Raw genomic sequence first — 230,686 nt, forward strand, 5'->3', positions numbered from 1 at the left:
TTCTTTTCCCTGTCCTTGCGCAACCAGTAGTCATCTCCAAAGCGTGCGCACACCGCCGCCACGCCCTCTCGAATCGCCTCTTGCTCCGACGTCAATTGGACTTTCATGCCATTTCCTGTGAAATCAATAGCCTCTGAACAATCGCTGGCAATCCATCGTCGGGCGCTAGAAACACCGCAGGGCGCAAGCTAGGCCTAATAATAGACCTAGTAAATTAATTATGTCAACCATGCAAAGAATTTTTCATATAAATTCATATCTATGCTCATGTCTTACATAAAGGTCTATGATTAGCACTTGTCAACGGCTGTGTTTCTTACTTGTGCCCTCGGTCAAGGCCAGAAGGTCGAGGCCGGGCGCGCGCAATGCTTCTGACGGTGGCAGAGCAGGCCTTTAAAGCTGGAGGTGACTTGACTGGATTGGGTCGAGCGATCGGACGTGCAGAGCGCAATCTCCGCAAGCTCTTTGCCGCATTGGAAATGCTTTGGGGGAGTGCCCGCTTCCCATCGCGGCACCGATGGAGGGCGTCGCTGTATCCAACCCATCAGGCTAACTGGCCCCCTTTATCATTCTGATCCATGAGTGACCACTTCCCATTTCAACCCTCCACAGGGGCCACGCTGTACTCACAATTGGCCAGTGTGCTGCGTGGGCGGATAACGCGCGGGGAATGGAAAATTGGAGACCAGATTCCAACACTTGACGAGCTGAGCGAGATGTATGGGGTTGCACGCGTGAGCGCTAAACAAGCGGTGCAGATGCTGGTGAGCGAGGGGCTGCTTTCAGCCCGGCGTGGACGCCGTACTACCGTAGTCCACTCAGGGCTTTATGAACGCACGCTGTCGACCGGTGTCGCTGCTCCGTTGGAACAATTGCCCGGCTTTAACGCTCGCATCCTCAGTGAAGTGAGAGACCTGTCATTGCCGAGCTTTGCTGAAGGCCTGGGTCAGCCCGAAAAAGCCTACGTCAGAATTACCAAAGTCGATTCTGATGGCCAGATTCCCTACGCCTTCTCAAGCATCCATGTGTCGCAGGATCTCTTCGATCTCTTTCCTCCCACGGCAGCGGAGCGCTTGAAGGTTTCCCGGCTGGTTCGCTCCGTCAATAAGTCCCCACTCATTTCGGCGCGCGAGCGCATCAGCGTGTCTTCCGCAAACCCTGAGGAGGCTGCCGCGCTGAAGTGTCCTTTGGCCGCGCCTATAGCGGTCGTCCAGCGCGTCTATGTCGATGCCAGAGGCTATGTGGTTTATGCCGGGTGGAGCACCTACAACAGCGACCGATTCGTGGTGGACCGGGAACTGCTGGAACTGGTGCACGGGGACGTGCGTCTGCCCGAGGCTAGCGCTGCGGCCACAGCGACCACAGTGAGTGGCCAATCTGCGCAAGCCTCGCCGGGTGTCTAACCCGGCTGCGGTTTGCGCCTTGATTGCGGCTCCCCAGAGACTCACGCCGGGGCGCATTTAGTGCGAACTCGCCCTAGTACGCAGCGCGGTAGATCGCCAGCGCGTCAGCCTCTGTCACATCCTTGGGATTGTTCATAAGCAGGCGTTGCTGAAGCATGGCGTCAGCGGCCAGGCGTTCGAGCATGCTCTCAGACACCTTGTGATCGCGAAGGCGCATGGACAAGCCCGTCCCCGCCACCAATGCATCTATGGCTGAGATAAAAGCGACTGCTCTTGCTTCGGCACTACCGGTTCCACCCGGTGCGACCACGTCTGCCAACTCTGCGTAGTGCGGCGCAGCAGCTTCTGCATTGAAGCGCAGGACGTGCCCAAGAACCAAAGCGTTGCTCAAACCGTGCGGAATATGGAAATGGCCACCCAAGGGGTAGGCCAAGGCGTGAACGGCAGCGACCGGGGAATTGGCAAAGGCCTGCCCTGCGAGCATGGACCCCAGCAGCATGTTTTCGCGTGCTTGCAGGTCGCTCCCGTTCTTCACGACGGTGAGCAAGTTGCCGGAAAGCAGCGCGAGCGCCTTGGTTGCAGCCAGATCGGAGAGGGGGTTCTTCTTGTGCTTGCTGGTGTACGCTTCAATCGCGTGCACCATGGCATCTATGCCCGTGGCGGCAGTGACCGCAGGAGGCAGGCCCGTGGTCAGGCTTGCATCCAGAAGCACCATATCTGCGTACAACTGGCTGGCAACGATACCGCTCTTGGTGGTCTCACCTGTCGTGACAATGGAAACGGGCGTGACTTCAGAGCCGGTCCCTGCCGTGGTGGGGATTTGTATGAGCGGAACGCGATGGCCCTTGACCTGATCGATGCCGTACATGCTCTCCAGAGGTTGTGACGAATCTACAAGTACTGCGACGAGTTTTGCGACGTCCATGGAAGAGCCACCGCCAAACCCCAGCACTACCTGAGCGCCAAACGCCCGACCCTTATCGGCTGCAGCGCGGACCACATGATCCGGTGGATCTGCCTGAACCTCGTCGTACACCAGGACTTGCCAGCCAGCTTCCTCCAGCGACCGCAACGCCGGAGCGATCAGTCCGCTGGTCACGAGAAACCTGTCAGTGACCAGCATCAGGCGGCCCGGGGTAAATCGCTGCGCCAGAAGCTGCCCTAACTGGGCGTTGGCTCCAGCGTGGATGGTGATTTGCGGAACGGTCTGAAATGTGTATGGCATCTGCAGGCTTGAATATTCAGAAGAGAAAAATTGATCACCGGCGTGGGTGACCAAGTCCAAAGCAAATACAGAGAAAGCTTAGTGCATTGTGATCCAAGCCGGCGCCTGCGAGGCCGCAGGCGCCGACTTACTCAAGACGCGACGGACAAGGCTTGGGCGCTCTCATTCTTACGGCCTTCCGCACATAGACGCGCGAATTCGCGGTGCTCATAAGCGATGTAGGCTTCCATCATGCCGCGGTAGATGGCTTCGATCACGTCGGGTTGTCCGCCTTCGGCTTCAGCACGTGCGCGCACCCGTTTCACGATGGCTTCGATGCGGGCTTCGTCCCGCACCAAGGCGGCGCGGGGCTTGTTGATGGCGGCCTGGGTCATGTAGCCGCCGCGCTCTACCAGCAATGGAACCAGAATGTCGTCCATGGCATCCACATGCGCACGCACCTCGGTCATGCTGGCGCAGGTTTTTGTTCTATCAATCGCACGAGTGGTCATTCAAGTCCTTCTTCCACGAGTTCTGCGGCACGCATCAGGGCTCTTGCCTTGTGTTCAGTTTCTCTCCATTCCATTTCAGGAACGGAATCTGCCACCACGCCAGCGGCAGCTTGTACATGCAGTTGCTGATCTTTGACGATGGCAGTGCGTATGGCAATGGCCACGTCCATGTCGCCCGCATAGCTGATGTAGCCGCAGGCACCGCCATAGATGCCACGCTTGATGGGCTCCAGCTGATCGATCACTTCCATGGCATGCACCTTGGGAGCACCTGAGAGAGTGCCCGCAGGGAAAGTGGCTTTCAGGACGTCCATGCTGGTCATGCCGTCTTTGAGGATGCCTTCGACATTGCTGACGATGTGCATCACATGGCTATAGCGCTCGACGGCGAATGCTTCCGTGACTTTCACGCTGCCGGTCTTGGCGATACGGCCGATGTCGTTTCGTGCGAGGTCGATCAGCATCACATGTTCTGCGCGCTCCTTGGGATCGTTGACCAACTCTTGCTCTGTGGCTTTATCGATCTCAGGCGTAGCACCGCGTGGGCGTGTGCCGGCCAAAGGACGAATGGTGATCTTTTGGCCTTCAGGCGTATTTTCCTGGCGCACCAGGATTTCAGGGCTGGCGCTGACGACGTGAAAATCTCCGAAGTCGTAATAGATCATGTACGGCGAGGGGTTCAGCGAACGCAACGCCCGGTACAGTGAAAGGGGTGATTCGGTGTAGCGCTTGGTGATGCGCTGCCCCACCTGCACCTGCATGAAATCACCTGCGGCGATGAGCTCCTTGGCTTTTTCCACTGCATCGATGTAGTCTGCCTTGGCAAAACTTCTTTCAGGCGGGTGATTCTGCGTAGGCTTGACGACAGGTGCGCTGACCGAATACTTCAGCTGTTCGCGCAGGTTCTTCAGGCGCTTCTTGGCTTTGGCGTAGGCCTCCGGTTGCGCCGGATCGGCGTAGACGATGAGATACAGCTTGCCCGAGAGGTTGTCGATCACGGCCAGCTCTTCGCAGTGCATCAACAGGATATCGGGTGTGCCCAGCGTATCCGGGGGGCAGGTTTTTTCGAGCTTTTTCTCGATATAACGGACCGTGTCATAGCCAAAGTAACCCACCAGGCCGCCGCAGAAACGGGGAAGGCCAGGCCGCAGTGCGACCTTGAAACGCTGATGGTAGGCGGCAACGGCATCCAGGGGATTGCCTTGCAAGGTTTCGACGACCTTTCCGTCCGTGACCACTTCGGTGCGAGCTTCTTCACCAAACCCGCTGGCCCGAACAATGGTGCGGGCGGGCAGGCCAATGAAGCTGTAGCGGCCAAAGCGCTCACCGCCTATGACAGATTCAAGCAAAAACGTGTACTTGCCCCCACCCTGACCCCCGGCGAGCTTCAAATACAGTGAAAGAGGGGTTTCCAGATCGGCAAAGGCTTCTGCCATCAAGGGAATGCGGTTGTAGCCCTGCGAAGTCAGGCTTTTGAATTCAAGTTCAGTTATCACGGTTGGAGCCTCCAAGCTCAGTGGCAGCGTGTTCTGCCGTTCATTCTTACCTTGGCGTCTGGTTGAGGTACCAGAGACGCCACCTTGCGCCCGTTGCAGGCGCGATTCGACAAGTCAGCGTGCAGGCTTACGCCAGGGCCACGCCCCCTGGGCAGCACTGCCCAGTGGTGAAACGACATTGCGGTGAATGAACATATCCAATAGTTTAGCAAAGCGGCGCAGGGAGGTTCCTGACATGAACTCAAGCACTTCTCCTGCATCTAGCTGGCAAATAAAAGTATTCAATAGAAGAACCCGCAAATACCGCCCCCTTCTTTTCTCTCTACCAGGTCAGCTTTTCTCATGCACATCCAGATCGGCTACGACATTGAACTGAACGTCAATGCGCCCACCATGCTGCTGGGTGCGCTCAATGTGCATCCTTCGCGTCAGCATGATCTTTTAGCTCCTGAGGTTCTTAGAACCGAGCCCGCGCTTCCAATCGACCAGTACCGTGACGCCTTCGACAACGTCATCACACGGATCGTTGTTCCTTTTGGTACGCCCAGCATCCGCATCACCAACAGCGCGACGGTGCGTGACAGCGGTGAGCTCGATGAAATCAACCCACAGGCCCGTCAAGTGCCTTTGGCCGAGTTACCCGCCGAGACGCTTCAGTTCCTCTTGCCCAGCCGCTACTGCGAAGTTGACAGTGAACTGCTTGGGTTTGCGTGGAATCAGTTTGGCTACATCGAATCTGGTTGGGAGCGCGTGCGCGCCATCTGCGCCTATGTGAACCAGCACATTCGCTTTGACTACATGCAGGCCCGCGCCAATCGAACGGCTCTAGAGGGCTGGCGGGAGCAGGTGGGCGTGTGCAGAGACTTCTCGCACCTGGCCATCACGCTCTGCCGCGCCATGAACATTCCAGCCCGCTACACCACAGGCTATCTTGGGGACATTGGCATCCCGCCCATGCCCCCTCCTATGGATTTCAGCGCATGGTTTCAGGTCTATCTGGGCGACAAGTGGTACACCTTCGATGCGCGGCACAACCGCACTCGCATCGGCCGCATTGTGATGGCCATTGGCCGCGATGCTGCTGACGTGCCTATCACCATGGTGTTCGGCCCCAACTCGCTTGCGAGATTTGAAGTCATCTCTGACGAGTTGGCAGAAGTCCAGGTTTAAGGATGCTTGCTGAAGTCAGGGCGTGTTAGCACGCCCTGGTCAGGTCAGCTCGGCTCTGCCAGGTAGAACCATTCCTGGCCCACGTCCGCTTCGGGATGAGGGAACAGCACAGTGCCATCGTAAGGGGCCCTTAGCTCCCGACCATCTGCGCGGCGGGCGATCAGATCGCCTGCTTTCACCACATCGAAGCTGTGCCAATCGGCTGCCAGCTCATCGTTCAGAGACTCACGCAGGACGACATCCTTGAGCCTTGCGGCAGGACCGTCATAGCGAGACGGTGCAGGCACATCTGCCATGCCCAACAACGCCAGGGCGCCCCGGATGGCACGCTCGGCCACCCTGATGGCTTCCGGATCCTTGTGTTGGCCACATTCGATGGTCACAGCGTAGCCGCCCTGGCTGCGCATATATTCATTGGTGCCTATGCCCTCTTCATCCAGAGGCTCACCACGCGCAAGCGCCGCGCGGTCATACACCTCCAGCCAGCCTTCCACCACTTTATTGACACCAAGCGCCCGGGCCAGATCTGCCTCCTCCGCTGCGCGTTTAAAGGGTTCGCGCGCACCGTCGTTGTTGCGCGGGCCCACCATGGCGAACGGATCTCCAGGGGTATGGAAAGAATGCAGATCCAGCAGAGCATCGTGCGTGGCGAGCAATGGCGCCAACTGAGCGGTGATGTGATCTTCGTAATCCTGCGGTTGCAGACGTGGAACGAAGCGACGATTCAGGTTGCGATCGCCTTCACGCGTGTCTGTGCCAAACGCCAGAGGGTTGGCAATGGGTACCAATGTCAGTCGCCCTTGCCGCAGCAGGAGACGGCCGTGCTGCAGGTCGTCAATGGCACGAAAAATAGCGTGGGTGCCACAGGTCTCGTTGCCGTGCACCGCACCCAGTACCACCAATGAGGGACCAGGTGTCAGCGATGCCCAGGTATGCCACTGCAGCACCTGAGGGGTCGCTGCAGCACGCCTGATCAGCTCATTTCCACCATCCATGTTGACAGGTCTCCTTTGGCGTCTGTTTGTAAACCATTAGCCATTGTGCCTGCAAGCCAGGCGGTGCGGCCCTGTTGACAACGCCAGATGCGACTGTAGCCCCCAGGAGGATCGGCGCTCCAAGTTCGACAGCCTGCTAGGACTTCCAGTTGCGCCCCGCCGTTTCGCCCATCCAGGCTTCGATATCAACAAGCGAGGACACCCATCCGTCGGCATCCACTGCCTCCACGGGTTCGCCATGGTTGTAGCCGTAGGTGGTCAGCACCACCGGGCAGCCGGCTGCCCGCGCGGCTTGGGCGTCGTTGGCGGAGTCACCGATCATCAGGGTCTGGAACGGCGCAGTTCCCAAAGCTTTGCAGGTTTCGATAAGCGGAAGCGGGTCGGGCTTCTTGCGGGGAAAGCTGTCGCCACCGAAGACGTGGCTGAAATAGCCTGAAAGACCCTTTGCTTCCAGTAGCGGCAATGCAAAGTCTAGCGGCTTGTTGGTTAAGCAAGCCAGCGGCAAACCTCTTGCCTGCAAGGCCGCCAACCCTTCTTGCGCTCCATGGAACACTGCGCTGTGCTGCCCGTTGATGCGCAAATAGGTGGCCTGGTAGTGCTTCCATGCCGCAGGCATCAGCTCTTCCACTGCCGCATCGCCAAGCGCTTCAGTTCCCTTGAAGCTGTTCAGGAGGACGGTTTTGATCAGATGCTCAGAGCCCTTGCCGACCCAGCGAGCAATATCGCTTGAGTTGACGCTGGGGCGTCCGAGCTCGGCCATCATGGCGTTGAGAGCGACCTCGAAATCGCCCAAAGTGTCTATCAAAGTGCCATCAAGATCCACGATGCAAGCGCGGATATCTTTGAGTGCCGAAATGGAGTTCACAACTATGAAATTGAGTTTGCAATTCCAGAATAGTAAAGCCCCTTTCGCCACAAGCCCTCCAGCGCATGGGAGCTTCGCCGGACCCAGACCGTGTTGATCGCTGGCCTCAGCGTTGGCTTAAGGCCCCGAAGTTACCAAGCTGGAGCTTGGCGCCCCCAGGGGTCCCGTACCTTAGAGCACTTAACTCGCGGAAGGCCGGCCTACTCTGCCTTGATCTGGCTGTCTGCAATGATTTTGGTCCAGCGGCGCTGATCAGCCTGCATGAAGCTGCCAAATTCCGCAGGTGTTCCACCCATGAACTCAGCGCCTTCCCCGGTCAGCGTCTTCATGAACTCGGGCTCTTTGGCCAATGCCAGAATTTCCTTGTTCAGCCGTTCGATGATGGCGGTGGGGGTCTTGGCGGGTGCGACCACCCCAAACCAGGTACCTGCCACCAGATCCACGCCCTGCTCCTTGAACGTGGGAACGCCGGGCATCAAGGAAGAAGGCTTGGCAGAGCCGATACCCAGGACCTTCAGCTTGCCTGACGCCACATGGGCGCGCACCGGCAAGATGGTAGGAAAGAGCATGTCGGTCTCTCCCATCAAGGTGGAGAGCACGGCCGGGCCACCTCCTTTGTAGGGCACATTCAGAAACTTCACGCCGGTCATCTGCTGGAACAATTCAGACACCAGATGCGGTGCCGATCCGTTTCCATAGGTCGCCGAAGTGAGTTTGCCCGGCGCGCTCTTGGCAGATTGAACAATTTCCGCCACGCTGCTGGCCTTGGTCTTGGGGCTGACTGCCAGCACAACCGGCGAGTTGGCCAGCAGGGCCACCGGGGCGAAGTCCTTGTCAATCTGGTAGGCCAACGAGGGATAGAGCCCGGTGGCCGCAGTGAAGGAAGAGCTGGCCATGAGCAGGGTGTAGCCGTCTGGCGCAGAGCGCGCGACCGCCAGGCTGCCAATGGTTGTGCCCGCGCCAGGCCGGTTATCGATGACAAAAGGCTGGCCCAGGCGCCTTGAGAGATGCTCACCCATCAAACGCGCGAGCGTGTCTACGCCGCCCGAGGGCGCAAAGGGCACGATAAGCTTGATAGGGCGGTTGGGGTAATCAGACTGCGCGATGGCGCCGCCCGATGGAATCAGCGCCAGGGGCAGCAGCAAGCTGCCCAGGACGGTGCGAGTGAATCGGGGCAGTGACCGAAGTGTGAACATGGCAGTTTCCGTTGCGGCTCTCGTGGTGATGTTCATTCGGTCTTGGGCAGATCGGCGATATGAACGCCCGCATCAATAGCCTGGCATTTGATTTCTTCCGCGGCCGCGATTTTTTCAGCCAGGGCCAGCACTTCTGCCGCCCGGGCAATGGGCACGAAACACACGCCGGTGTCATCTGCATAAACCAGGTCGCCACAGGACACCCGCACGCCTGCAATCTCCACGTCGCCATTGATCTCCATGGTCTCAATCCGCCACTTGCCCGTACGCGGTGTGATCTCGGATGCCCAGACGGGATAGTCCACAGCACGAGAATGGGCGACGTCGCGGATGCCGCCCATGATGATGGCGCCGACTTCGCCATGGCGTTTGCCCGTCTGCGCCGAAATTCCCCCCATGTTGGACACGCCTGCCACGCCCTGAATGACCAGAACATCACCAGGCTGGGCCAGGTTGTGCGCTTCGAACTCGGCCATGCGGTTGGCGACCTTCTTTGCCGCCTCGTACTCGTGGCCATGCTGCAGCACGTTGCGCACCGTAAGCGCCGTGCCGACGATTGATTTTCCGCCAATCGTGGGCTTAAGTACCGAGGCACCTACCACCCCGGGAATTCCTAACCGGTCCATGACGTCAGAGATCACGCCGCTCGCATCCTCAAGCGCGCGGTAACCGGCCAGAACTTCCTCTGACGCCCGGGGAACGCTCATGTGGCGGATGCGGGATTTATCAATCTTGCCAGTAAGCCGAATGTCCATCAAATGTCTCCTGAAAACTTGAACCTGACCCGATTTTGGACGTTCAGCGCAAGCTGCTCAAGCGACTAAAATTCCGCTTCGATTGCATTAAATTCACTCCAACTTCTCGAACATCCAAGATGAGCTTGCCTCCCCTGAATGCCATCCGCGTGTTTGAGGCCATTGGCCGCACGGGTAGTGTGAAAGCGGCAGCAGAAGAATTGTTTGTCACACCGGGGGCGGCCAGCCGGCAGTTGGCCAAGCTGGAGCAAAGCCTTGAGGTGGCGCTTTTCAAGCGGTCTCACAGGCAAATCACACTGACGCCTGCAGGATTGAGGTATTTCGAGACGGTCAGCGATCTGCTGGTGCAGCTCTCCGATGTCACAGACGAAATCCGCACCTCCAAGGGTCGGCGGCCTTTGCATATCTGGTGCCCCATGACTTTCGGACAGCGCTGGCTGGTGCCGAGGCTGCAGGCGTTTCGCAAACAACATCCGGACCGGGTGGTGATTTTCACCACGTCTCTTGGCCCCATCGACCGCAATTCGACCACGACCGATGTGGCCATCCGCATTGGCAGAGGATCATGGCCAGGCTGCGTTAGCCACCGCTTGATGCCGATCCGCCTGACTCCGGTGTGCAGTCCAGCGCTCCTGGAGCAGGTGGGTCCGTTCGAAACCGCCCGCGACTTGCTCCGCACCACGTTGCTCCAGTCATCTGCCCGGCCGGGATACTGGCGTATCTGGCTAGACGCCGCAGGCGCGAAAGGTATTGATCCAGACCAAGGCATTACCTTTGAAAGCGTGAGCCTGGCTTATCAGATGGCCATTTCGGGCGCGGGCGTGGCCATGGGCCAAGCCGTGCTGGTGGCCGATGATCTACGCGCCAAGCGCCTGGTTGCCCCTTTTCCTCAGGTGGCAGATTCGATGGACGCGTTTTATCTCATCTACCCCAACCGCCTGTCGCAAGACCCCTTTGTCTGCCAGTTCCGGGATTGGATACTTGAAGAGGCCACGGACCATGGCGTACCTGCTGCGTCGTAGATAGGGGAGCGCGCGTGCAGGCTGGAGGGAATCCGTCTATGCGCCTTCGACGACCTTGCACTCCGAACGCACCACGCCAGCCAGGTTCATACCTTCTATGCGGATCAGCCGCGTGCTTGTGACCCGGCTCGGGCTGTGCACGGCGCCTTCGTTGTAGACGTGTACGTCGCCAGGGCGCATGAGGTAGCTTCTCTCTTCGCGTACTTGGCCCGGGGCCACAGGGGTGTAGTCACGCATGAGGGTCTCCCCCTCTGCCTGGCCGTAGATGGCCCAGGACGGCCCATGGTCGTGCGGACCGCTGCTTTTCGCTCCCTGGTACTCATGGGCCACGATGCAAAAGCCGAGGGTGGGATCTTCGTAAAGCACTTTGCGTTGACCGACCTCATTCACAAACTGTGCCGCCACAAAATCCTCACCGCGCAGGGCGCTCTTGAGCAAGCCCGCAACCTGCTCCCGGCTGGCAGGACTGTTTTCGCGAATGAGGACTTCGCGGATCTGGGCCGCGAGAATTTCAAGGGTCATCATCATGGCTCCTGGGTTTTTATGGAAACGTGCCTGGAGCATGGTAGCGGAGCTTCGGGATAGGAGCGATGGCCGCGCAGTGCTCTCCTACTGGTACCTGGGGACATTGGGTCCGAGAGCCCATGCGCTTGCGCTCCTGTTTGCTCTGGCTGTGGTAGCGTTGCGCCCTGCATTGATGACTAAGGAGATGGATATGTTCAAATCGATTCGCGGCTGGCTGGGCGCTGCAGCCATTGCACTGAGCGCCATAACGGTATCTGGCCAGGCGCTCGCCCAGGACAAGGTGGTCTACCACATAGACAACGCCGAGATGCAAGCGACCAAGGGGCTGCGCAATATCCGCAACCACCTGGACGTGTCGCCCAAGACCAAGATCGTGGTGGTCGCGCACGCCGAAGGCATCGACTTCCTGATGGAAGGCGCCAAGGACAAGAAAAATCCGAATATCGACTACGCGTCGCTGGTGAGCGCACTGAAGGCCCGCGGAGTCACGTTCGAGATCTGCGAGATCACGCTCAAGAGTCGCGACTTGAAGAAGGACCGGTTCATTATGGATGCGGATTTCACCCCTTCAGGAGTGGTGCGCATTGCTGAGTTGCAGACGCGAGAGCAGTACGCCTATATCAAGCCTTAGGGGTTGGGATGACTGGGGAGGGGTTGTGGGGGTCTCGTTGGGGTGAAAACCAGGCTTAGGGATCGTTTATGCGCTGCTTGCCCTCACCCCTGCCCGCTCCCGCGAGCGGGAGAGGGAGAAAAACGGACACCACATCCACCACATCCCTCGCACTCTGGCACCCTTTGCACCTTGCGAGACGTCAGGCGTTGGCAGGGCGAGAGTCTTGGCTACTTGCGCAATTCTTCGCGCATGGAGTTGATGACGGCTGCGTAATCTTTTTGGCCAAAGATAGCGCTGCCTGCCACGAATGTGTCGGCGCCGGCGTCTGCGACCTGGCGGATGTTGGCGGCCTTGATGCCACCGTCTACTTCCAGCCGGATGTCCTTGCCTGAGGCGATGATGCGTTTACGGACGGCTTCCGTTTTACGCAAGGCGCTGTCTATGAAGGCCTGACCGCCAAAACCTGGGTTGACGCTCATGATGAGGACCAGGTCTATGTCGTCGATCAACCAATCCAGCACGTCAAGCGGCGTGGCCGGGTTAAACACCAGACCTGCCTGGCACCCTGCGGCTTTGATGGCTTGCACGCTTCTATGCGGATGGGCGCTGGCTTCCGGGTGGAAGCTGATCAGATCAGCGCCAGCCTGCGCAAACGCTTGCGCCAACGCGTCGACGGGCTGAACCATCATGTGCACGTCCATGGGCACCGGCTGGCCATCTGCACGCACAGCGTGAGGTTTGATGGCCTGGCAGATCATGGGTCCAAACGTCAGATTGGGGACATAGTGGTTGTCCATGACATCGAAATGAATCCAGTCTGCGCCAGCGGCGATGACGTTCTTAACCTCCTCCCCCAGCCGGGCAAAGTCAGCTGAAAGTATGGATGGGGCGATGCGATAGGTCGTGCTCATGGGTTGGGATTGTCGCAGTTACTGTGGCCGCGCAGTTACCATAGGCACTATGCCTAAATATCAGTTCAGCGTGGAGGTAGAGCCGCAATACCTGCCCGATCAATCGGAGCCGGGTAGTGAAATGTATGGTTTTTCATACACCATTACCGTACACAACACCGGCGAGGTCCCGGCACAACTGATTTCCCGGCACTGGATCATCAACGACGCCAAGGGCCACACCGAAGAGGTGCGCGGCCTGGGCGTAGTGGGCCAGCAGCCCTTGCTCAAGCCCGGCGAAGCCTTTCAGTACACCAGTGGTTGCCGCCTGCGCACTGCCAATGGCACCATGCACGGCAGCTATTTCTGCGTAGCCGCGGACGGCGAACGCTTTGAAGTCGAAATACCTCTTTTTGTGCTGGATGCCACGACCGGCGGCAACGCCGGTCCCCGCGTGCTCCATTAATTCGCCTTTTCTCTCGTCATGTCCACCACTCAGCTTGAGCTGATTCATATACTGCGCGCGATCGATCCTGACGCACCATTGCCGCAGCGCCATTTATGGCTGATTGGACTGCTCGATTGGGTCCGGGGTGAGTCAGAAGATCCGCAGGCAGCGGTGGCGCGTGTCCGCTCACTCCTGGATGCGGCCGAATTGCGCCCCGACTGGCTCAAACTCTGGCACTTCTGGTGGGCCAAGTTTCTTTCCACCACGGACGCCACTCCGCTGCTGGCGGATCTGGGTTTTGCCCCCCGGGCTGCGTTTCTCAGTGAATTCGTTAACCGCGTACGGCGCAAGCTACTGCCGGCCACGCCCGAGACGACTGACTTGGGCGAACTGTTTGATCTTTTGTTCCCCAGCGAGTTCGACGCCCGCTGGCTGCGGGCGCTGGACACGGACACGCTTCGCCGCCTGCGTTCGCTTCTATTCAGGGCGGATGCACAGGGCCAGACAACTGCTGCGGACTACGCCCAGCGCGTGTTGCTTGACGCCCTGACTTACTCGCTGGGCCAGATCAATGCCATAGGCCTGTCGCCGGATATCCGTACCCGCATGTCACCGGAGGCCAGGCAGGCGCGGCCGTTCCACGCCCTGCCTACAACTTTTGAGAAAGTACGCGTAGCCGTACTGGAGTTCGGCAGGGAAAGCGAACCGTCTCTATTGGCAATCAACCAACTTCGCGAGCAGCTCGACTCCTGCCGTGCGGCCGCCTACTCGGTGTACGCACATTTGCAGGAACACGGCATATCCGTACACATTGAATTCCAGCTCCGTCAGCTTCGCCAGCGCATTCTCCGCGTCAAAGCGCTGCTGCTCTGCCTGGAAACCGATGCACCCGCACTGGCGACTGCTCAACTGCTTTCACACCTGGTCCGCGTGAACCGCGACAGTCGAAGTGTTCGCTCACTTATGCGTACCAGTACAGAATTGCTGGCTGCCAAGGTGACCGAGCGCAATGCCGAGACCGGGGAACACTACATTACCCGCACGCCTAGAGACTATGCCCGCATGCTGCGCAATGCGGCGGGTGGCGGCTTTGTTCTGGCCTTCACGACCTGGGCCAAGTTGCTGATCGTCTCACTCGGCCTTTCGGCTTTCTGGGGCGGATTGATGTCCGGAATGAACTACGCAGCGTCGTTTGTCATCATCATGTTGCTGCACTGGACCGTGGCCACCAAGCAACCTGCGATGACGGCCCCAGCCTTGGCCGCCAAGCTCAAAAACATGGATGCCCCGGACGCTGTAGAGAATTTCGTGACCGAAGTGGTGTATCTGCTGCGCTCACAATTTGCGGCCATCATGGGCAACGTCGGGGTGGTCATACCCATGGCGATGCTCATTACCTATGGCCTGCACCACCTGGGTTGGGATGGCGTACTGGACACACATCATTCCGAAAAAATCCTGACCGACCACCACATGCTGGGCCCCACGGTGCTGTTCGCCGCCGCCACGGGCGGACTGCTTTTTGCCTCCAGCGTGATCGCCGGCTGGGTAGAAAACTGGTTTGTATTCAACAGGCTGGACTCCATCATTGCCTACCACCCTAGAAGTACGCGCGCATTGGGTACAGAGCGGGCTGAGCGTTGGGGGCGCTACTGGAGAACCCACGTTTCCAGCTATACCGCCAATATTTCCCTGGGCCTGATGCTGGGGCTGGTGCCACCCATATTGATCTTTTTCGGCATTGGATTCGAGGTGCGGCACGTGACGTTGGTCTCGGGCCAGATCGCAGCGGCGGGAGTGGAACTGGGCACTGAAATACTGGATGAACCCGCACTTTGGTGGGCTGTGGGCGGCATCGTGGTCACAGGGTTGATGAACCTGGCATCAAGCTTTTACTTCGCTTTCCGCCTGGCCATGACAGCCCACAATGTCACCGGCGTCAGTCGCCGTCGCCTGTATCGCGCCGTGGGCAGGCGCATGATTCGGCAACCCCTCTCATTTGTGCTTCCCGTAGCTACGAGGCATACGCCGACAAGCTCTGTGGACAAAGCAGACGAGCATGAGGGTGATGAGCGCGTTAGTATCTAGGCTTTAGTCCTACGCCCTACGGCGTGTGGCTGTTTGTAACTGACCCCCTTCATATCGGTTCAGGGCCTTTCTCCCTTATAGGGAGCCTCCGCCAGGTCCTTGTTCAAACAAGAACAAGGCCATTCACCAAAATTGAGAGCAGGCCGTTTCGCGCCATGGCCCATCACTTTGGGTAATGCGCCCGCGCCTTCATCGAGGAGCAATATTTGTTAGATAAAGAACCGTCCACCTGGGCCCATTGGATGAGCGGCTCACAGGCCCTTCCGGCGCTTGAATGGGCCCTTTTGTTGGCAGTGGCCGCCCTGGTCGGCCACCTGGCGCAACGGTACGCTCGAATACCCAAAATTGTCGGCTATGCGGCCGTGGGGGCCATCACAGGGATGGCCGGATTTACGGGAGCTGCCTGGCCCTTGCAGGGTATCGGTCTGTTCCTGCTGGAACTCGGCATCGCGGTCGTGCTTTTTGAAGCCGGTGCCAGGCTGCCCTTGCGCTGGTTTCGCCACAACCCCATGGTCCTGGTACAAAGCGCGGCCGAGTCGCTGCTGACCTTTGTGGCCGCCTTTGCCGCACTGCGCGCACTCGGCCTGGACTTTCCGGTTGTGCGGGCGCTGGCGGTGATCGCCGTTGCGGCTTCACCAGCCGTGCTGATGCGCGTGGTGTCAGATCTGCGCGCCTCTGGCCCGGTGACGGATAGGGCCATTGCGCTGACCACCCTCAATACGCTGTACGCACTGACCATTGGCACAGCCATGCTGCGTTCGATCGACCGCGCCGATGCCGTGCCGCTGGTGGCCTCCATGGTGGCGTCAGCCTCCGTGCTGGGCGTTTCACTTCTGCTTGGCGGCTTGCTGGCGGGGTTGCTCACCGCCGCTCTGCGCTACATGAATCCCACCAGTGAAGACACCACCATTGTCATGCTGGCACTCATCGGAGCCTGCGCCGCACTGGCCGCCCCGTTTGGCGGATCAGCGCCGCTGGTTGCTCTGCTGGGAGGCATCTTGCTCAAGCAAATCCATCCGCGACCCTGGGTGTGGCCACGTCAATTGGGCACGGCCGCTTCCATGTTGACCATCTTGATGTTCGTGTTGGTCTCTTCCATGGCCGCCCAGGCCGACTGGAACCTGGGCATTGCCTGGGCTGTCGTGGTGCTGATTGTGGTGCGCGCTCTGGCCAAGATGATCAGCCTGGTGGCAACTGGCATAGGCACGGGCATCTCCCTGAAGAAATCGCTCTGGGTCAGCGGCGCTCTGCTACCCATGTCGTCCGTGGCACTCCTGCTCACTTCGCAGTTTGTCGTGGCATCACACACCATTGGTTCCCAGGTGGCCAACATCGCCTTGCCAGTGATTCTGGTGACTGAGTTGCTGGGCGCGGTCCTGGTGACCACCGTGCTGTACCGCACTGGCGAAGCAGGAAAACCACGCCCCGACGCAGATCTGCCTTCAGGCGAGCGTTCTGGAGGAAATGCATCATGAGCACGTCAGACAATTTATCCCCCATCATCGTGCAAGAGCTGAGCCCCTCAGACCCCTCGGTCAGAACAGACAGCCCCACTTCGAGCCTGGGCGTTTTTGCGCAGTCCAAGGCGCTGACCCTGGGCGTTGAACTGGAGTTGCAACTCGTCAACACGCACGACTACGACCTGACCCCCTATGCAGAGGACATGCTCCTCTTGATGAGCAAGATCGATCTGCCCGGCAGCGTCGTGCCGGAGATGACGTCCGGAATGATCGAGATCTCGACCGACGTCTGCAACACCTGGAACGAAGCGCTTGATCAGCTCTCTCAGATTCGCGATGCCCTGGTCAAGTGCGCGGACAAGCTGAACATTGCAGTGGTGGGCGGAGGCACGCACCCTTTTCAGCAATGGCACCAGCGGCGCATCTACGACAAGCCGCGCTTTCATGAGCTTTCAGCGCTGTATGGGTACCTGACCAAGCAGTTCACCATATTTGGTCAGCACGTGCACGTGGGATGCCCTGACGCAGACTCGGCCCTTTACACGCTGCATTGCATGTCGCGGTATATCCCGCACTTCATTGCCCTGGCGGCCTCGAGCCCCTACGTTCAAGGGCATGACACAGCCTTTGATTCTGCGCGGCTCAACTCGGTGTTTGCGTTTCCGCTCTCCGGACGGGCGCCCTGCATCCTGACGTGGACAGAGTTCGAGGCTTATTTTGACAAGATGACGCGCACCGGCGTCGTCAAGAGCATGAAGGATTTTTACTGGGATATTCGCCCCAAACCCGAATACGGCACCATAGAAGTGCGGGTCTTCGATACGCCATTGACCGTGGATCGTGCAGCGGCACTGGCTGGATATGTGCAGTGCCTGGCGGCCTGGTTTCAAGCGGAGCGGCCTTTTACGCCGACCGAGGACGACTACCTGGTCTACAGCTACAACCGGTTTCAGGCTTGCCGCTTTGGAATTGATGCCGTGTATGTGGATCCACCGACCGGCGAGCACCTACCGCTTCGAGAACATATGCTGGCTACCATGGCCCAGCTGGCGCCCTATGCAGAGAAATGCGGTGCCACCCAGGCACTTGCGATGCTGAAGTCAGAAGTGGAAGACAACCGAAATGATGCCCGTTGGCTGCGTGAACGCCAAGGCCAGGAACGCTTGCTGGGCGAGGTCATACGCCAAGCGGCGCAACGGTTTCGCGGGCAAAAGCTCTGAAAATGGAACGTTCTGCGGCAGAAAGCTATCGTACTGAATCTGCCCTTTTAAAGCGTTTGGCGCGAGAATGACAACTGGGGAATCTTTGCGAAACCCCTCGCCTTTCACCGACTGCTGAACGTTCAAGAAAAAAATGACCCTTCGCATTGGCATTTCCGCTCGCCTGCTGCACAGTCCTCCTCCGGGCCTGGGCTTGCCTCTCAAACGGCTGCAGTTTCTGGAAAGCACCATGGCTCAGTGGATCATGTCCCACGGTGTGGTGGCATTCATGATCCCGTTTCTTGACGAGCAAGTACCCCGCAAGCGCCGGCACGCACCGCTGGGCGACCTGGTGGAAAGCCTGGACGGACTGGTGCTGCAGGGCGGTATTGATATCTGTGCCGAGACCTACGGCGCCAAACCCTGGAAGGAAAGTACCGACAGCGATCCGATCCGCGACGAGTACGAACTGGATCTTCTGCGCGGCTTTATCGATGCTGACAAACCGGTGCTGGGTATCTGCCGTGGAGCGCAACTTCTGAATGTGTACTTTGGCGGCACGCTCATTCAGGATATTCCCACTCAGTGGCCAGGAGCCATCAGGCACCAGGACGAGCGCGACTACGACCGCTTGACCCATGAGGTTCATTTTCTGCCGGGCTCCAGGCTCTCTGACATCTACGGCTATGAGCCACAGCGCGTCACCAGCATTCACCATCAATGCGTGGACCGTCTGGGACAGGGCCTGGTGCTGGAAGCGCGCAGCCCCATTGATTTGGTGCCCGAAGCGATTCGGCACACCGGAAAACCTTTTGTCATGGGTGTGCAGTGGCACCCTGAGTTTCACATGGGCGGCTCGGAGGACGGTCTGCCAGGCATACTGGACAGTGGCCCCTTGATGCTGGCCTTTTTGAAGGCTGCTGCGCGCCGCGCCGGCCATATGCGGCGCCTTACTGACAGCATGGCCTACGTTCGCGAAAAAATTCGCTGAAGGCGGATGAAAGGCTTGGAAGGGCAGTCACGGTAATGGGCGAATTTGAACTGATAGAGCGATTTTTCAAAACCCCAGCGCAGGCCGCATCTGAATCAAGCACGGTCGCGTTGGGTATTGGTGACGATTGCGCGTTGCTGCAGCCATCTCCCGGTATGCAGATAGCGGTCAGCACCGACATGTTGGTAGAAGGACGCCATTTCTTTGCCGATGTCGACCCCTTCGCACTGGGCCACAAAGCACTGGCGGTCAACCTCAGTGATCTCGCGGCTATGGGAGCCGAGCCGCTGGGGTTCACCTTGGCTCTGGCACTGCCGCCTGAGCGCGCCCGTGACGAGGCATGGCTAGCGGCCTTTTCAGGCGGGCTGCTGGCTCTGTCCAACGCGCACCACTGCCCCCTCATCGGGGGCGACACCACTGCGGGGCCACTCAACCTGTGTATCACGGTGTTTGGTCAGTTACCCGTCGGACAGGCCTTGAGGCGCGATGGTGCCCATGCAGGTGACGACATTTGGGTCAGTGGCACGCTGGGCGATGCGCGCCTCGCCTTGGGCGTCCTTCGTGGCGAATGGACGCTACCGCCCGACGTGATGGCCGCTGCGCGCCCACGGCTGGAACGCCCCACCCCGCGCCTGGCCCTCGGCGTGGCACTGCGTGGTATGGCCAGCGCCTGCGCGGACGTGAGCGACGGTCTGGCGGGTGATCTGGGACACATCGTGAAGGCCAGCTCGGTCGGAGCGGAGATCGAAGCCAGCATGGGGGCTCATCTGACGGCCGCTGGCGCTTTTGCCTCGCTGGCAGGAGGGCGTTTCCATTCAGAGACCCTGCTCCAGTTGGCGCTCACCGGCGGCGACGATTACGAGCTTGTCTTTACCGCACCTGCGACCGCCCGCCGAGCTGTGCAGTCAGCCGCCGAGCGTGCGAGCACCCCGGTCACCCGCGTCGGTCGAATCGTGGAGCAGCCAGGCCTGCGTCTCATCGACGCGAACGGTCAACCCACGCCACTGGAAGCACGCGCCTTCGACCACTTCGGCTAGTCCGGACCAGGAGCGCCTTCAGTCCCCGCAGGGAACCCAGCCCGCAAAAGGCGAAGACCGCACGGTGATACTGAAAGCCCTCACCCGCCGCGCCCGCACACCGCACGCGTAGAATCGCGCCCTTTCGTTTCTCCAGCCCGCGCCTACCGGGCTCGGCCTCGGCGGTTCGCCCATCACCCTCCCGCGCCTGATTTATTGCTCATGGATATCGTTGTCAAGGAAGACCTCAAAGCCTATATCGACCCTCTTACCCCAGACGAATACAGCGCGCTCGAGCGCAGCATCCTGGCCGAAGGTTGCCGCGATGCACTGGTACTCTGGGGTGATCTTCTGATCGACGGGCACAACCGCTACGGCATCTGCCAGAAACATGGTTTGCCTTTCTCCACCGTACAGGTGCTCCAATTCCAGACGCTGGAAGACGTGCATCTGTGGATGATTGACCAGCACCTGGGCCGGCGCAGCATTTCGGACTTTCAACGCGGCGTGCTCGCGCTGCGCAAGCGCGACATTCTGGAGACACGCCTGAAGACTGCACCCGCGGCTGAGACGTCCGCCAGCCCAGCCGGTGACCCTCCCTTTGACGTGGATGGGGATGGCAGCGCTTCAACGCGCGAGGCCAGCCCCGAACCTAAGCCCCCCACCGGCATCACCACAGCCCCCGCTGACACGCAGTTGCTAAAGAGCCGTGAGGCCCTGGCCAAGGCCGCGCGCCTCAGCAGCACCCAGGTGCGCATGATCGAGGCCATCCAGAGCCAGGCTGCACCCGAGGTGGTGGCGGCCGTCAGGGCGGGCGACATCACGCTCAGCACTGCCGCCATGGTCGCCAGCCTGCCCGCCGAGGAACAAGCGCAAGCCGCCCATGGCGGCGCCAAGGAATTGCGCCAGGCTGCCAAACGGGTACGTGAGGCCAAACGCAAGCCCAGGCCAGAAGACCCGGGATCGGGCGATGAAGCAGCAGCGACTTCGGAGGAACACAGCGTCGACAGCCTGCTGGCCCGTGTTCGCGAGCTAGAATCCGAGAACGCCAGCCTGCGCGCGCGCATCGAACAACTGCAGGCCCAGCTCAGCCACGGCGACTGATGCTCGGCACCGGACTGCTTGATTCCGTCCGGCGGGAGCCAGTTTGCGCTGCTTTGGACCTTGGAAACCCAATCGAGCGGAGCGAGTAGGGGCCGCCAAAGCGGCTCTGGCTCTATCAGCCAGAAGTGGACCATGCCGATTCGGGCTTGGATAAATCACCGAAAAGGAGAACCCCGTGAACGCCTCTCTCACGTTCTATACCCACCCCATGTCACGTGGCCGGGTTGCCCGCTGGATGTTGGAAGAAACCGGGCTGCCCTATGAAACCGTGCTGCTCGAATACGGCACCACGATGAAAGCGCCTGAATACCGTGCCATCAATCCCATGGGCAAGGTGCCGGCCATCAAGCACGGCGACACGGTGGTCACTGAAAACGCCGCCATCGCCATGTATCTGGCCGATCTCGTGCCAGGCAAGCAACTCTCTCCGCCGGTGGGCAGCGCCGCACGCGGCCCTTACTACCGGTGGATCAGCTTCATGGGGCCACTGGAGCAACTGATGGTGGCCAAGGCTGCCAAAGCCGTGCTGCCAGATCCTCGCATGGCCGGATTCGGCACCGAAGAGGATCTGCTGGGGACGCTGGAAGGCGCGCTGAAAGACCGTGAACTTCTTGCTGGCGAGCAGTTTACGGCCGCGGACTTGCTGGTAGCCGCTTCGCTGAGCTGGTATATGCAGTTCAAGCTTCTGGAGGCACGCCCCGCTTTTACAAAGTTCGCCGAACGTCATAGAAACAGGCCAGCGGCATTGCGGGCGGATCAGATCGACAACGCTCTCATAGCTGGCCAACAGGAAGGCTCAGACGCTCAGAAAACTCGCTGATAGCATGGAGGGCTTGCGATTGCTTTGCAGGGCGTGTTAACACGCCCTGATTTCCATGAGTCTGTCTGATGCCCCCCGTGACGATGTGACCGACGTGCGCGCCCGCTCTGCAGGACCTGCACCCCAGGCATCTGCCCCTAGCGAGCCGATCACACTCGAGCCGCTTTCCAACTCTCCTGCGCCAAGGCCGGCAGGTGCAGTGCGGCCCAACGCGCGGTTCATGCGTGCGCATCCGGCTCACTGGATTGCCTTTGGCTTCGGTTCGGGCCTCTCGCCCATTGCACCCGGTACTGCGGGAACCTTGTGGGCTTGGCTTGCCTGGCTGGTCCTGACTCAATGGCTTACCACGCCCGCAGCGCAGGCCTGGCTGATCATTGCCGGCCTGGCCGCGGCCTGGTGGGCCTCTACAGTCACCGCGCGCAACCTGCGTATAGCCGACCCAAGCGCGATTGTGGTGGATGAGATCATTGCGTTCTGGATCGTGCTTTGGTTGGTATTGCCTGCCGGGCTTTGGACGCAACTGGTAGCCTTCGTCCTGTTCAGATTCTTCGACGCAGTCAAACGAGGCCCTGTGGGCTGGGCTGATCGGCTTTTTCACGGTGCGACAGGCTGGCGCGGTGGGTTCGGAATTGTTTGGGATGATCTGGTGGCGGCCTTTTGCACGTTGATGGTGATGGCTGCGTGGCGGGCTTGGTGAACAGCTGAGATCAACGAGATATGCCGCGGGACATGAGAGGTCTTAGGACCTGCAGACGCTGCTGCCCATCACCGGTTGGCCGGCCCCCCAACCCTCTCGCCTCGCCGGGTTCCCGCAAGCGGAAGAGGGAGAGCGATTTGCTTGAGCCCGGCGCGACATGCGGAACTGGGGCTGCGATCAAGGCCCTGTGACGAAGGACTATGGATATGAATGAGATTGTTCAAGCTTTGGCTGCAGCACTTCGTGCACGAAGTTGGCAGCTTTGCACCGCAGAGAGCTGTACGGGAGGCCTGATCTCGGGGGCCTGCACCGATCTCGCGGGTTCGTCCGACTGGTTCGACCGTGGCTTTGTGACCTATAGCAATCAAGCCAAATCCGACCTGCTGGCGATTCCCATGGCGTTGATCGATCAGCATGGTGCGGTGAGCGAGCCAGTCGCCCGCGCCATGGCTGAAGGAGCGCTGGCTCGTTCGAGAGCTCAGGTCAGCATCGCGGTGACGGGTGTGGCGGGGCCGGGCGGTGGCAGCGCGGAGAAGCCGGTTGGGACAGTGTGGTTTGGATGGTGCGTCAATGGAGAAACCACCAGCGAATGCAAGAGGTTCGATGGCGACCGCGCCGCCATTCGCGCAGCTACCGTGGAACATGCTCTGCGCTGCTTACTAGCTCTAGTCTCCACTAGCCAGTCCACTGAATGAGAATAATAAATGCGTAGCTGGCGCTGAAGATTAGGACAGGTCACCTCAAGGGATTGGGCTTCTTGTTGCGCGAAGGATTCGCGGATAGCTTTTTGCCCCAGTCCTTGACCGAGGTGACGAATCCGCAACCGATGGCCTGATGTTCGAAAAAACACTTCCCGACTTCCTGTAACCCGCACAGGTAGGTGAGTCTGGAATGGGACCGCACACTCTTGCACGCAATAGATGCTCGCAGGATACGCAGATCGCAACCCGAATTTTGGCGTCGCGGAAGCGCTCATTCAGGTTGTATGCCGCTACCCCGCACCAAAGACGCCAGCTTATGCATGTCGTCCGTAATGAAACGGTCAAACTCGCCAAGGACCAGCTTTTCCTGGATCAGGCCTTGAGAACGAAGTTTCTCCGCAATGTCTGCTCTACTGCTGATTTGTTGGATTTTTTGCGCAAGCATTTGCATGATCGGTTTCGGGCTGGCCGATGGTGCTACCAGCGCATACCATATGCTTGAGTCAAAGCCCGGAAATCCCCTTTCAGCCACCGTTGGCGTATCAGGCAATACCGCGACGCGTTGCAGGCCAGTGACCGCCATTACCCGGATGCGACCTGCGGCTACCATCGCCTGCGCTAATGCGATCGGCGGAAACGCGAGATCCAGTTGTCCAGCTGCTACGGCCGTCACGGCCTCTTGCACGCCCTTATAGGGTACGTGGACCATCTGCAAGCCGGCTTTCGTGCGAAAGTATTCCCCGGCCAGATGGGTCGCCGAGCCGATACCGGCACTTCCGTAGGTGAGCTTGCCCGGGTTCTCCTTCCCATTTCGGATCAGTTGTTCGATATTCTGCGCCGGGTGACTCGTTGGAACCACTATCACACTTGGCGAAGTTGCCAGCAAAGCCAGTCCAGAGAAGTCCTTTGCAGTGTCATACGGGAGCTTCTTTCGAAGCGCAGGGTTGGCCGCATGCGCCGAGGAAACGAAGAGCAATGAATGTCCATCGGCGGGCTGAGCAAGGATCGCTTGCGAAGCCGAAATTCCCCCTGCCCCCGGCCTGTTTTCTACTATGACTGGCTGTCCGAGAAGTGGCGAGAGCTTCTCCGCGTAGAGCCTCGCGATGATGTCTGTCAGTGCTCCCGCGGAAAACGGCACAATGATCTTGAGAGGTTTGGTAAGAGAATCCTCGGCGGCCCATGCGCAAAGTGGAGAGGCGGCAACGGCGCCTGCTGCCGCTAGAAAATAACGACGATCTTGTTTCAAATGTTCCATTTTTTTCATCTCCTGATATGTTGGAATGTCGACATTTATTTCGTTTAAGCGATCGGGGTTTGTTGACGTCGCCGAGAATCTGAAAAGGGTTATCGTGGCAGCCTTAGATTTGGCTCAACGTCATGGCCTGTGTAGATTTCAGTCGGCTGCAGTGCCCTTACCGTCCGTAGCGCTGCGACCGCCTCGGGAACACTCACCAGAATGCCGTTCGGTATCAGATCCGTATAGTTGCGGTTCAACGGGATTGCGTCGCCAGTTATGACTGCAAGCCCCTCGCTCGTTCTTACCGCGACAATCTGTGAACCCGGAGTGTGGCCACCAACCTGCACCAGATTTAATCCGTCACGCAGCACGTGTTTGCCATCCACTGGTTCAACTCTGCCCGACTCCAGCAACTCAGATAGCATTTTCCGGTGACTGAAGAAGCGTGCAGTCACCGGATGATCGTGCGCAGGACCCCTAAAGAATTCGATCTCTTTACGCTGAATGTAGAAACGTGCATGAGGGAAGAGGTCTGCGGAGGCTGCATGATCCCAGTGGAGGTGAGTCAGTACGACATCGCGAATTTGCCCCAGACCAACGCCGAGACGACTCAAAGCAACGTCCAGCCGCACCACGTCGCGCAATCCACGGCGGTGAGCCTCATCCAACGGTGGGCCCGTGTCGACGAGAACACAGTCCGTGCCGTTTCGTAGCAGCCATGCTCGGTACGCTATCTCTTGGACGCCTTGCTCTTCCGACAGATAAAAGAACCATGAGCGATGCGCCGTGCGTCGGGCAAGCTCTATCACATCGACACGCCAGGAATGGAAGTCATTCACGCGTTCTACCTTGATGGTTAACAAACATGTTTACGAATGCGTTTCGCTTAGCTGGTCATTCTCATGACACAAGTGAGCACGTTTTGGCTGGCAGGAACGCCAGCAATCTTTAACTTATTTTTAAGATGTCGACATTCTAACATCCGACATGAACGGAGTGGCAATGATTTTCTACAACCCACGGCCAGCCCCCATGTCTTTCTGGTGGCAACCGCCTTAAAGAGGATGTTTCTTCCTCTCGTCCCATTGCATCGCTCACGGCATTCGCCCCATGCTCAGTTAGAACACTTCCTAGTGCAAAATGTCGGCATCCGGACACCTACCTACATGTCGACATCTCTTCCTGCCAAGCCAGCCTTACTTCAGACCCTCCCGCTGCAGGTAGCGGATCAGATCGCAAAATCCATCATGGACGCGAGCTTTTCGCCCGGAAGCCGTTTGCGAGAGGTGGAGCTCGCCCAGTTCTTCGACGTCAGCCGGGCGACGATCCGGGAAGCGCTAAGACATCTGGAACAACGTGAGTTAGTGCGCATTCAACCGCAAAAGGGCGCATACGTCACCCAACTCTCAGCCAAGGAGCTTGACGATCTCTTTGAAGTTCGTGCTTCACTCCTGGCCACCGGTACACGATTGGCTACGGAGCGATGTTCCGAAGCCGATGCCAAGCGTCTACGGGGACAACTTGCCCGCCTGCGCGAGAGTGTTGAGGATCTGGAAAGCTATGTGCGCGCCAGTAGTGGGATGGTAGAAATACTGATCCAGCTGTCCAATAACGACGTTCTCGCGAGGTACGTCAGGGACTTTGCACTACAAATCGGACGTTACGTCCGTCTTGGCCTGGCCTCTGAACTTCGCCGCAAGCGCTCAGTCGCCATGTGGACACGCATTGTGAACGCGGTCGTATCGGGCGATAGTGAAGCCGCCGCCCTGCTTCATAGGAACCTCGCGCTCGAAAACCGCAGCGCAGCTCTGGAAGAGTTCGAACGGAAACATAAGCCCGCAACGACTCCAACGCCAGACTAAGCATTAGCGGACCTAAACAAGAAGTGCAAATCTATTGACTGCCATAATGTCGACATTTACAATACCGACAATGCGAGGCTAGATTCGTGCCCGCTGCACCACCATAGGAGAAGACGCATGAACAAAATCACAGGCGGCCAAGCGGTCGTTGAAGCTCTGCAGGCAGAAGGCGTTTCACACGTTTTCGGGCTGATCGGTTCGGCAGGCATGGAAATATTCGACGCACTGTATGACGCACAGTCCATCCGCTTCATCGGAGTTCGGGATGAGCGAACCGGTGTGCATATGGCCGATGGCTATGCACGTGCGTCTGGACAGGCGGGTGTCTTCCTGGCTGGACAAAACGGACCAGGCGCTACCAATTTAGTGACGGGACTGGCTCAAGCCAATGCAGCGTACTCCCCGGTGATCGCGCTAGCAGGCTCTTTGTCGTCCGCACATATCTACCGCGATGCTTTCCAGGAAGTCGATCAACAGTCTCTGTTCAAACCTGTTACGAAGAAGACCTGGACGCTCACCCAGACGGCGCGCATTCCCGAGATGATGCGCGAGGCTTTCCGTACAGCGATGAGTCCACGTCGTGGCCCCGTGCTCCTGAATCTCCCGCGCGATCTTCTGGCCGACACGGCAGAAATCGAAGTCGCTATGCCGGATGGCAGGGAATTCAAGGGCGGTTTCACGGCATCGAGGGAATTGTTAGCCCAAGCGGCAGACCTCTTGCGAACAGCCAAGCGACCGCTGATACTGGCCGGCGGTGGCGTCAAGAATACGCAGTGCTATGAGCAAGTATTGGCGCTCGCCGAACAATTGCAAGCCCCGGTGGTAATGTCGCCTGGCCACGGAGATGCCGTGCCTTGTACGCATCGTCTGTACGGCGGTCAGGTGGGGCCTCGCGGCAACGCGGTAGCTTCAGATCTTGCGTGCCGCGCGGACGTGATCCTGGCACTCGGCACACGGCTGGGTTTCAACACCACCTTTTATTCTTGGGACAACCTGAATAAGGACGCAAAGATCATCCAGGTCGAATCAGAGCCAACCGCCATCGGCCGGTTCTTCCCGGTGCAATTAGGTCTGCTGGGGTCGGCTCCGAATGTCACGAGTGATCTAAGCGAGATCCTGCGCGAGCATGCTGCTGGTTCCGACGCTCGGGAATGGTGCAACGCCTTCATAGGTTCCCGTGCAAGCTTCTTGACCAAGCGTGACGAGGATGCGGGCAAGGGGGCCGATCCCATGCAGCCAGCGTTTCTCTTCAAGACTTTGCGTGACACCTTGCCGGACGACACCATGTACACAATGGATGCAGGAACGTTGTGTCTCCAGGCCACCGACAACATGCGGTACTGCCAGCCGCCAGCGCTTTTCACACCTCTTGATTTTGGATTAGTAGGCTTCTCCTACGCTTGCGGACTCGGCTTAAAGCTGGCCTGTCCGGACAGGACGGTTGTGAGCTTGATGGGTGACGGTGGATTCGGGATGGCGCACAGCGAGATAGGAACCGCAGTGCAATACGGAATCAATACGGTCTGTATCGTGATGAATAACGGTTGCTGGGGTGCTGAGAAAGCATACCAACGCGACTTCTTTGGGGAGCGCTATATCGGCGCCGATGTTCCCAATCCGCCTTATGACAAGCTCGCGGAACTCTGGGGTGCTGCTGGTTTTCGCGTAGAGCGAGCCGAGGACCTCGGCAAGACGGTCGCCGAAGCAGTGCGCTGCGGGCGACCGGCCATCGTCGACGTGCAAGTGGATCCAGCGGCGCTCTATAGCTTCCGACGTGATTCTTTCAAGCATCGAGCGAACTCGCAGAAGTAAGCCCGTATGGAACAATTCGACTACATCGTCGTAGGCGCTGGATCCGCGGGTTGTGCTCTGGCCAATCGACTTACAGCCTGTGGCCGCCATCGCGTACTGCTGATTGAAGGCGGCGGACCTGATCGCAATATCTGGATCCACATGCCCCTCGGCGTCGGCAAGCTGCTGACAAATGAAAAGTATGCATGGAGATTCGAGACTGAGCCGCAGGAAACCATGAAGGGCCAGAGGATCTACTGGCCCCGCGGCAAGGTGCTGGGTGGGTCCAGTGCACTGAACGGCATGGCTTACGTCTGGGGTGATCCAGATGAGTACGACAGTTGGCAAGATCAAGGTATTGCCGGTTGGAATTTCAAAGACATCCAACCCTACTTCCGGCGGATGGAGTCGAACCTGTTCAGCGAGAATCCACTGCGCGGCCGGGACGGTCCAGTGCGGATCACCGATCGAGGCACGTATGACACCGACAAAATTTCGGACGCGTACGTTTCGGCCTGCCGCGAAGCGGGAATCCCCGACACACCGGACTACAACGCAGTGCGGTACGAAGGTGTACGCTACCTGGAACAAACAGCTTGGCGTGGCCGGCGCTGGAGTGCCGCCGTCGCCTATCTCCATCCGGCCCGCAATCGTCCCAACCTGATCGTGCGCACCGACGCATTAGTACACAAAGTTCTTGTCGACGGCAATCGCTGCACCGGAGTGGAATACGAGTGGCAAGGACAACGCCATATTGCTAGCAGCAGGCTTGAGGTAGCCATAAGCGCCGGGACCATTCAGTCGCCGCAGTTGCTCGAACTTTCCGGCATAGGTGGGCTCGCGCGGCTACGCGAGGCCGGCATAAAGCCAGTGCATGAACTGCCTTCGGTTGGGGAGAACGTTAGCGATCACCTGCAGGTACGCTGCGCCTATCGCAGTAACTTGCCGGGAACGATCAACGATCTGATGCGCAGCCCGTTGTACAAAATTAAAGCTGGCCTACAGTACTTATTCACCCGGCGTGGCTTACTGGCAAGCACATCGTCCACAGCGCACGCAATCACCCGCACCCATTCCGGGTTACCACGTCCTGATGTGATGATCCGCATCTATCACATCAGCGGCAAGGACCGGTATTCACGCAGCCCAGGCGCTGGAATCGACCCTTGGTCCGGGTTCTCCATTGGCGGATTCATGCTGTACCCGAAATCTCGTGGAAGCATTCATGCCATCTCATCAGACCCCAGGACTCCGCCCAAAATCCAACCGAACTATCTGGCAGAAGAGGAAGACCGTGACACAACGGTGAATATGCTCCGCCTGATCCGCCACGTTGCCAGCCAGCCTGCACTGAGTTCCGTCATCCATTCTGAACATCGTCCAAGCCCCGCTGTGACAGACCACGACGCGCTCCTTGAGTATGTCCGCGAAACCGGTCAGACAGCCTGGCATACGGTTGGCTCATGTCGGATGGGAACTTCGGCTGCAGACTCGGTGGTGGATTCGAACCTGCGCGTACACGGCATTCACGGGCTGCGCGTGGCGGATGCGTCGGTGATGCCCACTATCGCCTCGTCCAACACCAATGCTCCGGCCATGATGATTGGAGAGCGGGTCGCCGACTGGATGCTAGCTGATGCCAAAGCAAACTAAGGAGCTTCAAGAATTATGAGAGACGATCAGAGAACAACAGAAGTCCTTACCCCTCTATGCGAAGACCACATCGCACGTGGCGACTGGAATCCGCTATGGGATCAACTTCGTGAGTTGGATCCCGAGTTCATGGAGGCCTATCTGGCATTTCGAAGCGTACCCCAGAAGAACGGCCCGCTTCCGCAGAAATTCAAGGAGATGATTCTTGTAGCCATCAATGCGGCTACAACTCACCTTTACGCGCCAGGCGTACGCCGGCATGTCCGCAATGCGCTGAAAGCGGGAGCCACCCTGGAAGAGTTGCTTGAAGTTATCCAGTTGACTACCGTGATGGGCATCCACGCGTGCAATCTCGCGATTCCCATCCTGCTGGAAGAAATCGGTGACGCGAAAATGGGTGACACAACAGGATAGCGCAAGCAGAGGGAATGCGTACCTGGGAGGATGCGTCGCCAACGGAACTCAGAGGCCGCTTAGCATGCACGTTCGCATTGGACCGGGTAGCTTCATTTCAACCTCGTATGATGGTGTGAACAGCCGCAGCGGTCACCCGCCAGCTTAGCGCGTCATCGACGCGCGCACCTAGAAAGTCCGCTATGTCCGCACCCACTCTGACCGCTTCCAACACTGTCCGTTACAGCACGCTCGGTCTGTGCGTGCTGGTCATGATTTTGAGCCTGTTTTCCATGATTGCCTTCGGCCGTGGAGGCCTGTGGTTTCTGGCCTCGGGGCTGTTGGTCGCCCTGGGGGTGTACGACCTGCGGCAAACAAGGCACGCCATCTTGCGCAACTACCCCTTGCTGGGGCACATGCGTTTTGCGCTTGAATTCATCCGCCCGGAAATACGCCAGTACTTCATTGAAAGCGACACCGAGGCCCAGCCGTTTTCGCGTGCGCAGCGATCGGTGGTGTACCAACGCTCCAAAGGCGAGCCAGACAACCGGCCTTTTGGTACGCAACTGGATGTGGGCGCCGAGGGGTATGAGTGGGTCAACCACTCCATGAGCCCGACGAAGATCGAATCGCACGACTTCCGTATCTGGATTGGCGGTCAGCCCGGCGTGCCCAATCCTGGGACCCAGCCCTGCACCCAGCCATACAGTGCCAGCGTTTTCAACGTCTCTGCCATGAGTTTCGGCGCGCTGTCAGCCAACGCCATTCTGGCTTTGAACCAGGGTGCCAAGATAGGTGGCTTCGCCCATGACACGGGCGAGGGCTCCATCTCGCAGTACCACCGGCTGCACGGCGGTGATCTGATCTGGCAAATTGCCTCTGGCTACTTCGGCTGCCGTGACGCAGACGGAAAGTTCAGCCCCGAGCGTTTTGCCAAGCAGGCGCTTGAGCCGCAAGTGAAGATGATTGAGCTCAAGCTCAGCCAGGGCGCGAAGCCCGGCCACGGCGGTGTGCTGCCTGGCGCAAAAGTCACGCCGGAGATCGCCGCTACCCGCGGTGTGCCCGTGGGGGTGGACTGCATTTCCCCATCGGCGCACAGCTCCTTCTCGACGCCAGTGGGGTTGCTGCGCTTCCTGGCCGAGTTAAGACGGCTTTCGGGTGGCAAGCCCACAGGCCTGAAGCTCTGCATCGGCCACCCCTGGGAGTGGTTTGCCATCGCCAAAGCCATGCTGGAGACCGACATCACACCGGACTTCATCGTCGTCGACGGCGCGGAGGGCGGCACGGGCGCAGCACCGGTGGAATTTGTCGACCACGTGGGGACGCCTTTGCAGGAAGGCCTGCGACTGGTGCACAACACCTTGATTGGCATCGGATTGCGAGAGCGTGTGAAGCTCGGTTGCGCGGGCAAGGTCGTCACCGCATTTGATGTAGTGCGCATGTTGGCGCTGGGCGCTGACTGGTGCAATTCAGCCCGTGGTTACATGATGGCCCTGGGTTGCATACAGGCCCAGACCTGTCACACCGGCCGCTGTCCTACCGGCGTGACCACTCAAGACCCGCTGCGCCAGAAAGCCCTGGTTGTGGCCGACAAGGCGCCCCGGGTTGCCCAGTTTCATGCCAATACCTTGCACGCGCTCAAGGAGCTTTTGCAAGCTGCTGGCCTGAACCACCCTGATGACGTGACTTCTCACCACATTGTGCGACGCATTGACGATACAGAGGTGCGCCTGCTCTCCACCCTGATGCCACGGCTGGAGCATGGCGCCATCTTGAACGACCTTGCACATCAACCCAACGTATTCCGCCTGTATTGGCCGCTTGCCAGCTCACACAGCTTCGCCCCGCAACATCCGGCGGCGGGAGACACGCCGCCGGATTTGCGTGATTCAAGGGGAGTTCACAAGACGCGCACGCCCTCTTCGGCACGCGAGGTGGCCCAGGAATTGAAGAGTTCCCACCCGCCCGAGCCCCCACCTGAGACCCCTGTCAATCCCGAGCAAGCGAGCTCACCAGCGGCTACGCCCGTCTCGCCAACTGAAGTGCCTACGGATTGGGGCGCATCAGATACCGGTAAGGGAGCTGCCCCTGCTGAAACCCAGGATCGTCTCTGACCTTCTTTCTGACGAGATCCTGACGGTGTAGCAGATTCACACGCTTGTTTTAGCTCAGCCTGCGTGACCCTATGCACTTTCATGACCGGAGACGTTGGGGACGGAACGCTGTAAATAAGCCGAGATGAGCGCAGACTGACGCCACGATAGAAGAGCTGCGCCCCCGTGGGAGCGCTCGCTTACAGGGAGTTCTCCAACCGTGGGCTCACTCGGCCTGAGAGGCGATCAAGCGCGAGGAATCGAAGCGCCACCCCCTTCGTTTGAGCCTCTCAGGTACAAACCCCACTCGGCAAAACCCCAATCGGCAGGGTCACTTCCGCCCCGCATAATCCGCCCGTCTACAGCAGTATCCGCAAATCTTGCAGACGGGCCGCATGAGTTCAGACATCATTTTGGAAACCAGAGGGCTCGTCAAAGAGTTCAAAGGGTTTGTCGCCGTCAGCGACGTCAATCTGCAAATCCGCAGGGGCACTATCCATGCGCTGATCGGCCCCAATGGCGCCGGTAAAACCACGTGCTTCAATCTGCTCACCAAGTTCCTTGAGCCCACACGCGGCCAGATTCTTTTCGACGGTCAGGACATCACGCGGGAGAAACCGGCTCAGATCGCCAAGCGTGGCGTGGTGAGATCGTTTCAAATCTCTTCCACTTTCCCACACATGAGCGTGCTGAAGAACGTCCGCGTGGCCCTTCAGCAAAAACTCGGTACCGAATTCCACTTCTGGAAAAAAGAGGAAACGCTGAAGCAGCTGGATGAGCGTTGCCTGGAACTTCTTGGCTTCGTGGGTCTGGCCGAGTTCGCACACCTGGAAGCCATAGAGCTGCCTTACGGACGCAAACGGGCACTGGAAATTGCCACCACCCTGGCGATGGATCCGCAATTGATGCTGCTGGATGAACCCACACAGGGCATGGGCCTGGAAGACGTCGAGATGGTCACTCAGTTGATCAAGAAAGTGGCCGCCAATCGAACAGTGCTCATGGTGGAACACAACATGGGCGTGGTGGGAAACATTGCCGACACGATCACCGTGCTGCAGTTTGGCCAGGTGATTGCAGAAGGGCCCTACAGCGAAGTCTCGCGCAACCCGCAGGTTCTGGAAGCCTACATGGGCAGCGCCGATGAAACTCTTTGATGGACGCCAACCACAAGACATGCACGAGCTACTTCTGACATGAGCACCGCATCCACGCCAGCCATTGAACTCGAGAACGTGCATTCCTGGTACGGGGAGTCGCACATTCTGCATGGAGTCAACCTGCAAGTGATGCCTGGCGAAGTGGTTTCGCTGCTGGGTCGCAACGGTGCGGGCCGTACCACCACGCTTCGTTCCATCATGGGTCTGGTTGGCAAACGCACGGGTTCCATACGGATCAACGGCGGCGAAACCGTGCGCATGGCGCCCCATCAGATCGCGCGCCTGGGCATTGGTTATTGCCCGGAAGAGCGCGGCATCATGGCTTCGCTGACTTGCGAAGAGAACCTGATGCTGCCGCCCAAGGTGGCAGAAGGCGGCATGAGCCTGGAAGAAATCTACGACATGTTCCCTAATCTGAAGACGCGCCGGACCAGCCCGGGTGGGCGGCTTTCAGGCGGGGAGCAGCAGATGCTGGCCGTTGCACGCATTTTGCGCACCGGCGCCAAGATCTTGCTGTTGGACGAAATCTCGGAAGGTCTTGCACCGGTCATTGTGCAGACCTTGTCTCGCATGATCCAGGCGCTTCGTCGGCGGGGCTACACGATTCTCATGGTGGAGCAGAACTTCCGCTTTGCTGCACCGCTGGCTGATCGCTTCTACATCATGGAGCGCGGCTTGATCTTGCGAGAGCTTTCTGCCGCCGAACTTCAGGACAACATGCACACCTTGCATGAGTCCCTGGGGGTATGAACTTTGTATTTCAGCGTTTTCAGAACACTGCAGTCTCGCGTATCTCTCCATCTGGCGAAGCGTCGAATTACGGTGTCCATTTTCCGCAGTCCACTCAAGTCAAGGAGATAAACCGATGAAACGCAAGCTACTGTGCTCTCTCATGGCCGCCGTCGGGCTCACGGCGGCAGGTTTTGCCCAGGCGCAAATCTCTGGCAACACCGTCAAGATCGGCGTGATGAACGACATGTCCGGCGTATATGCCGACATTGGCGGACCAGGCTCGGTACTCGCAGCCAAAATGGCTGTGGAAGATTTCCAGAAGACCAGCAAGTCCAAAATGAAAGTGGAAATCGTCTCTGCGGATCACCAGAACAAGCCCGACATCGGCTCCAGCATTGCGCGCAAATGGTATGACTCCGATGGCGTGGACATGATCGTTGACGTGCCCACATCCTCAGTGGGCCTGGCGATCAGCGAAGTCACCAAGGAAAAGGGCAAGGTCCATGTCAACACGGGATCGGCAGCCTCTGACTTGACCGGCAAGGCCTGTTCTCCCAACACCGTGCATTGGCTCTACGATACCTGGATGCTGGCACACGGCACGGGTAGCGCCGTCGTCAAGAGCGGTGGAGACAGCTGGTTCTTCCTGACGGCCGACTACGCCTTCGGCCACGCCCTGGAGCGCGACACTTCCGAAGTGGTCAAAGCTTCCGGCGGCAAGATCCTCGGCAGCGTGAAGGTACCCCTGGCCACGCAAGACTTCTCATCCTTCCTGCTGCAAGCCCAATCCTCGAAGGCCAAGATCATTGGCCTGGCCAACGCAGGTGGTGACACCATCAACTCCATCAAGCAGGCTGCGGAGTTTGGCATCGTCAAGGGTGGACAGAAACTGGCCGGTCTTCTGGTGTTCCTGCCTGACGTGCATGGACTGGGACTGGCCACAGCGCAAGGCTTGAACGTGACAGAAGCCTGGTACTGGGACCTCAATGATGCGAGCCGCGCATGGACCAAGCGCTTCGTTGCAGCGAACAAGGGCAAATACCCCTCATCCGACCATGCCGGCGTGTACGCCGGGGTTCTGCATTACCTGAAAGCCATCGAAGCGGCGAAGACCGACGACGGCACCAAAGTAGTGGAGAAGATGAAGGAACTTCCTACAGATGACCCCCTGTTCGGCAAGGGCACCATCCGCGCGGACGGACGCAAGATTCACCCGGTCTACCTGTTTGAAGTCAAGGCGCCCAAGGAATCGAAAGGCCCTTACGACTACTACAAGCTGAAGCAGACCATCCCGGCTGACCAGGCATTCCGCCCACTGGCAGAAGGTAACTGCCCGCTGGTCGCCAAGAAGTAATCTCGCCACCAGCCCACCCACCAGCGACAACAGGGAACGAGAGCGCGCATGGAAGTCTTCGGCATTCCGATCCAGGCCATGATGGGGCAGTTGCTCATAGGCCTTATCAACGGTTCGTTCTACGCCCTGCTCTCGCTGGGGCTGGCCGTCATTTTCGGCCTGCTCAACATCATCAACTTCACCCACGGTGCGCAGTACATGCTGGGGGCCTTTGGCGCCTATCTGCTGTTGAACAAGGTGGGGTTGAATTACTGGTGGGCGCTGCTTCTGGTGCCCATTCTGGTGGGCGCCGTGGGCGTGATCATCGAACGCACCATGCTGGCCCGGCTGTACAAGCTGGACCACCTATACGGACTGCTCCTGACCTTTGGACTGGCGTTAATGATTCAGGGCTATTTCCGCAATGAATATGGCTCTACCGGACTGCCCTACGCCATACCGGAGCAGCTTTCGGGCGGCATTAACCTGGGCTTCATGTTTCTGCCGAAGTACCGGGGGTGGGTGATCATTGCGTCGTTGGTCATCTGCCTGTGCACCTGGTATGTCATTGAACGCACCAAACTGGGTGGCTACTTGCGCGCTGCCACCGAGAACCCTCAACTGGTGCAGGCCTTCGGTATCAACGTCCCGCGCATGATCACGCTCACCTATGGGTTTGGTGTGGGCCTGGCGGCACTGGCTGGCGTGATGGCAGCACCCATCTATCAGGTCAGCCCTCAGATGGGTGCTGATCTCATCATCGTGGTTTTTGCGGTGGTGGTCATTGGAGGCATGGGCTCCATCATGGGCGCCATCGTCACAGGGTTTGGCTTGGGACTTGTGGAAGGTCTTACCAAAGTGTTTTACCCCGAAGCCTCCAGCACCGTTATTTTCATCATCATGACCATCGTGCTCTTGATCCGGCCTGCTGGCTTGTTCGGCACTCAGAAGTAAGCCATGACCGTGCCCACCTCCAACACCACACCGTCGGCAGGCGCGCTGCACCGAAAGGTGATCATCGCCATGGCGCTGGTATTCGCACTGGCCCCGCTGGTAGGCGTGTACCCCGTGTTCATGATGAAGGTGATGTGTTTTGCACTGTTCGCCTGTTCCTTCAATCTGCTGCTGGGTTTTGGCGGATTACTCTCGTTTGGCCACGCCATGTTTCTAGGCAGCGCAGGCTATGCCGCCGCGCACGCAGCCAAGATCTGGGGATTCACGCCTGAATTGGCGATCTTGTTTGCCACCGCCTGCGCAGCTGGGCTGGGCTGGGTCGCCGGCAAGCTGGCCATCCGCCGCCAGGGCATCTACTTTGCGATGATCACCCTGGCGCTGGCCCAAATGGTGTTTTTCTTCAGTTTGCAAGCACCTTTCACCGGCGGCGAAGACGGCATACAGGCTGTACCACGCGGCCGACTTTTTGGGCTGGTCGATCTTTCCCAGCCTATCGCCATGTACGCCTTGGTGTTCACGGTCTTCATGGGCGGTTTCTTGCTGATCTACCGTATCGTCCACTCCCCCTTCGGCCAGGTGCTACAAGCCATTCGCGAGAACGAGCCCAGAGCCATATCCCTGGGCTACGACGCAGACAAGTTCAAGCTCCGTGCCTTCGTTCTGTCTGCCGCGCTCTCAGGCATGGCCGGTGGGACCAAGGCCCTTGTATTCCAACTTGCGTCCTTGACCGACGTGCATTGGAGCATGTCTGGCGAGGTGATCCTGATGACCTTGCTGGGTGGCATGGGCACCATCTTTGGTCCGGTCGTGGGCGCTGCCGTCATCATCACCATGCAAAACTATCTGGCCGAACTGGGTTCCTGGGTCCTGGTGGTGCAAGGTGGTATTTTTGTGGTCTGCGTGCTGTTGTTCCGTCGCGGCATTGTGGGCGAGCTGGGCGCCTGGCTGAAGAAGTCGCTCTGAGACCTCGTCAGAAAGAACGGGCGTGTTAACACGCCCTGGCGCCAGGAATTTGAACAGCGCTTAACCCCGGACTCGCTGGCCCACTGTCTGCGGAATTTCGCAAGCTTGCCGGGCCATTCTGGGCACGAACTCAGCCACATGCACGGTGTACTCAATCGCACTGGCGACCTGGCCCGCAGCAATCAGTCCATCTTCTACGCTCCCTTCGCTATGCACATCTGAGGGCGCTGGTCCTGCGGGTTTGCGGGCACGGGTCACGCGGAATGAGGGGTAACGGCGATTCTTGCATGGGGGGTTTTTGGAACCCTCTGCCCTGCAGGTGTTACTCACATCTTCAGACCATTTTCAAAACACGCTCTGAAAGGTGGATGGTTTGCCTTTTTGGACCTGCTCCTAGAGAAACTACTCTTCATGCAATTCCCGCGCACTACCCCGCTCTCGACACCTCTTCAGCCGCCTCCGACGCCCACACCTCAGCCGGCAACGGGTGCACCCAGCCTGGCGCCAGCCAACACCACAGTCGGCACGGGTGCCACCAGCGGCAGTTTGCAAAGTGACCGCCATTCTTTCGCCTTGAGCATCTTGCATATGCAAGCGACCAAGCTCTACCAGGCGACGCTGGACGAGGCCCCGTTCAGGATCAGCCCGCCGCCCTTGCCATCTGTTGATTCCATGAAGGAACTTCTGCAGGAATTGGAGGTTTTGAATCAGGCACCCCAACCGCACGCCAGCAGCCCCTATCTGTTTCAGGCCTTGACGAACTATGGCTCCCTGGCAGAGACAGCTGCAAAGACGACCTCGACCCTGGTTTTCATGCAGCATGCTTGCGGCCTGTCTACTGACAACGACGGTCAAGCGAGCTTGCTGTCGTTCTACCATGCGTCCTGTCAGAACGTAGCCTGGGAGATGTGCCAGGCCAGCGTTCATTACGCCTTTCAGGCGCATTACCTTTGCAATCTCTCTGAAGATGCCACCGCAGCTGAAATGAAACTGCCATTGGCATCGCAACACCCTGGCGATAGGGACAGCCTGCACCAGTTGCTGGTCGAACGTAAGCAGCTTGGAATTCAGTTGATTGGCTTGGCTTTGATGTTGATGGCCCAACATCAGCACTGGGGCGAGGTTCTATGCTCGAAGCCCAGGGACTACAGTCGCATCCCCACCCAGCAGCTGCGCGAAGCGGCGGCGCTCCATTTCCGAGTGCTGCATGACTTGGAGACGAAGCTGCAAACCTACGCCGCTACGCCCGCAAGGGCATTCGTTCAAACCATCTTCGACGCAGCGGATACCGACTTGAGCAAGGTCTCGGGTTCGCTGGAGGATCTCGCCAACGACCGGCTTTTCACCTACGAAGTCGACGCTATTGCAGTCAACAGCAAGATGACCTCAGATCTGAGGCAGAGCTACGCGACATGGCACACCATCTCGTCCGAGCAGCGCTATTTGCCGGAAAATGAAACCAGGTCCCGAATTCTTTGTCTTGAAATTGAGATGTGCATGAACGTCGATAAGGTTATCGAGTCGATGAAGTCTCAGATGAGTTATTTCTTCGAATCCAGGCTCAATACAACGTCTTTCGCCGACAAGCAGGCTGAGCAGGAACTTTTGGAAAGTTATGCCCGTCTGCACGATTTCCAGTCTGAGCGAAGAGACGCCGCAACAGCCATGACCAAGCTATCTACCCTCAAGCCCCTCATCTTGTCTTCGCATCGCCCTTAGTTGGCGCGAGCAAGTCAGGCTTACTGGAAGCCGTGAGCCCTAGGCCCCATGAATCTGACCGACCTGGAACCACCGCGCAACTATGATGGCGCGGCTTCCAGTCCAGATGAGCGCCTACGCCTTCCAGGTTGGAGACGCATCGGCGCCCAGAGCGCGCATAGGTTTTAGCAGAGCCAGTACGGCGGCATCTTTGCTCAAGAGAAGGGCGCCATGCTGGACCGCCAAATCAATGAAAGGCTGGTCGTCAGCGTCTGCGCACCGGCAGGAGGCGGGGGGAGCAGACGGGACTGTGCGCGTGAGTTGGTCAAACTCCAGAAGGACAGTCGACTGGTTCAGGCCACGCGCCACCAGGCGGGGCAGGACTCTGGGATAGTCCAGCACTCGGCCCAACTCCGCCCGCATCTCCACACTGGCGAGCCAAACGGCCTGCCCGTTCAATAGAGCCGCTCGCAATGCTTGCACAGCGGGATCGGCAAACACCAATAAATCGAGGGCCACATTGGTGTCAATGACGAGCTTACTCACCTTGATTGCAGCTTGGTCTAAGCAGCTTTCTGCCTGGGCGATGAACCTCGCGCAGTCAGGTCAAACCGGAACATCCGACATTCGATAGGGCCGTTCCACATGGGAACGCGGCGCGACTCCTTCAGACGCAGTCGGCCAGGGAGCTTGAGGTCTGGCGTGAGCATCCAGGCGGTCCAGCCAGCAAAATGGCTTTTCCAATGGGTGCTGAGCTGACGGAAGAATTCGTCACCGGAATCAGCTTCTGCGTCAACGACACCATCGCCGGCCCGGGCCCTGGCCAGGGTGCCGCTTTGGAATGCTTCCCGGCCCCGCCCTGCCACCCCTGCGGCAGCGATACGCTCGCCATAGGGGGGATTCATGACGATCACGCCCGGTTGCGCGCTTGGCGGCATACGCTGAAGCGCATCGCCGCCGCGCAACTGCACAGCACCAGAGACACCCGCCCGCTGGGCATTGCGTTCGGCAAAATCGACCATGCGGTGGGCCACATCACTACCGAAGACGGTCGCACCTTCAGCGCTGTCAGGCGCCTTGACCGATGCGCTGGCCTCTTTCTTCAAGGCGTCCCAGCGCCCGCGGTTGAACGGCCTCAGTTGCTCAAACCCAAAGCGGCGCTGACCGCCGGCAGGCAGCCCCAGCCGAATCTGCGCGGCCTCGATGACGATGGTGCCGCTACCGCAGCAAGGGTCGTACAAGGGGACCTGCAGCACTGACTTCGTGGCAGGTTGCCACCAGCCGCTGGCGGCCAGCATGGCAGCGGCCAAGGTTTCTTTCAAAGGCGCATCGCCTTTGTCCTGACGCCACCCGCGCTTGAACAAGGGCTCGCCCGAGGTGTCTATGTAGAGCGTGGCGGTGTCCGTGGTCAGGTGTGCATGCAGACGCACGTCCGGCGTGTGGGTGTCTATGCTGGGGCGCTCGCCGCCGACGCGGCGAAACCGGTCAGCCACGCCATCCTTGATGCGCAGCGTCGCGAAGTTCAGGCTCTGGAGGGGGCTGTGTTGGGCAGTCAGTTCAATGCGAAAGCTCTGCCTTGGCGTGAACCAGGCTTCCCAGCACACGTCATGGGCCAGCGCATAGAGATCTTCTGGGTCTCGGTAGCCACCTTGGGCCAATTCGATCAGCACACGTTGCGCCAGCCGGCAGTGCAGATTGAGAAGAAGCACGCCTTCCCAGTCCGTGCGTACACGCACCCCCGCTCGCACAGTGAGCAAATCATCACCTGTCAGCCCAGTGATGCCGTGCACCTCATCTGCGAGAAAGCCCTCGACACCGGCGGCGCAGGGAAGGAAAAGGGTCAGTTGGTTCATTGCTTGGAAACTTGCGTGGGCACGGCAGAGGACTAGGGCGAATTTAGTGTGAACACGCCCTAATTGTCGCCGCATGCGATTGATCAGAGGTGTGAGAGTGCTCACCTACCAAGTTCGTCATTCGAACAGAGGTAAAAAAATGAGGGCGAGAAGTCCACTCGGTAGCCGAATTTCATGACGCCTCGCATCTCCATTAAAGATGACGATGAAGGAGTTGAGACGATAGTATCGTCGGGGGGTTACTCATTTATCGACTATCCAGACACACAGGATCTTGCGCCGCAAAAAGCCATCTTCTCTGCTTGCTGCTTGCAGCTCGCTTGCTGTGGATGCCACGCGGGTCCTTGAGCCTCAATATTTCGGAGACTATATGAAATCGCGCGCATTCGGAAGAAGAGAATTTACGCTTGGCCTGCTACCTTCACTGGTTCTTGGACAGTCAGCAGTGTCAGCCTTTGCAGCGGATGCCCCCGGCCAGCCTATCAAGATGATTGTGCCCTTTCCACCAGGCGGTGGCACCGACGGTGTCGCACGCGTCATCAGCACTTCATTTGCCACGCTGACCAAAACACCACTCATCATTGACAACCGGCCCGGTGCCAGCGGGACCATCGGTATTGGCGCTGCCAGCAAAATGCCTGCAGACGGCATCAACCTGGTGCTGGGGCAAGCTGACAACATGGCGGTGGCGCCTTATCTGCTCAAGAGCGTGCCTTACAACCCCCTGGAAGATCTTCAGCCTATCGCCTTTGTCGCGGATATTCCTATCGTAATCGTGACTTCGGTGGACACACCCTACAAGACACTCGCCGATGTAGTGAGAGCTGGCAAGTCAGACAAGGAAGACATTACCTTTGGCTCGGCAGGCGTAGGAACCACACCTCACTTGTCTGGAGAATTGTTGGCCAAGGCTGCAGGCATCAAGATGCGCCACATCTCGTACAAGGGTTCTGCCCCGGCGCTGACCGATGCGCTCGCGGGTCGGATCTCGCTGATGATGTCGTCCATTTCGCTGATCGTGCCTCACCTGAAATCGGGCAAGCTGCGCGCGCTGGCGGTCACCAGTGCCACGCGAAGCAAAGCCCTGCCGGACGTACCCACGGTGGCTGAAGCCACTGGCCTTGCCAATTTCAATGTGGGAACCTGGTACGGCATCTTCTCTCCCAAGGGACTGGCTGCCGCCAAAGCAGCCAAGCTGAATGCCGACATCAATACCGTTCTGGGCAGCAAGGAAGTGTCCGCGTTCATCGAAGGGCAAGAGGGCGGAAACATCGTCAAGGCAGGCCCGGAGTTGCTGGCCAAGAAATTGGCAGACGATACGCAGCTCTGGAAGCGCGTGATCAAGGAAGCCAACGTTTCGCTTGAGTAAGCGCATGCAGGCACAACCGCTACCCCCCGCTGAAAACGAGCCAGGTAGAGAGCTGGCAAAGGCCCTGGAAGGCTACGCACGCTGGGCGGGCCTGAGTTGTCCGGAGCGCGCGCCTTTATGGGTGGAACGCCTGGAAATGAACCGGGAGGAGATCTCCCGGTTCAGGGATGCGCCGACGCCCCAGGGGCCTGCATTTGTCGCCCAGGCTGTGATGCCAGAGCCACTGCCTCTCGAAGGGCCTGTGGATTCCGCGCCCGAGCGAACGGCGATCACCGCTGAAGCCGCTTGGACCGCTGCCCGCGACAACGAACACCTGCGGGCGTTTACCCGCTTGCCGGAAGTGCTCGAACCCGCCGGCCCCGGCTACCTCAGCGGTGTGCCGTTTGCAGTGAAAGATCTGATTGCGGTAGCGGGCATGCCTTGCAGTGGCGGCAGCCACACGGGGTCTGCCGAACCGCTTCCTGAGGACGGCGCTTGCGTCGCCGCCATGAAGCGTCAGGGTGCGGTCTTCATCGGCCTGAACAACTTGCATGAGCTGGCGTTCGGTGCGAGCAGCCATAACCCTGTGTTTGGGCGCGTGATCAATCCTGCAGCGCCAGATCGGATTCCAGGAGGCTCCAGCGGCGGCTCAGCTGCGGCAGTGGCTGCGGGGATTGTGAATGTCACGCTGGCCACAGATACCGGAGGATCGGTCCGCATTCCGGCCGCGTGCTGCGGAGTGGTTGGGTTCAAACCGAGCTATGACGCCGTGTCGCGCGATGGTGCGATTGACATGTCTGAATCGCTGGACCACATTGGTCCTATCGGCCGAACCGTGATGGACTGCGCCCAGGCGTTTGCGGCTTTGACTGGGTTACCCGAGTTCAAAGGAATTCCGGCGCGCTCCCTGAATGGCTTGCGCGTGGGTGTACTGGGGGGATTTTTCCAGGAACCTTTGGACACGGATGTTCGTGCCGCGCTGACTGATATCCAGTCCGTCATGCGCGCCGGCGGTGCCCAAACGCATGAGGCGCTGATGGAGGGCATTGAACTGGCTGCGGCCATTCAGTTCATCACCATATCCACTGAAGCGGCGACCAGCCAGGGCGAGCGCCTTCGCGATGACGGACAACGGCTGGGAGAGGATGTCCGGGTTCGGCTGGAGATGGCCAGTCTCTTGCCGGGGCACTGGTATCTGAAGGCTCAGCGTTTGCGCAGAGTGTTCGTGCAGCGCATGGACCGCCTGTTTGATGACGCCGACATCTTGCTGAGCCCGACGATGAGATCGCCTGCGCCGCTGGTGGGGGCAGCGAAGGTGGATATTGAAGGCAAAGCCTACCCGTTGCACACGGCGGTGTCTAACCTCACCATGCCGTTCAGCTTGAGCGGGATGCCCGCTATTGCGATTCCGTGGGGGGAAACAGCCGAGGGTGCGCCGCTTTCCATGCAGCTTGCGGGAGCCCGCGGCAAGGATTGGGAAGTTCTTGCAATTGCACACCGGTTGAGTTCACTCGCACCCCGTTGAGCGCCTTGAAGCTACACCCGGCATACAGGAGCCGTGCGCACCTCGGACTGCCACGATGGTCAGTTCACTAGCTTGCGAAGACTGGCGATGGGGATGCGCAAGCCTTCCCGGTATTTGGCGACAGTGCGCCGCGCGCAATCGATGCCTTGCTCCTTGAGCATTTCGGCTATTTGATTGTCGGAGAGCGGTTTCTTGGTGTCCTCTGAACCAATGAACTGCTTGATGAGCGCCCGCACTGCCGTGCTGGATGCATTGCCGCCAGCTTCAGTGCCCAGCGCGGAACCAAAGAAGTGCTTGAGCTCAAAGGTACCCTGGGGCGTGGCCATGTACTTGGCTGTGGTCACACGGCTGATGGTGGACTCGTGAACGCCTAGTTCGTCGGCCAGTTCGCGCTGAACCATGGGACGCATTGCCAGTTCGCCATGAACGAAGAAGTTCTTCTGCCGCTCCACAATGGCTTGAGAGACACGCAAGATGGTGTCAAAGCGCTGCTGGATATTCTTGATGAACCAGCGAGCTTCCTGAAGCCGCTGGGTCAACGCCTGGTGACTTTCTCCACCACGCCCACCGCGCAATGCGTTGGCGTAGATTTCGTGCACCCGCAAGCGCGGCATGACCTCAGGATTGAGCTGCACGCGAAAGCGTTGCTGAGGCCCCTGCCCGCTGGTGGAGACGATGACGTCAGGCACGATGGCATTGCGGCTCACATCAGCGAAGCGCCGGCCAGGTTTGGGTTCCAGCCTTGAGATATAGGCCATGGCGGCGCGCACGGCTTCTTCGCTCTCGCCCACCAACTGAGCCAGGCGCCGGGCATCACGCCGTGCCAGAAATTCCAGAACACCGTGCTGCGCACAGATTTTCAACGCCACCGCCACACGCGCTTGTTCAGAGGCTGTCAGGTCGCGCTCTGACTGGCGGCTTTTGATCTGTAGCGTCAGGCACTCCAGCAGATCGCGCGCGCCGATACCGGGCGGGTCCAGGGATTGGAGCAGCTTCAGCGCCATCGTGAAACGGTGCACCAGCTCTTCCATCTGCTCAAGTCCGTCGTCTTCATCAAGCAGGGTCGACGCCAGTTCGGCCAGGGAGTCTTCCAGATAACCGTCGTCGTTCAAAGACTCGATCAGAAAACGCAAAGCGGCCGCATCTTCGGGCCCCAGGCGCAGGGACAGCGCCTGACGGCGCAGGTGGTCTGTCAGTGAGGGCTGGAGGCTGCCTCGTTCGCCCGGATCCAGCGCGTCGTCATCTTCGATGTTGTTACGGCGTGCAGGCGCGTCGCCACCCCATTCGCCGTCGTCGGGAGCGGCTTCCACACTGCCGTCACCCTCCCAACTCTCGGCAACCAGAGACTGGGTATCTGATTCCATGCTTTCCGCACGGTCGTCATCGTGTCCTTCGGAAGCCTGTTCGCTGACGCGATCGCCTTGGCTGACGGCGGTATCAGAACGCGCAATGCCAAAATCTTCGCGCGGCGCGTCATCATCCGAACGCTCGAGAAAAGGGTTGTCATCGAGCATCTGTTCGACCTCGCTGGCCAGCTCCAGAGTGGAGAGCTGCAGGAGCCGAATGGACTGCTGTAACTGGGGTGTCAGCGCAAGATGTTGCGAGACACGCAGCGAAAGGCCGGGCTTCATGTTGTCACCGCCAAGCCCGGAAATTCAATGGATGGATGCCGCCCGCAGTACACCAACGCATGCATCAAAGCCGGAAATTCTCGCCAAGATATACGCGCCGCACTTCGGGATCGGCCACGATGTCGTCAGGGGTGCCTGCGGCCAGCACGCGTCCTTCGCTGATGATGACGGCATGGTCGCAGATGCCCAGGGTTTCACGCACGTTGTGGTCGGTGATCAGGACCCCAATTCCACGGGCCTTGAGAAAGGCGATGATGCGCTGAATTTCTATGACGGCGATGGGGTCGATGCCGGCGAACGGCTCATCGAGCAAAATGAAGCGCGGCTGCGTGGCCAGCGCCCGGGCGATTTCCACGCGGCGACGCTCGCCGCCCGAGAGCGCAGGTGCTGGCGAATCGCGCAGACCCTGCACGTGCAGTTGCTCCAGCAATTCGGTCAAGCGGCGTTCAATTTCGGGCTTGGACAGGGGCCTGCCGTCCTGGTCCTGCTGCAACTCGAGCACCGCGCGCACGTTTTCAGCCACGGTGAGCTTGCGGAAAATGGATGCCTCTTGGGGAAGATAGGACAGCCCAAGTCTGGAGCGACGATGGATGGGCATGTGCTCGACCGTCTGACCGTCAATTTTGATCTCACCACCGTCGGCGCGAACCAGACCGACAATCATGTAGAACGAAGTGGTCTTGCCCGCGCCGTTCGGCCCGAGCAAGCCCACCACCTCTCCGTTGTGAACCGTGAGCGAGACGTCATGGACCACACGCCTGGCTCCGTAATTCTTGCGCAAGCCCCGAACCTCCAGCTGGCTGGTGCCGTGTTCCAGCGGAGTTGCTGCAGTGGTGTGGCCTTCAGGCAGGGAGGCCAAGGCCTGCTCGGCTGGCACGCTCACTTGGCTGGCCCGGTGGAAGGCCGCAGCGGCACGGCCGGTTTGGCGGGAGGAGGTGATGCCGGAATGCCACGGGGTGCCAGCGTGGCGCGTACGCGCTCGCCGGAGGTGGTGGCAGCTCCGCCAGCGGTCCGCGGCGCCCCATCGACGGTGTAGACCTCGGTGGTATTGTTGTAGACGATGACCGGGCCGGTGACCTGATCTTGCAGCGTGGCACCGGCCAGCCGCCTCATCTCGGCACGGCGCAGAAAGCGCACCGTATCAGCTTTGCTGTCGTATTCAATGACCTCGCCTTCGCCTTCAATGAATTCGTCGAGGGCTTCGCGCTTCTGGCGGAAAAAGGCGCGCTTGCCGGGCTCGGCATGCATTACACCGAACTGGTTACCGGCTGCGTCTTGCCGCACCTCCAGGCGGGCGCCACGCATCACGATGGTGCCTTTGGTGGCCACAACACGACCTGTAAAGGTGCTGAGCTGACGCTGATCTTCATAGCGAAGCGCATCAGACTCGATGTTCATGGGCTTCTCACGGTCGGCTAGTTCTGCCCAGGCAGGCGTGAGCATGGCTACCAGCAAGGACAGGCAGCCGCCCACTAGTCCAGGCAATGAGAAAACAGGTGATTTCATTGAAGGCACGGTTTTTGCTTTGATTGCGTTCTGCATTTTAAGCCGCAGGGCTTTGCGCATGCCAGGTTGCAACGAAATGGCCTATAAAAAAGGATGGCTAGTGCGTTTTAACTGGCTTTAACTCGCGCAGATGGACATATGAGAAAATCTGCACCCCGGGAGCCATCGAACTCGCAGCCGAAACAAGCTGCGCGCGCAGTGCGCGCGAACGCCTGATTGTCCGTTGCTGGCTCCAGACTTGCGTCTGGCGATCTGGCCGAACCCCAACCTGCAACCGTTTTTCCTGCCTTCGGACAGAACCCGCGCGACTTCAAGACGCGGACTTGGCATTCCTTGAGCGCGCACCTCGTACAAGACGGGGAACTCTAGCCGACACATTCATGAGCTATTCAGTCAAAGAGATTTTCTACACCTTGCAAGGTGAAGGCGGAAATGCCGGTCGGGCAGCCGTTTTCTGCCGGTTTGCAGGGTGCAACCTGTGGTCTGGCCGCGAGGTCGACCGCGCCCTGGCGCAATGCAAGTTCTGCGACACCGACTTTGTGGGCACAGATGGCACGGGGGGCGGCAAGTTCGCCACGGCCCAGGCCCTTGCAACTGCGATCGCAGGGTTCTGGCCGGTTGCGGCACCGGGCAAGCGCCTGGTCGTTCTGACCGGGGGCGAACCCCTGCTGCAGGTGGATACAGCCGTGATTGCGGCTTTGCATGAACTCGATTTCGAGATCGCAGTGGAGACCAATGGCACTGTGGCTGCACCCGAAGGGATTGATTGGCTGTGCGTCAGCCCCAAGGCGAACACCGAACTCAAAGTACGTGCCGGGCGGGAACTCAAAGTGGTGGTGCCGCAGATGGGCCAGGATCTGGAGGCCTTGATTGCCCTTCCGTTCGACCGCCACCTTCTGCAGCCCATGGACGGCCCTTTGCTGAAGGAAAACACCCAGTGGGCCATTGAGTACTGCATGCGCGATCCTCGCTGGAGATTGAGCGTCCAAACGCACAAGATGGTTGGGATCCGATGAGATTTGAACTGAGCCAGAAGTTTTTCTTTGATGCGGCCCACACGCTCCATCGGGAAATAGAGGCCGAGCCCAGTCGGCGCGTGCATGGCCATACTTACCAGGTGGAAGTGGGCATCGTGGGCTACAGAAGCGAAGAGACGGGAATGGTCCTGGATCTCGGCTTTCTTCGCCGTGACATAGCGGTTCTTCGTGACGAGCTGGACCACCGCTTGCTCGATGAAGTCAAAGAGCTGGGGACGCCGACACTGGAGAACATTTGTGTGTACATCTCCAAGCGCTTGCCGGGCCTTCATGGAGCGGCCAGCTTGCACTACGTGAAGGTGTGGCGCGACTCCGTAGGTGACTCATGCACCTTGAGACTGGGTTAGGGCGTGTTAACACTAAATTCACCCCCGCGTGAGGCACTGGCTAGCCGCAATCAAGGCGCAAACCGCAGGCGGGTTGGATACCCGGTGAGGTTTGCGCGGCCGGCGTAGGCAACGCAGAGTGCGGTTTGCCAGTGTCTCACCCTTCGGGCCGGTTTTCCCGGGCCTATGCCGGCCGCCCCATATTGCTGCGTTGCGCCTCTTACCAAGGATCGCACCTTGGCTGCGCGGCGCGTCTTGCACTATGAGGCGGCCGGCATAGGCCCGGGAAAATCCGGCGCGGGGGTGAATTTAGTGTTAACACGCCCTAGTGATTCCCTAACCCGGGGAGCCCCGTGGAGAAATCCGCAAGGGCGAGACAGGAAAGGCCTGAGATCAGGCTGTTTTGACGAGCTGATTGGTGATCTGGAGCATGCGCTCGAATCCGCCTGCCATGGAGCCATCGGTGTAGTAGCGTCCGGCAATCCCCAGAGCTGGCGTGCCTTCGACCTTATAGGCCTCCTGAAGCTGCACAGCGCGGCGGACCTTGCTGGCGACGCCGAACGATTTGTAGGCCGTTTCAAACTTGGCACGGTCCACACCTTGCTCTGCCACCCATGAGAAGAGAACGTCTGGCTTGTCGAGACGCTTGCGCTGAACTTGCAGGGCGTCAAACACCTTGGCATGGACTTTGTCCACGGCGCCGACGGCTTCCAGGGCGTAGTAAATCTTCTGCAGAGGCTCGAAGCTGCTCTGGAAGCCCACGTGCTCAAGGCGCACCACGACGTTTTTCGGCGCCGCTTTTTTCCACGCGGTGAACACGGGATCGAAGTGCATGCAGTGCACACAGCCGTAGGAGAAGAATTCGATCACTTCAACCTGCCCGGCCGGCACATCCGTGGGCGCCTTCTGGCTGAGTTCCACATAGCCTTTGTTGCCTTGCGCATACGCTGGCAAAGCCAAGAACCCGGGGATAGCCGCCACAGTGGCACCAAGGGCGAATTCACGACGTTTCATAGTAGCTCCATTTTCAACAGGCTGTCAGAGCAGGTTTCAGGGACAGGAGTTCCGTGACCGGCTCGACCAGATGAGATTATTGATGTTTTTTGAGACGAGGGTGTTTGGGCATCGCCAATGGGGGGTGTGAGGTGGGCTGCGAGGGAAGTTCATTTGTACTGGGGCCAAGGGAAAAAGCTTGCACCAGTCACTGAATACCGTCTGATCTGACGGTGACGCCGCTGACCCTCACCCCCGCCCTCTCCCGAACGGGAGAGGGAGTAACAGCTAACTCTTCCCGTCGCAGGGAGATGGGGGACCCATCAGACGGCCGCGGAGCAGGCCATTGAGGGCCACCGCGGAGCTGGCTTTGCCAGGCCGCCAGTGGCGTCCCCTGGGGGAAGGCGCGCAAGCGCCTCAGGGGGGACTCTACTTCTGCACCCGAACCAAAGCCGAATCAAAGCCGTTGCCGTCCAGGCGCTCCTTGACGCGATCCGCGGCGTCCTTGTTCTGGAATGGGCCCACACGCACACGGTAGACGGTGCGTCCGGCCTGCTCGCGTTCGGTAACGCGGGATTCGACGCCCATCAAGGACAGCCTCGCTCGCTGGGCTTGCGCATCGTCATCGTTGCGGAAGGCGCCTGCCTGTACGAAATAGGTGAAAGGATCTGCTGCCTGCGAAGGGCTTCCCGCACGGGCTGCGGCTAAATCACCCAGGGGGTCCGCAGAGGGCGCGCGGGTAGTGGCAGGTGGTTTGGTGGCCGGGGCAGATGCCGCCGTAGCGGGCTTCTCAGCGGTTCGGGTAGGAGGCTTGACCTCCGCAGGCGCGGGGGCCACAACTGCGGGAGCCGGAATCTGCGGTGTGGGTATGACCTGCGGCGCAGGCTCAGAGGCCACCATTCCGCTGACTGCAGGGGCCGCCGGACGACCAGCACCGGCAGAGCGGCCGCGCAAGGCGCTGTTGGGATCCCAGTCCTTGTTCTTCTCAGCTTCTGCGGCATCTTGGCCGTTGGTGCGGGTAGAGCCTTTATTGACAAATGGAACCGGCACTTTAGCGACGTAGATGGCCACGCCGAGTGCCACAGCCAAGCCAGCCATCACGCCAAGTATCACGCCAAGAAAGGTGCCTCCGGTCTGATAACGCCCCCGGGAGGCGCGCAGGCGAGGGACGGAGGAAATGAACGTCCCTGACGAAGCCTGCGTCGCAGTTTCCTGTGTATGTGGGTTCATGTCGCTGATTACGGGTTACATCTTGGTGGGGGCAGACACGCCCAGCACCGACAGGCCATTGTGCAATACCTGGGCGGTGGCGGCGACCAGGGCAAGGCGGGCTTTTTTGACAGATTCATCATCTACCAGAATGCGCTCGGCGTCGTAGTAGCTGTGGTAGCTGGCTGCCAGTTCGCGCAGGTAGAAGGTAATGTCGTGGGGAGCGAAGTCCTGGGCTGCTGAGGTCAGCATGTCAGGGTACTTGGCCAGCTGCAGCATCAAGGCCTGCGCCGCTGGGGTGTCAAGAGGAGACAGATCGGCCTCCAACAGACTGCTCTTGTCGCCGCCCCAAGCCTCCAACACGGAGCAGATGCGCGCATGCGCGTATTGCACGTAGTAAACCGGGTTGTCGTTGTTCTTCGAAACAGCGAGATCGATGTCAAATGTGTATTCAGTGTCTGGTTTACGCGACAGAAGGAAAAAGCGCACAGCATCTGCGCTGGTCCATTCGATCAGGTCTCGCAAGGTGACATAGCTGCCTGCGCGTTTGCTGATCTTCACTTCCTGCCCGCCCTTGACCACGCGAACCATGGTGTGCAGCACGTAGTCCGGGTAGCCCACCGGGATACCGACATCGGCGGCCTGCAGGCCGGCGCGTACGCGGGCGATGGTTCCGTGGTGGTCGGTGCCCTGGATATTGACGACCTTGTGGTAGCCCCGCTCCCATTTCGTGATGTGATAGGCCACATCTGGCACGAAATAGGTGTAGCCGCCATCGGTCTTGCGCATGACTCGGTCTTTGTCGTCGCCGTAGTCTGTGGTCCTGAGCCACAAGGCGCCGTCTTGCTCGTAGGTCTTGCCGGCATCGATCAGACGTTTGACGGTGGCCTCGACACGGCCACTGGTGTAGAGGCTGGACTCGAGGTAGTACTCGTCAAATTTGAGGCGGAAGGCCTGCAAATCCTTGTCCTGCTCATGGCGGAGATAGGCCACGGCAAACTGGCGAATGCTGTCGCGGTCTTCTACCTGGCCGCTGGCGGTGAAGCTGCGGTCATCGGCCTTGACTGTCTTGCCAGCCAGGAAATCGGCGGCGATTTCTGCGATGTAATCGCCGTTGTAGGCGGCCTCTGGCCACTCGGCATCACCAGGCTTGAAGCCGCGCGCCCGCAATTGCACGGAATTGGCCAACGTTTCGATCTGCACGCCGGCGTCGTTGTAATAGAACTCGCGGTGCACGCGCAGGCCCTGAGTCTCAAGCACATTGCAGATCGCATCGCCCAAGGCCGCTTGACGGCCATGGCCGACGTGCAGCGGTCCGGTAGGGTTGGCGGAGACAAATTCCACCAGCACCTGCGACTGGCCCACGGGCTTCTTGCCGTACTGCAGGCTCTCTTGCAGCACCTGGCGCACGACCTGCTGCTTGGCTGCAGGAGTCAGACGCAGGTTAAGAAACCCGGGCCCTGCGATCTCGATGGCGGCCACCCAGCGCGCGAACGCAGGGGTTGCTTCCAGCGCCGCCTTGAGCTGCTCGCCCAATGCACGCGGGTTCATTTTCAGGGGTTTGGCCAGTTGCATGGCAGAGTTGCAGGCAAAATCGCCATGTGCAGCCTGCTTGGGAGATTCGAACGCAGCTTGCGCGCCTGCTCCCTGGACCAGTTTTTCAAGCTCTGCCGCTAGGGCGGCGAGCAGTTCGTTCTTGACGGATGACATCGCCGGATTTTACCGGTGGCATTTCGCTTGATCCTAGTTATGTTCGATAGAAACCAAACAACACCCAGCATTTCCTGCATCATGCCCGCCTATAACGAGGCGCGCGGCCTGGTTTCGGTCACGGAGCGCGTGTTGGCAGCGCTGAATGCCCTGTCACCCAAAGTCGAGATCATCATCGTCAATGACGGCAGCCGGGACGACACCAGCGCCGTTGCCCGGCAACTCTGCGCGCTGCATCCGCAAGTGCGACTGGTGGATCTTTCGCGCAATTTCGGAAAGGAAGCTGCGTTGACCGCTGGCCTGGACGCGGCTCTGGGAGACGTGGCCATTTTGATGGATTCGGATGGCCAACACCCGGTGTCCTTACTGGCCGAGATGCTGCAGGAGTGGCGCCAAGGCAGCGATGTGGTCTATGCAGTACGGCGCTCACGGGAGGATCAATCCCGTTTGCACAAGCGGCTGGCGAACCTCTTTTATTCGCTGGTCAACTTTGGCAACCCAGTCAAGATTCCCGCCGGCGCGGGCGATTTCCGCTTGCTGGACCGCAAGGTGGTCCATGCGCTCAATTCTCTGCCGGAACGCCACCGGTTCATGAAGGGTCTCTATGCCTGGGTAGGCTTTCCGTCCAAGGCGATCGACTATCTGCCCCTGGATCGCGAAAGCGGTCAGAGCAGTTTTCGCCTGGGAGGCGCACTGCGCCTGGGTGTGACCGGACTGCTGGCGTTTTCTTCTGCGCCGCTGCGCGCGGTGGGCTTGCTGGGCCTGCTCCTGTCCATGTTGTCGCTGGGTTACGCGACCTGGGTGGTGATTGAGTATTTCTGGCTGGGCATCAGCGTACCGGGCCACGCCACGCTGGTGGTGAGCCTGATGCTGCTGAGTGGTGTGCAACTGACGGCCATAGGTTTGCTGGCAGAGTATGTGGCGCGGATTTACGACGAAGTCAAACAACGACCGAACTATCTTGTGGCTGAAAACAGGGGCCAGGGCCTGCGCGAAGACAAAACGCCGGCGGACAGATAAGCGCTGCAAATGCTCTAAGAGCCTGCGCGCCTAGAAAACCGCAACACCCCGCACCAGCCTGATACCGGCTGCTTTCAGCTGATCAGAAAACGCCGGACTCTGCAGAAACGCCCATTCGCGCACACGTGCTGGTCCGATTTCGTCGCCTGATTCGGCCATGGTGGAAGGGTGACACATCAACAACGCACCATCGGGGACGTCGGCCAGCCACTGGGCCATGTGCTTCTCATAGAGCCCTTCTTGAGGGTCAAAGTCATAAATGCCGGAAAGCACCGGGCTGACCGGCACTCCGGCCTGCTTTGAGGCCGTGGTCAGGGCATTGGCACCCAAGGCGCCAATCACCTTGCTTTTAAGCCCAAGGCGCGGGCCTGCCGGGCGCGAGACCCGGAGCCAGGGAAATTGGGGGCCATAGCGCCGCGTGACAACCTCCAGCAGCGCCTGCCGGATACCTGAAAATTGCTGCACGTGCTGATGCCCATCGATGTGGTCGGGCGCTGACTTCCAGGCGGCTTCGAACGCATCCAGCTGGCGCTCAATTTCCGTCCTGGCTCGTGCTTGATTGAAGCCACCGAACAGCGCGCGGCGCATGGCCCCGCCCAAGGCCGTGCCATGGCCCGCAGCCTGAGCGAAATCGCTGGTCCAGTCGAGGTGCAGGCCGACGTCCAAACGGCCGCGTAAGTCTGCCAGGCGCTGCGCATCTTCCTGCCAGCGTGGCGACAAGACCATGGCACTGGTCGCACTGAGGGCGCCCTGGCGACCCAGTTGCAAAACGGCGTCGGTCACGCCCGCACTCATGCCGTAGTCGTCGGCGCACATGACCACGCGCCTCTCGCCAGTTGGAGCTTGATCGGCCTGGCTGGAAACCGCTGAGGTGCTTGATTGCATAGATGGCGCCTTCGATGTCACTTGGCAGGCGCTTGCGGTAGCGCAGGCAAGTCTTTGCCTTGCAGGCGCGCCAAGGGCGAGACGCCTACGCGCCAGGCCCACCCTCCCGAAAACCATTGGGCGCCTTCCGGTAATTCCCGCGCGGGGAATACCTCAACCACCCGTGCGGTTCGCAGTTCTTCGGCCGATATCCAGGGGCTGGTTGCCAGATCTCCGTTGATCAGTACCTTAGGGTGCTCAGGCAAGTGCAGCGCCAGCGACCCCGCGATGGCGGACCTGCCGGCAATGATGTCAATGGGGCCGCCCAAAGCCTTGCGCGCCTGCGGGGCCAGGCTCTCCGCCATGGCTTGAGACGGGAAATGCTGCCAGTGCTGAGTCTTCAAACGCTCAATGCCCTGGGGGGATGTGGCCCAGAACTGCAAGACGATCAAGGCCTGTATCAGCGCAAATGCCACCCAGGCTGCACGGACGGCCGTGCAGGTGTTCAGGTACTTCAAGGACGAAGGTGCCAGAGCCAGGGCGGCAGGCAGCATCCACAAACCAAACGCCGTGCCCCAGTGGTTTTGCATTTCCACACCCAGACCCAGGCCCAGCGACAACATGAAAAGCAGCGGAAAAACGCCCCAGAGGAGTGAGAACTCGCGCCAGTACGTCGGCGGGCTGGCGCCCCATGAGGCGGCCGAAGTCGAACCAGGTGCGGAGTGGGCAGGTCCCTCCTGCGCCGGGTTTCTGGACTTCCTGGTGCGCCATACGGCCCAGCCCAAAGCGGAGCCCATCACCATCCAGGCAGGCATTTGTCGGTTGAGCACCCAATCCGTGGTCCAGCTCATGGAATCAGACAGCCTAGCGGCCATCGAAAGGCTCATGCCCAGCGAACTTGTCTCCGCATAGCGCAAGGGCGCCCAATCATGGTAGATGAGCCAGATCAGATGCGGCAGGAAGATGGCGCTGGCAATGCCCGTGGCCAGCACCAGACCCCAGCGGTTCACCGGATCACGCCACCAGCGCATGCGAAGCCACCACAAGCCTATGCAGATACCGATGAGAGCCATCTGGTACTTCACCAGCATGCCTAACCCCATGGCCACTCCGATCGCGATCCATGCAGACCAACGGGCGCGCTGGGTGAGGCGCCACATCATGAGAATGCACACCGCGATGGGCGGCATCATGACCACGTTGTGGTTGTAGTAGTGAACTCGCTGGTTGTAGAAGGTGATGCACAGCGACGCCAACAGCAAGATGGTGGCCGTGCGCGGCCCGTGCATTTCACGCAACCAGACCCAAAAGATGGCGTGCGCGCCTAGAACGAAGACGGCACCCAGTGTGAAGGTAAGTGCCGGCCCTTGTGGCAGGACCACGGAGGCAGCAGCCAAGATCCACGTGGGCAAAGGTGGGTGCTTGAAGTAGCCCCACTCCAATGAGCTGACCCACACCAATTGCTCAATATTGTCGATAGGCGGCGTCAGCGCGCACCAAGCCAGAAATAGCAGCCAGCAAGCGCCAAATGCGCCTAGTAGCAAGGGAAGGTTGAAGTCATTCAGAACCAGCGCGTCTTCACCCGAGGGCGCCAAGCTTTCCTTGGCACCAGAAACCATCATTTTTGACATCCAGAAACTTTACACATATTCACGTCAATGACGGATTGTGCCAAGCCCTGAGATGAACGGGAAGGCAAACGCGCTGGACTGAAAATGACACAGCCATTCAATTGCCGAAACCACGCGCCATGAAAACGGCGGCCAACGGTATGACTGCCACGAGGTGGCTTTCAATCATGATCAAGCGACGGACGCCAGCGAGTTCGTTCGCGGGTGGTAGCTGGCCTGATGAAGCCAAGGCTTGCTGCCAACGCGCAATACGCCGGCTGGGACCGATCATGAGCACGGCCACCACCACTAGCAGCGTGAGCTTCAGGTGGAGCAGAGGGTTGCCCCAGTACCAGGCAGCGCCCTTGGCACCCCAGAACACTCTCGCCAGCCCCGAGCAGAGCACCGCGGCAGTGGCAATCCACAGGATCTTGTCCAGACGAGCCAGCCTGTGCACCACAGCCGCGTTGACCCACTCCACACGGCAGAGCGCCGCCTGGCTGGAGGCGAAGACGATCCAGCCCAGAAAGGCGCTGATATGGAGGAAGGCAAGCCAAGCCTCGGTCATAAAAACTCAGTCAAAAAGGTGACGTTAACGCTATTTTTAATAGTTCACCGCCGCAAAAAATGATATCTTTTGGAGTATGCATTAACTACATATGCAGTACTCGTCAAGATCCGAACTTGACACCATTTTCGCAATAGGCAGCCTAACCTTTCCATACTGACCATGCACTTGTTGAATACCCGCTACCGAGCTTTCGTTCCTGCAGTGACCCTGATGGCGCTGCTGGGATTTTCAACCGGGGCGGCTGCTTCGTCATGCGTCTCCATCAATGGGACGCAGCAGGTCATTTCCTATGGTCCCCTGACTGGTACAACAACGTCCCCGCTCTTTTCTGGAAGCGAATTCAATCCCGGTGATTTAGTGAATCTATCGTGGACTCTGTCATCAGTCAGTCTGGCCCCAAGCCTCACCCTGAACTGGGGAGACGGAATGTCGGACTCGCTCAACGGCTCGACGATCTCTCACTCAGCCAATAGCAGCACGCTGAACACGCTAGTCTCCATCACCTCTTCTGCGCCGGGTCCGGGCACTTATACCTTTTCAGTCGGATGCCAACTCGCGCTATCGACTGTGAGTGCAGTGACACCAGGCACCGGCGTCGCGAATGACGTGTTGACCATCAATGGAACGGGTTTCTTCGGCGCTTCACAGGTCTTTTTTGGCGACACCCCGGCCACCCCCACGATCATCAGCAGTACTCAGATGTCCGTCACAGTACCGGCGGGTTCAGGAATTGTTCCGCTCAAGCTGGTCAACGCACAAGGTGTTGAAACACCGGCCGGATTCAATTTCCAGTATCTGATACCGCCCCTCATCCTTGATTCGGCAGCTGTGCCCCCCGCCGCCGTCGGTGAACCCTATATCCACGCCCTGTCAGCCAGTGGAGGGGTTGGTCCCTACTCCTATTCAGCCACGGGGCTGCCATCTTCAGGGCTGAGCATGAACCCTCAAGGCGTGATCACGGGAACACCCAGCAGCGCCGGAAATCTTGACATCGAAGTCACTGTGACTGATTCACAGAGCGCGGTAGATACAAGAAGCTTCAGCTTGCAGATAAACGCCAGTGCACCCGCTCTCGCCTTTACCAGTGTGCCACCTGCAAACGTCAGAGTTGGCAGTGCGCCCTATATCGTGACCACCAATTCCGACCAATCTGCCCGGCTGAGTTTGAGTGTCGACTCCGGCTCCCAAAGCGTTTGCACCATCCAGGGCCAAGCGGTGAATTTTGTGGGTGCAGGAAGCTGCGTGATCCGGGCAATGCTGGCTGCACAAGGCTCCCTGGCAGAAGAAAGCGTGCAGCAGCAAGTGCAGGTGGAACAAGCAGCGACCCCTTCATTGCACGGCGTGCCTGGCTTGTCGCCTTGGGGGCTCGCGGCACTCGCTAGCGCCTTGGTGGCTGTCATGGGTTTGCGACGCCAGCGAAGGCATACCGCGTGATCAGTTGATCTGGATCAGGCAGGCGATCGGCCCGCCCAGAAGGCGGGATCACCGTACCGGACTTTCAGAAAGTCTACCCAAAGCCGCACGCGCAATGGCAGATGCTTGGTAGGGTGCGGCAAGATGGCGTAGATACCATTGGGCATCGCGGCAAAGGCTTCAAGCACAGGCTGAAGCCGCCCGCTGGCGATGTCCTGCTCGACTTCCCAGATACTGCGCCAGGCAATACCGTGCCCAGCCAGACACCAGTCATGCAAGACCTGGCCGTCCGAGCAGTCCAGGGGGCCATCTGGGCGCAGGTGCGTGACTACCCCCTGATCGCTGAAGGCCCATCCGCGGGTCTGGGACGCGTCACTGGAAAGCACCAGGCAATGATGCTGAGCAAGATCTCTGGGGTGCAGGGGCGTGCCGTGGCGCAGGAGGTAGTCCGGCGTCGCGACGCACACACGCCGGTTGTCAGCCAGCCGCACACTGATGAGAGATGAATCAGGCAGGTCACCCACACGCACTGCGCAGTCATAACCTTCGCCCGCCAGGTCAATCACGCGGTCAGAAAGATTAAGGGAAATGCGCAGACGCGGGTGCTGGGCGTAAAACTCCGGCACCAGGGGCGCCACATGCCGACGCCCAAAGCCGGCTGGCGCGGTGATGCGCAAATGCCCACTAGCCTGTAGCCCGCCGGCTGAGACGCTGGCTTCTGCTCCCGCGACCTCGGCCACGATGCGCTGGCAGTCGTCCAGGAAGGCAGCGCCTTCGTGGGTGAGTGCGATCCGCCGGGTAGTGCGCACCAGCAGCTTCACGCCCAGATGCTCCTCCAGCGCGTCCAGCCGACGGCTGATGACGGCGGGCGCCACACCTTCGGCGCGCGCAGCAGCGCTGAGGCTCCCACGCGTGGCTGCCGAGACGAAGGTTTCAAAAGCCTTGAGCTTGTCCATGGGGAAAATTATGCAGACCTTTTCTCATCTTTGCGTTTTAGTTAAAGGTTTTTCTATTTTTATACGTCTTTTGTGCTGAAAACAAATCGAATATATTTGGCTACCGTCTGTACATGTTTCTGATCCGAACCGGCGACGTTTAAGCCGTTCGGGCTGAGCCTGTCGAAGCGCTGCGTAAGGCTTCGACAGGCTCAGCCCGAACGGAATTGAAAAATTCTCAAGCCGAACGGAGTTGAAAAAACTCAACCCGAGAGGAACTGAAGAATTCTCAGTTCGAACGGAATTGGAAATTCATGCGGACCGGATCCATAGCTCATCTTTACCTTTTGATTGATTCAGCATGACTTCACGCACCAAGATTCACGACCTGCAAGTTGCTACCGAGCTTTATGACTTCGTCAATCAAGAGGTACTGCCTGGCGTAGGTGTCTCACAGGGAGATTTCTGGCAAGGGTTTTCTGCGCTGGTGACCGACCTGGCGCCCAAGAATGCCGCCCTGCTGGCCGAGCGGGACCGCCTGCAAAAGGAACTGGATACCTGGCACAGTGCCAATCCAGGCCCCATCAAGGACATGCTTGCCTATCGATCTTTCCTGCAAGGCATTGGCTACCTGGTGCCAGAGCCTGGCAAGGTGCAGATCACCACCAGCAACGTGGACGACGAACTGGCGGTGCAAGCGGGCCCCCAACTGGTGGTGCCCATTCTCAATGCCCGCTATGCGCTCAACGCCGCGAACGCACGTTGGAGCAGCCTGTACGACGCCCTGTATGGCACCGACGTGATCCCGCAGACCAAAGGCCTGGAAAAAGGTGTCAAGTACAACGCAAGGCGAGGCGCCAAGGTGATTGAGTGGGCGCGCCACGTGCTGGACCGCACTGCTCCGCTGAAGAAGGGCTCGCACATCGACTCCACCGGCTATGTCGTGAAAGACGGCGAACTGGTTGTGAAGCTCAAAGGCGGCAAAAGCAGCAAACTGGCAGACAACAGCCAGTTCCTGGGCTATCAGGGCGAGGCCAAGGCGCCCTCCTCCATTTTGCTTGTGCACAACGGCTTGCACCTGGATATCCGCATTGATCACAAGTCTGCTATCGGCAAGAACGATCCGGCCGGCCTGAGCGACCTGGTGGTCGAAGCTGCTGTCTCGACCATTCTCGACCTGGAAGATTCCGTGGCGGCAGTCGATGCACAAGACAAGGTGCTGGGCTACCGCAATTGGCTGGGCATTTTGAACGGCACGCTGACCGAATCTTTCAAGAAAGGCAGCCAAACCCTCACACGAGGCCTGAATCCAGACCGCGTCTACACGGCAGCCAGCGGCAAAGGCGAGGTCACGCTGCATGGCCGTTCGCTGATGTTCGTGCGCAATGTGGGCCACCTGATGACCAACCCGGCCATTCAGTGGAAGGACTCTGCCGGCCAATGGAAGGAAATTCCTGAAGGCATCATGGACGCCGCCGTGACCACGGCGATCGCCATGCACGATCTGCAGGGCAAGGGCGCCAATGGCATCCGCAACTCACGCACCGGCAGTGTCTACATCGTCAAGCCCAAAATGCACGGCCCTGCGGAAGTGGGCTTTGCCAGCGAACTGTTTGGCCGCGTGGAAAAAGTGCTGGGCCTGCGTGCGAATACCGTCAAGCTGGGCATCATGGACGAAGAGCGCCGCACCAGCGTCAACCTGAAGGCCTGTATTGAGGCAGCCAAGGCGCGCGTGGCGTTCATCAACACCGGCTTTTTGGACCGTACCGGCGACGAAATGCACAGCTGCATGCAAGCCGGACCGGTCTACCGCAAGGGAGACATGAAGACCAGCGCCTGGATTCAGGCCTATGAGCGCAACAACGTGCTGGTGGGTCTGGCCTGCGGCTTGCGCGGCAAGGCGCAGATCGGCAAAGGCATGTGGGCTGCGCCGGACCTGATGTCGGAGATGATGAAGCAGAAGATCGGCCACCCCAAGGCAGGTGCCAATACCGCCTGGGTGCCTAACCCTACGGGTGCTGCACTGCACTCCATGCACTACCACCAGGTGCTGGTCAGCGATGTTCAAAAACAGCTTGAGAACGAGCTGACACAAGCCGATAACAAAGCGCTGCGCGACGAGTTGCTGACCGGCCTGCTGACCATTCCCGTAGCGCCTGAGGCCAAGTGGACGCCTGCAGAACGCCAGCAGGAACTGGACAACAATGCACAGGGCATTCTGGGTTATGTGGTGCGCTGGGTGGACCAGGGCGTCGGCTGCTCCAAGGTGCCGGATATTCACAACATCGGCTTGATGGAAGACCGCGCGACACTGCGCATTTCCAGCCAGCACATGGCCAACTGGCTGCTGCATGGTGTCGTGACCAAGGCGCAGGTGAAAGCCACCATGGAACGCATGGCTGCCCTGGTGGACAAGCAGAACGCTGGCGACCGTCTGTACCGGCCCATGGATGGCAACTTCAAGAAATCAGCGGCTTTCAAGGCGGCTTGCGACCTGGTGTTCAAGGGCGTGGAACAACCGAGCGGTTATACAGAGCCGCTGTTGCACGCTTGGCGGCAGAAGGTGAAAAGCGGCAAGGCCTGAGGCAGATAAAAACGGCGCTTGAGGGCGCCGTTTTTTTGGGGGAGGCGACATGCCAGACCGAGCTGCGTGTGATCGGTAAACGCCGCTCGGGCTGAGCTTGGCCTGTCCTGAGCCTGTCGAAGGGTCGAAGCCTCGCGCAAGGCTTCGACAGGCTCAGCCCGAACGGACTTTATAGTTCAAACGAGTGGCTGCTTGACGAAAACCATAGACCCTCTGCCCAAGGTGATTTCTATAAGCTCAGCGTCAACGGGTTTCTTGCCGACAAGTTGGTATCAGCCGCGAGCGACGCCTTGCTTTTGCTCGATCTGTGACTTGCAAGCCACGCAATGCTGGGTCATGGGTTCGATCTTTAAACGCTCGAAGGGGATGGCGCAGCCGCATTCATCGCATTGGCCATAGCTGCCCTCTTCCATGGCCTCCAGAGCGCGATTGATACGGGCCAATTCCTGCTCGTCCAGCGAGGTCAAGGCTTGATCCACTTCCCGCGTTTGATTGGCCAGGCGCGCGTTATCGTCCTGTGACACGCTTCCTGCGGTATTTTCGGCCGGTGCCAGGTTTGCCAGGTTCTGCGCCATCTGGCCATCGAGCTCACTGCGGCGAGCCAACAGTTGTTCTTTCAACTCCTTCAGTTGGGCGGCGGAAAGGGGGGTGCTCTGGGTCATGTGGTGTTCTCCTGAAGTGGGTTTGAGACCGAGTTGCGGTCTATCGCTAAGAGCTGCTTGGTCTGAGGTTCTATGGTTTTAGTCAATCGGCAAGTATCGTTTGAACAAACAAGACCGTTCGGGCTGAGCTTGTCGAAGCCTTGCGCAACGCTTCGACAGGCTCCGCGTGAATGAATTGATATTTTTAGCAAACTGGCATGAAGCGTCTAAGCTGAAGACACACCATAACACCCAAGTTAATAACCGGAAATGAACTGGATCAACCAGAATGCAGTATGGCCGTTGTGAAGTGGGCTCTACGAAAGGGGCAGGCTGCGCGGCGTTGGGAGCGCCGGGGCGTGGCGTGGCGTTGGAGGGTTGCGAGCGCTGCAGTGCCGAGCAGGAGCTCGGCGGTCCCAGGGGAGCAGCCTCGTTGGGGAGGAGGCGCATCGGCAGTGGGATGGGTCTGTCGGGAAGAAAGGTTGCCAGGTCTTGGTTTCTTGCGGGGAGCGCCAAGCGTCAATTTGGCATTGGTGTGCTACGACCGCTGAAGAGTCAAGCTGGAGCTTGGCGCTCCCAGGGGGGACAGCCTCTTTGGGAGGAAGCGCATCGGCAAAGCTGTGCGGGCAGAACTGTTGGCGCGCTTAGGCACAAGCGTGCTAGAGGCGGTGGCCGTGTGTGCGCAAGGCGTCTGCCACGATGGGGGACAGACTGGTGGTTTCCTGCTGGGCGTGTTCAAGGATGGCGCGGCGCATGCGCGGTTCCCAGTACAGGCGGATGTGGGTGGCGATATTGTCGAGTGCTTCCTCGCGATCGGGCAGGGACTCGAAGAATTGGCCGATGCGGTTGGCCATGTTGGCTAGGTTTTCAGTGTCCATGGATCAGTGGGGGGGTCGCGTCGGCCAGGCCGAGTCGTTCCGGGAAGGTATAAGCTACAAAATTCTCGCCCCGCAGAAATCCGGCCAGGGGCAGACCACAGGATTGTGCTGTGTCAATGGCCATGGCAGTGGGGGCAGAAACAGCCGCCAAGGCGCCAGCGCCCATCATGGCGGCCTTCTGCACCATCTCGAAGCTGGCGCGGCTGGTGATGCAGGCAAAGCCTGACGTACCCACCCAAGGGCTGCGGAGCAAGGCGCCGGCCACCTTATCCAGCGCGTTGTGCCGGCCCACGTCTTCGCGCACGATCAAGGTTTCTCCACTGGGCGCGCACCAGGCCGCGGCATGCGTCGCGCCTGTCAGGTGCTGAATGGCCTGATCGGCGGCCAGCGCTTGCAAGGCACGCCCAAACACAGAGGCGTTAAAACTGACCTCCGGGCAGGACGGCAGCGTGCGCCGCACTTCCGCCAGACTGTCTGTGCCACACAGGCCGCAGCCGGTGCGACCAGCCAAGGTGCGCCTGCGCTCTTTCAAGCGCCATTCACAGGCAGACGCCACGGACAGATGGACCGAAAGGCCTTCGGCGGACTCCGAGACTTCCACACCGTAGAGCTCGTCCGGGTGGTTGAGCAGACCTTCAGTGATGCCAAAGCCGAGCGCGAAGTCGTGCAGATCGGCAGGGCTGGCCATCATCACCGCGTGAGAAATGCCGTTGAAGACCAGCGCTACCGGCACCTCTTCTGCCACCCAGTCAGACTGCGTACGTGCGCTGGGGCCGCCATGAACCAACACATGGGCGGCCCGCACACCGGCGGGGGGAGTCATTTTGCTGGCGCACCCACGTCGGCAGGCGTTCGATCCTGGGCACGGGCCAGCAAATCCAGTTGCTGTTCGTTGAACGCGGCGTAGTCGCGTTGCCATTCCGAGGGCTGCGCCACCTTGCTGACTTGCACCGCCGTGACCTTGTACTCAGGGCAGTTGGTGGCCCAGTCCGAGCTGTCCGTGGTGATCACGTTGGCACCAGACTCCGGAAAGTGGAACGTGGTGTAGACCACGCCTGGCTGCATGCGATCGCTGACCGTAGCGCGCAGCACGGTCTGGCCAGCTCGGCTGGTAATGCCTACCCAATCACCGTCTACAACGCCGCGCTCTTTGGCATCCTCAGGGTGCAGCTCCAGACGGTCTTCGTCGTGCCACATATTGTTGGGCGTGCGGCGCGTTTGAGCACCCACGTTGTATTGCGAAAGAATGCGCCCGGTGGTGAGCAGAAGCGGAAAGCGGCGCGTGACTTTTTCGTCCGAAGGAATGTACTGCGTGATGAAAAAGCGCCCCTTGCCGCGTACAAATCCACCCTCGTGCATGATGGCCGTGCCCGCAGCCGGCGTGTCTTCATTGCAAGGCCACTGCAAGCTGCCCAGGCGTTCGATGGCCTCATAGCTCACGCCACGGAATGAGGGCGTCAGATCTGCAATTTCCTGCATGATCTGCTCCGGGTGATCGTAATGCATGGGGTAACCCAGTGCATTGGACAGCTGCACCGTGACTTCCCAATCGGCCAGGCCGGCCATGGGTGGCATGACCTGCCGCACACGGGAAATGCGGCGCTCTGCATTGGTGAAGGTGCCGTCTTTTTCCAGGAATGAACTTCCGGGCAACAGCACGTGGGCGAACTTGGCAGTCTCGTTGAGGAAGATGTCCTGCACCACAATGCATTCCATAGACCCGAGGGCCTGGGACACGTGCTGCGTATTGGGGTCGGACTGCGCGATGTCTTCGCCCTGGCAGTACAAGCCCTTGAAGGTGCCACCAATGGCCGCTTCGAACATGTTTGGAATCCGAAGGCCGGGCTCGGGATTGAGCTCCACACCCCAGACCGCTTCGAACTGTGTGCGGACGGTGGTGTCGGAGATGTGCCGATAGCCGGGCAGTTCGTGGGGGAAGCTGCCCATGTCGCAGCTTCCTTGCACGTTGTTCTGGCCACGCAAGGGGTTCACACCCACGCCCTCTCGGCCCACCATGCCGCACGCCATGGCGAGGTTGGCAATGCCCATCACCATGGTGGAGCCTTGTGCGTGCTCGGTCACACCAAGACCGTAGTAGATGGCGGAGTTGGGGCCTGCGGCATACAGGCGCGCAGCAGCACGCACCTCAGCCGCGGGAACGCCTGTGGAGGCTTCCAGCGCCTCGGGCGAATTCTCAGGCCGGCCTACGAACTCGCGCCATTGCTCAAAGCTGCGGGTATCGCAGCGCTCGGCCACGTAGGCTTCATTGACCAGACCTTCATTGACCACCACATGGGCCAGGGCGGTGATGACCGCCACGTTGGTGCCGGGGCGCAGGGCCAGGTGGTGCTCGGCGCGCACGTGCGGGCTGCTGACCAGATCAATGCGGCGAGGATCCACCACGATCAGGCTGGCGCCATCGCCATGGCCCCTACCGCGCAGGCGCTTTTTCATGCGCGAGGCGAACACCGGGTGCGCGTCACTGGGGTTGGCGCCAATGACCATGATGACGTCCGCCTCATCCACAGAGCTGAAGGTCTGGGTGCCAGCCGATGTGCCAAAGGTCTGCCCCAGGCCATAGCCGGTAGGAGAGTGGCATACGCGCGCGCAGGTATCGACGTTGTTCGTACCAAAGGCAGCGCGCACCAGCTTCTGGACCAGGTAAGTCTCTTCGTTGGTGCAGCGGCTCGAGGTAATGCCGCCTATGGAGTCTTTGCCGTGTTGGGCCTGAATCTCGCGGAACCTTCGGGCGGCATAGGAAATAGCCTCGTCCCAGCTCACTTCGCGCCAGGGGTCTGTGATCTGGTCACGGATCATGGGCTTGGTGATGCGGTCTTTATGGGTGGTGTAGCCCCACGCGAAACGCCCTTTCACACAGCTGTGGCCTTCATTGGCCTTGCCGTCCTTCCATGGGACCATGCGCACGACTTCATTGCCCTTCATCTCGGCCTTGAAGCCACAACCCACACCGCAATAGGCACAGGTGGTGATGACGCTGTGCTCAGCCTGGCCCAGCTTGATGACGCTCTTTTCTTGGAGCGTAGCTGTAGGGCATGCCTGCACGCAGGCGCCGCAGCTCACGCATTCGCTGTCCATGAAGGACTGGTCCTGGCCTGGAGAGACGCGGCTTTCAAAGCCTCGGCCAGAAATGGTGAGCGCAAAGGTGCCTTGTGTTTCTTCGCATGCCCGCACACAGCGGTTGCACACGATGCACTTGGAAGAGTCGAAGCTGAAATAGGGGTTGGATTCGTCCTTCTGCAGATTCAGATGGTGCTTGCCACCATATTGCTCGCCCACACCGTAACGCACCTCGCGCAGGCCCGTCACGCCCGCCATGTCCTGCAGTTCGCAGTCGCCATTGGCGGCGCAAGTCAGGCAATCCAGTGGATGGTCGGAGATATAGAGCTCCATGACCCCTTTGCGCAACTGCTGCAATTTGGGGCTCTGCGTGCGCACCTTCATGCCGGGTTCAGCCGGCGTGGTGCAAGAGGCTGGGTAACCGCGTCGGCCTTCAATCTCCACCAGGCACAAGCGGCAAGAGCCAAAGGGTTCGAGACTGTCTGTAGCGCACAGCTTGGGAACTTGCACGCCGGCGTCCAGGGCCGCCCGCATCAACGAGGTGCCCTTGGGAACGGTGACATCCGCTCCATCGATTTCCAAGGTCACCAACTCGGTGGACTTCACGGCAGGCGTGCCATGGTCGATTTCAGGATTGTGGTGGTAGAGCATCGTGGTCTCCTGGCTACTTCTCAATTCGCAACGGGAACAGCGGCCTCTATGCCGAAATCTGCGGGGTAATGGTTCAGGGCGGACAAGACCGGGTAAGGGGTCATGCCGCCCATGGCGCACAGGCTGCCGTGCACCATGGTCTCGCACAGATCGCGCAGCAGTTCAACCTGGTGAGCATGATCTTGATGGCTGGGGATGCGTTGGTCGTTGCGACCATTGCTGCGGTCGTTGGAGCGTTGAGTGATGCGGTCAATCACTTCAACCCCGCGCGTGGAGCCTATACGGCAAGGCGTGCATTTGCCGCAGGATTCGAGCGCGCAGAACTCCATGGCGTAGCGGGCGAGCGCGGCCATGTCGGCCGTGTCGTCATGAACCACCAGGCCTCCATGGCCCACGACTGCGCCGACGGCGGCGTAGGCCTCATAGTCCAGCGGAATGTCCCACTGCGATTCTGGGAGATAGGTTCCCAGCGGTCCGCCCACCTGAACAGCCTTGACCGGCCGGCCGGAACGGCTTCCGCCACCAAAGTCGAACACCAATTCGCGCAAGGTCAGGCCAAAGGCCTTCTCCACCAGCCCACCTTGCCTGATGTTGCCTGCCAGCTGAAAGGGCAGCGTGCCGCGCGATCGGCCCATGCCATAGTCGCGGTAGAAAGCCGCGCCGCGCGCGAGAATGATGGGCACCGTGGCAAAACTGATGACGTTGTTGATGACCGTCGGCTGACCAAAAAGGCCTTGCAGCGCCGGCAGTGGCGGCTTGGCGCGCACCACGCCGCGTTTGCCCTCAATGCTCTCCAGCATGGCGGTTTCTTCGCCACAGACATAGGCGCCTGCTGCCTTGCGCACTTCCAGATGAAAGGCGCGGCCTGAGCCGAGCACGCTCTCGCCCAGATAGCCCGCAGCAGTGGCTCTGACGATGGCTTCATTCATCACGGCCACAGCATGGGGATACTCGGAGCGGATATAGATGTAGCCGTGCGTGGCCCCTACTGCCAACGCAGAAATGGCCATGCCTTCGATGAGCATGTAGGGGTCGCCTTCCAGGGTCATGCGATCCGAGAAGGTGCCGGAGTCGCCTTCATCGGCGTTGCAGACCACGTACTTCTGCAGCGACTGCGCGCGCAGCACAGTCTGCCATTTGATGCCCGTGGGAAATGCAGCGCCTCCGCGGCCACGCAGCCCGGAGTCCAGCACTTCTGCCACGACAGCGGCACCGTCCATGGTGATGGCGCGCTTCAGGCCTGCCCAACCCTCGTGGGCTTCATAGTCACTCAAGGACAGCGGATCTGTAATGCCCATGCGCTTGAACGTCAGGCGTTCCTGCCTGGCCAGGTAGGGCATGGCTTCAGTAAGACCATGGCCCAGCGCATGTGGGCCACCCGTCAAAGCGCCAGCGTCCAACAGGGAAGCAACATCTTCTGGTGCCACAGGGCCATAGGCCACGCGGCCTTCGGGCGTTTGCACTTCCATCAGCGGTTCAAGCCAGAACATGCCGCGGGAGCTGTTGCGCACAATCTGCACGGTGTGGCCACGGCGCGCGCATTCTGCTGCGAGGGCCTGCGCCACTTCATCGGCGCCCACCGCCAAGGCTGCGGAATCTCGCGGCACAAAAATGGTGGTCACGCCGCTCATGCCGTAGCTCCCTGCGCTGCGATCACGCGGTCGAATTTCTCGGCGGTCATGCGGGCGTGCAGCTTGTCTGCCACCACCATGGCGGGAGAAGAGGCGCACAAGCCCAGGCAGTAGACCGATTCCAGGTGGCAAGAGGGGGTTCCAGGCCTGGCGAGAACCCGCTGGGCATGTTCGAAAAGAGCCTCGGACCCACAGGCCCGGCAAGCTTCTGCTCTGCAGACCTGCACCACGACGCCCGCTGCCGGCTCGGTGCGGAAGTGGTGGTAGTAAGTTAGTACTCCATGCACCTCGGCACGTGAGAGGTTCAGCGCCTCTGCGATGGGCTCTACAGCAACGGCGGGCACATAGCCCAGCGCATCCTGGATGTCGTGCAGCAACGGCAGGAGGGCGCCGGGACGGTCGCGGTGAACTGCGACAAGTTCCGCAACGCGATCCAGCGGCGTTGCGGCAGGGGAGAGAGCATTCATGGTGGGAGCAAACTCTGTCAGCGAGGTTATGGTCGTGATTATGACCACCCCACGGCTCTGTGGGGGTTACAAGGATATAGACAGCGCTCGCCAAACCGACACTCGGCGCCGGATGCCAGAGCCCGCTTTGTCGCGCCCCTGACGCCTGCGAAACAGAGTCTGTGCGCGTCATCACGCAAAATACAGTCCGTATGACGTCTGCCAGAGTTGCAAATTCCGCCACCTGCTGCCCCCTGTGCGGGCAGACCAACCAATGCGCCATGGAAATAGAGCGCGCCACGGGCCAAGCCCAACCAGCCTGCTGGTGCATGCAGGCGTCCTTTCCTCCAGCGCTGCTTGATCAAGTTCCCCCTGAGAGCCGCGGAACCGCCTGCATCTGCCTGGCCTGTTCGCAAAAGGCCGAACAGTTGCCCGAGGCGTTCAACTGAGCATGTCTTCACCCGCCACCGCCCCGACCGATCCGCATCCGCACTCCGGCGAAGCGCTCAGGGCGCGCTACGGCGAGCGGTATCGCTGGCTGTTGCTGATGGCGGTCATGATGGGCACGGTCGCGTCCGTCATGTCATCGACCGTGGTGAATGTGGCCATCCCTGGCTTGTCGCACCAGTTCGGTCTGGGTCAGGAACGCGCGCAATGGGTGACCAGTGGCTTCATGGTGGCCATGACCGTTTCCATGCTGACCACGCCCTGGCTGCTGGCGCGCTTTGGCTACAGGGCCACCTACGCAGGCTGCATGTGGTTGCTGCTGACAGGCGGCCTGGTGGGTGGTTTTGCCGAAACCTTCAACCTGGTGCTGGCTGCGCGCGTGGCGGAAGGCCTGGCAGCTGGTGTGGTGCAGCCCATTCCGGCCATCATCATCATGCGGGCCTTTCAGCCGAACGAGCAGGGGCGTGCCATCGGCCTGTTCACCATGGGCGTGGTGCTGGCCCCGGCTTTGGGGCCCTCCATCGGCGGGATATTGGTGGACTGGTTCGGCTGGCGCTCCATTTTCTTCATGGTGGCGCCCTTTTGCCTGCTTTCGCTTTGGTTGGGGCGGCGCTATGTGCCCACCACGGCGCCCGGTGGCGCCATCGCCAACCGCAGTGAATCCCTGGACTGGGTGGGCCTGGTCCTGGGCACCGTGGGGACGCTGAGCCTGCTCGATGGCCTGGTGTCGGTGCGCACCGAAAGTCCACTGTATGCGGCCAGTCTGCTGGCTTGTGCAGCCCTGTGTTTCAGCGCCTTCGTGTGGTGGCAGGCCCGGCGCGCGCGTGTAGGCCAGGCGCCTTTGATGAATCTTCGCCTGTTCGGCTGGAGGCCTTTTGCCATGGGTAGCCTGGTGGCTGCCATCTATGGCACGGCGCTGTTTGGCTCGACCTATCTGCTGCCCGTCTACATGCAGATGGGCCTGGGCTTGTCCGCCTCCAAGGTGGGCAGCGTCATGCTGCCAGCTGGCCTGGTGCTGGCAGGAACCATTGCCGTGATCTCTCGCTGGGCAGACCGGCTTCCCGCCAATTTCCTGGTGAGCACGGGCCTGGCCATTCTGGCGCTTTCCTTTGCCTTGATGGTCACCATTGGTCCCCACGCCAGCCTGTGGCTGCTCATGGCCTACAGCACGGTGGGCCGAATAGGCCTTGGTTTCATTTTGCCCTCCCTCAATCTGGGCGCGATGCGGGGGTTGGAAAACGATTTGATTACCCAGGCATCCAGCGTCATCAACTTTCTTCGCATGCTGGGCGGTGCAGCCGGCGTGAGCCTGTGTGGGATCGTTCTGGAATGGCGGCTGGCTGCGTACGGCGCTTCGCTTACCAGCGGCGAGAACGTACCCGCCAGACTGGCCGCATTCAATGAGGTGTTCCTGATGTTGGCAGCCCTTTGCGCACTGGCCATGCTGGCAGCGCGCTATCTGGGGTCACATAGCCGGACGCCCTGATGCAAGTCACGCCGAGCCATCATCGGCCCCTTGCGATTGAGCTTACCGCTGCGCATAACTGCATAAAACGTTCTTTCAAATTCACTTACTGGTAGAAGCTGTTGGCAATCTCCCAGCGCCCTTGCCTTAGACTCCCCTACTATGTGTCAGCTACTGGGAATGAACTGCAACACGCCTACGGACGTGACCTTCTCCTTCGCCGGCTTCGCCCAACGAGGCGGCCGAACGGACCACCATGCAGACGGTTGGGGAATCGCTTTCTTTGAAGAGCGCGGGGTTCGCCTGTTCGTGGACCCTACCGCCGCGTCAGCTTCGCCCGTGGCTGATTTGATTCGCCGCTACCCGATCCAGAGCAAGAACGTCATCTCGCATATCCGCAAGGCGACGGTGGGGGAGGTCAGGCTTGAAAACTGCCACCCCTTTGTGCGGGAGTTATGGGGTCGTTACTGGGTATTTGCACACAACGGGGACTTGAAAGACTACGCCCCGCGCCTGCACGGCCAGTTTCGCCCTGTAGGCTCCACCGACAGTGAGCAGGCTTTCTGCTGGCTGATGCAGGAGTTGGCCAAGGCCCACGCCAGCGTTCCCCCGGTGGAAGAGCTGACGCGCACTTTGGCAGAACTGGTGCCGCAGGTAGCCCGTTTCGGCACCTTCAATTTTCTGCTCTCCAATGGCGAAGCGCTCTGGGCGCACGCTTCCACCCATCTCTGCTACATCCTGCGCCAGCATCCGTTTGCCACGGCCAAGCTGTCGGATGAAGACTTGTCGGTCAACTTTGCAGAACACACGACGCCCAACGACCGCGTGGCGTTGGTGGCCACTGCTCCATTGACCTGCGATGAAGTCTGGACACCTTTTGTCCCAGGGGAACTCAAGGTGTTCGTCAACGGACTGACGCTCTCCTGAGGCGTTTGATCAGTCGGTCATGCGGCCGGTCTCCAGGACGCCCTTGCGCCTGAGTGCAAGCGCCGCAATGCCCGCCCCAGCCATCCGGAATGCCACCACCCCAGCGCCGCCATGGCGTGTACCCGCGCAGTAGCTGTCGCCTGCATCTCGATCCATCCACCAGCGCCCACACGGAACTGCTCGCCCGTCTGTAGAACGACCGGCAGGCGCACCCATGTGTCAGCCACCCACAGCCTCTGGTGCACCACAATGCTGCCTTGCGTGACCGTGATGTCAGCCGCGCGGGGCAGCATTTCCCATGCCGTTTGACCACGCTGCAATTGCAGGCAAAACAGGGATTTCGAAGCGGCTGTGTGTGCCATGAAATAACTCCTTTTGAACAGGCCTCTAGCGTAGGATGGGCCAGCCGCAGCGAACAGCCACAGCCCCGTGCTATCTGCTACGCAACAGTTCAGAAAAATGAGCTCTGTTATGGTTCTTTTTGGCGCTTTCTGTACCTGTTCTTCCCGTGCCGCACCGCGCATGATGGAGCTCTCATGACCGCATCTGCTCCCACCGGGCCTTTGCCCAAATACCATCAGTTGGCGGACCACTGCCGGGGGGCCATCCAGGCAGGTAGCCTGCTGCCGGGCCAGCGCATGCCGTCTTTGCGGGCCCTGATGGCGCAGCACATGGTGAGCTTGACCACGGCCATGCAGGCCTGCCGCCTGCTGGAGAGTGAGGGCTGGCTGGAGGCGCGTCCCCGCTCGGGCTACTTTGTGCGTCAGCCTTCGGTGGGGCTGTTGGCCCCTGTGAACGACCCACCCATGCAGCGCGCGCCGGATGCGGCGCAGTACGTGGGCATACACGCGAAGGTGTCGCAGTTTCTCTCCCTCGGACGCCTGCAACGCTTCAAGACCAATCTATCGGTCGCGCGGTGCGCACCGGAGCTCTACCCGGCCGAAGCGCTGCAGCAGGCCGCCCTGCGCAGCTTGCGCCACCACCCGGACCAACTCGTGCGCGCCGCGCCACCACAGGGGTGCCTGGAGTTTCGCGAAGTACTGGCCCAGCGCGCTCTGGGCGCAGGCATGCGTCTGTCGGCTGGCGACATTCAAGTGACCAATGGCTGTACCGAGGCGCTGAACCTGGCGCTGCGCGCCGTGGCCAACACGGGGGACACGATTGCAGTGGAATCCCCTGCGTTTTACGGCTTGCTGCAGACGCTGGAAAGCCTGGGCTTGAAGGCACTGGAGATTCCTACCAGCCCGCGCACTGGCATTTCAGTCGATGCCGTGGAACTGGCTCTTCGCACCACCCCTGGCATCAAGGCCGTGGTGGTGGTCCCTTACCTGCAGAATCCCACGGGCAGCATCATGCCTAATGCGCACAAGCAGGCGCTGCTGCGTCTGTGCCAGCAGCAGGACGTGGCACTGATAGAAGACGACACCTACAGCGCGCTGGTGGACGACGCTGTTCTGCGCGAAGAGCCTCTGCGCGCCATCAAGTCGTGGGACGACAGCGGCCACGTGCTGTATTGCGCGTCGCTACACAAGCACCTGGCACCTGGTTTGCGTCTGGGCTGGATCAGTGGCGGTCGCTGGAAGGCACGGGTGGAAATGCTGAAGTTCGCCGCATCCCGCGGCAACGAGCGGCTCGCTCAGATGGCCGCCGCAAGCTTTATCGGTTCTGCCGCGTACGACCGGCATCTGCGGCGGTTGCGCACTACGCTGGTCACGCAGCGGGCGCAAACCGCTCAGGCCGTGTCACGTTACTTCCCTGAGGGCACGCGGCTCACCGTACCGCGCGGGGGCTTGTCGCTGTGGGTAGAGTTGCCACAGGGCCTATCAGCCACCACGCTATTTCACGCGGCACTGGCAGAAAAACTGGTGATTGCACCGGGCACCATTTTTACCAATTCCAGCCGTTTCGACAGCAACCTGCGGGTGAACTGCGGCTGGCCGTTCACCCCTGAAATCGATCACGCGTTTGCGCGGCTGGGGCAGTTGGTGGGGACGCTGGCCAAGACGGGCTAATGTCCGGTTTTACGGACTGCGCACCGTGCTCTCTCGCACCGCACGCCTGACGACCGGCGCGCTCTCGCCAATGTGATAGGCCAGCTTGCGGTCGCGCAGTGCTGCATCGGCTACGGTCGTGCGGTCGAAACGGCGAAGGTGATCGGGCCAGGAGGCGTCTTCGATCACCTCTACGAAACGGCCGGGGTCGTGGATGTCCGAAAGAAGGTCCCAGGCCAGCGCGCCCTGGCGCATGCGGGCACGGCGGCTTTCCTCCATCAGGGCGCGAAATGCGGGCGCCTTGGCGGGATCAATCTGGTATTCAATCGTGACCAGCACATGACCGCTCTCGGGTGGTGCACTCACCTTGGGCAAAGGCAGCGGACCTGCTGGAGTGGGGTCTTCCATGACGCCGCGATCAGGCCAGCGCCAGCAAACGTACGCCATGACCGCAGCACCGCTGGCCGAGCTTAGCGCCAGGGCTGCGGGCACATTGCTCCAGGTAGCCACTTGGCCCCAGACGGCCGCACCGAGCGCGGCCGAGCCCATGATGGCCATCTGGTACATGGACATGCCGCGCGCGCGCACCCAGTTGGGGAGGCTGATCTGCGCCGCCACATTGAGCGAATTGGCGGTGGTGATCCAGGACGCCCCGCACACGGCCATGGTCAACACCCCCAGCCAAATATTGGTGTTGAAGGCCATCACCGCCATGGTGACCGCCTGAACGCAGGCGCCCACCAGCACCAGGCGGTCGCGCGAGAAGCCCTGCCGCAGGCGGGGCAGCGCAAAGGTGGATGCAACAGCACCCGCACCCATGGCGGCCAATAGCAGCGTGAAGGTACCGGCGGCGCCACCCTTGACGTCTCGGGCCACCAGGGGCAGCAAGGCCATGAGCGCCGTGGAATGAAAGAAGAAGATGGCCACCCGGCCCAGCACACCCTTCAGGTGGTACGACTGGGCCACATACTGAAGACCCACACGCATGGCGCCAGTGAGCCGTTCACGACCCAGCGGATCTGGCTTGTGCTCTCGCTTCCACCGTGCAATGACCACCGCAGCGACGACGGACAAAATGGCGTTGAGAACAAATACCCAGGCACTTCCGAACGCCGCGATGATGGTGCCAGCCACCAGGGGACCCAGAATGCGCGAAGCATTCATGGAGACGCCATTGAGCGCCAACGCGGCCGGCAGCTGATGGCGTGGAACCAACTCAGGGACGATGGCGGAAAACACCGGCCAGCGAAGGGCCAGGCCGATGCCATTGAAGAAAATCAGCAGCAACAGAAGTTGCGGCGTCATTAGCCCCGAGAACACCGCCACCGCCAGCACACTGCCCACCACCGCGACCCAGATCTGGGTGAACACCAGAAAACGCTTGCGGTCCAGGATGTCCGCCAGGGCGCCGGAGGGCAGGCCGATGAGAAATACCGGCAAAGTGGCCGCCGTTTGCACCAGGGCTACCCAGATGGGTTTTGACGTGAGCGTGGTCATCAACCAGGCTGAGGCCACATCGTTCATCCACATGCACAGATTGGCGATCAGCCAGGTGCCCCAGAGCATGGAGAAGATTCTGTGCTGAAAGGGCGCGAGCGCCCCATGGTCACGGGCGGGTGAGTCAGCGGAAGGGGGTGCGGCAGCCGAGCGGTCTGAATCAGGCATGAACGCCGATGATAGTCCGCTTGCGGGGCGTCGAGAATTTCCTACAACAAAGGGCCCTGAATTCTCACAACTTGAAGGGGAACCCAGCGACAGCAGAAAAGTGCCTCAGCGCCTCATGATGGAGGCACTTTATAGCCACACGGAGAACAAACACCATGCTGCATTACGCTGTCGTCTTTTTCATCATCGCCATCGTTGCCGCTGTGCTGGGCTTCGGCGGCATCGCGGCCGGCGCGGCCGGCATTGCGAAAATTCTGTTTGTCGTGTTTCTGATCCTGGCTGTGGCAAGCCTGATCTTTGGCCGCAAGAGGTAGGTTAGATAGGTTAAATGTAAAGCGCTACCTGCGGTAGCGCTGGTTCATAAGGCGCTTAGGCCCAATGAACCATTCAGGCACAAGGACTTGTCCGAGTGCCATAGAGGCTGCTCAAGCTCGCTTGGCAGCCTTTTCTATTGCGTCGATATAAAGCGCGGGCACATCACAACCGGTCTGGTCCAGAATCTCCCGGAATCCTGTCGGGCTGGTGACATTGATCTCGGTGACTTTGGTGCCGATGATGTCCAGACCAATCAACAGCAAGCCGCGCGCGCTGAGGACCTTACCAATGGCCCTGGCGGTGGCGCGATCTGAATCTGTAATAGGTTGTGCCACGCCTTTGCCTCCTGCGGCCAGGTTTCCCCGCACTTCAGTGCCTTGCGGAATGCGGGCCAGCACAAAGGGGGCAGGTTCGCCATCGATGATGACCACCCGCTTGTCGCCCGCCGTGATCTCCGGCAGAAATTTCTGCACCATGAAGGTCGTGGCGCCGTTGTGATTGAGCGTTTCTGTAATGGAGCCCAGGTTCAAACCATCTGGTCCCACTCGGAAAATCCCCATACCGCCCATACCGTCCAGGGGCTTGAGCACGATGTCTCCATGCTCGGCGTGAAAGCGGCGAACATCTTCTGCCGAACGGGTGACCAGCGTGGGGCCCACAAACTGGGGAAACTCCATCACGGCCAGTTTCTCAGGGTGGTTGCGCAGCGCTTGTGGACTGTTGATAACGCAGGCACCTTCGCGCTCAGCCTGCTCCAGCAAGTGGGTGGCGTAGATAAATTCAGCGTCGAAGGGGGGGTCCTTGCGCATCAGCACCGCATCAAATTCCGCTATTTCGGCGTCGCGGACCGTGGCCTCGGTGAACCACACGTTCTGCTCGCCGGTCAGCACGATCTCGCGCACCTGGGCACGAACCTTCTGGCCGCTTTCCCAGTGCATATGGCGTGGCTCGCAGGCGGCAATGGTGTGTCCGCGGCGAGTAGCCTCGCGCATCATGGTGTAGGTGGTGTCCTTGTAGGTCTTAAAGGCCTCGAGGGGATCAGCGACAAAAAGCAATTTCATGATGATGGGTTCCGGGGTTTGCGCCCGTACTGTTGCACAAACAGCGCAATGCTGCCCGCCACCACTCCCCAAAAGGCCGAGCCGACTCCGGCTATTGCCACCCCGGAGAGAGTGACCAGGAAGGTGATCAGGGCGGCTTCGCGCTCATTTTCGTGGGCCAGCGCTTGCGACAAGCCGCCAGCAATGCTACCTAATAGAGCCAACCCCGCAATAGCAAGCACTAACTCACTTGGAAAAGCCATGAGCAACCCGGTGATCACCCCCGCGAACAGGCCGATGATGAGATAGAGCACGCCGCACACCACGGCGGCGGTGTAGCGCTTGCTCAGGTCTTCATGCGCTCCGGGGCCCGTGCAGATGGCTGCGGTGATCGCTCCCAGGTTGAGCGCGTAGCCCCCGAAGGGCGCAAAAATGAAGGTAGCCACCCCGGTCATAGTGATCAGGCGCGAAATCGGCATCTGGTAGCCGGAAGCACGGATCACTGCCACGCCTGGCAAATTCTGGGAGGCCATCGTGACCACAAAAAGCGGCAACGTGATGCTCATGAACGCACTGAAACTGAAGGCAGGCATAGTGAATACCGGCCGAGCAAGCTCCAGACTGACGCCAGACCATTGCAACTGCCCGCTCACGGCGGCGTGAGCAACACCCACCAAAAGCGTCAGCACCACGGCATAGCGCGGTGCCAGCCTGCGCGCGAGCAGGTAGGCCAGGAGCATCAGAACGACCAGCGCAGGCGCCGTGCGCGCGGCTGAAAAAGCATCCAGCGCGAACCTGCCCAGCACCCCGGCCAAAAGGGCCGCCGCAAGCGCCATGGGGATGCGGCTCATCACCCGTTCGAACCAGCCCGTGGCTCCGGCCAGCACAATGAGCACCGCCCCCATGAGAAAAGCGCCAATGCCCTCCGCCATCGTAAAGCCGCCCGCCATGGCCGCCGTGGCGACCACCGCGCCCCCCGGGGTGGACCATGCGATCATGACCGGCTTTTTCAGCATGAGCGAGGGGATCACAGTGCACAGCCCCATGCCCATGGAAAGCGCCCAGACCCAGGAAGTCACCTGCGCTGGTGTGGCTCCCAGCGCCTGAGCCGCCTGATAGACCACGGCCACCGAACTGGCAAAGGCGACCAGCACGGCAACGATGCCTGCGGTGAAAGTGGAGAGGGTCAGGTCACGAAAAAAGCGCATCTTCAGGATCTTAAGAGGGATTTGGAACCTGTTTACGATCTAGTCGGGCGGCGCCCTGCAGGGATCTCCGTGACGGGCCCCGGAATGGCAAGAGAAAATGCATCATTTTCGGCAACCCGCACCCCGATCGAGGAGACACAAACACATGAGCAGTTCCACCCCCGCCGCCCTGGCCGGTGTTCGCGTGATCGAAATGGGCCAGCTCATTGCGGGGCCCTTCGCCAGCAAAACGCTGGGCGAGTTTGGCGCCGAGGTGATCAAGATTGAACCTCCGGGTGCCGGTGATCCCCTTCGCAACTGGCGCCTCATCAAGAACGGCACGTCGGTGTGGTGGCAGGTGCAATCGCGCAACAAACGCTCTCTGGCGCTTGATCTTCGCCAGGCTGAGGGTCAGGCGCTGGCGCGGCAGCTGATTGCCGAGGCCGACGTTCTGGTTGAGAATTTCCGGCCTGGTACCTTGGAAGGCTGGGACATGTCTCCCGAGCAGTTGCACGCGCTCAACCCGGGCCTGGTGATTCTGCGCATTTCAGGATATGGGCAGACCGGGCCCTACCGCGATTTGCCCGGTTTCGGTGTCGTGGGTGAGGCCATGGGTGGCCTGCGCCACCTCACGGCCGAGCCTGGCCGTGTGCCTGTGCGTGTGGGGGTTTCCATCGGCGATACCCTGGCGGCGCTGCATGGCGTAATTGGTGTGCTGACAGCGCTCTACCATCGCAAAGTACAGGGCGGACGGGGCCAGGTGGTGGATGTGGCCTTGCACGAGGCAGTGTTCAACGTGATGGAGAGCCTGATCCCTGAATACAGCGCCTTCGGCGCTGTGCGTGAGCCCGCAGGAAGCGCATTGCCGGGCATCGCGCCTTCCAATGCCTATCCTTGCCAGGACGGCTGGGTGCTGGTGGCTGGCAACGGCGACAGCATCTTCAAACGGCTGATGCAGGCCATTGGTCGAGCGGACCTCGCGCAAGCACCCGATCTGGCCGACAACGCCGGCCGGGTGGCGAGGGTGGCAGAAATTGACGCCGCCATCGGCGCCTGGACACAGACCCGTACCGTGCTGACCGTGACCACTGAGCTGGCCGCCGCACGCGTACCCGCAGGCAAGGTCTACACCGCCAAGGACATTGCCGAAGACCCGCACTACAGAGCCCGCGACATGATCCTCCAGCAAACCACGCGCGATGGCTACACCGTGGAGGTCCCTGGCATCGTGCCCAAACTCTCAGGTACTCCGGGCACCATTCGCACCAGTGCGCCACACGTAGGGGACGATACAGACGCCGTACTGAGTGAGATGGGCCTGTCGTCCGAGCAGATTGGGCGTTTGCGCGAGAAGAAGATCATCCAGTAAAAATTGGCCCCCACGCTTGCCCGCTTCGCGTGGTCCGCTGCCCCCCCAAGGGGGCCGCATTTCATCTCGGGAGCGGCCCAGCGATGAAATAAGGCCCCCACGCTTGCCCGCTTCGCGTGGTCCGCTGCCCCCCGAGGGGGCCGCATTTCATCTCGGGAGCGGCCCAGCGATGAAATATGGCCCCCACGCTTGCCCGCTTCGCGTGGTCCGCTGCCCCTGCGCCGGGCGCCCCCCAAATAGCCCCGAGCCGCTGACCGCGTCGATGGCTGGCGAGGCCGAACTGGCAACTGGGCAAGTCAATTGCCGAAACCAGGGCCTGTCCAGCGCATCACAGTGGCTTTGCCGCCATGGGCGTGATCCCAAAAAGCCACATAGGGACTGCCATCAGGGCCGAACGCCAGCGACGTGTAGACCACGCCGTCGGCAGAGAGCTTTTCGCCCACGACCTCCCACGCCTTGCCCTCGTCGTTCAATCCCATTAGTTTGGCTGTATAGCTGTTGGCAACGTCCGCATACGCCACGTAAGGTTTGCCGTCGTGGCCGAACGCCAGCGAGGTAAAAACCGCAGGACCGGAGGAAAAACCTGCCCCGCCCACTGTCTCCCACGCAGTTCCCGCGCGGTTCAAGCGCATCACGCTGGCTTTATGCTCATCGGCCTTGCTTGCAAAAGCCACGTAGGGCTTGCCGTCAGGGCCGAAAGCCAACGAGGTACATACCGCAGTATGGGAGGAAAAACCTCCGCCGCCCACGGACTCCAACCCCGTCCCCGCACTATTCAGTCGCACCACGCGCGCTTTGCTGCCATGGCTCCGGTCCGCAAAAGCCACATGGGGCCGGCCTTCAGGGCTGAACGCCAGCGATGTAAAAACCGCGGCACCCTTGGAAAGCTCAGACCTACCCACTGCTTCCCACGCCGTGCCCGCCGAGTTCAAACGCATCACCCTGGCTTTGGCCTGGATTCCATGGTCCAAAAAGGCTATATAGGGCCTGCCGTCAGGACCGAACGCGAGGGAGGCGTCGGACGCAGTACCCACAGAAAACCCTGCAGCACCGACGGCCTCCCAAGCTGTACCAGCACTGTTCAAACGCATTACGCTGGCTTTGCCGCCATGGGCGCCATCCCGATAAGCCACATAGGGCTTGCCGTCTGGACCAAAAGCCAGCGAAGTCTCATATACCCCGCCCTTCGAGAACCCTGTCCCACCGACAGCCTCCCACGCCGTGCCATCGATGTTCAAACGCATCACGCTGGCCTTATCGCCTTGGGCCGTGTCTACAAAAGCTACATAGGGCCTGCCGTCAGGGCCGAATGCCAGAGAAGTGAACCCCGCCGGTCCTGCCGAAAATCCTGGCACTCCCACCACTTCCCACGAGTCTGAAGCCGGCTGCGCAGGGGCGGCAAAGACCTGCCACGCAAACAGCAACCACAGAAGGCCTACCCCGCGGAGGCAGCGCTTGAGCACCGCAGTGCCGAGAGCAGCAGGAAAGGCTTTGCGCATCGCTGAATTCACAGTGAAAAGGCAGGTATGAAAAATTGCAAGGCAACACAATAGTGTTACTTATGGAAGCCCTGCGATGACGTCTTGATGTCTGTGTGCCTTTCAGGCGGTGGCAGCTTCCGCTGCTCAACGCGAGGGGTCTGTTCTCACGCGTTGGCCCGCAACCCTCTGCCTGCTCCGGGAAGCGAGGTTTTGGCAGGCATCAGTCGCAGGCTGCCATGCCACTTCGCCTGCTTGACGGGCGAGCACCCTGCAAGCGCCAGGGCCAACCATGGTGACCAACGTGCCGCTGACTGTACAAACGGCGGGTGGGGTGCTTTCGCGGACAACGCCGGCCGGGTGGCGGGGTGGCAGTCGAGGGCTTTCTAATAAGCCCATGCAGGGGCCGTCGAGCGCATCACGGTAGCTTTGCCGCCCTTGGCCTCGTCGCGATAAGCGACATAGGGCTTGCCATCGGGGCCGAATGCCAGCGAGGTGTAAGTTGCTTCACCCACCGAAAACCCTGTGCCACCGAGTGTCTCCCACGCCCCACCTACGTTGTTCAATCGCATCGCGCTGGCTTTATAGCCATGGGCCACGTCAATAAAAGCCACATAAGGCTTGCCGTCTGGGCCAAACGCCAGCGAAATAAACCCTATAGAACCTGCAGGAAACCTTGTGCCACTTACTGCCTCCCAAGCCGTACCGGAGTTGTTCAATCGCATCACGCCGGATTTCTGGCCATTGGCACCGGCTCCATAAGCCACATAGGGCCTGCCGTCTCTGCCAAACGCCAGCGAGGGGTGAATCATCTCGCTCTCCGAAAATCCTGCCCCGCCCACGGTCTCCCAGGCCGTGCCCGCGCGGTCTAAACGCATCACGCTGGCTTTTCCGCCATGGGCAGTGTCTACATACGCCACATAAGGCGTGCCATCCGGGCTGAATGCCAGTGAGGTGAAAACCGCTGCTCTTGCAGACAACCCGCCCCCACCCACTGGCTCCCACGCCGTGCTCGAGCCGTTCAATCGCATCACGCTCGCCTTGCCACGGAGTCCGTGGTCCATAAACACGACATAAGGCCTACCGTCAGGACCGAATGCCAGAGAAGTATCAGACGCGACACCTACGGAAAACCCTGCACCACCGACGGACTCCCAAGCTGTGCCGGCACTGTTCAAACGCATCACACTGGCTTTGCCGCCATGGGCGCCATCCTGATAAGCCACATAGGGCTTGCCGTCTGGGCCAAAAGCCAGCGAAGTCCCATGCACTCCGCCCTCCGAGAACCCTGACCTGCCTACAGCCTCCCACGCCGTGCCAGCGATGTTCAGACGCATCACGCTGGCCTTATCGCCTTGGGCCATGTCTACAAAAGCTACGTAGGGCCTTCCGTCTGGGCCGAATGCCAGAGAAGTGAACCCCGCCGGGCCTGCCGAAAATCCTGGCGCTCCCACCACCTCCCAAGAATCTGAAGCCGGCTGCGCAGGGGCAGCAAAGGCCTGCCACGCAAACAGCAACCACAGAAGCCCCAACCCGCAGAGGCAGCGCTTGAGCACCACAGTGCCGAGAGCAGTAGGAAAAGCTTTGCACAACGCTGAATTCACAGTGAAAAGGCAGAAATCAAAAATGATATTTTAACACCATAGTATTACTTCCAAATGCTTTGCGATAGACGCCTTGATGCCGTCCGAGGGCGTGAGACGTCGCCAAAGCAAAATACCCGCGCTTTCAACCGAAGTTTCAAACACGGGTATTGCGGTGCCGGCTAAGCCCTCTTCACATTGCGTCAGCGGCGCCTCACTGCACGCGCCCCCATCAGCGCTGCAGCCACCGCCATCAGCAGCACCATCCATTGATGCAGCGTAGGCACCGGTGTGGGTGTTGACAGAATCGGGCTGGCAGCCGGCTGCACAATGGCCAATGGGTCCGCGATGACGCCCGGTTGCGTGCTCTCAGAATCGCCCGCGCCGTCATCGGTGACCGAATAGCTCACGACCGTGCGCCCACCAGACACCTGCACGCCTGGGTTGAACCAGCTGCTGGCCTGGCCGCTGGCGGCCGGGCCCCATTTGAGCCATAGATTCTGCGCCGACACCGCCTCCGGGTAGGTGATGGTGACTGTCAGCGTATCGCCTGCACATCCAGAAGCGCGGAAGGCAAACACTCCGTTTGGCAGCGTGGCTCCAGGGTATTGCGCCTGCAAGCCCGTTTGCATCTGCCCAGTGGCCGCAGCAAAGCCAGTCTGCGCGGGGTCTATGGTGCAGCTGGCGCTGGCGCCACTGAAAGCCACGTGGACGTCACCAATCACGCCAGGCATAGGGCCGCTCCAGCTGAGGTTGGCCAAAATGCTGATGCTTTGGCTGGCATCCGTCGCAGGCTGCCATGCCACATCGCCTGCTTGACGGGCCAGCACCGTGCATGCACCAACGCCGGTCATGGTGACCGTCGTGCCGCTGATCGTGCAGACTGCGGGTGTGGTGCTTTCGTAACTCACTGGCAAGCCAGAGCTGGCCACCGCCACCGGAGCAATCTCAAACGTACTGCCCGCTGCGAAGGCACGACTGGCCACCGTTTGCGCGGGGAAGCTGATGCTTTGTGCAGCTGCGGTAGTTCCCGTCCAGCGCATCACTGTGACGATGTTGCCATGGGCACTGTCCCGATAAACCAAATAGGCCTTGCCATCTGGGCCGAAAGACAGCGAGGTGAAATCGGCTACACCCGCCGAAAACCCTGCCGCACCCACTGCCTCCCACGCCGTACCCGCGCTGTTCAAACGCATCACACTGGCTTTGCCGCCATTGACATCGTCCCGATAAGCCACGTAGGGCTTGCCATCTGGGCCTGGGCTGAAAGCCAGCGAGGTGTAATACGCCGCACCCGCCGAAAACCCTGCCCCACCCACTGCCTCCCACGCCGTACCCTCGCTGTTCAAACGCATCACGCTGGCTTTGCCGTCATCGGCATTGTCCCAATAAGCCACATAGGGTTTGCCATCTGGGCCTGGGTTGAAAGCCAGCGAGGTGTAATACGCCGCACCCGCCGAAAACCCTGCCCCACCCACTGCCTCCCACGCCGTGCCCTCGCTGTTCAAACGCATCACGCTGGCCTTGCTGCTATGGGCTTCGTCCCGATAAGCCACGTAGGGCTTGCCATCGGCGCCGAAAGACAGCGAGACGTCATTCGCCACATCGGCAGAAAACCCTGGCACACCCACTACCTCCCACCCCGAGCCCGTGCTATTCAAACGCATCACGCTGGCTTTGTAGCCATAGGCAGCGTCCTGATAAGCCACATAGGGCTTGCCATCTGGGCCGAAAGACAGCGAGATGTATTGCGCCTCGCCGGCCGAAAAACCTGGCGCACCTACACCCCCCCACGCCGTGCCCGCGCTGTTCAAACGCATCACACTGGCTTTGTAGCCATTGACCTCGTCCCGATAAGCCACATAGGGCTGGCCATCTGGGCCAGGCCCAAAAGCCAGCGAGTGGTCATACGCAACACCTGCCGAAAACCCTGCCACACCTACCGCCTCCCACGCCGTTCCCGCGCTGTTCAAACGTATCACGCTGGCTTTGCCGCCCTTGACATCGTCCTGATATGCCACATAGGGCTTGCCATCAGGGCCAGGGCCAAAAGCCAGCGAGGGGTCATTCGCCCCACCCGCCGAATACCCCGCTACACCTACAGCTTCCCACGCCGTGCCCGCGCTATTCAAGCGCATCACGCTGGCTTTGTTGCCATTGGCATTGTCCATATAGGCCAAATAGGGCTTGCCATCAGGGCCAGGGCTGAAAGACAGCGAGGTGTAGTACGCCTCACCCGCCGAAAACCCTGGCATACCCACTACCTCCCACGCCGTGCCCGTGCTGTTCAAACGCATCACGCTGGCTTTGTAGCCATTGGCAGCGTCCTGATAAGCCACATAGGGCTTGCCATCCGCGCCGAAAGACAGCGAGGTGTAGGGCGCCCCTCCCGCCGAAAACCCCGGTGCACCCACTACCTCCCACACCGTGCCCGTGCTGTCCAAACGCATCACGTTGGCGCTGTCGCCATTGGCAGCGTCCACATAAGCCACATAGGGACTGCCATCAGGGCCGAAAGACAGCGAGGTGTGAGACGCCGGACGCGCAGAAAACCCTACCGCACCCACCGCCTCCCACACCGCGCCCGCGCTGTTAAACCGCATCACGCTGACTTTGCCGCCATTGGCAGCGTCCGCATAAGCCACATAGGGCTTGCCATCAGGGCCAGGGCTGAAAGCCAGCGAGGCGTAGAACGCCACCCCCCCCGAAAACCCTGCCGCACCCACTGGCTCCCACGCCGTGCCCGCGCTGTTCAAACGCATCACGCTGACTTTGTCGCCATTGGCTTCGTCCCGATAAGCCACATAGGGCTTGCCATCAGGGCCAGGGCTGAAAGCCAGCGAGGTGTAATACGCCGCACCCGCCGAAAACCCTGCAGCACCCACTGGCTCCCACACCGTGCCCGCGCTATTCAAACGCATTACGCTGGCTTTGTTGCCATTGGCACTGTCCGCATAAACCACATAGGGCTTGCCATCAGGGCCGAAAGACAGAGAGGTGTAAAACGCCCCTCCCGCCGAAAACCCCGCTGCACCCACAGCCTCCCACGCGGTGCCCGCGCTGTTTAAACGCATCACGCTGGCTTTGTTGCCATTGACAATGTCCATATAAGCCACATAGGGCTTGCCATCAGGGCCGAAAGACAGCGAGGTGTACGACGCCGGACCCACGATCAACGACGGTAGTCCCCCCACCCGCTCCCATGGATCCGTGATGGACTGCGCATGAGCCGTAGGTGCCAGCACTGCAAGCAACAACCCTAGGACTCCTAGCAGGCGCAGCCAGCGATTCCACAGAACCGAGTCGATACAACGGGCGTGATTCTGAAACAGTTCCTGTTTTTTGAATGAAGTCATTTCCCCCCCGGCGTATATCTGGCCATGGATGCCCGTGCCTCGCCTGAAATAAATTCAGTTGACTGATTTAAGCGCGTTGCAACGCGTTTGTATGCAGCCCGAATGGGCTACACGAGGGGGTTTTTTAAGCTCTCACAACTCCGTATGAAGCCTTTTTCATTGCTGGCAATTGCAAATTGAGCAATACGGGCTCTTGATATGACAGTTTCAGCTGCTAAGCCGCCAATGCCGGGGGAAACTGCTTGCAGCTCACAGCCGCGGGTTCGAGGACTCAAACCGAAAGGCACACCTGCATCAGGCTCTCGCAGAGGCAGAGGGAGTCACCATCAGATGGTCGCCGAGCTGGCATAAGGGAAGGCACGCTAACGCTTCAGGGTGCCTAAATCTCGACTTTGGAGCCCAATTCCACCACCGCATTGCTGGGCAGGTTCATGAACTCCGCCGCCGCGCTGGCGTTGTGGTGCATCTGCGCGAAGAGCTTTTCCCGCCAGGGGGACATACCCTCGCCGAAGGTCGGGCTCACGATATCTCGCGACAGGAAGTAGCTGGTCGTCATCGGGTTGAGATCAATGCCCCGCCCAGTGATGTGTTCCAGCGCCTTGGGCAGGTCCGGATCGTTCTTGAACCCATAGTGAATGACCACCTGCCAGCAATGGCGACCCAGCGACTCCACCTCGATGCGCTTGTCCATGCCCACCCAGGGCACCTCGTGGTTGCGCACGGTAACGAACAGGTTCTGCTCGTGCAGGACCTTGTTGTGCTTGAGGTTGTGCATCAACGCGTTGGGCACCACGCCCGGCTCTGCTGCCAGGAACACAGCCGTCCCCGCTACACGCTGCGGTGGTGCAATGAAGATGGCGTCAAGAAAATCGCTCAGGCCAATGGAAGTGGCGCGCAGTGACTCATTGAGCAGAGTCCGGCCGTCACGCCAGGTCAACATCAAAGTGAAAATGGCGCCCGCAATGACCAGCGGGAACCAGCCGCCGTGGAAGAGCTTGAGCAGGTTGGACGCCCAGAACAGGATATCGACCGCAAAGAAAAATCCGGTCGCAGCCACGCACACCAGCAGCGGCAATTTCCAGGCGTAGCGGATCACAAAGAAGGTCAACACGGTGGTGATCAACATGTCCGTGGTGACAGCAATCCCATAGGCCGCCGCCAGATTGCCCGAGGTGCGGAACATGCCGACGGCCAGGACGATCAACGCAAACAAGGTCCAGTTGACCAAGGGCATGTATATCTGGCCGGCTTCCTTGACATTGGTATGCAGAACCTGCAGACGCGGCAGGTACCCCAGCTGCACAACTTGCTTGGTCACACTGAACGCGCCGGAGATAAGTGCTTGCGAAGCGATCACGGCTGCGGCTGTGGCCAGCACCACCAGCGGCAATTGGGCCCAGTCTGGGGCCATCATGAAAAATGGATTGGACTTGGCCGCAGGCTCGGCCAGCAGCAAGGCGCCTTGGCCAAAATAATTCAGGGTGAGCGCCGGCATGGCGATAGTGAACCAGGCGATGCGGATAGGCTTCTTGCCAAAGTGGCCCATGTCCGCGTACAGAGCTTCAGCACCGGTGACGCACAGCACAATAGCGCCGAGCAAGATAAAGGTAAGGCCCGGGTAATGCCAGGCAAACAGCCAGGCGTGCCAGGGGTTGAGCGCCTGCAGGATCTCCGGATGACCCGCGATCTGGTAGGCGCCCAGCACCGCGATCGCGGCAAACCACACCAGCATCACCGGGCCAAAAAACTTGCCAATGCCTGCGGTACCGCTCTTTTGCACGGCAAAGAGCAAGGTCAAGACCACCAGCGTGAGCGGAATGACGTAACTCTTGAATGCGGGAGACACCACCTCCAGGCCTTCCATAGCGCCCAAAATGGTAATAGCGGGGGTGATGACGCCGTCACCATAGAACAGGCAAGCCCCAAAGATGCCGATGGGCATCATGATGTTGCGAATGCGCGGACGGTCCGCCACAGCGCGTGAGGCCAGGGTGAGCATGGCCACCAACCCGCCTTCGCCGTTGTTGTCGGCGCGCAGCACCAGCACCACATACTTGAGGGAAACGATGGTGGTCAATGTCCAGAAGAACATCGACAACACGCCATAAACGTTGTCTGGCGTGAATTCGACGTGGCCACCGCCGAAAACCTCTTTGACCGAATACAGGACGCTGGTGCCAATGTCACCATAGACGACACCAATGGCACCTACAACCAGGGGCACCAATGCGGATTTCGAAGAGGACACAAAAAAAGCCCCATCCGGGCGGACGAAGCGGTGATTTCGAGGAGGGCTATTGTGCGCCAGCTGAGCTAAAAAGGGGAGACATCCAGCGCTTGACGGCGGGCCTTAGGCGTGAAAACAACCAGTTGCAGCCAGCACGTTCTTAGATCCGCTTGACTTTCGCTGCCCGGCTGCGCAACCTTTTGGAATGTTATAGCTCGGCGCCTGGCCGCCAACATAGCCATAGGAGTATTCGGACTGCTTTTTGATACGGGCCTTTGGCAATCGCTACCGTATCCTTGAGAGTTCGCCGCCCTGGAACTCAAATCGCACGCCATCGAACCAGATGAGGTGCTCGAGCGGTTCATGCTTCACGAGAATTCTGTCCTGTGGACGACGCGCTGATTCGGCTTGGAGTCGCCCCAAAACCTCTTCCTCAGAGAGTTCTGCCCACTCATGGATAAGCAGTGTGAACATCAAATCTCGTGCTTGCTCGGTCGAATGGTTCCCAGCTTCGGCGTAAGTGAGCGACGCCGCTCGGTCGATCCATAAATACGCAAACATGCTGCAGGCGAGAAGCGATACGACTAAGGCACCAGTGAGGATGGTCCTTGAATTAAATACGCTTTTCTTGGTCACAAGCCTCCTCCTACCACACCCTGAGCGAATGCGGCTGTAGTCCTGGTTGCCCATTACCTGGCCTTGGACATCCACCACCACCCGCACTCTCCCGAGATGGTCGCGCGCGGTTACAAACAGTTGGTTGACATCACGATTGAGTCGGTCGCTCTTGAGTAACCTACATGTGGTGCATGGCTCCGCTCAGCCCGACCTAATTAGATTTTCGCTTCCATCGTCGCCAGATTAAGAACCCATCAATAGTTAGAACGACCACAAGAACAATGGCAACAGGCCACCATTGACTGCTCATAAAGGAGAAATAAACGGCAAGTAGCACTGCCAACCAAGCCGCCGTTTGAAAGGCGATCTCCAGTATCCATGAACGCGCCCAAGATAGAAAAGGCTTCATTATCAGCGGCAGCTACACGCTGTTCGATTAGGGTTATTCAACGGGGCGCTCGGACAAATAAACCGTTGGTAGTGCGCTGGGCTTGTCTTGAGCCTGCCGAAGGATCGAAGCGTTGCGCAAGGCTTCGACAAGCTCAGCCCGAACGGTTTAGTTCGTTCAAACGCCAGCTCCGCTTGACCAAAACCATAGAAACTCAACGTGAACGGATGGTTGTGAAACCTCGCACTTCGGGAATAAAAATGCCGTTCACCGAGCCCGTCGAAAAGGACTTGCAAGGCGCTTGACCCCTTCGGCAGGCTTGGGACCCATCAAGCTCAGCGTGAGCGTTTTGATATTTCTAAAAGGCGCGTCGATGCCAAAACCGCCCGCCCTCAGCTACGGGGAGCGGTTAGCCTGGGGGAAATAAGTCAACGGGTCGATCCGTTGACCCCGGGTCAGGGGTGTGGCGGTATGTGGCTCGATGGGCTGACCGTCCGTGAAACGCCAGGCACCTTCGACGTATGGCGCTTGGCAGTCTTTGTCATCCGCACGGCAGAGCGCCGTCACGCAGCCGACAGCTTTCCAGTAAGCCAATGCCACGCTGTCTGAAGGCGCGGGATTCGCGGCAGTTCCAGTCGTGCTGCCGTGAGGACGAAAGCGCACCAGATCACCCTTTCGCAAGGGCATCGCCTGACTCTCCTCCATCGACATGAGCGAGATGACACGCAAGCTGCCGCCAGCGCCGTCAGGCACTCGCATGCCAACGGGCTGAATGCGCTGCATGAATTGTTGGTTTTCGGTAGGTAGCTCGGTCCAGCGGCCCTGGGCCTGGGCCGCACGCAGCAATTGGCTGCTTTGCTCTTCACTCAAAACCGAGTCGAGTCGGCCGATGAGGACCCCTGTGTAAGTGCCGTTGGCCAGTAGGTCGCACTCAGAGAGCGGGCAACGATGATTTTCAACTCCCGCAGCCATCGCATGCCCCTGGGGAGCAGCCCACAGCACCACCGCACAGGAGATAACTTGCACCACACGCTTGAACGACCCTTCGCTCAAAAGCCTCACGATGTTACGCATAAACCTTCGTTTTCAAAAACAGAAGATTAGCGTATTTTAGTTACCTTTTTACATTTATCTTTAAAAAACTAATACTTAATTATTTAATTTCAGATGGGTGGCACTCAGACCATGACGTTTTCCGGATCCGTCGCTTCAAGCTCGTAGCTGGCCGCTACCATGGCCAAGCGGCCAATCACGCCGTACATATAGAACCGGTTGGGCGGGCTGGCGCCGGGTTTCACACCCGAACGTGGCAGTTGGTTACCACCCGGGAAGGCCAGGGGAACGAAGTGCGCACCGGGGGCATTGAGATTCTCATCCGCGCCGCGATCTGCATGCACGCGGTAAAAACCACCGACTACGTAGCGGTCTATCATGTAGACCACAGGCTCGGCCACAGCATCGTGAATGCGCTCATTCGTCAGGACACCTTCCTGGATGAGCACGGCACCGCCGGGCATTTGGGGCGCCGTGCGGCCACGAGCTGGCTTGCGGATGAACTGATCGAGATCCTTGGCGTCACGTATGGTCATGATGCCCATGCCGCGCGTACCGCTGTCGGCCTTGACAACCACGAACGGTTTTTCGTTGATGCCGTATTCCTTGTACTTGCGGCGGATCTTCACCAGCAGGGCGTCGGTTTCGCTGCGCAGGCATTCCATGCCGGCCGGTTCATCGATGTCGATCTCTCCGCATGAGGAGAACATGGGGTTGATCAGCCATGGATCGATGCCCAGCAATTTGCCGAAACGCTTGCTGACCTCTTCGTAGGATCTGAAGTGCCGGCTTTTGCGCCGAACGCTCCAGCCAGCCTGCAAAGGCGGTAGCAAGTACTGCTCATGGAGATCTTCCAGAATACCCGGTGGCCCGGCTGAAAGATCGTTGTTGAGCAAAATCGTGCAGGGATCAAAATCTTTCAGACCCAGCCGGTAATTCATGCGGAGCGCTGGCTCCAGCGTGATTTTTTCCCCGTCCGGAAGCTTGATGGACGTAGATTTCTTGAGCGCGGGATCGATCGAGCCAAAGCGCACGCTCAGCCCGGCCATGCGGAAAATCTGCTGCAAGCGCTCCAGGCTGGCCAGGTAGAAGCTGGACGGCTTGCCGTTTTCCGGCACGATCATCAGGCCCCGCGCCTCGGGGCAAATCTTCTCGATGGCCGCCTGAGCCGCCTGCACTGCCAGCGGCAGAATATCTGGCGAGAGGTTGTTCCAGCCGTCTGGATACAAGTTGGTGTCCACTGGCGCCAGTTTGAAGCCAGCATTGCGGATGTCCACCGAGCAATACAGGGGTGGTGTGTGTTCCATCCACTCCAGGCGGAACCAGCGCTCAATCACCGGCGTGGCATCGAGAATGCGCTGCTCCAACTCGTTGATGGGACCGGTCAGAGCAGTAATGAGGTGGGGGACCATGGGCGATTGCGCTTATTGGATTAGCCCACCAGTGTAGTGGGTTTGCCTGTATGGATGATCAGGCGCCCTGTCTTGTTCTATGAACGGATTTCACCTTCACCTAGAACAACCCATTTGAGGGAAGTCAGGCCCTCGATGCCTACGGGGCCGCGGGCGTGGAATTTGTCCGTGCTGATACCGATTTCCGCCCCCAGGCCGTATTCGAAACCATCGGCAAACCGGGTGCTGGCATTGACCATCACACTGGCCGAATCCACTTCACGCAGAAAACGCTGTGCGTGCACGTGATCCCGCGTGAGAATGGCGTCCGTGTGGTGGCTGCCGTAGCGGTTGATGTGCTCCATGGCTTCGTCGAGACCTGCAACCATCTTGATGCTGATGACGGGGGCCAGATACTCCTCGTACCAGTCGCTTTCCTGCGCATCTGAAACCGAGAATGGCGTTGCGCCCGAACGCAGCAGGGCTGCAGACTCGGCATCGCAGCGCATTTCTACACCCTTGGAGGCAAAAACGGCCGCGATGCGGGGCAGGAATGCCTGCGCCACGCCGCGCGCCACCAGGAGGCTCTCCGTGGCATTGCAAGGGCTGTATTTCTGCGTCTTGGCGTTATCGACCACCTTCACGGCGAGATCCAGGTCGCATGAGTCATCGACATAGGTGTGGCAGTTGCCGTCCAGGTGCTTGATGACCGGTACTTTGGCTTCCGCGCTGATGCGCTCGATCAAGCCCTTGCCGCCACGTGGAATGATCACATCCACGTACTGGGGCATGGTGATCAGCTGGCCCACCGCAGCGCGATCCGTGGTGGGTACCAGTTGCACGGCCTCTTGGGGCAAACCGGCCGCAGCCAGCGCCTGGCGCACCAGGGCCGCAAGCGCCTTGTTTGAATCGATGGCTTCAGAGCCGCCGCGCAGTATGCAGGCGTTTCCGCTCTTGATGCTCAGGGAAGCGGCCTCTATGGTGACGTTGGGCCGGCTTTCGTAGATCATGCCGAAGACGCCGATAGGCACCCGCATCTGCCCGACCCGGATGCCGCTGGGTTGCTGCTTGAGCCCGACGATGTCACCGATGATGTCGGGCATGGCGGCGAGCTGCTCGCAGCCCTGAGCGCAGGTTTCCAGAACTTTGGGTGTCAGCTTCAACCGATCGACCATGGGCTCTGCCAAGCCGGCAGCGCGGGCGCGTTCCAGATCCCGCGCGTTGTCGATTTGCAGCGGGTCGGTATGGGCACGCAGCAGCCGCGCCAATTCGCGCAGGGCTTGGTTACGAGCGGCCGTGGAGGCGCGAGCCATGGCACTGGAGGCCTGGCGTGCCTGCACGCCGAGCAGTTGCATGGTCTCGGCGACATTTAGAGCGTTCATGGAGAGATTTTCGCAGAACCGCCGTTTTCGTACCTGAGCAGGTTCTTTGATGCCTGATAAGACGCCGTTCGGTCTACGCGTTCAGCTGGAAAGCAGCTTGCGCGCCAGCCATTGCTGAACGAGGCCCGCAACCTGCTGGCTGTTGGCATCCATCATCAACATGTGCGAGTTTCCCGTTATCCCAAGTTCGGGCAAGGACAGAATGTCCACGCTGGGGTGGCGTGCAGCAAACTCCCTGATGCGCGCACGGATGGAAGGCCACCTTGCATCCGTCTCTATCCTGTCGCCCAGGATGATCAGGGTAGGCACGTCATAGAGGGTGCCGGGCTCAGACGATGCCGGTACAGCGGCCGGCTCGAGTGCGACGACGGCACGAAACTTATCCGGCTGAGCCATGGCCAGGGTCAAACCAAACATCCCGCCCTGGGAATGGCACACCACCACGGACGGCCCTGTTCGCTCAAGCAGGGAGGCATACGCCTCCAGAATCACGCTATCGGTATGGGCCCAGCGCGGCACCATTTGGCGCACCATGCTCGGGAAGGCGTGAGCGGGAAACTGCCCCCCTCGAAAGGCGTGCTGCGTCAGCCCCTGCTCGTCCAGGCCATGGATTCCTTCACCGATACGGAAGCGCTCGAACACAGATTCAGCCGTCTGCGAGATAGGTGCGCCCCAGACGTGATCAGGCGCGTAACCGGCCCGGCCACGTTCGGCGGCATCACACAGGTAGGTATCCCATCCCTGTCTAAGAAAGTAGTTCAGCCATCCCGGGCGGCCATCGGGTGTGGTTTCCCAACAAGCGCCGGTCAAACCACCGCCATGCCAAAGTTGCAGCGGCACGGATGACAATGGTTGCGCAGGAAAGAAATACTGGGCGTACATCTGCCCCACCCAATAGGTGCCATTGGGATCCATGCGTACGGGCTCTCCGCCTGCCGCGAGAACTTTTTTGGTGATGGGCAAATCACTCAATGACAGCGCGGCTCCGCCGACATGGAATGCGCCCATGTCCCGCAGACATAGGGCAGCCCCTTCGCCAGGAGCCATGCCTGGTTGTTCTCTGTCGATGCTCATTCGGCCTTGATGTCGTTCTTGCGAATCACGGCAGCCCAATTGCGAAGCTCCTCAGACATGAAGCGACCCAGTTCTGAAGGCGACATGGGTTGCGTGACCACCCCCAGATCCTCCAGTCGTTTGCCTACGGCAGGGTCTACCAACGCCGCATTGAGTGCCTTGTTCAAGCTCGCCACGATGGGCGCAGGCGTACCTGCTGGCGCCAAAACTCCAAACCAGGGCGTGATCAGGAAATCGCTCAAGCCCTCTTCACTGAAGGTGGGAACATCCGGAATGGTGGCCGCACGCGCCTTGCTGGCCACGGCCAACGCCCTCAGTTTGCCCGCACGAATGCTTTGAAGCGATGCGGGCAGATTGTCGAAGTACATGTCCACCTGGCCGCCAAGCAGATCTCCGGCCACCTGACCAGCCCCCTTATAGGGCACATGCGCAATCTCCACGCCTGCGCGGTTACGCAGCAGCGCCAGAGCAAGGTGCGCCGAGCCACCCACGCCCGATGACGCCGCATTCAGCTTGTTGGGATTGTTCTTGGCATAGGCAATCAGCTCTTTGAGGGTCTTGGCCGGGACCTGGGGATTGATGACCAGGACGCTGGGTACCGTACCCAGCAAGGCCACAGGCTCGAAATCCTTGGCGAGATCAAACGGAGCGGGTTTGTACAGGGATGGGGCCACCGCACAATTGAAGGCACAGACCAGCAACGTGTAGCCGTCAGGTGCCGCCTTGGCCACTTGCTGCGAGCCGATGTTCCCACCAGCGCCGCCACGGTTTTCAACGAGCACCGGCTGCCCCAGTGACCTGCCGACATGCTCACCCAGGATGCGGCTCAGGATGTCCGGCGTTCCACCCGCCGGGAACGGAACGACCAGGCGAATCGGTTTGCTGGGGAAATTCTGGGCCGCCGCCGGAACCGGGGCGAGTGCCAATGTGACCAACGTGGCCAGCGTCACGAAAGCGGCGCTCGATGCGCGCTTGAGAAGCAGGGGGAAAGTCATGTTTGTCTCCAATTGCCAAGTCTTGTTGAATTGATCTTCCATTCAGGACTTTAGGAGGTGGGGCTTTGCGTGTCTAATTATGAAATTGCAAGCAATCCATATCGAATTTGGTATGCAGGAAAACCTGGCCGCGCTAAGACGTCTCGATCTGAACCTGCTCCTGACCTTTGATACGTTGCTATCTACCCGCAGCGCTACCAAAGCGGCAGTGGTGCTGCACAAAACCCAACCCGGCATCAGCCGCGATCTGGCAAAACTGCGTCACGCGTTTGACGATGCCCTGCTCGTACCGGTTAAAGGGCGCTTTGTGCCGACCGAGCGTGCCCTGGCCTTGCACGATGCTGTGAGCGCCGCCCTGCGGGAGCTAGGCAAAGCCCTGGCAGGGGCAGAGACCTTCGAACCCGCTCAAGTCACCGGCGTAGTGAACATTGGCTTGGCCGCTCACCTGGAACTGCTGCTCACCGGCCCTTTGTTGCAAAGGTTGGCCCAGCGCGCGCCGGGAGTCACCCCGATTTTTCACTCCATCCATGGCGAGTTCGATCCTGGACAACTGGATAACGAATCGCAAGATATCGCCATAGGCTTGTTCGCTGATGTGCCCGCAAGGTTCAGCTCCAAGGCGCTCTTCAGCGATGAGCGTGTCGCTGTGATGGGGCCTCGCCACGCGTTCGCGGGCCGCAAACAACTCACACTCGACGACATGGACAAAGCGCGCTGGTTTGCCTATACGCAGATGCACGGGCGGCGAACCAACTTTGACCGCGCACTCAAAGGCACCGGCAGACGAGTCCGTTTTGAAGCCTATATCGCCAGCTTCGAACTCAGTCCTCATGTGTTGATGGAAAGCGACTACGCCACCACGATGCCCGCCTTTGCAGCCATTCTTCACAAAAAGACGTTTCCCCTGACCACCAGTCGGCTGCCTCGGCCGCTGCGCCATGTCACCTTTCGCATGGCCTGGCCAAGACGACAAGACGCGTCGCCCCTGCACCGGTGGCTAAGAGCGGAGATCACTCAACTGGTTACGACGCACATTCAGAGTGGATTGATCCAGCCCTGCGCACCTGAATAGCGGCTTTTGAACGACGGCTTCAATCCACCTTGATGTTGGCCCGTTGAATCAACTCTTTCCATTTCTGCGTCTCTGCCTTCATATACGCTCCGAACTGCTCAGGAGTACCCCCGACTGGCTTCAAGGATTGGTCCTCCAGAAACTTCTGCATATCGGGCGTCTTCAGCGCGGCATTCACGTTCGCATTCAGCTTCGCGACGATGTCGTTGGACACGCCCGCAGGGGCCAGTAGTCCCACCCACGAATACACCTCAAAACCCTTATAGGTGTCTCCGATCGCAGGCACATCAGGCAATGCGGCAATAGGCTCTTTCGATGTGACCGCCAGCGGCCGCAGCTTGCCCGAGCGAATATGCCCGAGCACCGAGGTCACGCTCACGAACATGACCTGAACCTGACCACCAACAATGTCCGTGATGGCAGGAGCTCCGCCCTTGTACGGAACGTGCAGCATCGAGGCGCCCGTGATGGATTTGAAAAGCTCCGCCGTCAAATGGTTGGAGCTGCCCGCGCCAGTCGACGCATAGTTCAGCAGCTCCGGCTTGGCTTTAGCCAGTGCCACGAGTTCACCAACGGTCTTGGCGGGCACAGAAGGGTGCACCAGCAGCACCAAGGGCGAAGTTGCGATCTGCACCACTGGCTTCAGGTCTTTTTCGGAATCAAAAGGCAGCTTGTAGAGCAAGGGGTTGACGGCATGCGTATCGAACGCTGAAAGCAAGGTGTAGCCATCAGGCTTGGCACGAGCGACCTGAGCCGCACCGATGGAGCCGCCCGCGCCCGCTTTGTTATCGACCACGATCGTTTGCCCCAGCGAGGCACTGAGCTGCACGCCCAACTTGCGTGTGACGTTATCCACAATGCCGCCTGCTGGAAAAGGCACCACGACCTGAATCGGCTGGCTGGGATAGGACTGCGCGAACGCCGCTGTGGGGGCGCCCGCTGCCAGAGAAGCCGCCAGCAGTGCCAGCGAGTTGCGAACGAATTGCCTGCGGGGGGTCTGAGCGAGTGTGCGGAACATAGGTAATGCCTCGAGAAAAATAGTTATGACGACGGACTGAAAAATGGCCCCCAGGCTTCCCCACTTCACAAGGTACGCCCCCAAGGGGGCTTTTCATTTTGGGGACGGCCCAGCAATGAAAATAGCCCCCACGCTTCCCCGCTTCACGAGGTACGCTGCCCCCCAAGGGGACACTTTTCATTTTGGGGACGGCCCGGCAATGAAAAGGGTGACCGAAAGCCTCTGGACGAAAGTGTTTACGATCTATTCGTTCAAGATAGCGACCGCACGAACCCATCCTGCGGAGCTGTGCTTGATCTTGATGGGAAAGCAGCTGAGCTGAAATCCGTGGGAGGGAAGCTGATCCAGGTTGGCGAGCTTTTCCATCTGGAAGTAGCCAATATCGCGCCCCGCCTTGTGGCCCTCCCAAATGATGGAAGGGTCCCCGTCTCGTTGAAAGCGCTCCACGACGAATTTGAACGCGGCGTCCCAGCTGTAGGAGTCCGTTCCCACGACGCGCACGCCTCTTTCAAGCAAGTAAAGCGTTGCAGCGCGTCCGAACCCACACGCGCTTTCCCAATAGTCTTCCTGGCCTTGGCGCGCACCCGCACGCGTGTTGGCCACCACAATATCCAGAGGCTGAAGCTCATAGCCGATGCGCTTCAATTCCGCTTCGACGTCTTCCGGCGTGACCACATATCCTGCCTCGAAGTGACGAAAATCCAGCTTCACTCCCGGGCGCAAGCACCAATCGAGCGGCACCTCGTCAATGCCAGGACTGGCACGACCGCCGGGTTGCAGGGCATGGTCTGTGGTGGGGTGGTAGTGCCACGGCGCATCCATGTGGGTGCCCGCATGGGTAGACAGCGAAATCCGCTCCACCGCCCAGGCTTTGCCCTCCGGCAGGGATTCAGGCCCAATGCCAGGAAATAGCTTGCTGAAAAGCGGCCACGATTCATCGTGGTTGGAATATTCAATGGTCGGCCGGTGGTGCGCGGGGGAAGTCGGCTTGTCTTCAAGGGTGACCGACAGGTCAATGATGCGTCGTACCATGATTTGATAGGTTCATGAAAGATGGAGGGGCTTCCCGTGCTGGCCCTGGGTGCCTGCCGCTACGGGTGAAGGACTGCGTGCCTGAAAGCCTGCGACCACGAAGGCCACTAGCTGGCTGAGAATGGCGTCGGAGTCGCTTGTATCGCACGCTCCGCCGGAGATGCGTTGCAGTCGGTGGTGGCCCGCTTCCGATTCACTGACGATGTAGTGCATGGCGCCAATCGCGAATGCGTAGCGCCAGTAGGCATCTTCCTGAGACAAGCCGGGCGTGGCGTGCATGAGTGCCTGCACGAAGTGCTGGGCAGTGGCGTCGTACTGGGCAAAAATGGTGGTGGAGGTGAACTCGCTGGGCAATGCCCGCGCCTGCAACAGCAAGCGGGTCACCAAGCGGGCGTCGCCCGTAGAGTCCAGACTCAGATGAATCGGTGGCGCCACCAGCGAACGAACCACGTGAACGAGCGTTCGCTCCGGCCCCTCAGGCACCGAATTCAGTAACTCCAGGCGCATGCGATTGATAGGGTTGGCCACCGAGGCCAGCACCTCCTGTATGAGCACTTCCTTGGAGCCAAAGTGGTAATGAATGGCGGCCACATTCGTCTGGCTGGCCAGGGTAATTTCTTTGAGCGTGGCTGCCTCGAAGCCGCGCGTGGCAAAGACCCTGAGAGCTGCAGCGATGATCCGCGCCCGGGTCGACCCCTCAGATGGTCCAGAGGGCCCAGACGAGTTGTTTGCCCGTCCCTTCATTCGGATGCCAGTTCCCATTTCAAATTCATATTTGAAATATAAATTTGAATCAGGAAGAAAAAATACGTAAAACTACGTATATGCAGCACTCGATGAGCAGGAACCTGGTTTGGAACGGTCGCGTAAGGGCGTCACGCAGGCGCGCCGATGCGCTCGAGCGGTGACACGCTCGAAGCGTTCTACGGGATGAAGTCGTTCTTTAGGTCACCTAGGCAGGCCACGAATTTCAAGCCAGCGATGCCTGCACAGCCACGATTCGAATGAAGCGACCCAAGAACAAGAGCCGCCCTGCGCCGTCAGCGCCGCCTGCGAGGCTGTTGGGCTAGGAACGTGCGGCCGCGCATGCCCCGCACAGGCCCTGCGCCAGCCGATGAAGCGCTTGCCAGGGCTCTACCGGCCAGCCTGGGCTTTTGAGACCCTTGACGATGCCATCGACCTGTTGAGCCGCATGCAGCAAGTTGGCCAGTGTGGTGTCGCCCAAGTGAGGCAGCACGCGTTCGAACAGGCGCTCGCGCAGGCCCCAGATGCGCTGCTCCCTCAGGGCGACCGGTAGTGGCCGGCCCTCGGCGATGGCGTCTTTGACGCGTTTGAGTGCGCGGATGTCTTCGGACAGGGCGTAGTGCACAAGGACCTCGGCTTCGCCCTCGGCTTTGAGGCCGTCCAGCATGCGCTGCACCCTTGCACGCTGGCCCCCCAGAACCGCTTCGGAAAGCTTGAACACATCGTAGCGGGCCACGTTGAGGACAGCCGCTTCGATTTGCTCAAAACTCAAATCGCCAGCGGGATACAGCAGGCCCAGCTTGGCAATTTCCTGGTGGGCAGCCAGCAGGTTGCCCTCCACCCGGTTGGCAAAAAACTGCAGCGCCCGCTGGCCTTCTTCACCAGCGGCCACCCGCTGGCCTTGCAGGTTCAGACGCTGGGCAATCCACTGCGGCAGCGCGGACCGCTCTATCGAATCAATCTGAAGGGTGACGCCAGAGCCTTCCAGGGCGCCGAACCATGCGCCGCTGCGCGTGGCCTTGTCCAGACGTGGCAGAAGCACCAGCGTCAGGGTGGCGTCGTCTCCTACGGAGCTGGCAGCCATCTGCTGCAGAGCGGCACTACCTTCCTTGCCCGGCTTTCCAGAAGGAATGCGGACTTCCACGATTTGCTTGTCGGCAAACAGACTCAAGGAAGCGCCCGCAGCGAGCACGGCGCTCCAGTCGAAATGGGCACCCGCCACCGTGTGCACCGTGCGCTCACCGTAACCTTGGGCCCTTGCGTGCGAGCGTATGGCGTCCGCAGCCTCTTGCACCAGCAAGGCTTCGTCCCCGTGCAGCACATAAAGCGAGCGCAAGCCCTTGCTGAGGTGATTAGAGAGTTGGGCGACGGCAAGTTGCATGGGCAATAGGATCCAGCAGACTTTCCATAGGGTGGATGAGTCCGCAGAAGCTGATTCAAATCTTGATGGTCGCCAGTCGGCGCAACACCTGCTGCACGACGTCGGCTTGCATGTTGTCGTAGAGCATCAGCGCTTCCGCTTCTTTGGACAAGGCGGCGGTCTCGCTGTAACTCTGATCGATCTGGCGCAGGATTTCCGTGTTGGGAATCACATCACGTCCATCCGAGGTGCGAACCCGAAAGCCGAAACGCACGCGCAGTTGGAACTCGCGCACTTGCCCGGAAGCGTTCAAGCCGACCACGACACGTTCGCGTAAATCCTGCAAACCTTCGAGCACGACGTCCGCCTCATTGCGTTTGGCCACGTCAGAAATGACTTGCACCCGGCCCGTGCCTATGAGTTGCCTGCGCAGCTCGTTGCCGAGCGAGGAGTTCGCTGGCATGGCGATATAGATGCTGCGAAAGCTGAATTCCGGCGGCAGGCGCAGCGCGAAACCACAGCCAGCCAAAACCAGAGGCAAGGGCGCGGCCAATAGAAAACGCCGGCGTGTGTTCACAGAAGTGCTCATAGCACGATATTAACCAGACGGCCTGGAACGATGATGAGCTTGCGAACTGCGGCCCCATTGCTGTGTTTGAGGAAGGTTTCGCTCGCCAGCGCAGTGGCCTCGATCTCTTCCTTGCTGGCCCCGGAAGGCACGAGGATAGATCCACGCAGCTTCCCACCAATCTGCAGCATCAGCTCTATTTCGTCCTGAATCAGCGCAGCGGGATCGGCTTTTGGCCATGGGGCGTCAAGCAACCCCCCTTGCACTGCCGCAAAACCCAGCTCTTTCCAAAGGACATGGGTCAGATGCGGCGTCACTGGGTACAGCACGCGCAACAGTTTGGAGAAGCCCTCCACCTGGGCCGCCACATCTCCGCGCGAACCATCGCCCTTGAAAGCTTCCAGCGCGTTGAGCATTTTCATCGCACCAGAGACAACGGTGTTGTACTGCATGCGCTGGTAGTCGTAGTCGATCTGGCCCAGAACAGTGTGCACTTCATGGCGCAAGGCCTTGGCGGCTTTCGAGAGCACCACCCCATTTTGGGCGGCCGAGCCCGCCAGCAAGGCCACCGCAGCCACGTTTTCCACACTTCTCAACTTGGCGCCGAAATTCCACACCCGACGCAGGAAACGGTAGCTTCCTTCCACTGCGGCGTCATTCCATTCGAGCGTCGCCTCGGGCGGTGCTGCAAACATGGTGTACAGGCGAGCGGTGTCAGCACCGTACTTGTCGATCAGCTCCTGCGGGTCCACGCCGTTGTTCTTGGACTTGGACATGGTGCCCACGCCTTCGTAGTCGATGGGCGTGCCCGCCGGCAAGGCACCCACGGCCTTGTTCAGCTTGGCGCCCACCTGCTTCCCATCGGCGTCCAGCACGGGGTCGATATCGGCGGGCCAGAAATACTCAAGCCCGCCTTTTTCCGTGCGGCGCGAATAGATATGGTTGAGAACCATGCCCTGGGTCAGCAAGCGTGTGAACGGCTCATCGATACTGACCAGGCCGAGGTCGCGCATGACCTTGGTCCAGAAACGAGCGTACAGCAGGTGCAGGATGGCGTGCTCAATGCCGCCAATGTATTGGTCCATGCCGCTGCCGCCCATCTGAGCCAGCTGGTCGCGCATCCAATAACGGGTACCGTCGCCCACCATGGCCTCGGCATTGGACGGATCGCAATAGCGCATGAAATACCACGACGAATCCACGAAAGTATCCATGGTGTCGGTTTCGCGCCGCGCGGGCTGGCCGCAGCAAGGACAGTCCACCTTAAGGAAAGCCTCGCTCTTGTTCAAAGGGTTGCCGCTGCCGTCTGGAACCAGATCTTGCGGCAGAACCACCGGCAAGTCTTTCTCCGGCACAGGCACCGTTCCACAGGCATCGCAGTGGATCATGGGAATAGGCGTGCCCCAGTAGCGCTGGCGGCTGACACCCCAGTCACGCAGGCGCCAGGTGATTTTCTTCTCGCCCAAGCCTTCGTCAGCCAGCGCACTGGCCACCGCATCGACGGCTTCTTTGAAGCCCATTCCGCTGAAGCTGTCGGAATTGATGGTCACGCCACGTTCTTTGTCACCGTACCAATCATTCCACTGCTCGTAGTCATAGTGCAGGCCATCGACGTGCACGACCTGGATGACCGGCAGGCTGTACTTGCGAGCGAATGCGAAATCGCGCTCGTCGTGCGCCGGCACGCCCATCACAGCGCCATCGCCGTAGCTCATCAGCACATAGTTGCCGACCCACAAGGGTACTTCTTCCCCGGTCAGCGGGTGTGTGACCGAAAGGCCGCAAGGCATGCCTTCTTTTTCGCGCAGGGCCAGTTCCGCCTCTGTGGTGCCCCCTTGCTTGCACTGCTCGATGAACTCGGCCAGCGCCGGGTTGGTCCTGGCGGCATGCGTTGCCAGCGGATGCTCCGGTGCAACGGCACAGAAAGTGACGCCCATGATGGTGTCAGCGCGCGTGGTGAAGACGTACATCTGGCCATCCTGGATCAGCTGGCCATCTTCGCCACGGATGTCGTGCGTGAATGCAAAGCGTACACCTTCGCTCTTGCCGATCCAGTTTTCCTGCATCAGCTTGACGCGCTCGGGCCAGCCAGGCAATTTTCGCTGCACGTGCTCGAGCAGTTCTTCAGCGTAGTCGGTGATCTTCAGGTAGTACCCTGGAATCTCACGCTTTTCAACCAGCGCACCGGTGCGCCAGCCGCGGCCGTCGATGACTTGTTCATTCGCCAGCACGGTTTGATCGACCGGGTCCCAGTTGACGACCTGGGTCTTGCGGTAGGCAATGCCTTTTTCCAGCATCTTCAGGAACAGCCACTGGTTCCATTTGTAGTAGCTGGGATCGCAAGTGGCGACCTCACGGCTCCAGTCAATGGCCAGGCCCATGGCCTTCATCTGCCCCTTCATGTGGGCGATGTTGTCGTAGGTCCACTTGGCGGGCGGAACGCCATTCTTGAGCGCCGCGTTCTCCGCGGGCAGGCCGAACGCATCCCAGCCCATGGGCATCAGGACGTTGTAGCCCTTCATGCGCAAATGGCGCGCCAGCATGTCGTTGATGGTGTAGTTGCGCACATGGCCCATGTGCAACTTGCCGCTGGGATAGGGCAGCATGGAGCAAGCGTAGTATTTTTCCTTGCTCGCGTCTTCTCTTACGCGATAGGCGTCCATGGCCTGCCAGTGTGTATGGGCGGCTGCCTCGACCTCGCGGTGGCTGTATTTTTCTTCCATGGGCAAATTGTAGGTGGCGCGCAGCATGAGTTCACGCGCGAAAATCTAGCCGAACTGCTTTCAGCCGGGTTATTTGGCCACAGCTGCGTTTTTACCGCCTCTCAAGGGGCAAAAACAGCCCGGCCGAAAAGTTTTAACGAGCCCGCCACTTTTCGCAGACTCCAAATTAAGGACCTTAGCGGCTGGCTGCTTGACCGGGCGGGGAGGCTTGCACAGGAGCATCGGCCACGAAGCCGATACGGTTCAGGCCCGCCTTCTGGGCCTCGCCCATGACTTCGACCACGCGACCGTAAGGCACCGTTTGATCCGCACGCAATTGCACTTCGGTCTGCGCGTCTGCGCGAGCGGCATCCGTCAGCGCAAGAATCATCTCGTGGCGGTTGACCGGCCTGTCGTTGAAAAAGGTCTGCCCGCTTTTGTCCACCACCAGAGTGACAAACTTGGGTGGATCGCCAGGCTTGGCGGCGTCTGTCTTGGGCAGATCCAGACGGATGGAGCTTGCCAGCAGCGGCGCCGTGATGATGAAAATAACCACCAGAACCAGCATCACGTCCACCAACGGTGTGACGTTGATGTCACTCATGGGCTCGGTGCCCTTGGCACGTTCCAGTCTTCCGAAAGCCATATCAGTTATCCAAGGCGCTGTGCGCCAATCCAGCCGGTGAAACGAGAGAACTCAGAGAGCATGGACTCGCGATTCATCAGTTGTGTGAAGTCAACTCCCGCAGATCACGCGCGAAACCTTCCAGATCCGCCTCGATACGCCCGACGATGCGGCCAAACCAGTTATAGGCCAACACGGCGGGAATGGCCACTGCCAGGCCTGCAGCGGTCATGATGAGCGCTTCGCCCACAGGCCCCGAAATCTTGTCGATGGAAATCTGCCCGCTGCCGGAGATACCGGTGAGTGCATGGTAGATACCCCACACGGTGCCCAACAAGCCCACGAAAGGGGCCGTTGAACCGATCGTGGCCAGCAGGACCTGACCAAAATGCAGGCGATGCAGCACGCCATGCAAGGCATCGCGCAGAACCCGCGTGAGTTGCTGGGCCCGGTCACCTGCGGCAGCCAATGTGCCGATCGCCGGCTTTTGTGTGGCCTCGATCAAAGGCACTACCAGCGCTCCTTGGTCCAGCTTGCGCGCCTGGGCCGCGCCCTCTTCGAGCGAAGGCGCCTGCCAGAAAGCCGCCACAGTAGTGGCCACGTTGGCGCTGGCGCGGCGCAGCAACCATCCTTTGTAGAGTATGACCACCCAGCTTGCAATGGACATCAAGAGCAGCAAGACGGCCACCATCTTGCCGATGGCATCGCTTTGCGAAAAAATTTGTTGCAAATTCATGGAGTTTCAGGTCTCAATCATTAACCGCGGAACGAGCTTGGCTGGGCGGCTTAAGGGGTTGGGTCACTTTAAGTTCAAGACATCAAACATGTCAAAAAGACCCTGACGCTTGTCGCCGAGAAACCGTGCAGCACGCAAGCTTCCTTGAGCGTAGCCAGCCCGGTTGCCTGCCTTATGGCTGATTTCAATGCGTTCGCCAGTACCAGCAAACATCACGGTATGGTCGCCTACGATGTCCCCGCCTCGAATGGTGGCAAAGCCGATAGTCGAGGGGTCTCTCTCGCCAGTATGACCAAAGCGTTCATACACGGCGCAATCTTTCAGGTCCTTGCCCAGGGCCTGGGCAATCACTTCGCCCATTTTGAGGGCTGTGCCACTGGGAGCGTCCACCTTGTGGCGATGGTGAGCTTCAATGACTTCGATGTCATAGCCCGTGGACAGCGCCTTGGCCGCCATTTCAAGGAGCTTGAATGTCACATTGACGCCGACGCTCATGTTGGGCGCCATGACGATGGCAATGTGCTTGGCGGCGTCTGCGATTTCGGCTTTCTGCGCATCCGAAAAGCCCGTGGTGCCGATGACCAGCGCCACGCCCTGCGCGCGGCAGGCCGCCAGGTGCGCCATGGTCGCCTCTGGCCGAGTGAAATCAATCAGTACCTGCGCGCCTTTCAGGCCCGCTGCGAAATCCGAGGTAATGCGAACGCCCGTGGCATGCCCGAGGAACGCGCCGGCGTCCTGGCCAAGAACAGGGCTGTCTGCACGGTCAAGTGCGCCTGTCAACTGGCAGTCGTCAGCGACCTGGATGGCGTCCACCAGCATCTGGCCCATCCGGCCGCTGGCGCCCGCAACCGCGATGCGGTGCCGCGACTGGGAGCCAGCCGCTGTAGCAGAATTTTCCATCAGCGGGGCCCTTCCAATGGAGGGTAGTTGCCCGAAGGTGCGACATCTGTAGCCGGGGCCGCAGCGGGCGCATCTGAAGCGGCTCGAGCCGGGAAGTTGGCCAGTTGGGCTTCAGTAGCCTCCAGAACGGGCACCTTCACGTCTCGTTTGCGGCTGATGCGCTGAACAAACTCAGTTTCGCTGGGCATGTCGTCGCCCTCGAAACGCGCCAATGTGTCGCCTTCAAAATACACCGTCAGGCGGAAGTTTTGCGGCTCTACGCCTTGGCGTCGCAAGGAAAACACGTAATCCCAGCGATCACCGTGAAAAACACTGGCGAGCAAAGGGGTACCCAGGACGTCACGCACTTGAAGGCGTGTCATGCCAGGCTGCAATGCGGCCACCTGCTCCTTGGAGACAAAGTTCCCCTGCACCACTTCTGGTTTATAGAGCGTTATGGCGTCAGCCACACCTAGTGTGGCACGGTTAAAACTGCTGCAGGCCGTCAGTGTGACGGCCAGCGCGGCGGTCATGCTGACCACCATAAGCGTCCGCATGGTCCGCAGAGGTTCGCGGACAAGGGTTTGGGGCGATGGAGACATTGATCCCAGCTCATGCACAATACGGCTGGACATTGTAGCGGCGACAGAATGGATAACATTGACGAACTAAAGAGTACGGGCCTCAAGGCCACCTTGCCTCGGCTCAAGATTCTGGAAATTTTCCAGAAGGCCGATCAGCGGCATATGACGGCCGAAGACGTCTACCGCTTACTGCTGGCCGATCACTCTGATATCGGCCTGGCGACGGTTTACCGCGTGCTCACGCAGTTCGAGCAGGCTGGCATTCTTAGTCGCAACCATTTCGAGACCGGCAAGGCCGTGTACGAACTGCGTGAGGAACAGCATCACGATCACCTCGTGTGCCTGGATTGCGGCCACGTGGAAGAGTTCTACGATGCCGAGATCGAAGCACGCCAAAACGACGTGGCCAAGCTCAAGGGCTTTGTCATTGCCGATCACGCGCTCAGCCTCTACGCCAACTGCATCAAGACTGGGTGCCCGCACAGGGCCGTCAGGAAGTAACGCCAAGCGCTCTGCTTGTGTGCTTTTCTGGTCGACTGAAATTGCTGACAGGGCCGACGCGGTGGGGGGACTGTTGTAGCTTCGCTGGGGCGTGCCGGAAGCAGGGGACTATTTACTGGGAGGCCAAGCTCCGGCTTGGCAATTTCGGGGACTCCTGCAAGCGCTGAATAGCCAAGCTGGAGCTTGGCGCTCCCAGGAGAACAGCCGGCAGCAGAAAGAAACGGCAGGCCACCGGTGGCCTATTCGCCGCCTTTTTCCATCGCCCGCCGATGCCGCTCCACGAATTCCTGATAGGTGTCCACGCCGCGCAGTTGCAGGATGTGGTTGCGCACCGCAGCTTCAACGAGCACAGCGATGTTGCGCCCGGCCACCACCTGGATCACAGCTTTCTGGATTTGTACGCCCAGCACTTCCTGGGTGAGTGGCTCGTAGGGCATGCGTTCGTAGTCACGCTCCATGGTCTCACGGCGCACCAGATGCACGATCAGGCGTAAGCGCATGCGCCGGCGCACTGCCGCTTCTCCAAAGATGGCACGGATATCGAGCAAACCGATGCCGCGAACTTCGAGCAGGTTCTGCAACAGCTCAGGGCAACGCCCTTCGATGGTGGTTTGGTTGATTCGAAACAGGTCGACAGCATCGTCGGCTACCAAGCCGTTGCCGCGCGAGATCAGCTCCAACCCCAACTCACTCTTGCCAAGCCCGGATTCACCGGTGATCAGCACACCCAGGCCGAGGATGTCCATGAAGACGCCGTGCATGGTGGTGCGATCGGCAAAATGCTTGGACAAATAGGCGCGCAGTACGTCGATGACGAATGCAGCCGATTCCTGAGTGGCAAATAGCGGAATCTGGGCCCGTTCACAAAGAGAAACAAGGGCATCCGGGGCGCTTTGGCCATCACAGAGCACCAGCACGGGTGGCTCCAGTGTGACGATACGCGAAATGCGCCGTGCACAGTCTGCAGCCGAGCCATTGCTGAGGTAGGCCACCTCTCTCTCTCCCAGGATTTGCACCCGGTAGGGATGGATGTAGTTCAAATACCCGACCAGATCGGCACTGGAGCGCGCAGCCCTGACGGCAACTTCATCGAACCGGCGCTCGGGCGATCCCAGGCCTGCGACCCATTGCCAGCGCAAAATGGCGCGGTGGTCCTCGAACAGTACGTCAGCGCTGATGGCGGAGGGCTTCATGGCAAAGAAAAGCGTGTGCCAGCGCCCGACAAGCCCACGCCCGTGCTCATGCTGCGGGTAATGCGGGTTGCCAGTCGGCGATCAGACTGTGAAGCGATTCGACACTTGAAGCGGACTTTATTTTCTCGCGCAAGCCGGTATCACTCAGCAGTTCGGCGATCTCTGAGAGGATCTCCAGGTGCTTTTGCGTGGCCGCCTCAGGGACGAGAAGAAAGATCAGCAGGCGCACAGGCTGCTCATCCGGAGCGTCAAAGCCGATGGGCTGAGTCAGCTGCAGGACGGCGGCCATAGGCGCCTTCAGGCCCTTGATTCGGCCGTGGGGGATGGCTACCCCGTGGCCCAGGCCCGTGGAACCTAAGCGCTCGCGCGCGAAAAGACTGTCGGTGATCAAGGCACGCGACAAGCCATGCAGGTTCTCAAATAGCAAGCCCGCCTCTTCAAAGGCGCGCTTCTTGCTGGTGGCATCAACGCCAACCAGTACCTGTGAGGCGGGAAGAATGGACGCAAGTCGGTTCATGGGTTCGACGCGAATTATGCTCCCTGTACGCCAGGATGACAGCCGGCCAACATTGCCAATACCTGCTCCAGCTCCAGAAACCGTGAAAAAAGAAAGCCGCCCGGCTGCCCGCGGCGGCTTACAAGATGGAGTCTACAGTCTTCGCTCGTTGTTGTAATAATATCCTACATCAAATGCTTGGCAGCCGCATGATCATGGGATTGCAGCTTGTCCTTGTGGCGCACCACCTGACGGTCTAGTTTATCCATCAGATCGTCCACTGCGGCATACAGATCCTCGTGAGCGCTTTCAGCAAACAAATCGTTTCCTTTGACACGAATGTTGCATTCCGCTCGTTGACGTTTGTCTTTTTCCTTCTGATTTTCAACTGTCAGGAGGACTTTCACGTCGACCACCTGGTCGAAATGCCGGGTTATCCGGTCCAGCTTGCCGGTTACATAACTGCGTAACGCGGGGGTGACTTCAAGATGGTGTCCACTGATCGTCAAGTTCATGAAGAGCCTCCTTTGGCCTCAGGGTGAAACAGACTGCCCTGCGTAACGGCTGGGCAACCACGGAAAAAATTGCACTCACGTCAAACTCTGGTCACTTAGAACCACTATGCCTGTGAAACCAAGCAAAAGCAACCCGCCCTATCGGTCAGGAGGGTCATGTGGCGATGCCATAATCGCCGGCTGTTTCGTTCGTCGCGGATGCTTGGCCTGAGAGCGTGTTCAAAGTCTCCTCGCGCGGAGACTTTGAAGACGCTCTGAGGAACTTTTTCTCCGGACTTCGCGCTGAAATCGCCCGTTCTTGACGTTTCTCTCTCCGGACAGAGACTAGCTAACGCCCACTATTGCCAGAGTTCGTCCACGCCGAGGGAACCATGCTCAACATCTTCACGCTCACCAACGGGCGGCTGTTCCAGGAAGAGATCGAGTCTCTGGAAGAGCTTTCTCAGTTCCGCCCCATCTGGGTTGACCTCGAAGACCCCACGCCCGAGGAAAAGCGCTGGATCAAGCAGTACTACGGCCTGTCGATTCCAGAAGATGCGATGGACGAGGACATTGAGGAATCCGCACGGTTTTACGAAGAAGATAACGGCGAACTTCACATCCGAAGCGACTTTTTGGTTGCCGACTGGGACGAACCTCGCCAGGAACGCGTGGCTTTCATCCTGAACCTCGTCAATGAAAACCTGCGCAGCCATGGGGTGCTGTTTTCGATTCACGACGAGTCGGTACCCGCATTTCGCCTGCTGCGCATGCGCGCCCGCCGCATGCCTGGCTTGCTGGCCGACGCCAAGGAAGTGCTGCTCAAGCTCTACGACGGCGATGCCGAATATTCCGCCGATACATTGGAAGGCATCTACGACGAGCTGGAGATGGCCAGCAAGAAAGTGCTCTCCGATAACGTGACCGACTCTCTGGCCAGCGAAGTGCTCGCAGCCATAGCCAGACAGGAAGACCTGAACGGCCTCATCCGGCGCAACGTGATGGATACCCGCCGCGCAGTGAGCTTTCTGATGCGCAGCAAGATGCTGGGTGCAGAGCAGTTTGATGAGGCCCGACAGATTCTGCGCGACCTGGACTCACTCGATGGTCACACGACCTTCCTGTTCGACAAGATCAACTTCCTGATGGATGCCACCGTCGGTTTCATCAACATCAACCAGAACCGCATCATCAAGCTGTTCTCCGTGGCCAGTGTGGCCCTGCTTCCTCCAACACTGGTGGCCAGCATCTACGGCATGAACTTCAAGCTCATGCCGGAGCTGGATTGGCAGTTTGGCTACGCCTGGGCCATCGGCGTCATGATCGCCAGCGCGCTGCTTCCCATGTGGTATTTCAGGCGTCGGGGCTGGTTGAAGTAGGCCCCCACGCTACCCTGCTGCGCATGGTCCGCTGCCCCCCGACGAGGGGGCCGTCTTTCATCTTGGGGCGGCCCGGCGATGAAAGTAGGCCCCCACGCTACCCTGCTGCGCATGATCCGCTGCCCCCCGAGGGGGCCGCTTTCATCTTGGGGCGGCCCGGCGGTGAAAGTAGGCCCCCACGCTACCATGCTGCGCATGGTCCGCTCCTTGCCCATGAATTGCGTTAGCGCAGCGACGCAAAATACCGCGCCGGTGGTTTACCCAGCGATTTCTTGAACATCGTGATGAAGGCCGTCACCGAGTCGTAGCCGAGGTTGCTGGCAACCTGCTGAACCGGAGCGCCTTCCGCCAGTTGCCGCAGGGCGACGATCAGATGCCATTGTTGGCGCCACCGACCGAAGCTGAGCCCGGTTTCGCGTTCTACCAGCCGCGCCAGCGAGCGACCACTGAGCGCCAGTTGGTCGGCCCACTGCACCAGCGTACGGCGATCTGCGGGGTCCATCTCCCAAACGTCTGTAATGGTGCGGATTTTGGGGTGGTCCGAGATGGGCAGATGAAGTTGCTCGACGGGCGCCGTGGCCAATTGTTCGAGGAGCACGGCGGCGACACGCGCAGCGGCCCCCTGCCTGGGATAGGAAAGGCCCTGCTCGGCGAGATACAGGATGAGCTCCCGGACCATGGGACTTATCACCAGGGTGCAGCACTTGTCGGGCATCTGCGAAGCCTGTGCTTCGACAAATAGAAAACAGATGCGCGCATTGTTCGTGGCGCGGTTGCTGTGAGGCATTCCCCCTGGGATCCACACTGCGTGATGGGGGGGCACCATCCACTTCGCTTTGGAGACCTCGCACACCACCCCACCACGCAAGGCCATCACCAATTGCCCCTTGCGGTGCTGATGCACCGGTTGCTCCACATCGTTGTGGGCCACGTCCAAAAGTAGCGCCGCAGCCGCGCAATCTGCCGCGTCCGGATCGAAACGCTGCAGCGATTGGTTCAGGGCAAGGCTGATTGTCACTATTTGGATATTAATTGTCTTTTCTTCTCTATTTGATCAAAAAAAGATAAATAAAGTCAGATCAGCCCCCCAATGCAGAGAAAGCTTGCACATGCACGCCGTGTCCTATCGAAATTCAACTAGCAAAACCTTGCTGCTGATTGGCATCTTGCTCATCGCGGCCAACCTGCGTGCCCCGATCACTTCATTGCCTCCGCTGCTAGCGCCTATTCAGGCCCATTTCGGACTGGGAACCACGGCAGCGGGTGCGCTGACCACCCTGCCCTTGATTGCGTTCGCCCTGCTGTCGCCTTTGAGCGCGACACTGGCGCGCCAATTCGGGCTGGAACGTACGCTTTTTACAGCTCTGCTCGTCATTGCGCTGGGCATTCTGCTGCGCTCCGCAGATGCCTTGTGGTGCCTGTATGTCGGCACCAGCTTGATAGGCGTGGGTATCGCGGCCGGCAATGTCTTGCTGCCCAGCCTGGTCAAACGGGACTTTCCCAACAGCATTGCCGCGCTCACAGGAGCTTACGCCCTGTCAATGGGCGTCGCTGCGGCGCTAGGCTCAGCCGCCGTCGTTCCTCTGGCTCAGTCAGTGGGATGGGTAGGCGCGCTTGCAAGTCTGCTGATACTGCCGCTGGCGGCCCTGGCTGTCTGGACAACTCAACTTCGCGGCCACACCCTACCGACTTCCGATGCGCCGGCAGCAATGGATGCAGGCAAGGTCTGGCGCTCGCCACTGGCCTGGCAGGTTACGCTGTTTCTGGGGCTCAATTCAACCGTCTATTACGTTGCCGTTAGCTGGCTACCCACTATCCTCACCGACTCCGGCCTGTCGCCTGCCGAAGCGGGATCCCTGCATGGCGTGCTCCAACTGGCGACAGCTGTGCCAGGCCTGCTGCTCGCGCCATTGTTGCGCGGCAGGCGCACTCAAAGCCTGCCTGCTGCAGCGGTAGCCGGCTTCTCGTTCGTTGCTCTGCTGGGGTTTCTGATGGCGCCACAATTTGCGCTCATCTGGTCGATTTTGTTCGGCATTGGAACCGGCGCGAGCATCATTTTGGGACTGTCCTTCATGGGTCTTCGTACTGACAATGCAAGTCAGGCGGCCGCGCTTTCAGGCATGTCGCAGTTCGTAGGCTATCTGCTGGCTGCGGCAGGGCCCATGGCCATGGGCGCCCTGCACGATGGACTGGGCAGCTGGCATGTGCCGCTGGGCTTGTGCGCCGCCGTTGCGCTGGTGGCAGCGTTCATGGGCGTGCTGGCGGGCAGAGATCTGAAGATTGGCGCGTGAGACGCGCAGCCCAATAGGGCGCGCGGCCCTGGCCAGTTCGGTAAGAACATCGAGCGCTAAGATCGGGATCGGGATGGCCCCAGCACAGGGACGCCGAAGCTCCGAAGCTAATTTTCTCTCATCGTCCACGCGGTGCGACTCGGCCAAGTCATACAGTGCAGCCTCGTCAACCCAGCCCGTGCGTTGGACGCGCCGATCAGCCAAGCCAGACGTTGCAACTGGATGATGGGGTATACAGCGTGTTCTTCCCACGTGAACAGTTGACCGGGTTCATACGAGGCATTGCGGACTGGTTGCCACTATCGGCGGCGATAAATCTGGTGAGGCCGCTGCTCCTGGACCAATGGCCCGAGAGCGCCTGCCGCCATGCCGCAGTCTTGGCGTTCTACACGATCGCGGCTTTCTGAATCGCCCTGGCCCTTGCGCGCAAGCGCTTCAAAGGTTAGCGGGCCAAGCGGAAATCGCAGCAGCTCTGCGCCTTAGGAGGCCGTCGCCCCATATTCCGAGATTCGCCTGAGGATCTCCTGCGCGTACTCTTCGAGCTTGCGCTGATGCGAGACGAGGAGATTGGCTGTCATCAGCCTGCCGAACGTGGTCAGGCCTAGTACGCCCAAAATATCCTTTCCCTGACCAATAGGCACAGCGATCGTTGCACTTTCTCCGTTGCGCAAAGGCAATCGAAGTCCGTAACCCTGGCGCCGGGTGATGTCGACCTTTTGCAGAAAAAGCCTCTGGATAGCCCTTGGGTTCTGAGCTTGCGTCATCAGCGTCTCCACCAGAATTTCGCGTTGAATTTCATCGCAATGCGCCAAGTAAGCATTGCCCATGGCCGATTCGAGCAGGCCCAGGCGATGTCCCACCGTGGTGGCCTGCACCGCTAACGGGCTATAGGGCATGGTACTGAATCGAACCAGAATGTTGAAGTTATCGAGCACACCAATGGCAAGCGGCCACCGAATTTTCTTCGTGGTTTGCCGAAGATAAGGCGCAGACACTTCCAGTAGCTGGCTGCGTTCGGTATAGCCGCTAGAAAGCTCCAGGACCTTGGCAGTCAACCTGTAGTTCTTGCTTCCCGCATCCACGGCAACAAAGCCTGCGCTCTTCAGAGTTGCCAGCAGCCGATGTATCGTGGCTTTAGGAAGCTGGAGCGTCCTATGAAGATCACTAATGGCCGAAGCATCGTTCTGGTTCAACTCCCTCAGCAAATCCAGTGCGCGCACGGCAGCCCTCACTTCTCCAACCTCGTTCGCCTTGAGCATCAAATACCTCGCACCCCCACTCGTTCCACCACGCGGAACAATTCAAGGAAAATAACTGAGTTTAGCCAAGGCCATCCTACAGTCGCCGCATAGGGTCTCCAGTCACGGGAGAGCCTGAAACTCATAGGGGACATAGTGATGGCACCAAGTTCAAGAACGCGTTCTCGATGCATCAACATCGGGCTCAAAATTGCACTCTTCCTTGGCATGGCTGGCGCTTTTGTGAGCGCACACGCCCAGACATATCCTGATCGCCCCATCAAGTTGGTTGTGGCGTTCGCGGCCGGGGGCGCCAGTGATGCTCTTGCCCGATCGGTAGCGCAGGAGGCTTCCCAGAAGCTTGGGCAATCCATAGTGGTTGAGAACATTGCTGGCGCCGGAGGCAGCGTGGCTGCGAGGACCGTGGTCAGGGCTCCTGCGGACGGCTATACGCTGATACTGGGAAGCCCTGGCAGCATGATCATCAATCCGTTGCTGCAGCCGAATCTTCCCTACGACCCCCAGCAGTTCACGCCAGTCAGCTCCCTCGCCCGTATCAGCTATGCACTCATGATCCGCCAGGGATTGGGCGCAAAAAATGTCAGCGAACTGGTTGCTCTCTCGAATTCCAAGCCACAAGGCCTAACCGTGGGTTCAGCTGGCACAGGTTCAAACACCCACTTGGTCGCGATGGCGTTCATGGCCAGTACAGGAGCTAAAGTTCACCACATACCGTACAAGGGAACGGCACCAGCGCTGAACGACTTGATGGCAGGGAACATCGACATGCTGTTCGACTCCGTTCCAGTGGTGATTCCTCAATTGCAAAACAGCAGAGTGATCGTGCTGGCAGTGACAGGTGCGCAGCGCGAGACTGCCATGCAACAGGTGCCCACCATCGCGGAAAGTGGCTGGCCCAACTTCACCGCCAATAACTGGTTCGGAATCTTTGCCCCGCCCAAGACACCTGCCTCCGTGGTGGAAAAGCTCAATCAGGCCTTGAATGCTTCTCTGCAGGATCCCAGACTTCGCTCACGCTTGCAGGCCAACGGCAATAGACCTGCCGGAGGCTCCCCGAGCGAATTGAACAAGCTCGTGCAGGACGAACGAGCCAGCTACCAGACGCTGATCAAGAGTTCGAACATTTCGCTCGAATAACGGGCATAGCGCAATCAGCGCGAAAGCACCCCTGCTTCCCCGCGCCCTTCATCACCGAAAGCGACGCTGCCAGGATCTTGCCTGCCTCGTCCAGAGAAAGAAAGAAATGAAACTTGCAAGCTTCGAATACCAGGGCATCGCCGGTATTGGCGTCGTCAGTGCTGACAACGATTCGATCTCACACCTCAACCCCTTGTTGGTGCAGAAACTTGGTTTTAACCCTCAGTGTTCGATGATGGACCTTATCGAACACGCCCCAGACTTCGCGCAGAAGCTTTCTGGTTTGGACATTGCGGCCGCACCCAGGCTGCCCATGGCTGCTGTGCAACTCAAGCCGCCTGTGCGGCGCCCTTCCAAGATCATTTGCCTGGCCTTGAACAACAGCGCCAATAGCGACCGCATCATGAAGGGGCCTTCCAGCCCTGCGTTTTTTACCAAGCCCGCCAGTGCCTTGATAGGGCATCAGGAAGCCATAGAGATTCGCCCCGAAGATGGACGTACACACCCGGAACCTGAGCTGGCCTTGATCATTGGCAAAGGCGGCAAGAATATTCGCGCACAAGATGCCTACCAGCATATCTTCGGCTACACCGCTCACAACGACATCACGAGCGCGAAGATGCGTACCGACGATACTTTTTTCTATCGCGCCATACACCCCAAGAATGGCACTCTGGAAATCGAATACCTCGATACCTGGGTGACCTACTCCGGCCGCTACAAGGGAGCCGACACTTACAGCGCGCTCGGCCCGTGGCTGGTGACGGCAGATGAAATCAGCGATCCTCATGACCTGGACATTTCCTGCCACCATCAGGATACGCTGATCACCTCTGACAATACGCACAACCTGACCCACAAGACACCCGAGGTCATTGAATACGTGTCGCGGTACGTCAGCCTGTGGCCCGGAGATGTCATCTCTTTGGGCACCGCCTTGAAAAAATCAGGTGGAGGTGGCGCGGTTCAGAACGTCGATCTATTCAAATCCGGCGGTCCGGTATCCGTGACCATTCAAAAGATTGGCAAGCTCGAGAACCGCGTCATGCGCCTGGAACAGCAGTCGGATCAATAAATGCGAGCCCCTATATGACATACAAAACGCTGACCAGCGCATTCTTGAGCGTCGGCATGGTCGCACTTGCGGCCTGCTCCACTGGGACCACAAAAACGGCTGAAACCACCGCTCAACCAGTGTCTTTGCTAGCGTCAGGCGCATTCACCAACGCCCACGCCGAACTTCAACCGCTCTACCTAAGTGCGATAAGTGCCCCTGTTAAAGCCGAATTCGGATCATCGTTGGCTTCAGTCAGTACATCGGTACCCGCGCGCTTGCAACGCGGCGAGAGCGCTGATGTGGTTCTGATCTCAAAGAGCACATTGAATGATCTCGTTAAGAAGGGACATGTGCAGGCGGGAACACAGGTCGATCTGGTGCGCTCATCGATCGGACTGGCAGTTCGGGCCGGAAGCCCCATCCCCAGTATCAAGACGGTGGATGAGTTCAAACAAGTCTTGTTGAACGCAAAATCCATCGCCTACTCCGCCAGCTTGAGCGGCGTTTACTACGAGAAGGAACTGCTGAAACGGCTTGGGCTGCAAGCAGATATCCTGCCAAAAAGCAAGAAGGTCATTGGCGAAAAAGTGGGACAAGTGGTCGCAAGAGGAGAGGCCGAAGTCGGAATACAGCAAGTCAGCGAGCTTGTGTCCATCGCTGGGATCAGCCTTGCTGGAAAAATTCCTGAGTCTGTTCAGCAATACACGGTCATGTCGGCGGGGATCTCAACCAAAGTGACCAACCCCTCAGGCGCCAAAGAACTGCTGGACTTCTACAAGAACTCTCCGGAGGCTCACAAAATCTATATACGCAACGGGCTGGAGCCTGCGGGCAAGTGAGCACGCTGGTCAGTCCGGAACATGCCGTCCCTCCTGTGCTTCATTTTCGCGCTGTCGGCATAGCCGAAAAATAGCCCCCACGCTTCCCCCGCTTCGCGAGGTCCGCTGCCCCCCGAGGGGGTGCCTTTTATTTTGGGGCGGCCCGGCAATAAAAAAAAGCCCGCACGCGGCGGGCTGAATTTGTCCCCTTGGAGAAACCCACTCGGCGCTGGACCTGGCGCCGAGCTTGAACGAGTTACCTGTTGTAGGCAGTTTCCCCGTGGCTGCTGATGTCAAGACCTTGACGCTCTTGCTCTTCGGTGACACGCAGACCCACCACCATATCAACGACTTTATAAGCCACGAACGAGACCACAGCGGACCACACCATGGTCAGCAGGACGCTCTTGATCTGGATCCACACTTGTGCGCCCATGGCGAAGGTGTCAGGCGTCAAGCCGCCCGTGCCGCCCAGGCCCTGTGCCGCGAACACGCCGGTCAGGATGGCACCGATGATGCCGCCCACGCCGTGGACGCCGAAGACGTCAAACGCATCGTCAGCACGGAGCATGCGCTTGAGGCCACTCACGCCCCACAGGCATACGAAGCCCGCGATCGCACCAATCACGATGGAGCCCATGGGACCCACGAAACCGGCAGCTGGGGTCACGGCCACCAGACCTGCCACGGCACCGGAAGCGGCACCCAGCATGGAGGCCATGCCTTTGTGCAGCGACTCACCAATGCACCATGCGAGGGTTGCAGCGGCTGTAGCCAGGATGGTATTGATGAAAGCCAGGCCAGCGTTGGCATTGGCAGCACCTGCCGAACCTGCGTTGAAGCCGAACCAGCCTACCCAGAGAAGCGATGCGCCAACCATGGTGAGTGTGAGCGAGTGCGGAGTGAACGCTTCACGTCCGAAGCCGAGTCGTTTGCCCAGCATGTAGGCACCGACCAGACCGGCGACACCGGCGTTGATGTGCACCACGGTACCACCAGCGAAATCGAGTGCGCCGTCCTTGCCCAGCAAACCACCACCCCAGACCATGTGCGCAATCGGCAGATAGCTGAATGTGAACCACAGCACGGAGAACAGCAGCACGGCGCTGAACTTGATGCGTTCGGCAAACGAGCCGACGATCAGTGCCACAGTGATGGCCGCAAACGTGCCCTGGAACGAGATGAACACGTACTCAGGAATGGTCGCCAATGCGCCGAAGGTCTCTTGCGACACACCCTTGAGGAAGAGCTTGTCGAAGCCGCCGTAGAAGTTGCCTTCACCGCTGAATGCCAGGCTGTAGCCGTAGACTGCCCACAGGATGCTGATCAGCGAGAAGATGACGAACACTTGCATCAGCACGCTCAACATGTTCTTGCTGCGTGCGAGGCCGCCGTAGAACAGTGCCAGACCCGGGATGATCATCAAGATCACAAGCAGGGTAGAGGTGAGCATCCAGGCAGTGTCGCCTGAGTCCACCTTAGGTACAACTGCTGCTGGGGCGGCTGGCGCTTCAGCGGGCGCGGCAGCGACTGCTGCAGACGCCAGCAGAATCTCTACAGCACGAGCTTCGTCAGCGCTGCCCACTTTGGTGGAGTCTTCGGGCTTTTTAAGCTCGATGGACGCTTCAGGCACGCCGGCACTCTTGAGTGCGTCGCGCACCGCGAAGGCGCGATTCTTGGCCAGTTCAGCGTTGGCCGCGGGATCACCAGACGTGTCGGTGTAGCCCGATACCAGGAGCTTGGCGCCGCTGTTGGCCGCCACGTAAGCTGCAGCGCCCTTGACGACATCCTGGCCTTGCGGACCCACTTCTGCCGCACCGGTTTCAAACAACACCTTGGACGCGGGGAAATCCGCTGCCATGGTGGACACACCGGCGAACATGGCCAGCGCGAAAAGGAAGAATGAAAATATACGTTTCATGATGCTGTCGCTCCAGATAATCACAGGGCGTCGACGCCGGTCTCGCCGGTGCGGATACGCACCACTTGCTCAATATCGGTGACAAAAATCTTGCCGTCGCCGATCTTGCCGGTACGTGCCGAAGACTCGATGGCTTCGATGGCACGGTCGACGATGGAAGCGTCCACCGCAGCTTCGATCTTCACTTTGGGCAGGAAGTCGATAACGTACTCAGCGCCCCGATACAGCTCGGTATGGCCTTTCTGCCGACCAAATCCTTTGACTTCGGTCACAGTGATACCTTGTACGCCCAGTGACGAGAGCGCTTCTCGCACTTCGTCCAGTTTGAAAGGCTTGATGATGGCGGTGATCATTTTCATGATGCTTTTCTCCAGTTGAATGCCGCTGGGCGATCAGAAGGTGTACTTGACGCCGACGACCAGGCCTGTACGGCCAGTGAAGCGGCCAGAAGGCGTGACGTAAAGAGATTTGTCGGCGTCGGTTCCGACAATGGCAGCGCTGGCTGTAAAGCCATTGCCGAAATCCTTGCCGACAGTGATGGAGTAGTCCGTGTAGGAGGCTGCACCATTGTTTTTGATCCACTGGCGGCCCACGTGCGGTGTCACGGACCAGCCATTGCCCAGATCGAAGGCCGCGGAAACATCCAGGTAGCCACTGTTCTTGCTGTTGTCGAAGCCGAACAGGTTGGTCACCGAGTGCGAGTACTTCACTGTGAGCATTTGCCAGGTCACCGCGCCGTAGATCTCGGTGGTGTTGGGGCTGATGGACAGCTTGTGATCGGGGTACATGTAGCGCAATACGCCGACGTCATAGCCGATAGGGCCGGCTGTGCCTTTGTAGCCGCCGTAGACGTCCCATTCAGCCGATGCATCGCCACCGGCATCCTTGATCCACTGGATGGAGGTGAGCCAGGTGCCGACGTAGAAGCCGCTGGCATGCGAATAGTCGGCGCCGGCAGAGATAGCTGGCTTGAGGCGGCTTTGTGAAATTCCGCGGTAGCGGTAGTCGCTGGTCAGCGCGGCGTTAAAGGACAGAGAGCTGGCTGGTGCGGCAGCAGGTGCGCTTTCGGCCGGTGCTGCAGCGGTCTGGGCAGACGCGCCGAATGCGGCGGTCAACAGGGCCAGGCCAGCGATGAGTTGATGCGATTTGTTGAATGCGGCGGTCATGCTTACTCCAAAGGGTTGTCGGGGACTCCGCCATACCTTAAGCAGGGAGCATGCCAATTCGCATTCAGAGGTGTATGAGGCGATTCAAAGTGATCGAAAGTCTTGAAATGCACCGATTTGGTGCTATGAGATAAAAGGGTGCATGCTTTTTTGGGGCATGGATTCAGAAACTGGGGTTAACTGGTTGTTACGGGATGCCCTAAAAAGGTGTGGGGTGGAATTGCTGGCAAATGTGCAGATGCCGGTCGCCTCGAATCGTCCAAGCGAGGATCCGAAGAAGGCTTTGACTATGGGGGTTGCGGTGCTTCACATCGACCTTCTGTGTAATAACTTAGGTCGGAGGCCGGGATGTGCGCCCGGCGGCGCACCTACTTCTTCTTTGCTCCGCCACCGGATGGCCGGCCCCTCGCTCTGCGCTCCTCAGCACGTCCAGAGGGGTGGGAGACCCATACAGGCCATTGCTGCGCTCGGCCCTCCAATAGGTAGTCGCTGCGACTACGTTGACCAGACCTTTAATCGACAGTAATTTTGGCGATCTTGACGATGCGGGTGTACTTATCGACGTCTTTCTGGATGTGCGCCACAAAGTCGGCTGAGGTGCCGCCAGCAGGGATCAGGCCCTGGGTTGCGAATTGATTGCGCATGGCGGGCACTTTCAAGGCGTTGACGCTCTCTGCGCGCAGCTTCTCGATCGCCGCGGCAGGAGTGCCTGTAGGCGCGAACAGACCGAACCAGGCGCTGGCTTCATAGCCTTTGACACCTGCCTCATCCAGCGTGGGGATATCGGGCAAGGAAGGTGCGCGGGTTGCGCCGGACGTCGCCAGGGCTTTCAGTTTGCCGCCCTTCAGCAGGGGCTGCACGGTGGGGATGTTGATGATCATGGCGGCGACGTGGCCGGCCGCGACATCGGTGAGCGCTGGTGTGGCGCCTTTGTAGGGCACGTGCACCATGTCCAGATCGGCCATGTTCTTGAACATCTCTGCGGCCAGGTGCGACAGACTGCCGTTACCGGCTGAGGCGATGTTGAGCTTTCCGGGGCGAGCCTTGACGTAGGCGATGAACTCCGCCACGTTGTTGACAGGAAGATCGCTGCCCACGACCAACACGTTGGGCGCTGTGGCGACCAGAACGATGGGTGCGAAATCCTTCTGCGGGGAATAGGTCAGCTTGGTGTAGAGCGCAGGCACCACGGCGTGCGAACTGGCGTTGCCCAGCAGGATGGTGTAGCCGTCAGGCTTGGATTTGGCAGCCCGGTCGGACGCCAGAATACCGCCCGCGCCGGGCCGGTTGTCCACGGTGAAGGGTTGCTTCAGGCTGGTGCTGAGCTCTTGTCCCAGCAGCCTTGCCAGCACATCTGAGCCATCGCCGGGTGGCGAAGGAACCACCAGGGTCACAGCACGGTTGGGGTAGTCATTGCTTTGCGCCTGCAGCGCGCCGCTGAACCCGGCGCTGCAGAGCAGTGCGGTGGTGAAGATCGCGGCGCGCCGTGAAAAATCGAGGTTCATCATGTCTTGCATCCTTCGTTTCAGATTTACTGGGTACCGAAATATCAACTCAATGTCAGCCAAGGCCAAAGAACCGGCGTGCGTTGCCTGCCAGGATGTCCTCGCGCTCGGCAACCGACAGAAATTCCGCGTCGGCGACGAGCTGACCGATCTGCTGCTCTCCCAACGGGAAGGGGTAGTCAGAACCCAACATGACGCGTTCGGCCCCCATCACCTCGGTCAGCAAGCGCAGGGCTCTGGGCTCGAACACGGCGCTGTCCACGCTGAAGCGGTCAACGTAGGAAGATGGGAGATTGGGGCAGTCCTGGCGAACGATGTCGCGATGCTTCCAGGCGTTGTCCACACGGCCCAGGACAAAGGCAAAAGCGCCTCCGCCGTGAGCAAAGCACAGCTTCAGCGAACGGGGAATACGTTCAAATGCGCCAGACAGAATCAAGGACAGAATGCCAAGCTGCGTTTCCGCAGGCATGGCGACCAGCCAGGGAAGCATCCACTTCTTCATTCGCGCACCCCCCATCATGTCCCAAGGGTGGACCAGCACTGCAATGTCGTTGTTGGCACAGTGCACGAGGAAGTCCACCAGGTGCGGATCGTCCATGTCGCGATCACCAAGGTGGTTACCGATCTGCACGCCGACATGGCCGGTGGCCTTGGCCCTGCTGGCTTCCGCGCATGCCAGATCCAGGTCTTGCAAAGGCACCTGGGCCAGGACCTTGAGGCGCTCGGGATTCGCACTGGCAAACTTCAGGGCGTGGTCGTTCATTCTCTGCGCCCAGTCCGCAGCCACTTTGGGCGGCGCGCTGTAGCCGAACATGATGGGCGTGGCGCAACTGATCTGGATATCTACGCCTTGCGCGTCCATTTCCTCCAGCCGCGCGTGGGCATCCCACAGCACCCGGTTGACCGGGCGAAACGGCTTGTCGCCCGCCATGATCTGTCCACGTTCGCCATCGGGATCTATACGCAGCCAGGGGCCGCTTTCCGCATTCAAAATGGCCGCTTCCGCCTGCGTCAAGTGCGGAAAGTGGTGGGCATGCATGTCAATTTTCTGGGGCATCTTCTCGCCTTATCTCGGCTTAGAGTGAGGGATTGGCCACATCAAGACGCTGATGCCAGGTCTTGAAATCGCGGCCAGGGTGGACCTCGCCGCACTGCGGGCAGGTGCGCTCTGCATCGTTGGTCGCGTAGAAGGCGTCGTAGACGGGCGGCAGGTCTGCCACGATGCTGTGCAACTGCATCTCGTAGCGTTTGACGACGGTGCCGCAGCTGGCGCAGCTCCACTGCAATGCATCGTGCTCGCCCAAGGGGCGCTGGCGCTCTATCACCAGGCACAGGCTGTCGGCTTCCGGGCGCTGCGGCGAATGGATGGTGTGAGGCGCCATGAGGAACATGTCACCTTCCTTCAATTCGACCTTGTCGTATTGCCCCCGGTCCCAGATCAACAGGGACGCGTTGCCCTTGAACTGGTGGAAATACTCCTCCACCGGATCGTCGTGGAAGTCTGTTCTTTGATTGGGACCACCCACCACGGTGACCATGAAGTCACTGTCCTTCCAAATCTGCTTGTTATTCACCGGCGGCTTAAGCAGATGGGCGTTGTCATCCAGCCAGCGATGGAAATTGAGGGGGCGACCGTACTTGTATCTCATGGGATGTTCTCGTTCTAAGTGGAAGGGCTCATACCGAAAGGCACTCAATCGATAAACACCGTTCGGGCTGAGCTTGTCAAAGCCTTGTGCGGCGCTTCGACAAGCTCAGCGTGAACGGTTTTTGTGATGCATGAGTTGTTGAAAGCAAAGCTATCAGGTGGCAGCAGACAAGGGCTTGTAGGCCACTGCCTTGATCTCGATCAGCAGGTGCGGATGAGGCAACTGGTGCACGGCTACTGTGGTGCGCGTAGGGCCGGTCTCGTCGAAGAACTCGGCATAGACCTGGTTGTAGCCCCCAAAGTCATTCATGTTCACCAGATAAGCGTTGATCTCCACCAGGTCAGACAGGCTGGCACCGGCGCTGGCCAGGATGTCGCCAATGTTCTGGATGACGGCGCGGGTCTGCACGCGGATGTCCAGCGCGGTGGTGCCCATCTCGTCCACCTGCACACCCGCGAAACTGTTGTCTGGCAGGCGTGAGCTGGTCCCTGAGACGAAGATGAAATCGCCCGCACGTTTGTAGTGCGGAAAACGCCCGCGCGGTTTGGCTTTGCCGGGAACAACCTGGGCCTGGGTAGCTTGATTCATGATGCAGATCCGGTAAAGAATTCGACCCTGTCCAGGCCATTGATGTCGCAGCGAATATGGGCGCCAGGTGCGAGCGCATGGGCCGCGGTCGCGGCACCCGCCATGACCAGAGACCCTGCGGGCAAACTGCGTTCACACGAACTCAGAAGCCGCGAGGCTTGCACCAGGGTGCGCAGAGGGTGACCCAGAATGGCGGCGGTGGAGCCCGACAGCACGAGCCGGCCATTGACCGTCACACCCACCCCGGCGTTGCCCAGGCCCTCAAACCGGCGTGACCATGGGCCCACCACCAGGCCAGCCGACGAACAGTTGTCTGCGACCACGTCCTCCAGAGTGAATTTGAAGTTGCGGTAGCGCGAGTCAATGATCTCCAGCGCAGGGGCCACAGCCTCCACATAGTCAGCCGCCTCCAGAGCCGTGATAGGCCTGTCTATGGTGCGACGGGTCAGAAAGCACACTTCGGGCTCCACCCTCGGATGAATGTAGCGGCCCAGATCAACCGTGCCCCCTTCTTCTTCGATCATGGTCTCTGTCAACCAGCCCCAGATCAAACTGTCGACGCCCATCTGAATCATCTTGGCGCGGCTGGTAAAGCCCAGCTTGATACCTCTGATGCCGTCACCGCGCGCTACGCGGCGCTGGATCGAAGCGCGCTGAATTCGATAGGCATCTGCAAGATCAAAACTGCCTGGGGCAAATTGATCGACCGCCTGGGCCTTAACTGCTGCATCGTCCAGGACGGCGGCAGCGTTCGCAATGGCATTTCCACTCATGCTGCCGCTCCTGGTGCGCCTTGTTCACGCGCTTTGATCATGTCCAAGGCCACATCCACAATCATGTCCTCCTGGCCACCGACCATGCGGCGCCGACCCAGTTCACAAAGAATGTCGAAAGCAGGTATGCCGTATTTTTCAGCGGCGGCTTCACTGTGGCGCAGGAAGCTGGAATACACCCCGGCATATCCCAAAGCCAGCGTTTCGCGGTCTACCCGGACTGGACGCTCCTGCAGAGGCCGCACGATGTCCTCTGCGGCATCGATCAGCTTCTTCACATCGCAGCCGTGGTTCAAGCCCATGCGGTCCACAGCCGCAATGAACACCTCCAGCGGCGCATTACCCGCCCCGGCCCCCATGCCCGTCAGGCTGGCATCGATGCGGTCGCAGCCATGCTCCAATGCCACCAGGCTATTGGCCACACCCAGGCTCAGGTTATGGTGGGCATGCATGCCCGTCTGCGTGGTGGGTTTGAGCACGTCCTTGAAAGCCTTGAAACGGTCGGCGATTTCATACATGTTCATGGCCCCGCCCGAATCCACTACGTAGACACACTGGGCGCCGTAGCTTTCCATCAGCTTGGCCTGTTCGGCCAGGCCTTGCGGCGTGTTCATGTGGCTCATCATGAGAAAGCCTGTCGCATTCATACCGAGCTTGCGCGCATATTCGATATGTTGGCGCGAGATGTCAGCTTCGGTGCAATGGGTCGCCACGCGCACGACCCGCGCTCCGGCGTCGTACGCAGCATGCAGGTCATGGATGGTGCCAATGCCGGGCAGCAGCAGCGTGGCCACCTGGGCATGTTGGAGCACCCCCGCCACCGCCTCGATCCACTCCAGATCGGTGTGGGCTCCAAAACCGTAGTTGAAACTTGACCCACGCAGGCCATCGCCATGCGCCACTTCAATGCTGTCGACCTTGGCCTCATCCAGCGCCCGGGCGATGTCCACGGCTTGCTGCAACGAATACTGGTGGCGTATGGCGTGCATGCCATCGCGCAAGGTCACGTCGGAAACATAAATTTTCTTGGTTTTATCGAACATGGTGGGTCCTCAGGCCGGATTCAGGGCCGCCAGCATGCGGACGGCTTGCTGCTCTGCAGTTGCCAGAGCGGCGCTGGTCATGATGTCAAGATTGCCGGCATAGGCTGGCAGGTAGTGCGCCGCACCTTCGACTTCCAGAAAGATGCTCACTTTCAAGCCCGGCAAGAGGCCCAAGCCGGGCACATTGAGCGGCCGGTTGGCGTCAAAACGTTCGAACTGCACTTGCTGCTTCAGGCGATAGCCCGGCACATAGGCTGCGACATCGCGGACCATCTGTTGCACTGAATCGGCAATGGCCTGCTGGTCGGCGTTGACATCAGCCAGGCAGTACACCGTATCGCGCATGATCAGCGGTGGCTCCGCCGGATTGAGCACGATGATGGCTTTGCCGCTCTTCGCACCGCCCACATCCACGAGAGCCTTGGAGGTGGTTTCGGTGAACTCGTCGATGTTGGCACGGGTGCCAGGACCGGCTGACTTGCTGGCAATGGAGGCCACAATTTCCGCGTAATGCACCGTAGCCACGCGCGAGACAGCACGCACCATGGGAATGGTGGCCTGCCCCCCGCAGGTCACCATGTTGATATTGGGTGCATCCAAATGATCCTCCAGGTTGACCACGGGCACCACATAGGGACCTATGGCCGCTGGAGTCAGGTCGATCACCTTGATTCCGTGAGGCGCCAGCAAGGCGTTGTGGCGCGCATGCGCACCTGCACTGGTGGCGTCGAATGCAATGCGAATGTCACCAAATCCCGGTAGTTTCAGCAGGCCCTGGATGCCATCGGAGACTGCCGGAATGCCCATTCGGGTGGCTCGTGCCAGGCCCTCGGATTGCGGGTCAATGCCCACCATGGCCCCCATGCTCAGGTGCTTTGCGTTGCGTAGCACCTTGATCATCAGATCCGTGCCAATGTTGCCTGAGCCAATGATGGCGACGGGTATTTTCTTGTCCTGCGTATTCACGTGATGACTTTCTTGACTGAGTTCAGTTGGCGGGACTGAAAACGGCGTCCACCGAACCGAGGCCTTCGATGTGCGCACTGAAGACATCGCCGGGCTGCGCCACCACCATGGGACCGAGAGCACCGGTCATCACGACGTCGCCCGCACGCAAAGGTGCGCCCAGCGTGGCCATGGTGTTGGCCAACCAGACAGCGGCATTGAGCGGGTTGCCCAGGCAGGCGGCGCCTATGCCGGTAGACACCTGATCTCCACGGCGTTCCATGGACATGCCGCAACGGATCAGGTCGAAATCAGACAGCTTCACCGGGCGTGAGCCCAGAACGAACAGACCGGAAGACGCGTTATCCGCCACGGTGTCCGTCAGCCGAATGTCCCAATTGGCGATGCGGCTGCCCACGACCTCAATGGCGGGCAAGGCATAGGCCGTAGCTGAGATGATGTCCGCCACGGTGTGTCGGGTGTGCGGCAGATCGCGTTCCAGCACCAGGGCAATCTCGGCCTCTACCTTGGGTTGCATGAGACGGTGAGCAGCAATTTCCTCCCCGTGTCCCACTGCCATGCTGGCGAACAGCGCACCGAAATCGGGTGAGTCCACGCCAAGCTGCTTCTGCACTGCCAGCGAGGTCAGACCGATTTTTCGGCCCACCAGGCGCTCCCCTGCGGCCAGCCGGCGCTGGGTGTTGAAGGTTTGCACGGCATAAGCCGTGGCCAGCGCGTCCCCCACTGTACCGCCTGCAGCAGCGGCAGCAGTGATGGCGTCACGCAGAGGCTGCACAGGCGTTGCGGTCTGCTCGGCCTGCCACAGGGCGTCGGCCATCTGTTCAATGCTGAGAGTCATGTCTCTTGATCTTTTGAAGAGGGGTTTTTGTAGAAGGAAAACTCGATCTCGACGGCAGCGCCCAAAGGCAAGGCCTGCACCCCAACCGAGGTGCGCGCGGGTGGGGGGACGTCAGAGAGCGTGGCTTCCCAGATGGCATTGATCTGGGGAAACGCCGCAAAGTCGGTGGTATAGATACGCGCCAGCACCATGTCCTGCAGACTCAGGCCATAGTCGGGAAGAGCCAGAAGCAGGTTATCAAAGATGCGCTGCGTCTGGGCCGCCGTGCCTCCAGCCACCAACTGCCCAGTGGCGGGATCCAGGCCCACCATGCCGGAGACGCTGTAGTGTGCGCCCGCCTGCACGCAAGGGGTGTAGTGGAATTTGGGCGCCGGAATGGCCGATGAACTGTGTCGTTTCATGAGAGGCGAATGCAGATATTGCTGATCTCTGAATAAAAGTCCAGCGAATGCCGCCCGCCCTCCCGGCCCAGGCCCGACAGCTTGGCACCGCCGAACGGGGTGCGCAGGTCGCGCAGAAACCAGGTGTTGACCCAGGCAATGCCCACACGGAACTGGCGCGAAACATTGTGAGCGCGCTTCAAGTTGGTGGTCCAGACGCAAGCAGCCAAGCCATAGGGACTGTCATTGACGCGGGCAATCACCTCTTCTTCGGTGTCGAAGGGAGCGATATGGCAGACCGGGCCAAAAACTTCTTCTCGTACGCAACGCGCGGTGTCCGGCAAACCTGTCCAGATAGTGGGTTGCACAAATGCCCCCTGGTCACGTTCATCGCCGAAGTGCGGAACTCCACCGCCGGTGACTACCGTGGCACCTTCCTCGACTGCGAGCTTGAAATACGACAAAACCTTGTCCCGATGGCCGTGGGAAATCAGCGACCCCATGTTCACGCCGTCTTCATCGGGATAGCCAATCTTCAGCGCCTCGGTTTTTTCCTTCAGGGCGGCGACGAAGCGATCAAAAATAGACCGCTCGACATAGACGCGCTCGGAACATAGGCAGACCTGGCCAGAATTGGTAAACGATGAGCGGATGACCCCAGCCACGGCCTCGTCGAAATCCGCATCGGCGAATACCACCGCTGCGTTCTTGCCTCCGAGCTCGAAGGAAACCTCGCGCACACCCTCTGCGGCCGCCTTCATGATGGTGCTGCCGGTGCGCGACTCGCCTGTGAAGGTGATGGCGTCCAGTTCAGGATGGCGGGTGAGGAATTCACCGGCCGAGTCGGGGCCAAAGCCATGAAGCAGGTTGAACACGCCAGGCGGAACGCCGGCCTCATGCATGACCTCAGCCAGCAAGGTGGCCGACGAGGGCGTTTCTTCTGACGGTTTGACCACGACAGTATTGCCACATGCCAGCGCAGGAGCCACCTTCCAGGTCAGCAGCAGTAGCGGCAGATTCCACGGCGAGATGATGCCGACCACACCATGCGGCTTGCGCACGGTGTAGTTCATGATGTCCTGGCCATCGGCTGTGCGCATGTCGAAGGTCTCGCCGCCTGCCAGGCGCGCGAGATCCGCAAACGTCCGGAAATTGGCCACGCCCCGGTAGACGTCGAGCGTGCGGGCCTGAGCCACCGGGCGTCCCGTGTCCGAAACCTCGGCGGCCACGAAGTCTTCGAAACGGCGTTCAATGCCGTCGGCCACCTTGTGCAAAACTGCGGATCGTTCCGCCGGGGACATACGGCCCCAAGGGCCGCTCAATGCCTGCCGCGCCGCATGAACGGCGCGATCGACCAGGCCCGCGTCCGCCTCATGGACATCGGCCAGTTTGACGCCGTTGATAGGGCAGATATTGGGAAAGGTCTTGGCCGTGGTGACGAATTGGCCGTCCACGTAGTTGCGCGTGGGCGAAAGAGAGACGGGCCAGGGAACAGCGTGCGACAAAGTGGAACTCCCGCAAAAACCATCAATGGTGGGAACGCCTTCAAGGAAGCTCTCCCAGGCGTCTTCTATAGATGGACTGTAGGGAGAAATGCCCGCTTTGGATAATGAAAGAGCGGGCGCTATCTATAACCAACAGGAATACTTGACCATCCTCAAGAATTCAGGCCCGCACCATGTTGACCGCACCGCATCACCACAATGACTTACCGGGTCTCAGTTGACGGACTGTTGGCTATCAGCTCCAGCCGCACGCTTTCGCCCACTTCGTGCAAGGTCTGTAGCAGGCGCTGAGTGGCCGCTGTAGGTGTGCGCTCTGCATAGAGGGTGTAGCCCACCTTGCCGAAGCTGCTGGCCAAGCGCAGAGGCAGGATGCTGAGAAGGCCGGAGCGAACAAATTGCTCGGCGACCGCGTGCGGCATCAGCGCCACCATGGATGACTCCAGCAAAAGCTCCAGGTTGGTCAAAATGGAGACGGATTCCACCAGACGCTTAGGCGCCACCAGCCCTGCGGCCTCAAAGAATGCATCGGCTGAACGCCATGCGGCGGACTCCTGTGTGGGGACAATCCACGCCATGTTCTCGAGTTGGTGAGGGTCAATGCTCGGGTCACCGGCCAGTGGATGATCGCGTGCAACCACTGCGCACAAGGTTTCGTCGTACAGAGGAACATGGGTGAGGTTCCCTGAGGTACCTTCGGCCTGGTTGTCCGGCAACAGCCCCACCACCACATCGACCACGCCACGCGCAAGTTCCGGAAAGAGCACATCGTTGGAACCTACGCGAACCGTGACGATGACATTGGGTGCCGTTTCGTGCATGCGGACCACCGCGCGGGGCAACAGTCTGGCCGAGGCTGAAATCAGCACCCCTACCACCACCTGTCCGGAGACACCGTTGCTCCAGGCATTCACGTCGTCTGCCAGGAACCGCAAGTCAGCCAGCAGAGACTGAGCGTGGCGTTGCAATAATACGCCAAACTCCGTGAGCTTCACCCCCCGCTTTCCCCTGGTGAAAAGAGATTCGCCGAACTGGGCTTCCAGCTCGTGCACCGACTTGCTGACCGCTGGCTGAGTCATGTGCAGTGCCCGTGAAGCAGCCAGGATAGACCCGGTCTCCACCACTTTTTCGAAAATGGCCAGTTGCTGCAGCTTGAGTCGGCGCGCCAGGGAAAGCTTGGAGTGTTCCATGAGCCGACGATAACGTATTGACGCGAATCAGCGTGAGATGCATCACTTGCGCAACGCTTGCGCATGAGGTGGGACAGGCTGAGGCGAGATCCGGGCTCGCCCTCACCGATACAGAGGATTCATACGCTAGTGTGGAAAATCCATCAACCCTAGAGCTATTAAGACCTCAGACATTTCGATACTTTGATGCCCAAAACCCTTAGACTTGGTTGGCCCATTCACCGGGTAGATCCAAGGGCTGGAGACGCGGTGGTGACCTTTGGGCTGAAATTCCTAGCGATGGCGGGAATCCAGAGGCTGCAACTGGAGTTCATTGGCCTTGGAAGTACCCAGCTTCTCGGCCAGAAGGCGAGCCACTGTGCGAAGCCGCTGCAAATCGGACTCGCCGACCTTGTTTTCCACCACTTGGCTGAAACAGCAGAGCGTGCCATAAACACTGCCGTCTCTGAGCAAAATCGGAGTGCTCAAATGCGTGCCGATAGGAAAGGCTGGGGCAGGTGCTTCGCCTCGTTCTATGAATGGCCCAGCATCTGCCATGAACTGAGGCAGGCGGCCACTCACCACATGTTGGCACCAGGACTCTTCTACAGGGTCTGAGTGACCGACCTGCACCAGGGTGTTGCCCGGCTTGGACTCCACCACCCGGAAGGTTCTGCGCCCGTCCTGGATTTGCGAAACAAACACTACGTCCATATTCAGATGTTGGCGGAATATGGCCAGGGCTTCGCTCACATTGGGATGAACCAGAGGCTCTACGGCGTCGCTCGTCGCCACCAGAAGTTCGGAAACTCGAACATCAATGTCGGAAGGGTCGTAGTCCAGAAATTGCAAAGCAGACCTCGCACGTCAAAAATGATGTAGAAATTATTACTGCACATCCAATGAGGCGCCGCAGAGCTTTGTAAAAGTCAGTCCCTGTCCAAGCCCATTGTGACCATCGCTTGCAATTAGGAAGGCTCCGGTAACGCCTTGATGGCCCGCAGGATGTGGCGGGTGATACTCTGGCGCTTCGCAAGGTCGCCGAGTCGGTTCGGGGTGTCGATGTTCAATGCGAAGAAGACAGGGCCGCTGGCCCATTCAACCCAACCGACCCACCAACCGATCTTTCCGGTCCAACCGGTTTTGGCGCGCAGTATCCAGTCAAAACCCGCTTCACTCACCATGACGTCTTTGACCAACCTTTGGTGCTCGACTTTGAAAGGCAATTGATTGCGGTAGAGCTTCTGCAAAAAAGCAATCTGCTCAAAAGAGGAAATGGCGAGGTCGCCCTCAACCCAGAACGGTTTCTCGCCAGTGGCCACCGCATTGCCGTACGCCAGCTTGCGCATATAGGTGGTCTCACGCGCATCGCCGAGCTCTTTTGCGAAGCGCTCGTAGACCCAGACGGTGGAATTCCTCATCGCCGAGCGGAGATTCTGGTCTGCATTCCACGCTTCGACCGAACGCTTCACGCCGTCCCACGGAACCAGCTGAAATTCATCCCGTAACAGCCCAGCATCCAGCGCGAAAAGACTGTGCGGAATTTTGAAAGTGGATGCAGGCGAGTAACGCCGCTCTGCACGCACGGCGTTGCAGACATACTCCGTGTGCGAAGGACTCCGAGCATCAAGCACCACGATGCTGCCCTCGGCATCAGCTTCCTTGAAAAAACGGGACCATTCGCCTTTTTCCTGGCGCTGTGAAGCTATGGTCGCAGCTGGAGCCAGGCCTGATGCCAGTGCGGACAAGACTAGATTTCGTCGGTTCATGCCCGTAGTTTAAGTACAGTGGGCACGCCAAGCTAAGCCAACGGATGCAATTAGCAGCTATGCAGCAAGCAAGTCCTCGTGCGCGATGGCGGTCAGCGCCCGGGCCAGATGAGCCCAACCCTTGGACTCCGCCAGCATCAGCACAGTACGTCCTGAGGCATCGACGGCGTCCAGGGGATTCATGCGTCTGAAAACTTCGGGCGCGACGTACAGACCAGTGGCTTGCATGGCATTGAAAATCTGTTCAAAAGACACCTTGCGCCCACTGGCTATCCAGGCGTTGAGCACCGACAAGTGCCCGTTGCTGATGGCAAGATCCAATGCGTCTGAGCCATCGCCTACCATGAGTTGCCGCCCTAGCAGCATCGAGAAAACGCCCGCATAGCCAAACCGCGCTGCATCACGCAGGGCGTTCGGAAAACTCAGCGGATCCAGTTTCGCGGCGTCAAACGCGACCAAGAAGGTATTGGCCACCTCCTCGCTGGCTCCCGAAGCCAGCATCTTGAACAGTACATTGAAGTGACCTCGGCGACCTGCCTTCTCGAGCATGGCTTGGTCGTGGGCATGTTGGTCTGCAGCGGGGGTGGTAACGACAGGATAGGCATCAGCCTGCAGCTCCATGGCGATCAGTGCTTCGGAAAGACGGTGCCACCCGTACCAGGACGCAGCCCTCAGAACAATACCCGCTGACAACTGGATGGCCTGGAGACTAGGGTAGTCTCCGTGAAGGCCGATCGCCTGCATGGTTTTGAGGATGAGTGGGTAGGGTACCTGGCGTCCACTGGCCATCCATGCGTCAAGCACCGAAAAATGACCATTAGCGATCGCAAAATCCAACGCGCCCAGACCATCGGTTCGCCTCCAGTCTGCGTCGATTCCGCGCCGCAACAGAGTAGACACCATGCGCGCGTTGCCATAGCCCGCCGCGGCAACCAACACGTTGGGATGGATTTTCCAATTTTGATTCAATATCAGCTGTTGGGCTAAATGGGTCCAGCCACTTTCAGCCGATCGCATCAGTAAGAGGTTGTTCCAAGCTTCGACTTTATCCAAGGTGGGATGCTTGCCAAGAAAATCTGCCGCCTGAGGCGTATTGAGGATCAGCTGATGGGGAATCTGGCGGCGAGCGGCCGCCCAGGCTTCCAGCACTGGAAAGTGGCCACGCTTGACGGCCAGATCCAAGGCGCTCCGGCCATCGTCGCGCCTCCAGTCTGACTCGACACCGCGCGCCAGCAGGATTGACACCACGCGCGGCGACCCCAGGTACGCAGCCTGAAGCAGGACCTGCGGATGGATGTGCTGGTTAGGATGATAGGCATCGAACGCTTCAAAGAAAGTCTCGATGAGCTCCTCCTTGACGCCTGCAGAAAGCCAGCTGAATAACACGCCGAAGTGACCGCGGCTGCCTGCAATGCGGAGGGTGGACTCGTCTACAGGGCCTGGTGTATTGGCTGCGCGGCCGCTAGTCTGCAACCCGTCCAACAAGCGCGCGACGATGAGTCCATGGCCATGATCGTTGGCGATACTCAGCGCGGTTCGGCCGTCTGGCGCGAATACATTGAGCGCCCCATGCTGAAAGCTCAGTACGTCCACAAAAGCGTGAACGGTATCAAAGCTTCCCTCCATGACGGCGAGCATCAATGCGGTGATTCCATCCGGTCGAGCCTTGTTGATCTCCACTTCCGATTGCAGGTATTGCATGAGCGCTCTGCAAGTGAAGGAGCACTTGCCCCGCGCCGCCAGCATCAACGCGGTCATACCATCGGGGCGAGCCAGGTTGACGGCTGCTGCAGACTTCAATTCGTTCCCCAGCACACAGACCAATCCCGGCGAACCGAGGGAGGCTGCATACATCAGTGCCGTCATATTCTCATGATCAGCATGATTGATGTCCTGCGGCTCCAGCCTGCACGCCAGCGCCTGAACAGCGCCTGGGCACACATGCTTGACCGCCAGGATCAGTGCGGTTGTCCCGTCGGGACCAGCGAAATTGATCGCCTCTGAGGTTTCCAACCCGTCCATCAGTACCTTCAAGGCATCAGCATGGTCTTTCATGGCCGCCAGCATCAGTGCAGTAGTGCCTTTCTCGTTAGCGGCGTTGAGGATGGCGCCAGCATCCATCCACGCGATGACGTCTTTCACTCTTCCAACGCTGGCGGCCTGTCTAAGCGAAAGATTCTTTTGCTCCTGACTGCTCAATGCATACGGGAGGGTGACGGTCAATGTCCCCATCAAGACTGCGGGTGGAAACTCAGGGAAGGATTGCGCAGATGCCTGTTTGTCTGCTTGCATCGAAGAAGCGATACCAGAGGTGGCAATGCCGCGGCGTCCGTCCATAGGCGGGTGAGAGGTTCTCAATGCATGCGTGTTGCTTGGGGGCAAGGGAGAATTCATCGGGTGGGCAGCCATAGGGTTGGCCGTGACGTCACGTGGCATATGAACGCTTCAAAGAAATAATGTGTCGTGCTTGAACTGATACCAGGCCTTCAACGGTCACTACTGTCACTACCGTCAAACCTGTCACTGGCGCCGCCACCGCTGCCATCGCCACTTGGTGACGTTGCGCTATGACTCGGCGAGAAGCGTCAAGGCCCACGCCGGTTGCTTGATGGTAGTCAGCGCTTGAGTCAGATACGTCCATCCATTCAACTTCGCCAGTGTCAACACGGTACGTCCTGTTGCATCGACGGCGTCGAGGGGATCGAAATGCAAGGGCCCGCCGTAAAGACCTGTGGCCTGCATGGCACTGAAGGCGAAGGTGGTCCGTTGGAACGAGGATTAAGTACGAACTTGCATGGCCACCATCCTGAAGATGGTGGCCATGCCCTGCTTATTCAGCGCATGGGCCGCAGCCTATCGTTTTGTGACGCTCAGAGCCTGGACCAGATGCGTCCAGCCATTCGCAGTGGCGTGGGCAATTACCTCTTCTTTGAATTTCTCGAAGGAATTCTGATTCGAGCTATCTGCTTCAAATCTGCGCCCTTGCGGAGTCTTGAGGATGACTTCTTGGGGGATCCCATGCCCATTGGCCGCCCATGCGTTCATCACAGAAAAGTGTCCATTCTTGGCAGCGAGAGCCAATACGCCCTGACCATCGGCCTTTGCGACGTGTGCGGCGGTTCCGCGCTGCAGCAGCATCGAAACCAGGAGCGCATGTCCGGCCTCGGCAGCCTCAAGCATCAGAGCCGGATAGACGTTCGGGCCTTTTGAGGCGGCATCGCACCCTTCCAGGAAACTCTCCGCAAAATTCTCTTGGACTCCCGAAGTAAGCCACCTGATCAGCAGCCCCTTGTGACCTTGGCCACCGGCGATACGCAGCGTCAATTGATCCATGGCATCGGAGGTGTTGGCGGCGCGGCCGTTAGTCTGGAGCTCATTCAACAATAGCGTGACGAGGTCATGGCGGCCGCGATCGTGTGCAATGCTCAACGCGGTACGGCCATCGGCCGCGAAGACATTGATCGAACCGGGGAATGGGCGCAACGCTTTCACTAAAGCTTCTACGGTGCCGCTCGATTTGGCGCCGCTAGACGCAACCGCGAGCATCAACGCAGTCCTGCCATCGGGCAGAGTTTGATTGATCGCCTCCGGCGTATTCAGGCTCTTCAACAGTGCACTAACAACGCCGTCGCTGGCGCACGAAGCTGCCACCATCAGCGCGGTCATGCCATCCGAGCGCCGGTAGTTGATGTTATCTGGCGACGACAGTGCCTTCGCCAATACCTCGACACAAATGGGCTTGTTGAGACGAGCCGCCAACGTAAGGGCGGTGTTGCCATCTGGGCCAGGTTGATTGATCTGAGCAGCTGTTAACCGCGCCACCAGCACGTTGACAGCGGAAAGTTGTGCCTTACTTACCGCCTGCTCGACTGTAGTACCGCGGTAAGCCCCCATAGACGCATGCAAAACCCGTGCAGGGTTGATTTGATGACTCTTAACCGCCAGCATCAGTGGTGTCAATCCTCCAGGCCCAGGCTTGTGGATCTCCGCGCGCGTCAGCTTGCTCGCCAGCACCTTCACGATATCGAGTTGGCCATTCCCAATGGCTATGGTCAGTGCGGTAGTGCCGTCTGGAGCAGCCAGATTGATCGCCTCTGGCGTATTCAATTTTTCCACGATCAGCTTGACAATGTCGACGTGCTTCCTAGAGGCCGCTAGCATCAATGCGGTTTGATTGTCTTTGGCGAATAGGTTGAGATCTGCTGGCGTCATCAGGTGCACGAGCTTCTTGGCGGCTGCAGTGTTGCGGCGCCAGATCGTCAACATAAGTGGAGTATTGCCTTCGGAGTCGAGTGGGTTGAGCTCGCCCGGCCCTGCCGTAGCTGCCGCTGCCGCGAGACTGTCAAGATCGCCACTTGAGGCAGCGGCGATCAGTTGGCGTTGGAGCACATCGCGAGCGTAGTCGCTTGCGCTATGGCTATTGGGCCCATGCAAAAGCGGGAGGGCGGATACAGTGTCGTTCAAGTGAGCTGCTGGCGACAAGCTTTCGAGATCTTGTGCCCATGATTGCTTGTCGGCTTGTAATGACAACGCGACGTGAGCGTTCGAGACTGCAGTGCGCTCGTTCGAAGGTTGATGCAGTGCGGTCGATGCAGTCATCCCGCCGGTGGGCGGATGGTGAAAAACGGAGTTGGTAGAGGGGGTCGCGCTTGGGTGAATTGGCATATGTGCCCTTTAAAACAAAGAATGGAAATATCCGGGTTATGCGCGTGGCGACTGTCAAGTACGACACGATGGATACTGAGAACAAGCTTTGGAGGCGACTACGCGTGCTTGCGCATTCGAAACCTCACGGAAAGGCTGTTGAAAGTAAGTAACACCGCCCGCCGCAAAGTTCCACACCATCTCACCGGGCAGTAAGATTGAAGGTCAATACGGACCAAAGCCCAACAGAATTAGCCGCCAAAGGCTGTCGCGGGGTAATGAGAAGAACTTCGTAAACGCTGGCTATGCACGCGTTTCAAATAGTTGGGAAGAAGAGGTGAAGCGCTGCGCAGCCGCTCTACTTAAAAATGCGGCTCAAACGCGCCATGTCCAAGGGCTAACTTCACGACGGTATTCCCGGTGGTCAGGATGGGGGTGGTCTCTTCAGCCCACCGAAGGCCCGCCAGCTCTCTGACCCGTTCGGGGTTGAACCGCTAACGTCAATGCAGCATGGTCATGATTGCATGAATACGTCGATCTGCTTTGTCATCAGCCATACCGAGTTGCGGTCCATCGATAAGAGCTGTTCGGGCTGTGAGTGTCAACGCCTCTCTGCGCCTGCCGCATTGGCCTCGCGCGGGACTTCGACAGGTCCAGCGTGGCCGTACGTCCTCGCCACTGTCAGTGCTGACTCCATCGCGAACTTCAGAAGCAAGCTGCTAACGTCGCTAGTTACTTGAAGCGCGCTCAGCAGGTCAGCGTAGGTCTTGCTCAGTTCCTCATGACCTCCAGCGGCCGCGCCCACCAGCTCGCCCCCGACAAAGCGCACAGCCGCCTCTGGTTTCATGAGACTCACCAGCTTCGTGAGACAGCCCGTGTGTCCGCTCTCGGCGGCTTTCTTCAGTGCGGCTTGGACATCGGAATCTTTGCGGTCGATTTCGCCCTGCGGCAGCAGGCCGAGAAGTTCTGTGAAGCAATCGGCTTGACCGCAAAGAGCCGCCATGTTCAATGCAATCAAGATATCCAACTGTGCGTGGTCCATCGCGCTTTGCGTATTCAAAAAGGCCTTCAGTTTCTTGACTGATTCAACGTCTCCTCGACCAGCGGCCAATGCGAGTTCGCTGCGAAAAGACTTGACCCCATTTGAGGTCCCGAGGAGTTTTTCTGAATCAATGGCTTGCGAGCCCTCGGCCGGTGACGTCTCGCCTGCTTTCAGGGACTTCTGTTCGTCATTCAGGACCACCGCTCCTGCCACGGGTGATGGGCCAGAGTCCCCGGTATGCGGCCAAGTGTTGACAGGGGTTTCTGTCGCGGCTTCGGTCGCTTGCCTGGGACAGAAATATTGGAAAAATTCATACAGAGCCGCGAACACGAAATTGCCCTCTTCCCTCAAGCTCCGGCTTTGCTGACCAGTCCCTACAGATACCGCAGGGTCGTTGCCGGATGTCTGGGCGGTAGAAAGTGGGGTTGCAGCCTGCGGATAGAAATAATGAGAGACTTGATTGAAAGCTTCGAGCGTGGTGGTCATGATTTGTTTTGACAATGAATGTGTCTGCATACTGAAAAGTGCCGACGCGATGGGCTCTAATGAACTTGGTTCAGCCAATGGGCCAATTGCGTCATTCCGCATGAAATGGCCAGCATCTGAACGGTACTTTCCGAGAAGTCGACTGCGCTGAGGAAATTGAAGGGACTGAGAGGCTCCTCGTTCGGACCCACGGCATAGAGGCCGGTGGCTTGCATGGCCTCAACAATATCCGGGACATGAACGCCATGGCCCTTGGCAAGCCGATCGTTCAGCAGCGAAAGGGGTGCAACTGCATGGTTGATCTGCAGATGGATATCACTCAAGGTTTGGGCCAGGTGAGCCCATCCATTCGACTGTGCCAGCGCCAGCAGGTTAAGCCCTGATGCGTCCACCGCAAGTACGCGATGAATTCCCAGCGCTTTCGCCCCATATCGACCTGAAGCTTGCATGGCAGCAAAGATGCGTTCAGGGGTAACGCGGTGCCCACAGGCCAGCCAGGCGTTCAGTACCGATAGGTGGCCGTTCTCGACCGCCAGGTCCAATGCGGTTCGGGCGCGCCCATCTGTCCTAAGGGTATCGGCTTCACGCTTCAGGAGTTCCAAGGCAATGCGCGCATATCCGCAGTTGGCGGCCTCATGCAGTGCGTAGTCATGAATTCTGGGGGGCAGCTTGGCAGCACTGAAGCCATCGAAGAATGCCTTGACGATCTCCTCGCTTTCGCCCCAGAGTCCAATTTCGGTGAACAGCAGCTCAAAATTCCCTTGTCGGCCAGCAGTGCGCAGGTCCTCATCTGAGACACGAGGAACGTCAATAACCCCGTCAAGAGTCTTTTCCCGTTCGTACATGAGTGCTTTAGCCAAATGGACCCAGCCATTCTGTGTGGCTAGCATCAGCAACGCACTTCTGGCTTTTTCCAAGCGATCCAAAGCTTGGCCGGGCTGTCGATCCTGCGCGTTTGGGTGACCAGCAAGGTGCGGCAGCGATGGTCGCAAGCTTGCGACCAGCATTTCTGCTGACTCATGACCCAAGCATTTAACGATGATTTCAGAAGGCACCGTGTGCCCAGCGGCCATCCAGGCCTCAAGCACCGAAAAATGCCCTCCCCTGGCAGCCAGATCCAGGGGGCCCAGAAAATCTTCCGTCACGACTGCGGTGTTGGCTCCGCGCCTCAGAAGTATCGACACCACGCGGCTGCACCCAGCCTCTGCTGCATGAAGCAGCACCTCTTGGTCAATCTGCCTGACGTTGTGAGCCTCATCAAACGCTTTGAAAAAGGTCTCTGCGAGCGCTTCATGGGCTCCTGAAGACAGCCATTTAATCAGCAGTCCAAAGTGACCGGATTCACCTGCGATCCGGAGGGTGACCTCATCAACGACAGGAGACGACCCGGCTGTGCGGCCATTGAACGTCAACGCATTCAACAACAAATTGACCGCTTCATGATTCTGGTGATCGTATGCAATGCTCAGCGCAGTATGCCCGTCAGGCGTACAGGCATTGATCGCGCCTTGATGAGGGCGCAATTCACTAACCATGGCTTGCATGACCTCCCAGCTATAACGGCCATGGGGAATTGCAGCCGCCAGCATCAACGCAGTGCGGCCATCGGCCATGGGTTGGTTGATCGCATCCGGTGTTTTCAGGGATTTCATCAGCATCAGAACAGGGTAGGCGTTCCCCCATGAAACGGCATGCATCAGTGCGGTCATTCCATGGTCGACGTAGTTGATCTGATACGGCGTGAGGCGCTTTGCGAGCACCTTCCCGCATGCAAAAGACCTATCGCGAACTGCCAACATCAACGCGGTCCCTTGAGCCCCGGGAGCGTTGAGCTCTGCCGGAGTCAGCGAGCCCACCAGCAGCTTGACCATTTCGGTAGATTCCAATCGAACCGCCAATGTCAATGCCGTGTTTCCATCAGGGCGGGGCAGGTTGATCGCCTCCGGTGTGCCCAAGCGATTGATCAACAGCTTGACGATTTCGGTCCGTTTGAGCTGAACCGCCAACGTCAAGGCTGTGTCGGGACTGTGGTCGAGATGATTGATCTCAGAGGGGGCCAGCTTGCCCGCCGCAACTTTGGCATTCTCAACGTCGCCGTTCCTGATTGCATCCATCAGTTGCTCACGGACCACCTCGCGAGCGCGGACGATCCCGTGTTGCACACCATCATTCTCAAAAAATACCACTACGGAGAGCGACGCGGCTCCAACGATGCGCGGCACATCATCCTGACCTGGGCTGCGGCCGAAGACCGGCGGCCTGGAGATACTTGCCGATACGGAAATCCCAAGATCCTCGGCACAGGCCTGGCTGTCTGCCTGCATGGACTTGGCAAGGCCGGTTTGAGAGACTGCGGGGTAACCATCAGCGGACTGATGTGGTGCACCGATTGCGTCTGATCGGCCTGTGTTCGAGGTCGGACCACACGGGTTGGATGAAGCAGAAGAACCGGATGAACGGCTGATGACACGTGGCATAGGGATGCATGAGGATGGCTGGGCAAGGACTGAACTACACACGGCTTGCGCCGAACGCGTGGGAGGTACGCATTCGAAAAACCGCTTAAAGTCAACTGAAGGTAAGTAACGCAACGCCGCCTTGAGTTCCACTTGATCGCGCAACCACCCAATTGGCCGTCCTGGATTGGGAACGTTACACATCCCGAAGCGCGTTCCTATTCTGGGATCGAAGTCTCCAGCTTCATTTCCAGCAGCCATGCTGCCAAATGGGCCCAACCATTCGCCTGCGCCAGCACTTCAACGCTATATCCGGACGCATCGACGGCCTGGAGCGGATCGAAGTGCATGGGACCACCATAACGACCAGTGGCTTGAATGGCGTTGAAGATCTGCTGAGAGGAAATTTCTCGCCCACTGGCGATCCACGCGTTCAGCACAGACAGGTGCCCGTTGTTGACGGCCAGGTCCAAGGGGCATTGGCCACTTTCGTCCTGACGGTCGGCTTCGTCTCCGCGCGCGAGCAAGCTCAGGACAACGCCCGCGTGGCCAGCCTTTGCGGCGTCAAACAACGCACTGGGGTGATTTTGCGGTCGCCGTTGGACTGCATCGAAGCCTTCGAAGAAGGTCTTGGTGAGCTGTTCGTCTGGTCCTGAGGAGAGCGCAGCGAACAGTTCACTGAATCGACCCCGGCGACCTGCAAGCCGCAGGGATTCCCGGCCCAAGGCATTGCCTGCATCGACGGCTGCACCCAGGGCCTGCAGCTTATTCAAAAGCAACACCTCGGCCAACATCACCCAGTCACTAGAAGCCGCCAGCATGAGTGCTGCCGTCATTTTCTCTTCCAAGGCTTCAAGATAATCGAGTCTCGTGCCGCTCGGTTGTCGATCTGCGGCGCGCGATCTGCCCTGCGCCGCTTGCAGGCTGTCGAGAATGAGTTGATGGGAAACCTGCCGCCCACTGCGTGCCCACGCCTCCAGCACGCACAAGTGTCCGTTGCTGACAGCGAGATCCAAAGCGCTCAGGCCGTCACCGCGCCTGACGTCTGCGTTGGCCCCGCGGCGCAGCAGAATCCCCACCAGCCGGGCACATCCAGTCTCCGCTGCGCGAAGCAGAACATCCGGGTGCATGCTCCGATTTCGATGGGCCTTATCAAAGGCTTCAAAGAACGTATCGGCGAATTCTTCCTTGGCTCCAGAGGAAAGCCAGGTAAGTAGAACGCCAAAATGGCCATAGCTGCCGGCGACTCGAAGAGTCGAATAGTCCACGGTTGCCGGCGTACTGGCAGCGCGACCGCTGACCTCCAACGCGTGCAGCAGCAATGCGAGGACTTCAAGCTGACCTGCCATGGCTGCGACGCTCAGCGCGGTATGACCGCCGCCCGCAAAAGCGTTGATGTACTCGGGGTGCAAGCTCAGCGCATTCAGCAAGAGCCGGACGACTTCAACGCGCCCGTCATGCGCCGCCAGCATCAGCGCGGTGGCGCCATCATGGCGGGCACGATTGATCTCCGATGGCGGCAGCCGGTCTACCAGTACCTTGACGGTTTCGGCATGATCGTAGTGCGCGGCCAGCATGAGTGCTGTGGTGCCGTCGGCCAGGGCATGGTTGATCTGGTCTGCCGTCAGGTGTTCCGCCAGCACTTGAACGGTTTCTGTATGGCCTCGCTCTGCAGCCAAGGTCAGTGCATTGGAACCATGAGGAGTTGCACGGCGGATCTGCTCCGGGGTCAACCGACCCGCCAACAACTTGACGATCTCGATGTCACCAGCGCCGGCCGCAAACATCAGTGCGGTAGTTCCATCCAGGCGGCTCTGATTGATCTGCTCTGCCGTCAGCTGACCCACCAGCACCCTGACGGTTTCCAGGTGGCCTCGTTGAGCGGCAATTGTCAGCGCCGTAGAGCCATTGAAAAGCGGATGGTTGATCTGTTCGGCCGTCAACCAGCTTGACAACACCTGGACTGTTTCGGCGTAGCCTTCCTGAGCCGCCAGCGTCAGCGCAGTGGCGCCATCAGAGCGGGGCTTAAGAAGTCCATCCGATTTCAACAGGCTCGCCAGCACCTTGACCGCTTCGGCATGGTTTCTATGAGCCGCAATCGTCAGGGCCGTCGAGCCATCGTCGCAGGCGTGGTTGATCTGTTCCGCAGTCAGCCGACTTGCCATTACCCTGATCGTCTCGGCGTGGCCTCGCTGAGCTGCAAACGTCAGCGCGGTGGAGCCATCATGTCGAGGGTGGTTGATCTGTTCCGCACTCAGCCGGTTCGCGATCAACTGGACCGTCTCGACATGGCCAGCCTCAGCCGCAAACGTCAGGGCAGTAGAGCCATCTGTGCGGGTATGGTTGATCTGCTCTGCCGTCAGCCGGTCCACCAACATCTTGACGATTTCGGTATGACCCTTGACCGCGGCAAACGTCAGTGCAGTGCAGCCATCCGGGCTTGCTTTGTTGAGCTGCTCTGGAGTTAACCGGCGCGCCAGAACCTTGATCGTCTCGAGGTGGCCTTCCTCGGCTGCAAGCGTCAATGCTGTGCCTCCATCACTACGCGCCCGGTTGATCTCATAGGGCGTCATCAAGCTTGCCAACGCGATGACACATTCGGTGCGGTTGTACAAGGCCGCTGCCATCAACACGGTGTTCCCATGCTCATCAGTCACGTGGAGGTTGGCTCCGGCACTGAGCCACGCGACAACGAGGTTCACGTCTCCCTCCAGTGTCGCGTTCCACAGCCTGGTATCTTTGTAATCCTGAATGAACAACGCAGTACCGACTTCGCTTGACCGCCGCCCTTGACCGACAGCAAGGTCGAAGGAAGTTGACTGGGGTGAGGCAGGCGGTCGGGCGTCTTCGATGTCTCGCGCGCATGCTTGCTTGTCAGCCTGAATGGACGATGCGATGGCGGTGGTGGAAACGGTGGAGCGCCCAACCACAGGTTGATCCGGCGCAACCTTCAAGTGCGTGAAGCTCGTACGCGAAGGTGGAGAAATCGGGCTGACGTGAGGGATGGTGCTGACGTCACGTGGCATAGGGAGAGCTTGGAAACAGATGTAAATACCGAAAAACTTCGTCCCAAGGATCGAACTCGAACCGACGCTTTTTTTCGAAAATTCATGGAGCAACGGACGTGCTTCGACGTTTCAACCGAAAAGGCTGCTGAGTGTAAGTAACATCCCCCGGCGTCAAGTTCCACCCTCGCGGCGACGTCGTCACGCCGCCCTTGGCGCTCCTGGGAGGTGGCATTGACGGGAACGCCACGCACGGTTTCGCTTTGAGGTCGCAGCACCCTGAGTGCGTGATGATCAGGCCAGCCGATGCTCTCGCACAGTTGCTTACGCTCCTATTGCCAGGCTTACCGACCCGCTTGCGCCGGTGACCGTATGAATAGATACTGGCTTGGGCAGCCCTCGGCTTGCAATGTGCAGAGCCCGGCTCGCCTGATTCGTCTTCAAACATCAGATTGCCTGACGCCCATGAATGCGCGGCGATCTTCGACCAGGAGCCAACCATGAGCTATATCGACGGATTTGTGGTCCCCGTACCCTCCGACAAGCGCGATCGATACGTCGAGATGTGCAAGATGTTCTACCTGAAAGCCAAGAAGCTGGGCGCCCTGCGGCACGTCGAATGCTGGGGGGACGATGTGCCTGACGGCAAGGTGACCGACTTCAAGCGCGCGGTCGATGCGAAGGCAGGCGAAACTGTCGTTTTCTCCTGGATCGAATGGCCATCGAAAGAAGTGCGTGACGCGGCCAATAAGAAGATGATGGAAGACCCGGACATGGAAAACATGGAAATGGTCTTTGATGGAAAACGCATGATCTACGGCGGTTTCGTGCCTGTATTTGATGGGAATGCGTCACAAGACTGACACCCCGGTTGTGAGCCGATTCGTCGGCTCAAGAAGACAGTCGTAAGGTATTGCGCCCGGTAAATCCATGACCCCAATTGCGCTAGTAATTAAAACTAATTTACTATATTGCTTTCGACGCCCACTTTGTACTGCTTGATGCAGGTACGGAGTACGCGTGCTCCTGGGGATGGTTCGCCTTCCTCAAGAGCGTTTTCTCAGGGAGCATGCCCACTGAAGATTCGCCGACCGATAAGGCTCGAAGCGAACAGGCAAACACCAAGTCCATAGCCGCAGCATTCGCCGCGCGTCTTGACTTGGTGCACTACCCGTTTCGGGATGTTCATGGAAAGAGAAGATTCGGTATGGGCTTGAGTCTGGTTGCCAGCCGCGCGCTGATGGGTTTGGAGGCGCCTCAAGTCACTGTGGAAGTTCATTTGGCCAACGGGCTGCCCAGCTTCACGCTGGTGGGTCTGGCCGACGTGGAAGTGAAGGAAGCCCGCGAGCGCGTTCGAAGCGCCTTGCAAAACAGCGGTCTGGAGTTTCCCCACAACCAACGCATCACCGTGAATCTGGCCCCTGCGGACCTGCCCAAGGATTCCGGCCGCTTTGACCTGCCCATAGCACTGGGAATTTTGGCAGCCAGTGGACAGATCAATGGCATACGCCTGGCAGGCTGGGAGTTTGCCGGTGAGCTGTCGCTTTCGGGTGAGCTGCGCCCTGTTCGCGGTGCGTTGGCCATGGGTGTGGCGCTGCACCAGCAAGGGGTGGATGCGCAATTGGTCTTGCCGCCAGGCAGCGCGGAAGAAGCGGCCTTGGTGCCTGGCATGGCCGTTTACCGTGCACGACATCTGCTGGATGTCGTGGCACAGTTTCTCCCAGCGTCCGAGCGATCGCATTCCGAAGCGCCTGCGCCCCTGCCGGAGACGGACGGCGGCTGGTCGAAAGTCGAGACTGTCGCGCACGCCAGCACCCCTCCCTATCCCGACCTGATGGATGTCAAGGGGCAGGCGGCCGCCAAGCGAGCTCTGGAGATCGCCGCCGCGGGTGGCCATTCGCTGCTGATGATGGGCCCCCCTGGAACGGGAAAGTCCATGCTGGCCCAGAGATTCGCTGGCCTGCTGCCTCCCATGCAAGTAAGTGAGGCCCTGCAAAGCGCCGCCATTGCCAGCCTGGGAGGCACTTTCAAATTAGATCAGTGGCGTCAGCGACCCACGCGCGCGCCACACCACTCAGCCAGTGCGGTCGCCTTGGTCGGTGGTGGTTCACCGCCAAGACCGGGCGAAATCTCCATGGCTCACGAGGGCGTGCTGTTTCTGGACGAGCTGCCTGAATTTCCGAGAATGGCGCTGGAAGCCCTGCGGGAACCACTGGAGAGCGGGCACATCACCATTTCGCGCGCGGCCCAGCGAGCGGACTTCCCCGCCCGCTTTCAGCTTATCGCAGCCATGAACCCTTGCCCATGCGGTTACCTGGGTTCACGCGTGCGGGCCTGCCGCTGCACGCCCGATCAGGTTTCACGCTACCAGGGCAAGCTGTCAGGCCCCTTGATAGACCGCATTGATCTGCATGTGGAGATTGGTGCACTGTCCACAGACGAACTATTGGCTGCTCGCGCTGGCGAATCTTCTGCGACATTGCGAGAACGCTGCACGACCGCGCGAGCCCGTGCCATGGCCAGACAGGGGCACGCCAACCAGGCTTTGAAAGGCCAGGCCATCGATGAGCATGTTCGCCTGGAAACCAACGCCGCCAGTTTCCTGACCACTGCCGCCGCCCGCCTGGGCTGGAGTGCCCGCGCCACGCACCGTGCCATGAAAGTAGCGCGCACCGTGGCGGACCTGGAAGCTTGCGAAGATGTCGCGGTCAGCCACGTGGCCGAAGCTGTGCAGTACCGCAGGGGGCTGCAAACACGCAACTAGTGTGATGGACGGGCGGCCTGTGCAGACTTGGAAGCCTTAGCTTCCGCGCCCAAGCTGACTCCGCTCGGCACCTCCTCTATCGGCCTCTGGTGTTTGGCATGACCGGGCGTCGATGGCGGTAGAGCCGGGGCAAAAAACACAATCTGCTTGAATGATGAAATGGACTCAGAGATTCCCGGCGGTGGAGATCGCTCAACCCTCCACGGCTCCCAGCCATTCAATAACAGATCGTGCGTATCAGTCCGCCTTGATGTTCGAGTCCTTGATTACTTTCGACCAGCGTGCAACCTCAGCTTGAATCTGCCGCCGCGTCTCAACAGGGGTTGTGTAAACCGGTGAGGCGCCTTGCGCCAGAAGTGAATCTTTCACTTCCTTTTTTTCCATCACGCTTTTCAATGCGGCACTGAGCTTGGTCAGGATTGGCTCAGGCAAGCCTGCCGGGCCCAACACACCGAACATCGATGTTATTTCAAACTCCGCCAGGCCCGCCTCGGCGGCTGTGGGCACATCAGGGAGTGCCGCTTGGCGAGTGGGTGTGGTCACAGCCAATGCGCGCAGCTTGCTGCCTTTGATGAATGCTTGAGTGGCTGGCAAGGTGTCGAACACGACATCTACCTGGCCGCCCATGAGGTCATTCAGCGCCTGGGGGCTGCCTTTGTAGGGGACGTGCACGATCTTGACGTCGGCCTGCCGCTTGAACAACTCTGCAGCCAGATGCTGAGGCGATCCATTGCCGGAAGATCCGTAATTCAATCCATCGGGCTTGCTCTTGGCAAGCGCGATGAACTCCTTCAGATTGTTGGCTTTGACCGAAGGACCCACCGCCACAACCAACGGAACGCGGCCCACGACCGAGATTGGCGTGAAGCTCTTTTCCATGTCAAAACCAGCAGTGGCTGGCTGTAACACGCTGTTGATCGAATGGCTTGTCAACGCCCCCAGGATGAGCGTGTAGCCATCAGGCTTTTCCCTGGCGACGAACGCGGCGCCCAAGTTGCCTGCAGCCCCCGCCCTGTTTTCCACCACAACGGGCTGGCCCAACGCAGTGGCCAGCTGCAAGCCCACCACCCGTCCGATGACGTCCGTAGCACCTCCAGCGGTGTAGGGCACCACCAGCTTGATCGGGCGTTCCGGGTAGGTTTGCGCCATGGCAGGAAATGCAGCAGCCGAAGCCAGGGTGGTCAACGCCAGGACGGCGCTGCGGCGAGAAAAAGCTTGAAAAAGGGGTGTACGGTGGGTCACGGAAGTCTCCGGTTCTGAATTGGAATAGCGCGAGTCCTGTACTTGGCAAGACTCGCTGCAAATTTACTCAATAAAATTATTAATAATATAAGTAATAACCCTATTCATAAATCAAGAGGTCGCTCTTAACCTTCATGCCATCGGACCCAACGGGTTCACTTCCACCTTCAAATACGCCCATGACCAAATCCAGCAAGCCCGCCTCCGACGTCACAACCACCCACGACCTGGCGCCCAAGGGGGCTGATCAGGGAATCTCCAAGGGCCTGACAAACTACGGGGACCGTGGCTTCTCGCTCTTTCTACGCAAAGCCTTCATCAAGGGGGCTGGTTACTCAGATGCAACCCTGGATCGACCTGTAGTTGGAATCGTCAATACGGGTAGCGCCTACAACCCCTGCCATGGGAACGCGCCTCAACTGATAGAGGCGGTAAAGCGCGGTGTCATGCTGGCCGGCGGCCTGCCGATGGACTTCCCGACCATCTCGATTCACGAGAGCTTTTCTGCTCCAACGAGCATGTATCTGCGCAATCTGATGTCCATGGACACGGAGGAGATGATTCGCGCACAACCAATGGATGCGGTAGTGCTCATTGGAGGTTGCGACAAAACAGTGCCTGCACAGTTGATGGGTGCAGCATCTGCTGGATTGCCTGCCATCCAGTTGATCACCGGCTCCATGCTCACTGGCTCACACCGCAGCGAGCGTGTGGGGGCTTGCACGGATTGCCGTCGCTATTGGGGGAAATTCCGTGCCGAAGAAATCGACGCAGAAGAGATCGCGGATGTCAACAACCAACTGGTGGCCAGTGTGGGCACCTGCTCAGTTATGGGCACTGCCAGCACGATGGCTTGCATTGCCGAAGCCCTTGGCATGACCGTGCCTGGTGGCGCTTCACCGCCGGCCGTAACTGCAGACCGCATACGCGTGGCAGAACAAACCGGCACTGAGGCCGTTCGCATCGCTCGCGAGCGCCTGACCATCGACAAGATCCTGACCCCTGCGGCATTTGAAAACGCAATGCGTGTGCTGCTGGCCATAGGTGGCTCAACCAACGGCATCGTTCACTTGGCAGCGATCGCGGGGCGCATGGGTCTGGAAATTGACCTCAAGGCGCTGGATCACATGGGTAGAGATACCCCCGTGCTGCTCGACCTGAAGCCATCGGGGGACCACTATATGGAGGACTTCCACCATGCGGGGGGGATGGCGACACTTTTGCGCGAGCTAAAGCCACTGCTGAATCTGGACGCCCTGACCGTGACGGGCAGGACGCTGGGTGAGGAAATTGAAGCCGCCGGCCCTGGATTTGCGCAAACGGTGGTGCGCACGCGGGACAACCCTATTTACCCGCAGGGGGGAATCGCCGTCCTGCAAGGCAATCTTGCACCTGGCGGTGCCATCATCAAGCAATCTGCAGCCGACCCCAGGTTGATGGAGCATGAAGGCCGTGCAGTCGTATTTGAGAACGCTGAGGATCTGGCCAATCGAATCGACAGTGATGATCTGGACGTGACAGCAGACGACATTCTCGTGCTCAAGAACATCGGTCCCAAAGGTGCACCCGGCATGCCGGAAGCGGGCTACATCCCGATTCCACGCAAGCTGGCTCGCGCAGGCGTCAAGGATATTGTTCGGATCTCCGACGGTCGCATGAGCGGCACGGCCTTCGGAACGATCGTCTTGCATGTGACACCTGAATCCGCAGTAGGTGGTCCACTGGCCTTCGTCCGCAATGGCGATCGCATCACTCTATCGGTTGCTCGGCGGGAGCTGAGGCTTCATGTGTCGGACGAAGAACTGGCGATGCGCGCCGCGGAAACGCCGATTGTTGTTCCCACTGCAGACCGCGGCTATCGCAAACTCTTCCTGACGACGGTCACCCAAGCCGACCAAGGCGTGGATTTCGACTTCTTGCGGGCAGCACATATGCTAGGCAAGGTGCCCAGGGCAGACTCTGACGCCGACTGAGCTGCGGATCAGCAACAATGGTGGAAGTTTCCCTTATGTTTGATCGAGCGCCCGGCGCTTGCCCAACGGTCTTCCACCCTATGGTTTCTCCTGCAACATTGTCGCCCCCTGCGCATTCCCAGCCATTTCATGCTGCCGTTAGCCCGAAGAACGCCCTAGCGTCCATGATTACTGCGTTGGAAGAGGATGTGGTTTTCGGCCGCCTGCACCCGCGCGAACGCCTCGTGGAAGACGAGCTGATGGAGCGGTTCCAGGTCAAGCGGCACGTGGCGCGCGACGCCTTGGCTGCGTTGGATCGGATGGGCCTGATCGAGCGCCGAAAGAACGTTGGTGCGGTGGTCCGATCGTTCACGGTTCAAAAAGTCCAGGAGCTGTACGACCTTCGAAGCCTGCTCGAGACGGAAGCGGCCCGGAGCGTCATACTGCCTGTTCCCCCCGAGCGCCTGGAGCGCCTGATCGACATCCAGCGGCAACATGACGCCGCTGTGACCGCAGCAGATGCTCGCACGGTTTTCCGGGTCAACCTCGCATTCCACCAGGAGTTGTTTCGCTTAGGCAGTAGCGAGACACTTCGCGAGGCCATCGCCGAGTACGCCCGGCAGACTCATCCCATTCGGTTTGCGTCGCTGGTTTCTTCGCAGTACCGCGAACAGGCTCGCCATGAACATTGGCAGATGATTGAAGCGCTACGTGCCGGCGATCGAGCGGCGTTGGTTACTTTGTGCGCTGAGCATCTTTTGCCGTCGCGCAATGCCTACCTCATCGCTCAACAGCAGCGTATCTAGATTGATTGAGAACACCTTCACTTCGCCGTCTCCGGCTGCTCAAATTCGCCTTTGAGTGCCCAGCCCCCAACCATCCGCGAATCGCACCTTGCCTGACACCCGCCTGCAACACCGAATCAAAGCGAGAACGTATTCCCGGCTTCAGCCTGCCCCCGCAGCCAGGCAAACAGGTGCTCTGCGCTTGCCACGATGGGACTGAACACAGCGCTTTCGTCATGCGACCAGTAGTACACGGTGCCCATGTCAGGGCCATCGGTGCGCAGCAGGAAGCAATCGGGCGAGTGCTCGTCACCCACGATAGGTAGCATATGCAGGGGGTCGATACCGTCGTTGGCAATGGCCTGGCGGATCTCGGAAGCCAGCTCTGGTGAGCTGTTGTCGTGCAGGCTTAGCCAGCCCATCATTTCCGCGTGCTTCTCCAGAGCCTGCGTGATGCCAAACAATTGGTAGGCTTGGCTGTACTCACCGTCCACCACGGTGAGTTGATGTGACTCATCGGGCGCACTAATCCATTGCACATAGGCCGCGCAAGCAGTGTTCTTCAGGGCGGCGGGAAAGTGCTGACCGAGCAGATCGAGGTCCGCAGCGGTAGCGCTCTGGCCCGGTGCGTATTCGAATCGCAACGCGTTGATGCGCAGACGTTCGGACTCGTTGGCCTGCGCCGTTTCGCCTGCAAAGAAGGCCTGGTAGTCGGGGTCATCCAGCACTTCAGGCATGCGCAGGCTCCATTTGCGATGGCATGCATACGCCTCGGCGTTGCGGCCCAGTTGACGCAGTGCGGTGACTCGGTATTCTTGTATCTGCGTTGTGCTGCTGCTGGTGCTATCGGCCAGGGCAATGGCTTGCAGCGCCTGCTCAGGCTGATCAGCAACACACAGTGCGTACTCGGCCATCGTTTGAGCGGCAGCCGCCAACTGCGAAGGCGCGCCCTTGTAGCTGTCACCGAAATAGTAGCTGCTGCTGCCGGTGTGCATGTAGAACGGGTTGGTCTTTTGTTCCTCCGCGCTGGTGATGATGGCAATGCAGTGATCTAGCGCGGCGGACCAATCATCATCGGCATAAGGACCGGGATTTTCGCGTGCGCGGTTGGCATGCGCGCGCCGCGCAGCCGTATGCCAGTACCAGGCACCCTCGCTGTTTTGGCACTGCTGTAGCAGCCCCAGGGCGCAATCGTTATCGCCGCATTCGGTGTGCAGCGCAGCCAGATCCATCAGGCATTCCTCGTGGGTCTTGGGCCTGTGGCCGGCGATGCTGCCGGGCCCGTACACAGTGTCCGGCGCAACCACTTCCTGAAAGCCGCTGCCCGCCAGCGTGCTACGCAGTTCAATGAAGCGCTGCAACACCGCCAGTGGCCCTCCGTCGGCGGCAAAGACGAGATCCTCCACCATCTTGAACCGCTCTGCCGATGTACGCGCTTCCTGCCGCGTCCAATAGGCCCGCCCGTCGTAGCCATTGGGGTGCAACGTGAGCTGAATGAGCAACGGAGCGCTGCTCTTGCGTTTGGGTGTGGATTCGATCCAGTGGCAGGTGTAGGCAGTCACGCAAAGTCGCAGGGCTCGGGCAAGATAAGCGGATGTTCAAGCACCGGCAACCCCGTGCCTGTATGGGCTTATTCTGACACCTTGGCCTCCACGCCCATGCTGACCCCGCTGGCCACGTGGCTCCTGTACTGAGTCGGCGTGTGCCCCACGGAGTGACGAAAGAACCTGCTGAAATAGGCGGGGTCGGCATATCCCAGTTGCCGAGATACGTCAACCACTGAAAGTTCGGTGTACGCCAGCAAGCGCCGCGCTTCAAGAAGGACGCGGTCGTGCAGCACCTGAAGTGCGGAAGCGCCATTCTTGCGGCGGCAGGCCCGGCTCAGGTGGTCCGCCGTGACCGCGAGCTCTGACGCATAGAAATCCAGGGTCTTTTGCTGGATGAAGTGTTTTTCTACCAAGGCTTCGAAGCGACGCACGAGGGTGTCTCTAGCGCCTGCGCGTTGCTCGCTCTCGAACTGCTCGCCGTGCTCTCTCACATACCGAATGGCCACCAGCGTGGCTAGGCCCGTCAGTGCCTGAACTCGTCCTTCGTCAAGGGCGTGGAATTCGGCGGCGATCTGCTCGAGCAATCTTCCCAGCTCCTCTGCGGCAAGGGGCTTGGCAATCACAAATGAGCGACTGAGCTCCTTCTCCACAAACCGCGTTTCACCCAGAAGGCGACTCAGCGTTGCGGTGGGCACAGTGACCTGATGTCCGGACGAGTCCCGGCTGTAGGTAAACCCATGCACGGATCCTGGCGCCAACAAGAGCATGACGGGTGCCGTGGCTTTGAATTCGCAACCGTCAATCGTGCCGGCAATCTCTCCCTTGTCGAGAAACTGGAACTGGTGCAAACCCTCGTGCCGATGTGCCGGAATCGTCCAGTCCATTTCAGTGCCTCGCACGGCTACCGACTCGTAGTGCAGACAATCATCAGGCTGTCCGTGCAGGACTTCCCGGTACGGAACCATGAGCAGTGGCGAAGGCTTCATGGGATGCCATTCTCGCTCGATGCCGGAAATCTGCAAGGGCGGGTGGAAACGTCCATCGATTTATCGGCCTGACGCGTCCATCATCCACCCCAAGAGAGACAACGGTCCACAATGACACGCACAACACCATCCGATGCGCCGCTAGCGCACGCCCCGTCACCCGCACGGCAACGCGCCCCTTTGCGGCTGACGGGTGCGCAAGCGCTGGTTCAGGTGCTGCTCGCCGAAGGCGTGAATACGGTCTACGGCATCGTCGGCGGCAAGCTCTCTCCGTTGTTCCATGCACTTAGCCGTGAACCGCGCATTCGATTCATTGGCGTGCGGCACGAAGCGGCAGGCCCCATGATGGCGGCGGCCACCCATGCGGGCACAGGGCAGATGGCGGTGGCGGTAGGCGAGTTGGGGCCGGGGGGCCTGAACATGGCCTCGGGCCTGGGGTCTGCCTTCAACAACAACCTGCCCCTGCTGGCCATCACAACCAACCAGCATCGCGCCAGCTCGTACCCGCACGTGGGTTTCTTCATGGACCTTGACACGTTGGCGGTGACCAAACCATTGACCAAGTGGAATGCTCTGGTCAACGATGCACGCCGCATTCCCGAGCTGACGCGGCGTGCATTTCGTGAAGCATTGAGCGGTCGCCCGGGCCCCGTGCATCTTGATATCCCCCAGGACGTCCTGGGCGAAATGCAAATGTTCGCTGCGGACGAATTTGAGCTCACACCGGAGCGTTATCGCGCCACCTCGGGCCCTCGGCCCAATGCCACTTCGCTGGCAGATGCCGTGGCACTGCTGCAATCCGCCAGGCGCCCCTTGATTGTGGGCGGGGGCGGCGTGGTGGCGGCGGGTGCGCAAAGCGCTTTGCGAGAACTTGCGAAACGCCTGAACGCCCCCGTAATTCCAACGCAGATGGCGCTTGGCCTGGTGGCTTCGGACAGCCCGCACTTCGTAGGGCATGGCGGGATCATCGCGGGCGAGTCCGTCAAGCACGCATTCGAGCGCGCCGATGTGATCCTGAGTGCGGGTTGCCGTTGGTCCTCGTGGATGTGGGACGAGCGCGGAGCGCTCGCACGTCGGCACCATCACGTCATCAACATCAACATAGACCCGTCTGCACTCGGCCATGCCGCGCTGCACGAGGTGGCCATGCAGGCGGACGCGGGGGAAGCGCTCAGTGACCTGTTGGCCTCGCTAGGCGATGCAGCGCTCAATGCCGACGGCGGCTGGCTGGCCGAGGTGCGCGCCGTCCGAGCGCGCCATGAACGCAAGCTGGCCATCATGGCCAGTGACACCGAAGAGACCATGCACCCTGCCGCGCTGGCCAAGACACTGGGAGAAGCGTTGCCGGTGGACGCGCTGGCGGTGTACGACGGAGGTCATACCACCTTCTGGAGCAACGACCTGACTCCCGTTCATGACGTGAGAACGCGTTTTCATGAACCCGGAATGGCGCACCTGGGTTACGGCCTGCCTGCAGCCATTGCCCTGAAGGCCCAGCACCCGCAAAAAACTGTGCTCAACATCACTGGCGACGGCGCATTCGGCTTCACGATCAATGAACTTGACACTGCCCGCCGGTATGGCTTGCCCGTCATCACCGTGGTCCACAACAACGCGGCCTGGGGAGTGATCCGCATGGGTCAGAAATTAGGCATGGATTTCGAGATGGGCACGGCACTCGAAGACACCGACTACGCAGCCATTGCGCGGGGTTTCGGTTGCCACGGCGAGATAGTCACTCGCGCAGGCGATATTCCTGCCGCACTGCAGCGAGCCATCGATTCCGGCTTGCCCGCCGTGCTGGACTGCCGCACCAAGTTTCTGCCCCACCCTGCGGTGGGTCAGTTTGTCAGCATGAACAAATACGGCTTTGCTTCGCTGAGCCGCCTGGACATTCCCAAGGAGACTGTTTTGAACGACATCAGTATGTTGATCGGTGGCGAGAAGGCCGCTGCCGCCTCAGGCCAAACCTTTGAGCGACGCAATCCGCTTGACGGCAAGGTAGCCACACGCGCGCCAGCCGCGAGCGCCGAAGACGCTGTGCGGGCGGTGCAGGCAGCTGCGGCGGCGTTTCCCGCTTGGTCCGCCATGGGCCCGGGTGCGCGCCGCGAGCTGCTGCAAAAGGCTGCAAGCGCCCTGGAGGCGCGCACTCAGAAGTTCATAGAGGCCATGGCGGGTGAAACGGGTGCAGCGGCGCCGTGGGCGGGGTTCAATGTGCATCTGGCGGCCGGCATGCTGCAGGAAGCGGCGTCCCTGACGACACAGATCAGCGGCGAAGTGATTCCGTCCGACGTGCCGGGTAACCTGGCCATGGGCTTGCGCGTTCCAGCTGGTGTGGTGCTTGGCATCGCTCCGTGGAATGCGCCGGTGATCCTCGGTGTGCGGGCCATTGCGACGCCGCTGGCCTGCGGAAACACGGTCGTGCTGAAAGGCTCCGAGCTCTGCCCGGCCACGCATGGCTTGATCATTGAAGCGCTGAATGAAGCCGGTTTGCCACCGGGTGTGGTCAATTTTGTCACCAATGCCCCGGCTGACGCGGCGGTGGTGGTGGAAGCCATGGTGGCTCACCCTGCTGTCAGACGCGTGAACTTCACGGGGTCGACCGCCGTGGGCAAGTTGATCGCGCAGACTTGCGCCAAGCACCTCAAACCTGCCGTGCTCGAACTGGGTGGCAAGGCTCCCTTTGTGGTGCTGGACGATGCCGACCTTGATGCTGCGGTCGATGGCGCGATCTTCGGAAGCTTTGCCAACTCGGGCCAGATCTGCATGTCCACCGAGCGCATTGTGGTCGACCAGAAAGTTGCCGACAGCTTTGTGGCCAAGCTTTCGGCGCGCGCTGTCGGTCTACCGCTGGGCGATCCCCGCAAAGGGCCCACCGTGCTGGGTTCCGTGGTCGACATGAGCACGGTGGAACGCTGCAATGCACTCATTGATGATGCAGTAGCCAAGGGCGCCACTTTGGTTTGCGGCGGCAAGGCGGACAGCACGCTCATGCCCGCCACAGTGCTGGACCACGTGACGAGCGAAATGCGCATCTACCACGAAGAGAGCTTCGGGCCGGTCAAACCCGTGGTGCGAGTCCATGGCGTGGAGGAAGCTGTGGCCTGCGCCAACGACAACCCCTATGGCCTCTCGGCGGCGGTATTCGGCCGTGACGCGGGCCGCGCGTTTCAGGTGGCGCAGCGCATTGAATCGGGCATCTGCCATGTCAACGGCCCAACGGTACACGACGAGGCGCAAATGCCCTTCGGCGGAGTCAAGGCATCGGGGTATGGCCGCTTCGGCGGCAAAGCTGGCATCGAAGCGTTCACCGAGCTGCGGTGGGTCACGCTACAGACCACGCCACGGCATTACCCGTTCTAGCGCAGAAGGAGCGACGAATCCTGACCCTCGCTCGCATTTCACTATAAACACTGAAGGAGACAAATCATGCAACGCAGAACACTGCTGAGCGCCGGCGTAGCATTCGGGGGACTGGCCTGCATAGGCTCGCCCGCGCTCGCTCAAGGCGCATCCAAGAGCGTGACCTTATGGTCTGGCTTTCCAGTAGGCGGTGGCCTGGGAGACCAGGTGGCGCGGCCTCTGATTGACCAACTGCGCGGCAAGTACCCTCAGCCGTTCATCTACGATGCCAAGCCCGGCGCAGGTGGCCGTATTGCGGCGGAGTTCGTCAAGCGTGCGCCGCCAGATGGCAATACGCTGTTTGGTTGCCCAAGCTCCTTGATGACCCTGCATCCCCACGTCTTCAAGAAACTGCCCTACGACACGCTGAACGATTTCACCTCGATTGCAGGTCTGTGCTCGTATACGGCGGTGTTCACCGCCGGCCCAGGTCTTCCGGCTGAAATCCGCACTGTGGCCGACTACCTGAAGTGGGCGAAGGCCAACCCGAGCCTTGCCAACTACGGTGTGCCTGCCAGCGGCTCATCGCTGCACCTGGCTGGAGCCATGCTGGGCAAACAGGCGGGCGTGGAGATGCAATCGGTGCCGTACAAAGGCGGCGCCCCGCTTCTCACTGACCTCCGGGGTGGGCAGATTCCGGTCAGCTTCAACGTCGTCAGCGAAGTGTTGCCGCATATCCGCGCGGGCACCTTGCGGGCCCTTGCTGTTTCGGCGCCGACACGGTGGAAAGCATTGCCGGATACGCCCACCCTGACCGAACTGGGTTACAAAGACATTGCTTTCGTGGACTGGCTGGGTTGGTATGGTCCAGCCGGCATGGACAAAGCCAAGGTGAACGCGCTCAACGCGGCAGTCAATGAAGCATTGGCTGGCCCGGCGATGGCGGAAGTCATCGATAAAAATGGGCTGGAAATCATGCGCGTATCGCCCGAAGGGCTTGCCAAGGCGGTGCGGGAAAACCACGCCTTCTGGGGCCAGGTGGTCAAGGTCACCGGCTTCAAGCCGGAAGACTGATTCCCTGCCTGAATGAGCTCATCATCCCTCTTCAATCATTGGACGAACGCAAACACATGACCATCTCTCTCGATCAGGCCCAAAAGATCATCACCGCAGCCTTGGCAAAGTCCAGGGAAATGGGCTATGCGCCCATGGGCATCGCAGTGCTTGATTCATCGGGCAATCTCAAGGCCTTTGCAAGCGAAGACGGCGCAAGCATGTTCCGCTTCGATGTCGCGCGCGCCAAGGCATGGGGTTCAGTCGCCATGGGCGTGTCCAGCCGAGTGCTGGGCGAACGTGCGAAGGGAAATCCAAACTTCTTCGTCTCACTGGCCGCCACTTCCGAAGGCAAGTTCCTGGCCCACACTGGTGCTGTTGTCATCAAGGATGCGCAAGGCCGATTGCTCGGTTCGGTGGGCGCCAGTGGCGGCACCGGCGATGAAGATGAGCTGATTTGCATGGCCGGTGTGGACTCGGTGGGCCTCACCAGCGGCTGATAGATGCAGCTGTGGATTTCGCCCTGCGAGGGCGGTTGACGCAGGCTCTCCTGGAACCGCGGGCCCCGTCCCCGGACTTGCAAGAGCATGCCGGCGTTCGCCTCGTGCCGGAGTCTGGCTGCTGTGGTGTGACCAGACAACTACGTGTATGGCGGGGCGTCCGACGCAGATGCGCAGGAGGGACTTTTGCGTCACCTGGCATCGGATATGGGCGTTCGCGATACCGTTGCAACCAGTTGAAGATTTCAGTGTGTGGCTGCTCTCACCTCTAAAGCATCTGCGGTATCGCTGGCGACTCAGGACAAGCCAGCCTTGTCCAGGCCCCAGGCTTTGTCGTGCACACCGGGGACGGTGCGGAACGCCACGTTGGCACGGTTCCAGCCGTTGATGGCCATGACGCGGTAGGTGAGGTCAGACAGCTCTTTCTCGGAGAACTGCTCCAGCATCTGCGCGTAGAGTTCATCCGACACGCCTGTGGGTGCGATCTGAGTCAAGGCTTCGGTCCACGCCAACGCAGCGCGCTCGCGCGGGCTGAAAAGCGGAGACTCACGCCAGATTGCAACATGGTGCAGGCGAAGCTCGCTCTCTTTATGAATGGTGGCCTGCTTGATGTGCATGTCCAGGCAAAACGCACAGCCGTTGAGCTGCGACGCGCGGATGTCGATCAGATGTGACAGGCTGGTCTCGATGCCCGCAGCGGCCACGGCGTTGCCGAACTCAAGGAACTTCTTGAACAGCTCGGGCGATTGCTTCAGGTAGTCAAGACGAGGGGCATGCGATGGGTGGTTCATGGTTTCAGGTTCCTGCAAAAGATGGGTTGAAATTTCTTGTCACGCACCATGAAGACGTGCGAACAGGCCCACTTGTGACAGCGAACCTGAAAAAAATTCAGAAACTTCCGGGCGCAGGTTCCACAAGACGACCCGCGAAGATGGCGGCAATGCGCGCCAACTTGTCCGGATTGCGCTGGACGTGCATCCGCAAGATGCGCTGGCCATCGGTCTCAAATGCCTGTGCCGATTCGAGCTCGCCGTCAATAAAGCGCAGCAAGCTCCATTCACCATTGATGACCACCACCTCAATGCGCTGCGCAGCACCGGCCCGCCTGTGTGTCGCCAGGAAAAGTTGCGCAATGCGCCGCCCGCCCTGCAGAACCTTGCCAAAGCTGGGCACCTTGCCACCACCATCGCCAATGAGTTCGGCGTCTTCCGCCAACAATGCCTGCATGGCCGAGAAGTCGCCACGGCGTGCCGCATCGGCAAATCCGCTCAGCAAGCGAAAATGCTGGTCTGGCGACACCGCATGGCGTGGTCGAGCGTCCTTCAACTGAGTTTTGGCGCGCGAGACGATCTGCCGGCAAGCGGCTTCGGTCTTGCCTAGCGCCTGGGCCACTTCAGAGTAGTCGGCGTCAAAAACCTCGCGCAGCAAGAAAGCCGCGCGCGCCTCTGGATTCAACCGCTCCAGCATGGCCAGAAAAGCAATGGAGATGTCGTCAGCCCGCTCCAGAAGCTGCTCCGGGCTGTCTGGTGAACTGTGCAGATCGCCCCCGTGGAGCTGCGGCTCAGGCAGCCAGAACCCGGGGTAGTGTTGGCGCTGCAGCTTGGCCGCACGCAAGCGGTCTATGGCCAGGCGGGTGGTCACAGTCACTAGCCACGCTTCGGAGTTTTCGAGTTCGGCCTGATCGGCGCCGTACCAACGAAGCCAGGCGTCCTGCACCACTTCTTCTGCCTCCGCGACGGAGCCCAGCATGCGGTAGGCAATGCCCTGCAGCCGAGGGCGCAGGCCATCGAAGTTAAAAGACGCGGGGTCTGAGGTTGAGGTGTTGTCCATGGAGACCAAGACGTTTCAAGCCTCCATTTTGTGACAGTTTCGACGTCATGCGCGCGGAATGGCCTCCAACCCGCGCCCATGTGCGCGATGCACAACGCGCCGTGAAAAGGAGTGAAAAACTCAGACGCGTCGTTTGGCCCTTGCTCGGCGCAACGCCCGTATGTCGGCGCGAACGGCTGACAGAGAATCGCTCAGCGCACGCTCAGCCTGGTATCTCCTCCACTTTGAGATCAAGCCGGCCGCCGCGAAGCCAAATGACGCCAGCTTTGGAGGTACATGGCGAAAGGCCGCAGCGGTTTTGAGAACACGCGCGCCTGTCGCCGCAGCGGAGGGCAAAACTGTACGCGGCGGCGTTGGTGAGGGTGGGGGGGGTGGCAGCGGCGTGGGGTTGGGCGCCCGCATTCCCCGAACCTTTGGACCGGCAGAGACAACAGGCGGCGCTTCGTATTTCCCAGCAAACCGTCGCGACACCAGGTAGCCGCCTACGGCAGCCACCATGGCCCACACACCCACCGTGGGCGAAAAGCCGTCCAGGTCAACACGGGAATCTCCAACGCCTTTCCCCACCGATGGCGTTGAAGAATGATGGCGTCCTCGCTGATGCTCCTCGACCAGAGCGGAAAGGCCAGCAGTGGTTTTCCGTAAATCTTTCAAGTCAGTTTTTAAAGTGGGAGTCTCGGATAACGCAGCGTCATCAGAGGCGGGGGGAATGGATGTACGCGCAAAATCCCCTTGCTGTTCAGCCAGCACGCGCGCGCAACTGGCTGCGTACAGCAGTACCGCTGACGCGAAATAGATCCACATCAGAAGCACCACCAAAGAGCCTGCGGCCCCATAGGCGGAGACCACTGCCGCCGTAGAAAGGTACAAGGCCAATGCGTACTTGCCCAAACCGAACAAAACGGCCCCCACGGCGGCTCCTGTCACCAGATGCCTCAGCCGAGGCTGAGGGCCCGCGCTCATGCGCATCAAGGCTACAAAAAGACCTGCGATGATGAGAAGAGAAACAGCCTGATTGACGACCGCCAGCAATTCCTGAGAACCCATGTATTGGCCGCCCCAGCGCTCCAATATGCCCAGAAAGCTGGACACCACCAGCGACACCAGCATGAGAAAGCCAATGGCCAGCACGTAGGCGATACCGCGCAAGCGCAAGGTCGCCGTATGCCACCATTCACCCCTGGCAACCACGCCAGAGCCCTGGGTCCATAAGCGCTCAAAGGCCGACTGCAGTTCGGCGAAAACGCCGGTAGCGCCCATCAGCAACAAGCCAAAAGCCAATATGGACGCAAAGATGCCCTGCTGGGGTTCCTGGGCACTTTCCAAAGCCGCAGAAATCACCTCAGCCCCGCGAGCGCCCACCAACTGACGGATCTGCTCCGTCAGCGAGCCCACCAACATCTCCCTGTCCAGCCACCATCCCATGGCTGCGACGATCAGAACCAGAAGGGGCGCGAGACTCAGAATGCCGTAGAAAGACATCGCGGCGCTCATGCGCAAGCCGTCTGCCTCTGACCAGAGCTCAAACGATCGATAAAGGGGATACAGGCCTTTGAGCCGCCCCCTGAAAATGACCGGCACCACTGCTTCAGGGGCTGAGTCGGCAGGAGAAGCGCTGGCAAGCGAAGTAGAAGGCGTCATGACCGGACTTTAGCGCGAGATCTGAGCATTTCCAGCAGATAGTGGCCTGGTCCCATGTCAGTAAATTTCTACTTTTTGGCCGCATTCCAACGCATTCAGCCTGTACGTTCAAATGACAAAATTCCGGAAAACGCCCGCAGAGTTATTTTGCGAGCTTGTCCGACAAAATTTCATTCGCTCCCTTGGCACAATGGAAATATTTTCTTGCCACGGGAGGATAGATCATGAGGCGTTGGACAGTAACCACCTTGGCAGCGGCCGGGCTCATTTGTGTGGGATGCGCCAGCACCACAACCGGCAGCGTGACCACAGGAGGTCAGGGCCGCTCACAGTTGCTGCTGGTCTCACAACAAGAAGTGATGCAGGAATCACTGAAATACTATGAAGAGCAAAACCGCGAGGCGCGTTCTGAAGGCGTTCTGGTGACCAGCGGGGCGGAATTCAACCGGGTCAACAACGTCATGCGCCGCCTGGTACCGCACGTAGGGACGTTTCGTCCAGACGCTGCTCAGTGGCCCTGGCAGCTTGTGCTGATCAACGAAGATACCGTCAACGCCCATGTCATGGCCGGCGGAAAGATCACTTTCTACACCGGCATCATCCGCAAGCTCAAACTCACCGACGATGAGATCGCCGCCGTCATGGGCCACGAGATGGCTCACGCCCTGCGCGAGCACACACGCGAGAAGATGTCCCAAAGCGCAGCGGGCGACCTGGCGCTGAGCATTGGCGGCGCCCTGCTGGGTGTCGGCCAGGGCGCTACCCAACTAGCGGGCATGGGAAAGCAAATAGCGCTTGACCTGCCCTTCTCGCGAAACATGGAAAGCGAAGCCGATTTGTACGGCCTTGAGTTGTCGGCACGTGCCGGCTACGACCCACAGGCTGCGGTCACGCTGTGGCAAAAAATGGCCACTGTGGGCGGTGGCGGTGGCCCTCAATTCCTGTCAACCCACCCCTCTTCGGGCGACCGGATGGCCTCGTTGCAGGCAGCTATTCCTAGAGTGATGCCGCTGTATCAGGCCGCGCGGGCAGGGCGGCCTTGAGAATAGCCTTGACATGAATTAGCCAACCGCAGCGCGTGATCGACTGCCGCCGGCCTTCACCGGTTGGCCGGTCCCCGCCGCTAGGCGTGACAGGGAGTAAATCATTCGCTTGCGACTGACACGTGCAGGGCCGAGCGAAGCAATGGCCCGAATCAGGCTCCCCACCCCTCTGGACGTGCCGAGCAGCACAGGGCGAGGGGCGGGCAGTGGCACTGCAAGATGCCACTGCTTCGTGATCTAGCTTGTCGCAGTTGTTTGACCGAAGTGAGCGAAGTGAACGCAGGGAGTTTCTGCGACACCGCCCCTCGCACGAGCAGCGCAGGTTGCCCGTAGCGAAGCGCAGGGACACGGCAAGTGGGGCCGCCTTTTCTTGCGCCAGGTTCTTTTGGCGGAGCAAAAGAAGGTGGCTGCGCTGCCGGGCGCACTTCCCGGCCTCCGAACTCTATAAAAGAGCAGAAGGTAATAAGTAACCCGTGCTTAAAACTATCGCCGCCTGCCCTCACCGGTTGGCCGGCCCCTACCCACTCCCGAAGAGAGAGGGAAAAGAAGTCAAGGCTTGCCCTCCTAGGTGCGCCAACTCCCCCTACTCTCTCTCAAACGGAGCGGAAGTTAAACCGCCGCATTCAACTGGGCTCGAGTAGCCAACGCCACCTCCCGAGCCTTCTCCGCAAAATCCGCCCCACTCCCCGCATACAAAATAGCCCGAGAACTGTTCACAATAATCGGCCCGGTACTATGGCCACCAGCCACCCGCAACCCCGCCTTGACCGTCGCTGCCGCATCGCCCCCTTGTGCCCCCACCCCCGGTATGAGCAAAGGCACTGTAGGCGCCAACTCCCGGACACGTTCAATTTCCTGCGGATAGGTAGCGCCCACCACAAGACCCAGCTGACCATTGAGGTTCCACGCCCCCTGCGCCAATTTCGCAATGTGCTCATAAAGCAGCGGCTGCCCGGCAACCGAGGCCAGCCGCTGGTTCTGCAGGTCGTCGCCGCCAGGGTTGGACGTGCGGCACAGCAGGAAGGCCCCCTTGCCCGGGTATTGGAGGTAAGGCGCGACCGAATCAAACCCCATGAACGGCGACAGGGTGACTGCGTCGGCCTGGTAGCGTTCAAAGGCCTCGCGGGCGTATTGCTCGGCGGTGGACCCGATGTCGCCGCGCTTGGCATCCAAAATGATGGGCACGCCCGGCGCCACGGCACGCATATGCGCCATCAAGCGTTCAAGCTGTGCTTCAGCCCTGTGTGCGGCAAAGTAGGCAATCTGTGGCTTGAAGGAACTCACCAGATCGGCTGTGGCCTCCACAATGGCCGCGCAAAAATCGTAAATGCCCTCAGCGTCTCGGGCAATGCCTGAAGGGAAACGCGCGGGTTCGGGATCAAGCCCCACGCACAGCATGGAGGCGTTGTCCGCTTCAGCCTTGCGCAATTGGTCTAGAAAGTTCATGCAGGCATTTTAAAGACCCTACGCGAGACTCAGCCCGGACCGCTGGGACCGCAATGCCCCTTCGAGGAGCGTGGGCGGCAACGGTCGTGCGCTGCGAAGGGTCTTGCAAGGGTTGCGGAAGTCGCTGGTGAGGGACCCCCTAGAATGGCCGATTGCTCCTTTTTCACCGTAAGCTCGAGATGCAAAAACCCCAGACCAAACCGCAGATTTCCAATTTCTCTTCTGGGCCCTGCGCCAAAAGACCAGGTTACGACGTGGCCCAACTGGATTTGTCCAGCCTGGGGCGCTCTCATCGCTCGGCTCTGGGCAAGAAGCTGCTGGGTGCATGCTGCACCGAGACCGCTCGCATTCTGGGCTTGCCCGCCGGCTACCGCGTGGCGGTTGTGCCCGCATCCGACACCGGAGCGGTCGAAATGGTGATGTGGTCCATGCTGGGCGCTCGCGGCGTCGACATGCTGGCGTGGGAATCATTCGGCGCCGGCTGGGTGACCGATGTCGTGAAACAGCTCAAGCTGCCCAATGCACGCAAACTTGAAGCAGGCTATGGCGACATCGTGGATTTCAGCCAGGTCAACTTTGACAATGACGTGGTCTTTACCTGGAACGGAACCACCAGCGGGGTGCGCGTGCCCAATGGAGACTGGATCCCTGCTGACCGCAAAGGCCTGACCATCTGCGACGCCACCAGCGCCGTGTTCGCCATGGACATGCCCTGGGAAAAGCTCGACGTCATCACTTACTCATGGCAGAAGGTGTTGGGCGGTGAAGGCGCTCACGGCATGCTGATCCTGGGACCGCGCGCAGTGGAGCGGCTGGAGTCCTACAGCCCCCCATGGCCCCTGCCCAAGATTTTCCGTATGACCAGTGGCGGCAAATTGACCGAAGGCCTGTTCAAGGGCGAGACGATCAACACTCCTTCCATGCTGTGTGTGGCCGACTACCTGGATGCGCTGAAGTGGTGTGAAAGCGTGGGCGGCGTAAAAGGCACGATTGCACGCAGCCAGGCCAACCTGAAGGTCGTTGAAGATTTCGTGGCTGCACAGCCGTGGGTGAGCTTTCTGGCCAAGACGCCAGAGACGCGCTCCAACACCAGTGTCTGCCTGCTGCTCGATCTGGCAGAAGACAAGGTCAAGGCTTTGGTCAAGCTGCTCGAAGCTGAAGGCGTGGCCTACGACATTGGAGCCTACAAGGACGCGCCCGCCGGCATCCGCATCTGGTGTGGGGCCACCGTGGAAACCAGTGACTTGCAAGCTTTGATGCCTTGGCTGGCATGGGGCTACGAGCAAGTGAAGTGAACTGGTGATCCAGTGATCCAGTGATCTAGTGCCTTAGAGAAGGTAGAGAAGGCGTGACAGACCTGCCACTGTCACGCCATTGATGATGAATAACGGATTGGGTTACTCGCCGCGCGCCGAAACGTGATGAAGCGAGAGCACCGTTCAACGAGAGACACCGATGTTCAAGATCAAGACTTACAACGCCATTTCTTCCAAAGGGCTGGAGCGATTCAACCCCAAAACGTACGAAGTAGGTGGCGCTGTGGCAGATGCCGATGCCTACGTTTTACGCAGTCAAAAGCTGCACGGCGAACCAGTGCCCCCCTCATTGCTGGCTGTGGCGCGCGCTGGCGCCGGGGTCAACAACATCCCTGTGGGCGAGTACGGGCAGCAAGGCATTGTGGTGTTCAACACGCCAGGTGCCAACGCCAATGCAGTCAAGGAATTGGTTTTGGCAGGCATGCTGCTGACCACACGCGGCATCCTGCCCGGCATTGAATACGCTCGCTCGCTCGGCACCATGACCGATTCAGCGGAGATGCATCAACTGCTGGAGAAGGAAAAGTCAAGATTTGCAGGCACTGAGCTGCGCGGAAAAACCCTGGGCATCGTCGGCCTGGGCGCCATTGGTTCCATGGTGGCCGATACAGCGCTTGCGCTGGGCATGAAGGTCCTCGGTTTCGATCCTGCGCTGTCCATTGATGCTGCATGGCGGCTATCGAATGCAGTTCAACGGATGGAGAATTTGCCATCGCTCCTGGCGCGCTCTGATTTTGTGAGCATCCACGTGCCCGCACTGGAAAGCACGCGCCACATGATCGATGCTGCCGCGTTATCGGGCATCAAACCCGGCGCGGTGTTGCTCAACTTTGCGCGCGAGACCATTGTCGACCCCGCTGCTATTTTGCAAAGCCTGGATGCGGGCCGTCTGGGCCGCTATGTGAGCGATTTTCCCGAACCGGGTCTGTCCACCCATGACAAGTGCATTGCCATGCCGCACATTGGCGCCAGTACCGAAGAATCTGAGGAAAACTGCGCCGTGATGGCCGCAGATCAGATCATGGAGTTTCTGGAAAACGGCAACATCGTCAACTCCGTCAATTACCCGGCAGTCCGCATGGACCGCACGCCAGGCGCCACTCGCCTGGCCATCGCCAATGAAAACGTGGCAGGGGTTCTGGGCAGCGTGTTGTCGGTGCTGGCTGATGCCAAGCTGAACGTGATCGACATGATCAACCGCAGTCGCGATGAGTTGGCCTACAACCTGATCGACCTCTCATCAGCGCCTGATGAAACTGCGATCAAGGCCATTGGCAACGTGGCGCATGTGATTCGCGTACGTGTGATCTAGAGGGGCAACAACGTTCGCGCCGGGCTTGACCTGTCCTGCGTCGAAGCGTTGCGCAAGGCCCTTCGACAGGCTCAGGACAGGCTTCGACAGGCTCAGCCCGAACGGATTTTTATGGGCCCGTCCATCCAATGACGCGGGCCCCGCGATCACATCTTGATGTCGTAGGTCTTGATCATGTCGCTCATGATGGGAAAACCGGCGTCGATCAACTTGCCAAACTCCGCACTGGTTGCAGGGTAGGCCTTGATCCCATACTCGTTAGCCAGATAGTTCTTGTACTCATCGCTTGAAGCCACCTTGTGAACGGCTTTCTCAAGCTTGGCTCTGATGTCAGCTGGGACACCTTTAGGTGTGGCGACACCGATCTTGCCCGTGATAGAAATATCGAAACCCTGTTCCTTGATGGTGGGTGCATTCGGGAACCATGGCAGGCGGGCGTCGCTGGCGGAAGAGATGAATTTCAACTTGCCGGCCTTCACCAGCGCCGCGTATTCTGAAGGACCTTGCAAAGCCACATCGACCTGCTTGCCCACCACTGCGTGAATGGATTCAGCAGAAGACTTGTACGTCACCTGGTCAAACTTCCCACCGGTCAGTTTCTGCAATTGCAAGAACGGAAAATTGTTAGGTGCACCGGTCACGGCAAAGAACACGCCTTTTGGTGTCTTTGATTGCGCCACCAAATCCTTGACGTTGTTGATTGGGGAGTCTGGCGATGCCACGATGCCATAGACGAATTCAGCCACGCCACCGATCAGATCGAAATCTTCCCGCTTGTAGGGCACCTTCATCAACTGCGAGGTGAAAGTGGCCGTGCTGTAGGAATACATACCGATGGTGTAGCCATCTGGTTTGGCACGAGACAGGTTGCCAAGCTGCAAGGTGCCGGCTGCGCCCGGCTGGTTCAAGATGATCACGGACTGCTTGAGCTCGGACTCCAGCAGGTTGGCGAACTTCCTCGTGATGCCATCCGTCGAACCACCAGCGCCATAAGGCACGGTCAAAGTGATCGAACGCTGTGGGTATTCACCCTGAGCATATGCACCGCAAGCAGCCACCAGCAGCGACGCGCATATGAATAGTTTGTTGAGTTTCATGGTCAGTTCCAAATAAAAATAGTGCAAAGAGTCACTTGCTTTTGGCAAGCACCCTGAAAGAGTCGATTCAAATATTGGTCAAAGTGACGCCGCCGTCGACCAGCAGGGCCTGAGAAGTCACAAACCCGGCGTCGTCGCCTGCCAGGAAACAGATCGTGCGCGCAATGTCTTCCACGGTACCGAGGCGGCCCAGCGGTGTACGCGCGATACGATTGGCATCACGCTCAGCGTTTCGGTTGCGCACTGTGCCTTCTGTCGGCACAGCCGATGGGCAGACCGCATTCACGCGGATATTGCGCGGGCCCAGCTCAGCCGCTGCCGCGCGCGTGATGCCCAGAATGCCGGACTTGATGGCGGAATAAACCACTGAGTTGCCTGCCGAACGCCAGGCCGCTGCGGAGGAGACGTTCACGATAGAGCCGCCGCGTTCCGGATCCATGACTTTCACAGCTTCCTGCAAACTCCAGATGACAGACTTGAAGCCAATGTCGATCATGCGGTCCACGGTCTCGGGCATGATCTCGGGAATGGACTGATAGCGCACCCATGCCGCGTTGTTCACCAGAATGTCAAAGCGCTTTCCGTGCTCATGCGCGCGGCGAATCGCTTCTTGAATGCCCTCACGGCTAGCCACGTTGAGCGTGATGCCAAAGGCCTTTCCACCTCTCGATTGAATTTCATCAACGACCGGCGTGACGAATTCTTCCTTCAAATCGTTGACGCAAACCAAAGCACCTCTGGCTGCCATCAGGAAAGCCGTCTCGCGGCCGATGCCAGCTCCGGCACCCGTTATCAGAGCGACGCGCCCTGCTAGATCTTGATTCATTGCTTGCTCCAATTTTTTTAAACCGACTCTATGAAGTCCGCGCCGATCTGCGCAGCCAATTGGCCCGATCCGAACGCAGCATCCAACTTGCGAACCTCGCGCAGCGAGTAATGCAAGGGCACTTCCCACGTGAAGCCCATACCGCCGTGCAGATGGATCGACTTCTCCAGAACAAAGGCCGCGGTGCTCAAAGCATTGGCGAGAGCAGGCCTGGTAGGGCGCGAGTCGCCTTGTTCATTTGCACTCAGCACCCGCTGAATGCTCGCGCTGGCCGCCTCCTGAAGAAGCCGCATCTTGGCAAGCTGGTGCCGTACGGCCTGTTTGGCCGTCAGCGGGCGTCCAAACTGAACGCGGCCAGACAGGTAGGTGGCGGTGGCATTCAATGCGCTTTCAGCAGCGCCGTTGACCAGCCCCGCGATGAGGATGTCTCCGTTGCGCCGGAGTTCGCTGAAAGCAGCGGTATCCACCTCGGCCAGTACCTTGGCGCCCTCCAGATCGATCCAGGACTGCGGAAAGTCGGGATCGAGTGCCGCATCCAGAGTCAATCGGACGGACTTGAGATCTATCAGGGCCGCGCCGCCACTGGCTTTGGACACCAGCACCCAGTCAGCCAGCTCCACATGGCGGGCATGTCCCGCTACGCCTGCCTCCAGGCTGCCCTGAAGCGCCCAGGTTGCTACGCGCTCTCCGCTGCACAGCTGCGCTGCCAGGGCCGAGTTTCCAAGCACCTTGGCAACCAGTATGGTCTCCAGAAGCGGCCATTGCAGTTGCAGCTTGCCCGCTTCCACAAGAATGGGCAGAGCGTAGTCCACGCTGAGGCCAAGGCCACCAGCGTCTTCTACCGCGCTCACGCCGCACAGTCCACCGCCGGCCAGCACTTGCGCAGCTTCAGAAGCAGGCCGTGCCTTGGCGTCTGCAATCACTGCCGCAGCCGCCTGGCCAAACTCTTCAGGTCTGAGATCTTGATCGGTAGTCATCTCAAAGGTCCTTTGGCAAATCCATGATGCGCTGGGCGATGATGTCGAGTTGCACCTCGGTCACACCAGCGTAGATGGTTTCGGCTCGTGCAAACAAATAGCCTGTCGTGAAGTGGGCGCGCGCCCGTCTGGCCAGTGGACTGGAGAGCGGGTTCACGTGGGAAACCAGCGACAGGGCGAGACCCATGAAGGCCTGATGGCACTCCGACCAATAGAGTTTGGTCAATGAACCCTGGGCGCCAATTTTTTCGCCAGCCACCATCTTTTCGACGGTGCGTTCGACCAAGCCTTTGTGTGCGTCGATCTCACCAACCAGCTCGCCTATACGGCGCTGGTAGTAGCCGTCCTGCAGGAGCGCATGCAGCTTGGTGTCGGACTTGCAGGCCGCAATCAGCTGTCTAAGCTCGCACTCAAAGCGCCATGGGCGGTACATGCGGTTGGTCGCCCGCTCGATCGACAACACCCGTATGGCGGCATTCCACCCCTCATCGGGCGCGCCTAGCCGAGCGGAATCGGGTACCAGCACATTGTCAAAAAAGACTTCTGCAAACGATTCCTTGCCATCGATCGACTTGATGGGAACCACTCGAATGCCAGGCGTGTTCATGGGCACGGCAAACATCAACAGACCACGGTGTTTGTCAGCGACCGTTCCTGTACGCGTCAACAGCAGGCAGAAGTGCGCCTTGGCCGCTCCGCTGGTCCAGATCTTCTGGCCGTTGATGCGCCATTGGTCACCTTCCTGTGTGGCCTTGGTGCGCAGGCGCGCAAGGTCGGAACCAGCGTCTGGTTCAGAGAAACCCTGGCACCAGAAATCACTCATGGAAAGAATGCGGGGCAGGAACTTCTGCTTCTGCTCTTCGGTGCCGACGGTCTGGATGATGGGCCCAGCGAGCTCCTTGCCGATGGAGCTCACGCTCTCAGGCATGGCCAGCGCACCAACTTCCTTGTTCACCACCAGATGCTCGCGCAGCGTCAGCCCCAGGCCGCCATAGGTCTTGGGCCAGGTCATTCCGGCCAAGCCTGCGCTGTACATGGACGCTTCCCAAGTGCGGCACTCCTCCAGCGTGGGCGTACGGTAGGCCAGGGAGTCCGAGCGCATGTGTTCTGGCAGATTGCTAGCCAGCCATTGGCGCGCGTACTGCCTATAGGCGGGCGGGCCTGCAGTGATGGCCTCCATGGCCTGCTTGTTTTCTATTTGCATATGCGATGTCAACCTTGAGAGGTCGAACGTGAGAGCGGAATCATCAAGGCGTCAAGCACTTCGACGCCTTGGCCTTGCGGCTTGACCAGCACAGGGTTCATGTCAATCTCGCCCACATTGCCCGCGTATTGGCACGCGAACTCTGAAAGCAAGGCCACTGTTTTTGCCGCCGCAGCTACATCAGCCTTGGGCTGGCCGCGCGCCCCATCCAGCAAGGGGTACATCTTCAAGCTCTGCAGCATGCGCAGTGCTTCAGCTTCGGTCACGGGCGCGACCTGCACTGAAACGTCCTTGAGGATCTCGGCATACACACCGCCGAGTCCCACCATGACCACAGGACCGAAGACCGGATCCCGTGACACACCCGCGATCAATTCCACGCCACCCTGGGCCATGGAAGCCACCAGCACGCCGTCCACACGTGCCTTGGGCGCGTGCTCCTGCACATTGGCCATGATGCGCTCATAGGCCTCACGCACTTCCTGCTCGCTTCGGAGGTTCAAGGCCACGCCGCCGATTTCGGTCTTGTGGGGAATATCTTCGGAAGCAATCTTCAGTACCACCGGATAACCCGTTTCAACCGCCCTGGCCACCGCTTCTTCTTGCGAAGACACGATGGCCTCAGGGGGCACAGAGATACCAAACTCACGCAACGCCTTCTTCGCATGAAACTCATTGCGGAAAACCGATTCGTCAGCTTTCAGCACGGAGCCGCTGTAGGCAGGCGCGATGGAAACACGATTGAGCTGGCCCAGCTTGACCAGACCAGCCATGGCAGCCGCAGCCGCAGGAATGCTGGGGAACACGGGGATGCCCAGTGCATTGATCTGTGCGACCGCTTCAGCCGGCCCCTGGCTGATGAGGACCATCAGGCGATCAGGGTGGCTGGCGCGAATCTTGGTCAACGCCTCCAGGTACACGTCACGCAGACGAGGGTTGTAGAGCGAGAGCGCCAGAAGCAGAACCAGGGTGCTGCGCGACTCATCGTTCTGCAAGGCCGTCAGCATCTTCAAGAGAATGTCGGGCCGCGCGGACATCTGTGCAGAAGCATCCACTGGATTGTTGGTGCCCGCCGTGGGCACAGCCTCGCGGATCAGTGCCTTGGTGGACTCTGCCAACTGCGGCAAGGTCATGCCTGCCTGCACCATCGAATCGGCCATCATGATGCCGAAGCCACCTGATGCCGCGACCAGGGTCACTGCGTTTGAGGAAGGCAGGCGCTCAGAGCCCAAGAGCGCGGTGGCATGCCCCAGATCAAGCAACTCCTCAAAAGAGTGCGCGCGCAGTACGCCATAGCGCCTGAAGACTGCGTCAAACACGGCATCAGACCCCATCAAGGCGCCCGTGTGTGAAGCCGCTGCGGCCTGGCCTTGTTCGGTGGCTCCGATCTTGAGCACAATCACGGGCTTGTTGGCGCGCCGCGCCATGTCCAATGCCGTGATCAAGCGCTCTGCGTGACGGCAGGTCTCCATGCAGCACAAGATGATGTGCGTGTCGGGGTCCTGCGCCAGTGACGCAATGCCGTCTGCGATATCAACGTCTGCTTCATTGCCTGTGGCCATGAAGCGGCTAACGCCAAGGCCGCGATCAGCCATGTTGCGCATGGTAAAGCTGCCGATGTTGCCCGACTGAGAAACAATGCCCACCTTCCCCGCAGGAGGCAGGCTCTGCTCAAGAGCAATGGAAAAGGTGCCCACCAGCTTGGATGCGATATGGATGGCTCCCAGGCAGTTCGGACCCAGAAGGCGCATGCCTTTGCTGCGCGCCACCCTCACCAGTTCCTCTTGAAGCGCCACGCCTTCAGGGCCGGCCTCAGCGAACCCGGAAGTCAAGACGATCGCGCCACGCACGCCGCGGTTGGCGCAGTCGGTCACGGCCTGGAGTGTGGCGCCCATGGGAACCGCCAAAATCGCCAACTGAGGCGGCTTCGGCGTGTCGTGGATAGACGAATAAGCCTGCAAGCCCTGGATGACGCCACCCTTGGGATTGATAGGATAGATGTCACCTGCATAGCCGTACTTGAGCAAAAGCTGTACCGGCCGGCCACCTATCTTGGTGGGATCGTCTGACGCACCGATGATCGCCACACTGCCTGCGAGAAAGAAGGCATCCAGACCTTCGCCTGGTGCCAGCTGATCGAGAGCGCTCATGGATCAGCGACCCTTGAAGACAGGAGCGCGCTTTTCCAGGAAGGCCATGCGCGCCTCCTTGGCATCTTCCGTGCGCGAGAGCGCCACGGTGAATTCCTGCTCGAAGCGGTATGCATCGCGCTGAGGCATCACGTCCACCATGTTGGCGGCGCGCTTGGCGTAGATGGTCGCCAGAGGTGCTTTCGAAGCGATCTCAGTCGCCAAGGCCATGGCCACTGGCAGAAGATCTTTCTCGGACACCACATCTTCAATGACGTTGCGCTTGAGCAGCTCCTCGGCCGTCAGTCGTTGGCCGGTGAAGAACATTCTGCGGAGCGTGGAGCGCCCGAAGAGTGTCTTGAGCATCGATGCACCGCCGGCCAAACCCACATTGATTTCAGGCATGCCGACCGTGGCGTTTTCCGAGGCATAAAGAATGTCGCAAGCCGCCGCCAAACCCAAGCCAGCACCCAGGGCAGTTCCGTTGATGGCAGCGATCACGGGTTTGGAGCACTCGCGGATCGCATTTCCTGTCTCACGTGTGATGCGGTTGTGATCCAGAAAGTCGCCAGCGACCTCGCTATCGGGCCGGTCTTTCAGATCAGCCCCGGCGCAGAACACAGTCCCAGTGCCGGTAAGCACGGCACAGCGAATGTCGTCGCGGTCGGCGATGGCATCGAATGTAGCCACCAGTTGCCGGCGCATCTCGCGGTTCAACGCGTTCACAGGCTTGCGGTCCATGGTCACCAAGGCCACACCATTCGTGACTTCCAGAAGGACGAATTTTTCACTCATGATTTCAACTCCAATGAAACTGTTGCGTTAAGGTTGGGAGCCCGACCAGACTTCTTGGTTTGGGCTAGCTCAGGAAAACTCAAAAATCGGTGCCGTGCTTCCGAACGCGTCCTGCTGCGTTGGCCCGTGCGGCTTATGTGGCGGGTGCGGCGTGCCGGAGGTTTCGACCTCTGTTCCCAAAGGTCAAACTGTGTTCAGGAATTCGTTCAAGGTTCTGGCGACCTGCGCCGGTGCCTGAACATGCATGAAGTGCCCCGTATCCAGCTCTACATAACTGGCGCGAGCCAACTTTGAAGCCACACCCTTCGACAAAGCAGGTGGCCGAAGCGGGTCGTGGCGACCGCTCATCACCAGCACCGGGCAAGCTACTTGATCGAACGCCCCGCGGATATCCAGGTCAGCCAGCATTCGGTACTGATAGGCAAAGCTGGTGGGGTCGTTGGCCAACCAGCGTGCCCGAAATTCATTGAAGACCTCCTGGTCATCCACAAGGGCAGGGGCATAGCTTGTCGCCAGCGAAGCATCTACGATGGAGCGCAAGCCATGGCGCTCCATGCGATCACCCACATCAAGCAAAGTCAGACGCCGGGCCACGGCCACTTCGGTGACCGGACTCATGGCCACAACAGCTGACACGCTCTGAGGGTGACGTGCCGCGCAGGTCAATGCCACCGCGCTCCCCGTAGCGCATCCGGCCAGCGTCACGGGCCCCTGGATGCCCACTAATTCCAGCAGTTGCACGAGGTCATCCGCCAGTTCATCCATGGTCGGAACATCACGCAGCTTCTCGGACATGCCACATCCGCGAGTGTCATAGCGAAGCACAGGCCTGGTGATTTCAGCGCGACTGAGCAAGCGATCCCAACTATTGAGACTGCCGCCCATCTCGTGGATGAACACCACCGGTTCGCCGGCCGCCGGAGTGCCGGCCGCCGGGATGCCGGACCCTGGCCGGAACTCATACCGGATCGTGTTGCCGGCAACATCTGCCCATTTCATTGTTGTCTCCTGTTGGGCTCTGAAGTTTATGAACGGACTTCAAATCAATCCATAGTCGTGATCAACTATCGGATATTCGATCCCTCTATAGTTCGAGACATGGACTTCAGCCAACTGAAACATTTTGTTTGCATTGCGCAGCTTGGAGGTTTCAGCAAGGCCGAGAGGGCGCTGGACATTTCTCAGCCGTCCTTGAGTCGGCAAATGCGCCTTCTGGAGGAGGATCTCAACACCAAGCTGTTTCTCCGCACGGGTCGGGGAGTAGCCCTGACCCCCACCGGAGAAGCCTTTCTCCCGCATGCGCAAGCCATCCTGGAAGCCATTGCGAATGGCCGAGAAGCTCTCAGAAGCGCCAGCTCCGATCTCACGGGCAGGATTTCTGTGGGGTTGGTTCCTCGCCTGGCCAGGGTTCTGACAGCGCCTCTGGTGACCGCATTCCGTGCTCGATTCCCTAACGCCACCATCTCCATCATCGAGAACAAGACGCCGAACCTGGTGACTGCGCTGAATCTGGGCCACGTGGAAGTCGCCGTGCTTTTCAACCTGGAAGAGCTTGATGAGCTTTTGGTGGAGCCTCTGACGGAAGAACACTACGTGCTCATCGGATTGCGGGGAAGTGGACAAGAGCTGCCTTCGGCCATTCCATTCGAAGAGCTCGCTCACTATCCCTTGATTCTTCCTTCCCTGTCGAATTCGATCCGCGCCAATCTGGAGCTGACCAGGCGCCGAACCAACACGCCCCTGAACGTCGTGGTGGAAGCAGACACCATGTTGGCCGTGTTTGACCTGATCCGCCTGGGCATTGGGTACAGCGTCGTGGGCCATGGTGAGGCCAAGCTGGCGCAATCTGGCAACGAATTCACCAGCGCGCGCATTTCGGGCATGGGCTCGCGCAACATCACCTATCTGGCGAGGTCACGCCGCCTGCCATCCACCTACCTGGGCGAAGCGGTGGCGGCGCTCATCAGAGAGCTGAATCTGGCCGCTCTGCTGGGCGCAGACCCCGTGCAGCCAGACAATGCAAGCCACGGTTAATAGCAGGTAGGGCCTGGGCGCCTCCGGACTTGGCCTGCGACGCAGGGCCGGCCGGAGCGATGTCCTGCTACGAGTCACATTTCCTGTTCGAGTCTCTCTGGCCTACGCAAGCTTTGACGCAAGCACCTCCAATTTCTCCCTACTTCTCTGTTGATTGTTGACAATCAACAATGTGCCGTGAATAATGAAGATACCCCGTCAACGATAGTCACTGGAGGCACATAGTGAGAGAAGGTTCGCTCCATCCCGATATGCGTGCGTTATTGAATGCGCAGTCCACCACCTACGGCAGTTCCATTCAAGATGAACGTCGGTCCTGGAACGATTACGCACGCGAGGTGGGACAACCCGTTCCCTCCCATATCGCAACCGAAGACAAAGAGATCGCCACGGCGGACGCCAAGGTTCCCGTCAGGATCTATCGAAAAACCGCCGGCAAGAATGAAGGTTGCATCATCTATATGCATGGAGGGGGATGGACCAAAGGCGATATTGATTCCTCCGAGTCTCTGGCCTGGGGCCTTTGTGAGGTCACCCACTCCACCGTCATTTCAGTCGGATATAGGCTCGCGCCCGAGGATGTCTTTCCCGCAGCATTCAACGATTGCCACGGCGCGTTGAAGTGGGCCCATGAAAATGCTGCGGCTCTCGGCATCGATCCCAAGAAGATCGTTTTGGTAGGAGATAGCGCGGGCGGTAACCTGGCGGCGGCTCTTTCCGTGCATACAAGGGATCATGAAGGCCCCAAGGTTGCTGCGCAAGTCGTCATCTATCCGGCCATCGGAGAATTCATAGACACGGATTCGTATCACGCCAATGCCACGGGCTATGGTTTGACCACGGACCGCTACCGGTTCTATTGCAAACAGTATCTGGGCGGCAGCTTTGAGATTGACGACGTCCGGGCACGCCCCATGCTGGCCAAGGATTTTTCGAACCTCGCCCCGGCCTATGTCGTGACGGCCGAGTTTGATCCCATTCGCGACGACGGGCGTGTATATGCGAAACGGCTGGTAGAAGAAGGCAACGACTGCGTCTACCGGGAATGCCGAGGCTTCATCCACGGATTTTTCCGTGCCCGTTTCAAGTCGCAAGCGGCAGCCGCCGAGCTGGACCGGATCGCCGACTTTTTGCGACCCTTCGTTTCCTGATCGGCTTGAGGCTCAGCCTCAAAAATTCAGTTTCCAGTACCGAACATTAGGAGGAAAACATGTCGAAGACGTTGAGATTTCTGGTTGGAGTTCTAACCGCTTTCGCGGCCACAACGGGCGCAGCCGTTGCCGACACCTTCCCCTCCAAAACCGTTCGAATCATCTGCCCTTATTCGCCCGGTGGAACGGTCGATATTCTGGCAAGGGTGATGGCCGAAAAGCTGAGCAAATACTGGGGACAGCAGGTCATCGTGGAGAACAGGCCAGGCGTTGCTGGCCAGGTAGCGACACGCTATGTAGCCACCCAGCCAGCGGACGGCTACACCATGTTGATCACCGCCAGTGGCCACCCCATCAACCACCTGCTGTACAAAGACCTGGCCTATGACAGCTTCAAGGATTTCTCACCCGTCACACAGTTAGGCCGAGGGTCCTTGGTGCTGGTGGTCAACAAGGACTCCAAATATTCCAATCTGGCTGACTTCATCGCCGCTGCCAAGACTGGCAAGGAAAAAGTGTCTTACGGTCACGTGGGTCTGGGGACTTCCTCCTGGATGGGCGGGGCACTGCTGGAACACATGACGAACACCAAACTCCTCGGCGTTCCTTATAAAGGGGGTGTCCCGGCGCTCACGGACCTCATGGGCGGGCAGATTGATTCCAATTTCAACATCATTCCCGAGGCCATCGCGCACATCAAGGCAGGCTCGGTGAAAGCGCTGGCAACAACCGGCTCCGCCCGAGCTCAAGCGCTGCCTGATGTACCTACGGTGTCTGAAACCGTGCCAGGGTATTCGTTTGGTGCCTACTGGATCATCCTCGGCCCGGCAGGGGTGCCGGCCAATGTGATCGCCAAGGTCAATGAAGGCATGAACCGGGCTTTGAAAGAGCCTGACGTGGTCGAGCGCTTGTCGAATCTGGGCGTGGAGCCCATAGGAACCAGCCCGAATCAAGTGGCCGAGCTGATGCGGGAAGACGCCAGAAAGTGGAAGCCCATATTTGATGCTGCGGGCATCAAACCGCAATAAGTATCAGCGCCTTCCTGTCGCCCCCCGTGCCTCGATTTCAAACACGAATCGAGGCATAGAGATCATTCGAATTTCACAGCGCCCTGATTTTGGTGTGGTTGGTCATTTGCTCAATTTTCCGCAAATGCTGCACGAATCTTTCTCCGTCGTGGGTATTGTGCTCTTCGGACAGGCGTGAGGCCTCTGCGGCGTTACCCGCCAAAATGGCTTCCACGATCTGAGAGTGGAAGTTGATCGTATTCTGGTAGTTGACGGTCAGAGCATCATTGGACGCAATGTAGATGCGAACTTGCTGCTCAACCAGACGGTATTGATTGGCCAGACGCTCATGCTTGGCGAGCGAAATAATCGTCTTGTGCAAACGGAAGTCGGCTTCCGCCACCGCCCTGCTGTTCTTCTGCTCGCACGCCTCTGCCAAACCATCCAGGCACTTTCGCAGAGCCACTCTGCCGGACTCCGTCATCTGCTCCGTTGCCAGTTTGGCAGCCAAAGCCTCCAAGGCGGCACGCAAGGTGTAGAGCTCCCACGCATCCTGCGAAGAGATAGGAATCACGATCCAGCCCGTATAAGGGACTTGAATGATCAACCCTTCCTGGGACAGCTGCTGAAGCGCGACCCGGACAGTGCCTCTGGAAACCTCGAATTGGTCCGCGAGCACCACCTCGGTGAGCCGTGTGCCCGGCAAGATGCGCCCCTTGATGATCTCGGCACGTAGAGCATCAGTGGCCTGCGTTCCCGCTGGCTGCTTTTTTATGGACTGCACTCGCTTGATTCCTGTTGTGGCTCTTCGGGCCATCCATTGCATTGTGTGTCTGGAAGCCCTCCTTGCTCATTGTAAGTTCTTGCCCACTTTGCGTCAAAAACCGAACTGAAAATCGTCAATTTATTGTTGATTGTCAACAATCAACAATAGTAGAATTCAAGCCATTGAATCCATGAGATCTGTTGAACCATCCTTTCTAGGGAGCAGGAATGAAAGTCACTGGCCTGAACGTTTTTTTGATCGACTGCGGCAATATTCGGCCCATCATCGTGGAAGTCGAGACCTCAGAAGGCATCCGCGGCATTGGAGAAGCCACCATCGCCTACGGAGCCGGTGCCACCGCCGCAGCGGGGATGATCAAGGATCTGGGCGAGCGATTCATTCTGGGGCAGGACCCGCGCCGTATTGAGTTGCTCTGGTCGGCCATGTATGACCACAGCTTCTGGACCAAAGGTGGAGGTGCCATCAGTTTTGCGGGCATCAGCGCCATTGAGCATGCCCTCTGGGATATCAAAGGCAAGATGTTGGGCGTGCCGGTCTATGATCTTCTGGGAGGCAGGATTTTTGACGAACTGCCCGTCTACGCCAACGGTTGGAATTTCCTTGAGATTGACGCCCTATCGTGGGCCAAGGCGGCCGAAAGGCCCCTCAAGGACGGATTCAAGGCCCTGAAGTGCTATCCGCTGGCGCTTCCGCACAACCGAACCCTCACCCATATCACCCGACGCGCTGCAGACCGCGAATTCCTGGCGTTGGCCTATGAGCGCGTCAAGGTGCTCCGGGATGTCGTGGGGCCCGACATTGAAATCATGCTCGATCTCAGTGGGGCATTGACCACCGATGAGACCATACGTCTTTGCAGGAAGTACGAAGACCTGGACATCGCCTTCCTTGAGGAGCCCGGCGACGCGTTTGACGTCGGTGCGCTCGCTCAGGTTGCCAAGCATGTCTCCATTCCGATCGCTACGGGGGAACGAATCTACACGCGCCATGGATTCCGAAAGGTCATGGAGCCTCAGAACATCTCCATTGTTCAGCCGGACGTGGGCAATACAGGAGGTCTGTACGAAACCAGAAAAATCGCTGCCATGGCCGAGGCCTACAACATGCGGTTTGCACCTCACAACTGCGCCAGCACACTGTCCACCGCAGTCTCAGCCCAGGTAGCCGCCTGCTCGCCCAATTTCATGAGCCTGGAGACCTACCCGTACTTTTCTGACAACCAGGGCTATATTCACGTGCTGACGAATCCCATGGAGCGCGACATCAAAGATGGAAAGCTCCCGCTCAATGACCGGCCTGGCCTGGGCGTGGAACTGGACCGCGAGCGAGTCAGCCCCTTCCTTTGGGCAGAGATTCGCTGAAGGTCCCAGGAGCCGAAACGCCTTCAGCGCACAGCTCTCTCATTTCAAGCGCTAATTTTGGAGTTCCTCACATGTTGATCACCTACCATAAGACTGCCTTGCAGGGTTGCAACCTGGCGGGTTTCTGCGAAGACATCCCTGGAGTTCAGCTTCGCGAAGTCGACAGCATGGACGAGCTGCTAAAGGCTGCGGCAGACAGCACGGCCCTCATGTTCAACAACCCGCTGTACAGCCAGCAGTTCGCTGACGCGCTGCAAGGCTCCCCGGTTCGCTGGATACAGCTGTCCTCTACCGGGTTTGATGCCTGCACGCAGTACGGCGTGCCAGATTCCGTGGTGGTTACCAACGCAGCGTCCGCCTGGGCCCCTATCGTCGCGGAACACGCCTTGGCCTTGATGCTGGGTCTGCTGCGCGGAGTTCATATCGCAGAGCGTGACCGGCAAAACGCGAAGTGGGACCGGCCATCCGTGCTGCCCTATCTGTCCTCACTGGAGGGCGCCACGGTCGGCATACTGGGAGCAGGCGCCATAGGCCAGGAAATTGGAAAGCGGGTGCAAGTCTTCGGAGCCCGCGCGCTCTTCATCACCAGAACGCCGAGAACGCTTGAATACGCGGACGAGACGGTGCCAGTGGACGATGTACTCGAGGCCCTGCCCAAGGTGGACGTATTGGTGTCCGCATTGCCCTTGACCGCTCAAACAGACAAGATGGTCAACAGCGCGTGGTTTGAAAAGATGAAGCCGTCATCCTTGTTCATCAACGTCGGGCGCGGAAACACTGTGGATGAATCCGCCGTGATGCAGAGCCTTGCGCAAGGACGGATTGCAGGAGCCGGATTCGATGTGATGGAGGTCGAGCCAATGCGGCCCGATCATCCCTTGTGGCAATTCAAGCAAGTGATCATCACCCCGCACGTGGCCGCATTCAAAAGCCGCATCGGTACTGACAGGCTCATGTCTCTTTGCCGGGCCAATATTGAAAACTATATGGCGGGAAGAAAACTCATGAATGTCGTGCTACCTGCTCCCTGATGAGACGCGAGCAGCCAAGGTAGCGCGCATTCCGGCTTATTTGGCGAGCAGCCTGATCTTGCCGGCGAGCTTATTGGCGTACACCCATTCGCACCTGCCGCGCCGCCTCTTCTGCCCGGGCATCGTCCACTTCGCGCAGTACAGACCCGAGGTCCACGGATTTTTTTGAGCGTTCAAAGCGCCCCGTCAGCACCGATTCGACTGACAGCACGCCGCTATGGTAGAGGCTCCAGATTTCTTCGCCATAACGGGTTTTTAGCAGCGCAGGGGCGAACTGACCGAAGAAATTCTTCAGGTTGTTCACGTCGCGCAGCAGCATGCGTTGGGCGTGGTTATTGCCTGCAGCGTCAACGGCCTGTGGCAGATCAATCACCACGGGGCCGTCTGAGGCGAGCAGGATGTTGAACTCGGACAAGTCGCCATGCACTACACCGGCACACAGCATGCGAACCACTTCCTTGATCAGCGTGGCATGGTGCCGCATCGCGTCTTCGGGGCTGAATACCACGTCGTTCAGACGCGGGGCGGCATCACCGTCGGCATCTGTCACCAATTCCATGAGCAACACGCCGTCGCAGAAGTTGTAGGGTGTAGGCACCCGCACGCCTGCTGCAGCCAGCCGGTAGAGCGCGTCAACCTCCGCACTTTGCCAGGCGGCTTCCTGCTCTTGGCGGCCAAACTTGCTGCCCTTGGCCATGGCACGGGCAGAACGTGAGTTCTTGACTCGGCGGTTCTCTGTGTAGTCCACGGCCTGGCGGAAGCTGCGATGGGTGGCTTCCTTGTAGATCTTGGCGCAAAGGGTGTCCTCCCCACAGCGCACGACGTAGACCATCGCTTCCTTGCCGCTCATCAGCTGGCGCACCACGGTATCGATAAGGCCTTCTTCGACCAGCGGTTGCAATCTTGGCGGTGTTTTCATGGGGGCTATTCTGCTCTACCGGTCATGATCCAAGTTCAGAGCTTGCGTGGATGCAATCCCGCGCGTCAAAGCACTGCCTCAAGCGCGTCCTGTCAGGCGTCTTCAGTCTCAGGGAGGTAGCAAGCCAGAGGAAGCCGTGACTTCATGCGATGGCGCGCCAGCCTGTCACGCTCGAGCCGGTGAACGCTCTGCTCCTTGATGCTGTCTCGCACATTGTTCAGCGCCACAAGCGCCTTGGTGTCGTCCATATCCTCAACGAGGACGATACATAACTGTTTTTTTTGTCTATCGTATGCGCTGTATTCCATCCAGAACAATACATCGCTTATGGCCAAGCTCATGGAATCTGAAATACAACTCGTTTTTACCAACCATTGAGCAGGGTAATTTTTTGCAGGAGATTCATCTCGAATTTCGATGGGTGGTTTCTCAACCAATTTGAATGATCGCACTGCTTCCTCGGTCGAAGTCGCCAGATGATCCTTCAATTTTCCGTATATTCTGGAAACTCCTTCCAGAAGCTCGGTCTCTCCCATTAATTTTATCCGGCACTCACGCAATACCGTCAGCTCGTACCTAGTAAAAATTAGCCCGTGACGATTAGTGAATGCGTCTCCCCAGACTTCTCTTTTATATCTTTCAGTTGCCAAGCTGAACAGCTCACTGACATCTGTGTTGGCTTGACTGTCATTCAATTCCATAGCATAGCCATTCAGTCGCATGACCTCATCCCATGAAAAATTCGCCACCATCGCGTAATTGTCAAACACGCATTTCATTTTTCGCAAGACTTCGAAATTAGACTTGAGTTCTTCGATCTCGGATAATTCTCCACTCTCGGACAGAGATGGCGACAAACTCGGGCCCTGGTTTATTGACACCCTGGGAGTTGAAGATACCTTTCCAACTGGTGTAGGAAATCGAGCGTTTTGAGAAAGCGGAAAGGAGCCAACTTGAGGGTCAAGAGGGGGCATGTCTTTTCTAGATAATTCTTTATTGAATAGGCGTACATCGATGTTGGAAGTTGAGAATACTCGCTTCGCCCCGTATGCCGATCCTGACGCCCAAGCAGAACGACGGCAGTGGCGACACGATTGAAGTGTGGACAATGAAGCGGGTCTCTAGAACCAACGCCAAGGAGGGATGAATTCTTCCAATTCATCCCACTCAGGTTCTGCAGAGGCTGAAACGTCCGTCTCCGTCGGCGATGCGGCCACCGGTCTCTGATTCAAAGCATGACTGGGCGCAGCCCACCTTGCATCGGCTGCTTGCCGCAGTTGAGTCAAGCTTCCCTTGAGACCAGGATTTCGATCGACCACGGGATTTATAGGCTCTGGAAGAGAATCCACTATGGTTACGGAGACTGGACGCTGAGAAGTAGAGAGAAATTCACCCCAGAAAAGAAGTCCACTCTGGCTAACCGTGCTGGTGCCCTGCACATGGTTAAAAAACATGTTTGTCCAGGCTTGACCCTTTCTATCGGGTAGATCGTCCTGGATTTTCAGGCCTTTCATCCCTTGAAAGTAATCCCAAGGCTCATACCATTGTTCCTCTCGACTTTTGGCATCTTCATAGATATCCAATACCATTTCCCACAGCAGCTCCTTGCCCAACAGCGAGTCCCTGGCCTCTTCCATGACCTTCAGTTCATCCCAGGTAAATATCAGACCTTTGATATCCTGAGCGTTTTCAATGAATCCCGAGAAACGCTCCAGATAACGACCCTCGGCCAGAAGGAAGAGCGCACGAATTTCTTCCACCTCCTGCAGCCTCAATGCAGTGCACCACATGGAAGTTAGAAAGTCATTCTCGTTCTGGGAAAAAATCTGCTGCAAAGCTTGGAAAAACAGAACCGTTTTCCACTTCCTCATTACCTCAAAGCCCTTTTGAATAGCCATAAACTTTTCATCTTTTGACTCATAACTTTCCACCCACTGAAAAGCTGCTATTTTCTGAGCAAGGGCGTCTCTGGAATCTGACGACTCGTTCAACAACGAATCCCGGTTTCCACCTGCTTCGCCCACTGCAATTCTCACCTGAATTTCCGGGAAAGCAGCCGCGATCTCAGCACTTCTTGAATACATACGATTCCGCGAAAATGGCATAGCGCGAATACCAGTGTCAAAATCAGGCATATATTTCTCAGAAAAAGAGTTGGGGAGCCCTGCAACCGTTCCCTCGAACGAAGGGACAGAGACCGCTGTCACAACCCCCGCGCTGTCGTTCTCGGAAGCGTCAAGGCGGCGCATGAAAAGTGACAGCACGCTGAGCCCTCGTTTCCAAAAAAGGAAAACGAGGGCTCAGCGTGCCGTTTGCACTTGTGAGTAACCAATGCGAGCGCATGGTTCCATCGGGACTGTTTTCCCGCGCGTCAGTGCTGACCCGTTTTTCTCGCAGGTCGCAGCCACCCTCAGGCGACCTGCCAGGAATTACCCACCAGACACGCCAGTTGCGGCCAACTGACGGTTCTGCATCAACCCACTGCGATCGGTCCGATCTCTGCCACAGCGTCTGTACGCCAACAGCGCGCCCAGTGCTTAGGCGACAGATGCACGGCCGCCGGCTGAGATTGGCGGCAGCGATCCTGCGCCCAGCTGCACCGCTCAGCGAAGGCACAGCCCTCAGGCAATGCGGCCAGGTCTGGCGGCGCGCCGCCAATGGTTTCGAGCCGACTGCCTGGAGCCAAGGCACCATGGGCCCGGCTTTTGAGCAAGGCCACTGTGTAGGGATGGCGTGGCGCGCGGATCAACTCGCGTGCCGTTCCCTGCTCCACAATGCGCCCGGCGTACATCACGGCAATGCGATCAGCCACTTCAACAGCTGCGCCGATGTCGTGCGTGACAAACAGGACTGACAAGCCCAGATCCCGCTGCAGTTCGCGCAGCAGCAGCAGGATCTGGATCTGTACCGTGGCATCAAGCGCCGTCGTCGGTTCGTCGGCCAGCAGCACTTGCGGCCGGCAAGCCAGGGCCAACGCAATCATGGCGCGCTGGCGCATGCCTCCGGACATCTCATGCGGATAGGCCTGCAACCGCCGTTCCGGGCTCGGAATGCGTACACGTTCGAACAACTCCAACGCACGCCGCTGCGCTTGTGCCTTGGACACGGGCTCATGTCGGCGTATGGTTTCCACGATTTGAGCACCCACAGGATAGACCGGGTCCAGCGCCAGCAGCGGCTCCTGGAAAATCATGGAGACGAATTTGCCCCGGTAGTCGGCCAACTCGCGCGCCGACATGGCCAGCACGTCCCGGCCAGCGACGCGCACCTGGCCCGTTACCTGGCTGCGGCGTGGCGGATGCAGGCGCAAAAGCGTGCGCATGGTCACGCTTTTGCCGGAGCCCGATTCACCGATCAACGCGACAACTTCACCCTGGTGGACGTCAAGGCTGACGCCATTGACGGCGTGCACCGGCTTGCGCCCGCCCGTGAAGGTGACGTGCAAATCGCTCAGGCGGATGAGAGGTTCTGCCTCAGTATTCAAGGCCACTCCTTGCGCGTTCATGCCGGTAGCGCCTCTGGATGGCCGCTACCACGCTGGTGAATCAAACAGGCGACCGACTGCTGCGCACGCAGCACACGAGGTGGCTCGATGCTCGAACACACCAGCGCCGCATGGGCACAGCGTGGGTGAAACCGGCAGCCGCCAGGCGGGTCGATGGGGTTGGGTGGATCACCAGACAGCGGGACCTCTTCGGTGCGATGGTCAGGATCCATAGAAGGCATGGATGACAGCAGCGCGTGGGTGTAGGGATGCGCAGGACTCTCGAACAGCGCTTCCGAAGGGCCAACCTCAGCAACCTTGCCCAGGTACATGACCATGACGCGGTCGCTGATGAAACGCACGACGTTGAGATCGTGGCTGATGAAGACATAAGTCAGGCCGAACTCGGCCTTGAGATCCAGCAGCAGGTTGAGCACCTGCGCCTCCACAGACTTGTCCAGCGCGGACACGGCTTCGTCGAGAATGACCATGCGCGGCTGCAACGCCAGTGCGCGGGCAATGTTCACACGCTGGCGTTGGCCACCGGAGAGCTCGTGGGGATAGCGCTCAGCAAAGCGACCCGGCTCCAGGCCCACTCGCGCCAGCAGGTCGTGCGCACGCACCGTAGCTTCACGTGCGGACACGCCGTGCACACGCGGGCCAAAGGCTATCGAGTCTTCTATCGTCAACCGCGGGTTCAAGGATGCGTAGCTATCCTGGAACACCATCTGCACCTGGCGCCGAAACTCCTTGAGCGGCAACTCGCGGCTGCCCACGACATGGCCGTCAAACACCACTTCGCCTGCACTCGGGTCAATCAGTTGCATCAGCAGCCGGGCGGTGGTCGACTTGCCACAGCCGGACTCGCCCACCACACCCAGTGTTTCGCCTTTCATGACCTCGAAGTCCACGCCGTCCACCGCGCGCACGACCTTGGCTGGTCCGCCAAACAAGGACTTGCCCTTGGACAAAGCGAAGTGCTTTTTCAATCCGCTCACTTGCAGCAGTGGCCGGGTTTGATCTTCGGTTCGGACGGCCGAGGACTGGGCTACTGCAGAGGCCAATGTTTCAATCGACATACGACCTACCCTTTGTTGTCCATGGCCGCACGCAGGCCATCAGACAGAAGATTGAAGGAAATCGACGTGATGAAGATCATCAGCCCCGGCAAGGCGGCGACCCAGGGCTGCACGTAGATCGCTGTGCGCAGCGTATTGAGCATCAGACCCCATTCCGGCTCTGGAGGTTTGACACCCATGCCGAGAAAGGACAGACCGGAGGCCAGAATCATGGATACAGCAATCAAACTGGTCGAATACACGAAGATCGGCCCCAGGACATTGCCGAGCACGTGTTCACGCACAATGAGAAAAGGCCCTGCGCCGGTGGCACGCGCCGCTTCCACGTAATCGCGGCCGCGCACCTGTGTAGTCACCGTCTCGGCGATGCGCGCAATCTGCGGAATGAACACGACGGTCAAAGAGATCAGCGAATTCAAGACGCCAGCGCCGAGCGCGCCAGAAAGCGCAATGGCCAGCAATACAGAGGGAAAGGCGTAGAAGACATCCACCGTTCTCATGATCACGCTGTTGACCGCACCGCCTGCATAGCCAGCGGTGATGCCGATGGCAGATCCGATCACGAATGCGCAGAGGACAGGCGTGATGCCGATGAAGAGCGACAGCCGCGCTCCCACAATCAGTCGCGACAGCAGGTCACGGCCCAACTCATCGGTCCCAAGCAGGTGCCCCTCGGTGCCGATGGGCTTGAGGCGCTTCAGCATGGAGGCTTGATAGGGATCGGCCGGCGCAAGCCAGGGCCCGAACACGGCCAGGGCGATCAGCAGCAGCACCATCACCGCAGCGCCTATGGCCACAGGGTCGCGCTTCAACCTGAGCCATACGGATGCCCAGTAGCCGCGTCCGCGTGTGAGCGGGGTCGCGGGCAGCGCAGCGGAAGAAGAGAGCAGGGTACTCATCTCTATGTGCTCCTTCGATTCATTGATCAAGCGCGCTCGATCCGGGGATCGAGCAAGGTTTGCAGAATGTCCACCAGCAGGTTCAACACCACAAAGAACATGGCCAACACCAGGATCGTGCCTTGCAGCAGTGGCAGATCGCGCTGGAAGATGGCGGCGTTCAGCAAGAAACCGGTTCCAGGCCAGTTGAAAACGGTCTCGATCAAGATGGAGCCGCCGAGCAGGTAACCCAGTTGCAGGCCCATCACGGCGAGCGCCGTGGGCGCAGCGTTCTTGACCACGTGGCAGAAGATGCCGAAGTCTGTCAGCCCTTTTGCGCGCAGTCCCACGACGAATTCCTGCGCCAGGATGTCAGCCACCAGAGCACGCACAGTGCGCGCCACAATGCCCATGGGAATGACGGCCATGGTCAAGGCCGGCAGCACCATGAACTTCATTTGCTCCAGGCTCCATCGGGATTCGCCCGCACCCGGTGAGCCGGCACCTGAGGCCGGCAGCCAACCCAGGAGCGACGAAAACACAATCACCATCACCATGCCCAGCCAGTAGTGCGGTACCGATACGCCGAGCACAGACACGACAGATGCCGCCCGGTCGACCCATGAGTTGCGGAAGTAGCCTGCCACAAAGCCGAACAGGCAGCCAAGAGTGAAACCAATAGCCATGGCAACCACGGCCAGGCGCAGCGTGTGGCCCACTGCTGTGATGACCTCATCGACTACGGGCCGGCTCGTGGCAATGGAGGTGCCCAGATCCCCTTGCAGGGCGCGCCAGATCCAGCTGAAGAACTGCTCCGGCAAGCTGCGATTGAAACCATAGAGTTCGCGCAGCTGCGCCTGCAGTTCTGCCGTGGCGTCCGGCGGAAGAACGGCCACCAGCGGATCGCCCGGTGCCAGGTGCACCAGCGCAAAGCAGACCAATGCAACACCCACGATGGTGGGCATCGCATGAACGAGACGGCGCAGGATGTAGGCGAACATAGGAAAGCTGAAAGAGCGTGGGATGGACGGGCCGCAGGCGCTCTGATTGAGTCCGCCGCGGCACCGCCCTGTGCTTGAAGTTTTAGTCTTTGGTCATTGTGGCGATGTCGATGTACCAGCTGCGCGGCTGCACGACGTTCTTCACCTTCGATGACATGGCGCGGGGGCCGACATCGTGAGCTACGAAGATAAAGGGTGCGTCCTCCACCATGCGCGCATGAAGCCGGCCCAGGGCGGCATCACGGGACTTATCGTCGAACGAAGTGCGCGCGTCAGCCACCAGCTTGTCGACTTCGGCATTGCCGTAGTAGCCCCAGTTGTTGGAAAGCGGTGGCACGGTCTTTGAAGATGCGAACCGCACCAGGCCGAAGAATGGATCCATGGCCGAGAAGCTGACGTTGATGGCGTTGGAGCCGTGCGCAGAATTGTCCTTGGGACCAAGGCGCCAGTTGGTGGACAACGTGTTCCATTCGACCACATCGAACTCCACATCGAAGTAGCACTGTTTGAGTGATTGCTGTACCGCTTCGTTCATCGGCAGAGGTTGCATCTGTCCAGAACCAGAAGCGGAAATCTGCACCTTGACCTTCAGCGGCTTGGCAGCGGAGTGGCCGGCCTGCTGCATCAATGCCTGCGCTGCCTTGACGTCGTACTTGATGTCAAATTTTGGATTCCCCCACCATGGGTGTCCAGGTGGAACGACCCCTTTGGGCTCGGCCATCATGCCCCCGAGCATGGACTTCATACCTGCACGATCCACGCAAAGATTGGCCGCATGGCGTACACGTTTGTCCGCCCACGGGGATCCTGGGACCATGGAGAGTTGCCACGGCCACACGTGCGGTTGCGCATTGGAATGGATCACGAACCCACGCTGCTTGATCATGGGGATGGAATCCGGTGAGGGCGCTTCGATCCAATCCACTTGATTGCCCAGTAGCGCGGCCGTGCGCGCATTGGCTTCAGGCATAGGCAGGAGCACAACCTTATCGAGCTTGGGTGTGCGTTTGGGGTCCCAGTATTTCTTGTTGGCCACCAGTTCGAGACGTTCGCGTGGAACCAGTCTCGTCATCTTGAAAGGCCCGGTACCAGAAGCATCTGCCGCAAAGGCGGCCCAGGCTTGCTTGGAGCGCTCCGCTGGATCAGACACGCTGGCAGGCACGCCTTTGAGCTTGGCCGCCCAATGCGTGGGGGACGCCATGAACAGGTTGATCAGGTTCATCGGCAAGAACGAGTCTGGCTCGCTCGTGGTCAACTCAACGGTCATGTCGTCGATCTTTCGGGCGGAGACCAGCGTAGGGATGCGTGACGTGGTCACGCCCACCTGACTGGCATCAAAATGCGCCGCGGACTTGTCCAGCACCTTTTGAACGTTCCAGACCACGGCATCAGCGTTGAAGGTGGAGCCATCGTGGAACGACACGCCTGGGCGCAGTTTGAACACCCACTTGGTCTTGTCTTTGGCGTCGACCTGCCAGCTCGTGGACAGGGCCGGAATCAGAAGGCTGGGACCATCTGCCTTGGACAGGTCCCATTGAGTCAGCGCGTCATACATCGGGATGCCGGTGAACCGCGTTCCTTCCAGACCCTGATCAGGTTGGCCCACAGTGCGAGGGACATCGCCTACCGTCATGGCAATACGCAAGGTTTTCTCCTGAGCGTGCGCGGCATTCATCAAAGAAAGCAAGCAGATCGCAGCGCCGGCGGCGACGGACTTCAGGGGTAGGCGAGAAGGAATAGAGTTCACTTGAGTGCTCCTGGAGAACGTGGAAGAAATGGTTTTGTGTTGAAGGTGAATAAGGATGATGGGTTACCCGGCTCTCAACCTGTCTTGCAATTGCTGTGCCACGCCAAGCAGCAGAGCGTCGCATCCGGTAGTCATGCTGACGGAAATTCCCACGGGCAAGCCATTGGCTGCCAGCTCCGCGGGCAGGCTTAGCGTAGGCATGTCGAGGTAGCTCGCGAGCATGGTGTTCTGAAGAACGCGTGCATTGCAAGCGGCGAACCACGCGGCATCATCATTGAGCGGCCCAATCTCCGGAGCCGTCATGCAGACCGTTGGATAGATCAGTATTTCGCCAGTTGGCAGATCAGCCAGCGATTGGGCAAGCAGGGGCATGCGCCGTGCGCGTATCTCTGCCGAAGACGCATCGCTCAACTGAGCGCCCAGCTTCATTCTGGCGGCCACACGCGGGTCGACCAGGTTGAGACGATCGCTGTGCAACAGTTCACGGTGCACCTGGGTGGCTTCCACGGCGACCAAAGTGCCATGCTGATCGAACAGTTCACGCGTTTTTTCAAACGCGGCGAACTCGCGCTCCACGACCTTCAAGCCTTGCTTGCGAAGCAGGCTTACCACGCCATCGAAAACAGCCTGTACTTCGTTCGTGTTGACCGCCAGCGCGCGCCCTTTGGGAACTATGAATGTGCAGTCGCTGAGGTCCAGGGTTTGCACTGGCGAGCCTGTCAGCACGGTGTCCAGCAAGCGCACGTCACCGACGTCTCGCACCAGCGGGCCCGCGGTGTCCAGCGAGGGTGCCAGTGGAAACATTCCGCCAGTCCTGTACCTTCCATGACTGGGCTTGAAACCCACCAGACCTGTGAACGCTGCCGGCACGCGCAGCGAGCCCGAGGTATCCGAACCCATGCCAAGCGGCACCCACCCACGAATCACCGCAGCGGCACTGCCGGAAGAAGAACCCCCTACGATTCGCGGTGTCTTCGGATCCCAGGGGTTGACCGGTGTTCCGGCAAAGGAATTGATGCCCAGACCAGAATAGGCAAATTCACTCAGCCCGGTCTTGGCGACGCTGAGCACGCCAAGCGCCTCCAACTGTTCGACCAGCGCAGCGTCTTCTGTTGCGCAACGTGCGTGCTCCCTGACAGCGGAGCCACAGGTGGTGATCTGGCCCGAGATGTCGAACACGTCTTTCCAGACCATGGGCAGACCATCCACCGCGCTCAGTGGGCGCCCCTTGCGCCAGCGCGCTGCGCTGGCCCGGGCAGAAGTCCGGGCTCGCTCAAGCGTGAGCGAGGTGATCACGCCTGGAGCATTCGCACTCTCGTTCTGTAGGCGATCAATGCAGGCTTCCAGTACATCGATCGGATTGGTGGTCCGGGCGCTGTAAGCACTTGAGAGGCTGGCCATGGTGGTGGTCATGCGCGAACTTCCAAAGCCGGTGCGCCCACGACCTGTGTAGCCGCCCATCGTGCCAATTCAGTGGCCAGAGCGGCCTCTGCACCCATGTACCAGTGGTTGCCTGCAACGATGAGGCTCTCAAATGAAGCTGCACGCACGGCCTTCTTTTTCAGAAGTCCCAAGGCCGAGGCCGTCCCGCTTTCACCGACAATTTCACCGTGCTGCCCGTACACCGCGAGTATGGGCGTCGTGACCTGCTCCAGCGCAAGAAATGCGGTCGAAGATTCACGGCCAAAGAAATCAAACGTGTCTGCTGCACTCGCCTCTTCGAAACGGTCCAGCAAGGTCTGCGCCGACACACGCTGGCGCAGCAAGCCGATGACGCAGTCTTCACCCATGAGACTGCGGCCCTCTCCTTGCGCTACCTTGGCGCGTGCCTCAGCCATGAAGTTTTCAAAGCGCTGCTTTCCGTGCAAGGCCACAAACGCGCCCTTGAGATCCGGAGCGGAAGCCAGCACCAGGCCCTTGACCCGCGCATCCTGGGTTTGAGCCAGATAGTGGGTGACCTTGGATGCGCCCAGTGAATGCCCCAGAAGAATGATGGGCCCGGAGGTGCACTTGGTCGCGTAGTCGATCCAGGTCGCCAGGTCACCCACGCTTTCTTCAAAGCGCTCATAGGCGGAGCCACCCAGTCGGTATTCCAGCAGATGGCCCTGGCGTGCCATGGAGATGTTGCCCTGGCCGCTGGAAGCGATGGACAACACATGAAACGTGCTCAAGGGCGAGGTGGTCTTGAAGAACTCGAAGACGAAGCTCGTATCCAGATGACCACTCAAACCGTGCAGGCACAGCAGCAAGGGCGCGTCGCTTCGGGCACGCGTGTGAAAGCCGCACATCTCCACCCCTGATGGAGAAATGACTCGAACCAGATGCCCTGCCCGGTCCCAGATTAACGCCGTACTGTTGCTCATCGTTTTTCTGTGTTGACTTCGTTGATAGTCTCGAAATTCGGAACTACACTATCGATATTCGGAACTATTATGCTTTTGCTGTCACAATGCCGTCAAGAAAAACTTGAACGCTTTTTTGGGTCAACCCGACCTTGTGCTTCAATAAACCATGGAAACTTCGACTGATCCCAAAGCACCAGCTGTCCTGGAGAGGCAGCTGTTGATCATGGAATTACTCAGCCAGCACCCCGAAGGCCTGGTCTTCAGCAAGATGAGGGAAAGCCTGGGGCTTCCCAAAGCCACGCTGCATCGACTGCTCAGTGGCCTGCTTCACGCGGGATGCCTGGAGACCGATCCGCCATTGAATGAAGCCGACGAAGGCTCTTCGGCCAGACGCATCTATTGGTTGGGGCCACGCATCGGGCGTTTGCTGGGAGCAGCCGCATCACCCAATCGCCTGGCTACCCTCTCCCAAGGCATCCTGCGCGAACTGGCGGAGCAGTTCCACGAAACGGCATTCCTCAGCATGCTGCGCGGCACGAAGATCGAGAGCATCATGATGATGACGCCACCCAGGGACTGGTACGGCTACGTCAACCCGGGCCATCTGATGCCTCCCCATGCCGCGGCATCAGCCAAGGCCATCCTTGCCTTTCAACCCGATGACCTGGTCCGGCAGATCTGCACCGAGCCGCTTCCGGCGCTGACGCCCAGGACACTGACTACCGTCGAAGCGCTGCGAGCTGAACTGGAGAAAGTACGCCGCACCGGCATTGCATGGTGCATGGAAGAAATCGACCGCGGACTGATCGCGGTCGCGGCTCCGGTTCCCCTGGCTCAGGTGGGCGTGATTCTCTCGGTGTCCCTGGTGGGCCCGACAGATCGCATGAAACACACCGACAAAGCGGCCATGACCCAAGCCCTGAAAACGGCTGCCAGCCGCCTGGCCACTCTGTACGCCGGGCAACTCAGTGCGGAAAACTCGTGAGCCCAGTTCTCGGATAAATCTCCGTCGGTATTTTTTCCATCGCTGCATGAGCACTGACTTGTCATGCATCGTTCACTTTCGTCTCAAGAATCATGATGCAATCGATCGCCCTTATTGGATACGGTGGCACCGCACAGACTGTGGTGCAGGAACTCGTCAAGGAAATGGGCACCACAAGAAGCATCCATGTTGTGGTCCGGCCTGGCAAGGTGGAGCAGTACAACGCCATGGTTCCGCCCGGCGTGCATGTCATCGACCACCTGGACTTATTGCCGGACCATGTGGGGCTGGTCATCGAAACCGCCGGCCACGCTGCAGTTTCCATGTATGGTCGTCTGGTACTGTCGCAGGGTCGAGATTTCGGCTTGATCTCATCGGGCGCACTGGCTGATGAGACTCTGCTGAAACAACTGCGGGCAGCGGCCCATGAAAGCGGCAAGCGCCTTCTCGTCTTCAATGGCGCCATGGCTGCCATGGACGCGCTCACGAGTGCCAAGGCAGCCGGTTTGCAAACCGTTTGCTACACGGGGATCAAGCCGGCCAGGGCGTGGGAAGGAACCCCTGCTGCGGAACAGTTCGATCTCAGCACACTGACTGGCCCCACGGTGATTTTCGAAGGCAGTGCCCGAGAGGTTGCGCTGGCCTACCCCAAGAACGCCAATGTGGCCGCCACGGTGGCTCTCGCGGGCATAGGCATGGAAAAAACCTCCGTGCGGCTCATCGCCGACCCGGATGCTCTGGTCAATCGCCACCGCCTGGATGGCACCAGCCCCTTGGGTCGATTTGAATTTGAAACAGAAGCACTGCCTTCTGCGTCCAACCCGAAGACTTCGAGCAGCACGGCCTACAGCATCGTCGCCTACCTTCGCGGTGGCCCCAACGCGTTGCGGCTGGCCTAAAGCCGCTCAGACTAATCAGGCCGTCAGCCGCTCCATCGCCTCACGGTATTTGGCGGCCGTTCCTGCGATCACTTGCGATGGCAAGACGGGGGCAGGTGGTGATTTACCCCAAGGCTGGCCATCTACCTCGGCCTGCTCCAGCCAGTCGCGCAGGAATTGCTTGTCGAAACTGGGCGGATTGACTCCTTCCCGGTAGCTGTCTGCAGGCCAGTAGCGCGATGAATCCGGTGTCAGCACTTCATCCATCAGCACCAACTCGCCTGCATCATCCAAGCCGAACTCGAATTTGGTGTCGGCAATGATGATGCCCTTTTTCAAGGCGATAGCGGCAGCACGCTCATAGAGTTGGATGCTGATATCGCGAATCTTCTCGGCCAGCTCCTGGCCGATCATCTCAACCGTGCGCTCGAAGGTGATGTTCTCATCGTGCTCGCCCATTTCCGCCTTGGCGGCGGGCGTGTAGATCGAATGCGGCAGCTTGCTGGCGTTCTTCAAACCTTCAGGAAGCGACACACCACAGACAGAGCGGCTCTCCTGGTATTCCTTCCAGCCGCTGCCGGCCAGGTAACCGCGCACCACCGCCTCTACGGGGATGGGCTTCAGACGCTTGACCAGCATGCTGCGGCCGGTGACTTGCGCCACCTCGTCGGCAGAGACCACGCTCTCTGGAGCATCACCCGTCAAGTGGTTGGGCACAATGCCCTTGAGCTGATCAAACCACCAGAGCGCCATCTGGGTCAACAATTCTCCCTTGCCAGGAATAGGCTCGCCCATGATGACGTCAAATGCACTGATGCGGTCGCTGGCAACCATCAGAATGCGGTCGTTGCCAACGGCGTAGTTGTCCCGAACCTTGCCGCGCGCGAGCAACGGCAGGCTTTGCAGGGAGCTGGTGTGCAGAGCAGAGGTGTTCGGGGAAGCGGCGGTCATGAGTGGGTCCTTGCAATCGCATTAAAAAAAGCTGCGGGCCTTGAAGACCAGCAGCTTTTGCACTGAGCAGTTCTTACTTCACCTGCTGTGCCAACTCGCCTTTGGCGTACCTGTCAGCCATCACTGAGAGCGACACGCCTTTGACCTTGGCGCCCTGGCCTTCGCATCCGAACTCGAGGTAGCGTTGCTTGCAGATGGCCTTGGCTGCTTCGCGTGCGGGCTTCATCCATTCGCGCATGTCGAACTTGTCGGGGTTTTGCGCCTGGAATTGGCGTACTGCAGCGGTCATGGCCAAGCGGACGTCGGTATCGATGTTGATCTTGCGTACGCCATGCTTGATAGCTTCCTGGATCTCGGACACCGGCACGCCGTAGGTTTCCTTCATCTTGCCGCCATACTGGTTGATCAGAGCCAGCAGTTCCTGCGGAACAGAAGACGACCCGTGCATCACCAGGTGGGTGTTGGGAATACGAGAATGGATTTCCTTGACGCGGGCAATGGCCAGCACATCACCTGTGGGTGGGCGCGTGAATTTGTACGCGCCATGGCTGGTGCCAATGGCAATGGCCAGAGCGTCAAGCTGAGTCGCCTTGACAAATTGCGCGGCTTCCTCAGGGTCGGTCAGCATCTGGTCATGGCTGAGCTTGCCTACTGCGCCCACGCCGTCTTCTTCACCTGCCTCGCCAGTTTCCAGGCTACCCAGGCACCCGAGTTCGCCTTCCACCGTGGCGCCCAGCTTATGGGCCATGGCAACGACCTGGCGAGTAACGTCGACGTTGTAGTCAAAATCTGCCGGCGTTTTGCCGTCGGCTCTGAGCGAGCCGTCCATCATGACCGAGCCAAAGCCCAATCCGAGAGCGCCTTGGCAAATTTCCGGGCTGGTACCGTGATCCTGGTGCATGACCAGCGGAATGTGCGGGTAGGCCTCTGCTGCGGCCGCGATCAAATGCTTGATGAAGCTCTCGCCCGCATATTTGCGCGCCCCTGCGCTGGCCTGCAGGATGACAGGCGCGCCCACCTCATCAGCGGCCGACATCACTGCCTGCACCTGTTCCAGGTTGTTCACGTTGAAGGCTGGAATGCCGTAATTGTTGGCTGCTGCGTGATCGAGCAGTTCGCGCATGGAAACGAGAGGCATGGTGGGGTTCGTCGAGGAAAGGTGGGAAAAGGGCTACGACAACAGCAAACCCTGAGGAACTGTGCATTTTACCTTCCGAACGCGAAGATTCCCCTACCTGCCGGCAAGCGCAGCAGGCCCTCGCACGCCATGTCCTCTTTCGAACCACACCTCCCCCCAGGCCAGGTTCGGCGCACACCTGGTGCCTGCATGAGAATTTATTGGCAATTAGCAACTCTCTACTGCCGACCTGCGGGAAATACGTAGGAACTTTCCCAAGAGCCTCGCATAATGAAGCTCAAGTGTAATTTATAGTTACAAATCAGCACTGAACTGCACGCGAACGTGGCGTGCCGAGCGCGCGATCCCCCTCCAACGAGCGAGGCGCAGTGGTGGATTGCTTGCACTATCCAAATGAGATCAAAGAGGGTAATGAGATGCACAAATACTGGATCGCGCGAGTCCTTTCAAAAATTGAATGGTTTCGCTCATTTAGAAACTATCTCTATTACTTCGTTTTAGGGGTATTTTTACTTGGCAGCCATGTCGCCCATGCTGCCGTGGGGGCCATCGCCGTCCAGCAAGTGACCGCAGCGACCCAGGAAACCGGCCGCATTTTCACCTATTCCATTAACTTCACCTGCAGCCAGGGGGGAAGCAGTGATTCGAGCTGCAACAATCTGGTCATCACCATCCCTTTAGCCGCCAATGTAGCGGCATGGCCCAGAACCATTACTGGTTTGCCTAATGGGAGCACGAACAATTATGTGGGAGGCAATCTTGTCATAACCCTTCCACCATCAATCACCACTTCGGGTTCGTCAGTCGCCTTCTTGCTGAATTTGACACCCCCCAGCAATACGACCCCCAATAATACGACCTGGACCATACAGGCCAGCATGACAGGTTCAAACATCGCCCCGGTCATATCCGAAGCCAGAACCTCTACCGCAACAGCCTCCCTGCTTTTCCAGCTTACAAAACAAACCAACGGCAATGCTACCGGTACTGTGGCGCGAATTGGGGATACAGTTGTTTTCACCGTCACTGCCTTTTGTGATATCCGCGGAACGACTGTTGGCGACTTGTATCTAGACCAGTTCGAAATTATTGACACCTTGCCAAACACGGTAAGCTACGTGTCTTCAAACCCACCCGGATTATATAACCCAATAAATCGAACGGTCACATGGAATGCCTCCGTTCCACCTTCCAGTAGTCACCCACTTAATTCGCCATTTCCTGCTCGATGCCAGGAAGCCAATTCCGGGGCAGGGGTCACAGTCAATTCAACGAGTTTCTACACCATTACGGCCAGGGTCAACGATGGAAGCGAGTCACCCTCAGTACCCGTGGTTCCAGCTCCCTCCGGGCTTATCACCAATAACGCCACAGCAAACTACAGCAGTATAGATAGCGCCACCACTGAAAATAAGAACGCGACTTCGAGCTTGACTGCTTATTACGATCCACCTCCTGTAGGCAATATCATTAGCAAGTCAGCAAACGCGCCTTATCCGGCCAATCCTAGCTACACGTATCCTGGAAACTGGAACTCATCCGCACCCGGTAGCAGTACATCAGAAGCTTATTACACGCTTACTGTTAATATGACTCAGTTGGCATCAGGTTATCAGCCCCAAATATTTGACCCCATGCCCTGTCTCAATAATTATGACAGTACCATTGGTCGTTATTCATCCCTTCCTATTGCCACCTTGTCGGCAGATCCATTGGGCAGTATTTGCACCAGTCCTGCATTTCACCCGGAATTGTTCACAGTAAGGCCTAGATCGGTTTCCGGGTATCCTACTTATGGCTACGGCGTGGCCTATGCCGCCGGTTGGCGCCCCATTGCGGTGTTGACCAATGGAACTCAAGTTCCTTTAGACAGCAGTGATCCAACTGGCCTGAGCCCGGATATGAACTTCCCAATCCCGGCGAATATCGCGGGGGCTGTGGCGATGATCATCTACCCCAAACATCCTGCAATTGCGTCTTTTCCAGAAGCATCCACTGCGGGGTTTCAACTTCAATCATGGATTTACGGGTACGCAGATCAATTAACTGATACCCATCTACTTCCCAATGCAGGTGGATTTAACCGAGTCACAGTTCTGAATAATGCCTACCTTCGGGCTTTTTGGCAGAACGAGACCACGGCTCGTCATCAATCTGCGCCAGCCACGGCAAATTTCGCCGTGCAGCGGCCGGTCAAACAGATCGGGGTCTTCAAGAACTTTACTGGTGGATCCGCATCGGTCAGCCCTATTGGCTTGTACGACCCGACCGGCGCCAATGGCGGCCCCTACACAGGGCTGGCACTCAACGCCTCCGTGATTTCTGTGGAACCCATAGAAAGCGAGATCATCATCACGGACTTGCTTCCATTAGGCATGTCGGTTCCGAATTTCTACAGAACGAATCCTGCAGACCCAGGCAGCGCTTTCCAACCCACCATTCGGATGCGCGTGAACCAAGGCAGCTCGAGCGTCCTGGTGCACCGCGTGGATGCGCCCTGGACCATCATTGACAACTATCTAGGCACCGGGCGGCAATTGGTACGCATTGCCATACCACCCAACCGGCCCGGCAATCCATCCCCCGGACCTACATTCCCACTGGGTATTGGCGAGTTCACCGTTCTGACGGACCTGGCATCCCGCCCTTCCGGTACGCCCGCACCGAACAGTGGCGGCACAACGCCCCTTTACTTGCACACTGAAGTGCAACCCGGCACCTATGAGAACACCGTCAAAATTTTCGCCCCCGGCATTCCGAATGTCTCGGCGACATGCCGCCATGTCGTCAACGTGGCGAACACGTACAGCGCGACAGACCCGATCAACGAGAGCGGGTTCGGCGTTAACACCCCCAATTGTCAGTTTTCGATGAGCGTAGCTCGTCCAGGAACAGGCGCTGGTTCCTACGACATCGACAAGCAGGTTCGGGGCAATCTGGACGGGCTCTACCAAAACTTTGGCGAGGCGGGCAACATTTCACTCACGGGCGGCTCTGCCCGGTATCGAATTCGCTGGACCAACACCGGTGGAACAAACTTGCAGAACGTGGTTTTCTATGATGTTTTGCCTGATCTGGGTGACTCACGCACCGCGAGCAGCGTTCCGCGCAACAGCCAATTCCCCGTCGTGTTCGCCGGGATGGTGACGCCCTTGCCTACCGGGGTCACGGTCCAGTATTCAGGCTCGAGCAATGCGTGCCGATCTGACGTCTACCCAACGCAGTCCGCAGGGTGCGCCAACAACTGGGTCACGAATGTGGCTTCAGTGCCGGGAGGCATGGCTGGGGTCAAGGCGATCAAAGTCATGTCCACGCAACTCTATCCTGCTGGAAGCTCCGTTGCGGTGGAATTCAACGTCACGACTGGGACACTTACACGCGCCCAGATGGCCTACAACAACGCCGCCGCGATTGCCGCCTACGCCAGCGGCGACTCCATGCTTCCAGTCGACGGCCGTCCTGTCGGCTTGCGCGGCACAGATGACAGCCAGCTCACGCTGCGCAAGGTAGTCGACCGCGCAACGGCATCCCGGGGCGACACTCTGACCTATGGGATCACGGTGAGCAACGCCGGCCCCCTGACCGCAATCGGAGTGCCCATCTCTGATACGCTTGCCCCCGGTTCGGTTTTCGTGTCTGCCAGTGACGGCGGTGTACACAATGGCGCCACAACCGGTGGTCAAGTGAGCTGGACTCTCGATCTGGCACCTGGCACCAGCAAGACATTGACGGTCAGCGCGACCGTCGCCGCCGATGCCTCGCTTAACACCGCGGTGATCAACTCAGTGGGACTGACCAACCCTGCCGCCGGTTTCCAATCGCCCGTGGTTGAAAACCAGTGTGAAGCCGATGCCAACCGCTCCTGCGCGAGCACCATGGTCAACCAGTTGGTACCGGTCTCAGGGCGTATCTATGTCGAAGCGAGTGCGCCTTTGAACGCCGTAGACGACGGCTCTGCCATCGACCCCGGTGTGCCCGCGCAAACGGTCACTCTTACTTGCACCACCCCTGACTTCGGGCCCATCACGGCTACGACAGACAGCGTCGGCTACTTCAGTTTCGCTGACGTACCGGCCATGGCCTCGTGCCAGGTGACTACGACACCGGCCGCAGGCTATCAAGCGAGGTACACCCAGACTGGGCAGACGGGCGAGCCGGCGACTACGGGTCCGCTCAATACTGGCGTGGCTGGAAGTACAGCCGCCTTGACGGTCGACATCTCAGTGCCGCTCGCAGGTTCGACGGGCAATCTGTTTGCATTGACCGCGCGCGCGGACATGATCAGCACGACGACGTGTTCGCCCGCATCCGCGGCCTATGGTCGTATGGTCAGTTGTACCGTCACTTGCACCAACGCCAGCAGCAGCGCCACAGCCCAGAATGCCTTCTGCAGCGTGCCCAATGCCGCCAGTTTGCCTGGCAGTCCCACTCCCAGTTGTGGTGCGCCTGGCAATCTGGCGCCCAATGGCAGTTTGACTTGCACTGTGGTCTTCATGATGCCTGTTGGCGGAACCAACAGCATTGTGGTGACCGGAGGTACAGGCGCTGACAACGACGACAACGGCGGCTCGGATCCTGCTGCGGGCAACAATCCATCCAGTGCTTCCGTGGCCTCGACTGGACCTTCCACAGTGGAGCCGGTGCCTGGTTTGGATAAACCGGCGCTGCTGCTGCTGCTGAGCCTGATGATGTTCCTGTTGTACCAGCAGCGTCGGCGAGTCGGGGGCCGCCGATAAGGAATTGAAAGCCTTCCACGGCAGGGCGTCTTCGCACTGAATGCGCCCTGCTATTGGAGGTTCTGGGCTGGATTACAAGGCCGGTGATCGCCGCGTTGGCGTTGCCTCAGCTGCCGCTGGAGGCATTGGCGCGTCTGGCAGGCGCGGGAGGCCCCGTCCCCTTAGCCGACGCGGCAAATCTTGAGCATGTTGGTGCCGCCGGGCGCGCCCATGGGTTCGCCGCAGGTGATCGCGTAAACATCGCCTGTCTCCACCACGCCCTGACGCTTGAGATGACCTTCGGCTTGCGCCAGGGCTTCATCGCGGTGGGCGCTGGTGTCCATGAGCATGGGACGCACGTTGCGGTACAGCGCCATCTTGCGCTGCGTACCAATCTTGGGCGTGAGGGCGTAGATGGGAATGCGCACGCGGTGACGACTCATCCACAGGGCCATAGACCCAGAATCAGTGAGCGCCACAATGGCCTTGGCACCGAGATGGTAGGCCGTGAACAGCGCGCCCATGGCAATGGACTGGTCTATGCGTGTGAAGGTCTGGCCGGTGACCACGGTACCGACGCTGTCTTAACCTGACAGTGACGGCTCTAGCACTCCTCCTTGGGTGGGTGGCCTGGACCAAAAAAACGAACCAAGAGTCGCCTTTGAAATTGAGAAGGACACTCGGCTTTAAACAAAAAAACCGGCCTGGCCGGTTTTTTCTGAATAAACGAAATATGAGAATTTCGAAGCTCAGCACACCAGCCTGGTTCCTCAGGCTATGCGCTAGCGAAACCTGTCTTTTGCGGCGCCCTTTACGTTAAACAGCAAAAAAATGCTCAATTAGTGGCGCTAGAGGACATCCCAAGAATTTGAACAATCCGATTATTCGGATATGCGTTGGCATACCTTTCAGCTTCCTTCAAAAAAATCTTCTTGGATTCAATAAAATCCTTTGGCGTCACCTCTGCCCGAAACTGATCACTCATCAGCATTGAAAGAGCTTCACGAGGATCTGCAAACCCGTCCTTGAATCGAGACACCAAATACTGCCCCACCGCAGTGCTTTCATTATTTCCCGTATTAACTGCCGCAACCGAGTATAACCAATTATTATAAATTAGCGTGGACGAGTACCCAAGGTCTGAAAAAATGACTGGAAATTTTGGTTTACGACTTTCTAGATAAAATGCAATTTTCTCCGACTCATCTGAAGTAAACTTCGAAAGGTCACTCATTGGAATGATGGAAAACATTACTTCGGATGCGTATGCGCTTTGAGACGACTCAATTTCAATCATCAAGGGAATCCGAATTTTCTCATCCACATCAGAGCCAAAGTAAATACGCACAAGCTCAGAATAGTAGACATCCGAATCGATAACTCCTGTTTTAAATGACGATTTAAGCAAATCGATAGCTACAAGTGGGTCACCCAACCTGGAGTAGTTCATCACAGTATACGCTTTAACGTCATCGTCAGTTTCTTGCGTCGCCAATGACCAAAGCTCTCTCAAAGAGTAATCCTTAAGACCTCCGCTTTTCATACTCGCAATAGCAACACTCAACCTATTCATCCATTCAAGTTTTTCATCTTTATCAGCACTTTTAGAGTATCCAGAAAGATAATCTTTTATATCTTGCCTTCCGCCAAGCATGGAAATTTTTGAATCCATCCCCTGAACCGTTTTGGTGGCAGGAGTTGACCGAGGATCTACTGTCCGGCCCTCTTCCGAGCTCTCTTCAGCCAAATTCTTTAATTTGCCGTCGGCAGGGTAAAAAAGGTACAAGGCCGCTGACAATCCGACAGCCACCCCTATCACGCTTAGGATTCTTTTTACCATTGATAACTCCTAAAATCCGCCATTAAACGCTCAGGGGTTTTAACTTTTAAATGATCAACCAATAACTCCATTCTTTGCCGCCAAGCCTTATATCCCCTATCATTAAATATTAAATACTCAGCATCAACCGAAGAACCCCAATTAGGTATAACAGAAGTTGCGAATGCGTCCAGTACAAGTGAGTCGCATCGATATTTTCCCGTCACTGGATTGACAACAACGCGCATTGGACAATTTCCGCCTCCTTTGCCGTAAGGATTACAATGAGAATATGTGTAGGTCACTTTCCCAGGAAATACTTTCTCAATGTGCGCTGTTATTGTGTATGCACTACCTATCAAATATATCTGATAGGCTCTTTTCACAACCGCCTCACGTGGACTTAGGGTTGTGTAAACGCCTTCAATGTTAGGGCCAGTTGGAAGAGCGCTGCCCTTTGATAAACACGAAACCCCAAAGCAGCCGGCAACTTTAAAGTCACCTCCTCTAAACACTCCACCTCCCTCTGGGATTTTTGGATAAGCAATCGGCCATACTTTTGTCCTGCCAATAAAATCTTCCCAACTGCTTCTTTTCACCTTATTTTTTCCACCCTCATTTAACATTTCGATCACGTGCGATCCATCCCAGATTCCAAGATGCCCATACTTTCCAAAACCCTTCATATCCAAATCACGCCCGACGACTGCTCCCTCAATACTTGGTTTATCTAGATTTTTATCATAAACACCAAATACAACATTTACCGGCGAATTAGCAATTAACTCTGATTTCCCATCAAATACCATAAATACTTTAACACCGTGCACCCTATTATCAACCATTGCTGGCGGAATATTTAATGTGATATCAAAACCATGATTGGGCGTTTCGGTTCCACACGCATTTGCAACTGCACTTTCTCTTAGATTCGGAGCATTTCCTCCACCCAGAAAAATTCCGTCGTCACGCCAGATGTGAATTCCAATTGGATTTTCGTTGCCAACTTGGCAAGCCCATCCGACATAACGATTAAAAGAAGCTGAATCTACCCATCCAGCTCCGACGGCATGCAAGTGAAAAATGGAAATTACTGCAAAAATGATATATTTAAATATTTTCTTCATTTAAATTAAGACGACAAATTAGACATTTGAACTCCAGAGAACCGTAAGGCGGTTTTATTCGGAGGTCTACGTGAGTAACCATTAAGCAGCAATGGTTCCATTTATTTGGATCTTTAGTGTTCATTTTCCGCCAACCTGTCGGCTATCAGCAAAGACGGCTTGGCGCTAGCTAGCTGCTGGGGGGCTAGGGCGAGGCTGCGTTTTGGCTTCCCCTTGCTACCAATGAATAGGCGACTGGTGGTATGGCGCTAGAGCGCACAACGCTTAGGCGCCGTGGAGTCTCAGCGAAGGTACTCATATCGAGCTGACAGTAGGCGAAACACACGGCACTCGTGCGACCATTTGACGCCACCTAGTCGAGACAGTTTTTCCTTCTACTTTTGAACAAGCGGTTGGATCGTGCTGTAACCGCCAAGAGTCAACAAGGAGAATCTGCAAAGCCAATGAATACTGGCGCTTAGCCTCAGGACTGGTAGCCCGACGAGTTGCAGCCTTCAGCTCGGTCTATTTAAATGAACGCCAATCCTGCGGACTCTCAGTCCGGCGCCCCAACCCACTCCCTCCGGCGGTAGAGTAAGAGATACGTCGCGTTGTCACAGAATGCAGTCAACGATAACCGCCGCTGGCGCCCCTTCCGCAGCCGAACTTCCTTCGTTTCACCAGCGGGAGAAGGAGTTAAGAGAGACTGCCCCATGAGTACGCCTGATCGGTCGCGCGCGTGTCCACGAACCTGGACAGCGAAGATCTAAGTGCTCTCGACGAACAGCTCTTTGGGTCCTTTAATTTCAATGATTTAGGAACTCCAAATATCCGTTCGCGCTGAGCCCTTTGACGGAGCTCAGGACAGGCTTGTCGAAGCGTTGCGCAAGGCTTCGACAGGCTCAGCCCGAACGGATTGGGGGGGTGTAAAGGATGAGCAAACGAGCAGCACCCTGTTCGATTCAAACTTCTTTCCCCGCCCCGCAGGCGGGGAATACTCGCTCACGTTGCTCATACTGACCAGAGGTCTGTTAACCCACGCGGCAAATCTTGAGCATGTTGGTGCCGCCTGGCGCGCCCATGGGTTCGCCGCAGGTGATCGCGTAAACATCGCCTGTCTCCACCACGCCCTGACGCTTGAGATGACCTTCGGCTTGCGCCAGGGCTTCATCGCGGTGGGCGCTGGTGTCCATGAGCATGGGACGCACGTTGCGGTACAGCGCCATCTTGCGCTGCGTACCAATCTTGGGCGTGAGGGCGTAGATGGGAATGCGCACGCGGTGACGACTCATCCACAGGGCCGTAGACCCAGAATCAGTGAGTGCCACAATGGCCTTGGCACCGAGATGGTAGGCCGTGAACAGCGCACCCATGGCAATGGATTGGTCTATGCGTGTGAAGGTCTGGCCGGTGAAGTCGGCATCTAGCTCCATGGAATCATGCGCCTCGGCAGCCTCGCAGATTTGCGCCATCTGCTGCACCGTCTCCAAGGGGTATTTGCCCGCTGCGGTTTCGGCGCTCAGCATCACCGCGTCGGTACCGTCGAGCACGGCATTGGCGACGTCGCTTACCTCCGCGCGAGTAGGAACCGGATTGGTGATCATGCTCTCCATCATCTGGGTGGCGGTGATCACCAGTTTGTCGGCGGCTCGCGCCATGCGAATCATCATCTTTTGCAGGGCCGGGACCGCTGCGTTGCCGACTTCGACCGCCAGGTCGCCACGCGCCACCATAATGCCGTCGCTGGCTGCGAGGATTTCTGCCAACCGGGGAATGGCTTCGGCGCGCTCGATCTTAGCGATCAGATAAGGCTTATGGCGGTACTCAGCGGCCGCCACGGTGCACAGCTGGCGCGCCATTTCCATATCGGTGGCATTCTTGGGAAAACTCACTGCCACGTAGTCTGCCTGGAAGCTCATCGCGGTCTTGATGTCTTCCATGTCCTTGGCGGTGAGGGCGGGTGCTGTCAAACCGCCGCCTTGCTTGTTGATGCCTTTGTTGTTTGAAAGCTCGCCGCCCATCTTGACGATGGTGTGCACAGCATCGCCCCGCACTGCATCGACGGTGAGCACAATCAAGCCATCATTGAGCAGCAGTGTGTCGCCGGCCTTCACATCACGCGGCAGCTCTTTGTAATCAAGGCCTACGCCGCCCAGATCGCCAAGTTCTTTGCGGCCGGCATCGAGCACGAACGCAGCGCCGGGCTCCAGCATGACCTTGCCATCGGCAAATTTGCCGACGCGGATTTTGGGCCCCTGAAGATCGGCCATGATCGCCACTTCGCGCCCCGCACGCTCGGAGACTTCACGCACCAAGCGGGCGCGTTCGATATGGTCTTCTGCCTTGCCATGGCTGAAGTTCAGACGCACCACATTGACGCCAGCGCGAATCATTTCCTCCAGAAGTACTGGGTCGCTAGAGGCAGGGCCAAGCGTGGCAACGATTTTTGTGGCGCGATAGGTCATGTAGGGCTTTTTCCTTGAGTGAATATGCATTCTGGCATGCTCAAGGGGCAGTCGGATGACCAACCTACGCAACCAGGGAATGTTCCGCACGAACATTTGAGCATCTTTCGCACGGATCTGAGCGTTCGGCAGGCTCGATACATGCGCCAGCCGGGACTGGTGTGACCGCGTGTGCGGACAGTGAAAGCCCTTATGAAGAGTCCAGTTCCACCACCTCTTCTCCTGGAATAGCCAAACCCATCGGCTTATGCTTTGTACAAAGGAATTCAACCAGCACACTGGCGGATCGTTTGAGTTCCATCCGCCTCTTTCTGAGAGCTTCCACAGCCTCTCTACAGAAATTCGTCTCCGTTCAGTGCAAAGTCAAAGCCCCAGAAACTCGCTGGGGTAGACGCAGGAAGGCTCGCTCAAGCCTCAGCAGAGCGTTTAGCCAGGATCTCAAAGGCGGGCAATGTCTTGCCTTCCAGCACTTCCAGGAAAGCGCCGCCACCCGTCGAGATGTAACCCACGTCTTTCTCAATGCCGTATTTGGCAATGGCTGCCAATGTGTCACCGCCACCAGCGATGCTGAAGGCGGAGCTGCCAGCGATTGCTTTGGCGATGGTCTTGGTGCCGTTTTCGAAAGAAGCCATCTCGAAAACACCCACGGGGCCGTTCCAGACAATGGTGCCTGCCGCCTTGAGTTGCGACGCCAGGAGCTCGGCTGTTTGGGGCCCTATGTCCAGGATCAAGTCATCGGGCGCCACATCGGCCGACTTCTTGACCGCTGCCGGCGCATCGGCCTTGAATTCCTTGGCAGTGACCACGTCGGTGGGAATCGGCACTTCAGCGCCGCGCTGTTTCATGGCGGCGATCACAGCCTTGGCCTGGTCTACGAGGTCCGGCTCGGCCAATGATTTTCCGATAGGCAGGCCTTGGGCCAACATGAAGGTATTGGCAATGCCGCCGCCTACGATCAGTTGGTCGACCTTGGAAGCCAGCGCTTGCAAGATGGTGAGCTTGGTGCTGACTTTGCTGCCAGCCACAATGGCAACCAACGGCCTCTTGGGCTGGGCCAATGCCTTCTGCAAGGCGTCGAGCTCAGCAGCCAGCAGGGGGCCTGCGCTGGCGATGGGTGCGAACTGTGCAATACCGTAGGTGGTGGCTTCCGCACGGTGAGCAGTGCCAAAGGCATCGTTCACGTAAATATCGCAAAGTGCAGCCAATTTTCTCGAAAGAACTTCATCGTTCTTTTTCTCGCCCTTATTGCAGCGGCAGTTTTCGAGCAGGACGACCTGACCAGGCTCCACTTGTACGCCGTCCGTCCAGTCACGCACCAACGGAACAGGGCGACCCAATAGCTCAGTCAGGCGCTCAGCCACCGGCGCCAAGGAGTCTTCAGGCGTCAACACGCCTTCTGTAGGGCGCCCGAGGTGGCTGGTAACCATGACGGCCGCGCCTGCGTCCAGCGCCATGCGGATGCAAGGCACGCTGGCTCGGATGCGGGTGTCTTCGGTGATGGCGCCTGCCTCATTTTGCGGAACATTGAGGTCAGCACGAATGAAGACGCGCTGGCCTTGAGCCTTGCCTTGAGCACACAGATCGGAGAAGCGGATGACATTCATGCTGGAAATCGAGGGGGGGTTGATGAAAGAATGATGACGAACCCCTGAATTTTAGGGAGTTCGAGGCATGACCCCTGCGCACTCTTATCCAGTCGGCATTGAAGAGTCTCTGAAAGCGCGCAATCAGAGGCCGAACTGGCACAGCGCATGCCGACTTTTCGCCACTCAGCCACCCCAGCTGGCCCGGGCGCCTGCCTGAGATTGCCCAGGCGCAGCACATTCGCGCTTTAACGCCCTGTCAGACCATCACCTACCAACCCAGCCACAAACGCAGAGGTAAATACACTGCCATGCCCACGCCAATGGTCGCGGGCAGAACCAAACTGCTGCGTCGGCGCCAGAAATAGAAGGCTGTGGCCGCAATGGCTGCCAGCACCCGTGCGTCCCGCCAGGGCGCGGTCAACTCGCCGTCGAGCATGAAGATATCCGGGGTGATGACGGCGGCGAGCGCTGCAATAGGCGCATATTGCAAACCCCTCTGAGCCCAGTAGGGCAGCTTCCAGGGTCGCTCCGAAATGAAGAAAAAGCTGCGTGTGACCACACTGATGACGGTCAGCCCCAGAATGACCAGAAGGGTCCAGCCGTCGGTCTCAGCCATTTTTTTGCTCTCCATCGTCTGGCGTCGTTGATGGCCGACGCGGAGGTATGCGGCTGTACGGCTCCAACAGCAGGCACACCGCCACGGCCACTGCGATGGCAGCCACGATGTTGAGCCGGTAAGGCAGGCCATACACGGTTACCGCAGCGGCGCCCGCGACCACGGCAGACAGTACTCGCAATCTTGTACTGGCCAGTGAACAGGCCATGCCCAACAAGGCCAGTATGCCGGCGAACTCGAGCCCCCAGCGGGCCGGGAAAGCGTTGCCTACGAATATGCCCAGCAAGCTCATACTCTGCCAGGCAGCCCAGTTGGTGATGTTGCCACCCCATAGGTAGGCCATCTGCGCGCGCTGCTGATTTTCTGTCTGTGCGGGATGCGAAAAACGGCTGGTGAACAGGACGTAGGTTACATCGCCTGTGAAATAGCCCAGGTGCAAGCGCTTGAGCCTGGGCAGGAACATGAAGTAATCGCGCAGATGCAGGCTGAACACTACAAAGCGCAGATTGACGCAAAACGCCGTGGCCAGAATCACCCATATTGGAGCGCCGGCAGCAATCAAGGGAATGGCCGCCAATTGCGCGCTGCCTGCGTACACAAGCAGCGACATCAGCACGGCCTCCGTGAGGGACATGCCCGACTTGACCATGGCCACACCGGTCATGAATGACCAGGCCGTCAACCCTACGGAGACACCCGCCATCTCGCGCGCGCCGACCCAGTAGAGCGGGTGGCGTGCAATACGGGAAAAAGCATCGACCCTGCGCGACAGCCAGGAGCCTACGCGGCCGCGTGGCTTCATGCCGGGAGGCACAGGCATGCTCATGCTGCCATACCGCCACCCAACATTTGCCCCACCGCCAGCGGAAAGCCACGCAGAAGATCGGCAGCAGAAAGACGCTTGCCCCCAGGGCGCTGCAACTCAGTCAGGCGAAGCACGCCGCTCCCGCACTGCACCGCGATTCCGGTGGCATCGACTGAAAGGATTCGCCCCGCATCGGCAGGCGACTCTGCTTCCTTGACGGGGGTAGGCGCGTGTTCACCTGAGGCAGGCAGCCCAGGTGCCTGTGAAACTGCCAAATTCGCAGCCCAGATCTTGAGCGGTGCGCCGTGCGCCACCGTGCCAGCACCCGGAAAGGGGTTAAATGCACGGATTCGCCGCTCTATGACCTCCGCCGGAAGCGACCAATCGATGGCAGCTTCCTGCTTTTCTATCTTGTGCGCATAAGTGACGCCCGCTTCTGGCTGTGGCGTGGGGGTGAGGCTTTTTCGAGCGGCCAACTCCAGTGCTTCGACGATAAGCCGCCCTCCAACCACCGCCAGCTTGTCGTGCAGCGTGCCCGTGGTGTCGCCTGGGGCTATGAGCAATTTTTCCTCCAGCAGCATGTCGCCGGTGTCGAGGCCCGCATCCATCTGCATGATGGTGACGCCGGTTTGCTTGTCTCCAGCTTCAATCGCGCGGTGAATGGGTGCGGCACCACGCCAGCGCGGCAGAAGGCTGGCATGAATGTTCAGACAACCGAGCCAGGGCTGTGCACCAGGCAAGCGCCGCGCTGAGACGCCATCCAGTACCCACTGCGGGAGGATCAAGCCGTAGGCCGCTACCACCAATACGTCAGCGTCAGCAGCCTCCAGCGCAGCGAAGGCAGCTTGTGCGTCTTGCGGAAACTTTCCATCCAGTCGCAGGCTGCGCGGCTGTGCCAGGGCGATGCCGTGGTCCAGAGCGAACTGTTTGACGGGTGAGGCTTGCAGTTTCATGCCCCGCCCCGCAGGCCTGTCAGGCTGTGTCAGAACGAGTGGAATGGAAAAACCTGCCGCATGCAACTGGGCAAGTGCCACGCTGGCAAATTCTGGTGTGCCGGCGAAGGCGACTTTCATGGGGGAAGACATTCAAGGATCAAGTGCAAGGGCGGTTGAGGCCGCAGAGCAGGGTATGTTCACACGGAATTGACCCTGCTCGCTCTGAGAACGTGTTTACGATTTTTTTGGGGCCACAAAAAAATCGTAAACACGTTCTCAAACCGTTTTCATCAGGGAGCGCGATCGTCTGGAAGAGGCTCGTCTCCGGTGCTGTAGCCACGCACCACGCCCTGAGGATCAATATCAATGAAAAGCAAGCGCCAGGTAGGACCTTCGGTGAAGCGCCATACCCATATATCACCCTTGAAACTGTGCACACGCTGAACACGCGCGGGCTTGCCGTACTCACAGAGCACATCTTCGCGGGTCCAGCGATCGGGCAGTATGCGCTGCCCGAAAAGGGCTTCATTCATGGCCTCCTCGGCACGCACCAGTCGCCCCTGTCCGTCCAGATCGACGTTGTAGACACTTTGGCCCGAGGGCTGCATGGAATACTGCAGGCGCTCCCCCTGGCTGGCAGTCTGGGCACTGGATGCAGGCACAGCACCACCGGGCAAGCAGGCGATGGGCAAGGATGCGGTGGGATTGGCAAGCTTATAGCGCGCCGTTGGGTTGCCCAGGGCTTGAACTACTTCGGCGCGCGGCGTGCCTGCCGGGATCTGCTCAGGGCGCGTGACACACCCGGTCAGAGAAGCGACCAGAAGGATCGCAGCACTGAGAGGGCGCCATGACCACGCCATCAGGCATTCTCCCGGCGGTCCTGCTTTTCCTGTTTATCTTGCTTGAGCAGCTTCGTCTTGATGCGATTTTGCTTGAGTGGCGAGAGGTACTGCACGAAAACCTTGCCCATCAGGTGGTCCATTTCATGCTGAATGCAAACCGCCAGCAGTTCATCGGCTTCGATTTCGCGCGAGCGCCCTTCCGCGTCGAGCGCCCTGACCTTGATACGCGCAGCGCGCTCGACGCCGTCATAGATACCTGGCACGGAGAGACAGCCTTCGTCGCCTTTGAGCATCTCTTCACTGGACCAGAGGATTTCAGGATTGATGAGCACCATGGGTGCATCGCGCTCCTCTGAGACGTCAATCACAATGAGGCGCTCGTGCACGTCCACCTGCGTAGCGGCCAGGCCAATACCCTTGGCCTCGTACATGGTGTCGAACATATCGGTGATCAGCGCCCGGATGCGCGCATCAACGGCCTGCACGGGCTTGGCGACCTTGTGCAGACGCGCATCGGGATAGCGGAGAATGGAGAGCTGAGCCATGTGCAGTGCAAATGAAGATGTAGCTATTTTCGCTATTTTTCAAGTTCTGCGCTGGCGACCTTGTCCTTTTTCGTTGCTTGAACAAGGGCTTGAGTGCAAAAATGTGCAGTGCTTTGTGAAGTGTAGGCCTAAATAATGAAAATCAGCTCTAAACCAGGCCTCGGCCTACGCAGCGCATTGGCCTTGAGTGGGCTGGCTCTGTTGCCTGCAGCCGAAGTCATGGCCCAGCCAACCCCTCGTTTTCCCGTGACGGCGGAACAGCGCAACACTGCGACACAGGTGGCACAGGCCGGGGTGCCACTCGCTGAACTGGCCGCCGATGCCCCCGAAGAGTACACCGTTCGCCGTGGCGACACGCTGTGGGGCATATCTCGCCAATTTCTCCGTTCACCCTGGCGTTGGCCTGCTCTTTGGGGAATGAACCTTCAGGAAATTCGCAACCCCCACCTGATCTACCCAGGCCAGCAGCTCTACCTGGACCGCTCAGGCGGTCTGGCGCGGCTGCGTGTGCGTGGCAGTCAAGATGCTGGCGCGGTCCCTACCGTGCGCGTGTCTCCCCGCAACCGTATTGAAGTGTTGGGTGGCGGGCCATTGCCCACCTTGCAGCCTCACTTGATTGAGCCGTTTCTTTCAGAGCCCCTGGTGGCAGACAACGAAACGTTCGAGCGCGCAGCGCGTATTGTCGCCACGAACAACGAACGACGCGTGCTATTGGCCAAGGGTGACCGTGCCTATGCGCGAGGCCCGGCGGATGCGCCCATGCTGTTGGCGCCAGGCCTGCCCACGCGCTACCGCATCTTCCGCGATGCCAAGCCTCTGAAAGATCCTGATTCAGGTGAAATTCTGGGCTACGAGGGTCAGTACATGGGCAGCGCCGAACTGGTGCGCGGCGAAAGCGAAGTCGCAGAAGTGATTCCCACCCGTGTGGACGCACCGCCCCCACCGCCCGCCGGTCCCGCTGCGGGCGAACAGGTGCCAGAGGCCGTGGTCAGCAATGTACCTGACACATTTCCGGTGCCTGCGACCATCACCATCCTGACCAACAAGGAGGAAATGCGTGCGGGTGACCGGCTGTTGCCGGAGCCGGCGCGTGATTTCCGCAACTACGCCCCGCACGCCCCTTCGGTACCGGTCGACGCCCGCGTCGTGTCCGTCTATGGGAGCGCGGTGCGCTATGCGGCGCAGAACCAGGTTGTGGTGATCAACAAGGGACTGCGCGACGGCATCGAGAACGGCCATGTGTTGTCGCTGCTGTCCTCCGGTGCACGCATGCTGGACAAGACCCAGCAAGAACGCGGCGAAATGATTCAGTTGCCAGATGAGCGCAACGGGGTAGCCCTGGTTTTCCTGCCCTTTGAGCGCGTGTCCTACGCCTTGGTGATGGAGATCGAGGACCCGGTGCAGGTGGGTGACAAGCTGGTCAATCCACGCTGAATGCCGGGCACCGCTTCTCTCTCATCATCCTCCACCGCTGCGCGAGCCCCCATGGAGCGCGAAGAGTTGGCCGCCTGGCTCAGGCTGGAAATGACGCCGGGGGTCGGCAATGAAAGCGCGCGCCGACTGCTGGCGGCTTTCGGCCTGCCTCAGGCCATCTTCGAGCAGAGCCTTGCTGCGCTGGGTCAGCTTGTCAGTGCTGCCCAGGCCAGGACGCTGCTTCAGGAGCCGCCGGAGCTGGCCACGCAGGTGCAAATCACTCTGGATTGGCTGGCCTCAACAGGAGACGGACCGGCCCGGAGAATCGTGACGCTCGGGGATCCCGACTATCCCACCAGCCTGCTCGCGATAGAAGACCCACCCCTGATGCTTTATTTGCTGGGACTGGTCTGCGAATGGCCAGCGCGCGCGTTGGCCATGGTCGGAACCCGCAATCCCACCCCGCAGGGCAGCTTGAACGCCCAGCAGTTTGCACGCGCATTTGCCGGTGCAGGGTTGACCGTGGTGTCGGGCCTTGCGCTGGGGGTGGACGGCGCCGCCCACGAGGGAGCATTGCAAGGCTACCCGGCGGCTTTGGGTGCCAACGCCCTGGCCACCATCGCCATTGTGGGTACAGGGCTGGATCGGGTGTATCCGCGCCAGCATCTGGATCTGGCGCACCGCATCGCACGCCATGGGTTGATCGTCAGCGAATACCGTCTGGGCACTCCGCCCTTGCCACCCAATTTTCCCAAGCGCAATCGCCTTATCTCCGGGCTGTCACGCGGCACGCTGGTGGTCGAAGCCGCTCTGCGTTCTGGATCGCTCATCACGGCCAGGATGGCCAGCGAGCAGGGCAAGGAGGTGTTCGCCATTCCTGGATCGATTCACGGGACGCAGTCGCGAGGATGCCATGCGTTGATCAAGCAAGGGGCGAAGCTGGTGGAGAACGCGCAGGACGTGTTGGAGGAGCTGCATTGGCCTGCTGCACCTGCTGCACCTGCTGCACCTGCTGCACCTGCTGCAGCGGCTGCGCCTGCTGAACCTGCTACCAGCAAAGAAACGCCATCGGCTGTGGCTGCCAACAGTGAAGAAGATGAATTGTTGCGGGCGCTGGGGGCGGATCCGGCCAGCCTGGATGCTTTGCAGGCTCGGACGGGGTTTCCTACGCCGTTGTTGCAGGCGCGGTTGTTGGAGTTGGAGTTGGATGGGGTGGTGGCGCGGATGCCTGGGGGGGTGTTTCAGAGGTTGGGGCGGGGGTAGTGTTTTTAATGACTTTCTGGGGTTGGCCGGGGGAGTGCGCCCGGCAGCGCAGCCAACCTTCTTTAGGGCGGCTGCGGCGATTTAACTCCCTCTCCCTTTGGGAGCGGGCGGGGGGGCCGGCCAACCGGTGAGGGCAAGCGGCGGTTGATTCAGCGCTTGCGTTGTTAATTACCTTCTGTTGTTCTCTTGAGGTCGGAGGCCGGGGAGTGCGCCCGGCAGCGCAGCCACCTTCTTTTGCTCCGCCAAAAGAACCTGGCGCAAGAAAAGGCGGCCCCGCTGAGCGTGTCCCTTCGCTGCGCTACGGGCAACTTGCGCTGCTCGGTCGACGGGCGGTGTCGCAGAAACTCCCTGCGTTCACTTCGTTCACTTCGGTCAAACAACTGCGACAAGCTAGATCACGAAGCAGTGGCATCTTGCAGTGCCACTGCCCGCCCGTCGCCCTGTGCTGCTCAGCACGTCCAGAGGGGTTGGGCACCCACTCGGGCCATTGCTTCGCTCGGCCCTGCACGTTTCAGTCGCAAGCGACAGGCTTTTTTCCTAATCAGAAGGCCGCGGAGCAGGCCATTCAGGGCCACCGCGGAGCGGGCTCTGCCCGGCCGCCAGTGGCGTCCCCAGCGGGGGGAAGGCGCGCAAGCGACTCAGGGGGGTGTTATATTGTTATTTATGTATGAAGTGCTCGCGTTCGTGTATGAGAACTGCTGGGGTGGTGATGCTTATCCTGGGCGCGAACAGCTTGGCCGCAAGCTGAGCACTGCGGGTTTTGAGCGTGAAGATATCCTGCAGGCGTTGGCTTGGCTGGATGGTCTGCATGTAGCGACACTGGGCATTCTTGCGCCCGCAGACCGGGCTCGCGACGCAGCCAGCGCGGAGAATGATCAACCACCTGCATGGCCGGCTTCACCCGATAGCTTGCGCATCTACACAGCACACGAGATGGCCCACCTGGGCTCCGAGTGCATTGCGTGCATTCGCTTTCTGGAAGACGCCGGTGCCCTGCCGCCCGAGTTGCGCGAGGTGGTCATAGACCGTGCTTTGGCTATCCCGGATTCTCCGCTGGACCCCGATGACCTCAAGATCATCGTGCTGATGGTTTACTGGCGCGTTGGCGCTGAACCGGACGTGTTGATTCTCGACGAACTTTGCGACGATGCCGCGGGGCGCTTGAAGAATTGACCCCAAGTGGAGTCAGGCAAATAAGGCCTGACTGGAGGAGCGCGAAGCAGCAGCGGGCAGCTTACTCAAGCAAGCGCTTGGGCTCAGCGTCCAGTTGAGCCAATGCAACGCGTGTGGCCCGTACGGTCAACGCCTCATCTTCTACAGGCACCAGCAAGCCTGCTTGCAGATAAGAAGCCAGCCGTCGCGTCTGCACCAGGTAGCTTTTGCCGTTGCCGGAAGTAAACAGATGGAGCTGGCCGCGCTGACTGCGCCACACATATTGCACCTGGATCATGGCGGCTTCGCGCTCGAGCACAAACCATGCGCCCAGATCCAATTCTTCAGCCCAACTCAAAACTGATCTGCTGGGGTTGGTGCCGCCAGTGGCAATGACTTCCAACATCGCGGCGTCGACACCGGACATGAGTTCGATCACGCCCGGGTCCAGCATCACGTCGCCTTCGGCGTCGTTGGTGACCACGCCTTCCAGGCCTGCGAGACCCCGCACCAACTCATTGAGCATGTCAGGAGACATGCCCTCCGTACGCGAAACGAAGGCCTGCATCACGGCGTCGTTGATCACCTTGATGTGTCCGTCCTGCAAAGGAGCCGGCATGGCCAGGGTGCTCATGCCTTCACGCAGGTTCTGAAGCAGGGTCGGCAATTGCTGCACCACACGACTGCGTTCACCACGCGAAGCCTTGGCACTGACCGACCAAAGCAGATCTGCGGCAGCTTGCTTGTAGCGCTGCGTCTGTTCATGTTGCGGACCCTGACGAACTGCAGCCATGGCCAGCACTTCGGCCCAGATGCGGAACAGAAATTCACGCACCTCTTCACGCACCGGTACCGACGACAACATCTTGCGCAGCTCTATCGTGTACTGAATCGACAGAGCATCCTTTTGCTCAACCTGCTGCGCAAGCGTCGCGGCCTGCAGCGCGGAGCCGCTTCTGGTGAGCGAGCGGCCCAGAAATTTCTTGAACTCTTCAAAGACGAGTTGGTAGACACGCCTGCCGGTTTCTGGATATTGCTCAATCACCTGAACGATGCGCTTGATCTCGCGCTCGAGCTGGCTTCCTGCAATATTGCCAACGTCAAAGCCGAGCGCGCACGCGCCCATGCGATCGATCAACTGGCGTGCCGGGTGTTCGACGGACGCAAAGAAATCCCGCTCGGCCAGAGCCAGGCGCAGCACGGGAATCTGCAAACGAGCAAACCAGACCCGCACCGTCGCCGGGATGCGCTCTTCGGCCAGGATGGCCTGGAACATCAGGGCGACGATTTCTATCGTTGCTTTTTCACTCGACTTTTCAGCCTTGGCTTTCAGTTCGACGGTGCGCGCACGCAGTCTTTGCGCGGCCACTTCCACGCTCACGGGCATCACGGAGGTGGCGACGGTGCCGTCGCCAGGCCGCATCAGTTCTGTGGGGGCGAACAGGTCGCGCCGCTCCAGCAGGGCCCGCGCCAAGGGGGGAGAAGGCGGTCCGGCCCCGTCGGACGTGCCGGACGACTCAGGAGACTCACCCTCATTGAGGCGCTCGCCCAGCAAGCGCCTGACCTGGCCCAGCACGTCCCACGCCCTTTGCCGCGCGCGCGCCAATGGCGTGCTCGAAGTCATGCTTCGGGTTTCCTGGCCTTCGCGCGCATACCCAGAAGGCGATATGCCGCCCGGGCCGCTGTGGGAAAGCATGGTGTCGCCGGCCACACGGGTTGAGAGAGGCCCCTGGGCAGACCGAGTGCTGGGTCTGTCTGGTTCTCTCCGTTCAACCGGGCCTCGAACGCTGGGCGAGCCGGAGCCTGCTGCACCGCCTGCACTTTCGGTGCGCCTGACCATGGACTTGAGATCTATCTGGGCCGTGCCGCCCTCCCGGATCAACAGTTCGTTGACTCCATGGTAGGCCTTGGTCATGCGGTCCGACAGTTCAGCATGGACACTGTCGTGCACCAGCGCCCACATCTGCCGCGTCATGCCCTGATCAGCCCACGATTGCAGCAGCAGCCGCGCCATCACCTCCGGGCGGAAAATGTCGCCGCTGGACAGTTCGCGGCTACTTTCGAGGCGCTGGATCCTGAGTCGCAGATCGTTAAGCTCCCAGTGCGCGCGATCCTGAATGGCCAGACTCAGGCGAGAAACCAGAATTTCCTGCTCCACCACTTCGTGATCGAGCAAGCCAAGCGCACCGGAGTGATCTCCGGAGGTGGCCGGGCCCGTGCTTCCCTGCAATGCAGCACGCCAGGCTTTGAAAACGCCTTCTGCCCAGCGCCGATACTGTTTGCCGAACAAGGCAGCAGCGTCCATTGCAAGCTGCACGTCGGCCAACGGAGTGCCACTGCTTCCTTGCGCAAGGCTCGCCAGCCGGTGCCGAATGACCGGCACCAGAGCCGCGATGGCAGGCTCCATCGTTTTGGCGAACCATTCTCTCGCCTGCTGAGACAGGCGGCGATCCGGCGCTAGCTGCTGCGAGGATGTGACCATGGGGCGCGATGCGGAAGAGTTTTCAGTATCGCACGCAGAAGGTAATCTGGGGTGGGTATGGGATGGGTATGGGGCCGAATGTGAAGGCTTACACCACCGCGCCCGCGTTCGGGTCATTGGCGTCGCCATCCCGACGGCTGGTCGGTTTGATCAGATCTTCACGCTTGACGCCCAGCCACATGGCGATGGCGGCCGCCACAAACACCGAAGAATAGATGCCGAAGCAGATGCCGATGGTCAAGGCCATGGCAAAGTAGTGCAGCGTCTCACCCCCAAACAACAGCATGGACAGCACCATGATCTGAGTAGAGCCGTGCGTGATGATCGTGCGGCTAATGTTGGCTGTAATACCGTGGTCAATCACCTCGACCGGCGTCATCTTCCGGAAACGGCGGAACGCTTCGCGGATACGGTCGAAAATCACGACGGATTCGTTGACCGAATAGCCCAGAACGGCCAAGACGGCCGCCAACACCGCAAGGGAGAATTCCCACTGGAAAAACGCGAAAAACCCCATGATGATGACCACATCATGCAAGTTGGCAATGATGGCTGCCACGGCGTATTTCCACTCAAAGCGTATGGCCAGATAGATCATGATCCCCAGGATCACGAACGCCAAGGCTTTCAGCCCGTCTAGTGCCAGTTCCTGACCAACCTGCGGCCCCACGAATTCGGTGCGGCGCATTTCAACATCAGGAGAGGCCTTCTTGAGTGCTTCAAGCACCACCGCGCTCTGCTGAGCTGAGGTCTGGTCCTTTTGCACCGGCAGCCTGATCATGACGTCGCGCGATGTGCCGAAGTTCTGCACCAGCACATCCTGGTAACCCAACGACGACACGGTGCCGCGCACCTTGGTCAGATCAGCCGGCTGGCTGTAGGCCACTTCCATGACCGTACCACCGGTGAACTCCACCGACAGATGCAGACCGCGCGTGACCAGGAAAAACACGGCCACTGCGAACGTAAGGAAAGACACCACGTTGAAGATCAACGCGTGCTTCATGAACGGGATGTCCCGTCTGATCTTGAAGAATTCCATGAGCTTTGCCTTTTCTTACGCTATCTTGCCCGGCTCAACCGCCGTAGGCTCGGGCTTCCAGACGGTGCCAATGGACACCGTTTTGAGCTTTTTCTTGTTCCCGTACCAAAGGTTCACCAAGCCACGAGAGAAGAACACGGCCGAGAACATGGAAGTGACAATACCGAGGCAGTGCACCACAGCAAAGCCGCGCACAGGACCAGAACCGAAGGCCAGCAGTGCCAGGCCTGCAATCAGCGAAGTCACGTTCGAGTCCAGAATGGTCGCCCAGGCCCGGTCATAGCCTGCGTGGATGGCCGCCTGTCCCGATGCACCCGCACGCAGTTCCTCTCGAACACGCTCGGCGATCAGCACGTTGGCGTCAATGGCCATACCCAGCGCCAGCGCCATGGCCGCCATGCCGGGCAAGGTCAGTGTGGCTTGCAGCATCGACAAAATAGCCACCAGCAGCAGCAGGTTGAACGACAGCGCGATGGCGGAGAACACGCCGAACAGCATGTAATAGGCCGACATGAACAGCGCGATCACCACGAAGCCCCACATCACGCTGTGGAAGCCTTTGCTGATGTTGTCTGCACCCAGGCTAGGGCCGATGGTTCGTTCTTCGATGATTTCCATAGGAGCTGCAAGCGAACCCGCGCGCAATAACAGCGCCAGATCGTTGGCCTCCGGAATGGTCATGGACCCTGAAATCTGAAAACGGTTACCCAGTTCGCTCTGGATCACGGGAGCGGTCAACACCTGGCCTTTGCCCTTTTCAAACAGGACAATGGCCATGCGCTTCTTCACGTTTTCCCGGCTGGTGTCGCGCATGATGCGGCCACCCTTGGCGTCCACGGTCAAATCGACCTTGGGCTGCTGAGTCTGGGAATCGAATCCCGGCTGAGCATCGGTCAGGCTATCACCGGTCAGGATGACTTGGCGCTTGACGATCACGGCACGGCCATCAGGCTGCAGGAATCGCTCAGAGCCGAAAGGTACGGGACCTCTACCCCCTTCGGCCGCGAGGCCTTCTGCGCTTTCGTCCACCAGGCGCATTTCAAGCGTAGCGGTCCGCCCCAGAATGTCTTTGGCTTTGGCAACGTCCTGCACACCCGGCAGTTGCACCACCACACGATCGGCACCTTGCTGCTGAATGACAGGCTCGGCCACGCCGAGTTCATTCACACGGTTGTGCAAGGTGGTGATGTTCTGCTTGAGAGCCTGGTCCTGCACCTTGCGCAGGGCTTCAGGTTTAAAACTTGCGACCAGCGTGGGCTCAGACCCTGTGCCCGGTGTAGGCTGAAGATCAGTCAACTGGTCGGTGATGATTCGGCGGACCGCTTCCTGCATGGCAGCGTCACGTGTGCGAATTTCGATGTTCTGACCTTCACGGCTGATGCCGCCGTGGCGGATATCCTTTTCACGCAGAGCCAGGCGAATGTCGCTGGCCAGCGTGTCGAGCCGCTTGGTCAGGGCCGCGCTCATGTCTACCTGCAACATGAAGTGCACGCCGCCGCGCAAATCCAGGCCCAGGTACATGGGCTTGGCATGGAGCGCCGTCAGCCAGGCCGGCGAGCGTGACACCAGGTTGAGGGCCACGATGTAGGACGCGTCGGCCGCATCGGGGATCATCGCGCGCTCGATGGCGTCTTTGGCCTTGAGCTGATCGTCCGTAGTGGCAAAACGTGCGCGGACAGAGCCGGCGTCCAGGGACATCAGGGTGGGCTCGACGCCCGCGGATTTCAGTGCTTGCTCTACACGCTCTTGCGTGGAGAGGTCCACCTTAACCGTGGTCTTGGCAGCTGAAACCTGAACTGCCGGCGCTTCGCCGAACAGATTGGGCAGTGCGTAGATCACCGCTACCAGTAGCGCGACGACAATGACGGCGTATTTCCATAACGGATAACGATTCATGGGGAAAGACTCGATCGATTGGCAGCCAGGGCGGCGGCCATTTCAGGCTACCGGGAAAGCGGATGAGACTCCGCAGCTTACTTAATGGTTCCCTTGGGCAGCACTTGAACTACTGCGCTGCGCTGCATCTGCACTTCAACGCCGTTGGCGATCTGCAGAGTCAGGCTGCCTTCGGAGATAGCCGTCACACGGCCCATCAGGCCACCAGCGGTGGCGACTTCATCGCCTTTGGCCAGTGCATCGATCATGGCGCGGTGCTCTTTTTGCTTGCGCATCTGAGGGCGGATCATGATGAAGTACAGCACTGCGAACATCAGCAGCAGCGGCAGCATGCTCATCAGCGAAGACGTCATGCCTCCCTCTGCGGCGGCGGCGGGGGCGGTCTGGGCGAAAGCGTTGGAAATGAACACCTGCAGGCTCCTGAAAAATACGGAAGTAGGGCGCGGGCAAAAAAGCCGGACGCATAAGCACACCCTCTGCGGGCGCGCGGAGAACCTTATATTGTAGTGGGCTGGCTCGGAGGCCCCAAATAGGCGCTTTTTTCTCCCCCCATTTGAACGACTGGGGGGAGAAAAAAGGGCGACCCAGGCCCGACGAATGTCAGATAGGCGTCAGCTTGTAGACAGTACGCTTATTTAACACGGGATATTACGCCACCTTCTGCACGCCTTGCGGATGCCGGTAAGCCACCTTCAGCTCTTCCCACCGAACGCGCGCGGCTTTCAAATTGCGCTCCTTGACGTGTCCGTATCCTTTGATCTGCTCAGGAATACGTGCAATCTCCACTGCCGTGGCGTGATTGTGGGCATCCAGGGTCTTGAGCACTTCTTCGATGCTGGCTCGGTACTGCTGGATCAGGGCGCGCTCAGTCTGGCGCTCTTCGGTTCTGCCAAAGATGTCGAACGCTGTGCCCCGCAAGCCCTTGAGCTTGGCCAGCCAGCGGAAATTACGCAGCATGCTCGGCCCATATTTTTTCTTGATCAGCTCACCGCGTTCGTTGCGTTGAGCGGTCATGGGAGGAGCCAGGTGGTAATTGAAGGTGAAGTCGCCCTCAAACATGCCTTTGACCCGATCCAAGAACGCCGGGTCGCTGTGCAGGCGAGCCACCTCGTACTCATCTTTGTAAGCCATGAGCTTGAATAGATAGCGAGCCACCGCTTCGCTCAAGGCAGTTTTACCCAAAGCCAGCTCCTGCTTCTCTACGCGGGCCACAAACTCCCGGTATTGCGCTGCATAGGCAGCATTTTGGTAGTCCGTCAAAAATTCAACACGGCGGCGGATCATGGAGTCGAGCGTTTCGCGCTTCTTGAACTCGATCACTTGAGCTCCGCCTGCACCACCCAGGAGCTTCTCGACACGCGCCCAATCGTGCGCAGCCTGGCGGCCCCAGGCGAAGGCCGTCTTGTTGTTCTCCACCTGAACCGCATTCAGCTCAATGGCGCGCATGAGAGATTCATGACGCAGGGGCACCCATCCTTTTTGCCACGCGTACCCCAGGATCATGGGGTTGACATAGATGCTGTCGCTCATCAGACGGGTGGCCATGGCATCGGCATCGAAACCACTCAAACCCTGCGGCCCGGCCGCGCGGGCAATGTCGGCGGCGCACTGTTCTGCCGGATTGCGCCAGGCGCCATCGCGTACAAAGGCTGCCGTGGGCGTGCCGTGGACGTTCAGTGCGACATGGGTACGGCCTTCGCGCATGCGCAGCACTGTTTCCTTACCCGCCGTGACAATGGGGTCGCACCCTATGACCAGATCGGCAGCAGCCATGCCCACGCGGGTGGTACGAATGTCTTCCTGTGTTTGGCCTATGAGCACATGGCTCCAGGTGGCACCGCCTTTTTGTGCCAGCCCCGCTGCATCCTGGGTGACGATGCCTTTGCCCTCGATGTGTGCTGCCATGCCAAGCAGTTGCCCGATGGTGATCACACCGGTGCCGCCCACACCGGCCACCACAATGCCATAGGCGGTAGGCATGGCAGGTAGCTGGGGTTCTGGCAGCATCCCCAGATCAAAAGGCGAGGCAGCGGACTTCTCCTTCGCCTTTTTCTTCAGGTTGCCACCTTCCACGGTGATGAAGCTGGGGCAAAAGCCCTTCAAGCACGAGTAATCCTTGTTGCAGGTGCTCTGATTGATGGTGCGCTTGCGCCCAAACTCCGTCTCCAGCGGCTCCACACTGAGGCAGTTGCTCTGTACGCTGCAATCGCCGCAGCCCTCGCACACCAGGTCGTTGATGATGACGCGTTTGGCGGGATCTTCCATGGAGCCGCGCTTGCGGCGGCGCCGCTTTTCGGTGGCGCAGGTCTGGTCGTAGATGATGACCGTGGTGCCTGTGATCTCGCGAAACTCGCGCTGCACGGCGTCGAGCTTGTCCCGGTGCTGAATTTCTATGCCATCGGGCAGGCCGCGTTCGCGGGCATTCTGGTATTTTTCTGGCTCGTCGGTGACGATGGTGATCTTGACAGCGCCTTCTGCACGCATGTTCTGGGCGATCTGGATCACGGACAGGCCTTCGGGCCGCTCGCCGATCTGCTGGCCGCCGGTCATGGCCACGGCGTCGTTGTAGAGAATCTTGTAAGTGATGTTGACACCGGAAGCAATACTTTGGCGAACCGCCAGAGTGCCGCTATGGAAATAGGTGCCATCGCCCAGGTTGGCGAACATGTGCTTTTCGTTGCTGAAGGGCTGTTGGCCGACCCACGGCACGCCCTCTCCGCCCATCTGCGTGAACCCGACCGTCTCCCTGTCCATCCAGATGGTCATGAAATGGCAGCCAATACCCGCCATGGCGCGGGAGCCTTCCGGGACGCGCGTGCTGGTGTTGTGCGGACAGCCTGAGCAGAACCAGGGCTGGCGCTCGGCCCCCGTACCGCCCAGTTCCAGCGCTTTCATGTTGCGCTCGGAGGCGTCCAGAATGGCGAGCTGGCGGTCAATGCGTGCCGTCATGTCGGCGTCGATGCCGAGTTTTTTCAACCGCTGCGCAATGGCGCGGGCGATCATGGCGGGCGACAGATCAGCGGTGGCCCGCAGCAATTCGTTGGCCGTAGGGTTGGCGCGCGACCACTCACCGCCCGAGAAATCGCCGTCGGCGCCCTCATGGAATTTTCCGACCACATTGGGGCGAACATCGGCGCGCCAGTTGTAGAGCTCTTCCTTGATCTGATATTCAATGACCTGACGCTTTTCTTCCACCACCAGAATTTCGCGCAGGCCCGTGGCAAATTCACGCGTAGCTGTGGCTTCCAGCGGCCACACCACAGCCACTTTGTGCAGGCGAATGCCGAGTTGGCGGCAGGTGGCGTCGTCGAGACCCAGATCGATCAGTGCCTGGCGCGTGTCGTTGTAGGCCTTGCCACTGGCAATCAGGCCCAGGCGATCATTCGGCCCTTCGATGACGTTGTGGTTGAGCCGGTTGGCGCGGATGTAGGCCAACGCGGCATACCACTTGTAGTTGTACAGGCGCTCTTCCTGCACCAGCGCAGCATCGGGCCAGCGAATATGCACGCCGCCCGGGGGCATTTCGAAGTCCGTGGGAAGGTGGACCTGCACACGCTCAGGATCGATCATGGCCGTGGCGCTGGATTCAACGATCTCCTGGATGGTCTTCATGCTCGTCCAGACGCCGGAATAGCGGCTCATGGCAAACGCATGCACACCCAGATCCAGGATTTCCTGCACCGAGGTCGGAAAGAACACGGGCAGCCCGCAAGCCTTGAAGATGTGATCGCTCTGGTGCGCAGCCGTGCTGCTCTTGGCCACATGGTCATCGCCAGCCACGGCAATCACACCGCCCCAAGGCGTGGTGCCGGCCATATTGGCATGCTTGAACACGTCTGAGCAGCGGTCTACCCCCGGGCCCTTCCCGTACCAGATGCCAAACACGCCATCAAACTTGTTCGACCCTGGTGGCGCGAAGCCCAGTTGCTGAGTACCCCACAGCGCAGTGGCTGCCAGCTCTTCATTGACGCCAGGCTGGAAAACGATGTTCTGAGCCTGCAGGTACTCCTTCGCCTTCCAAAGTGCCTGGTCGTACCCACCCAAGGGAGAGCCTCTGTAGCCGCTCACAAACCCCGCCGTGTTCTTGCCAACCAAGGCATCACGCTGGCGCTGAAGCATGGGAAGCTTGACCAGCGCCTGTACGCCGCTCATGAATGCACGGCCGTAATCCAGGCTGTACTTGTCATCTAGCGTCACCGTCTCTAGCGCCTTGCGGACGTGCTCTGGCAGGGGGGCGTTCATCGTGAGTGTCTCCTTATGTGCGCAGTCGGGTGAACCGCACTGGTCAACTCCGCCCTTTGGCGGATGCCGTTTGAAAGCAAAGTGTATGCGGCCTCGTGCGATAGGTGTATTCTTTAAGTTCCCTCTTGAACCCATTTTTAGCAATTTTCTTTCTCAAATCAAGCTTTAATGGAAACACTTGATTCCTACGATCTGGCCATCCTGCAGCATCTGCAAGCCGACGGACGTCTCACCAATACCGAGTTGGCACAGCGTGTAGGGCTTTCCGCAGCACCGTGCTGGCGCCGCGTGAAGGCATTGGAAGAGGCAGGCTTTATCCGCGGCTATCACGCCGAAATCGATCGGCACAAGATCGGCTTGGGCGTGCTGGCCTTCGTGCGCTTGGATGCCGAGCGCAATGCAGGGAGTGTGACGAGAGAGCTGGAGGAGCACATCCGGCGCCTGCCTGAGGTCATCTCCTGCCATTACATCAGCGGCAGCGGCACCTTCGAGCTACAGGTGGTCAGCCGGGATCTCGATACCTTCAGTCAGTTTACCCGCGACGTACTGCTCGATCTTCCCGGCGTCAAGGATCTGCACACAAGCTTTTCTCTCGGCGAAGTGAAAGCCGTCGGCGCGCTACCGCTGGGTCATCTGACGCAAAAAAAAGGACGCTGATGTGGAAGGCTTCTGCCAGGCTTGCGATCAATGTGCGCAGGCGCAAAAAAGCCGCTCACCATTTCTGGTGAGCGGCTTCCCCGCCGCAGCGGATTCAATGAGCTATGCAGTGGGCAAAGCTCAATTAACCGCGTCGGCGCTGTTGGCGATAGGCAAAGCCGGCCAGCAACATACCCATTAGAACAAGAGCCAGCGCGCCCACAGTGGGCACAGGCGCTATGAGCAGCGCAGACACATTTTCGCTTGAAGGGTTGTTGCCGTCGGTGGGCACCCCTCCGCCATTGGTGTCGTTATCTGCGCCTGTCACCCCGCGAACTGGAATCTCACCGGGCACGTTAGGCAACGCGAAGTTGAGAGAACAGCTGAGCGATTCACCGGCGCCGAGCAGCGCTTGGGGTGAATTGCCGCAAACAGGCACCGGCGCGCCTGGCAGGGCAGGAGCATTGGGCACGGAGCAGAAGGCATTTTCCGCACTGTTGGGCCCAGCGTTCGTGCAAGTGACCGTACAGCTCACCAATGTACCTGGAAGACCGCTCAGCGGCGTGCACACCGTCGTGCTGCTCATATCGGCGAGGCGGATTTCCGCGAAGTTGTTGAAGGGCGAGCCCGCTGCCGGCACCACGAGAGAGGCGATCACGCTGTCGCCTGGCTGGCCATATTCGCCGGCATTCAGGGGTCCGAGAACGCCTGGCTCGCCCGTCATACCGGTCTGTGTGTACGCGTTGCTGTAATCCACAGGCTGCGTTTCTGTAATGGTGCATTCAGCACCTGGCAGCATGCCGGTGAAGCGGTAGGTGCCGTCCGCACCGGTCGTCATGCTGTTGCTGTAGCCAGGAACATCCCCAGGCCCGGTACAGGTGATGGCCACCGTCGTGATCATGCCGGGATCGACACCATTGCCGTCGTCGATTTGGTTGGCTCCGGTCTCGATGTACACACGACCGGACACATTGGTGATCTCATGCTCATACTCCCCAAAGTCGTAGCCAGACTCATTTTCTTCAGGACGTACCGTGATGCCGTCGATGACCTCTGTCGTGCCTCCCAGCACTTCAGGCGTTCCGCCTGCGGTCCCCGCCTTGTTCCCTGTGGAGGTGTAGCCGGTGGGCTGCGTCTGGCGTACGCTGTAGTCCTCGCCAGAAGGCAGGTTGCAGAACAGGTACTGGCCTGCGGCCAGGCCACCCGCCGGCACCGTGCAGGTCACGGGGGCACCATTGACCGTATTGGTAAACGTTGCACCTGCTGCCAGATCAGTGGTCGCAGTGACTGCAGACGCAATCACCGTGCCGTTGCGCAGCAAATCCATGGCCACGCCGCCCAAGCCGGTGTCAGCAGCCGGTACAAAGCCGGTGGTGCCACCGTTCAAGTCAGGATCTACGAACACCGTTCCACGCAATGAACTGGCATAGCCTTCGAGCTCATCTCGGGCTTGGCTCAGGTCGATAAAGTTGCTGGCGTTGAAATTGCTCGGACCGTTTACATAAGCGTTGGCCACCGTCACAGTAACCGGTACGGTGATCGTGCAGCTCGCGTTGGCCGCCACATCACCGCCTGTGATGGAGACCGATCCACTGCCTTGGACAGCAGTCAAGGCGCCGTTGCCGCACGTGTGAGACGATGCGCCGGCCGCCACGACCATACCCGAAGGAAGCGTGTCAGTCAGAGAAAAATCATTGCGCGCCTCGATGTTGACGTTGACCAGTGTCAGCGTCATGGTGCTGGGCGAACCCACTTCCACCCGCTTGGGGTTGAACTGTTTTTGCAAGGCGGTGTTCGCCAGGGCAGACAAAGTGGCCGAGCTTGGGCTCGCGTTGCTGGAGCCCATATCGGTACCGATAGCGCCTCTTGGAATGGTATTGGTCTTGTTTCCTGTGGTGGTCAGGATCACATCAAGCGACATGGCGCAACTATTGTGTGGCGCCGCTCCATTGCTGTAGGCGCTGAATCGGAAACCCGAAATGGTGAAGCTATTGCGCGCTGGTGGGATCTGGACGTCCGCTGGATCGCCATTCTGCTTCTGGCAAGTAGTCGAAATATTGGCATTAGGCGCCACTTCCATGCCTGCGGGCAGGTTGTCTGTCAGCGTGATCAGGTTCTGCGCCACGGTGCTGGCGCTCGTGGCACTGAAATTCAAGGTCAGTTTGACGGCACGGCCTCCCAGAGCCTGACTTGCTGCAAAAACCTTGTTGACGCTAACGCCCAAACTGCCCTTGGTAAGTGTTGCGGTAATGGCTTCGTTGTTGCTTTGATTCTGGTCATTGGTGACACCGTTGGTCGTGATCGTGTTGACGATGGAACCCGGATTGCCGTTTCCACCGCTGTGCAGCACGTCCACTTCGATCGAGCAGGTGCCACTAACGGCGACCGTACCGCCTGTGAGTGAGACAGAACTCTGACCGGGCACAGCCGTGACCGTACCCCCGCAGGTGTTGTTCAAACCAGGCGGTGAGGCGACCGTCAATGTGCCAAAGTTTGCATCGCTGGGGAGGTTGTCAGTGACTGCCAGATTGGTGATGGGAACTGCAGCGTTCTTGTTGTTGAACGAGATGGTCAGGCGTGTTCGCGCGCCGCCAGCGGCGCCGATGGTGCTCGGATTGAACGACTTGGAAGCATCCAAATCGGATCGAACGATAACCCGTGCCGAAACGCCGCTCGGGTTAGTCACAGCTTGAGCGCCCGCAGAGGCCGTGACCGTATTGGCACTGATGGTATTGATGTAATCCCCACCGGATGGTGACAGAGTTGCGTCACTCACCAATTGGATGGCGTAGAAACAGCCCTGGTTGGTGACAGTTTGGTTATTGGAGCCTGCACCACTGTGCAAAGTCCAACCGCTGTAGGTGATGACGTCCTGGCCACCCACAGTGCTCACACTGACCCCGCCGTCTGTCGGGTGAGTGGCAGCCGTCTGGTTCCCACAACCCTGCGGATAGGACTGATTGCCCGTCGGCGGATTCTGCAGCAAACGCACATTCAGCGGTGTAGCGACCTTCAATCCCAATGGAAGCGTGTCCACCACCGATCCATTGGTGTAGACGGAGTCATACACCGTATTGCGCACCGCCACGCGCATCCAGAATGCCTCGCCCTTTTCAACTCGGATGGGGGTGTTTCCGGTCTGGTTGGTGCCGTCGGCCTGGTAGAAGCGCTTTTCCACGGTGACGGCGCCAGCGCCGCCTCCAGGCACCCCGGTGGCGTTCATGGTGGCCGAGGTCGAGGCTTCGATGTTGTTGGAATTGATCCCCGTGAAGTTGATGTTCGATGTACTGAGGGCGTTCGTGTTGTTCGTGAATGTGGAAGTGGCCTTGACCCAGAATTCAACGTAACAGCTGCCCAACACGCCCGTCCCCAGATTGGCCGCAGGAACGTTGAAGCTATTGACGCCACCGAACGAGACTGATGTGGCGCCGACGGGAATGGTCGGCGCTGTGCCAGGCCACGCGCATGTACCACCCGCAATACCACCCACGGCGACAATGCCGTTAGGCAGTGCATCGGTCAGGGCTCCGCCCGTGAGAGCTGTGCCAGACGGATTGCTGAAGTACACCCGTACAGGCACGGGCTGATTGACCGTGGCCGAAGCCGCGCCTTGTGTGAAGGTCGTAGCCGCACCATAAAGGTTGCCAGGCGTCGGCAAAGTATCGGTACGCCACTGGTTGCTGTTGCCTGGGCTTTGGATGACCTTGGTCATCTTGATGGTGTCGCGGACATTCAGCGTGCCGTTGGCATCGACGGTATTGCTGTAGCCAGTAGCCGTCACCCCTCCCACAGGGATGGTATTGAGCAAGGGGCCTGAGCCGATGGCGGTGACCGGGACCGTGATGGTGCAGGTGGCTCCTGCCGCAATCGTGCCCCCCGTCATGACAACCGTGGTGGCCCCCGACGTTGTTGCGCTGGTGGGCGCACCACAGCCTGAGAATGCAGGAATTCCGGTTGCAGTCACACCGCTGGGCAAGTTGTCGGTAAAGGCCACGTTATTGGCCATTGCTGCCGGACTGGTGTTGTTGTTGATCGTGATCTGAAGCGTGGAAGCGCCGCCCGAGGGGATCACTGCCGGCGTGAAAGACTTGCTTGTCACCAGCGGGTTGACAGGCGCCCTGATAAGCAGCGACGCTGAAAATGCATCTGACAGGAAGACGTCGCTGTTCGCATTGCTTGCACTGGCCACGCCTTCAGCCACGCTGTTGGTGACGTTGCTATCGGTGCCGACGCTGCCTACATGGACGGGCAAACTCACCTGACAGTTAGGCGTGATGAGCCCTGCGGGCTGCGCGGGCACCGCGGCACCCGTGATGGTGACTGTCTGCGCCTTGGTGTTCGCGGGCGCATCCAGAAAATCGGAGAAAGTGACAGTACCGGTAGTGCAGCCCAAAACCCCACTGGCACTGGCATTGTCCGCGGTGGAAAACCAGAGCTGGCCGGCAGGGGAAGTATCTGGAAGCCTGTCTTGCAAACCCGCGCTCAAGGTTTCTGCGCGTGAGTTGAACAAATCGAACGTCAGAGTGACCGAGCCGTTGGCGAAGGCCTGGCTGCTGCTGAATTTCTTATTTGCCAGGAAGCTCTGCGCTGAGGCACCGGACGCCGCAACGAGACTCGCAAGCAGAACCCCCGCGCGAAGCCATCGGCTCCAAGCGAGTGCTCGAGGTCCTGAAACCGATGTCCCTGCATTCAACTTCGTGGAATCCGGCCAATCGGGCAGGGGCAGAGATAGCAATCGATGTTGCATGAGTGACTTTTCCTTGGAATTTGCAGGCTCTGCCACCCTCCCTGGATTACGCAGACCCCTGTGAATAAAACAGGCGACGTGCGGAGCGCCTTTGCACGGTAATCTAGGGAGCCCACCAATACCGTGCCACATTCAGCTACTCACGACCCCTCACAAATCGCGAATTAAATCATAAAGAACTAGTAACTTAGGAACTAAGGTTATATTTAAAACCCAGTCCAGAATTTACCCCTTGATGGAGGGCAATGAACTGTCAAAGATCCAGTGGCTCTACGCACAGCCGAATCGGGTCAACTCAGGTTCTGAAGAAAGGGTGCAAAAGACTTGGCAGAAAATGCAAACTCAGGGCAAAAACACCAAGCCCTTGCCAAATACTGCCCGCACGGGCAGGGGGAGTCCGGTGGCATCCAGGGTCTTGCGCCTCAAACGGGTCAATTGCGACTCGATACGGTGAAAGCCGTCTTCCATGTCATCCGTTCCCATGGCATGTAGCAAGGCCTGCTTGGTCACCAAACCACC

193 protein-coding genes and 2 pseudogenes (1 of these 195 cut by a window edge) are annotated in these 230,686 nt (G+C 59.3%); 69 read left to right on the forward strand and 126 right to left on the reverse strand.

The genetic code is table 11. The features are described 5' to 3' along the window. The first annotated feature begins 578 nt into the window (after positions 1 to 578). The gene (locus tag ABIE13_RS09685; protein WP_354442941.1) at positions 579 to 1,403 is read left to right on the forward strand and encodes a GntR family transcriptional regulator; all 825 of its coding nucleotides are present in this window, start codon (positions 579 to 581) and stop codon (positions 1,401 to 1,403) included. A gap of 73 nt (positions 1,404 to 1,476) precedes the next feature. Here ABIE13_RS09685 and ABIE13_RS09690 read toward each other — a convergent pair whose 3' ends face one another. From ABIE13_RS09690 to trpE, 3 genes are all read right to left on the reverse strand, one after another. Beyond that, positions 1,477 to 2,628, reverse strand: a complete 1,152-nt coding sequence (locus ABIE13_RS09690; protein WP_354442942.1) for an iron-containing alcohol dehydrogenase — start codon at positions 2,626 to 2,628, stop codon at positions 1,477 to 1,479. Positions 2,629 to 2,759: 131 nt separating this feature from the next. Then, the gene (locus ABIE13_RS09695; RefSeq protein WP_354442943.1) at positions 2,760 to 3,119 is read right to left on the reverse strand and encodes a chorismate mutase; all 360 of its coding nucleotides are present in this window, start codon (positions 3,117 to 3,119) and stop codon (positions 2,760 to 2,762) included. Continuing rightward, positions 3,116 to 4,615, reverse strand: a complete 1,500-nt coding sequence (gene trpE, locus ABIE13_RS09700) for an anthranilate synthase component I (RefSeq protein WP_354442944.1) — start codon at positions 4,613 to 4,615, stop codon at positions 3,116 to 3,118. The genes ABIE13_RS09695 and trpE overlap by 4 nt, the downstream gene beginning before the upstream one ends. A gap of 342 nt (positions 4,616 to 4,957) precedes the next feature. On the opposite strand from trpE, the gene ABIE13_RS09705 reads away from it, so the two are divergent. Then, a complete protein-coding gene (locus ABIE13_RS09705; protein ID WP_354442945.1) occupies positions 4,958 to 5,785 on the forward strand; it encodes a transglutaminase-like domain-containing protein in 828 nt (275 codons plus the stop codon). Between the two features lie 44 nt (positions 5,786 to 5,829). Here ABIE13_RS09705 and ABIE13_RS09710 read toward each other — a convergent pair whose 3' ends face one another. The 4 genes from ABIE13_RS09710 to ABIE13_RS09725 all read right to left on the reverse strand — a co-directional run bounded on the left by ABIE13_RS09710 (position 5,830) and on the right by ABIE13_RS09725 (position 9,596). Continuing rightward, entirely contained in the window at positions 5,830 to 6,780 is a 951-nt protein-coding gene (locus tag ABIE13_RS09710) for a succinylglutamate desuccinylase/aspartoacylase family protein (RefSeq protein ID WP_354442946.1), read from the reverse strand. 136 nt (positions 6,781 to 6,916) lie between these two features. Then, positions 6,917 to 7,645: a phosphoglycolate phosphatase gene (locus ABIE13_RS09715; RefSeq protein ID WP_354442947.1), complete on the reverse strand. Its 729-nt coding sequence runs from the start codon at positions 7,643 to 7,645 to the stop codon at positions 6,917 to 6,919. Positions 7,646 to 7,845: 200 nt separating this feature from the next. After that, on the reverse strand, positions 7,846 to 8,877 hold the full coding sequence (locus ABIE13_RS09720) for a Bug family tripartite tricarboxylate transporter substrate binding protein (RefSeq protein WP_354442948.1): 1,032 nt from the start codon (positions 8,875 to 8,877) through the stop codon (positions 7,846 to 7,848). Beyond that, positions 8,874 to 9,596, reverse strand: coding sequence for an RraA family protein (locus tag ABIE13_RS09725; RefSeq protein WP_354442949.1), 723 nt, complete (start codon positions 9,594 to 9,596; stop codon positions 8,874 to 8,876). The genes ABIE13_RS09720 and ABIE13_RS09725 overlap by 4 nt, the downstream gene beginning before the upstream one ends. A gap of 119 nt (positions 9,597 to 9,715) precedes the next feature. Here ABIE13_RS09725 and ABIE13_RS09730 point away from each other — a divergent pair, with 119 nt between their 5' ends. Beyond that, entirely contained in the window at positions 9,716 to 10,618 is a 903-nt protein-coding gene (locus ABIE13_RS09730) for a LysR substrate-binding domain-containing protein (protein WP_354442950.1), read from the forward strand. 36 nt (positions 10,619 to 10,654) lie between these two features. Here ABIE13_RS09730 and ABIE13_RS09735 read toward each other — a convergent pair whose 3' ends face one another. Further along, positions 10,655 to 11,146, reverse strand: coding sequence for a hypothetical protein (locus ABIE13_RS09735; protein ID WP_354442951.1), 492 nt, complete (start codon positions 11,144 to 11,146; stop codon positions 10,655 to 10,657). Between the two features lie 187 nt (positions 11,147 to 11,333). On the opposite strand from ABIE13_RS09735, the gene ABIE13_RS09740 reads away from it, so the two are divergent. Then, the gene (locus ABIE13_RS09740) at positions 11,334 to 11,774 is read left to right on the forward strand and encodes a DsrE family protein (RefSeq protein WP_354442952.1); all 441 of its coding nucleotides are present in this window, start codon (positions 11,334 to 11,336) and stop codon (positions 11,772 to 11,774) included. Positions 11,775 to 11,983: 209 nt separating this feature from the next. Here ABIE13_RS09740 and rpe read toward each other — a convergent pair whose 3' ends face one another. After that, complete coding sequence (rpe, locus tag ABIE13_RS09745) at positions 11,984 to 12,667, reverse strand: ribulose-phosphate 3-epimerase (RefSeq protein ID WP_354442953.1); 684 nt, start codon at positions 12,665 to 12,667, stop codon at positions 11,984 to 11,986. Between the two features lie 49 nt (positions 12,668 to 12,716). Here rpe and apaG point away from each other — a divergent pair, with 49 nt between their 5' ends. The 10 genes from apaG to ABIE13_RS09795 all read left to right on the forward strand — a co-directional run bounded on the left by apaG (position 12,717) and on the right by ABIE13_RS09795 (position 23,164). Beyond that, positions 12,717 to 13,112 carry a Co2+/Mg2+ efflux protein ApaG gene (apaG, locus tag ABIE13_RS09750; protein WP_354442954.1) on the forward strand — a complete coding sequence of 132 codons (396 nt, stop codon included), beginning with the start codon at positions 12,717 to 12,719 and terminating at the stop codon, positions 13,110 to 13,112. Between the two features lie 18 nt (positions 13,113 to 13,130). After that, positions 13,131 to 15,182, forward strand: coding sequence for a site-specific recombinase (locus ABIE13_RS09755; protein WP_354442955.1), 2,052 nt, complete (start codon positions 13,131 to 13,133; stop codon positions 15,180 to 15,182). A gap of 242 nt (positions 15,183 to 15,424) precedes the next feature. After that, positions 15,425 to 16,657 carry a cation:proton antiporter gene (locus ABIE13_RS09760; protein WP_354442956.1) on the forward strand — a complete coding sequence of 411 codons (1,233 nt, stop codon included), beginning with the start codon at positions 15,425 to 15,427 and terminating at the stop codon, positions 16,655 to 16,657. Continuing rightward, positions 16,654 to 17,862 carry a YbdK family carboxylate-amine ligase gene (locus tag ABIE13_RS09765; RefSeq protein ID WP_354442957.1) on the forward strand — a complete coding sequence of 403 codons (1,209 nt, stop codon included), beginning with the start codon at positions 16,654 to 16,656 and terminating at the stop codon, positions 17,860 to 17,862. Before ABIE13_RS09760 ends, ABIE13_RS09765 begins: the two co-directional genes overlap by 4 nt. Before the next feature lie 133 nt (positions 17,863 to 17,995). Continuing rightward, on the forward strand, positions 17,996 to 18,832 hold the full coding sequence (locus ABIE13_RS09770; RefSeq protein ID WP_354442958.1) for a gamma-glutamyl-gamma-aminobutyrate hydrolase family protein: 837 nt from the start codon (positions 17,996 to 17,998) through the stop codon (positions 18,830 to 18,832). A 35-nt stretch (positions 18,833 to 18,867) separates the two neighbouring features. Next, complete coding sequence (thiL, locus tag ABIE13_RS09775) at positions 18,868 to 19,869, forward strand: thiamine-phosphate kinase (RefSeq protein WP_354442959.1); 1,002 nt, start codon at positions 18,868 to 18,870, stop codon at positions 19,867 to 19,869. A gap of 201 nt (positions 19,870 to 20,070) precedes the next feature. Continuing rightward, positions 20,071 to 20,952: a plasmid replication/partition related protein gene (locus ABIE13_RS09780; RefSeq protein WP_354442960.1), complete on the forward strand. Its 882-nt coding sequence runs from the start codon at positions 20,071 to 20,073 to the stop codon at positions 20,950 to 20,952. 175 nt (positions 20,953 to 21,127) lie between these two features. Continuing rightward, a complete protein-coding gene (locus ABIE13_RS09785) occupies positions 21,128 to 21,772 on the forward strand; it encodes a glutathione S-transferase family protein (RefSeq protein WP_354442961.1) in 645 nt (214 codons plus the stop codon). A 220-nt stretch (positions 21,773 to 21,992) separates the two neighbouring features. Then, positions 21,993 to 22,469, forward strand: coding sequence for a phosphatidylglycerophosphatase A family protein (locus tag ABIE13_RS09790; RefSeq protein WP_354443684.1), 477 nt, complete (start codon positions 21,993 to 21,995; stop codon positions 22,467 to 22,469). Positions 22,470 to 22,669: 200 nt separating this feature from the next. Then, complete coding sequence (locus ABIE13_RS09795) at positions 22,670 to 23,164, forward strand: CinA family protein (RefSeq protein ID WP_436278398.1); 495 nt, start codon at positions 22,670 to 22,672, stop codon at positions 23,162 to 23,164. Positions 23,165 to 23,441: 277 nt separating this feature from the next. On the opposite strand, the gene ABIE13_RS09800 is transcribed toward ABIE13_RS09795, so the two are convergent. Both ABIE13_RS09800 and ABIE13_RS09805 read right to left on the reverse strand, forming a co-directional pair. Next, positions 23,442 to 24,425 (reverse strand): tripartite tricarboxylate transporter substrate binding protein, encoded by a 984-nt coding sequence (locus tag ABIE13_RS09800; RefSeq protein WP_354442963.1) that lies wholly within the window; start codon positions 24,423 to 24,425, stop codon positions 23,442 to 23,444. 89 nt (positions 24,426 to 24,514) lie between these two features. Next, positions 24,515 to 25,270 (reverse strand): N-acyl homoserine lactonase family protein, encoded by a 756-nt coding sequence (locus ABIE13_RS09805; protein WP_354442964.1) that lies wholly within the window; start codon positions 25,268 to 25,270, stop codon positions 24,515 to 24,517. A gap of 303 nt (positions 25,271 to 25,573) precedes the next feature. On the opposite strand from ABIE13_RS09805, the gene ABIE13_RS09810 reads away from it, so the two are divergent. The 10 genes from ABIE13_RS09810 to ABIE13_RS09855 all read left to right on the forward strand — a co-directional run bounded on the left by ABIE13_RS09810 (position 25,574) and on the right by ABIE13_RS09855 (position 37,341). Then, the gene (locus ABIE13_RS09810) at positions 25,574 to 26,269 is read left to right on the forward strand and encodes a GntR family transcriptional regulator (RefSeq protein WP_354442965.1); all 696 of its coding nucleotides are present in this window, start codon (positions 25,574 to 25,576) and stop codon (positions 26,267 to 26,269) included. Between the two features lie 117 nt (positions 26,270 to 26,386). After that, positions 26,387 to 28,081: a thiamine pyrophosphate-binding protein gene (locus ABIE13_RS09815; protein ID WP_354442966.1), complete on the forward strand. Its 1,695-nt coding sequence runs from the start codon at positions 26,387 to 26,389 to the stop codon at positions 28,079 to 28,081. A gap of 6 nt (positions 28,082 to 28,087) precedes the next feature. Then, positions 28,088 to 29,713 (forward strand): GMC family oxidoreductase, encoded by a 1,626-nt coding sequence (locus ABIE13_RS09820; protein WP_354442967.1) that lies wholly within the window; start codon positions 28,088 to 28,090, stop codon positions 29,711 to 29,713. 15 nt (positions 29,714 to 29,728) lie between these two features. Beyond that, complete coding sequence (locus tag ABIE13_RS09825; RefSeq protein ID WP_354442968.1) at positions 29,729 to 30,127, forward strand: carboxymuconolactone decarboxylase family protein; 399 nt, start codon at positions 29,729 to 29,731, stop codon at positions 30,125 to 30,127. Positions 30,128 to 30,309: 182 nt separating this feature from the next. Further along, the gene (locus ABIE13_RS09830) at positions 30,310 to 32,220 is read left to right on the forward strand and encodes an FMN-binding glutamate synthase family protein (protein ID WP_354442969.1); all 1,911 of its coding nucleotides are present in this window, start codon (positions 30,310 to 30,312) and stop codon (positions 32,218 to 32,220) included. Between the two features lie 374 nt (positions 32,221 to 32,594). Then, positions 32,595 to 33,356: an ABC transporter ATP-binding protein gene (locus tag ABIE13_RS09835; protein WP_354442970.1), complete on the forward strand. Its 762-nt coding sequence runs from the start codon at positions 32,595 to 32,597 to the stop codon at positions 33,354 to 33,356. Between the two features lie 39 nt (positions 33,357 to 33,395). Further along, complete coding sequence (locus ABIE13_RS09840; RefSeq protein ID WP_354442971.1) at positions 33,396 to 34,109, forward strand: ABC transporter ATP-binding protein; 714 nt, start codon at positions 33,396 to 33,398, stop codon at positions 34,107 to 34,109. A 115-nt stretch (positions 34,110 to 34,224) separates the two neighbouring features. After that, entirely contained in the window at positions 34,225 to 35,445 is a 1,221-nt protein-coding gene (locus ABIE13_RS09845) for an ABC transporter substrate-binding protein (protein ID WP_354442972.1), read from the forward strand. 48 nt (positions 35,446 to 35,493) lie between these two features. Then, positions 35,494 to 36,378 carry a branched-chain amino acid ABC transporter permease gene (locus tag ABIE13_RS09850; RefSeq protein ID WP_354442973.1) on the forward strand — a complete coding sequence of 295 codons (885 nt, stop codon included), beginning with the start codon at positions 35,494 to 35,496 and terminating at the stop codon, positions 36,376 to 36,378. 3 nt (positions 36,379 to 36,381) lie between these two features. Continuing rightward, positions 36,382 to 37,341 (forward strand): branched-chain amino acid ABC transporter permease, encoded by a 960-nt coding sequence (locus ABIE13_RS09855; protein ID WP_354442974.1) that lies wholly within the window; start codon positions 36,382 to 36,384, stop codon positions 37,339 to 37,341. A gap of 60 nt (positions 37,342 to 37,401) precedes the next feature. On the opposite strand, the gene ABIE13_RS09860 is transcribed toward ABIE13_RS09855, so the two are convergent. Beyond that, a complete protein-coding gene (locus tag ABIE13_RS09860) occupies positions 37,402 to 37,599 on the reverse strand; it encodes a hypothetical protein (protein WP_354442975.1) in 198 nt (65 codons plus the stop codon). Positions 37,600 to 37,752: 153 nt separating this feature from the next. Between ABIE13_RS09860 and ABIE13_RS09865 the strand changes: the two genes are divergently transcribed. Further along, on the forward strand, positions 37,753 to 39,060 hold the full coding sequence (locus ABIE13_RS09865; RefSeq protein ID WP_354442976.1) for a hypothetical protein: 1,308 nt from the start codon (positions 37,753 to 37,755) through the stop codon (positions 39,058 to 39,060). Between the two features lie 114 nt (positions 39,061 to 39,174). Here the strand turns inward: ABIE13_RS09865 and ABIE13_RS09870 are convergent, their stop codons facing one another. Both ABIE13_RS09870 and ABIE13_RS09875 read right to left on the reverse strand, forming a co-directional pair. Continuing rightward, positions 39,175 to 39,585, reverse strand: coding sequence for a putative toxin-antitoxin system toxin component, PIN family (locus ABIE13_RS09870; RefSeq protein ID WP_354442977.1), 411 nt, complete (start codon positions 39,583 to 39,585; stop codon positions 39,175 to 39,177). A 17-nt stretch (positions 39,586 to 39,602) separates the two neighbouring features. Continuing rightward, entirely contained in the window at positions 39,603 to 40,892 is a 1,290-nt protein-coding gene (locus tag ABIE13_RS09875) for a THUMP domain-containing class I SAM-dependent RNA methyltransferase (protein ID WP_354442978.1), read from the reverse strand. A 370-nt stretch (positions 40,893 to 41,262) separates the two neighbouring features. Here ABIE13_RS09875 and ABIE13_RS09880 point away from each other — a divergent pair, with 370 nt between their 5' ends. Next, a complete protein-coding gene (locus tag ABIE13_RS09880; protein WP_354442979.1) occupies positions 41,263 to 42,261 on the forward strand; it encodes a Bug family tripartite tricarboxylate transporter substrate binding protein in 999 nt (332 codons plus the stop codon). Positions 42,262 to 42,265: 4 nt separating this feature from the next. Continuing rightward, positions 42,266 to 43,765 (forward strand): amidase, encoded by a 1,500-nt coding sequence (locus ABIE13_RS09885; RefSeq protein WP_354442980.1) that lies wholly within the window; start codon positions 42,266 to 42,268, stop codon positions 43,763 to 43,765. A 59-nt stretch (positions 43,766 to 43,824) separates the two neighbouring features. Here ABIE13_RS09885 and rpoN read toward each other — a convergent pair whose 3' ends face one another. From rpoN to lptA, 3 genes are all read right to left on the reverse strand, one after another. After that, the gene (rpoN, locus tag ABIE13_RS09890) at positions 43,825 to 45,396 is read right to left on the reverse strand and encodes an RNA polymerase factor sigma-54 (protein ID WP_354442981.1); all 1,572 of its coding nucleotides are present in this window, start codon (positions 45,394 to 45,396) and stop codon (positions 43,825 to 43,827) included. 64 nt (positions 45,397 to 45,460) lie between these two features. Continuing rightward, positions 45,461 to 46,246 carry an LPS export ABC transporter ATP-binding protein gene (gene lptB / locus ABIE13_RS09895; protein ID WP_354443686.1) on the reverse strand — a complete coding sequence of 262 codons (786 nt, stop codon included), beginning with the start codon at positions 46,244 to 46,246 and terminating at the stop codon, positions 45,461 to 45,463. Between the two features lie 29 nt (positions 46,247 to 46,275). Beyond that, the gene (lptA, locus tag ABIE13_RS09900; protein ID WP_354442982.1) at positions 46,276 to 46,902 is read right to left on the reverse strand and encodes a lipopolysaccharide transport periplasmic protein LptA; all 627 of its coding nucleotides are present in this window, start codon (positions 46,900 to 46,902) and stop codon (positions 46,276 to 46,278) included. A gap of 380 nt (positions 46,903 to 47,282) precedes the next feature. Here lptA and queE point away from each other — a divergent pair, with 380 nt between their 5' ends. Both queE and ABIE13_RS09910 read left to right on the forward strand, forming a co-directional pair. Next, entirely contained in the window at positions 47,283 to 47,918 is a 636-nt protein-coding gene (gene queE / locus ABIE13_RS09905) for a 7-carboxy-7-deazaguanine synthase (protein WP_354442983.1), read from the forward strand. Continuing rightward, positions 47,915 to 48,286, forward strand: coding sequence for a 6-carboxytetrahydropterin synthase (locus tag ABIE13_RS09910; RefSeq protein ID WP_354442984.1), 372 nt, complete (start codon positions 47,915 to 47,917; stop codon positions 48,284 to 48,286). The genes queE and ABIE13_RS09910 overlap by 4 nt, the downstream gene beginning before the upstream one ends. A gap of 372 nt (positions 48,287 to 48,658) precedes the next feature. Here ABIE13_RS09910 and ABIE13_RS09915 read toward each other — a convergent pair whose 3' ends face one another. The 3 genes from ABIE13_RS09915 to argS all read right to left on the reverse strand — a co-directional run bounded on the left by ABIE13_RS09915 (position 48,659) and on the right by argS (position 52,177). Further along, complete coding sequence (locus tag ABIE13_RS09915) at positions 48,659 to 49,279, reverse strand: thiol:disulfide interchange protein DsbA/DsbL (protein ID WP_354442985.1); 621 nt, start codon at positions 49,277 to 49,279, stop codon at positions 48,659 to 48,661. Between the two features lie 408 nt (positions 49,280 to 49,687). Further along, complete coding sequence (locus ABIE13_RS09920) at positions 49,688 to 50,356, reverse strand: SPOR domain-containing protein (protein ID WP_354443688.1); 669 nt, start codon at positions 50,354 to 50,356, stop codon at positions 49,688 to 49,690. A gap of 147 nt (positions 50,357 to 50,503) precedes the next feature. Then, positions 50,504 to 52,177, reverse strand: a complete 1,674-nt coding sequence (argS, locus tag ABIE13_RS09925; RefSeq protein WP_354442986.1) for an arginine--tRNA ligase — start codon at positions 52,175 to 52,177, stop codon at positions 50,504 to 50,506. A gap of 39 nt (positions 52,178 to 52,216) precedes the next feature. Between argS and ABIE13_RS09930 the strand changes: the two genes are divergently transcribed. Beyond that, the gene (locus tag ABIE13_RS09930) at positions 52,217 to 53,197 is read left to right on the forward strand and encodes a glycosyltransferase family 2 protein (protein ID WP_354442987.1); all 981 of its coding nucleotides are present in this window, start codon (positions 52,217 to 52,219) and stop codon (positions 53,195 to 53,197) included. Between the two features lie 30 nt (positions 53,198 to 53,227). Here the strand turns inward: ABIE13_RS09930 and ABIE13_RS09935 are convergent, their stop codons facing one another. From ABIE13_RS09935 to ABIE13_RS09945, 3 genes are all read right to left on the reverse strand, one after another. Then, on the reverse strand, positions 53,228 to 54,082 hold the full coding sequence (locus ABIE13_RS09935; RefSeq protein WP_354442988.1) for a ChbG/HpnK family deacetylase: 855 nt from the start codon (positions 54,080 to 54,082) through the stop codon (positions 53,228 to 53,230). Between the two features lie 17 nt (positions 54,083 to 54,099). Continuing rightward, positions 54,100 to 55,683: an ArnT family glycosyltransferase gene (locus ABIE13_RS09940; protein WP_354442989.1), complete on the reverse strand. Its 1,584-nt coding sequence runs from the start codon at positions 55,681 to 55,683 to the stop codon at positions 54,100 to 54,102. A gap of 106 nt (positions 55,684 to 55,789) precedes the next feature. Beyond that, on the reverse strand, positions 55,790 to 56,239 hold the full coding sequence (locus ABIE13_RS09945; RefSeq protein ID WP_354442990.1) for a DUF2214 family protein: 450 nt from the start codon (positions 56,237 to 56,239) through the stop codon (positions 55,790 to 55,792). 162 nt (positions 56,240 to 56,401) lie between these two features. On the opposite strand from ABIE13_RS09945, the gene ABIE13_RS09950 reads away from it, so the two are divergent. Continuing rightward, positions 56,402 to 57,676 (forward strand): IPT/TIG domain-containing protein, encoded by a 1,275-nt coding sequence (locus tag ABIE13_RS09950; protein ID WP_354442991.1) that lies wholly within the window; start codon positions 56,402 to 56,404, stop codon positions 57,674 to 57,676. A 14-nt stretch (positions 57,677 to 57,690) separates the two neighbouring features. Here ABIE13_RS09950 and ABIE13_RS09955 read toward each other — a convergent pair whose 3' ends face one another. After that, the gene (locus tag ABIE13_RS09955; RefSeq protein ID WP_354442992.1) at positions 57,691 to 58,611 is read right to left on the reverse strand and encodes a LysR family transcriptional regulator; all 921 of its coding nucleotides are present in this window, start codon (positions 58,609 to 58,611) and stop codon (positions 57,691 to 57,693) included. A 340-nt stretch (positions 58,612 to 58,951) separates the two neighbouring features. Between ABIE13_RS09955 and ABIE13_RS09960 the strand changes: the two genes are divergently transcribed. Then, on the forward strand, positions 58,952 to 61,174 hold the full coding sequence (locus tag ABIE13_RS09960; protein ID WP_354442993.1) for a malate synthase G: 2,223 nt from the start codon (positions 58,952 to 58,954) through the stop codon (positions 61,172 to 61,174). A 272-nt stretch (positions 61,175 to 61,446) separates the two neighbouring features. Here the strand turns inward: ABIE13_RS09960 and ABIE13_RS09965 are convergent, their stop codons facing one another. From ABIE13_RS09965 to ABIE13_RS09990, 6 genes are all read right to left on the reverse strand, one after another. Next, positions 61,447 to 61,836 carry a TraR/DksA family transcriptional regulator gene (locus ABIE13_RS09965; protein ID WP_354442994.1) on the reverse strand — a complete coding sequence of 130 codons (390 nt, stop codon included), beginning with the start codon at positions 61,834 to 61,836 and terminating at the stop codon, positions 61,447 to 61,449. Between the two features lie 638 nt (positions 61,837 to 62,474). Beyond that, the gene (locus ABIE13_RS09970) at positions 62,475 to 62,693 is read right to left on the reverse strand and encodes a formate dehydrogenase subunit delta (RefSeq protein WP_354442995.1); all 219 of its coding nucleotides are present in this window, start codon (positions 62,691 to 62,693) and stop codon (positions 62,475 to 62,477) included. Continuing rightward, positions 62,683 to 63,516: a formate dehydrogenase accessory sulfurtransferase FdhD gene (gene fdhD, locus ABIE13_RS09975; RefSeq protein WP_354442996.1), complete on the reverse strand. Its 834-nt coding sequence runs from the start codon at positions 63,514 to 63,516 to the stop codon at positions 62,683 to 62,685. The genes ABIE13_RS09970 and fdhD overlap by 11 nt, the downstream gene beginning before the upstream one ends. After that, positions 63,513 to 66,422 carry a formate dehydrogenase subunit alpha gene (gene fdhF / locus ABIE13_RS09980; RefSeq protein WP_354442997.1) on the reverse strand — a complete coding sequence of 970 codons (2,910 nt, stop codon included), beginning with the start codon at positions 66,420 to 66,422 and terminating at the stop codon, positions 63,513 to 63,515. Before fdhF ends, fdhD begins: the two co-directional genes overlap by 4 nt. A 20-nt stretch (positions 66,423 to 66,442) precedes the next feature. Continuing rightward, complete coding sequence (locus ABIE13_RS09985; RefSeq protein ID WP_354442998.1) at positions 66,443 to 68,053, reverse strand: formate dehydrogenase beta subunit; 1,611 nt, start codon at positions 68,051 to 68,053, stop codon at positions 66,443 to 66,445. Next, the gene (locus ABIE13_RS09990) at positions 68,050 to 68,520 is read right to left on the reverse strand and encodes an NAD(P)H-dependent oxidoreductase subunit E (RefSeq protein ID WP_354442999.1); all 471 of its coding nucleotides are present in this window, start codon (positions 68,518 to 68,520) and stop codon (positions 68,050 to 68,052) included. Before ABIE13_RS09990 ends, ABIE13_RS09985 begins: the two co-directional genes overlap by 4 nt. Positions 68,521 to 68,711: 191 nt before the next feature. Between ABIE13_RS09990 and ABIE13_RS09995 the strand changes: the two genes are divergently transcribed. The 3 genes from ABIE13_RS09995 (at position 68,712) to ABIE13_RS10005 (ending at position 71,338) form a co-directional block, all read left to right on the forward strand. After that, positions 68,712 to 68,948 carry a cysteine-rich CWC family protein gene (locus tag ABIE13_RS09995; protein ID WP_354443000.1) on the forward strand — a complete coding sequence of 79 codons (237 nt, stop codon included), beginning with the start codon at positions 68,712 to 68,714 and terminating at the stop codon, positions 68,946 to 68,948. Positions 68,949 to 68,950: 2 nt separating this feature from the next. Continuing rightward, positions 68,951 to 70,432 carry an MFS transporter gene (locus tag ABIE13_RS10000; protein WP_354443001.1) on the forward strand — a complete coding sequence of 494 codons (1,482 nt, stop codon included), beginning with the start codon at positions 68,951 to 68,953 and terminating at the stop codon, positions 70,430 to 70,432. Between the two features lie 141 nt (positions 70,433 to 70,573). Further along, entirely contained in the window at positions 70,574 to 71,338 is a 765-nt protein-coding gene (locus ABIE13_RS10005) for a class II glutamine amidotransferase (RefSeq protein ID WP_354443002.1), read from the forward strand. Positions 71,339 to 71,355: 17 nt separating this feature from the next. Here ABIE13_RS10005 and ABIE13_RS10010 read toward each other — a convergent pair whose 3' ends face one another. Continuing rightward, the gene (locus ABIE13_RS10010) at positions 71,356 to 71,700 is read right to left on the reverse strand and encodes a hypothetical protein (RefSeq protein WP_354443003.1); all 345 of its coding nucleotides are present in this window, start codon (positions 71,698 to 71,700) and stop codon (positions 71,356 to 71,358) included. A gap of 174 nt (positions 71,701 to 71,874) precedes the next feature. Between ABIE13_RS10010 and ABIE13_RS10015 the strand changes: the two genes are divergently transcribed. Further along, the gene (locus ABIE13_RS10015) at positions 71,875 to 73,350 is read left to right on the forward strand and encodes a PLP-dependent aminotransferase family protein (RefSeq protein WP_354443004.1); all 1,476 of its coding nucleotides are present in this window, start codon (positions 71,875 to 71,877) and stop codon (positions 73,348 to 73,350) included. A 9-nt stretch (positions 73,351 to 73,359) separates the two neighbouring features. On the opposite strand, the gene ABIE13_RS10020 is transcribed toward ABIE13_RS10015, so the two are convergent. After that, a complete protein-coding gene (locus tag ABIE13_RS10020) occupies positions 73,360 to 74,994 on the reverse strand; it encodes an MFS transporter (RefSeq protein ID WP_354443005.1) in 1,635 nt (544 codons plus the stop codon). A gap of 155 nt (positions 74,995 to 75,149) precedes the next feature. Here ABIE13_RS10020 and ABIE13_RS10025 point away from each other — a divergent pair, with 155 nt between their 5' ends. Continuing rightward, the gene (locus ABIE13_RS10025) at positions 75,150 to 75,308 is read left to right on the forward strand and encodes a DUF1328 domain-containing protein (protein WP_354443006.1); all 159 of its coding nucleotides are present in this window, start codon (positions 75,150 to 75,152) and stop codon (positions 75,306 to 75,308) included. A 111-nt stretch (positions 75,309 to 75,419) separates the two neighbouring features. Here the strand turns inward: ABIE13_RS10025 and gshB are convergent, their stop codons facing one another. Together gshB and ABIE13_RS10035 are read right to left on the reverse strand one after the other, a co-directional pair. Next, on the reverse strand, positions 75,420 to 76,370 hold the full coding sequence (gshB, locus tag ABIE13_RS10030) for a glutathione synthase (RefSeq protein WP_354443007.1): 951 nt from the start codon (positions 76,368 to 76,370) through the stop codon (positions 75,420 to 75,422). Continuing rightward, the gene (locus ABIE13_RS10035) at positions 76,367 to 77,557 is read right to left on the reverse strand and encodes a benzoate/H(+) symporter BenE family transporter (RefSeq protein ID WP_354443008.1); all 1,191 of its coding nucleotides are present in this window, start codon (positions 77,555 to 77,557) and stop codon (positions 76,367 to 76,369) included. The genes gshB and ABIE13_RS10035 overlap by 4 nt, the downstream gene beginning before the upstream one ends. A gap of 145 nt (positions 77,558 to 77,702) precedes the next feature. Between ABIE13_RS10035 and ABIE13_RS10040 the strand changes: the two genes are divergently transcribed. Further along, positions 77,703 to 78,905 carry a CaiB/BaiF CoA transferase family protein gene (locus ABIE13_RS10040; RefSeq protein WP_354443009.1) on the forward strand — a complete coding sequence of 401 codons (1,203 nt, stop codon included), beginning with the start codon at positions 77,703 to 77,705 and terminating at the stop codon, positions 78,903 to 78,905. A gap of 296 nt (positions 78,906 to 79,201) precedes the next feature. Here the strand turns inward: ABIE13_RS10040 and ABIE13_RS10045 are convergent, their stop codons facing one another. The 10 genes from ABIE13_RS10045 to ABIE13_RS10090 all read right to left on the reverse strand — a co-directional run bounded on the left by ABIE13_RS10045 (position 79,202) and on the right by ABIE13_RS10090 (position 94,450). Beyond that, on the reverse strand, positions 79,202 to 80,416 hold the full coding sequence (locus ABIE13_RS10045) for a hypothetical protein (protein WP_354443010.1): 1,215 nt from the start codon (positions 80,414 to 80,416) through the stop codon (positions 79,202 to 79,204). 353 nt (positions 80,417 to 80,769) lie between these two features. Next, positions 80,770 to 81,987 carry a hypothetical protein gene (locus tag ABIE13_RS10050; protein WP_354443011.1) on the reverse strand — a complete coding sequence of 406 codons (1,218 nt, stop codon included), beginning with the start codon at positions 81,985 to 81,987 and terminating at the stop codon, positions 80,770 to 80,772. Between the two features lie 182 nt (positions 81,988 to 82,169). Then, entirely contained in the window at positions 82,170 to 85,322 is a 3,153-nt protein-coding gene (locus ABIE13_RS10055) for an IPTL-CTERM sorting domain-containing protein (protein ID WP_354443012.1), read from the reverse strand. Positions 85,323 to 85,701: 379 nt separating this feature from the next. After that, positions 85,702 to 87,570 carry a potassium transporter Kup gene (locus ABIE13_RS10060; RefSeq protein WP_354443013.1) on the reverse strand — a complete coding sequence of 623 codons (1,869 nt, stop codon included), beginning with the start codon at positions 87,568 to 87,570 and terminating at the stop codon, positions 85,702 to 85,704. Positions 87,571 to 87,834: 264 nt separating this feature from the next. Continuing rightward, on the reverse strand, positions 87,835 to 88,185 hold the full coding sequence (locus ABIE13_RS10065; RefSeq protein ID WP_354443014.1) for an Imm58 family immunity protein: 351 nt from the start codon (positions 88,183 to 88,185) through the stop codon (positions 87,835 to 87,837). Between the two features lie 766 nt (positions 88,186 to 88,951). Further along, positions 88,952 to 89,629, reverse strand: coding sequence for a hypothetical protein (locus ABIE13_RS10070; RefSeq protein ID WP_354443015.1), 678 nt, complete (start codon positions 89,627 to 89,629; stop codon positions 88,952 to 88,954). Positions 89,630 to 89,733: 104 nt separating this feature from the next. Then, the gene (gshA, locus tag ABIE13_RS10075; protein ID WP_354443016.1) at positions 89,734 to 91,020 is read right to left on the reverse strand and encodes a glutamate--cysteine ligase; all 1,287 of its coding nucleotides are present in this window, start codon (positions 91,018 to 91,020) and stop codon (positions 89,734 to 89,736) included. A gap of 77 nt (positions 91,021 to 91,097) precedes the next feature. Further along, entirely contained in the window at positions 91,098 to 92,381 is a 1,284-nt protein-coding gene (locus ABIE13_RS10080; protein ID WP_354443017.1) for a glutamate-5-semialdehyde dehydrogenase, read from the reverse strand. Between the two features lie 81 nt (positions 92,382 to 92,462). Beyond that, positions 92,463 to 93,455, reverse strand: coding sequence for a hypothetical protein (locus ABIE13_RS10085; protein ID WP_354443018.1), 993 nt, complete (start codon positions 93,453 to 93,455; stop codon positions 92,463 to 92,465). Further along, positions 93,452 to 94,450, reverse strand: a complete 999-nt coding sequence (locus tag ABIE13_RS10090; RefSeq protein ID WP_354443019.1) for a Bug family tripartite tricarboxylate transporter substrate binding protein — start codon at positions 94,448 to 94,450, stop codon at positions 93,452 to 93,454. The genes ABIE13_RS10085 and ABIE13_RS10090 overlap by 4 nt, the downstream gene beginning before the upstream one ends. Before the next feature lie 79 nt (positions 94,451 to 94,529). On the opposite strand from ABIE13_RS10090, the gene ABIE13_RS10095 reads away from it, so the two are divergent. Continuing rightward, positions 94,530 to 95,522 (forward strand): LysR family transcriptional regulator, encoded by a 993-nt coding sequence (locus ABIE13_RS10095; protein ID WP_354443020.1) that lies wholly within the window; start codon positions 94,530 to 94,532, stop codon positions 95,520 to 95,522. Positions 95,523 to 95,541: 19 nt separating this feature from the next. Here the strand turns inward: ABIE13_RS10095 and ABIE13_RS10100 are convergent, their stop codons facing one another. The 10 genes from ABIE13_RS10100 to ABIE13_RS10145 all read right to left on the reverse strand — a co-directional run bounded on the left by ABIE13_RS10100 (position 95,542) and on the right by ABIE13_RS10145 (position 105,743). Then, complete coding sequence (locus ABIE13_RS10100; protein WP_354443021.1) at positions 95,542 to 96,540, reverse strand: tripartite tricarboxylate transporter substrate binding protein; 999 nt, start codon at positions 96,538 to 96,540, stop codon at positions 95,542 to 95,544. A 243-nt stretch (positions 96,541 to 96,783) separates the two neighbouring features. Continuing rightward, positions 96,784 to 97,572 (reverse strand): cyclase family protein, encoded by a 789-nt coding sequence (locus ABIE13_RS10105; RefSeq protein ID WP_354443022.1) that lies wholly within the window; start codon positions 97,570 to 97,572, stop codon positions 96,784 to 96,786. A 12-nt stretch (positions 97,573 to 97,584) separates the two neighbouring features. Then, positions 97,585 to 98,334 (reverse strand): TetR/AcrR family transcriptional regulator, encoded by a 750-nt coding sequence (locus ABIE13_RS10110; protein ID WP_354443023.1) that lies wholly within the window; start codon positions 98,332 to 98,334, stop codon positions 97,585 to 97,587. A 304-nt stretch (positions 98,335 to 98,638) separates the two neighbouring features. Next, positions 98,639 to 99,697 carry a DNA polymerase III subunit delta gene (gene holA, locus ABIE13_RS10115; protein ID WP_354443024.1) on the reverse strand — a complete coding sequence of 353 codons (1,059 nt, stop codon included), beginning with the start codon at positions 99,695 to 99,697 and terminating at the stop codon, positions 98,639 to 98,641. 55 nt (positions 99,698 to 99,752) lie between these two features. Next, positions 99,753 to 100,265: an LPS assembly lipoprotein LptE gene (gene lptE / locus ABIE13_RS10120; RefSeq protein ID WP_354443025.1), complete on the reverse strand. Its 513-nt coding sequence runs from the start codon at positions 100,263 to 100,265 to the stop codon at positions 99,753 to 99,755. Then, positions 100,262 to 102,967 (reverse strand): leucine--tRNA ligase, encoded by a 2,706-nt coding sequence (gene leuS, locus ABIE13_RS10125; protein ID WP_354443026.1) that lies wholly within the window; start codon positions 102,965 to 102,967, stop codon positions 100,262 to 100,264. Before leuS ends, lptE begins: the two co-directional genes overlap by 4 nt. Before the next feature lie 175 nt (positions 102,968 to 103,142). Further along, positions 103,143 to 103,592, reverse strand: coding sequence for an ExbD/TolR family protein (locus ABIE13_RS10130; RefSeq protein ID WP_354443027.1), 450 nt, complete (start codon positions 103,590 to 103,592; stop codon positions 103,143 to 103,145). Positions 103,593 to 103,668: 76 nt separating this feature from the next. Continuing rightward, entirely contained in the window at positions 103,669 to 104,307 is a 639-nt protein-coding gene (locus tag ABIE13_RS10135) for a MotA/TolQ/ExbB proton channel family protein (protein WP_354443028.1), read from the reverse strand. Between the two features lie 63 nt (positions 104,308 to 104,370). Continuing rightward, on the reverse strand, positions 104,371 to 105,207 hold the full coding sequence (gene dapB / locus ABIE13_RS10140) for a 4-hydroxy-tetrahydrodipicolinate reductase (protein ID WP_354443029.1): 837 nt from the start codon (positions 105,205 to 105,207) through the stop codon (positions 104,371 to 104,373). Further along, on the reverse strand, positions 105,207 to 105,743 hold the full coding sequence (locus ABIE13_RS10145) for an outer membrane protein assembly factor BamE (protein WP_354443030.1): 537 nt from the start codon (positions 105,741 to 105,743) through the stop codon (positions 105,207 to 105,209). Before ABIE13_RS10145 ends, dapB begins: the two co-directional genes overlap by 1 nt. A 93-nt stretch (positions 105,744 to 105,836) precedes the next feature. Here ABIE13_RS10145 and fur point away from each other — a divergent pair, with 93 nt between their 5' ends. Further along, entirely contained in the window at positions 105,837 to 106,271 is a 435-nt protein-coding gene (fur, locus tag ABIE13_RS10150; RefSeq protein ID WP_354443031.1) for a ferric iron uptake transcriptional regulator, read from the forward strand. A gap of 239 nt (positions 106,272 to 106,510) precedes the next feature. Here fur and hprK read toward each other — a convergent pair whose 3' ends face one another. From hprK to hpf, 3 genes are all read right to left on the reverse strand, one after another. Further along, positions 106,511 to 107,464: an HPr(Ser) kinase/phosphatase gene (gene hprK, locus ABIE13_RS10155; protein ID WP_354443032.1), complete on the reverse strand. Its 954-nt coding sequence runs from the start codon at positions 107,462 to 107,464 to the stop codon at positions 106,511 to 106,513. A gap of 46 nt (positions 107,465 to 107,510) precedes the next feature. Next, the gene (locus ABIE13_RS10160) at positions 107,511 to 107,981 is read right to left on the reverse strand and encodes a PTS sugar transporter subunit IIA (protein ID WP_354443033.1); all 471 of its coding nucleotides are present in this window, start codon (positions 107,979 to 107,981) and stop codon (positions 107,511 to 107,513) included. Between the two features lie 164 nt (positions 107,982 to 108,145). Further along, complete coding sequence (hpf, locus tag ABIE13_RS10165; RefSeq protein WP_028606051.1) at positions 108,146 to 108,475, reverse strand: ribosome hibernation-promoting factor, HPF/YfiA family; 330 nt, start codon at positions 108,473 to 108,475, stop codon at positions 108,146 to 108,148. 371 nt (positions 108,476 to 108,846) lie between these two features. Between hpf and corA the strand changes: the two genes are divergently transcribed. Next, on the forward strand, positions 108,847 to 109,833 hold the full coding sequence (gene corA / locus ABIE13_RS10170) for a magnesium/cobalt transporter CorA (RefSeq protein WP_354443034.1): 987 nt from the start codon (positions 108,847 to 108,849) through the stop codon (positions 109,831 to 109,833). Between the two features lie 223 nt (positions 109,834 to 110,056). Here the strand turns inward: corA and ABIE13_RS10175 are convergent, their stop codons facing one another. Beyond that, a complete protein-coding gene (locus ABIE13_RS10175) occupies positions 110,057 to 110,851 on the reverse strand; it encodes an AraC family transcriptional regulator (RefSeq protein WP_354443035.1) in 795 nt (264 codons plus the stop codon). Between the two features lie 91 nt (positions 110,852 to 110,942). Between ABIE13_RS10175 and ABIE13_RS10180 the strand changes: the two genes are divergently transcribed. After that, positions 110,943 to 112,124 carry an MFS transporter gene (locus tag ABIE13_RS10180; RefSeq protein ID WP_436278399.1) on the forward strand — a complete coding sequence of 394 codons (1,182 nt, stop codon included), beginning with the start codon at positions 110,943 to 110,945 and terminating at the stop codon, positions 112,122 to 112,124. Positions 112,125 to 112,603: 479 nt separating this feature from the next. Here ABIE13_RS10180 and ABIE13_RS10185 read toward each other — a convergent pair whose 3' ends face one another. Then, positions 112,604 to 113,383 (reverse strand): helix-turn-helix domain-containing protein, encoded by a 780-nt coding sequence (locus ABIE13_RS10185; RefSeq protein ID WP_354443037.1) that lies wholly within the window; start codon positions 113,381 to 113,383, stop codon positions 112,604 to 112,606. A 138-nt stretch (positions 113,384 to 113,521) separates the two neighbouring features. Here ABIE13_RS10185 and ABIE13_RS10190 point away from each other — a divergent pair, with 138 nt between their 5' ends. The 3 genes from ABIE13_RS10190 (at position 113,522) to ABIE13_RS10200 (ending at position 116,416) form a co-directional block, all read left to right on the forward strand. Further along, the gene (locus tag ABIE13_RS10190; RefSeq protein ID WP_354443038.1) at positions 113,522 to 114,520 is read left to right on the forward strand and encodes a Bug family tripartite tricarboxylate transporter substrate binding protein; all 999 of its coding nucleotides are present in this window, start codon (positions 113,522 to 113,524) and stop codon (positions 114,518 to 114,520) included. A gap of 106 nt (positions 114,521 to 114,626) precedes the next feature. Further along, on the forward strand, positions 114,627 to 115,595 hold the full coding sequence (locus ABIE13_RS10195; protein WP_354443039.1) for a fumarylacetoacetate hydrolase family protein: 969 nt from the start codon (positions 114,627 to 114,629) through the stop codon (positions 115,593 to 115,595). A gap of 14 nt (positions 115,596 to 115,609) precedes the next feature. Next, the gene (locus ABIE13_RS10200; protein WP_354443040.1) at positions 115,610 to 116,416 is read left to right on the forward strand and encodes a molybdate ABC transporter substrate-binding protein; all 807 of its coding nucleotides are present in this window, start codon (positions 115,610 to 115,612) and stop codon (positions 116,414 to 116,416) included. Between the two features lie 235 nt (positions 116,417 to 116,651). Here ABIE13_RS10200 and amt read toward each other — a convergent pair whose 3' ends face one another. The 21 genes from amt to ABIE13_RS10305 all read right to left on the reverse strand — a co-directional run bounded on the left by amt (position 116,652) and on the right by ABIE13_RS10305 (position 139,950). Beyond that, a complete protein-coding gene (gene amt, locus ABIE13_RS10205) occupies positions 116,652 to 118,316 on the reverse strand; it encodes an ammonium transporter (protein ID WP_354443041.1) in 1,665 nt (554 codons plus the stop codon). Positions 118,317 to 118,336: 20 nt separating this feature from the next. Continuing rightward, positions 118,337 to 118,675, reverse strand: a complete 339-nt coding sequence (locus tag ABIE13_RS10210; RefSeq protein ID WP_354443042.1) for a P-II family nitrogen regulator — start codon at positions 118,673 to 118,675, stop codon at positions 118,337 to 118,339. A gap of 33 nt (positions 118,676 to 118,708) precedes the next feature. Next, positions 118,709 to 119,482, reverse strand: coding sequence for a TorF family putative porin (locus ABIE13_RS10215; RefSeq protein WP_354443043.1), 774 nt, complete (start codon positions 119,480 to 119,482; stop codon positions 118,709 to 118,711). A gap of 512 nt (positions 119,483 to 119,994) precedes the next feature. Next, positions 119,995 to 120,990 carry a Bug family tripartite tricarboxylate transporter substrate binding protein gene (locus ABIE13_RS10220; RefSeq protein WP_354443044.1) on the reverse strand — a complete coding sequence of 332 codons (996 nt, stop codon included), beginning with the start codon at positions 120,988 to 120,990 and terminating at the stop codon, positions 119,995 to 119,997. A gap of 52 nt (positions 120,991 to 121,042) precedes the next feature. Further along, positions 121,043 to 122,044 (reverse strand): amidohydrolase family protein, encoded by a 1,002-nt coding sequence (locus ABIE13_RS10225; protein WP_354443045.1) that lies wholly within the window; start codon positions 122,042 to 122,044, stop codon positions 121,043 to 121,045. A 19-nt stretch (positions 122,045 to 122,063) separates the two neighbouring features. Next, entirely contained in the window at positions 122,064 to 122,636 is a 573-nt protein-coding gene (locus tag ABIE13_RS10230) for a 3-hydroxyanthranilate 3,4-dioxygenase (protein WP_354443046.1), read from the reverse strand. 153 nt (positions 122,637 to 122,789) lie between these two features. Beyond that, positions 122,790 to 123,224: a RidA family protein gene (locus tag ABIE13_RS10235; RefSeq protein ID WP_354443047.1), complete on the reverse strand. Its 435-nt coding sequence runs from the start codon at positions 123,222 to 123,224 to the stop codon at positions 122,790 to 122,792. Next, a complete protein-coding gene (locus ABIE13_RS10240) occupies positions 123,221 to 123,997 on the reverse strand; it encodes a 2-keto-4-pentenoate hydratase (protein ID WP_354443048.1) in 777 nt (258 codons plus the stop codon). The genes ABIE13_RS10235 and ABIE13_RS10240 overlap by 4 nt, the downstream gene beginning before the upstream one ends. Then, positions 123,994 to 125,040, reverse strand: coding sequence for a 4-hydroxy-2-oxovalerate aldolase (dmpG, locus tag ABIE13_RS10245; protein WP_354443049.1), 1,047 nt, complete (start codon positions 125,038 to 125,040; stop codon positions 123,994 to 123,996). The genes ABIE13_RS10240 and dmpG overlap by 4 nt, the downstream gene beginning before the upstream one ends. Before the next feature lie 9 nt (positions 125,041 to 125,049). After that, positions 125,050 to 126,006, reverse strand: a complete 957-nt coding sequence (locus ABIE13_RS10250) for an acetaldehyde dehydrogenase (acetylating) (RefSeq protein ID WP_354443050.1) — start codon at positions 126,004 to 126,006, stop codon at positions 125,050 to 125,052. A gap of 22 nt (positions 126,007 to 126,028) precedes the next feature. Next, entirely contained in the window at positions 126,029 to 126,844 is an 816-nt protein-coding gene (gene mhpD, locus ABIE13_RS10255) for a 2-keto-4-pentenoate hydratase (RefSeq protein WP_354443051.1), read from the reverse strand. After that, complete coding sequence (locus ABIE13_RS10260; protein WP_354443052.1) at positions 126,841 to 127,245, reverse strand: RidA family protein; 405 nt, start codon at positions 127,243 to 127,245, stop codon at positions 126,841 to 126,843. Before ABIE13_RS10260 ends, mhpD begins: the two co-directional genes overlap by 4 nt. After that, positions 127,242 to 128,729: a 2-hydroxymuconic semialdehyde dehydrogenase gene (locus ABIE13_RS10265; RefSeq protein ID WP_354443053.1), complete on the reverse strand. Its 1,488-nt coding sequence runs from the start codon at positions 128,727 to 128,729 to the stop codon at positions 127,242 to 127,244. The genes ABIE13_RS10260 and ABIE13_RS10265 overlap by 4 nt, the downstream gene beginning before the upstream one ends. A 203-nt stretch (positions 128,730 to 128,932) precedes the next feature. After that, complete coding sequence (locus ABIE13_RS10270) at positions 128,933 to 129,916, reverse strand: LysR substrate-binding domain-containing protein (RefSeq protein WP_354443054.1); 984 nt, start codon at positions 129,914 to 129,916, stop codon at positions 128,933 to 128,935. A gap of 273 nt (positions 129,917 to 130,189) precedes the next feature. Beyond that, positions 130,190 to 130,747: a GAF domain-containing protein gene (locus tag ABIE13_RS10275; RefSeq protein WP_354443055.1), complete on the reverse strand. Its 558-nt coding sequence runs from the start codon at positions 130,745 to 130,747 to the stop codon at positions 130,190 to 130,192. Positions 130,748 to 130,863: 116 nt separating this feature from the next. Then, positions 130,864 to 131,664, reverse strand: coding sequence for a class D beta-lactamase (gene blaOXA / locus ABIE13_RS10280; RefSeq protein WP_354443056.1), 801 nt, complete (start codon positions 131,662 to 131,664; stop codon positions 130,864 to 130,866). Between the two features lie 57 nt (positions 131,665 to 131,721). Continuing rightward, complete coding sequence (locus ABIE13_RS10285) at positions 131,722 to 134,100, reverse strand: ankyrin repeat domain-containing protein (RefSeq protein ID WP_354443057.1); 2,379 nt, start codon at positions 134,098 to 134,100, stop codon at positions 131,722 to 131,724. Between the two features lie 129 nt (positions 134,101 to 134,229). After that, positions 134,230 to 134,406, reverse strand: a complete 177-nt coding sequence (locus tag ABIE13_RS10290) for a hypothetical protein (RefSeq protein ID WP_354443058.1) — start codon at positions 134,404 to 134,406, stop codon at positions 134,230 to 134,232. A 111-nt stretch (positions 134,407 to 134,517) separates the two neighbouring features. Next, positions 134,518 to 136,329 (reverse strand): ankyrin repeat domain-containing protein, encoded by a 1,812-nt coding sequence (locus ABIE13_RS10295; protein ID WP_354443059.1) that lies wholly within the window; start codon positions 136,327 to 136,329, stop codon positions 134,518 to 134,520. Positions 136,330 to 136,909: 580 nt separating this feature from the next. Continuing rightward, on the reverse strand, positions 136,910 to 137,836 hold the full coding sequence (locus ABIE13_RS10300; protein ID WP_354443060.1) for a hypothetical protein: 927 nt from the start codon (positions 137,834 to 137,836) through the stop codon (positions 136,910 to 136,912). A 56-nt stretch (positions 137,837 to 137,892) separates the two neighbouring features. Further along, positions 137,893 to 139,950, reverse strand: coding sequence for an ankyrin repeat domain-containing protein (locus tag ABIE13_RS10305; protein WP_354443690.1), 2,058 nt, complete (start codon positions 139,948 to 139,950; stop codon positions 137,893 to 137,895). Between ABIE13_RS10305 and ABIE13_RS10310 the strand changes: the two genes are divergently transcribed. After that, entirely contained in the window at positions 139,873 to 140,235 is a 363-nt protein-coding gene (locus ABIE13_RS10310) for a hypothetical protein (protein ID WP_354443716.1), read from the forward strand. The genes ABIE13_RS10305 and ABIE13_RS10310 overlap by 78 nt on opposite strands. Positions 140,236 to 140,510: 275 nt before the next feature. Here the strand turns inward: ABIE13_RS10310 and ABIE13_RS10315 are convergent, their stop codons facing one another. Beyond that, entirely contained in the window at positions 140,511 to 143,318 is a 2,808-nt protein-coding gene (locus ABIE13_RS10315; protein WP_354443061.1) for an ankyrin repeat domain-containing protein, read from the reverse strand. A gap of 479 nt (positions 143,319 to 143,797) precedes the next feature. On the opposite strand from ABIE13_RS10315, the gene ABIE13_RS10320 reads away from it, so the two are divergent. Both ABIE13_RS10320 and ABIE13_RS10325 read left to right on the forward strand, forming a co-directional pair. Then, the gene (locus ABIE13_RS10320; RefSeq protein WP_354443062.1) at positions 143,798 to 144,160 is read left to right on the forward strand and encodes a DUF1428 domain-containing protein; all 363 of its coding nucleotides are present in this window, start codon (positions 143,798 to 143,800) and stop codon (positions 144,158 to 144,160) included. Positions 144,161 to 144,504: 344 nt separating this feature from the next. Beyond that, a complete protein-coding gene (locus tag ABIE13_RS10325) occupies positions 144,505 to 146,061 on the forward strand; it encodes a YifB family Mg chelatase-like AAA ATPase (RefSeq protein WP_354443692.1) in 1,557 nt (518 codons plus the stop codon). A 237-nt stretch (positions 146,062 to 146,298) separates the two neighbouring features. On the opposite strand, the gene ABIE13_RS10330 is transcribed toward ABIE13_RS10325, so the two are convergent. After that, a complete protein-coding gene (locus ABIE13_RS10330) occupies positions 146,299 to 147,303 on the reverse strand; it encodes a Bug family tripartite tricarboxylate transporter substrate binding protein (protein ID WP_354443063.1) in 1,005 nt (334 codons plus the stop codon). A gap of 179 nt (positions 147,304 to 147,482) precedes the next feature. Between ABIE13_RS10330 and ABIE13_RS10335 the strand changes: the two genes are divergently transcribed. Beyond that, on the forward strand, positions 147,483 to 149,276 hold the full coding sequence (locus ABIE13_RS10335; protein ID WP_354443064.1) for an IlvD/Edd family dehydratase: 1,794 nt from the start codon (positions 147,483 to 147,485) through the stop codon (positions 149,274 to 149,276). Positions 149,277 to 149,356: 80 nt separating this feature from the next. Then, on the forward strand, positions 149,357 to 150,061 hold the full coding sequence (locus tag ABIE13_RS10340; RefSeq protein WP_436278400.1) for a GntR family transcriptional regulator: 705 nt from the start codon (positions 149,357 to 149,359) through the stop codon (positions 150,059 to 150,061). A gap of 116 nt (positions 150,062 to 150,177) precedes the next feature. On the opposite strand, the gene ABIE13_RS10345 is transcribed toward ABIE13_RS10340, so the two are convergent. After that, complete coding sequence (locus ABIE13_RS10345; protein ID WP_354443066.1) at positions 150,178 to 151,602, reverse strand: hypothetical protein; 1,425 nt, start codon at positions 151,600 to 151,602, stop codon at positions 150,178 to 150,180. A gap of 68 nt (positions 151,603 to 151,670) precedes the next feature. Beyond that, complete coding sequence (locus ABIE13_RS10350) at positions 151,671 to 152,573, reverse strand: helix-turn-helix domain-containing protein (protein WP_354443067.1); 903 nt, start codon at positions 152,571 to 152,573, stop codon at positions 151,671 to 151,673. A 111-nt stretch (positions 152,574 to 152,684) separates the two neighbouring features. Here ABIE13_RS10350 and ABIE13_RS10355 point away from each other — a divergent pair. The 4 genes and pseudogenes from ABIE13_RS10355 to ABIE13_RS10370 form a co-directional block, all read left to right on the forward strand. Next, positions 152,685 to 154,370, forward strand: a pseudogene (locus ABIE13_RS10355) (thiamine pyrophosphate-binding protein); the annotation flags it as partial. Positions 154,371 to 154,484: 114 nt separating this feature from the next. Next, complete coding sequence (locus ABIE13_RS10360) at positions 154,485 to 155,936, forward strand: aldehyde dehydrogenase (RefSeq protein WP_354443694.1); 1,452 nt, start codon at positions 154,485 to 154,487, stop codon at positions 155,934 to 155,936. Between the two features lie 66 nt (positions 155,937 to 156,002). Next, positions 156,003 to 156,989, forward strand: a complete 987-nt coding sequence (locus ABIE13_RS10365) for a Bug family tripartite tricarboxylate transporter substrate binding protein (RefSeq protein WP_354443068.1) — start codon at positions 156,003 to 156,005, stop codon at positions 156,987 to 156,989. Between the two features lie 56 nt (positions 156,990 to 157,045). After that, on the forward strand, positions 157,046 to 157,468 hold the full coding sequence (locus ABIE13_RS10370; RefSeq protein WP_354443069.1) for a GlcG/HbpS family heme-binding protein: 423 nt from the start codon (positions 157,046 to 157,048) through the stop codon (positions 157,466 to 157,468). 296 nt (positions 157,469 to 157,764) lie between these two features. On the opposite strand, the gene ABIE13_RS10375 is transcribed toward ABIE13_RS10370, so the two are convergent. The 3 genes from ABIE13_RS10375 to ABIE13_RS10385 all read right to left on the reverse strand — a co-directional run bounded on the left by ABIE13_RS10375 (position 157,765) and on the right by ABIE13_RS10385 (position 160,939). Beyond that, positions 157,765 to 158,259, reverse strand: coding sequence for a carboxymuconolactone decarboxylase family protein (locus ABIE13_RS10375; protein ID WP_354443070.1), 495 nt, complete (start codon positions 158,257 to 158,259; stop codon positions 157,765 to 157,767). A gap of 97 nt (positions 158,260 to 158,356) precedes the next feature. Then, positions 158,357 to 159,298 (reverse strand): RNA polymerase sigma-70 factor, encoded by a 942-nt coding sequence (locus tag ABIE13_RS10380; protein WP_354443071.1) that lies wholly within the window; start codon positions 159,296 to 159,298, stop codon positions 158,357 to 158,359. 120 nt (positions 159,299 to 159,418) lie between these two features. Beyond that, the gene (locus tag ABIE13_RS10385; RefSeq protein ID WP_354443072.1) at positions 159,419 to 160,939 is read right to left on the reverse strand and encodes a YihY/virulence factor BrkB family protein; all 1,521 of its coding nucleotides are present in this window, start codon (positions 160,937 to 160,939) and stop codon (positions 159,419 to 159,421) included. Positions 160,940 to 161,163: 224 nt separating this feature from the next. On the opposite strand from ABIE13_RS10385, the gene ABIE13_RS10390 reads away from it, so the two are divergent. Continuing rightward, the gene (locus ABIE13_RS10390; RefSeq protein WP_354443073.1) at positions 161,164 to 161,982 is read left to right on the forward strand and encodes a M48 family metallopeptidase; all 819 of its coding nucleotides are present in this window, start codon (positions 161,164 to 161,166) and stop codon (positions 161,980 to 161,982) included. Positions 161,983 to 162,591: 609 nt separating this feature from the next. On the opposite strand, the gene pyrF is transcribed toward ABIE13_RS10390, so the two are convergent. Next, positions 162,592 to 163,428, reverse strand: a complete 837-nt coding sequence (gene pyrF / locus ABIE13_RS10395; RefSeq protein ID WP_354443074.1) for an orotidine-5'-phosphate decarboxylase — start codon at positions 163,426 to 163,428, stop codon at positions 162,592 to 162,594. A 179-nt stretch (positions 163,429 to 163,607) separates the two neighbouring features. On the opposite strand from pyrF, the gene ABIE13_RS10400 reads away from it, so the two are divergent. Both ABIE13_RS10400 and ABIE13_RS10405 read left to right on the forward strand, forming a co-directional pair. Then, positions 163,608 to 164,723 (forward strand): phosphoserine transaminase, encoded by a 1,116-nt coding sequence (locus ABIE13_RS10400; RefSeq protein ID WP_354443075.1) that lies wholly within the window; start codon positions 163,608 to 163,610, stop codon positions 164,721 to 164,723. Positions 164,724 to 164,883: 160 nt separating this feature from the next. After that, positions 164,884 to 166,056: a 3-phosphoglycerate dehydrogenase family protein gene (locus ABIE13_RS10405; RefSeq protein WP_354443076.1), complete on the forward strand. Its 1,173-nt coding sequence runs from the start codon at positions 164,884 to 164,886 to the stop codon at positions 166,054 to 166,056. Between the two features lie 146 nt (positions 166,057 to 166,202). On the opposite strand, the gene ABIE13_RS10410 is transcribed toward ABIE13_RS10405, so the two are convergent. The 7 genes from ABIE13_RS10410 to ABIE13_RS10440 form a co-directional block, all read right to left on the reverse strand. Further along, complete coding sequence (locus ABIE13_RS10410) at positions 166,203 to 167,153, reverse strand: tripartite tricarboxylate transporter substrate binding protein (RefSeq protein WP_354443077.1); 951 nt, start codon at positions 167,151 to 167,153, stop codon at positions 166,203 to 166,205. A 67-nt stretch (positions 167,154 to 167,220) separates the two neighbouring features. Beyond that, positions 167,221 to 167,979 carry an SDR family NAD(P)-dependent oxidoreductase gene (locus tag ABIE13_RS10415; protein WP_354443078.1) on the reverse strand — a complete coding sequence of 253 codons (759 nt, stop codon included), beginning with the start codon at positions 167,977 to 167,979 and terminating at the stop codon, positions 167,221 to 167,223. A 17-nt stretch (positions 167,980 to 167,996) separates the two neighbouring features. Continuing rightward, complete coding sequence (locus tag ABIE13_RS10420; RefSeq protein WP_354443079.1) at positions 167,997 to 168,956, reverse strand: acyl-CoA dehydrogenase family protein; 960 nt, start codon at positions 168,954 to 168,956, stop codon at positions 167,997 to 167,999. 1 nt (position 168,957) lies between these two features. After that, entirely contained in the window at positions 168,958 to 170,160 is a 1,203-nt protein-coding gene (locus ABIE13_RS10425; protein WP_354443080.1) for an acyl-CoA dehydrogenase family protein, read from the reverse strand. 8 nt (positions 170,161 to 170,168) lie between these two features. Further along, positions 170,169 to 172,310, reverse strand: coding sequence for an acetate--CoA ligase family protein (locus ABIE13_RS10430; protein ID WP_354443081.1), 2,142 nt, complete (start codon positions 172,308 to 172,310; stop codon positions 170,169 to 170,171). A gap of 3 nt (positions 172,311 to 172,313) precedes the next feature. Continuing rightward, the gene (locus tag ABIE13_RS10435; protein ID WP_354443082.1) at positions 172,314 to 173,084 is read right to left on the reverse strand and encodes an enoyl-CoA hydratase/isomerase family protein; all 771 of its coding nucleotides are present in this window, start codon (positions 173,082 to 173,084) and stop codon (positions 172,314 to 172,316) included. 183 nt (positions 173,085 to 173,267) lie between these two features. After that, positions 173,268 to 174,083 carry an alpha/beta fold hydrolase gene (locus ABIE13_RS10440; protein ID WP_354443083.1) on the reverse strand — a complete coding sequence of 272 codons (816 nt, stop codon included), beginning with the start codon at positions 174,081 to 174,083 and terminating at the stop codon, positions 173,268 to 173,270. A gap of 99 nt (positions 174,084 to 174,182) precedes the next feature. On the opposite strand from ABIE13_RS10440, the gene ABIE13_RS10445 reads away from it, so the two are divergent. The 3 genes from ABIE13_RS10445 to ABIE13_RS10455 all read left to right on the forward strand — a co-directional run bounded on the left by ABIE13_RS10445 (position 174,183) and on the right by ABIE13_RS10455 (position 177,297). Continuing rightward, positions 174,183 to 175,118: a LysR family transcriptional regulator gene (locus ABIE13_RS10445; protein ID WP_354443084.1), complete on the forward strand. Its 936-nt coding sequence runs from the start codon at positions 174,183 to 174,185 to the stop codon at positions 175,116 to 175,118. 224 nt (positions 175,119 to 175,342) lie between these two features. Next, positions 175,343 to 176,269 carry an alpha/beta hydrolase gene (locus ABIE13_RS10450; protein WP_354443085.1) on the forward strand — a complete coding sequence of 309 codons (927 nt, stop codon included), beginning with the start codon at positions 175,343 to 175,345 and terminating at the stop codon, positions 176,267 to 176,269. A gap of 59 nt (positions 176,270 to 176,328) precedes the next feature. After that, positions 176,329 to 177,297, forward strand: coding sequence for a Bug family tripartite tricarboxylate transporter substrate binding protein (locus tag ABIE13_RS10455; protein WP_354443086.1), 969 nt, complete (start codon positions 176,329 to 176,331; stop codon positions 177,295 to 177,297). Positions 177,298 to 177,370: 73 nt separating this feature from the next. Here ABIE13_RS10455 and ABIE13_RS10460 read toward each other — a convergent pair whose 3' ends face one another. Next, a complete protein-coding gene (locus ABIE13_RS10460; protein ID WP_354443087.1) occupies positions 177,371 to 178,060 on the reverse strand; it encodes a GntR family transcriptional regulator in 690 nt (229 codons plus the stop codon). 209 nt (positions 178,061 to 178,269) lie between these two features. Between ABIE13_RS10460 and ABIE13_RS10465 the strand changes: the two genes are divergently transcribed. Together ABIE13_RS10465 and ABIE13_RS10470 are read left to right on the forward strand one after the other, a co-directional pair. Beyond that, on the forward strand, positions 178,270 to 179,424 hold the full coding sequence (locus tag ABIE13_RS10465; RefSeq protein WP_354443088.1) for a mandelate racemase/muconate lactonizing enzyme family protein: 1,155 nt from the start codon (positions 178,270 to 178,272) through the stop codon (positions 179,422 to 179,424). A gap of 71 nt (positions 179,425 to 179,495) precedes the next feature. Then, a complete protein-coding gene (locus tag ABIE13_RS10470) occupies positions 179,496 to 180,455 on the forward strand; it encodes a D-2-hydroxyacid dehydrogenase (RefSeq protein WP_354443089.1) in 960 nt (319 codons plus the stop codon). A 70-nt stretch (positions 180,456 to 180,525) separates the two neighbouring features. Here ABIE13_RS10470 and ABIE13_RS10475 read toward each other — a convergent pair whose 3' ends face one another. The 10 genes from ABIE13_RS10475 to ABIE13_RS10520 all read right to left on the reverse strand — a co-directional run bounded on the left by ABIE13_RS10475 (position 180,526) and on the right by ABIE13_RS10520 (position 191,926). Then, the gene (locus tag ABIE13_RS10475) at positions 180,526 to 181,374 is read right to left on the reverse strand and encodes a PA4780 family RIO1-like protein kinase (RefSeq protein WP_354443090.1); all 849 of its coding nucleotides are present in this window, start codon (positions 181,372 to 181,374) and stop codon (positions 180,526 to 180,528) included. Between the two features lie 92 nt (positions 181,375 to 181,466). After that, positions 181,467 to 182,348: a hypothetical protein gene (locus ABIE13_RS10480; RefSeq protein ID WP_354443091.1), complete on the reverse strand. Its 882-nt coding sequence runs from the start codon at positions 182,346 to 182,348 to the stop codon at positions 181,467 to 181,469. Between the two features lie 147 nt (positions 182,349 to 182,495). Continuing rightward, a complete protein-coding gene (locus ABIE13_RS10485) occupies positions 182,496 to 183,509 on the reverse strand; it encodes a hypothetical protein (RefSeq protein ID WP_354443092.1) in 1,014 nt (337 codons plus the stop codon). A gap of 338 nt (positions 183,510 to 183,847) precedes the next feature. After that, complete coding sequence (locus ABIE13_RS10490) at positions 183,848 to 184,879, reverse strand: ABC transporter ATP-binding protein (RefSeq protein ID WP_354443093.1); 1,032 nt, start codon at positions 184,877 to 184,879, stop codon at positions 183,848 to 183,850. Then, positions 184,876 to 185,937: an ABC transporter ATP-binding protein gene (locus ABIE13_RS10495; protein WP_354443094.1), complete on the reverse strand. Its 1,062-nt coding sequence runs from the start codon at positions 185,935 to 185,937 to the stop codon at positions 184,876 to 184,878. The genes ABIE13_RS10490 and ABIE13_RS10495 overlap by 4 nt, the downstream gene beginning before the upstream one ends. 5 nt (positions 185,938 to 185,942) lie before the next feature. Next, positions 185,943 to 186,836 (reverse strand): ABC transporter permease, encoded by an 894-nt coding sequence (locus ABIE13_RS10500; RefSeq protein ID WP_354443095.1) that lies wholly within the window; start codon positions 186,834 to 186,836, stop codon positions 185,943 to 185,945. A gap of 26 nt (positions 186,837 to 186,862) precedes the next feature. After that, positions 186,863 to 187,816: an ABC transporter permease gene (locus tag ABIE13_RS10505; RefSeq protein WP_354443096.1), complete on the reverse strand. Its 954-nt coding sequence runs from the start codon at positions 187,814 to 187,816 to the stop codon at positions 186,863 to 186,865. An 82-nt stretch (positions 187,817 to 187,898) separates the two neighbouring features. Beyond that, on the reverse strand, positions 187,899 to 189,491 hold the full coding sequence (locus ABIE13_RS10510; protein ID WP_354443696.1) for an ABC transporter substrate-binding protein: 1,593 nt from the start codon (positions 189,489 to 189,491) through the stop codon (positions 187,899 to 187,901). A gap of 135 nt (positions 189,492 to 189,626) precedes the next feature. Next, entirely contained in the window at positions 189,627 to 190,976 is a 1,350-nt protein-coding gene (locus tag ABIE13_RS10515; protein WP_354443097.1) for an amidase family protein, read from the reverse strand. Then, entirely contained in the window at positions 190,973 to 191,926 is a 954-nt protein-coding gene (locus tag ABIE13_RS10520; protein WP_354443098.1) for an alpha/beta hydrolase, read from the reverse strand. The genes ABIE13_RS10515 and ABIE13_RS10520 overlap by 4 nt, the downstream gene beginning before the upstream one ends. A gap of 148 nt (positions 191,927 to 192,074) precedes the next feature. Between ABIE13_RS10520 and ABIE13_RS10525 the strand changes: the two genes are divergently transcribed. Beyond that, positions 192,075 to 192,893: an IclR family transcriptional regulator gene (locus ABIE13_RS10525; RefSeq protein WP_354443099.1), complete on the forward strand. Its 819-nt coding sequence runs from the start codon at positions 192,075 to 192,077 to the stop codon at positions 192,891 to 192,893. A 92-nt stretch (positions 192,894 to 192,985) separates the two neighbouring features. Further along, the gene (locus ABIE13_RS10530) at positions 192,986 to 193,792 is read left to right on the forward strand and encodes an aspartate dehydrogenase (RefSeq protein WP_354443100.1); all 807 of its coding nucleotides are present in this window, start codon (positions 192,986 to 192,988) and stop codon (positions 193,790 to 193,792) included. A 15-nt stretch (positions 193,793 to 193,807) separates the two neighbouring features. On the opposite strand, the gene ABIE13_RS10535 is transcribed toward ABIE13_RS10530, so the two are convergent. From ABIE13_RS10535 to ABIE13_RS10545, 3 genes are all read right to left on the reverse strand, one after another. Continuing rightward, positions 193,808 to 194,722, reverse strand: a complete 915-nt coding sequence (locus ABIE13_RS10535; RefSeq protein ID WP_354443101.1) for a phosphoribosylaminoimidazolesuccinocarboxamide synthase — start codon at positions 194,720 to 194,722, stop codon at positions 193,808 to 193,810. Positions 194,723 to 194,795: 73 nt separating this feature from the next. Then, positions 194,796 to 195,860 (reverse strand): class II fructose-bisphosphate aldolase, encoded by a 1,065-nt coding sequence (gene fba, locus ABIE13_RS10540; RefSeq protein WP_354443102.1) that lies wholly within the window; start codon positions 195,858 to 195,860, stop codon positions 194,796 to 194,798. A gap of 742 nt (positions 195,861 to 196,602) precedes the next feature. Continuing rightward, positions 196,603 to 196,881, reverse strand: coding sequence for a hypothetical protein (locus tag ABIE13_RS10545; RefSeq protein ID WP_354443103.1), 279 nt, complete (start codon positions 196,879 to 196,881; stop codon positions 196,603 to 196,605). 613 nt (positions 196,882 to 197,494) lie between these two features. Between ABIE13_RS10545 and ABIE13_RS10550 the strand changes: the two genes are divergently transcribed. After that, a complete protein-coding gene (locus tag ABIE13_RS10550) occupies positions 197,495 to 200,596 on the forward strand; it encodes a DUF11 domain-containing protein (protein ID WP_354443104.1) in 3,102 nt (1,033 codons plus the stop codon). Positions 200,597 to 200,757: 161 nt separating this feature from the next. On the opposite strand, the pseudogene ABIE13_RS10555 reads toward ABIE13_RS10550, so the two are convergent. The 10 genes and pseudogenes from ABIE13_RS10555 to def form a co-directional block, all read right to left on the reverse strand. Next, positions 200,758 to 201,138, reverse strand: a pseudogene (locus ABIE13_RS10555) (pyruvate kinase alpha/beta domain-containing protein); the annotation flags it as partial. Between the two features lie 272 nt (positions 201,139 to 201,410). Next, positions 201,411 to 202,415 (reverse strand): hypothetical protein, encoded by a 1,005-nt coding sequence (locus ABIE13_RS10560; RefSeq protein WP_354443106.1) that lies wholly within the window; start codon positions 202,413 to 202,415, stop codon positions 201,411 to 201,413. Further along, the gene (locus ABIE13_RS10565; RefSeq protein ID WP_354443108.1) at positions 202,409 to 203,521 is read right to left on the reverse strand and encodes a hypothetical protein; all 1,113 of its coding nucleotides are present in this window, start codon (positions 203,519 to 203,521) and stop codon (positions 202,409 to 202,411) included. The genes ABIE13_RS10560 and ABIE13_RS10565 overlap by 7 nt, the downstream gene beginning before the upstream one ends. 1,010 nt (positions 203,522 to 204,531) lie before the next feature. Further along, on the reverse strand, positions 204,532 to 205,965 hold the full coding sequence (gene pyk / locus ABIE13_RS10570) for a pyruvate kinase (RefSeq protein WP_354443110.1): 1,434 nt from the start codon (positions 205,963 to 205,965) through the stop codon (positions 204,532 to 204,534). 407 nt (positions 205,966 to 206,372) lie between these two features. Then, a complete protein-coding gene (locus tag ABIE13_RS10575; RefSeq protein WP_354443112.1) occupies positions 206,373 to 207,569 on the reverse strand; it encodes a phosphoglycerate kinase in 1,197 nt (398 codons plus the stop codon). 250 nt (positions 207,570 to 207,819) lie between these two features. Further along, positions 207,820 to 208,167, reverse strand: coding sequence for an AzlD domain-containing protein (locus ABIE13_RS10580; RefSeq protein WP_354443114.1), 348 nt, complete (start codon positions 208,165 to 208,167; stop codon positions 207,820 to 207,822). Then, on the reverse strand, positions 208,160 to 208,870 hold the full coding sequence (locus ABIE13_RS10585; protein ID WP_354443698.1) for an AzlC family ABC transporter permease: 711 nt from the start codon (positions 208,868 to 208,870) through the stop codon (positions 208,160 to 208,162). The genes ABIE13_RS10580 and ABIE13_RS10585 overlap by 8 nt, the downstream gene beginning before the upstream one ends. Positions 208,871 to 208,989: 119 nt before the next feature. Beyond that, on the reverse strand, positions 208,990 to 210,045 hold the full coding sequence (gene fmt / locus ABIE13_RS10590) for a methionyl-tRNA formyltransferase (RefSeq protein WP_354443116.1): 1,056 nt from the start codon (positions 210,043 to 210,045) through the stop codon (positions 208,990 to 208,992). Between the two features lie 152 nt (positions 210,046 to 210,197). Then, the gene (locus ABIE13_RS10595; protein ID WP_354443118.1) at positions 210,198 to 210,767 is read right to left on the reverse strand and encodes a hypothetical protein; all 570 of its coding nucleotides are present in this window, start codon (positions 210,765 to 210,767) and stop codon (positions 210,198 to 210,200) included. Continuing rightward, on the reverse strand, positions 210,767 to 211,294 hold the full coding sequence (gene def / locus ABIE13_RS10600; RefSeq protein ID WP_354443120.1) for a peptide deformylase: 528 nt from the start codon (positions 211,292 to 211,294) through the stop codon (positions 210,767 to 210,769). Before def ends, ABIE13_RS10595 begins: the two co-directional genes overlap by 1 nt. Positions 211,295 to 211,429: 135 nt before the next feature. On the opposite strand from def, the gene ABIE13_RS10605 reads away from it, so the two are divergent. From ABIE13_RS10605 to ABIE13_RS10615, 3 genes are all read left to right on the forward strand, one after another. After that, a complete protein-coding gene (locus ABIE13_RS10605) occupies positions 211,430 to 212,728 on the forward strand; it encodes a LysM peptidoglycan-binding domain-containing protein (RefSeq protein ID WP_354443122.1) in 1,299 nt (432 codons plus the stop codon). Positions 212,729 to 212,779: 51 nt separating this feature from the next. Next, entirely contained in the window at positions 212,780 to 213,970 is a 1,191-nt protein-coding gene (gene dprA, locus ABIE13_RS10610; RefSeq protein WP_354443124.1) for a DNA-processing protein DprA, read from the forward strand. A gap of 663 nt (positions 213,971 to 214,633) precedes the next feature. Then, a complete protein-coding gene (locus tag ABIE13_RS10615; RefSeq protein WP_354443126.1) occupies positions 214,634 to 215,143 on the forward strand; it encodes a DUF494 family protein in 510 nt (169 codons plus the stop codon). 61 nt (positions 215,144 to 215,204) lie between these two features. On the opposite strand, the gene ABIE13_RS10620 is transcribed toward ABIE13_RS10615, so the two are convergent. The 5 genes from ABIE13_RS10620 to ABIE13_RS10640 all read right to left on the reverse strand — a co-directional run bounded on the left by ABIE13_RS10620 (position 215,205) and on the right by ABIE13_RS10640 (position 224,784). Continuing rightward, positions 215,205 to 217,604: a DUF1631 family protein gene (locus ABIE13_RS10620; protein WP_354443128.1), complete on the reverse strand. Its 2,400-nt coding sequence runs from the start codon at positions 217,602 to 217,604 to the stop codon at positions 215,205 to 215,207. A gap of 88 nt (positions 217,605 to 217,692) precedes the next feature. Next, the gene (gene secF / locus ABIE13_RS10625; RefSeq protein WP_354443130.1) at positions 217,693 to 218,646 is read right to left on the reverse strand and encodes a protein translocase subunit SecF; all 954 of its coding nucleotides are present in this window, start codon (positions 218,644 to 218,646) and stop codon (positions 217,693 to 217,695) included. A gap of 15 nt (positions 218,647 to 218,661) precedes the next feature. Continuing rightward, positions 218,662 to 220,542, reverse strand: coding sequence for a protein translocase subunit SecD (gene secD, locus ABIE13_RS10630; RefSeq protein WP_354443132.1), 1,881 nt, complete (start codon positions 220,540 to 220,542; stop codon positions 218,662 to 218,664). A gap of 77 nt (positions 220,543 to 220,619) precedes the next feature. Next, positions 220,620 to 220,952 carry a preprotein translocase subunit YajC gene (gene yajC, locus ABIE13_RS10635; RefSeq protein WP_354443134.1) on the reverse strand — a complete coding sequence of 111 codons (333 nt, stop codon included), beginning with the start codon at positions 220,950 to 220,952 and terminating at the stop codon, positions 220,620 to 220,622. 238 nt (positions 220,953 to 221,190) lie between these two features. Further along, the gene (locus tag ABIE13_RS10640; protein ID WP_354443136.1) at positions 221,191 to 224,784 is read right to left on the reverse strand and encodes an indolepyruvate ferredoxin oxidoreductase family protein; all 3,594 of its coding nucleotides are present in this window, start codon (positions 224,782 to 224,784) and stop codon (positions 221,191 to 221,193) included. 168 nt (positions 224,785 to 224,952) lie between these two features. Between ABIE13_RS10640 and ABIE13_RS10645 the strand changes: the two genes are divergently transcribed. Then, entirely contained in the window at positions 224,953 to 225,441 is a 489-nt protein-coding gene (locus tag ABIE13_RS10645) for an Lrp/AsnC family transcriptional regulator (RefSeq protein ID WP_354443138.1), read from the forward strand. A 124-nt stretch (positions 225,442 to 225,565) separates the two neighbouring features. Here ABIE13_RS10645 and ABIE13_RS10650 read toward each other — a convergent pair whose 3' ends face one another. Together ABIE13_RS10650 and ABIE13_RS10655 are read right to left on the reverse strand one after the other, a co-directional pair. Then, positions 225,566 to 230,167 (reverse strand): IPTL-CTERM sorting domain-containing protein, encoded by a 4,602-nt coding sequence (locus ABIE13_RS10650; protein WP_354443140.1) that lies wholly within the window; start codon positions 230,165 to 230,167, stop codon positions 225,566 to 225,568. A gap of 342 nt (positions 230,168 to 230,509) precedes the next feature. After that, positions 230,510 to 230,686, reverse strand: the 3' end of a protein-coding gene (locus ABIE13_RS10655) for a response regulator transcription factor (protein ID WP_354443142.1). It continues 519 nt past the right edge of the window; 177 of the gene's 696 nt are visible here — the last part of the coding sequence; its start codon lies off the right edge, out of view; the stop codon is at positions 230,510 to 230,512.

The organism is Ottowia thiooxydans, from assembly GCF_040548795.1.
Lineage (GTDB): Bacteria > Pseudomonadota > Gammaproteobacteria > Burkholderiales > Burkholderiaceae_C > Ottowia > Ottowia thiooxydans_A.

What these genes read in the sequence shown, in the direction of transcription:
- ABIE13_RS09685 (WP_354442941.1), top strand. Translation starts at nt 579, where the DNA reads ATGAGTGACCACTTCCCATTTCAACCCTCCACAGGGGCCACGCTGTAC.
- ABIE13_RS09690 (WP_354442942.1), bottom strand. Translation starts at nt 2,628, where the DNA reads ATGCCATACACATTTCAGACCGTTCCGCAAATCACCATCCACGCTGGA.
- ABIE13_RS09695 (WP_354442943.1), bottom strand. Translation starts at nt 3,119, where the DNA reads ATGACCACTCGTGCGATTGATAGAACAAAAACCTGCGCCAGCATGACC.
- ABIE13_RS09705 (WP_354442945.1), top strand. Translation starts at nt 4,958, where the DNA reads ATGCACATCCAGATCGGCTACGACATTGAACTGAACGTCAATGCGCCC.
- ABIE13_RS09710 (WP_354442946.1), bottom strand. Translation starts at nt 6,780, where the DNA reads ATGGATGGTGGAAATGAGCTGATCAGGCGTGCTGCAGCGACCCCTCAG.
- ABIE13_RS09720 (WP_354442948.1), bottom strand. Translation starts at nt 8,877, where the DNA reads ATGAACATCACCACGAGAGCCGCAACGGAAACTGCCATGTTCACACTT.
- ABIE13_RS09725 (WP_354442949.1), bottom strand. Translation starts at nt 9,596, where the DNA reads ATGGACATTCGGCTTACTGGCAAGATTGATAAATCCCGCATCCGCCAC.
- ABIE13_RS09730 (WP_354442950.1), top strand. Translation starts at nt 9,716, where the DNA reads ATGAGCTTGCCTCCCCTGAATGCCATCCGCGTGTTTGAGGCCATTGGC.
- ABIE13_RS09735 (WP_354442951.1), bottom strand. Translation starts at nt 11,146, where the DNA reads ATGATGATGACCCTTGAAATTCTCGCGGCCCAGATCCGCGAAGTCCTC.
- ABIE13_RS09740 (WP_354442952.1), top strand. Translation starts at nt 11,334, where the DNA reads ATGTTCAAATCGATTCGCGGCTGGCTGGGCGCTGCAGCCATTGCACTG.
- rpe (WP_354442953.1), bottom strand. Translation starts at nt 12,667, where the DNA reads ATGAGCACGACCTATCGCATCGCCCCATCCATACTTTCAGCTGACTTT.
- apaG (WP_354442954.1), top strand. Translation starts at nt 12,717, where the DNA reads ATGCCTAAATATCAGTTCAGCGTGGAGGTAGAGCCGCAATACCTGCCC.
- ABIE13_RS09755 (WP_354442955.1), top strand. Translation starts at nt 13,131, where the DNA reads ATGTCCACCACTCAGCTTGAGCTGATTCATATACTGCGCGCGATCGAT.
- ABIE13_RS09760 (WP_354442956.1), top strand. Translation starts at nt 15,425, where the DNA reads ATGAGCGGCTCACAGGCCCTTCCGGCGCTTGAATGGGCCCTTTTGTTG.
- ABIE13_RS09765 (WP_354442957.1), top strand. Translation starts at nt 16,654, where the DNA reads ATGAGCACGTCAGACAATTTATCCCCCATCATCGTGCAAGAGCTGAGC.
- ABIE13_RS09770 (WP_354442958.1), top strand. Translation starts at nt 17,996, where the DNA reads ATGACCCTTCGCATTGGCATTTCCGCTCGCCTGCTGCACAGTCCTCCT.
- thiL (WP_354442959.1), top strand. Translation starts at nt 18,868, where the DNA reads ATGGGCGAATTTGAACTGATAGAGCGATTTTTCAAAACCCCAGCGCAG.
- ABIE13_RS09780 (WP_354442960.1), top strand. Translation starts at nt 20,071, where the DNA reads ATGGATATCGTTGTCAAGGAAGACCTCAAAGCCTATATCGACCCTCTT.
- ABIE13_RS09790 (WP_354443684.1), top strand. Translation starts at nt 21,993, where the DNA reads ATGCGTGCGCATCCGGCTCACTGGATTGCCTTTGGCTTCGGTTCGGGC.
- ABIE13_RS09795 (WP_436278398.1), top strand. Translation starts at nt 22,670, where the DNA reads ATGGATATGAATGAGATTGTTCAAGCTTTGGCTGCAGCACTTCGTGCA.
- ABIE13_RS09800 (WP_354442963.1), bottom strand. Translation starts at nt 24,425, where the DNA reads ATGGAACATTTGAAACAAGATCGTCGTTATTTTCTAGCGGCAGCAGGC.
- ABIE13_RS09810 (WP_354442965.1), top strand. Translation starts at nt 25,574, where the DNA reads ATGTCGACATCTCTTCCTGCCAAGCCAGCCTTACTTCAGACCCTCCCG.
- ABIE13_RS09815 (WP_354442966.1), top strand. Translation starts at nt 26,387, where the DNA reads ATGAACAAAATCACAGGCGGCCAAGCGGTCGTTGAAGCTCTGCAGGCA.
- ABIE13_RS09820 (WP_354442967.1), top strand. Translation starts at nt 28,088, where the DNA reads ATGGAACAATTCGACTACATCGTCGTAGGCGCTGGATCCGCGGGTTGT.
- ABIE13_RS09825 (WP_354442968.1), top strand. Translation starts at nt 29,729, where the DNA reads ATGAGAGACGATCAGAGAACAACAGAAGTCCTTACCCCTCTATGCGAA.
- ABIE13_RS09830 (WP_354442969.1), top strand. Translation starts at nt 30,310, where the DNA reads ATGTCCGCACCCACTCTGACCGCTTCCAACACTGTCCGTTACAGCACG.
- ABIE13_RS09835 (WP_354442970.1), top strand. Translation starts at nt 32,595, where the DNA reads ATGAGTTCAGACATCATTTTGGAAACCAGAGGGCTCGTCAAAGAGTTC.
- ABIE13_RS09840 (WP_354442971.1), top strand. Translation starts at nt 33,396, where the DNA reads ATGAGCACCGCATCCACGCCAGCCATTGAACTCGAGAACGTGCATTCC.
- ABIE13_RS09845 (WP_354442972.1), top strand. Translation starts at nt 34,225, where the DNA reads ATGAAACGCAAGCTACTGTGCTCTCTCATGGCCGCCGTCGGGCTCACG.
- ABIE13_RS09850 (WP_354442973.1), top strand. Translation starts at nt 35,494, where the DNA reads ATGGAAGTCTTCGGCATTCCGATCCAGGCCATGATGGGGCAGTTGCTC.
- ABIE13_RS09855 (WP_354442974.1), top strand. Translation starts at nt 36,382, where the DNA reads ATGACCGTGCCCACCTCCAACACCACACCGTCGGCAGGCGCGCTGCAC.
- ABIE13_RS09865 (WP_354442976.1), top strand. Translation starts at nt 37,753, where the DNA reads ATGCAATTCCCGCGCACTACCCCGCTCTCGACACCTCTTCAGCCGCCT.
- ABIE13_RS09875 (WP_354442978.1), bottom strand. Translation starts at nt 40,892, where the DNA reads ATGAACCAACTGACCCTTTTCCTTCCCTGCGCCGCCGGTGTCGAGGGC.
- ABIE13_RS09880 (WP_354442979.1), top strand. Translation starts at nt 41,263, where the DNA reads ATGAAATCGCGCGCATTCGGAAGAAGAGAATTTACGCTTGGCCTGCTA.
- ABIE13_RS09885 (WP_354442980.1), top strand. Translation starts at nt 42,266, where the DNA reads ATGCAGGCACAACCGCTACCCCCCGCTGAAAACGAGCCAGGTAGAGAG.
- rpoN (WP_354442981.1), bottom strand. Translation starts at nt 45,396, where the DNA reads ATGAAGCCCGGCCTTTCGCTGCGTGTCTCGCAACATCTTGCGCTGACA.
- lptA (WP_354442982.1), bottom strand. Translation starts at nt 46,902, where the DNA reads ATGAAATCACCTGTTTTCTCATTGCCTGGACTAGTGGGCGGCTGCCTG.
- queE (WP_354442983.1), top strand. Translation starts at nt 47,283, where the DNA reads ATGAGCTATTCAGTCAAAGAGATTTTCTACACCTTGCAAGGTGAAGGC.
- ABIE13_RS09910 (WP_354442984.1), top strand. Translation starts at nt 47,915, where the DNA reads ATGAGATTTGAACTGAGCCAGAAGTTTTTCTTTGATGCGGCCCACACG.
- ABIE13_RS09915 (WP_354442985.1), bottom strand. Translation starts at nt 49,279, where the DNA reads ATGAAACGTCGTGAATTCGCCCTTGGTGCCACTGTGGCGGCTATCCCC.
- ABIE13_RS09920 (WP_354443688.1), bottom strand. Translation starts at nt 50,356, where the DNA reads ATGGCTGGCTTGGCTGTGGCACTCGGCGTGGCCATCTACGTCGCTAAA.
- argS (WP_354442986.1), bottom strand. Translation starts at nt 52,177, where the DNA reads ATGTCATCCGTCAAGAACGAACTGCTCGCCGCCCTAGCGGCAGAGCTT.
- ABIE13_RS09930 (WP_354442987.1), top strand. Translation starts at nt 52,217, where the DNA reads ATGTTCGATAGAAACCAAACAACACCCAGCATTTCCTGCATCATGCCC.
- ABIE13_RS09935 (WP_354442988.1), bottom strand. Translation starts at nt 54,082, where the DNA reads ATGCAATCAAGCACCTCAGCGGTTTCCAGCCAGGCCGATCAAGCTCCA.
- ABIE13_RS09940 (WP_354442989.1), bottom strand. Translation starts at nt 55,683, where the DNA reads ATGATGGTTTCTGGTGCCAAGGAAAGCTTGGCGCCCTCGGGTGAAGAC.
- ABIE13_RS09945 (WP_354442990.1), bottom strand. Translation starts at nt 56,239, where the DNA reads ATGACCGAGGCTTGGCTTGCCTTCCTCCATATCAGCGCCTTTCTGGGC.
- ABIE13_RS09950 (WP_354442991.1), top strand. Translation starts at nt 56,402, where the DNA reads ATGCACTTGTTGAATACCCGCTACCGAGCTTTCGTTCCTGCAGTGACC.
- ABIE13_RS09955 (WP_354442992.1), bottom strand. Translation starts at nt 58,611, where the DNA reads ATGGACAAGCTCAAGGCTTTTGAAACCTTCGTCTCGGCAGCCACGCGT.
- ABIE13_RS09960 (WP_354442993.1), top strand. Translation starts at nt 58,952, where the DNA reads ATGACTTCACGCACCAAGATTCACGACCTGCAAGTTGCTACCGAGCTT.
- ABIE13_RS09965 (WP_354442994.1), bottom strand. Translation starts at nt 61,836, where the DNA reads ATGACCCAGAGCACCCCCCTTTCCGCCGCCCAACTGAAGGAGTTGAAA.
- ABIE13_RS09970 (WP_354442995.1), bottom strand. Translation starts at nt 62,693, where the DNA reads ATGGACACTGAAAACCTAGCCAACATGGCCAACCGCATCGGCCAATTC.
- fdhD (WP_354442996.1), bottom strand. Translation starts at nt 63,516, where the DNA reads ATGACTCCCCCCGCCGGTGTGCGGGCCGCCCATGTGTTGGTTCATGGC.
- fdhF (WP_354442997.1), bottom strand. Translation starts at nt 66,422, where the DNA reads ATGCTCTACCACCACAATCCTGAAATCGACCATGGCACGCCTGCCGTG.
- ABIE13_RS09985 (WP_354442998.1), bottom strand. Translation starts at nt 68,053, where the DNA reads ATGAGCGGCGTGACCACCATTTTTGTGCCGCGAGATTCCGCAGCCTTG.
- ABIE13_RS09990 (WP_354442999.1), bottom strand. Translation starts at nt 68,520, where the DNA reads ATGAATGCTCTCTCCCCTGCCGCAACGCCGCTGGATCGCGTTGCGGAA.
- ABIE13_RS09995 (WP_354443000.1), top strand. Translation starts at nt 68,712, where the DNA reads ATGACGTCTGCCAGAGTTGCAAATTCCGCCACCTGCTGCCCCCTGTGC.
- ABIE13_RS10000 (WP_354443001.1), top strand. Translation starts at nt 68,951, where the DNA reads ATGTCTTCACCCGCCACCGCCCCGACCGATCCGCATCCGCACTCCGGC.
- ABIE13_RS10005 (WP_354443002.1), top strand. Translation starts at nt 70,574, where the DNA reads ATGTGTCAGCTACTGGGAATGAACTGCAACACGCCTACGGACGTGACC.
- ABIE13_RS10010 (WP_354443003.1), bottom strand. Translation starts at nt 71,700, where the DNA reads ATGGCACACACAGCCGCTTCGAAATCCCTGTTTTGCCTGCAATTGCAG.
- ABIE13_RS10015 (WP_354443004.1), top strand. Translation starts at nt 71,875, where the DNA reads ATGACCGCATCTGCTCCCACCGGGCCTTTGCCCAAATACCATCAGTTG.
- ABIE13_RS10020 (WP_354443005.1), bottom strand. Translation starts at nt 74,994, where the DNA reads ATGCCTGATTCAGACCGCTCGGCTGCCGCACCCCCTTCCGCTGACTCA.
- ABIE13_RS10025 (WP_354443006.1), top strand. Translation starts at nt 75,150, where the DNA reads ATGCTGCATTACGCTGTCGTCTTTTTCATCATCGCCATCGTTGCCGCT.
- gshB (WP_354443007.1), bottom strand. Translation starts at nt 76,370, where the DNA reads ATGAAATTGCTTTTTGTCGCTGATCCCCTCGAGGCCTTTAAGACCTAC.
- ABIE13_RS10035 (WP_354443008.1), bottom strand. Translation starts at nt 77,557, where the DNA reads ATGCGCTTTTTTCGTGACCTGACCCTCTCCACTTTCACCGCAGGCATC.
- ABIE13_RS10040 (WP_354443009.1), top strand. Translation starts at nt 77,703, where the DNA reads ATGAGCAGTTCCACCCCCGCCGCCCTGGCCGGTGTTCGCGTGATCGAA.
- ABIE13_RS10055 (WP_354443012.1), bottom strand. Translation starts at nt 85,322, where the DNA reads ATGACTTCATTCAAAAAACAGGAACTGTTTCAGAATCACGCCCGTTGT.
- ABIE13_RS10070 (WP_354443015.1), bottom strand. Translation starts at nt 89,629, where the DNA reads ATGCGTAACATCGTGAGGCTTTTGAGCGAAGGGTCGTTCAAGCGTGTG.
- gshA (WP_354443016.1), bottom strand. Translation starts at nt 91,020, where the DNA reads ATGGTCCCCCACCTCATTACTGCTCTGACCGGTCCCATCAACGAGTTG.
- ABIE13_RS10080 (WP_354443017.1), bottom strand. Translation starts at nt 92,381, where the DNA reads ATGAACGCTCTAAATGTCGCCGAGACCATGCAACTGCTCGGCGTGCAG.
- ABIE13_RS10085 (WP_354443018.1), bottom strand. Translation starts at nt 93,455, where the DNA reads ATGAGCATCGACAGAGAACAACCAGGCATGGCTCCTGGCGAAGGGGCT.
- ABIE13_RS10090 (WP_354443019.1), bottom strand. Translation starts at nt 94,450, where the DNA reads ATGACTTTCCCCCTGCTTCTCAAGCGCGCATCGAGCGCCGCTTTCGTG.
- ABIE13_RS10095 (WP_354443020.1), top strand. Translation starts at nt 94,530, where the DNA reads ATGAAATTGCAAGCAATCCATATCGAATTTGGTATGCAGGAAAACCTG.
- ABIE13_RS10100 (WP_354443021.1), bottom strand. Translation starts at nt 96,540, where the DNA reads ATGTTCCGCACACTCGCTCAGACCCCCCGCAGGCAATTCGTTCGCAAC.
- ABIE13_RS10105 (WP_354443022.1), bottom strand. Translation starts at nt 97,572, where the DNA reads ATGGTACGACGCATCATTGACCTGTCGGTCACCCTTGAAGACAAGCCG.
- ABIE13_RS10110 (WP_354443023.1), bottom strand. Translation starts at nt 98,334, where the DNA reads ATGGGAACTGGCATCCGAATGAAGGGACGGGCAAACAACTCGTCTGGG.
- holA (WP_354443024.1), bottom strand. Translation starts at nt 99,697, where the DNA reads ATGCAACTTGCCGTCGCCCAACTCTCTAATCACCTCAGCAAGGGCTTG.
- lptE (WP_354443025.1), bottom strand. Translation starts at nt 100,265, where the DNA reads ATGAGCACTTCTGTGAACACACGCCGGCGTTTTCTATTGGCCGCGCCC.
- leuS (WP_354443026.1), bottom strand. Translation starts at nt 102,967, where the DNA reads ATGGAAGAAAAATACAGCCACCGCGAGGTCGAGGCAGCCGCCCATACA.
- ABIE13_RS10130 (WP_354443027.1), bottom strand. Translation starts at nt 103,592, where the DNA reads ATGGCTTTCGGAAGACTGGAACGTGCCAAGGGCACCGAGCCCATGAGT.
- ABIE13_RS10135 (WP_354443028.1), bottom strand. Translation starts at nt 104,307, where the DNA reads ATGAATTTGCAACAAATTTTTTCGCAAAGCGATGCCATCGGCAAGATG.
- dapB (WP_354443029.1), bottom strand. Translation starts at nt 105,207, where the DNA reads ATGGAAAATTCTGCTACAGCGGCTGGCTCCCAGTCGCGGCACCGCATC.
- ABIE13_RS10145 (WP_354443030.1), bottom strand. Translation starts at nt 105,743, where the DNA reads ATGCGGACGCTTATGGTGGTCAGCATGACCGCCGCGCTGGCCGTCACA.
- fur (WP_354443031.1), top strand. Translation starts at nt 105,837, where the DNA reads ATGGATAACATTGACGAACTAAAGAGTACGGGCCTCAAGGCCACCTTG.
- hprK (WP_354443032.1), bottom strand. Translation starts at nt 107,464, where the DNA reads ATGAAGCCCTCCGCCATCAGCGCTGACGTACTGTTCGAGGACCACCGC.
- ABIE13_RS10160 (WP_354443033.1), bottom strand. Translation starts at nt 107,981, where the DNA reads ATGAACCGACTTGCGTCCATTCTTCCCGCCTCACAGGTACTGGTTGGC.
- hpf (WP_028606051.1), bottom strand. Translation starts at nt 108,475, where the DNA reads ATGAACTTGACGATCAGTGGACACCATCTTGAAGTCACCCCCGCGTTA.
- corA (WP_354443034.1), top strand. Translation starts at nt 108,847, where the DNA reads ATGCTCAACATCTTCACGCTCACCAACGGGCGGCTGTTCCAGGAAGAG.
- ABIE13_RS10180 (WP_436278399.1), top strand. Translation starts at nt 110,943, where the DNA reads ATGCACGCCGTGTCCTATCGAAATTCAACTAGCAAAACCTTGCTGCTG.
- ABIE13_RS10185 (WP_354443037.1), bottom strand. Translation starts at nt 113,383, where the DNA reads ATGCTCAAGGCGAACGAGGTTGGAGAAGTGAGGGCTGCCGTGCGCGCA.
- ABIE13_RS10190 (WP_354443038.1), top strand. Translation starts at nt 113,522, where the DNA reads ATGGCACCAAGTTCAAGAACGCGTTCTCGATGCATCAACATCGGGCTC.
- ABIE13_RS10195 (WP_354443039.1), top strand. Translation starts at nt 114,627, where the DNA reads ATGAAACTTGCAAGCTTCGAATACCAGGGCATCGCCGGTATTGGCGTC.
- ABIE13_RS10200 (WP_354443040.1), top strand. Translation starts at nt 115,610, where the DNA reads ATGACATACAAAACGCTGACCAGCGCATTCTTGAGCGTCGGCATGGTC.
- amt (WP_354443041.1), bottom strand. Translation starts at nt 118,316, where the DNA reads ATGAAACGTATATTTTCATTCTTCCTTTTCGCGCTGGCCATGTTCGCC.
- ABIE13_RS10210 (WP_354443042.1), bottom strand. Translation starts at nt 118,675, where the DNA reads ATGAAAATGATCACCGCCATCATCAAGCCTTTCAAACTGGACGAAGTG.
- ABIE13_RS10215 (WP_354443043.1), bottom strand. Translation starts at nt 119,482, where the DNA reads ATGACCGCCGCATTCAACAAATCGCATCAACTCATCGCTGGCCTGGCC.
- ABIE13_RS10220 (WP_354443044.1), bottom strand. Translation starts at nt 120,990, where the DNA reads ATGATGAACCTCGATTTTTCACGGCGCGCCGCGATCTTCACCACCGCA.
- ABIE13_RS10225 (WP_354443045.1), bottom strand. Translation starts at nt 122,044, where the DNA reads ATGCCCCAGAAAATTGACATGCATGCCCACCACTTTCCGCACTTGACG.
- ABIE13_RS10230 (WP_354443046.1), bottom strand. Translation starts at nt 122,636, where the DNA reads ATGAGATACAAGTACGGTCGCCCCCTCAATTTCCATCGCTGGCTGGAT.
- ABIE13_RS10235 (WP_354443047.1), bottom strand. Translation starts at nt 123,224, where the DNA reads ATGAATCAAGCTACCCAGGCCCAGGTTGTTCCCGGCAAAGCCAAACCG.
- ABIE13_RS10240 (WP_354443048.1), bottom strand. Translation starts at nt 123,997, where the DNA reads ATGAGTGGAAATGCCATTGCGAACGCTGCCGCCGTCCTGGACGATGCA.
- dmpG (WP_354443049.1), bottom strand. Translation starts at nt 125,040, where the DNA reads ATGTTCGATAAAACCAAGAAAATTTATGTTTCCGACGTGACCTTGCGC.
- mhpD (WP_354443051.1), bottom strand. Translation starts at nt 126,844, where the DNA reads ATGACTCTCAGCATTGAACAGATGGCCGACGCCCTGTGGCAGGCCGAG.
- ABIE13_RS10260 (WP_354443052.1), bottom strand. Translation starts at nt 127,245, where the DNA reads ATGAAACGACACAGTTCATCGGCCATTCCGGCGCCCAAATTCCACTAC.
- ABIE13_RS10270 (WP_354443054.1), bottom strand. Translation starts at nt 129,916, where the DNA reads ATGGAACACTCCAAGCTTTCCCTGGCGCGCCGACTCAAGCTGCAGCAA.
- blaOXA (WP_354443056.1), bottom strand. Translation starts at nt 131,664, where the DNA reads ATGAACCGACGAAATCTAGTCTTGTCCGCACTGGCATCAGGCCTGGCT.
- ABIE13_RS10285 (WP_354443057.1), bottom strand. Translation starts at nt 134,100, where the DNA reads ATGCCACGTGACGTCACGGCCAACCCTATGGCTGCCCACCCGATGAAT.
- ABIE13_RS10290 (WP_354443058.1), bottom strand. Translation starts at nt 134,406, where the DNA reads ATGCAGGCCACAGGTCTTTACGGCGGGCCCTTGCATTTCGATCCCCTC.
- ABIE13_RS10295 (WP_354443059.1), bottom strand. Translation starts at nt 136,329, where the DNA reads ATGCCAATTCACCCAAGCGCGACCCCCTCTACCAACTCCGTTTTTCAC.
- ABIE13_RS10300 (WP_354443060.1), bottom strand. Translation starts at nt 137,836, where the DNA reads ATGACCACCACGCTCGAAGCTTTCAATCAAGTCTCTCATTATTTCTAT.
- ABIE13_RS10310 (WP_354443716.1), top strand. Translation starts at nt 139,873, where the DNA reads ATGATTGATCTCAGAGGGGGCCAGCTTGCCCGCCGCAACTTTGGCATT.
- ABIE13_RS10305 (WP_354443690.1), bottom strand. Translation starts at nt 139,950, where the DNA reads ATGGATGCAATCAGGAACGGCGACGTTGAGAATGCCAAAGTTGCGGCG.
- ABIE13_RS10315 (WP_354443061.1), bottom strand. Translation starts at nt 143,318, where the DNA reads ATGCCACGTGACGTCAGCACCATCCCTCACGTCAGCCCGATTTCTCCA.
- ABIE13_RS10320 (WP_354443062.1), top strand. Translation starts at nt 143,798, where the DNA reads ATGAGCTATATCGACGGATTTGTGGTCCCCGTACCCTCCGACAAGCGC.
- ABIE13_RS10325 (WP_354443692.1), top strand. Translation starts at nt 144,505, where the DNA reads ATGGGCTTGAGTCTGGTTGCCAGCCGCGCGCTGATGGGTTTGGAGGCG.
- ABIE13_RS10335 (WP_354443064.1), top strand. Translation starts at nt 147,483, where the DNA reads ATGACCAAATCCAGCAAGCCCGCCTCCGACGTCACAACCACCCACGAC.
- ABIE13_RS10340 (WP_436278400.1), top strand. Translation starts at nt 149,357, where the DNA reads ATGGTTTCTCCTGCAACATTGTCGCCCCCTGCGCATTCCCAGCCATTT.
- ABIE13_RS10350 (WP_354443067.1), bottom strand. Translation starts at nt 152,573, where the DNA reads ATGAAGCCTTCGCCACTGCTCATGGTTCCGTACCGGGAAGTCCTGCAC.
- ABIE13_RS10365 (WP_354443068.1), top strand. Translation starts at nt 156,003, where the DNA reads ATGCAACGCAGAACACTGCTGAGCGCCGGCGTAGCATTCGGGGGACTG.
- ABIE13_RS10370 (WP_354443069.1), top strand. Translation starts at nt 157,046, where the DNA reads ATGACCATCTCTCTCGATCAGGCCCAAAAGATCATCACCGCAGCCTTG.
- ABIE13_RS10375 (WP_354443070.1), bottom strand. Translation starts at nt 158,259, where the DNA reads ATGAACCACCCATCGCATGCCCCTCGTCTTGACTACCTGAAGCAATCG.
- ABIE13_RS10380 (WP_354443071.1), bottom strand. Translation starts at nt 159,298, where the DNA reads ATGGACAACACCTCAACCTCAGACCCCGCGTCTTTTAACTTCGATGGC.
- ABIE13_RS10385 (WP_354443072.1), bottom strand. Translation starts at nt 160,939, where the DNA reads ATGACGCCTTCTACTTCGCTTGCCAGCGCTTCTCCTGCCGACTCAGCC.
- ABIE13_RS10390 (WP_354443073.1), top strand. Translation starts at nt 161,164, where the DNA reads ATGAGGCGTTGGACAGTAACCACCTTGGCAGCGGCCGGGCTCATTTGT.
- pyrF (WP_354443074.1), bottom strand. Translation starts at nt 163,428, where the DNA reads ATGAACTTTCTAGACCAATTGCGCAAGGCTGAAGCGGACAACGCCTCC.
- ABIE13_RS10400 (WP_354443075.1), top strand. Translation starts at nt 163,608, where the DNA reads ATGCAAAAACCCCAGACCAAACCGCAGATTTCCAATTTCTCTTCTGGG.
- ABIE13_RS10405 (WP_354443076.1), top strand. Translation starts at nt 164,884, where the DNA reads ATGTTCAAGATCAAGACTTACAACGCCATTTCTTCCAAAGGGCTGGAG.
- ABIE13_RS10410 (WP_354443077.1), bottom strand. Translation starts at nt 167,153, where the DNA reads ATGAAACTCAACAAACTATTCATATGCGCGTCGCTGCTGGTGGCTGCT.
- ABIE13_RS10415 (WP_354443078.1), bottom strand. Translation starts at nt 167,979, where the DNA reads ATGAATCAAGATCTAGCAGGGCGCGTCGCTCTGATAACGGGTGCCGGA.
- ABIE13_RS10420 (WP_354443079.1), bottom strand. Translation starts at nt 168,956, where the DNA reads ATGACTACCGATCAAGATCTCAGACCTGAAGAGTTTGGCCAGGCGGCT.
- ABIE13_RS10425 (WP_354443080.1), bottom strand. Translation starts at nt 170,160, where the DNA reads ATGCAAATAGAAAACAAGCAGGCCATGGAGGCCATCACTGCAGGCCCG.
- ABIE13_RS10430 (WP_354443081.1), bottom strand. Translation starts at nt 172,310, where the DNA reads ATGAGCGCTCTCGATCAGCTGGCACCAGGCGAAGGTCTGGATGCCTTC.
- ABIE13_RS10435 (WP_354443082.1), bottom strand. Translation starts at nt 173,084, where the DNA reads ATGAGTGAAAAATTCGTCCTTCTGGAAGTCACGAATGGTGTGGCCTTG.
- ABIE13_RS10440 (WP_354443083.1), bottom strand. Translation starts at nt 174,083, where the DNA reads ATGAAATGGGCAGATGTTGCCGGCAACACGATCCGGTATGAGTTCCGG.
- ABIE13_RS10445 (WP_354443084.1), top strand. Translation starts at nt 174,183, where the DNA reads ATGGACTTCAGCCAACTGAAACATTTTGTTTGCATTGCGCAGCTTGGA.
- ABIE13_RS10455 (WP_354443086.1), top strand. Translation starts at nt 176,329, where the DNA reads ATGTCGAAGACGTTGAGATTTCTGGTTGGAGTTCTAACCGCTTTCGCG.
- ABIE13_RS10465 (WP_354443088.1), top strand. Translation starts at nt 178,270, where the DNA reads ATGAAAGTCACTGGCCTGAACGTTTTTTTGATCGACTGCGGCAATATT.
- ABIE13_RS10470 (WP_354443089.1), top strand. Translation starts at nt 179,496, where the DNA reads ATGTTGATCACCTACCATAAGACTGCCTTGCAGGGTTGCAACCTGGCG.
- ABIE13_RS10475 (WP_354443090.1), bottom strand. Translation starts at nt 181,374, where the DNA reads ATGAAAACACCGCCAAGATTGCAACCGCTGGTCGAAGAAGGCCTTATC.
- ABIE13_RS10480 (WP_354443091.1), bottom strand. Translation starts at nt 182,348, where the DNA reads ATGCCCCCTCTTGACCCTCAAGTTGGCTCCTTTCCGCTTTCTCAAAAC.
- ABIE13_RS10485 (WP_354443092.1), bottom strand. Translation starts at nt 183,509, where the DNA reads ATGCCTGATTTTGACACTGGTATTCGCGCTATGCCATTTTCGCGGAAT.
- ABIE13_RS10490 (WP_354443093.1), bottom strand. Translation starts at nt 184,879, where the DNA reads ATGAACGCGCAAGGAGTGGCCTTGAATACTGAGGCAGAACCTCTCATC.
- ABIE13_RS10495 (WP_354443094.1), bottom strand. Translation starts at nt 185,937, where the DNA reads ATGTCGATTGAAACATTGGCCTCTGCAGTAGCCCAGTCCTCGGCCGTC.
- ABIE13_RS10500 (WP_354443095.1), bottom strand. Translation starts at nt 186,836, where the DNA reads ATGAGTACCCTGCTCTCTTCTTCCGCTGCGCTGCCCGCGACCCCGCTC.
- ABIE13_RS10505 (WP_354443096.1), bottom strand. Translation starts at nt 187,816, where the DNA reads ATGTTCGCCTACATCCTGCGCCGTCTCGTTCATGCGATGCCCACCATC.
- ABIE13_RS10510 (WP_354443696.1), bottom strand. Translation starts at nt 189,491, where the DNA reads ATGAATGCCGCGCACGCTCAGGAGAAAACCTTGCGTATTGCCATGACG.
- ABIE13_RS10515 (WP_354443097.1), bottom strand. Translation starts at nt 190,976, where the DNA reads ATGACCACCACCATGGCCAGCCTCTCAAGTGCTTACAGCGCCCGGACC.
- ABIE13_RS10520 (WP_354443098.1), bottom strand. Translation starts at nt 191,926, where the DNA reads ATGAGCAACAGTACGGCGTTAATCTGGGACCGGGCAGGGCATCTGGTT.
- ABIE13_RS10525 (WP_354443099.1), top strand. Translation starts at nt 192,075, where the DNA reads ATGGAAACTTCGACTGATCCCAAAGCACCAGCTGTCCTGGAGAGGCAG.
- ABIE13_RS10530 (WP_354443100.1), top strand. Translation starts at nt 192,986, where the DNA reads ATGATGCAATCGATCGCCCTTATTGGATACGGTGGCACCGCACAGACT.
- ABIE13_RS10535 (WP_354443101.1), bottom strand. Translation starts at nt 194,722, where the DNA reads ATGACCGCCGCTTCCCCGAACACCTCTGCTCTGCACACCAGCTCCCTG.
- fba (WP_354443102.1), bottom strand. Translation starts at nt 195,860, where the DNA reads ATGCCTCTCGTTTCCATGCGCGAACTGCTCGATCACGCAGCAGCCAAC.
- ABIE13_RS10550 (WP_354443104.1), top strand. Translation starts at nt 197,495, where the DNA reads ATGCCCTGTCTCAATAATTATGACAGTACCATTGGTCGTTATTCATCC.
- ABIE13_RS10560 (WP_354443106.1), bottom strand. Translation starts at nt 202,415, where the DNA reads ATGGTAAAAAGAATCCTAAGCGTGATAGGGGTGGCTGTCGGATTGTCA.
- ABIE13_RS10565 (WP_354443108.1), bottom strand. Translation starts at nt 203,521, where the DNA reads ATGAAGAAAATATTTAAATATATCATTTTTGCAGTAATTTCCATTTTT.
- pyk (WP_354443110.1), bottom strand. Translation starts at nt 205,965, where the DNA reads ATGACCTATCGCGCCACAAAAATCGTTGCCACGCTTGGCCCTGCCTCT.
- ABIE13_RS10575 (WP_354443112.1), bottom strand. Translation starts at nt 207,569, where the DNA reads ATGAATGTCATCCGCTTCTCCGATCTGTGTGCTCAAGGCAAGGCTCAA.
- ABIE13_RS10580 (WP_354443114.1), bottom strand. Translation starts at nt 208,167, where the DNA reads ATGGCTGAGACCGACGGCTGGACCCTTCTGGTCATTCTGGGGCTGACC.
- ABIE13_RS10585 (WP_354443698.1), bottom strand. Translation starts at nt 208,870, where the DNA reads ATGGCGGGTGTCTCCGTAGGGTTGACGGCCTGGTCATTCATGACCGGT.
- fmt (WP_354443116.1), bottom strand. Translation starts at nt 210,045, where the DNA reads ATGAAAGTCGCCTTCGCCGGCACACCAGAATTTGCCAGCGTGGCACTT.
- ABIE13_RS10595 (WP_354443118.1), bottom strand. Translation starts at nt 210,767, where the DNA reads ATGGCGTGGTCATGGCGCCCTCTCAGTGCTGCGATCCTTCTGGTCGCT.
- def (WP_354443120.1), bottom strand. Translation starts at nt 211,294, where the DNA reads ATGGCTCAGCTCTCCATTCTCCGCTATCCCGATGCGCGTCTGCACAAG.
- ABIE13_RS10605 (WP_354443122.1), top strand. Translation starts at nt 211,430, where the DNA reads ATGAAAATCAGCTCTAAACCAGGCCTCGGCCTACGCAGCGCATTGGCC.
- dprA (WP_354443124.1), top strand. Translation starts at nt 212,780, where the DNA reads ATGGAGCGCGAAGAGTTGGCCGCCTGGCTCAGGCTGGAAATGACGCCG.
- ABIE13_RS10615 (WP_354443126.1), top strand. Translation starts at nt 214,634, where the DNA reads ATGTATGAAGTGCTCGCGTTCGTGTATGAGAACTGCTGGGGTGGTGAT.
- ABIE13_RS10620 (WP_354443128.1), bottom strand. Translation starts at nt 217,604, where the DNA reads ATGGTCACATCCTCGCAGCAGCTAGCGCCGGATCGCCGCCTGTCTCAG.
- secF (WP_354443130.1), bottom strand. Translation starts at nt 218,646, where the DNA reads ATGGAATTCTTCAAGATCAGACGGGACATCCCGTTCATGAAGCACGCG.
- secD (WP_354443132.1), bottom strand. Translation starts at nt 220,542, where the DNA reads ATGAATCGTTATCCGTTATGGAAATACGCCGTCATTGTCGTCGCGCTA.
- ABIE13_RS10640 (WP_354443136.1), bottom strand. Translation starts at nt 224,784, where the DNA reads ATGAACGCCCCCCTGCCAGAGCACGTCCGCAAGGCGCTAGAGACGGTG.
- ABIE13_RS10645 (WP_354443138.1), top strand. Translation starts at nt 224,953, where the DNA reads ATGGAAACACTTGATTCCTACGATCTGGCCATCCTGCAGCATCTGCAA.
- ABIE13_RS10650 (WP_354443140.1), bottom strand. Translation starts at nt 230,167, where the DNA reads ATGCAACATCGATTGCTATCTCTGCCCCTGCCCGATTGGCCGGATTCC.